Raw genomic sequence first — 190,357 nt, forward strand, 5'->3', positions numbered from 1 at the left:
TTCTTTGTTCTTTTTGCTCATACTTTTTTGTTCCACTATAACCCTGGTTTCGCTGCGGTAAAGATCGGAATATTTTCTGAGCCATTTATAAACGGCGGTACGACTCACTCCGTACACATTGGTGACATCCAAAACCCGGAGATCACCCTGTTCGATTTTTTTCACTAAATCAAGTTTTAGCTCAACACTAAAAACCTGGCGTTGTTTACCTTTTTCCATTGTTTAAAAGTTTAAGAAAAAGGGCAACTTATTTCAGTCTTAGTCATAAAAGCTTTTAGCGCAAAAAATTCAACATTCAACATTAAAAATTAATAGTTCTGCTTCAATTCCGCTGTCATTTCGAGCGCAATGGAATGAAGCCGAGAAATCTCAACCAAATAAAAGGTTTCTCCAGTTTACCACTATGGCTTCGATACGATTGTTCCTTCGTTGCAATCACTCATCCGTCGCTAAATACTTCAAGGTTCAAAAGATGTTCTATCGAGAAGCTTTCTTTAGTACATTATACAGTATAAAGTCATTCAACATTCAACATTAAAAATTCAACATTTTCTCATGGCTCTTGATTCCTGATCCTCTACTCTATCTTCTAACGGCCAAGTGATCTCGATACTAGCCTAAATTCAAAAAACAAAAAACCCGGCAAAAGCCGGGTTCCGTATTATTCAAAATTTGTTTTGATTATAAAAGCTCGTTTAAAGCATCAGCATATGTGTTTTTAGGAGCAACACCTACCTGACGTCCTACTACTTCTCCGTTTTGGAAAATAAGTACGGTAGGGATATTTCTAACTCCGTATTTAGCAGCAAATTCCTGGTTGGCATCTACATCAAGTTTTCCTACCACTGCTTTTCCTTCATACTCACCGCTAAGCTCTTCGATTACCGGTCCTACCATTCTACAAGGCCCGCACCATGCTGCCCAAAAATCTACCATTACCGGTTTATCACTTTTTAAAACTGTTTCTTCAAAGTTTGCGTCTGTTATTTCAATAGCCATAATCGTTATTTTTCTAGTAATTTAAAATCAATACGTAAAAGTAGTCATTTATTTTCGGAAACCTTACATCCCCAATATTGGATTTCGTTATACGCTGATTGTCAATAATTATCTGGCGGGCTCTTTCCCTTCGATTACATCTTCGGGAATGACCGGGCTTTTCGCGCTACACGGTAGCTTGCTGCAATCCCTGCCCGATTGTTACAGGCTTGCATTAATTTAACTTATAAACCACCTGCTGCGCTTCCAGGTTTTCCAGTAATTCCGGACAAATTTTTACTTTTTGGCGCTTGCTGGGCATATGTAGCTTTAACTGCTCTTTCATTTCATATACCACAAAGTTCAGTTTATGATCCCCGCGATAACTTCTAAAAATATTTTTTAAAACCTCGATTTTCTCGTCCTTGAGTTCGTTGATATCTAATTGAATCGTAAGTTTTTTGGCATAAGTATCCATGATATCATGCAACAACTGGAAACTATTAAACTGAATCCTGGGTTCTCCTTTTTTGCCCGTATCTTTATTGGTCCAGCCTTCTTTGATAAAAGCTTTAATATGCACGAATGAATTAGGCACTAAAAAATGCCGGTTTTTAAGATACTCTTCCCCAAACATTCTAAATTCGTAAGATTCGTTATAATCTTCTACCGTAAACATCGCCCAGCCTTTTCCCATTTTAGACATCCTGTGTTGCACATCACTAATAACCCCACCAAAAGAGATCTCACGATTTACCACTTTTTCAAGCGCTCTAAAATCTGATAAACTACCGTTACAGAAATACTGGATTTCTTTCTTAAAATCATCTAGCGGGTGCCCGGAAATATAAATCCCTACCACTTCTTTCTCCCGTCGTAATTTCTCCATCGTTCCCCATTCTTCGCAGGGTGGCACACTGGGCTCCGGAATTTGAACTTCGCTGGCTTCACCAAATAAACTAACCTGAGATGAATTCTCATTTTCCTGAAATTTAGCTGCAAATTTCACCACTTTCTCCAGGAAGCTCATACCATCTCCTTCATCATGAAAATATTGCGCCCGGTGGGTTTCTTTAAAACAATCAAAACCTCCTGCCAGGGCAAGGTTCTCAAAAGCTTTTTTATTCGCAGCTCTTAAATCGATACGCTTAGCCATATCGAATATCGAACGGTATGGCCCGGCTTCCCCTTTTCGGTTTTCTACGATCGTGGCTACCGCACCGGCACCAACCCCTTTAATCGCTCCCATTCCAAACCGAACCGCATAATCTTTATTTACCGAGAATTTATAGTAAGATTCATTTACATCTGGACCAAGTACATTAAGCTTCATTCGCTTACACTCTTCCATAAAGAAGGTCACCTGCTTAATATCATTCATATTATTGGATAATACTGCCGCCATATATTCCGCAGGATAATGTGCCTTTAAATAAGCGGTTTGGTAAGCAATCCAGGCATAACAGGTAGAATGCGACTTGTTAAATGCATACGAAGCAAAAGCTTCCCAGTCTTTCCAGATTTTCTCTAAAACTTCAGTAGGATGTCCTTTAGCTTCCCCACCTCCAATAAATTTCGGTTTTAATTGCGCTAAAAGGGCTACTAATTTTTTACCCATCGCTTTACGAAGCATATCGGCTTCACCTTTGGTAAACCCAGCCAGTTTTTGCGAGAGTAACATCACCTGCTCCTGATAGACCGTAATTCCGTACGTCTCTTTTAGATATTCTTCCATATCCGGAAGGTCATAGCTAATCTCCTCGTCCCCATGCTTTCTGGCAATAAAGCTTGGAATATACTCCATCGGTCCGGGACGATACAACGCGTTCATCGCAATTAAATCGTCAAAAACCGTTGGTTTTAAGGCCTGCATGTGTTTCTGCATTCCGGGAGATTCATACTGAAATATCCCTACCGTTTCCCCACGTTGGAAAAGTTTATAGGTCTCTTCATCATCCAGCGGAAACTCATCAGGAACAAGGTCAATATTGTGTCTGCCTTTAACGATTTTGATGGTATCCTTGATCAGGGTTAATGTTTTTAACCCCAGAAAGTCCATTTTTAGCAGTCCGGCACTTTCTACAACCGAGTTATCAAACTGCGTTACATATAAATCGGAATCCTTTGCTACCGAAACCGGCACATAATTGGTAATATCACTGGGCGTAATAATTACCCCACAGGCATGAATCCCGGTATTTCTTACCGATCCTTCTAAAACACGGGCCTGGTTTACGGTTTGTGCTTCAAGATCATCCCCTTCGGCAATATTTAAAAGTTCGTTGATACTATCTACTTCTTCACTTCGGAATTTCGCCTTTAGGGCCTTTTCATCCATCCCGAAGATCTTCCCTAACTTGGTATTAGGAATCAGCTTGGCAATCCTATCGGCATCACTAAGCGGCAAATCCAAAACCCTGGCGGTATCCCGAATCGAAGATTTTGCGGCCATGGTGCCATAAGTGATAATCTGCGCCACCTGATTGGCGCCATATTTACCAATTACATAATCCATAACCCGGCTACGCCCTTCATCATCAAAATCGATATCAATATCGGGCATACTCACACGATCCGGATTTAAGAAACGCTCAAAAAGCAAATCGTACTTAATAGGGTCTATATTGGTAATTCCTAAACAATAGGCTACTGCACTGCCGGCAGCAGAACCCCTTCCCGGCCCCACCGAAACATCCAAATTCCTGGCTTCCCGAATAAAATCTTCAACAATTAAGAAATAACCCGGATATCCGGTATTTTCGATTACGGAAAGCTCAAAATCAAGTCGTTCTTTAATATCTGGAGTGATCTCGCCATAGCGATCTTCAGCCCCTCTAAAAGTAATATGTTTTAAATAGGCATTTTCGCCTCGCTTACCACCATCAACTTTATCTTCTTCGACTAAAAATTCTTCAGGAATGGTAAACGCGGGAAGCAGTACATCACGAGCCAATTCAAAAGGCTCGATTTTATCTACAATTTCTTTAATATTCGATATCGCATCAGGCAGATCTTTAAAGAGATTTTTCATCTCTTCTGCCGTCTTAAAATAATATTCCTGGTTTGGTAGGCCATAACGATAGCCCCTACCACGACCAATTGGGGTTGCCTGCTTTTCACCATCTTTTACACACAATAAAATATCGTGCGCATTGGCATCGTCTTTTTTCCAGTAATAGGTATTATTGGTGGCGATTAATTTTATATCATGTTTTTTGGAAAACTCAATCAATACCTGGTTTACGCGATTTTCGTCTTCCTGATTATGGCGCATGATCTCGATATACAGATCATCGCCAAACTCTTCTTTCCACCATAGCAAGGCTTCTTCAGCTTGCTTTTCACCAACATTTAAAATCTTACTGGGCACTTCCCCATACAGGTTACCGGTAAGTACAATCACATCTTCTTTATACTGCTTTACAACCTCTTTATCGATTCTGGGCACATAATAGAATCCATCGGTATAGGCTTTTGACGACATTTTGGCCAGATTGTGATAGCCTTTTTTGTTTTTGGCCAACATCACCACCTGGTAACCGTTGTCTTTTCTGGATTTATCGGTGTGATTTTCGCAAACAAAAAACTCACAACCAATAATTGCTTTTAATTCTTTGGCCTGTGCCGGCTCGCCGTTTGCTTCGGCTTCTTCATTTTTAGCCTGAACATTCTTATTATAGGCACCAACTTCTTTTACAAAATGAAAGGCCCCCATCATATTGGCATGATCGGTAAGCGCTACTGCCGGCATATTTTGCTCGCCTGCGGCATTTACAAGATCGGCAATACTTATGGTGGACTGTAATACCGAGAATTGCGAATGATTATGAAGATGAGCAAAAGGAACCTCATCTAATTTTTCAAGGTTTTCCTCAATCTCTTCTGTAGTGATCTCATCGGTTGGTTGTAATTTCTCCAACCTTTTTCGAATTGCTTCAGAAGCTTTCTTTAGATTTATATGTTTTAAACCAATGGGCTGAAACGGCTCTGGATTAGCTTCAATATAATCTTCAAAATAACCGGGAGCGGTTTTTAATTCCTCTGCAGAATAGGATCTTTTTCTAACCAGTTCCAGAAAGCAGCGTGTTGTAGCCTCAACATCGGCCGTTGCATTGTGTGCTTCGCCAAAAGGCTCATCAAAAAGATATTCGTGTAACTCGGTAAGCGTGGGCAGTTTAAATTTTCCCCCACGACCACCGGGAATTCTACACATCTCTGCCGTTGTTTCTGTACAGGTATCCAAAACGGGAAGTTCCAGTAATTGGCTATCCATCCCGGCACGATGCAGCTCGGCTCCCATAATATTCACATCAAAACCAAGATTTTGCCCAACGATAAATTTGGTTTTCCCCAAAGCTTCGTTGAACTTCTCTAGCATTTCTTCCAGTGAAATCCCTTCTTCCCGGGCCAGGTCGGTTGAAATTCCGTGTACACGCTCAGCATCATAAGGAATATCAAAACCTTCCGGTCTTACCAGGTAATCCTGATGCTCTATAAGATTCCCCATCTCATCATGTAACTGCCATGCGATCTGTATACATCGTGGCCAGTTATCAGAATCGGTTAAAGGCGCATCCCAACGCTTTGGCAATCCGGTGGTTTCGGTATCAAAAATTAAATACATCAGCTTTTAGTTTAGTACCCTGCAATGAAGAAAAAGGGCAGTTCAGCAACATCTTATCTTGCAAAACTAAGCATAATTTAAGCTGAGAAAAAGTCTAATTTTAATCAGTTATTAACCATTGATTTTGCAGTTCACACCGTAGCCTTGCAGTTCGTCTGAGAAGACTAACATTCAAAGAAAATAGAAATATACTATAGTATAAAACCAAAGCCCTAAAGGTTAATTAACATTTAATGAACTGCAATTGCTTAAGTAATTTATAAGTTTAAGCATAACCTATTTAAATTTATATCATGAGTATTAAAGACTTAAAAATCGGACAAGCATTATCTAAAAGTGAATTAAAGACAATAGAGGGAGGTTATTTCCCAACTAAAGAACAATATTATCAAAATCCTAATGATCCAAAATGGGATATTTACGGTGATAACCTTTATGACTGTTACAATTAATAAGATTTTTTAATCTTATTAAATAGGCCCTCTAAATACGTATTTAGAGGGCCTATTTAATACATAAAGTGTTTTAAAAAAACATCTGCGCTATTGTAAATTTTCTTTCCTAATAAAAAGTCAATAATGTATTTTATTAAATATACTGAACTTTCTTAAGTTGCGTGACATGACTATTAAGCTTATTCTAACCATTCCATTATAACCTACACCTATTTCTTAACAGGATAAAAAACCTCACGGTAATTGAAGCTAAACTCCTTTTCCGTGAGGCTTGTGATACGAACATTAAAACTACTACTACTTCAATCAAACATCTATCCGCATCTTAATCTATTTTCTTTTTCAGGCAATTTTTTAATTAGTCGTATTGATGCTCTAAAGATTTCACTTCATTTAAAGAAGCTACAATCGCATTTTTCTGTTTTAACAGTACATTTTGAGTAGAAGGCGGAATGCTGGTATCCTTTAGAATCTTTTCATACTCTTCTACAGCAATTTTTTCGCCTCTTACCGCTTCTTCTAAAACTGCTTCTTCTTTATTGCCAGACAAGGTGGTTTTCAGATTCATCCATGTACGATGGGCATCTGCTGCAAGGCTACTGCCTTTATCAGGATTTTCACCAAAATTTCGAATTTCAGCTTTTAGCTCATGTCCAAAATCATATCGTTCCTTGGCTCGCTCAGAAAAAAAAGCTTTCAGGTTCTCACTTTTTATATGCTCTGCTGCAAATTTATATCCCTTCTCTGCATCATAGTTTTTTTCTAACAGCTCATTTAGCTTCTCTGCAACCTCTTCTGAATATTTCATAACATTTTCTTTTTCTTTCATAACCAGTATAAAATTACGATGCATTTATGGCTGCAACAACCTATTTAACAGGGTTTAGCACTAATTAACTGCTTTTAACTTATAGTCTAAATTGCATCTATATTTATTCCCAAATTTTATTCCCAATTTTTTAGTATCTCATAAATAAAAATCTCAGTTTTTACTCTACCATAATATTTTTTAGCCAACCTCTTGTAAATTAGAAAAATGTAGTATCTTTGCAGCCTTATTAATAATAGGGGTCGGGAACCCCATAAATTAATTTTTATGCCTGTAAAAATCAGATTACAAAGACACGGTAAAAAAGGAAAACCTTTTTATTGGATCGTAGCCGCAGATGCGCGTGCTAAAAGAGATGGTAAATTCCTAGATAAATTAGGAATCTACAATCCAAACACTAACCCTGCTACTATAGAGTTAGATGTAGATGGAGCCGTAAAATGGTTACAGAATGGTGCACAGCCAACAGATACAGCTCGTGCTATTCTTTCTTACAAAGGTGCTTTATTAAAGAAACACCTTGCCGTTGGAGTTAGAAAAGGCGCTTTAACCGAAGAAGAAGCTGAGAAGAAATTCCAGGCTTGGCTAGAGGAAAAAGAAGGCAAGATCAACGACAAAAAAGAAAACCTTTCTAAAGCAGAGCAAGAAGCAAAAGATAAAGCTTTAGCTGCAGAGAAAGAAGTAAACGCTAAACGTGAAGCTGCCGCTGCAGAAGCTGCTGCTGTTACTGAAGAAGGCGAGCCAGAAGCTAATGTTGAAAAAGAAGTAGACGAAGCAACTGCAGAAGAAGCTAAAACTGAAGAAAAACAAGGTTAATTTCATAGCTGGCGATGACTAAAGAAGAATGTTTCTACTTAGGTAAAATCGTTAGCAAGTTTAGCTTTAAGGGGGAAGTGCTGATCAAATTAGATACAGACGAACCTGAATTGTACACAGAAATGGAATCAGTTTTTGTTGAATATAACAACAATCTGGTTCCATTTTTCTTTGAAAAAACCTCCCTGCACAAAAGCACCTTACTCCGTGCAAAAATTGAAGATATCGACTCTGAAGATGATGCAGAAGATATGATTGGTTGTGAGCTTTATCTTCCACTTACCCTACTCCCTGAACTGGATGACGACCAGTTTTATTACCACGAAATTATTGGCTTTAAAGTGATGGATGCGACTCATGGCGATATTGGAGAAATCACCTCAATAAACGATAGCACAGCCCAGGCATTGTTCGAAATCAAGAAAGATGATAAAGAGATTCTTATTCCCATGAATGATGAATTTATCGAAGAAATCGACAAGCCCAACAAAACCATCCATCTTATTACTCCTGAAGGACTTATTGACCTGTATTTAGATTAGAGTTTAGACCGCTGCGCTTTTGGAGTATAGAAAAGAGATTCAAGAGTTAAGAATCAGGAATCAAGATTAAATATTTTAAATATAAAACCTTGAATCCTTTTTGATTGAATGGCTGAACGCTGTAAACAGTATACTGAGACCAGAATGCTTCGCTGCTAAATTTTAGAATACAGACTAGAAAATTTGAAGATGCGGTAATTTGATAATAGACTAATTAGTCTTTATTATCAAGAGAAAAATCGCAAAGAAGACCAGAGGAATATTTTGAATGCCGAATGTTATATTTTGAAGTTCCTTTTTAAAAATTTATTGTCACTTCGAGTGATTTCGAGGCACGAGAAATTGTATCGAGAAGTGCTTAGATGTTAGATTTTAAATCGCCTCGCTCTAAGAAGTTAGAACATAGACTATTTGGGAATGTGATAATTTAATAATGCTTAAATGTGCTGATTTGGAAACAAAAATGAATAAAGAATCGTGACTTAAAATCTTGAGTTTTGCAACCTTCCTGCTATGGAAAAACAATAATTATATTTAGATTTCTCGACTTCACTTCGTTGCGCTCGAAATGACTACTATTTACTAATTATTGCTCATCACTCAGCTTTCTAATACAAATTCTATATTTTTTCAACTCAATTATTCGAGAAAACGATTGGTCATTCCGAGCGAGGTACGAGTCGAGAAATCTCCTAAAATTTAACTTCATATCAATAAGAACGCCTCTAAAGAGCTATAGATTAGAATGTCAAACTTTTAAATGAGACGGATAAATAAAAAACCTCACAGTCCCGATAGCCATACGGGATAACCTGTGAGGTTTGTATGTATTAATTGATAAGCACTTTAGCTAAAACTACCCTACAATATTTACAATCTTACCTGGTACCACAATCACTTTTTTAGGTGTTCTACCGTTTAATTGTTTTTGCGTACGCTCGTCTGCCATTACCGTTTTTTCAATGTCATCTTTACTCATATCCATTGGTAACTCCATCGTAAAACGCATTTTACCGTTAAATGAAATGGGATAATTTTTAGTGCTTTCTACTAAAAATTTCTCTTCAAACTCTGGATAGGTAGCGGTTGAAATGGATTCGGAATGTCCAAGCTTACTCCATAATTCTTCAGCAATATGTGGAGCATACGGCGCTATTAAAACTGCTAAAGGTTCTAGAACTTCGCGACTATTACATTTTTGCGCGTTCAATTCGTTTACACAAATCATAAACGTAGAAACCGAGGTGTTAAAACTGAAATTCTCGATATCTTCGGTTACTTTTTTAATGGTTTTATGCAGTGTTTTTAAAGAATCTGCCGAAGCTTTTTCCTCGGAAACCTCAAATTGATCGTTTTTGAAATATAACTTCCAAAGTTTCTTCAAAAAATTATGTACCCCGGTAATTCCGGCGGTATTCCAGGGTTTTGCCTGATCGATAGGCCCAAGAAACATTTCGTACATGCGTAATGTATCTGCGCCGTAATCTTCACAAATATCATCTGGATTCACTACATTGTATTTGGACTTCGACATTTTTTCAACCTCACGACCTACAATATAAGCTCCGCTTTCTTCAGTAAGAAATTCCGCTTCCTTAAATTCCGGCCTCCAGTTTTTAAAAGCTTCAACATCTAATTCATCAGAAGCATTTACATATTCTACCGGAGCGTGAATAGCCTGTACCGATTTTCCTTCACTAAGATTTTTAGAAACAAATTTGTTTTCTCCTTCAAGGCGATACACAAAAGCACTTGTTCCTAAAATCATTCCCTGGTTGATCAGCTTTTTAAAAGGCTCTTCTACCTTTAGATATCCGCGATCTTTTAAGAATTTGGTCCAGAATCTGGAATATAATAAATGCCCGGTGGCATGCTCGCTTCCACCGATGTATAGATCTACATTTTCCCAATAATCTAATGCCGCTTCAGAGGCAAAAACCTCATCGTTTCCGGCATCCATATAACGGAACAAATACCAGCTACTACCCGCCCAACCCGGCATGGTATTCAGCTCTAAAGGAAATATCGTTTCATCATCAATCTTATCATTACTCACCACTTTATTGGCTGCAGTATCCCAGGCCCAATTGATCGCATTCCCTAATGGCGGTTCACCGGTTTCGGTTGGCAAATATTTTTCAACTTCAGGTAAATGCAATGGCAAATGCGCTACATCGATGATTTGGGGTAAGCCATTTACATAGTATACCGGGAATGGTTCCCCCCAATACCGCTGACGAGAAAATACGGCATCTCTTAAACGATAATTGGTTTTACCGTAGCCTGCACCTATTTCTTCTAACTTAAGAATGGCTTTTTGTAGCGCTTCTTTGTATTCTAATCCACTTAAAAAATCAGAATTAGCGATTACCGTTCCTTCTTTACCACTATGGGCCTCTTCAGAAATATCGGCATTTTCAAAAATATCTTTTATAGGGATTTCAAAATGCTTTGCAAAATCATAATCCCGTTGATCTCCGCATGGCACTGCCATTACTGCTCCCGTTCCGTAACCTGCCAACACATAATCACCGATCCAAATTGGCACTGGTTCTTTAGTAAACGGATGCTCTGCGTACGCACCGGTAAAAGCTCCGGAAATCGTTTTTACATCGGCCATTCGCTCACGCTCACTCCGTTTTGCAGTCGCTTCAATATAAGCCTCTACTTCTTCACGCTGCGCATCAGTAGTTATTTCTTTTACTAACTCATGTTCTGGTGCAAGCGTCATAAACGTCACTCCAAAAATCGTATCTGGTCTAGTGGTGAACACCTTAATCCCCCTAGCCCCCGAAGGGGGAATATTGCTTTCGTTTTCCTGATCTGAATAATCCTTTAATTGTGCTAAATTATTACTGACTTGTTCAAGAATAACATCAATATCACCTAAAACTTCCTCATTTTTAAATCTTAAAACTTCGAAACCTCTGTCTGCAAGAATTTTTGTTCGCTCTTCATCATATTCTTTAGTCTCCTTATGAATTCCGCCATCGACCTCAATCACTAATTTCTTTGAAAGACAAACAAAATCTACAATAAAATCACCTATTAAGTGCTGTTGCCTAAATTTATAGCCGTCCAGTTGCTTATTCCTAAGTTGAGACCATAGCGCAGCTTCTGCTTCGGTTGGATTGTTTCTATTTTCTTTTGCCTTTTCAATTAGAAGATGGGAGTTATTGCCTCCCGTCATATAACCGTGTTTTGCTTTCTCTTCCCCTTTGGGGAAGGATAGGATGGGGAACTCTACTATAGCTCCAACCGATTTCCCGATCCAGTTACGCTGACTTTCCTTTAAACTGTCAGTCCAGTCCAGCTCTTCCAAGCCCTTAAGCAAACGCTCTGCAAAAGCAGAAATTCGCATGCTCCACTGGGTCATTTTCTTACGGATTACCGGATAACCGCCACGTTCTGAAACGCCGTTTACAATCTCATCGTTGGCCAACACCGTTCCCAATTGTGGACACCAGTTTACTTCGGTTTCAGCTAAGTAAGTTAATCGGTACTTTAGTAAAACTCGTTGTTTTTCTTCAGAAGAAAACTTATTCCACTCCTCTGATGAAAAATCTTCGATAGCATCATCACAAGCAGCTTTTACCCGTGTATTCCCTTCGGAAGCAAAAATTGCTTCAAGTTCAGAAATCGCTCTTGATTTATTAGCTTCTAAATCGTACCAGGATTCAAATAACTCACTAAAAATCCATTGCGTCCATTTGTAATACTCGGGATTACTGGTACGCACTTCTCTACTCCAATCGAAACTAAACCCAATTTTATCTAATTGCTCACGATATCTTGCAATATTCTCCTTAGTCGTAATTGCAGGATGTTGCCCGGTTTGAATGGCATATTGCTCAGCCGGCAGTCCAAAACTATCGTAACCTTGTGGATGTAATACATTAAAACCTTTATGGCGTTTATAGCGTGCATAAATATCACTGGCAATATAACCTAGCGGATGCCCCACATGTAAACCGGCGCCCGATGGATAAGGAAACATATCCAGCACATAATACTTTGGTTTCCCTGAGGAGTTTAATGCTTTAAAAGTCTGGTTTTCTGCCCAATACTTTTGCCAGTTGGCTTCAATGTCGTTGAAGTTGTAGTTCATTTTCTTTCTATTTCTGAACGTCCTAAACGGACTTTATTTTAATCGGAACTCGATAATCGAGATTAAATACTTAAGACCAGCCTCGCAATAAAAAAATCTTCTAATAAAAGTTTTATGGGCTTTTCTTAAGGTAATTTCCTGAATTCCGTAATTATCAATTGTTAACAATCGCTGCAAATTTACAATTTTAAACCAGTTGGGAGCAATTAAGAATGGAAATAGGTTGCCGTTTGATTCGCTGTCAGCGCTTAACTATCAGCTTTTAGATTTCTCCATTTCGCTACGCTTCACCTGCCTGCCGGCGAGGCAGGGTCGAAATAACAGCACACAATTACCTGAAAAATAAGCCATTCACTCCAACTGACCGCGGCAGATCATAAACAACATTCGATAGTTCATAATCAATTCAAAATTCAACATCACCACTCTTGTTTCCTGATTCTTGACTCCTCATTCCAATTCTGAATTCTAACCTCTAAAAGCAAAGCGACCTAACTCCTTCTCGCTTCCTTTTCCATCGGTAACAATGCGCGATAAATAAATTCGTTCACCGGAGTTTCGATTCCTAATTTCTTGCCTTGTTCTACAATATAGCCGTTGAAATTTTCTAATTCTGAAGGTCGCCCCTCCATAATATCCCGCTGTGTAGAAGCAGTAGCCGTCATTCCCTGGTTACCGATAAACTGAAATAACTGCGCTACATCTTCATCATTAAAATCTACTCCTTTTGCCTGCGCTATCGCCTGAATTTCGAGTCCGGTTTTCTTTAAAATACCCTGCAAATAATCGTCCTGCCACATTTTGCCAATACTTACTCGGGTTAAACCTCCCAAACCGCTAACGGTGGCAATAAAACTGAATTTCTTCCAAATCGCTTTATGAATATCATCTGGAACAATTCCTTTAAAGCCAGAATTGTTGAAAATTTCCTTCAATTTTAAAACACGCTCAGATTTTTCGTTATCTAGTTCCCCAAAAATGATTTCAGGATCAAATTGGAAGTGATTAATCACTCCCGGAGCTTCCTTTTTACTGTAAATTCGGCAAAAACCAGCTAAAACATTCTTTTTAGGCAATACTTCCTGAAGCTTTTCCATATTATCGGCGCCATTTTGCAGTGGCAACACCATAGTTTCTACAGTAATTATCGATTTTAGATGTTTTGCGGCATCTTTTATTTGCCAGGATTTTAAGCCAAAAATCACCAAATCTGGCGATTCAATTTCACTAATATCATCGGTTGCTTTTGCAGGATTTACTGTAAAATCACCATTTACACTTTTAACTATTAATCCGTTTTCCTTTATGGCTTTTAAACTTTCATTTCTGGCCATAAAGGTAACGTCGTGACCTGCCTGCGCAAGCCTACCGCCAAAGTAACCACCTACCCCGCCGGTTCCGTAAACTAGAATTTTTATCATTTTTCTTTTTCAGCTTTATTTAGCTATTAAGATTGGATATTTTAATAGCATTTTCACAAAAATTGATTGATTATACCTCAAATTTACGCTTTTCAGAATAATTAATAAAGTTTGGACGTTAAGAAAGTCTTGAAACCGTTTACTTTATTATTTTTACAAAAAATTGGTAGCTGTTTATGAGCACATCTTTTGAACGATATCAAAAGCGACGTTTAATTTCATCGTACTTCTCTGTAGTGCTAAGTATCGCACTGGTACTGTTTCTACTGGGAATGTTGGGCTTACTGGTATTAAATACCAAAAAAGTAGCCGATCATTTTAAGGAACAAATTGCAATCACCGTTTATTTTAATGATGATGCCAAAGAAGAGGCCATGCAGAATCTTACCAAAAGTTTAGACACTGCTTCGTATACAAGATCGGTAACTTTTGTGTCTAAGGAAGAAGCTGCAAAGCAAACCAAAGAAGCCATTGGTGAAGATTTTATGGAATTTCTGGATTATAATCCGCTCCAAAACTCTATAGATGTGTATATGAATGCCGATTTTGTTTCTTCAGAAAAAGTAGAAGAAATTGCCGCCAAACTTTCAGAAAATAGTGCCGTAGACGAAGTTTCTTATGATAAGCCTTTAATTTCATTACTGAATAACAATCTTAAGAAAATTAGTTTTTGGGTGTTGATCGTTAGCGCTTTATTTACGTTTATAGCGGTTTTACTAATAAACAGCTCTATAAGGCTATCGGTTTACTCTAAGCGATTTACTATAAAAACAATGCAAATGGTGGGCGCCACTAAAGGCTTTATTCGCCGTCCATTTATCTGGAATAGTGTAAAATTAGGAATGATTGGTGCCATAGTAGCCCTTATAGGTATGGCAGCAGTAATTTACTATCTAAACAATAGTTTTGCCGAGCTAAACCTGCTTGCCGATAAAAAGATTATATTAGCTTTGTTTGGCGGTGTTTTTCTAACCGGGATTATTATCACCTGGTTAAGTACATTTTTCGCTACCACCAGATTTCTAAATTTAAAAACAGATGAGCTTTACTATTAAAGCTAAAATCATATAACATGAGCAATAACACCAAACCCCAACAACAGGATAAAAATTTTGTATTCGGTAAAAAGAATTACAAATTCATGTTTATCGGTCTGGCAGTAATCGCTTTAGGATTTATTTTGATGGCAGGTGGCGGTAGCGACGATCCTAATGAATTTAATGAAGCTGTTTATAATTTTCAGCGCATTCGCCTTGCCCCAACCATTGTTTTAATTGGTTTTGGCATTCAGGTTTATGCGATTTTAGTAAACCCAAACAAAAAATAGAATTTGGATACTTTAGACGCCATCATCCTGGGAATAATTCAGGGATTAACTGAATTTTTACCCGTTTCTTCCAGCGGACATTTAGAATTAGGAAAAGCTATCTTAGGAGATAGCAGTCTTCCCGAAGAATCTATGATGTTTACCGTTGTACTTCATTTTGCTACGGCTTTAAGTACTATTGTCGTTTTTAGAAAAGATATATTTAATATTTTTAAAGGTCTTTTTCAGTTTAAATGGAACGAAGAAACTCAATTTTCAGCTAAGATTATTATCTCTATGATTCCGGCTGCCCTTATTGGTGTTTTCTTCGAAGATTATTTAGAAGAACTTTTTGGCGGAAGCGTAATTTTTGTTGGTTTTATGCTCATCATTACCGCTCTTTTACTATGGCTGGCAGATAAAGCAAAAGATACTGGTAAACCAGTATCTTTTATGAACGCTTTTGTAATTGGTGTTGCACAAGCCATCGCTATGCTACCGGGAATTTCACGAAGCGGTTCTACCATTTCGACTTCTGTACTTTTAGGCAACGATAAAACCAAAGCAGCACGTTTTTCATTTTTAATGGTAGTGCCGCTAATATTTGGTAAAATCGCTAAAGACCTATTAGATGGTAACATTACTGAAGAATCGGTTGGCGGTTCTCATCTTATTATAGGTTTTGTGGCTGCATTTTTATCCGGCCTTGTTGCCTGCACCTGGATGATATCTTTAGTACGAAAAAGTAAACTTTCTTATTTCTCCATTTACTGCTTTATCGTAGGAATCTTTGCCATTGCCTTTGGGTATTTTGCTTAATTTATTCTGAACCTATAGCTGAAACGACTTAAATTTTCAACAAAAACTAAAATCATTACCCACGATCCTAAATTTGTATTTAAGTTTGAAGCTTTAAATAGATTTTAATATATGGATCATCCAATTATTACTGCAGAAGAATTTAAAACAGGGCAAATCTTACTTTTTGACAAGCCCTTAAACTGGACGTCTTTTCAGTTAGTGAATAAAGTACGATGGATGATTCGCAAAAGCTGTGATATTAAAAAGATTAAAGTAGGCCATGCAGGAACTTTGGATCCTTTAGCAACAGGACTTTTAATTATTTGCACGGGGAAATTCACTAAAAGAATACCCGAACTTCAGGGCCAAATTAAAGAATATACCGGTACTTTTTGCCTTGGTTCCACCACAGCTTCTTACGACCTGGAAACCGAAATCGACGAAACGTTCCCCATAGATCACATTACCGAAGAAAATATAGCAGAAACTACAAAAAGTTTTATTGGCGATATTGAACAATTGCCTCCGGTATTTTCTGCATTAAAAAAAGACGGAAAACGACTTTATGAATATGCCCGTAAAGGAGAGGAGGTTGAAATAAAACCAAGAACCATAAGTATTAAAGAATTTGAAACTGATGCTTCAGACTTTCCAGATATTAACTTTAAAGTAGTTTGTAGTAAAGGGACTTACATAAGAAGTCTTGCCCACGATTTCGGAAAAAAATTGAATAGCGGTGCGCACCTTTCTTCATTAAGAAGAACAAAAATTGGTGATTTTTCTATAGAAAACAGTTTAGGCCTTGATGATTTTGAAAAGCAATTACCAAGACCTGTTTCAGGTGCTTAAAAACGCTTACCTATAGTAATTCCTACACGCGGGTAAACTTCAATATCGTTACTATCACCAAACAACCTACCGGCACCGGCATAAATTTCGCCTATATAATTATTACGGGTTAGTAATTTAAATCCTACAGCCGCCCCTAAACCAAAATTCGTTGTTTTTTTGTCGTACACACTTATGCTGTCTTCCCTATACTCCCCATTGTCATCATAATAATATTCATAGCGATTATAAATATCGCGGTAAGTTGCAATTGCCGAATTAGCTTCGATAAAAAAACCGGCATTCTTTTTCTTACCAAAAAACAAACGATAATACGGACTCAAAATAAAACGTAATGACATATCCTCTGCGTTGTCTAAACCTATTGCTATCGAAGCACCAACACTACTGTTATCTTCCAAAAAGTATTCATAAGTAAGCTCTGGAACACCGGCAATAGACATGGCTAAATTGAGTTTTAATTCCTGCTTGGTTTCATCTGAATCCTGCTCTTGCTGAGCATTAATAATCGAGGAAGTACACACAAAAAATAAGAGTAAAATTTTTTTCATTTTATTGATTGATGAATTGGTTAAATAATACGCAAAATATTAAATTACCAATGCATATCGCTACTATATTTTAAAATTTTATAAAATATGGTTTAATTTACACAAGACCTGCTAAATAAGTTTTACCATAAATACAATTTAAATAAAACTCTTAACTAAGCTATTGGAATATAAACTTTAAAAAATGCTAACTTCCATGCAAAATTACAAATAACGATCACGGTTTATAACGCATGCAGTTTATAGAAAAACATAAAGCCTTACTCTTAACCACTTTGGTATTTTTAGTATTGTTTTTAGGGCTATACAACTGGCATTTGGGAAGTAGCGCAAGGAAAAGCCAGGAATTTTTGGTCGATCTGGATTCTTTCACCCAGGCTTTACAACAAGAAGAAGAGCAAAAAGAACCTGAAAAAACAGCAGAGCAAACAAATTCTAAACCACAAACACATCGTGCTTTTGATCAAAATAATAAAGCCAGGGAAGCGAATTTCGATAAAAAGTTGAACGATATTTTCCAGAAAAATTCGGCTTCAAAAACCGAAACCTCAGAAAACAGCGAAAGCACTTCTTCTGGAGATTATGCCACAGGAAAATCTGGCACAAAAGCACAAAAGCGATCTGATGGTGATAATTCGAATACTGCCACCTCTACTAAGCGTGGTAGCCTAAAGAACAGTTCTATTTCTTTTAATTTAAAGGGAAGAACGGCCGTAAACATTCCTAATCCTATTTATACCTGTAGTATTTCTGGTAAAATAGTCATCAATATCAAAGTGAACGAAAGTGGCCGTGTTATAGCCACATCTTTTAATGAAGCCAGTTCTTCTACTGATAACAAATGCTTGGTAGAAAATGCGCTGCTTTATGCTTCTGAAGCGGTTTTTAGTGAGCTATCGGGAAGAAACAATCAACCTGGAACTATTACCTATAAATTTAAACCTTAAAATTATGACTCAAAAACATAGATGCGGCTGGTGTTTAGGCGACGAATTATATGAAACCTATCATGATGAAGAATGGGGCGTACCGGTTCATGACGAACAAAAATTATTTGAGTTTCTAATCCTGGAGACTTTTCAGGCAGGCTTAAGCTGGATCACCATTTTACGAAAACGCGAAAACTTCAGAAAGGCATTTGATGATTTTGATTATAAAAAAGTAGCGAAATATTCTGAAGATAAAATTCAGGAATTACTCCAGGATCCGGGGATTATTAGGAATAAATTAAAAGTGAGAAGTGCGGTTACCAATGCGCAGCTTTTTATGAAAATTCAGGATGAATTTGGCAGTTTTGACCAGTATATCTGGAGCTTTGTAGATCATACACCAATACAGAATAAAGTAAAAAATTACAAAGAAGCTCCGGCGACTACAGAAATTAGTGATAAACTAAGTAAAGACCTCAAAAAACGTGGATTCAAATTCGTGGGATCGACCGTAGTTTATGCGCATATGCAAGCTACCGGTATGGTAAATGATCACGAAGTTTCGTGTTTTCGCTATGAGGAAGTAAAGCAACTTTCACAATAGCTCCCAACTTTAACGGTATTCTTTTTTGATTCGGTATTGAATATCTTCAAGCGTCAATACGGGAACCTCGCCAGACCAGGCTTCCAGATCAGCTTCATCGTAGGTTGATAACTCTGAAAATTCTTGCGTACAACTACTATTAGCGCTTAGATAATTACAGGGGTTTTCTCCGTTATAACGCTGATGAGTCATACTAAAATCGTCTTCGCCTTCCTGTCCAATATAAATCTGAGGATATCCTTCTACATCAAAATCGGACTCGTTATAGAAAGTCATTCGATATTCCATCAAAGTAGTTCTGGCTTCAGTATCGATTTCAAAATTAAAATAGTCTACTTCGACCGAAATTTCAGCAGGTTCTAAAACTTCTGATTCGTCATCATCGTTATTAGAAGAACAGGCTCCTAAAACAACTAAACTGAATACAAGGAGTAATAACTTTTTCATTTACATTTTTGATTGATAACTGAAATGTAAAGAAAAAAATTGATTGCTATTGCAAAAATTTCAAAAACTCCTTTCTTGAAATTTCTTCTGCCCCAAGACTTTCTAAATGATCTGTATGCACCTGGCAATCGATAAGTTTTACTCCGTTTTCCTGAAGTTTCCTTACCATACTTATAAAACCGTATTTAGAGGCATTGCTTACTTTTGCAAACATGCTCTCCCCACAAAAAAGCTTTTTATTTTTTAGATAAATCCCATATAAGCCTCCTACAATCTCACCATCCTTCCAAACCTCGACAGATTGAGCGATTCCTTTTTTATTTAAACCGATATAAGCGGCTTTCATTTCTGGCGTGATCCAGGTACCTAGCTGTCCTTTTCGTTTGATTTTAGCACAGTTCTCTATTACCGTTTCAAATGCTTCGTTATAGGTAATTTTAAACGCTTCTTTTTTAAACAGCTGTTTCATGCTCTTTGAAACCTTTAATTTATGTGGAAATAAAACCATTCTGGGATCCGGGCACCACCATAAAATAGGCTGAGATTCATCGTACCAGGGAAAAATCCCTTTTGAATACGCTTCCATTAATCGGCTTTCAGTAAGTGATCCTCCAACAGCGAGTAATCCATCATCTGAAGTGTATCTAATATCTGGAAAGGGTTCAAATGGATTTAAAATTTGCAACATACAGTGTTTTAGGATTAAGAAATGTACAAAAAGAAAAAAGCTTAGCACCCTAAAGAGGTACTAAGCTTTTCAAAAAAATTATATTCTAGGTTTAGAAAGGAAGATCGTCATAATCTTCATCTTTAAAATCCTGAGCAGGCTCAAAATGATCTTCTGGTGGTGGTACGTTTTGCCCCCCTGGTTGTGATGGCTGTAAATTTTCTATTCTCCATCCCTGGATAGAATTAAAATATTTGGTTTCTCCTTGTGGGCTTACCCATTCTCTACCACGAAGGTTAATCCCAACTTTCACCGGTTGCCCCACCTGATATGTATTTAATAAATCTGTTTTATCCTGAACAAACTCGATCATTAAATCCTGCGGATATTGCTCTTCTGTAGTGACTACCAATTCTCTCTTTCTAAAACCGTTACTTCCAAAAGTTTTGGTGTCTCCAATTAATTTAATCTTTCCTTGTACTTCCATCTTCGTTTAATAATTTGCTAGTAATAATTTCCACGCTTCTATCACCTTTCCTTTATCAAGCAATAATTGCGCCTGTTTATGAATTGCTTCTGTTTCTTTTGCGGCAATAATTTCGGTAAATAAATCGTCTTCAGAAACGTATAATTTCGATTCTTCCAAGCTCGGCAATTCTTCAACATTCCCTAATTTACCAAGATCATTACCGGTTAAAATAACACTCTGTCGAATTTCCTGCGGAATAGCATCTACACCAATCCCTAAAGTAGCAATCGGCTTTGGCACTTCAAACATGCCGTCCTTAGCCCTGGTGTACCAGTTACCGCCCATCCTGGCTACCTGATCGATCTTTACCTGATCTATATAGCCCTCTTCATCTAAAATCTCTTCTTTTATATGTGTTTTTATAACTTCACATACTACCAGATTTCCTGCGCCACCTTCCTGTCCCAGCTCGATAATTTCATTTACTTTACATTCAAACTGAACGGGAGATTCTGCCACCCTAAAAGGTTTTACAAGATCTGATGGCTGCATGCTCAATCCGGATTTCTCAAACTCATTTACACCTTCAGCATAATCAGTGCTGCTTAAGGACATTTGCTGCACCATCTTATAATCAACGATATTAATCACACATTCTTTAACCGTTTTAAGGTTTAAGAGCGTATGTTTAAGACTACCATCTTTCCCCCTTCTCACCGGAGAAAACACCAAAATTGGCGGATTAGCACTAAATACATTAAAAAAACTAAAAGGAGCCAAATTTGGCCTTCCTTCCACATCTAAAGTACTGGCAAAAGCAATAGGTCTTGGTCCTACCGCCCCGCTTAAATACCTGTAAAGAGCGCCAGAAGGCGATTCCTTAGAATCTATACTTAACATGCGTTGATTTTTCACAAAGGTAATAATTAGGAGGTGGAATATAAAGATTGACCACACAATAATATTCACATTAAAACGCTTATATTTAACCCCTTTTAAAATAGAGAGGAACTCTTTATGAATTTTAGTGACGAACGAAAGTACAACCGCTGGTTTATCATATTTGCAGGATTAGCCGTAATTGTACTGGTTTTATGGAATACCACCATATTTTTTAACCGCCTTAAAGATGAAGAGCGCACCAAGATGAGTATTTGGGCTGAAGCTCTGCTGGAACTGGATCGCGCCAACAGTAACGAGAATTTGAGTCCGCTGATCCTTAATGTTCTTAATAGCAATACTAGTATTCCCACCTTGCAAACCGACGAGGAAGGAACTATTGTGTCTTCTCACTTTATCGATCCTGAAAAAATAGACACCCCTGAAAAAGCCGAAAATTACCTTAATCGCCTGAAGGCTGAAAACGAGCCTATAATTATGCATCTGGACCGATTTAGGACGCATAAGGTATATTATGGAAATTCCCCTGTATTAAATAGTTTAAAATATTATCCGCTGGGACTGGTTACCATTGGATTTTTGATTATAGGGGTCATTTACTTTTTTTACACCACCACCAAAAACAGCGAGCAAAATAAATTATGGGCAGGAATGGCAAAAGAAACGGCCCATCAGATAGGAACGCCGTTAAGTTCTTTAATTGGGTGGACTGAAATTTTAAAGCAGGAAAAAGTTAATGACGCTTATATTGTTGAGATGGAAAAAGACATACAGCGTTTACAAACCATTACCGAACGTTTTTCTAAAATTGGATCTGCACCGCTTCTGGAAGAAACCGATCTTGTTGAAGCGACCAGGCAAAGTTACCAGTATTTACAATCCAGAAGCTCTAAACTTATCGATTTTAATTTACAGGTTCCCAGAGAAAAAATTATTGTAAATCTAAATACGCAGTTATTCAGCTGGACTATCGAAAACCTGGTAAAAAACGCTATTGATGCGATGCGCGGTAAAGGAAAAATCACCATCGAAATCAGGCAAAATGATAAGCAGGTTTTTGTGTATGTTCACGATACGGGAAAAGGAATCGATAAAAACCGATTCAAAATTATTTTTGAACCCGGACAAACTACCAAAAAACGTGGCTGGGGACTTGGCTTATCCTTAGCGAAACGCATTGTAGAAGAATATCATGATGGCCGTATTAGAGTGGCTAAAAGTGAAATTGGCGAAGGCACTACTTTTGAAATCATGCTTAAAAAAAGCTCAGTACCTGCTTAATATTTCCCGAAGATCTTCTGGAATTGGCAGGGTTTTATTTTCACTAAAATCGTAAAAAACAGAGACATCATTTCCTAAAGCACAAAGCTGGTTTTGGTCATCAAAAATATGATGCTCAATTTTAAAACTTTTATTGCCTACTTCAGCAATCCGGGTCTTAACAATGGCACTCCCCGGGTAATATAAGGCTTTTTTAAAATCGCAATGCGTAGCAACCAGCATAGCTCCTTTGTTTTTTTCAGCATACATTTTATGCAACCCGGTGGCTTCCCATAGGTTCACCCTGCCAGATTGCATAAAACGCATAAAACTTAGGTTATTCACATGGCGATACATATCCAGGTCGCTCCAGTCTATCCTTAGTTTTAATTCAAGCTTAAAGGTTCCCAAACTTACAAGTTTACGTGGATAGATTCTGCCAGTTCCTTAAATTCATCATCAGTCATTTCGTAATGATTGGCAAAATTCATATCACTCATATCATTAAGCGGTATTAAATGTACGTGTGTATGTGGGACCTCAAGCCCTACTACAGCAACGCCTACCCGTTTACATGAAACTGTTTTCTCTAGCGCAAGGGCCACTTTTCTGGAAAAACGCATTAGCTCCATATACATCTGTTCTTCCATATCAAAAATATAATCTACTTCTTTCTTCGGAATACAGAGCGTATGCCCTTTACAATTTGGACGAATATCTAAAAATGCCAGAAACTGGCTATCCTCTGCTACTTTATAGGCAGGAATCTCTCCCTGAACTATCTTCGTAAATAAACTGGCCATAATCGATTGTTTTGATTAGTGCTATAAAATTAAAAATCCTTTTCTCAAATGACCGTTAAAGGATTAAGAAAAGGACTTTTATAAATCATAAAAGCGATTAAGGATAATTACTCCCTCCAAATCTCTAAAACTTCAAATTTCATAGTACCGCTTGGGACTGCAATATCAGCAACCTCACCTACCTTTTTACCCAACAGACCTTTACCAATAGGAGAGTCTACAGATATTTTTCCCGTTTTTAAGTCGGCTTCACTCTGAGCCACCAATTTATATTTAACCTCAGCACCATTATTCTGATTTTTAATTTTCACATGAGAATGAATCAAAACTTTAGAAGTATCTAATTGCGACTCATCAATAACCCGTGCGTTCGCAACCACTTCTTCTAATTTTGCTATTTTCATCTCTAAAAGTCCCTGCGCCTCTTTTGCAGCATCATATTCTGCATTTTCACTTAAGTCTCCTTTATCTCTGGCTTCTGCGATAGCTTCAGAAGCTCTTGGGCGCTCTACATCTTTAAGGTGATTTAATTCATCCCTTAATTTTTTTAGTCCTTCTGCAGTGTAATAAGATACTTTACTCATAACTTCGTCGTTTTTATAATTGGTAAAGGCCTTTATTAAGAGGCCTTCTTCCAAAAAAATAATATGTTTTTAATGATTGTTTTTAATCTAATGAGCTATTAAAAGGCGATCGAATCAAGAACCTCGAGGCGAGCCCAAGCGGTATCAACCGGTAAACCCTTTTTATTATTTAGAGGCTAGCCATGGAGTATTTTCCTGTTGGCAATACCAATAAATTTTCAACTAAAGGAGATGTATAAAGTCCCGCGGTCTGACTGCGAACTTATTATTTGAAAGTTGCATGATCATTAGATTATTGTTTATTAATAAAAAAAATCCCACCTATAATGGGATTGATTCTAACAAATATAAGAAATTTACGTTTGTGATAAAAAAAGAAATTAAATGAAGCATTTTTTATTTTTTTGCCTGATAAGCATTTTAATTTCAGGCTGTTCCTCAAGTGATGATGGGCGCAATAATAATCCTAACCTGGTAGACGTAAATTTTAGGTTACAGTTAAATTTAGATTTTCCACAATATAATCAACTTAATTTCCCAGGTAATCAAATTGCAATTTATGATGACCTTGCTGGAATTGGCGGAGTAGTTGTTTATAATGTAAATGATGATCTGTACCTGGCTTACGAACTTAGCGACCCTAATCATGTACCGGATCAAACATGCCCGGGAATGACGATGAACGGAATAGAAGCCACCTGTAGTTGCGAAGGCAATGTTTATAATATTATTACCGGAGAACAGGTAGAGGGCGAGGGCGACTACGCCATGAAAGCCTATCGGGTTGAAAAAAATGGTAGGTTTCTTACCATTTCTAATTAACTATTTTCTAAAATTCCCAGGGGTAGCATCTGATGCTTTTTTAAAGAACTTGATAAAGTAAGAAGGATCCTCGAAGCCCAGGCACCAGGAAATTTCAGCAATATTCCAATTGGTATGTTTTAAAAGTGCTCTTGCTTCCAAAGAAATGCGTTCATTAAGAAGCAGGGAAGTGGTTTTTCCCGTAGTTTCCTTTAATACCCGGTTTAGATGATTTGCATGGATATTTAAGTGATACGCAAATTCACCTGCACTCTTTAATTTTATTTGTTGAAGTGGATTTTCAATAGGAAACTGCCGTTCTAGTAGTTCCATGAATAATGATGTAATTCTTTCTGAAGCTTTAGATTCGGTTTTATTACTCTCAAGTTTTGCCGGCTGTAATTTTAAGGCTTCATGAATTAGTTCAAAAACCAGGTTCCGTAACAAATCATACTTATAATCGTAATCTGCACGAATTTCTAAAAACATTCTATCATATATAGCCAATATTCTATGAAAATCGACATCTTTTAAAGACAATATTGGCGTACCGCTGCTCTGAAATACCGGATAGTCTTTAAAGTTCCCAAAGCCATTCATAAAATCTTCGGTAAAGACACAAAAAGCGCCTGTTTTTTCCTCAGAAAGTGGTTCCCAGTTATAGGGCACCTGTGGATTAGCCACCAAAAGCATATTTTCTTCTACCTTAAGCGTTTTATCAGCATAATGCACTACATTTTCACCAGAGATCAGGCTAATTTTATAATAATCTTTTCGGCTATAAGGCATTGCTTTAGTGGTTCCAAAATAATCACTTAACCGAAAAACATTAAATTGCCCTGTTTTTTGTAGAATATCGCTAGGAAGTTCCCCTAGTTTTTTCCGGTAAAAATCCTCTAAGCTCATTGTTTTTTCCATCATCCTAAAGATAAAAATTTAGAGAAAGTATTCCGTAGCAAAAGCACTACGGAATACTTTTCCTATATTCCTTATTACCAACTAAATATTCTGGCCGCCAGAAACTTCGATACGTTGGGCGTTTACCCATTTGGCATCTTCTGTACATAAAAAGGCAACAACGCCACCAATATCATCGGCCTGTCCTACGCGATCTAAAGCGATAGATTGTTTTACATGTTGGTTTACCTGTTTGTTATCACGCACCAAACCGCCACCAAAATCGGTTTCAATCGCTCCCGGTGCCACAGTATTTACTCTAATCCCCCGTTTACCAAATTCTTTGGCTTCGTATCTGGTTAAAGAGTCTATCCCTGCTTTCAAGGCCCCATAAACACTATAACCGGGCATGGTAAATCTGGCCAGACCAGAGCTGATATTTACAATGCCGCCACCATCATTTAAAATATCCAGCAATCTTTGCGTTAAAAAGAACACGCCTTTAAAGTGAATATTGGTTAAAAGATCAAAAGTTTCTTCGGAGGTTTCAGCGATTGGCTGATTAATTCCTATCCCGGCATTATTAACCAGAAAATCGATGTTTTCAGCTTTAAATTCAGATTGTAAAACCTGTTGAAGATTTCGTTTAAATTCGTCAAAACCTGAAACATTTGCAGTATCTAACTGAAGTGCCACAGCATGACAGCCAATTTTCTTAATTTCAGCAACAACTCTTTCAGCTTCTTCTTTTTTACTGTGATATGTGATCACGACATCCAGTCCTTTAGCTGCCGTTTTTAAAGCCATATCTTTACCCAGACCACGACTTCCTCCTGTAATCAATGCAATTTTTTTCCCTGTACTCATCATTTTTAATTTTAAATTCAAAGGCAAAATTAAATAAGTACTTCCCTGAATTTTAGAAGCGATCAAACCAAAAATGGTAAAATTCAAACAATAAAAAATACCTGGAATTTTAGAAAATCCCAGGCATTAGTAACTAAAATAAATCTAACAAATTTAAAATCTTAGGGTAACTCCGGCTAAAAAATTTGTGGTGGCCTGTGGATAATATCCTGCACCGCCTAACGTCTCTACTCCGTTTGGCATCTCTGGATTTTCTATATCATAAGTGTAGAAGTATCCATTAGATACATACTTTTCGCCAAAAATATTATTAACCAATCCCGTAAACACCACTTCTTTAAATAACGGAGCAGTGTCCCACACGTATTGTACATTAAAATCACTTACAAAATAAGAATCCAGCTTAGATGTTTCTAACTCTAAATTACTCATATACTGCTCCCCTACATATTTGCTTAATAAATTTAACTGAAGATTTTTAATTGGGGAAAACCTAATCATATTCCCGGCTACGACATTAGGGGAAAATGAAATTTCGGTATCTCCAAAATTTTGCTGAATGCCATCAAAAACTGCTACGAAGTTCTTATTTCTATTTCGGCTTATTGCAATATTAGGCCTTAAACTTAACCAGTCATTTATCCAGATCGTAGCGTCTACTTCTAATCCCAGCCGGTAACTTTCTCCGCTGTTTTTTCTAATCGCAGCACCTTCTTCATCAATTTCCCCGGTTAACACTAATTGATCTTTATAGTTCATAAAATAAAGATTCGTGTTTACCTGGGTTTTTCCCGAATTAAAACGCCACCCTAACTCGTAATCGACCAATTGTTCTTCGGTTGGAGCGACCTCTTCATTTTGAAAAGCATCTTCGTAATCAGATCGTGAGGGCTCACGATGCGCAACTGCCACAGATCCATATAGCTGACTTTTTTCATTAAACTGATAAGTAAAACCTCCTTTAGGATTAAAGAAATCGAAATTCGCATCGATAGGAAAATTGGCAACTTGCTGAGTGGGTCCATCCCCTTCGTAATTGATGGTTCTTAGCTGCAAATCACCATACACCGCAAACTTAGCGGTAATCGAAACCGTAGCTTTCCCATAGATATTAAAATCTGTTTTTACTGCATTGTTTTTATAAAACGGCTCGTAAGGATCATTGTTACGTGCAAATCTGGTATAAATTACCTCCCCAAAATGATCGCCGTCGTAGCGATTCCAACCACCTCCAACAATGGCATCTACCGTACTATTCTTATAATTTAAACTAAAAGTAGTGCCATAAAAATGATTATCCAGCCAGCTGGTATTCACCAAATCAGATGAAGTAATTTGCGCACCATCTGCGATGAAATTTGGTAATCCAAAATCAATGAGACTAGCATCTTCTTCATACTCCTCGTAATATCCTCTCCCGTAAGTATAATGCAGTGCAAGATTAGATGACCAGTTTTTATTGAAAGTTTGGTTCCATAGCAACTGGTAATGATCCTGCTGGTAATTATCGGTTTGGTTATCGTAATACTTTACGTTGCCATCTTCATCGGTATATTCACCTGCAGGATTATAGGTTCTGTCATTTTCTAAAGTTGCAGCATCAATCCCATACCAGGCCTGATACGTTCTTTCTTTCCCGCCAAACATCAATGCTTTTACCAAAGTACCCCCATCAATATAGCTTCCTTGCAAAAAGTAAGATTTAAGTTCTGATTCCGCCCTATCGATATAACCATCACTTTTAATCAATGAAGCTCGACCAGAAAACTCCCAATGATTATTAAATAAACCTGTGCTAAATTTAGCCGTATGCTTATGTGTATTATAAGAACCGTAGCTATTAGCTATTTCGGCCGAGGCTTCTTCATTATATCGATTGGTTAAAATATTGATACTAGCCCCAAAAGCGCCGGCACCATTAGTAGAGGTTCCCACACCACGTTGTAACTGAATGTTCTCTGTAGATGATGCAAAATCGCCCAAGTTCACCCAGAAAGTTCCCTGACTTTCAGCATCATTATAAGGCACACCATTAATGGTAACATTTGTTCGTGTAGCATCACTACCTCGTACCCTGATCCCGGTATAACCAATTCCGTTTCCGGCATCTGTGGTCGTTACTACAGAGGGTAAATAATTCATTAATACAGGAATATCCTGCCCAAGATTTCGCTCGCCGATCTCTTCATTGGTTAAATTACTGTAGGTAATGGGCGAATCGGCGTCTACCCTAACAGACTGCAAGAACACTTCACTTAAAGCTTCCTCTAAACCACTAAGATCTACATCTAATACCTGATCTGACTTAAGATCGATCTCAAAAGATTTTCGATTTCCGTACACAAACTGAACTGTGTGTTTCCCTTCCTCTAAAGTAAGCTTGTATTCCCCGGAAGCATCTGTAAGTGTTCCTGATTTTTTGGTGGTGGTGTAGACCGAAACTCCGCTTAAAGGTTTTCCTTCCCGTGTCACTGTCCCTGAAATTTGATACTGCTGCGCCACCACTGCATAGCCAGAGAACAGCAATAAAAAACTGAATAATATATTTTTCATTCGTAAAAAATTCACGAATAAAAGGGGCCATTATTCCATTAAAAATTTGGTTAAAAAATAAATCCTGAATTTCTTCGATTCTAATTCCGAAGCCTATCCAGGAGTGCTGTAGTGCGCTTTGCACTTATCCCTTGGCAGCATTACCCGCCCAGGTTCATTGGGTATAATCTCAGCCCGAAGGGCACCCCTTATGAGATTTGCTGCAAATGTAGAACGCTTTTTTTGATTATGAACAATTATTGCAATTGATTTAAATGGTTTATTTTTGAGAAGCGCTAAAAACTATGCAAAACACTAAAAGATCGATTACCCTAAAAGTTGTTGCCGGCTACCTGCTTATTGCGGTCCTGGTGGTGGTGGCCGTTTGGTTTATTTATAACCGGGTAGTCATCTTTAGCCACATGGCGCAAAGCAATAGCAGTAACAATGAACAGCTTTTTTTAGTTAGTGAGCTTACCAGCGACCTATATGAGACTGAAAATGTGAGTCGAAGATTAATCCAAACCGGCACTAAAGAAGATATCGTTTTATACCAGGCACAACTGGATTCTATTAAAATGAATTTAGTTGAATTAGACGAGCAATATGCCGAAAATCAACTACATACTGAACTTGACAGCATTTATAAGCTTTTAGACCTAAAAACCGAAAACCTGGAAGCTTTAATCAATCTACGGGAAAAAGAACGCAACACCAATTACTACAAACAGGTAATGGAAGAGCTTAACCGGGTTAATGAAAGTTTTGAATCTAACCAGGGCTACGACGACAGATTTAATGATTTAGAACCTTACCAAAAAAGAGTCCTTGTAAAATGGCTGGAATATGCACGTGCAGATAATGCCCAATCATTGACCAACCAAACTGCAGATTCCTTAGTGAATTCTGTAAAAAAGGTATTAAACGATTTTCAAAAAGCTAATATTAAGTTTAGGCAAACCATCATCGAAAAGGAAAATGATTTGCTGGATAATGATATGGTACTTAACCAGCAACTTCGAAAAATCCTGGCCAATATTGAGAAAGACGAGCGGGAGGCTTCTTTAGAACGAACTGAAAAAGCACAGCAAACTTTAGAAGACACCGTTTCTATCATTATGGTTTCCGGAATTGTTTGTGTAATTGTAATCTTGCTGTTTTTAATGCTTATTATTCGTGATGTAAGGCGTAGCCAGCAATATCGTATTGAACTGGAAGAAGCTAAAAATTTTGCAGAAACCCTTCTAAAACGCCGGGAACAGCTTATGGCTGCTATAACACACGATCTAAGGTCTCCTTTAAATACCGTGATTGGCTATTCTGAATTGATGAACAAAACACAGCTGGGTAATAAACAACGTCACTACCTAAGCCAGATCAATAAATCTTCAGATTTTATTCTCCATTTGGTAAACGATCTGTTGGATTTATCGAAACTTGAAGCCGGTAAAATGCTGGTAGAAAATTTACCATTCAACCCTAAAAAACTTATCAGCGATACCGTTCAGAATAACATCCCCGCAAATTTAAATAAAGACCTTGAGGTTATCATTGATATTTCTGAAGAGGCTGATGGGCAATATTCAAGCGACCCTTTCAGAATAAAACAAATTATTGCCAACCTGGTCACCAACGCCTGTAAGTTTACCGAAAAAGGCAACATAATAGTCTCGGCTGAAATTGAGACCAAAACAAAAGATATACAATACCTTATTATTAAAGTAAAAGATACCGGAATTGGAATTTCTAAAGAAAAGCAGGAAGTTATTTTCGAAGAATTTAGTCAGGAAAACAGCGGTATCGAAAAGAAATATGGTGGTACCGGCCTGGGTCTCACCATCACAAAAAGCCTTACTTCTTTGTTAAAAGGTGAAATTAGTTTACAAAGTGAACAGGGTAAGGGAAGTGAATTTACCATTACCATCCCGGTCCAGAAATCTAAAAACCAAAAGAAACCAGTCCCAGAAAATCCACATCCTCCTACAGAAAAAACAGATAGTTTAGATTTGGGAAACAAAAAGGTTTTGGTGGTCGATGATGAACCGGCGCAATTGGCGTTAACTTTAGAATTCCTGAAAAATCATCTTTTAAAATTCGACACTGCTGAAAATGGTAAAAAAGCACTTGAGCTTCTCGGTAAAAATCAATATGATTTGATTCTTACCGATATCCAGATGCCAATTATGGATGGTTTTCAGTTAATGAATGCCATTAAAAAAGACAAAAACCTAAATAAAACTCCGGTTATTGCTTTATCCGGCCGTACAGACATGAAAGACGAAGTATACACACTTACGGGTTTTACCGCTAAGCTTACCAAACCTTTTAAACCAAAGGATCTTCTACTTAGCATTAGTGAAGTTTTTAATGTTGAAACTGAAATTGAAGAAAAACCACTTATTCCAAAAAACGATTTTACACCTAAACATAACGAATTTTATAATTTGGAAGATATTTATATGTTTTCTGGCCAGGACAAAGAAGCTATGCATATTATCATTAAGGCGTTTTTAGAAAGTTCTCAAGAAAATATAGCGAAGATAATATTCCACAAAAAAGACAAGAATTATGATGCTATAGGTAAAATAGCGCATAAAATGCTCCCTATGTTTAAACAAATGAGAATTACCCCTGTAATTCCTGTGTTAGAACGATTGGAAAAGAAAGTAGAGGTATCTGATACCGAAATTGATGAGTTAATACAACAATTACAAACCGTATTGCGAGAACTAGAAAACGAGGTTACAGTTTGATATTATATTGCTTAAGCTTATTGTAAAGCGTTTTTCGGTCTATAGACAACATTCTGGCCGCCTTACTTTTATTACCTCCTGTTTTTTCTAAAGCTTCCAGGATTAGCTTCTCCTCGTTCTTATTTTTAAAAAGTCCGTAATCCTCTTCCCTTTTTTCGGCAGTCGCAATCTCGTGTGGTAAAACTTTCATTGGGATTAGTTTATCCTGCGTAAGTAATACGGCACGTTTTACCATATTTTTGAGCTCACGTAAATTTCCGGGCCAGGTATAATTTTTAAAAGCTTCAACCGCTTCATCGGTAAAACCAACAACTTCTTTCTCTAACTCGGCATTGGCTTCTTCTAAAAAATGATCTGCAAAAAGCATAAGGTCCTCTTTACGATCTTTTAAAGAGGGAACTTTTATGGAAAACTCATTTAGACGATGGTATAAATCTTCTCTAAACTCTCCGTCCTTTACGGCCTGGGACAGATCTTCGTTGGTTGCGGTAACCACCCGAATATCAACTTCTATTTCTTTATTACTTCCCACCGGTTTAATTCGGCGTTCCTGCAGAGCCCTCAATAATTGCACCTGAAGCTCATAGCTAAGATTTCCTATTTCATCAAGAAATAATGTTCCGCCATTTGCTGCTTTAAAATGGCCTGTTTTATCGTTTATTGCCCCAGTAAATGAACCTTTAATATGACCAAAAAACTCACTGGAAGCAATCTCTTTAGGGATCGCTCCACAATCCACTGCGATAAAAGGAGCATCTTTACGCTTGCTTTGATAATGAATGCTTTTAGCAACATTCTCTTTTCCGGTACCGCTCTCGCCGGTAATTAAAACCGACATATTGGTAGGTGCCACAAGCTCTATATAATCATTGAGTTTACGTGACGCATCACTAACTCCCTTAATATATTGGACACTGTCATCTACTTTTTTGCTTTTTTCGCTTGCTATTTTTCTTTTAGGTATTCCTTGCTCAACAATCTCGGTATTTAAAGCATTCTCAATAGTTTGTAAAATAGATTCGGGCCTAAATGGCTTACTTACATAATCAAAGGCACCGTCTTTCATTGCCTGCACAGCCATACTAATTTCCGCATAACTGGTCATTACAATTACCTGAGTAGAGGGATTATTGGATTTCACCTCTTTTAATATCTCTAAACCATCGTAATCTGGAAGCCGCACATCGGTAAGTACAAGATTAAATTCTGAATTAGCTATTAGTTTTAATGCATCCCCACCTGAAAAACAAAGCGCTGCTTCGTAACCTCTTTTAGATAGAAATGTTTTGAGCATGGTACCGAAAGGAACGTCGTCTTCTACTATGAGAATCTTTGGCATAATCTAATTTTAATAGAGGTCACAAATTTAGAAAAGATATAACCAAATTCTTACAAATAAAATATAAAAAAAAGAGGTCTTGAATAGACCTCTTTTACATCTAAATTAGAATATAACCTAAAAGTTTACTCCCATTTTAAACGGTGGAACCGATTAGAAAAAATCGCCAAATTTAAGTAGTACTCTTCCAAACATTCCTATATGTGTTAGTTAGTAGTAGTAAGATTGCCCTGAAAAATACTCACTAACCGGTTCTTTTTCCGTCGCCGCAAAGTTGGAATCTTTGTTTCTCGGCATCACTTTAACCTCGTAAAAAAATCCTTTTTTAACTGACTTTAAAAATTAGTTACCATCAATAACTTCGTCCTCCTTAAGCCACTCTCCATCAACGGTAGCATAGACGGTTTTTACTTCACCATCACTGGCAATATTAAGTTTGTAGATCTTTTTATCATTCTCTAATTTCACCCAGGCTTCAGAAGCTACAGCGTTAAACTCTGTCATTGTAGCATCCTTAACTGGTTGTGGTAGAGCTAATACATCTATCATTTCGAAGCCAACAACTTCAGGAGCTACCTCAGCCTCTATCTCTTCTGTTGTTTCTTCCACAGGCTCTTGCTGTGCCCGCATGGTTTGGCTTGCAAAAAATAATCCTGCAACTGCCATTACTGATAAAATTGATTTTTTCATGAGTATAAGTTTTAGTAATAATTCTGTTTGTTATTTTTTCGTTTTGTTGGTTGTTTATAGTAAAGGAAAAATTATACCCAATTCAAGAGACCACACAAAACAGACTAATTATCAGTTATTTATATTAAAAAAAGATTTTTAAGCCTATGTCATTTTGTAGAAATTATGAGGCTTTAAGAATTAATTATGTAGAAATGATACGCAATCCATACCTACAGGAGAGTACTATCGGATCCTTCTTAAAAGTTTGTCAGAAAATGTTTCAAAAAAGGTATACGAAAATATAATATTAGCTTATGAAATCACCTAAGTGTGATCCACGGGAGTTTCATTTATTCGAAAATTATGTTATTGAAGTATGCAGATCCATAAAGTATGGGATCGGAGGAGTAGTTAATCACGATGATCGAGTAAAATCACGGATGACTCAAAATGAAACAATGGGAATCCGCTCTAAAAAAAGAGGCCACCACAGCCTCTTTTAATCCGAAAATCTAAATTATACAACAGCTATTTACTGCTGCGTTAGTTATTCAAAATCCTTCAATAACCCTAACTAATTAACTATTAGTCAAAACCATGCCATAACCAAAAACTAACAGAACATCCTCTAATCTCCTAAAATCAAATAACTTAAAAACTTTTATTTTTATATTTGATTTCACAAAATCGTAGAATTCTACACTTTTAATTCTACAGGTGCGTAATTTTTCTACAGTTTTATTTTAATGGATTTTTTCTACTCTGCTTTTTCTCTGCCTGAATCTTCTTTGCTCTCAGTCTTTTTAACTTCGCCATTTTACCCGGCTTTGTTTTTTTTCGGACTTTTGGAGCTTTTGTGCCAGTTTTAATCATTTCCAGAAACTGGTTGATTACGGCACTTTTATTTTTATGTTGACTTCTGGAATTACCATTTTGAAGAATAAGGATATTGTCCTTAGTAATCCTTGTAGAAAAAGTATTTTGTAATCGCTCTTTCTGAATTTCAGTAAGTACGGAAGATGAGGCTATATTAAAATACAACTCGACTTTAGAGGCGGTTTTATTAACATGCTGCCCACCGGGGCCACTGCTCTTTACCGCTCTAAAATCGAGTTCTTTTATTAACTCTTCCTGATTAATCATTAACCGGTTGATGGCTTTCCTTTAAAAGATCTGCTACGGTTTTTACAGGATTAAAAGTGGTTACCGGTACTTCAACAAAGACCGTATTCCATTTAGCCATTGCCCCATTCCATAAACCTGGACGTTCTAAGGCCTTTAAAGGTTTTCCATCTTTTGTTTTATTCGCTATAAAACTCGTATTCGGATCGACATACTTCTCCAGATCGTAAGTATTCCCTTCGGGTTTTCTAACGCTACAAACAATATCTACAGGATTAAAGTGTGTTGATTCTTTAACGAGTTTCACCTGCTGGGGATTATCATCATCTATTTGTGCACCTTCAATAATTTGTAAAGAAATTTCACCATCTTCATCTTTTACTAGAAAAGGTCCTCCTCCAGGTTCTCCCTCATTTTTAACCATGCCACAGACACGTAACGGGCGATCAAGTTTTTCAATATATTCTACTGCCGATTCATTTCCTGAAAGAGATTTTACAAAAAGCTTCTGAGTGAGAAAATCAGAAGCATCCTTTAACACCTCCTCTGAAGGATCATTCTGTAACGCTTTGATTAAATTGAAGGTTTCATCTTTTAACTCGAGTAATTTTCCGGCAAGCATTTTTTTATAATCTGCAACGTCACCAAGGCTTTCCCATATCACAACATTATCTATATTTTTAATAAAAATGATATCTGCATCTTGATGGTTTAAGTTGTCAATCAGAGCTCCATGCCCTCCTGGACGGAAAAACATACTTCCCTCTTCTGTTCTAAATGGAGCGTTCTCTCCATCTACCGCAATAGTATCTGTCTTTGGATCCTGATAGGAATAAGAAACTTCGAATTTGGAACCTGTTTTTTCTTCAACTCTATTCTTAACTTTCTCAAATTCAGCCTCAAATTTATCTTTATCATCCTGACCTACGGTAAAATGGGATTTTACCACTCCTTTACTTTCCGCATATTTTGCTGCTTCATAAAGATGTTCCTCAAAAGCGGTAACCACTACATTATCATATTTATGAAAAGGAACCAAACCTTTAGGCAGGTCGCTTAATCCAAGCCCCTTGGCATATAACACATTTTCAGCAACTAGCTTATTCTTTTCATCATCGCTAAGATTGTCGAAATCACTATTATCCTTCTTCGCAGCCTTTATCGCTTCAGTATAAAAAGGTAATTTTTCTATATGATTAAAGAATGTTCGAAGACTAGAATCACCATTTTCATCCAGATACTCACGCAATTCTTGTTTATCTGGATTAAATTCATCTACGAAATTATGAAGTGCTTTAAACATTCTTGTCGCAGCTCCAGAAGCAGGAACAAATTTTAAAATATCCAGCTCTTCCTTTTTATGCTCATAGGCTCTTATATACTCCGTACGCTCTTCATCTGAAATAGCCGAAATACCATTACCTACGGTTGCTGCCTCCTGAATATCTACTTTAATATTTCCACGCTTAAAAATTTCAATCTGTCGCTTTACCTCTTCAGTGGTTAAGCCCTTATCCTGAATTTGCAGAATGTCTGATTCGTTTAATTTCACGGTTCTGTTAGTTTTATTGTTAGTTGATTAATTGCTATATTCTATTTTGTAGCCATTTTTAGGCCATCTTCTAATTCACATAAGGTTTGATTGATTTTAAAGGAACATTAAATTTGAAGATTCTCGCTCCCATTTCACCCATGTTACCATTTTTAATTATAAAGGCATAAGGAATGTGAATATACATTAAAAAATGCAGATTAACGGGATCTATTAACGCATATTTAATAATTTTAAAATGAAATAAAGCTTTTCAAATGGCTATTTGACAGCAACTTAGAATAATTTGATTCTTATAAGTAATTAGATAAAAACCTACTCGTATTAACAATTGTTTGTATTTTAAAAAATCAAGGTCCACATTTTATGATGTTAACTTAATAGTTCCAGGTTCTATTATAAGTTCACATGACTCCCCAAGTTTCTTTTCCAAACCAAATATCCCTGAATGGCCAAAATGGTAAATATAATATATTGTAGTGAAAGCATTCCCAACCCTCTATACGCATAGAGCGGGACTGTAATAATATCTGCAAAAATCCAAAGTGTCCAGTTCTCTAATTTTTTAATCGCCATATACCACATCGCCGTAAAAAACACTCCAGAAGTAAAAATATCGATATAATTAACCATTTTTATTTCATAATCGAAGGCTCTATACACTAAATAAGTGACGATCATGGTAAGTAAAAACAGAGCAAATCCCACTAGTTTTTCTTTTGTATTAGTTCGGGTAATTGGCACAACCGGTTCACCATCTTTTTTACGCGCCCAGTTAATCCAGCCATATACGCTCATTACCGAATAATAAAAATTCATCATCATATCCCCGTAATATTCGGCTTTATACAATAAATAAACGGTAATTACAGTTGCAATAAGCCCGGTTGGGTATACCAGGAGATTTTCTTTTTTAGAATAATAAACACTTAAAATCCCAAAAATAAATACAACGGCCTCAAGAATTATATTAAAAGTTGAAGCATCTCTATAAGAATCAAGAAAAAAATCAGAGAGTTGTTCCATAGTTTCAAAAATCTGATTTTATCCAAACAATATTAATTATAGAAAATACTTTTAAAGCAATTTTTATTGGCTTCTTAAAAGACCTCATTAGATCAAAATTCTTTTTTTATTACTCAAATCTATACTTTGCATGATTTTCCAGTAAAATGAAATCTACAAAATAATCTATTCAAATTTAACATTATGATACTAAGCAACCCAACATTTAATAAGGAAAAATATGATGATAAAAAAGAAAAAGAAGAGGACAAAAAACTACATTTTACTGACAACCGTAACGAAGAATATCAAAAAAAACATGTTAAAATTACGGTTATAAAAGAAACACCTCTTGCGCTAAACAAGAAGAAAACATACCTTTGGAATAAACAAGAACAATATTACAAACAATTATCTGAAAACACAAACAATTGTGAGTTTTTTTCAAAAAATCCCTACTCTTTACTTTAACCATGATTGAACGTTTAGAAATTGTACGCAAAAGAGAAGGCCTAAACAAAGCGGAATTTGAACGAAAGTTATCGAAGTCTAGTGGCTATCTTAATATGCTAAAGCGCCGTAATAGCTATCCAAGTGCAGAAGTAATTGCTAATTTTTCAAGAGCCTTCCCTCGATATAGCCTGGAGTGGCTTTTAACAAATGAAGGGCAAATGCTGCGGAGAATGCATGAATTCCCCAAAAAAAACCTAAAGAAAACTAACTATTATCATAGTAGTGAAGAAAAAATAGATAAGATCAGTAAAAATCAATCTGAGTTATTTCAGACTTTATTAAAAATAGAAAAACTACTTATACATCTTTTACAAAACCAATCATAAAATATCATTCATCATGTTACAGCCCCTAAAACTAATCTTCTTTTCCTTACTAATTACATCTTATTCATTAAGTGCACAATCACAACTTAAATCTGATATTAAAATATATAAAAACATCGGAATTATAAAAAACGCTACTGGCTGGGCATATAACAACCAGGAAAACAGCTGGACAGACCATCCCAATTATATTAAAAAAAATATAGCGGAAGAGGAACCTTCAACTCATAATAAAAGCACTACAATATCTAAAGCTTATCAAAATTTTGATTCTATTAATCTACAAACGATAAATTATAAAAATCATTTTTATTACCTCTTGATCGTAAAATGTTTGGAAGGTAAATACACCTACCCTACACTCAAAAAAGATTGGAACTATCAATCTGAAACCAAAATTTTTATTTTTGAGGAAACAGATATAAACAATCTAAAAAGTCTAAACGATTATTTATGTATAACGACAAGCCGAAAAATAGTTATCACAAGCAAAATAGAAAACGACGAAGAATTTATCTCAAATATTAAACGGGAATTAATTAGGCTACCCAGTAAATCTTCAAAGAAATATACTTTTGTGATTCGCAAATTAGATAATGAATCTGTACATTTTTTACTCCCCCAGTGTTACGTAGAAGATCCTATAGAAACGATTCAAAATAAATACTTCGAAATTTCCTTGAAAGATTATTATAAATTCTTAGGTTTAAAAACACAGGATAAAAGTCTATACTAGATTGTTTTTCTTTAGCTCGTATTATTTTTATTTACTGAAAGATCGGTTTTTAGTAATTTGATGCATATTTTCATTAGCCCATTTTACCAGACTTTCAAGCTTTGGCAATAAACTTAACCCCAGATCGGTTAAAGAATATTCTACTTTTGGAGGAACCTGAGCATAAACCTTTCGGGTCACCAAACCATCAGTCTCTAGCTTTTTTAGCGTTACAGTGAGCATTTTTTGGGAAATACTCCCAATCATTTTTTGTAATTCATTAAAACGAAGAGTATCATAATTTCCCAAAATTAAAATAACCAAAGTAGACCATTTATCTCCAAAACGATCTAAGATATTTCGAACCGGACAATTTTCAGTTTCTGAAAAATTTATTTCATTTTTCATCATATATAACCTATTGATTTTCAACATTAATAACTTTCAGGTAACTAATTTACGTTCCTGAAACCTCTTGTCTAAAAGACAAAGATGCAATATCTTTACTTACCAAAAGTAACTAAATCTCTTTTAGTAATTAAACAAAATGAAATGAAAAAGACATTGATCACCGGTGCAACAGGAAGTTTAGGTCAACTTCTTGTAAGCGCTCTAAAGAGTAAAGCAGATGCAAGCAACATAGCTGTTTTAGTAAGAGATACTGCAAAGGATATTGTAAAAGATTATGAATCGCAAGGTTTAGATATCAGAGTATCGGACTATGAAAATACTGACAAATTAAAAGTCGCTTTTGAAGGTATAGAGCAGGTCTTTTTAATTTCGGGTAGCGATCTTGATGCCCGCCTGCAACAACACAAAAATGTTATTGAAGCGGCTATAGCAGCCAACGTAAAACATATTTTTTACACCAGTTCAGTAAGAAAAACAGAAAGTAAAGATGCTCCGCTAGATGCTGTGGTTAGCGGACATGCACAAACCGAAAAAGCGATTTTAAATTCTGGTTTAGATTACACAATCCTAAGACACAATCTTTATAGTGAAGTCGTGCCCATGTTTATTGGCGACAAAGAGCAGTTACTAAAAACAAAGGCTATTTACTTACCTACCGAAAACGGAAAAGTAGCGTTTATCCCCAGAAAAGATTTTGCTGAAGCAGAAGCTAATATTATTGTTTCTCCTGAAGATTACCGCAATAAAATATATGAGTTTAACGGAAGTACACTGTTTTCTTTCGAAGAAATTAGCGAAATCCTAACTGATATCTTAGGTGAGAAAATTGCTTATGTTTCCCCTAAAGTAGATGAATTTGAATCCCAAATGAAAACTGCCGGTTTACCAGATCCAATCGTTGGAATGTTAAGCATGTTTAGCCAGGGAATAGCAAATGGGGAATTTAATTTTGAAAAAACCGACATTGAAAAAGTACTCGGTAGAAAGTCCCAGTCTCTAAAAGATTTTTTGGGCCAAGTTTACGCTTAAATAACTATAAAATTCTGAAAAGACGTCATCCTTTTTTGATAAGGGTGACGTTTTTATCTGATAAGCTCTCAGCTCAAAACTATTCAAAATTGAAAAAAGTTGACAGTTCACTGCGAACGGCTTACATGCAATCCAAAATTATCTGGATTCTCGAGTCTTGCGTTTGGATATGTACTTTCTACTTTTCACGTTCCTACTTTATAAAGTCTACTTCTAGTCCAGTACTGAATACTAATTACTACTATTTAAATTCTCCATTTTCAAAAGCGGTCCCTATAACCACAAGATCTGCCCCGGCTTTATACGCCTTTTTAAGTTGCGTTGCATTTCGAATTCCTCCACCTACAATAAGCGGAATATTTAAATCCCTTTTCACTTCAGCGATTACTTTTTCTGAAACGGGAATTAAAGCTCCACTCCCAGCTTCCAGATAAACAAGTTGCATTCCTAACATCTCACCAGCCAAAGCTGTGTTTTTGATTAACTCAATTTCATCTTGCTGAATAGGCTTCGTTTTACTTACTCTTGCCACGGCACTTTGATTGCCGCCGTCTAAAAGCAAATAGCCCGTTGGAATAATTTCCAGGCCTGCATTCAATAGTTTAGGCACCGCTTTTATATGTTGTTCGATAAGATACTCAGGATTTCTTCCCGAAATTAAACTCAATAATAAAATCCCGTCTGCTTTTTCAGTAATCTGCTCTTTGTCCCCTGGAAATAAAATAACAGGTAAATTAGTTTTGGTTTTTATAAAATTTACACAAACTTCAGATTGCGCTGTGGTCGCAGTACTACCTCCTACAAAAATATGGGTAACTGCTTCAGGTAGTTTTTCGATAAAATAGCTATAGTTTTCCGCAGCAAACTTTTCAGGGTCAATTAAAACCGCAAGTAGTTTTTTATTGATTTTCGATGCTTTAATAATGGCATCTAAAATTTTAGGCATCAATTTTAATTTAGCAAAAACGTATAAACACAGGTAAATCCTTCAAATTCCAGGAACTCCAGTTCATACTCGGTTTTTTCGCCTTCAAAAGTAACAGTTCCGCGGGTAACGGCGTCTTCAAAATCAAAATCTTTGATATAAATATGCTCTAAAAAACCCAATCCTGGCTGAGCATGAACTTTATAAATAGATTCCTTACTTCCCCAAACGATGGTTAATTTTCGAATAATTGCTTCTTCATTTGCAAGTGTATGATATTCCCTAAGCGGCGTAAATTTATTGGCGATCTTTATAATTTTATCACGTTGTTTTTCAATATCGATTCCTACCGGCTGGTTGCTCACAATAATTCCGGTAAAATTAAAAGAATGGGTAATCGAAATATACTGACCATCTTTAAGGTGTGGTTTTCCCAAATCATCATACCACAAATCCTGATCTACATAGCCGGCTTCCGCCATAAGATGCCGAATACTCATAAAACCACGCCGATGAATTTCAGATTTCATTCCATCGACTCTCTTTGCACAGTGATTAGTTAAACTTATACCCTCACTTAGCCACTCCAAAGACTCTTCCACCTTCCAAATGAAGACTTTAGTTCCTTTTCGTGGTGTTATTGTTTTGAAAAGAGGCATGCCGGTTTATTAAATATTAATTACTTTTGCGCTATTAAATTACAGAATAATCAAATATAATAATATGTCTACGAACACAGTGCCTTATACGGCGTATAAAGTAAAAGATATTTCCCTTGCTGCATGGGGACGTAAAGAAATTGAACTGGCAGAAGCTGAAATGCCGGGATTAATGGCGCTTCGTGAAGAATATAAAGAAGAACAACCTCTTAAAGGTGCACGTATCGCTGGTTGTTTACACATGACAATACAAACTGCGGTACTTATTGAAACCTTAAAGGCCCTTGGTGCAGAAGTTACCTGGAGCTCCTGTAATATTTTCTCTACTCAGGATCAGGCTGCTGCTGCTATTGCAGAAGCTGGAATTCCTGTATACGCCTGGAAAGGAATGACAGAAGAGGAATTTGACTGGTGTATTGAACAGACACTCTTCTTTGGTGAAGATCGTAAACCATTAAATATGATTTTAGATGATGGCGGCGACTTGACCAATATGGTTTTGGATAAATATCCAGAACTAGCGAAAGATGTAAAAGGTCTTTCTGAAGAAACTACTACGGGAGTTCACCGTCTTTACGAGCGTATGAAAAACGGAACACTTCCTATGCCGGCCATTAACGTGAACGACTCGGTTACAAAATCGAAATTTGACAACAAATTTGGATGCCGTGAGAGTGCTGTAGATGCAATTCGTCGTGCTACCGATGTAATGTTAGCTGGTAAACGCGTTGTGGTTTGTGGTTATGGTGATGTTGGAAAAGGAACTGCAGCTTCTTTTAAAGGAACCGGTGCTATTATCACAGTTACTGAAGTGGATCCTATTTGCGCATTACAAGCAGCAATGGATGGTTTTGAAGTAAAACGTCTTGAAACTGTAGTAGAAAAAGCTGATATTGTAATTACTACAACAGGAAATAAAGATATCGTTCGTGGCGAGCACTTCCTAGCAATGAAAGATAAAACTATCGTATGTAATATTGGGCATTTTGATAACGAAATTGATGTTGCCTGGTTAAACAACAATTATGGTGAAACTAAAGATGAAATCAAACCACAGGTAGATAAGTACACTATCGATGGTAAAGATATCATTCTTCTTGCTGAAGGACGTTTAGTGAACTTAGGCTGTGCTACAGGGCACCCAAGTTTTGTAATGAGTAACTCATTTACAAACCAGACTTTAGCACAAATCGAACTTTGGAATAATACCGATAAGTATGAGAACAAAGTTTACATGTTACCTAAACATTTAGATGAAAAAGTAGCGGCTTTACACCTAGAAAAAATTGGTGTAGAATTAACGAAACTTAATGAAGACCAGGCTAAATATATTGGCGTTGAAGTTGAAGGTCCGTTCAAACCTGAATACTATAGATACTAGACTAGAGACTAGAATTATAGAAAAAATCCCGTTCAGCAATGAACGGGATTTTTTCTATAATTCTATAAATTTTTTACTCTACTAACTTATAATAAAGATAAGGTCCATCGCAAGCTATCCAGCTATCATTTATCAGTTGGCTATCGGAGAAATGAAGATACTCCAATTTAGATTTTCTATTACAACTTGCTATTAAATCCGACTCTTCCAGATATTCGAGAATTATAAACTCGCGCTCATCAATTGAATAAGTACCTTCCGCAATAATCGTTTCATCTTCGATTTTGGATTTTTTTTGAAAAGTAAAGTCTTCATTAAAAATATAACTCTCAGCCTTACCTTCAACTTTTGTAACTTTAGCATTAGGGATCATTGCCGCTCGTGATGCGACTAATTTCCATTCCTGCGGAAAATTAGTTGCAGAGAAATCTACTACTGTAAACTTTTCCGGTTCCTGTTCATCTTTATCGCAAGAAATTAAAATGAATGAGAATAGACAAAGCATAATAGTTACTGTCTTTTTCATAATGTATTTGATTTCTAATTAGATACAAAGAACAGCAAGAGGTTGCGTTTAAAATATGAATTCTTAGAATATTTATACTAACAGGTAATGATTGTTGTAATAAAGTTAATACTAGGTCTTCCTTTAGTTTCCAAATCTGTTTAGAGGCGTTAAAAAACTTTAAAGATTCATAATCTCAGGTTAAACCAGGAATATACACAAAAATTATCCAACCTGTAATCGTAGTTTAGAAGTTCAAAAAAAATAATTATGAAGAATTTTAAACACCTATTTTTAGCGGGCTTAACCACTATTACATTAGCCTCTTGTAGTGACGACGATGATGGAATAATCGACACCGATGACGGAATGGAAGTCGATGCTCCAATGTTATTTGCCACAACCCATTCTGGTAATATTGCGGGATACAATTTGGATACGGGAGATTCATATTCCTTAAGTTCTGATGCTAACGATGCTGAAGGTATCATTTACGATGATGATGCAGATGCATTAATTGTTGCTTCCCGAGATCCTTTAGAAATTCAGTATTATAGCGAAGTAAGAATGTGGGACGATACAGCTGATGAAGCAATGGCAGAATTTAAAAGCTCTAGCGATGTTATGAGCCCTCGTGATATCGCAATCTCAGGAAATATGGTTGTAATTTCTGATAATGCCGATATGAATGGTGACGATGATGATGCTCCAAACGGACGTTTCTTTATTTATACCAAAACGGCTGACGGAATGACCCTCAGAAATACCGTAAGCGTAGATTTTAATGTTTGGGGTATCGAGTTTGATGATGATAGGCTTTATGCTGTAGTAGATAATACTAACATGTTAGCAAGTTTCGATAATTTCCTTTCTAATTCTGGTGACGGAACGGTAGAAGCGACTAAAATGATTGCACTAGAAGGTATTGAAAGAACACATGGTTTAGATTATGATGATGGTACGATGATCATGTCTGATATTGGTGATGCTGATTCAGATTCTGATGGTGGATTACACGTAATCAACGATTTTGAAAACAAATTTAATAATACTGAAGACGGAGAAATGTTAGCTGTTGGAGAACAGGTAAGAATTGCCGGCGCCAACACCATGCTTGGTAATCCTGTAAACGTTTCTTATGATGAAGATTCTGGAATGATTTACGTAGCCGAATTGGCTAACGGAGGCGGAAGAGTTCTTGCTTTTTCCGATGAAGATTCTGGAGATGCTACTCCTACTATCAATAATATGCTAAACGGAGTTTCTGCCGTATATTTTGAAGACTAATTTTATATAATTCAGTATAAAAAATCCTCGCCAATGCGAGGATTTTTTGTTTTATTACTTTATCCCAACCGAATCATACACCTGCACTCGCTTCCATAAATGCTCAGATTCTTCGATAAACTTTAAATGCGCTTTCTCTTTTTGATATTTATCCTGAATTTCTTTTGAGGGAAAACTTAGTATCAAAGAATAGGTAAAGGATCCATCGACCACTTCTCGCGGTGTTCCTGCCGGTTCTCCAATAAATTTGGTCTTCGCATACAAACTATTTTCCATGAATTTGTTTAAAGATTTTAGAAAATCGGCTCGATCCTGCTCGCTGTCTGGATTGTTAAGCCAAAAATAGACCACGTGGGTAAAGTTTTTATCAAATTCTCGTTGTTGTTCTTGCGCCTTCATAGTACTAAAAGTTAAGAAGAAAAAAAGTCCCAGCCCTATCTTAAAAATTGTTCTCATACTTATCCAAATTTCATTTTGCCTAAAAATACAATTTTAAAACTGAAAGATAGTCGTCCTTCGGAAAACAAAAAATGCCGGTAAACTAAATTTTACCGACATTTTTATTTAGAATCTAACATTTATTTTTCAGCCCCTACCGGCTTTTTTAATCGGCTTAAATCATGATAAAAAAAATTCTTTTCTCCATTATCGTTCATAGAAACAAACAAACCATTGGGGAATTTATCTCCCAGGGAAGCCGTGGTTACTTCACACCCATCAGTCTCTGTAGTTCCTAAATTCAGCGCATATTCAAAACTGTTATCTTCCCTATTAAAGAAATTAAATGTTCCTTGTTGCTGGTTAGAAACTATAATCTGCCCCTTTCCATCAGGATATGTAGAAATAGCAATGCCCTCGATATCATCTTTAAAATGTTCTGCGCCAAAAATGGCTATTTCTTTATTACCCATATCTGGCTCGGCATAATATTTACGAATACCATCGCCTTCATCAGAGCAATATACAAATCCGAGTTCATCGTCTACAGCAATTGCTTCGATTTCCTTTTTCCCACTAAACAATCCAAATTCCCGAACTAACTTTGGTGTAAATCCCTTTTCTGAAGGCACTAATTCGATCTGATGTAAATAGCCTTCTTTAGGTCCGTTTTTACGACCAACGATAGCATAGGTCTTTCCAGATTGTGGTGATTTATAGATCGAAACCCCCATAGGCAAACTCATTTCGTTCTCCCGAGTATCCTGAAAGACCTTAAAACCACCATTATCAAGGGGCTTCATATCTGGCACCGAGAAAACCCTGATTTGTTCTCTTTCCCTTTCAGTAAAAATCATAATGTCTGTTACGGTACTATCAGAAAGTTTTACATCATACTCCACATCTACATTATTAGGGCGCTTAAAATTTCTCATGGTTTTAGCTTCGATAATCTTTCCATCAAGATCGAAAGCGTAAATTGCACCGTCGGTATCTTTATCGGTTCCAAAAACAATGCTTTCTTCAGGGTTTTCCCTGTTTACCCAAATTGCCGGATCATCGGTGTCATGTAATGTTTTTTCAGTTACCACATCTGGAGCGATTTCTGGTAATTGCTGGCCGCAAGAGGCTAATATTAGGCAAATTAGGATCGATTTTATTCTACTCATTATATTTTGTTTTAATTTCAAGTATCATCTTCAGGCGTACATGCCAATACTTAAAATTGTATGTTTTTAAATTATTTTTTTACTGCAACACTTAGGCTCTAGTATAGATCGTATTTAAGGCCAAAGGTTAAACGCTGGCTATAGTATTCCATTTGCATGGTACGATTAGAAACTCCCTGATAATAACGCAATGGCTGATTGGTGATATTATTAAGATTGGCGAAGATCCTCAAGTTTTTATTGATTGAATACGACATATTAAAATCTAAGAAGAACTGCTCGTCGTAATAACGATCTTGAAAAGCATTGCCTCCTAACTCATCCAAATATGCATCTGAAAAATTAGCTGAAAGCCTTGCACTAAATCGCTTATCAGAATACGAAAGTGATCCGTTAAACATATTTGGCGAAGATCCAGGTAGCGATAATTCATCTTCCCTTAGGTCACCATCTTCGTTTCTAATGCCGTTTGCTTCAGAATGTAAGTACGTATAGTTAAGATAAATCCCAAAATTTTTAGCAAATCCAGGTAGAAAATTTAATTGTCTTTGGAAAGAAACCTCAGCGCCGTAGATATTGGCTTCATCACCGTTTAAAGGCTGAAAAAGATCGTAACCGGTCGCCTCATCTTTACTGATATAGGTGTATACAAAATCTTCGATATCTTTATAGAAAAGCCCTCCTGAAAGAATCCCAACAGACTTGAAATAATACTCAGCCATAAAATCAAAGTTCATCGAGGTTGAAGGATTCAAATCTGTATTCCCAACAGAGATTTCTTCATCCTCGTTATTTACTGCACGATAGGGCACCAGGTCGATATAATTTGGACGCGCTAAAGTATTGGTCCAGGCAAAACGAACTACAGTGTTGTCATTTAAATTATACTTAAAATGCACCCCGGGTAAGATATTTGTATAATTGCTCTCATCCCTTACAGGAGTAGCATCTTCAAAATCTCCATCTTCGTTAAAAATTAATTCGTTTCCTAAACTATTAATGTGAGTAGCTTCTAAACGTACACCTGCTAATATTGAAAGTTTTTCAGATAATTTTTGATTAGCCATTACGTAACCAGCATATACATTCTCTTCGGCTTCAAAATTCTCCTCAAGGTATTCCTCTGGTAAATCTTCACTGCTAAACTGACCTGAATTAAGATCTAAAGAACCTAAATATTCTGGTGACGTAAAGAATCCCGGCCGGTATTGCTGCCCAGCAAGAAAATCGTTTCCATCTTTTACGACAACCTCTGTTTGAGCCATATTTTCAAATCCATTTTCCGGCTCATATTCAAAGAAATTATTATCTCTTCGCTTGTTTTTAAAACGCCCTCTTACTCCAAATTTCACAATTCCAGAACCCTGATCAAACAAGTCGGCCGGCAATTCGATATTCGCGAATACATTAATATCTTCTTCTTCGGTATACTGATATTCTTCTGTTATTTCTTTTAACTCAAAATCTGAAGGAGAAGTAGCATTAACTGGAGTATGTAATGGTTTTTTAGGATTAGTTCCGTTATTTACCATATATTCGGCTTCCCAGCTAATATAGCGCTCGTTAGGCCGCTCTTCTGATGCCTTTGCGTAAGATCCCATCCAATCAAATTTCACATTACCAAATAAATGATCACCCCCCAGGGTATAATTTTGCATCCGCTGATCTTCCAATCTGCGATTCTGGATTCTTCCACCAGGAATACCACCTTTGGTTTCTCTTTCTGCTTCCGCAGGAAAACGTACCAGATTACCATTAGTGATTATAAAATCTCCTTCACTGATATCTTCACCATCTAAAATTTCTGAAGCATAGGCAAAACGATTTTCACGATCGTCACGCCAGTTATACATCGACTTAAAATAAAGACTGTTATTATCGTTAAAATCGTAATTTAAATTTGCCGAGAAACTTCTCCTAACCCGTTGTACTAAGTATTTTCTAATCTCGAAAGCGCTGGCATAAGGATTTACGTCTACCGATTCCAGAATATCATCTCCCTCTGCATCCTGCATTCCAGTATTGTACTCAAACTCATCAGACCATTCTGCTTCTACGTTATCAGATCCAAAATCATTATCATTAATAGAGGCCGAAACCATAAAACCTAACTTACCATCTTTAGTTCGATCGCCCACCAGAAAAGATCCGCTTAGAATTCGTTTATCGGTAATAAAATTAACACCTGATCCTAGGGTTGCCGCTAGCCTAAAATCCTCTGGCGCTGACCTGGTAACTAAATTTACAGATCCTCCAAGGGCATCGGCATCCATATCTGGGGTAACTGCTTTGCTTACTTCGATTGTCTGGATCATATCAGATGGGATAAGATCCATCTGCACATTACGGTTATCCCCTTCAGCAGAGGGAATACGGCTACCGTTTAGGGTTACTGAGTTAAGCTGCGGCGCCAAACCTCTTACAATAATGTTACGGGCTTCTCCCTGATCTACCTGCATAGTAATTCCGGGAATTCGCTTTACCGCATCCCCAATATTGGCATCCGGGAATTTACCAATTTGCTCTGTAGAAACAATATTGGTGATATTTGGCCTGTTTTTTTGCGCATTTAATGCTCGGGCCTGGGCACTTAAACCTCCTCCTAATAACTGTACTGTTTCTAAAGTTGTGGTAGAAGAATTTAGAACAAGATCAATATCTAAAGTTTGATTTGCAGTAACACTTACTTCTTTATTTAAATCTTTATATCCTAAATATTTTACCACTAAGGTATAAGCTCCTTCCGGTATTTCTACCAGGGTAAAATTACCGTCAAAGTCGGTTGTCGTTCCTTTATTAATCTCTGGAATCATCACTGCAGCACCCGGAACGTAAATTCCTGCTTCATCTGCAATATTTCCCTTAATTACGCCTGTTTGCGCTTGCAAAAAACTATAGTTTAGAGCTACAAAAAGCGTTACAAGTAAAAGTTTAAAGTAGTTTTTTCGATTCATTTTTTTGATTTTAAGAATACCCCAAAACTATATACTTCAACACTTTAGCTCTAAAAATCGATAGCAACAAAGAGTTAACAAGTTGTTTTTTAACAGCTATATCAAGGCAACAATTAAGATTACTTTACATTACAGTAACTTTTTCTAAAAGGAGACCAGTTTTTCTAAAATTGAAGCATAAAATTCACTAATTCCTGCTTTGGTTCTATGGGTAGTTTTCGTCTTAATCGATACCGCGCCACCCGAACACTATCTGGAGTTACTCTTAAGATTGCCGCAATTTCCTTTGAGGATAAATTAAGCCGAAGCAACATCGCCAAACGTAACTCGGTTGAAGATAGTTTTGCGGTTGCACGTTTTGACAATTCTTTGATAAATTGCGGACGTATTTCCTGAAAGAAACTCATAAACTCCTCCCACTCCTGTTCTTCAGAAAGGCTTTTATCCAATTCTTTCGCCAGGCTTTTAATTTTAGGAACCGGATCCATCGAGGAACGGGAGGCTAAATTTTGTAAAGTTGAAGAGGTTTCAGCTATCATTTTATTCTTTTGTGCCATATTCAGACTATATTTTGAAAGCGATGCTGTTTTCAACATAATTTCATCCTGAAGCTTTTTCTCTTCAATTGCTTTTCGATCTAATTCTAATTTCAGTAATTTTTGCTCATAAGCCTGAATTTTTGCCGATTCCTTCCGCTTTCTATTATAGAAGAAAAAAGAAATTCCGCTTAAAAGAATAAATAGAAAAACGCCAAAGATCAGCATATTCTGTTTGGCTTGGCTCACTTTATTTTCCTGTTTTAACAAAGCAATTTCAGATTCTTTTTGCCGCGTATCAAATATGGTTTGTAAGGTATTGAGCTGCTTAAAATTTTGCGAATAAAAGCCTTCTTCTTGCAATTGCTCATATAGCACTCTGTGATCGTAAGCACTTTGATACTCGCCCATTAAAGCATAAGTTTTTGCCAAATCTTTATGTGCACTTTCTAACTGATGACGATCTTCAAAAAGTTCAGCCAGTTTTAAAGCCCTGTTAGTAAACATCATTGCTTTCTCATAATCTCTCGTTTTTCGATATACATCACCAAGATTATTAAGGATATTTATTCGGCCTTTATGATTAAGTTCGCTAAAAATGGTATTCGATATGGTAAAAAACCGAAGGGCTTTTTCAAACTGTTCTAAATCTTCATATATGCTTCCTATATTTTCATTTACTATAGCGATACCCAAACGGTCTTTAGCTTCAGTATATAATTTTAAACTTTTATTTTGATGCTCCAGAGCTTTTAAGTAATTGCCTTCTTTTTCATAAGTGGTCCCCAAAAGACTTTCAGCCAGAGCAAGCTGCTCTTTTAATTTTTTCTTTTTAGAAATATTAATGCTTTCATTTAAGTATTCCCTGGATTTTAAATAGTTTTTTAAATTGATATAAGAAAGACCGATCTTATTCTTAATGCGTGCCTGCAATTCTGAGAAATCCTTATTTAATACCGAAAGTGCCTGATTGTACTGCTCAATAGCTTGCGTATTAATTTCTACTGAATGATAATAATCCCCAAGCTGAACAAATTTTTCAGCAATTTTATAGGTATTGCCCTCAGCTATAGCTTTATCAAGTTCTCCTTTATATTCAAAAAATATGGAGTCGTTTAGATGTGACCCTCCATTTTGAGCAATCCCCGAAACAATAAATAGAAAAAAGAACCACTTCAAAAATAATCTCATGTTTGATTATGGATTTATAAATCGACAAGCTAGCTTCTTAGTTTAAAAGAATGGTTAGGGAGATATTATAAAAAAGTAAACTTAAAAAAAGGAACAAACAGTATAGTTCTCTGTATACCCAAATCTTTTTCTATCAAGTTTGTTAAGAAGTCACTATTCAATTTTGGCCATCAAGAAACAATCTTAAAAAGAAAAATGTGGTAAAACCACAGTTTATATGTGGTCTTACACAGGACTTATTAATGAGCCGTTTTTTAATTTCAAATTAAAAATTTAAGCTTTTTGCATTCTTATTTTATCATAGAAAACCATCAAACCACGATAAAAATCATTCAGGAAATCCTGGAAGAACAAGGTGAATATTATTGTATAGGAACAAGCGATGACTATGAAGAAGGAATGAACCTTATTTTAAAGCATCATCCGGACATGGTATTTATCAATATCGATCAGGTAGACATCAATACTCCAGATGTTTTTGCTTATTGCCGGGAAATGCAAAATTATATTACAAACAAGATATTTTTTATCGCTTTATCCAACGACGAGAGAAAAGCTTACCAGGCACTTAAAAATAAATTTTACGATTATATCATTAAACCTTTAAGGGAGCTTGATATTCGCAAAACGGCTATGCAGTTCTTAAAAGATCATAATGTATTGCCACCACAAACCTTATGCTTAAAATCCTATAAAGATTACACGATTTTAAAAATGAACGATATCCTCTTCTTAGAAGCCGATAACAATGCTACCGATTTTATTTTGGTTAGCGGAAAAAAGGTAAGTGCTTTTAAGACCCTAAAAACTTTTGAAGCTGTTTTACCCGCTATATTTATTAGAATCCATCATAGCTATATCGTTAACATCGATCATATTTCTAAGATTAGCTTTGGAAAGCTCAAATGCTCTTTACATCATAACAAGATACACCTTCCTTTCTCTAAATCGTATCGACACAACCTCGATTATTTGGAAAATGCATTAGAGCAAAATGCTGTTTCCTATAATTAATAGGGACAACAGTTATATTAAATCTTCAGTTGCTCGTAAACCTAAAGCAATAACTCACAGACTTTACATAAAGACTAAATGCAAGTTATAAAATACAATAGAAGAAGGATTAACAGCTAGTTTTACCACGGTTTACAATAGAAGCTTCTCATGGCAGAAAGGGCCTAACACCCAATCTCCAATCATGCATGATTAAACAAAACCAGGTCAACCTGAAAATCAGGTTACCATATCGCCTATTGTTTAATTATAACATTTCAATTTATGAGAACCTTTACCAACATTCTTAGTTTAGCTTGCTTAATCGCTATCACATATTCTTGCAACCCCGAAGAACTTTCAACAGACAATATGATAAACGAAAAAGAAGTCCATGCCAATACAGGGCATGATGACGAATACACAGAAGACAGAAATGGTAATTAAAATAAAAAGGGGGTATTTTCAGATACCCCCCTTTTTTATTTTATTTTCGTATCTACAAGCTCTATTGATTGATGCGGATATATAATCTATTTATAATTTTTATTTTACTTCTTTTAAATTCTTGTAAACAAGAACAAAAAGCAAATAATGACACATCTAAATTTGAGAACGGAAATATAAAAGAACTTCAAACAAAAAAGGCTTTTAGAATAAGTGATACAGATAGCCTAAAAAAAGAAGAATTACTAAAATTGTCCTATAAATATATGCGGGCTCAAGATTCCGTTCAGTTTTTTTCAGTTAATAAAAAGGCCAGAAAGCTTTCCGAAAAACTTAGAGATACCAATGCAATTGCAGCATCCTACTGGGATTTGGGTCAATATTACTATAAAAAAGATATAAGAGATAGTGCCTACTATTATTTTAATGAGGCTAAAAAAAATTACATTAAAATAGGGGATCAAAGCAATGCGGCGAGGCTACTTCTAAATATGTCAGTTATTCAAAAGGATTTTAAGGATTATACAGGTAGTGAAGTGGCGTTAACTGAAGCTATTCAACTTTTAGAACCCTCAAAAAACCATAAACAATTATATGGAGCCTATAATAATCTGGGAATTCTATTTAAAGAACTAGAAGAATTTGATAGATCTCTTTATTATTATAATAAAGCGCTGAATTATTTACAAAAAGTTCAGACTAAAAATAAATTCCCTTCACTATGGAACAATATCGGTAATGTATATCTTGATAAAAAAGACTATAAAACGGCTATTTCTTATTTCAATAAGGGTTTAAATGAAGATGATAGCCTAAGATTCAAAGATCCGAAAATATATTCAATGCTTATTGATAATCGCGCTTTTGCGCAATGGCGAACAGCCGATACTTCTGGAGTTATAGAAGAATATAAATCAGCATTCAGGATACGTAAAGAAAATGACATTAAAGCGGGAATGACCATCAGTCAAATGAGAATCGCAAAATATTATTTAGCCAAAAAAGATTCTTCTACGGCCCTATCTTATGCTAAAGATGCTAGGGACCTTTCCATAAAAATTCAGGCCAATGAAAATTATCTTTCTTCTTTAAAATTATTATCAGAAATAGATGTTGAAAATGCCTTAAATTATACGCAAACCTATATTCAACTAAATGACAGTTTACAAAAAGAAGAAAGGGCTGTTAGGAACAAATTTGCACGTATTCGTTTTGAAACCGACGAATATATTTCGGAAACCAAAAAATTAAACCAACGGGTAATACGGATTTCTATAATTGCCGGGATCATTATCATTATTGCTATATTGCTTTATATTATCAAAGACCAGCGTTCTAAAAACAAACTTATTCAGCAAAAACAACAGGCTAACCAGGAAATTTATAACCTTATCCTGGCACAACAAAAATATTACGAAGAAGGCAGGGAAAGAGAAAAACTTCATCTTTCTAGAGAATTACATGATGGGGTATTAGGTAAACTCTTTGGATTACGCTTAAGTCTTGACATTTTGAATGAAGACGATTCTAGAGAAAGTAAGGATAATAGAAAAAAATATATCAAGGAAATTGCCACAGTAGCGAAAGAAATAAGAGATATTTCGCATAAGCTTAGCGAAAGTAATTTTGTTGAAGTTAACTTTAAAGTGGTATTAGAAGAGCTTATAAATCAGCAGAAAGGCTATCGATTTATTGTTGAATTTGATATCGATGAAAAAATAGATTGGGATAAGATCAACAATAATATTAAAATCAATATTTACAGAATCTTACAGGAAGCATTTACCAATATCTATAAGCACGCTGAGGCAAACAATGTAAAAATTTCAATTTTTCTAAAACAATTATCTTTACATTTAACCGTTAAAGACGATGGAAAAGGCTTCGATTTAAATAAGTCGCCGGGTATTGGTGTAAAAAACATGAAGTCCAGAAGCAAATCTATAGGTGCAGATTTCTCTATAGCATCAAAATTAAACGAAGGGACGACTATTACTATTTCAGTCAAAATTTAAAATTATGCGGACTATTAAAATTTTGCTCATTGATGATCATCCATTAATATTAGAGGGCTATCAAAATGTATTAAATAGATTGGAAATCGCGGACATTAAATTCGTAATAGAAACTTCAGATAATTGTGACCAGGCCTGGCAAAAAATTGTATCAGAAAATTATGATGTGGTATTTTTAGATATCAATTTCCCGGTAGCTGAAAATTCCAGATTTATTTCAGGAGAAGATTTGGGAGCTGAAATTAAAAAAGAATTTGGTAATACAATAAAACTAGTAATCTTAACAGTTATAGAAGACTCTTTAAGGGTTCAGAATATTTTAAGTAATGTAAATCCAGATGGATTCTTAGTGAAAGGAGAAACGAATTCAGAAGAACTCATTACCTGTCTTAAAAAAGTGATTACCTATCCTCCATTTTACGGAGCGACAATCTCTAAAATTTTACAATCAAGAGTTGTGAATCCTCAGGTTATTGATGAGATCGATCGGCAAATTCTTCATCAGCTTTCTTTGGGTACAAAAACCAAAGATATACCCCTACATGTTCATCTTTCCCTAAGGGCGGTAGAAGATCGAAAAAGAAGACTAAAAGAGATTATGGACGTTCAACAAGGAGGAAATAAAGCATTGCTTGAAAAAGCTAGGAAGAGTGGTTATATCTAGATAAAATTAAAAGGATAGATAAAGAAAGTATAATTCGAAATCTGTTTTTGCAACACTACATTTTATAATTACCCATAGATACTAAGATTTTTTTCAAAGAATTATCAAGAGCTTAATAATACATATGAATATTCATAAATATAAAAAAGCCTTTCAGGAAATCCCGAAAGGCTTTTTTATATTGTAATTCTACTAAATTTCTTAAGCCTCGAAAGGAACTATAGAAACGTAAGACTTATTGTCTTTCTTTTTAGTGAATTTTACTACACCGTCAATTTTTGCGTGTAAAGTATGATCTTTACCAGCATAAACATTTTCACCAGGATTGTGAGCAGTACCTCTTTGTCTAACAATGATGTTACCTGCTATCGCAGCCTGACCTCCAAAAATCTTCACTCCAAGACGTTTCGATTCTGACTCTCTACCGTTCTTGGAACTACCAACTCCTTTTTTATGTGCCATGTTATTGGGTTTTTAGTAAGTTAATAATTTAGCTTAAAGCTTCGATTAATTCAGCTTTTTTCATTGAAGAATATCCTTCAATCCCTTTCTCTTTAGCCATCTCTTTAAGCTCTGCTACCGTGTGCTTGCTTAAATCGTTATCAGCTTTTTTCTCTTCTTTCTTTTCAGCTTTGCTTTCAGAAGCTTTTTTACCACCTTTAGCAGTAATACTCTCGATTACAATCTCAGTTAAATACTGGCGGTGACCATTTTTAACTTTGTAACCTTTACGTCTTTTCTTTTTGAAAACAATTACTTTGTCTCCTTTAAGGTGACGATTAATCTTTGCTCCTACTAGAGCACCTTCTATAGCCGGGGCGCCAACAGTAATGTTGTCTCCGTCTCCTGTAAGAAGAACTTTATCGAAAGAAACGCTGTCTCCTTCTTCTCCTTCTAAACGGTGTACAAACACTTTTTGGTCTTTCGCAACTTTAAATTGCTGCCCTGCTATCTCTACAATTGCGTACATAGTGTCCTGTTAATTAATTACTTTCTAATTAAAATAGTCTCGCTTCTTCATAAAGCGGGTGCAAATATACTTCTAAATAATTAATTAGCAAAGGCTTCTGCTAAAATTGAATAATTTTTACTACTCAAGATTATATCCTACATCATAAATAGATAGCTTTCCCGAACTCCATTAACACGCCTCCTTAAAAATTTAGGCTATTTAATTTAAGAGTTATTTCGCTGTACGTAACGATAGATTTACATGGTATGCTTTTTCCCTTCGGTAGTATTCCAGCTCTTTTTAAACAGTTGCATAAACGCAAGCGTTAGCGCAAAAGTTGTGGCAGCACCCATTGCATACACCGTAAATAGCACTACTCCTAATCCCGCCTGATACTGGCTTCTCCACATCGTAACAAACTGATCCAGAAAATCTGGATTTAGCTCACTGGCATAAACACCAAAGAAAATCGTAAATAAAGTGGTCGCAATAAATCCAGTGATAAGACCTGTTGTAAATCCTTCTCCATATTTAAATAATCCAGCATCATTGTTTCTCTTAGCCTTAATAGCCATCCAAATACCAAATCACATAATTGCACAATTCAGGAAACTGAACAACGGATTAGTATGCAATCCTACTAGAGACAGTGCTAAAAAATAAACAATTAGACCTACAGCGATCATAATTCCAAACTTTGCGGGTATTCCAATATTTTTCATAATTCTTATTTTATCTCAATTTCACGAAAAACGATGAAAAACTATTCTAACAGGTTGTTAATTAGGATATTTAAAGACTTTATGTTAAAAAATTACCAAAATTTATTATTCTGAAATGTAACAAAATTGTAACTTGAGCCACTAATAACTTGCATAACTATAAACTATACACAATGATTAACAAACTAAAGCTAGCCGCTGGCGCTCTGCTATTAAGTGCTGTTGGCTTTGCCCAGGAGGTTGAATACACCGAGTATGATCTCGACAATGGGCTACACGTTATCTTACACCAGGACAATTCGGCTCCCGTAGTTACTACATCGGTAATGTATCACGTGGGTGGTAAAGATCGTGAAGATGGTCGTACCGGATTTGCACACTTTTTTGAACACCTTTTATTCGAAGGAACCGAAAACATTCCCAAAGGAAAATGGTTTGAAATTGTTAGTTCTCATGGCGGAAATAATAATGCTAACACTTCCAACGACAGAACTTATTATTACGAAACTTTTCCTTCAAATAATCTGGAATTAGGCTTATGGATGGAATCTGAGCGTATGATGCATCCCGTTATTAAACAAGAAGGAGTAGATACCCAGAACGAAGTTGTGAAGGAAGAGCGGAGAATGCGAATGGATAATTCTCCTTATGGTAACATTTTACCTGCTATGCAAAAAAACATGTTTGAAAAGCATCCTTATAAAGATCCTAATATTGGCTATATGGAAGATCTTGATGCAGCAACATTGCAGGAATTTAAAGACTATTTCGCCAAATATTATGTTCCTAACAATGCGGTTCTTGTAGTTGCCGGGGACATTGATATTAAAGAAACTAAAGATATGATCCAGGATTACTTTGGCCCTATTAAGGCAGGTGAAGAAGTAACCAGGGATTACCCAAAAGAAGAACCGATTACTGAAGAAATTCATGCTGAATTCTATGATCCAAATATCCAGATCCCTATGGCGATCACTGGCTATAGAACCCCAGAATTTGGTAACAAAGACTCGTATGTTTTAAATATGATCTCTACCTATTTAAGTGACGGTAAAAGTTCTAAACTCTATAAAAAGCTGGTAGACGAACAAAATATCGCCTTACAGGTAGGGGCTTTTAATCTGGAACAGGAAGACTACGGGATGTACCTTATATATGCCCTACCACAAGGTGAAACCAGCCTGAATAGCATTAACACTGAAATCGAAGACGAAATCACTAAACTTAGGAATGAATTAATTTCTGAGAGTGACTTCGAAAAACTTCAAAACAAAGCTGAAAACAGTTACGTAAATTCCAATTCAAGCATTGCCGGAATCGCAAACTCGCTAGCTAGAAATTATTTGCTTTATAAAGATACCAGTCTTATTAATGAGGAAATCGATATTTACAGAAATATCACCAGAGAGGATATTAAAGAGGTTGCCAACAAATATCTGAAACCAAATCAACGCGTAATCATCGATTACCTACCCGAAGAAAAGGAAGCGGAATAACACCAAATTAGACAAAAAAATGAATAAAAATATATTAGCAATTGCAGTATTTCTTTTGGGAGCTGTAGGACTAAACGCTCAGGTTGATCGTAGTACCATGCCAGAGCCTGGCCCCGCCCCAAAAGTAAAAGTAGAAGAACCAGAAACCTTCGAGCTAAAAAACGGATTAACCGTAATGTTGGTAGAAAACCACAAACTACCAAGAGTTTCTATGTCACTAAGATTTGATAACCCTCCACATTCTGAAGGCCAAAAAGCCGGCGTAAGTGGCGTAATGGGAGAACTTTTAGGACAGGGAACCACCACTATGCCTAAAGATGAATTTAACGAACGTGTAGATTATTTAGGAGCAAGACTTAATATTTATTCAGGAGGAGCTTCGGCCAATACGCTTTCCAAGTATTTCCCTGAAATTCTTCACTTGATGGCAGATGGAGTTATAAACCCTAAATTCACAGAAGAAGAATTCGATAAAACTATCGCACGTACAAAAGATTACCTAAAAAGTAATGAAAAAGATGTGGCTTACAATGCCGCCAGAGTACGTTCAGCTTTAGCGTATGGAAAAGATCACCCTTATGGAGAATTCGAAACCCAGGAGAGTATAGGAAATCTTAGCCTTTCAGATGTTAAGAATTATTACCAAACCTGGTTTTCACCAGCAAATGCTTACCTGGTAATTGTAGGGGATGTAGATAAAAAAGAAGTAAAAAGCTTAGTAAAAAAAGAATTTTCAAAATGGAAAAAGACAGCAATTCCAGAAGTTAACATTCCTAAAGTTAAAAATGTAGCTCAAACTGAAATTAACTTTGTAGATATGCCAAACGCAGTACAAAGTGAGATCGCTTTGGTAAATACTGTGAATCTTCAGAAAAACCAGAAGGATTATTTCCCAGTAATGGTGGCCAACAAAATCTTAGGAGGCGGTGGTGAAGCGCGTCTTTTCCTTAACCTAAGAGAAGATAAAGGATATACTTACGGTGCTTACTCAAGAACCGGTAACGATAAATATGCAGCAACTTTCGTAGCAAGCGCTAGTGTTCGTAATGAGGTGACCGATAGCTCTGTTGTTGCATTTTTAGATGAAATCTATAGAATTAGAAACGAAAAAGTTTCTGAAACCGAACTAGCCAATGCTAAAGCAAAACTTACGGGAGATTTTGTGCTTAGCCTGGAGCAGCCTTCTACTATTGCAGGTTTTGCCATGGAAATCGAAACTGAAGATTTGGATAAAGATTTCTATAGAGAGTACCTTGAAAATATCGACGATGTAACCTTGGAAGATGTGCAGAGAGTAGCAAAGAAATATTTCCTTGCCGATCAATCCCGAATTGTAATCGCAGGAAAAGGAAGTGAAGTTGCCGATAAACTGGAAACCATGCAGTATAAAGGCAAATCTTTCCCAGTTAAGTATTACAGTAAATATGGTGAAGAAATTGAAAAGCCAGACTACAACAAAGCTTTAGATGCTTCGGTTACAGTAGAAACTGTTTACTCAGACTATATAGATGCTATTGGTGGCGCAGAAGCTGCTAAAGCTATAAACACTATAGCTTTCACTGCAACTACCTCTATCCAGGGACAGGAGTTAAGTTTAGAACAACGAAAAAGCAATGCTGGCAAATTCTATCAAACTGTTGCCGTTTCTGGAAACGTTATGCAAAAGCAGGTTTACAATGGTGAATCTGGATATATGGAAGTACAGGGGCAAAAAATGCCAATGAACGAAGAGCAGATAAAAGCCGTAGCTGTAGAAGCTAATACGTTCCCAGAACTTAATGTAAGCGAAGATGCTAAAGTAACCGGAATTGAAAACATCGATGGTAGTGATGCTTACGCAGTAAAAGTAAGTGAAAGCACCACAAATTATTATGATGTAGAAAGCGGACTAAAAGTTAAAACAGTTACAACTGTTTCGCAAATGGGACAGACCATGAGCATTCCAACAACTTATAGTGATTATCAGGAAGTTGAAGGTATAAAAATGCCATTTACTATTTCCCAAAGCATGGGACCACAGTCTTTTGATCTTAAAGTTCAGGAGTATAAAATTAATGAAGGAGTACAAGATTCGGATTTCGAATAATCACGATTACTTATTATTATAATGTTAGATCAAAGCCGGCTTTTTAGTCGGCTTTTTTATTCTAGGCAAGCTTCCTTCTTCTTTTTATCGAAATTGCTTTAGCCCGGTTGACAATCAGAACACCTGCTATCACAAGCATCGCAAAAATTAACTGATTTAAACTAAAAACCTCATCATCTAAAATGCCCCACCCCAGAGCTATAATTGGCATCGTATAAGTAACCGAACTGGTAAAAACAGGATTGGTAATTTGCACCAGTCGATTAAACATAATCATGGCTACACCAGTTCCCAAAACACCCAAAATCGCTATAAAACCAACCGATTGCTGTAACTGGATATTGGATAGATTTTCATTAAAAAATCCAGACCAGACTAAAATTAATAAGGCAGGAACCAGTAATACCGTAAAACAGCCTGCAGTTACCGCAAGTGCAGAAATATCATTCAAATATCTTTTTAAAAGGTTTACGTTTAGCGCATAACAAACAGCTGCCAAAACGCCTAATAATGAATATAGGTAATTTTCACTACCATTAAAACTGGCATTACTAAGGATAAGCCCAGCAGTACCTATTAAGCCTACAAACACACCTATAGCCTTGTTACCATTCATTTTATCCTGAAAAAATAATACTCCTAAAACAAGGGTCATTAACGGGGTAACTGCATTCAAAATTGAAGCGATCCCGCTACTAATCTTAGTTTCAGCAAAAGAAAAAAGAAAAATCGGAAAAAACGAACCTACAAAACCGGAAACAACGATCCATTTCCATTGCGAGACTTTTAGATTAATGATCTTTTTAAAGCCTGCAAGGATCAAGAATAAAGCCGCAAAAATCACTCTAAAAGCACCAACCTGAAGCGGAGACAAACCTATCAATCCTTTTTTGATAAGAATAAAAGAACTTCCCCAGATTAAAGAGAGAATAAAAAGGTAAATCCATTTGATTTTTCCAGCCGCCATAGTTTTTAAATTTGCGGCAAAAATCAAAATTCTATATTAGAATCAAAATCTAAAATGAGAAAATTTACTGCCACCTAAGTGTTTCCATTAAATATCTCATATCCTGCTTTATATAATCTGCTGCCGGATAGATAGAATCGTAATTAGGTTGCGTATTAAAATAAACCGCACCTGTTAAAAAATGCGTGGTACTATCGGTGATATAGAATTGCGCCTGTGATGCCGCATCTCCCTCTAGCTCATAAAACATACCGTAGACCTTATGAATATCGTTGGTATAAATATCGCCTTCTATAGCATCGGCTTTTATAGTGTGTTCCAAAGGTAACTTTTGAGCATCTCTTAATAAGGAATCCAGATTATTCCTTACCGGTTGATAAGTAATAAAAATCGTTCCATTTAAAAGCGGATAATCCAGGTTTAACCAACAAGCGTTTCTACTTTTAGACGGAGCAATTTCAGCTAATTGATTTTTCTCAAAAGTATAGGGGCAATTTAGGCGTATTGGCTGGTAGGCTGGCTGTGGATAACTTAAGGCCAGCATCGCTTTTGGCTTAGGCTTAACCTCATTCCCGCAGGATAACATCAAACAAAATATAAAAAATATCGCAGTATAGCCTAAATACCTCATACAGGTAAAATCGTCAATTTAATTTGCTTAATACGCCGATCATCAACAGCCTCGACTTTAAAATTATAATTCCCAAAATTAATAATTTCGTTTTGCTGCGGAAAATCGCCTGATATTTCCAGTAAAAAACCAGCTAAAGTTTCGGCTTCGCCTTTATTATCTTCAAATAAAGAAGCATCCTCTAATTTTATAATTTTATAAAAATCTTTAAGCGGGGTTCGACCTTCAAAAACAAAATTAAATTCATCCAATTTCGAATAAATCAAATCCTCATCATCAAACTCATCGCTAATATCCCCTACAATCTCTTCAATAATATCTTCAAGGGTAATCAACCCACTGGTGCCGCCATATTCATCTACCACAATCGCCAGATGGTTTTTCTTTTCCTTAAATTCATTTAAAAGATCATCCAGTTTTTTATTTTCAGGAACAAAATAAGGTTCTCTTAGAAGGGATGTCCATTCAAAGTCACCGCGATCCAGATAAGGCAATAAATCTTTGATATATAAAATACCGGTTACATTATCGATATTTTCCTTATAAACCGGAATCCTGGAATATCCATTTTCAATAATTACGGGAATAATTTCTGCATAAGTATCTTCATCACTTATAGCAAAAACATCCATACGTGGACGCATGACCTGTTTGGTATCGGTATTCCCAAAAGAAACGATGCCTTTTAATATTTTCTGTTCTTCTTTGGTAGTATCCTCTTCACTGGTCAATTCTAAAGCTTGCGAAAGATGGTCTATACTTATAAAAGAACGTTGTTTCCCCAACTTCTCGTGCAAATACAAGGTAACGGCACGCATGGGAACACTTAAAGGAGAAAATAAAGAATCCAGTACATTTACCGGCTGCGCCATAAGATTAGAAAACTGTACATTATTACGGCTGGCATAAACTTTTGGTAGAATTTCACCAAAAAGCAAGATTAAAAAAGTTACCACTCCAACTTCAAAAATAAGCTTTAGGTTTAGGCCAAAAACTACCATATCAAACCCGTTAAACAACTCATCTGAAACCGAATCGAACAATAATACAATAGCGATGTTAATAAAGTTGTTAGCCACCAAAATGGTCGCAAGTAGTTTCTTGGGCTTCTCCAATAACTTTATAACAATCTCCTGAGACTTTGTTCTTTTATGACCATCCTCAGTCATAAAATCTGCCGGAGTTAATGAAAAGAATGCTACCTCTGCACCAGATATCATGGCAGAGCATAACAATAGCAGCAATAAAAAAATGAAGCTTATTACCTGGGTATAATCAAACGCGGCCCATAAAATTATACTGGGGGGTTCTGGATCCAAATGCAATAAATTTAGTTAGACTTAAAATGGTAAATCATCTTCTTCCTCATCATTACCATTAAATGGCTGACTGGCAAAATTATTATTATTTCCCGAAGAACCAGAATTACTGTTAGCATTATTACCCTGGTAATTTGAGGTACTTTGCGTATTTTGATTGCTTTGCGAGTCGTAATTACCACCATTACTTTCTCCTTTAGGAGTTAAGAACGTAAACTCGGTACATTGAATTTCGGTAGAATAACGTTCCATCCCCTTATCATCTGTCCATTTACGGGTTTTAATCCTACCTTCAATATAAACCTTATCCCCTTTTTTAAGGTATTTCTCGCAAACTTCAGCGGCTTTATTTCGCACAACAACATTGTGCCATTCGGTATTGTTTACACGTTCACCGGTGGTTCTATTGGTATATACTTCGTTCGTCGCTAATGGAAAACGGCCAATCGAGCCACCGCCCTCAAAATAATGCATCTTTACATCATCCCCGGTATGTCCTATAAGCATTACTTTGTTTAGCGTCCCTGTCATAAATATTTGTCTTTGATTCGTTTAAAACTTGTCTTTCTAAAATACAGAAAAAATCAATGTGATTGAAACTGAATTATAATAAAATTGAAAAACTACAAAATTACAAGTTTTCTATGTCAATTTCATTAAGAAAATTCTGAATTAACACCGGCACGGGATATTCTTTTACTTTTTCTGCGGAAATTCCTCCTTTGGGCAGCTTTTGCACATCTACAAGCCAAAAACGTGCGTAAATATGTTGATGTGACAATTTATGGATAATAGCCTGATCGTTATAAAGACTCACTGAAGCATTTTTTGCTTCCATTAAATGCTGAAATTCATTATTCTCTTCAATAATTTTTGCTTCCTGAATATCAGATTTGGTTTCAATTAAAGGAAACTCGTATAAACCATGCCATATTCCCTTGCCCTTTCTTTGTTGTAGCAGCGTTTTATTTTCTTCCGAAGAAAAAACCATATAATTAAAATATCGATTTTTAATTTTACCTTTCTTGATCTTAACTGGCAAATCACCAATCTTATCTTCCTTTAATGCTAAACAACTAGTATTAAAAGGACAGGAATCGCAAAGTGGATTTTTAGGCTTACACTGCAGCGCGCCAAACTCCATTAAAGCCTGATTGAAATTCGACGGATCTTTTTTATCCAAAAGCTCCATCGCTAAAGCTTTAAATTCTTTTACACCTTCAGTGCTGTTAATAGGAGTGTCTATATTAAAATATCGTGAAAGCACTCTATATACATTCCCATCTACCACCGCAACAGGTTCGTTATAACTTATCGAAGCTATGGCACTGGCCGTATAGTCGCCTACTCCCTTTAATTTTAAAAGTCCTTTATAATCCTTGGGAAATTCACCGTTAAGTTCGTAAGCTACGTGCTTTGCAGTAGCATGAAGGTTTCTTGCCCTGGAATAATACCCCAGTCCCTGCCACAATTTCATCACTTTATCCTGGGAAGCATAAGCAAGATCAAAAACACTTGGAAATGCTGCTATAAATTTGTTATAATAAGGTAACCCCTGCTCTATTCGCGTTTGCTGAAGCATGATTTCACTAAGCCAAATATTATAAGGATTAGTGGTTTCGCGCCAGGGCAGCTCACGTCTGGATTTTAAGTACCAGTTAATCAAAGTTTTAGAAAAATTCATAATTTAAAAAGTCTCTGCGCAATATAAATTCTTTATTCCGTTATTATTTAATGATTTAGGTTTGAAATATTGAATATATAATTCTTATATTTGCCCCCTTGAAAATTAAGAACCCCAATTTATAAATATTAAATAGCACGAAAATGACGAAAGCAGATATCGTAGCGAATATTTCGGAGAAATTAGGAATGGAAAAAGGTGATGTACAAGCTACAATAGAGACCTTTATGGAAGAGGTAAAATCTTCTTTAGAAAGTGGAGACAATGTTTATTTAAGAGGCTTTGGAAGCTTTGTTGTAAAAACAAGAGCTGAAAAAACAGGAAGAAACATTTCTAAAAACACAACTATTAAAATACCAGCTCACAACATTCCAGCGTTTAAGCCGGCGAAAATTTTCGTAGAGGGTGTAAAGAGTAATGTAGATGTAAAATAAGCTATCCAGGAATAAACTTCTGGAATAATGAAATAAATTTATTAATTAAAACGTAACACTATGCCAAGTGGTAAAAAAAGAAAAAGACATAAGGTAGCTACGCACAAGCGTAAGAAAAGAAGAAGAGCTAACCGCCACAAGAAAAAGTAGTTTTCATACTACTTTTTTTATTTAAAAGATTTTGTTTTAACAACAACGTTCTTTGACATCGAAATTTTAAGAAACCCTGATTTTAATCAGAATGGATTTCTTAAAATTTCTTCAGGCTTCAAACACCTGTGATAAAATAATGTTTAATCCATCCCGAATTTTTCGGGCTTAAAAATCGAAATAGAGTGGACAAAGAATTAATTATACGGTCCGAATCCTCTGCTGTAGATTTTGCCTTATTAAAAGATGGAAAACTTATTGAACTCAACAAGGATGAAGACGACAACAATTTTAATGTTGGCGATATCATGATCGCCAAGATTAGAAAAGCTGTCCCCGGGTTAAATGCCGCATTTGTGAATGTTGGCTATACCAAAGATGGTTTTTTACACTATCACGATCTGGGCCCTCAGGTTTCATCCTTGCTAAAGTTCATAAAACGTGTAAGCACAGGTAAACTAAAAGATTATTCCTTAAAGAATTTTACTTTTGAAAAAGATATAGACAAAAATGGTAGTATTACCGATGTCTTAAAATCAAATCAGTCGCTACTGGTTCAAATCGTAAAAGAGCCAATATCCACCAAAGGTCCACGCATTAGCAGTGAATTATCCTTACCAGGAAGATATATCGTTCTAGTCCCTTTTTCTAACCGAATTTCGGTCTCTCAAAAGATCGAAAGCAAAGAAGAAAAAGATCGCTTAAAACGGCTTGTAAAAAGCATTAAACCTAAAGGTTTTGGCGTTATCGTAAGAACCGTAGCCGAAGGCAAAAAAGTAGCAGAGCTGGACAAAGACCTCCAAAATTTGATGGGTCGTTGGACAGCGATGTGTAAAAAATTGTATAAGCCTCATTATCCTTCAAAAGTTTTAGGAGAATTACATCGTGCATCTTCTTTATTAAGAGATGTATTTAACGACACTTTTACTTCTATTACAGTAGATGATGAGACACTTTACACACAAATTAAAGACTATGTGAGCGAAATCGCTCCTAGCAAAGAATCAATTGTAAAATTACATCAGTCCAATGTTCCAATTTTTGAAAAGTTCGGTATCGAAAGACAAATAAAAACTTCCTTTGGGCGCACTGTATCGATGAGTAAAGGCGCCTACCTGGTTATAGAGCATACAGAGGCCATGCACGTTATAGACGTTAACAGTGGTAATCGTTCTAACAAATCCAAAAACCAGGAAGATACGGCTTTAGAGGTTAATTTAATTAGTGCTACAGAAATCGCGCGCCAGTTAAGACTTCGCGACATGGGCGGCATTATTGTAGTCGATTTTATCGATATGGGGAAAGCTGAAAACCGCAAAACCCTTTTCGATCACCTTAAACAGGAAATGAGTGACGATCGTGCCAAGCACAAGATCCTCCCTCCCAGTAAATTTGGACTTATACAAATTACAAGACAACGCGTACGGCCAGAAATGAATATTAAGACCCGTGAGGAAAACCCAAACGGCGATGGTGAGATTGAGGCACCAATTATCTTAATACAAAAAATTAAAGCCGATTTAGAGCGCCTGATCAAGAAAAATCATAAAAAGATCACGCTATCAACGCACCCATTTATTTCAGCCTTTTTAACTAAAGGCTTTCCATCTCCCAGATCACAGTGGTTTTTTGACCATAAGCGATGGGTTAAAATTATACCAAGAGATGCTTACACGTATTTAGAATACCACTTTCACGATAAAGACGGGAAAGTGATACGATAAAACTAAAACGCCTTGCAATACTTTTTTGCAAGGCGTTTTTTTATACTCAATAAATAAATCTTTTAAGTCTACATTCCTATTAAAAAACATTCAATTATTGGCTAAAGGCTAAGAAATATTTCTTAACTATTTAACTATAGCAGGGATGCTTTTCGTCTAAATTTAATCCATTAACAACCTAATTTAATAAACAATGGAAAATTTACAAGATTTATTCAAACATCAGCTAAAAGACCTATACAGCGCTGAGACGCAACTCATCAAAGCGCTTCCTAAAATGGTTAAAGCGGCTAAAAATGAAAAGCTTAAGAAAGCTTTTCAGGATCATTTAGAAGAAACCAAACAACATAAGGAGCGCTTATCAGAAATTTGCAAAGAATTAGGTATTAAACCAACCGGTGAAACCTGCAAAGCGATGAAAGGTCTTATTGAAGAGGCTGAAGACTTTCTAAAAGAAAAAACTACCGATGAAGTTAATGATGCCGGCATCATTGCAGATGCACAGCGAATTGAACATTATGAGATTTCTGGCTACGGAACTGTGGTTCGCTACGCCAAGGAATTAGGCTATAAAGAGCTTGCGAGCAAACTCCAGAAAACTCTTGATCAAGAATACAACGCCGATAATACACTAGATAAACTGGCTGAAAAAAGGTTAAATAAAAAAGCAGTAGAATAAGATTTTCTTTTTAACAACTAACCTATCTACCGCCCCTAAAGGCGGTTTTTTATTTTAATGCAACCGCAAAAAAATTAGATTTGCAATATGAAATCATCTTCAATAAAAACCTACACCGTAAAAGAGGCTACCATAAAGCTCATGCAATTCTGCGCCTATCGGGACAGGACCCATAATGAAGTTGAAGAGAAGCTGAAAAGCATGAATATGATTCCTGAAGCACAGGAACAAATTATTATGCACTTGATGCAGGAAAACTTTCTTAATGAGGAACGTTTTGCTAAAAGTTTTGCCCGAGGAAAATTCAGGATTAAAAAATGGGGAAAATGCAGAATTATAAATGAACTCAAAATTCGCGGAATTTCACCCAGAAATATTCAAACCGGACTTAAAGAAATTTCCGAAACCGATTATATGGCTACTTTTCACGAAATCTCAGAAAAAAAATGGAGAACCTTAAAGGAGACTTCAGTAATTAAAAAGAAAAAAAAATTAGCCGATTATTTACAATATCGCGGCTGGGAGAATCATTTAATTTTTGAAAAAGCTAATGAACTCGTTAAACCGGACGATTAAAAAAAGCTTTATAAAGCCTGTTAAAAAACATGGAAATTGTAAGGGCAATTAAACAACCCAGCAGCACACAGCCAGCTCTCTGCAAAGCAACAACCCAGGCGGTATCTGCTTTATCCTCATTAATTATTACAATAATAACTGCGGCCAGTGCAGATCGTATAGTGGGTTCTATTTTTAGAAAAATACCCAACGAAATGGTTAACGCCACACCTAAACAGAACATCACAACCTGAGGAATAGGCAAAAAATACACTGCAAGCCCCACAAAACTTCCTAAAAAGTTAGCTTTAATCCTGTTTAAAGCCAATTCACGATCGTTTTCCTGTGAAAAAACCAGTAAACAGGAAATAATACTCCAATAAAATGGGTATTCTGGAAAAGATGCGTATAAAGCATAGCAGGTGATCGTCCCAAGAACGCATTTTATAAGGTAAATGACTTCTGAAGCAGAAAGCCTATGATTTAATGGGATTTTCATTGCCCTGGAATTTAAGTTTCACTTCACTAATCAAGAGGGCACCGTCTGGTATATACCGGAATTTTTTTACAATTTTGAGGCATTTTAATTCCATTTGCTATAGGAAAGGTACCAGAACATTACAGCTTTTGGCAAAGCCTAAAAAGCCTAAAAAGCCTAAAAAGGCTAAAAAGGCTAAAAAGGCTAAAATACAGTATTACCAATACTTACCTAAACTATATCTTCTTTTAAAATTTAATTCAGAATACTGCATTTACCACCAACCCAGTTCCTAGATAAATTTTTCTGTATTTTCTATGGCCTTCTCATTCTTGTAATCAATCCATTTTTGCCCCCGCCATTTGCGCATATAATTATCAAAATTACGCATAATTACAAGGTTATAAACAGCTTTCGAAAAGTTTAAAAAGGTACGTGGCGTCGCCCTTAAACTCATCGAAAAACCAGCGGTTAAATAAGTCATTTGGTGCCAATAGCCTTCTGGCATATACAGCGTTTCCCCATGATTTAGTTCAGTCACAAAACCTTTAGCCTTTTTCAACGCCGGAAATCTTTCTAAGTCAGGAGCCGTAAAATCTATATCTTCCCTGGATATTAAAGCATGCGGAACTTTATAAAGGTATTTACTTTCTGAAGGTGGGTAAATAATACACTGCTTCTTACCATGAAAATGAAAATGAAGGATATTTGCAAAATCAATATCATAATGCATAAAAACCTTCGAATTTTTACCGCCAAAAAACAACATAGGTAGTTGCTTAATCATGCGTAATCCAAAATCCGGAAACTTAAAATCATTTTGTAAAGCAGGGACTTCTTTCATTAAATGATAAAGAAAAATCCTGTAATTCGTAGGTTTTGATTTAAGCAGATCGATATACTCTGCCATCTTCATCTCAGCGTGCGGTTGGTTAAATTTAAATTCTGAAGTTATAGGACGATCATCGTACAGCGGCACTACTTTTTCTCCGGCGATTTCTCTAATATAATCCAGATTCCATTTTTCAAATGCCGGCCAGTCCTCTATTAAATTTTCAATAACAACTGGCTTTTGTGGCCGAACATAATTTTTCACAAAATCTTCTTTGGAAATTCTCTTTACTCTTGGAATTTCTGCCAACTGCAAACCTCCGTACTTCATTACTCGATATTAGCCCATTTATGGGTATTTTTTATTGCTTTTTTATTCTTATAATCTATCCAGTCCTGCCCCTTAATCTTACGCATTAAATTGTCATAATTGCGCATAAACAAAAGATTATTTAAAACCTCTAAAACCTTACCGGGCGAACTTGGGAACGATCTTAAAGTGAGTGATAAACTTGGCGTTTCATATTTTATAAAGTGCCACCATTTGCTAGGCATAAACAAACCTTCCCCATGCCCAAGAAAAGCCTCTACACCTTTTGCTTTTGCCAATGCCGGATAGGTATCAAAATCTGGGTTATCCATATTAATAATTTCCATACTCACGATGGAGTGCGGAACTTTATAAAGATATTTAGTTTGATCTGGAGGATATAATAATACCCGCTTTTTCCCCGCAAAATTAAAATGAAAATTATTGGCCAAATCCATATCGTAATGCATTACTACGCTAGAACCTTCTCCTCCTACAAATAAAACCGGCAGCTTTTTAAAGAACTTCACTCCAAGATCCGGATATTCAATATCCTCTAAAAGTTCCGGACAGTTTTGTAAAAGATTAAAAAAGAACATCCGTAGATCTGAAGGTCCCTTTTCCAGAATATCAAAATATTCATCAATCGGTAACTTCTTTGCAGCGCCATGTGAATTTTGTCTCCCTTTTGCCGGAGTACTATCATACAGAGGTACTACAATATCGCCGGCTTTCTTTCTAAAATAATCAAAACTCCAATTTTGATAAGCGGGCCAGGTTTTAGCCAGATCTTCAAAAATTACCGGTCGCTGCGGAATAAAATATTCCTGTTGAAATTCCTCTTTAGAAATTCCCTTCACCCTTGGCACTTCCTGAAGATCAAGTTTCATACTAAAATTAAGCTTTGGCTTTTGCCTTTTGTTTTTCTTCGGTTACTTTGTTTCGCTCTATGATATGCCCCGGTCTGGACCACTTTGGTTTTTCTCCAAGCGAATTATATTTAGAATCTGTAGCTTCTACTGTTTCTGGTTTCGATTTTTTAGTGAATGGTTTTTGTGGATTTAAGCCTAAAGCCTTGAACATTTGCATATCTTCACTAACATCTGGGTTTGGTGTAGTTAATAATTTATCACCGGCAAAAATTGAATTTGCCCCCGCAAAGAAACACATCGCCTGCCCTTCTCTACTCATCTGTGTACGCCCTGCAGATAATCTCACCTGCGTTTCTGGCATTACAATTCTAGTAGTAGCTACCATTCTTACCATTTCCCATATAGAAACCGGCGCTTGTTCTTCCATTGGTGTACCTTCAACCGGTACCAGCGCATTAATTGGTACAGACTCTGGCTGCGGATTTAAAGTTGAAAGCGCTACTAACATCCCGGCACGATCCTCTTCTTTCTCTCCCATCCCAATAATACCACCACTACAAACAGTAACATTGGTTTTTCGAACATTATCTATCGTTTCTAGGCGATCTTCAAAACCACGGGTAGAAATTACTTCTTTATAATACTCTTCTGAGGTATCTAAATTATGATTATAAGCATACAAGCCAGCTTCTGCTAATCGCTGTGCCTGGTTTTCGGTAAGCATTCCCAATGTACAACAAACTTCCATATCAAGTTTATTAATGGTACGTACCATTTCCAGCACATTATCAAACTCTGGCCCGTCTTTTACATTTCTCCAGGCCGCCCCCATACAAACACGGGAACTCCCGGCAGATTTTGCACGTAAAGCCTGTGCTTTAACATGACTCACACTCATAAGGTCATTCCCTGCAATATCGGTATGATAACGAGCTGCCTGGGGGCAATAGCCACAATCTTCAGGACAGCCTCCGGTTTTTATAGAAAGTAAGGTAGAAACCTGTACAGTATTAGGATCATGATGTTTCCTATGAACCGTTGCTGCTTCGTAAAGCAGTTCCATTAAAGGTTTATTGTAAATCTCTAAGATTTCTTCTTTGGTCCAGTTATGTCTTGTCGCCATGAAAATAGATTTATTCAAAAATAATCAAACTTCGCTAAAAGATTAGCACGATATATTGCGCCTGTCAATAGGCTGAAAATTAAATTTTACTCGACTATCGAGATTAGATATTGCTACCCCAATAAACATAGGGACGCCTTAAAACAAAACAATTCTAAAAGCTCACCGTTTAGGGTTTACTTATTAAAATAGAAACGGCATTACCGCCAAAACCTACCGCATTTACCAAAATATGCTGTAATCGCATAGGTTTTTTACTAATATCGGAAAAAGGAACCGAAACAAACTCCTGATGCTTCAGCATTAACATTGCCAATTCCAGATTCAGGATTCCCGAAGTTGCAAACGTATGTCCAATTTTCCATTTATTAGAAGTCATCGCCGGTAAATTTTCCCCAAAAACAGCTTTTATCGCATTTACCTCCCCCAAATCTCCTTTTATGGTACCTGGAGCATGCATAACCACCGCATCAACTTCAGTAGGATCTAATTCTCCCATAGCCATTTTCATTGCATTTTGTATACATTTTCCAGCTTCAGAAATGGAAACGCTATGCTTTAGTTTTTCTGCAGAATAACCTATCCCGGTAATTTTAGCAAGTGCTTTTGATGAAAATGAAGTTTCCAGACACAGTAATCCGGCACCTTCTCCCAAAACCATAGAGTTTCGAGACTTATCTAGATTCAAAGCCTGGCAGGGATATGCTAAATCTTCTATAGCATACGTCTTAAGCGCTTTCATTTGTGCAATTGTAAACGGAGTTAAAGCAGCTTCACTTCCTCCGGCAATAAATTTTTCTGCCAAACCAGATTGCAGCCACGCAACAGCATTCAAAATGGAATGTAAGCCAGTAGAACAGGTGACACTATGTGAAAAATGAACGCCGTCATTCTCCAAATCCTGTCCCACCCAGGATGAAATATTCCCTAGCGTCGTTGCCGGCGAAGCCTGTGTAGATGCTACCCTATTTTTGATAAATTCAGCATGAAATTTTTCAAAGAGACCAGTTGCCCCACGGGAGCTTCCGATATTGATGCCGATACTTTTTTCACTCTCCCAACCGGCGCGTTTTATCGCCTGTCTCGACGTATAAATCGCAAATAATACCGAAAGATCGAGCTTTCGATAATGAGTAGATTCGGTTCTTAATTTCTCAATTTCCGCGCTCAATTTTTCTGGCAGAAAAGCCGCAAAAGCTTCTTCTCCTTCAAAATCATACTTTTGTATAAAATGATGATTGCTTTTATAAGCGTCCCAAATTTCCTTATGATCTTCCCCTAAGGGAGAAATAGAAGCTGTGGAAGCGATATAAATTGGATTTTTAATCCCCCTGCCCCCCGAAGGGGGAACATTTTTAGTTGACATAATCATTCGTTAACTGAACAGTTTATAAAATTGATTATCAGTAATTTGTAATATTTCGTTGTTTTCGTCATTCCGGACTCGATCCGGAATCTTATACAATATTGAAAAAACTATTGCGATGAGACCCCTGAATCGATTTCAGGATAACCACGGCTCATTATGATTCATTGCTGTCATTAATTTCAAAAAAAGAAGTTTAAAAATAAACTGATATCCATAAATTTTTAAGATTATTTCGGAAATACTTGGCATTAACGCATCTTCAAATCATCAAATTCTCATCAAAATATTTATTATTTTAATTCTAATAGCAAAGCGGTCTAAGCTCTAGCTTCTAACTTAAAATCTGTCAAAAACCCCTTCAATCGTATCGTAAATCTTCTGCATTTCTTTATCTGAAGTGATATAAGGTGCGGTGATATAAATGGTATTTCCAAGGGGACGCAGATAAACGCCATTTTCCATAAAATATTCAAAAAGTTGATTTCTTACATTGCCATAACGTTCCATTTCTACATCAAGATCGAATGCAAAGATGATCCCCAAATGCCTAATATTAGTCACTTTTGGATGCTCTTTTATTTTAGCAGCAAAAACCTGATGTAGATTTTCAATCCGTTTAATATTATTCTGCATCTCTGGAGAGACCAACAATTCAACTCCGGCTAAAGCAGCAGCACAAGCTAAAGGGTTTGCACTATAAGTATGCCCATGAAACAATCCTTTTGCAATATCTTCAGAATAAAAAGCATTATAGATTTTTTGCGTACAGCTGGTCAATCCCATAGGTAACAAACCTGCCGTAAGCGCTTTAGACATGCAAACAACATCAGGCTTGATTTCGATATAATCTGAAGCAAAATATTTTCCTGTCTTTCCAAAACCCGTCATCACCTCATCAGCAACACATACAATATCATTTTCTTTACAAACTTTGAGGATTTGATTTAGCCCATCTGCATCATGAATTTTCATTGCTGCCGCTCCCTGAACTAGAGGTTCATAAATAAAGCCTGCGATATTATTTTCTTTAATGAGTTGTTTTAGCAGCTCTAAAACTTCTGCATTATTCTCTCCTTTGGGGACTGGAATGCGTTTCACCGCAATAAAATGGTCCTGGAAAGCACCATTATAAACCGATAGTCCGGAAACAGACATCGCTCCAAAAGTATCGCCATGGAAACCTTCTTCAAAAGCCAGCATCACTTTACGATCATTCCCTAGATTATGATGATATTGCAAGGCCATTTTAATACCGATCTCGGTTGCTGTAGAGCCATTGTCATTAAAGAACATTTTTTGCTGGCCCTCAGGTAAAATCTTTATCAAAGCTTCAGAAAGTTCGACCGCCGGCAGATGCGTAAATCCGCTAAATACCACCTGATCCAAATTCTTCATTTGCATGGCCACGCGATCTGTAATGAAATCGTTGCAATGGCCATAAACACAAGTATACCAGGACGAAATTCCGTCGATATATTCCTTCCCATTTTCATCGTATAACCGGGCTCCTTTGGCTTTTGTAATCCCTAAAGCATCACCGGCAATTTTATGCTGGGTAAGCGGATGCCAAAGGTGTTTTTTATCTCGTTCAGCTAAATTTAACTTATCTTCCATCATTTACTTGTTCAGTTTCTCCCGAAATTTATCTGCATATTTTTTAATAATTTCAGCCGTAAACCCTTTCTCTTCTTCTACCCGGCCAATTACCGGCACTCCACTCATTTTATGGATAATATCTTCAGTGGTTTTATTCTCATTTCCACTGTAAATAATTCCGAAGCAATCTAACCCGCGACTAAACAATGCCTCTAAACTTAACAAGGTATGATTAATACTTCCCAGATAATGGCGTGATACCAAAATCACTTTATCGGTAGGTTGGATTAAATCGGCTATCGTCTGGGTTTCATTAAGGGGGACCAATAAACCACCGGCACCTTCTATCACCAAATTATTGTCGGTATTCGGACGAATTATATTTTTTGAATTAACTTCTACCCCATCGATTTCTGCTGCGGCATGCGGACTCATGGGTGTTTTAAGGGCAAAGGCATTGGGATGAAATTTAGTTTTTTCGTTACTGATTAAATCCTGAATTTTATGCGTATCTGAATATGCTAAATCCCCTGCCTGTATAGGTTTCCAGTAATCAGCTTCCAAAGCTTCAGTCACTATTGCCGAAATCATTGTTTTCCCGACTTCAGTACCTATACCGGTGATAAAATAAGATTCTTTCATTTCAAATTAAATTTCTTTTAGGACATTCCTTAAAATACCTACAAGTGATTTTATTTCTTCTTTAGAATTGAAACTATGCAGGCAAAAACGAAGTCTTTCTTTTCCTTTTGGAACAGTAGGCGAAAGAATAGGTTTTACCAGATAGTTATATTCCTGAAATTTTGAAGCTATTTTTTTTACATTTTCGTTCCCAGGAATAATCGCACATTGGATAGCCGATTCACTTTCGATAAAATAATGATCAATTTTAGCTGATTTTAATTCGCTTTTAAAACATTGAATATTAGCTTTTAGTATCTCTAAAACCGAATTTCCCTTCTCTAATTCCTGAAAAACGGCTAAAACCGTAGCTACAGCATGTGGTGGCAAGCCGGTAGTGTATACAAAACTGCGCGCATAGTTAAAAAGATAAGTTTTAAGGTTTTTACTACCAAAAATCACGGCGCCATGGGCGCCAATAGCTTTTCCAAAGGTATGGATCCTGGCAAAAATCTTATCTTGAAGCCGCAATTGGGTAACCAAACCCTGCCCGTGATCACCAAAAACCCCAGTACTATGTGCCTCATCCACTATGAGATAGAAATTATTTTCGTTGCATAAACTAGCTAATTGAAGTAAAGGGGCAAGATCGCCATCCATCGAAAAAACCGCTTCAGTTACGACATAAATCGAAGAATCTTCTTTAAAATCATGTCTAGACACTTTATCCTGTAGATCATCGATATCGTTATGCTCAAATTTATAAGCTTTAGCAGTACTCATCGAAATGCCATCACGAATACTAGCATGAATCAATTCATCAAAAAAAATAAGATCTCCTTTTTGTGGCACAGAGGAGAAGAAACCAATATTGGCATCGTAACCCGAATTAAACATTAACGCAGCTTCAGTTTGATGAAATGCTGCTAAAAAGTCTTCTGTAATTTGATATAATTGATGATTCCCGGAAATAAGTCGGCTACCGGTAGCTCCATTTTGCTTCAGATTATAGGTTTCGCAAAGTTTCTGAGCTTTAGAAAAGATAGCATGAGAACTGGCAAATCCCAGATAATCATTAGAATAAAAATCAACACCTTCCCCAGCAATTTTCAATTCTCTAAGCGAATTATTCTGCACTCTTTTGTCTAGGCTTTTTATAAGCTTGGAAGGAAATCTTTTCATGTAGGCAAAATTACAAGTTTACCTGAATTTGCCCTTACAGATTGACGAAAATCGAGTTTTAAAGAGAAGGCTTATAACTTTAAAACTTATCAAAGTCTAAGTTAAACTATTACATTTTGGTGTGATCTATATTATCTTCTGGAGTATCGTCGATCTCGCTTTTTAAAACATGGGAATTTCTTTGATACTTTCCTTTAAGATCATCCATTTGTGATTTATCCCAAAGTTTATTGCCTATAAAATAAGAGGCACGCCCAATTAAATGCGCACCCACAGGAGCGGTTAAAAATAAGAATAGTACAATTACAAAAGTTCTGGAAGTTGTACTAAGATCGTAAAAATAAAAAGCCACACCACCCAACAATAAACCTACACCAAGTGTAGCTGCTTTGGTATTTACGGATATTCTTAAATAGGTGTCTGGCATCCGTATTAGACCTACCGCCGCTAATAAAACGAATAATGTTCCTAGTGTAATTACAATGCCTATAAATATATTCATTTCTTTTTGCTTCTTCGTTCTAAATAATAACTAAGGGCTACGGTGCTTAAAAATGCAATAAGCGCCAAAATCATCCCGGTATCCAGTAAAGTAGAACTCCCCGAAGTAATGGTATAAACACCAATAATACCAATTACGGTAGTGATTAAAAGGTCCAGTGCAACAATCCTATCTGCAATGCTGGGACCTCTAAAGAACCTTACTAAAATAAGAATTACTGAAAAGGCCAGGATCGGCAGTATTACTATTCTACAATATTCAGCTAAAGTCATTATTTTAAAATCTCTAAAATTCGTTTTTCAAAACCGTTTTTGATTCCGGCAATGAATTTCTCTTTATCTTTTATGTACATAGCATGTACATAAAGCACCTTCTTATCATTGGAAACATCTAAACTTAATGTCCCGGGAGTTAAGGTAATCATATTTGCCAACAGTGTTATCCCTACATCACTTTGCACGGTTAACGGAACTTTTACAATACCCGGCGTCATATTAAGTTTTGGTGTCATCACTTCCCAGGCCACCTCTAAATTGGCTTTTACCAGTTCTTTTAGAAAAAACAATACAAAAAAGATAAGCCTTGGAACGATGGTAAAATACTTGGCTTTACCTGAACCTCGAGTGATTACCATTAAAATGATATAACTTACTATAAAGCCAAACAAATAGTTAGCAAAATGGAAATCACCGGTGAGTACTACCCACACAAATGTTAGAAGAATATTAGATAAAAACCTGTTTTTCATTGTTTCCCTCTTAACTATTGTTTAAAACCGTATCAATATACTGCTGACTATTCATTAGCTCATTTGCAATCCTGGAAGATAACACCTGAATATGCTCTGCCCCAAAACCGATATATAGTGATATTAAACTTAAAAATACGATAGGAAGAATAAATTCTGTTTTCCTTGCTTTACTAATATCACTAAAATATTCAAATTTAGGCTTTTCTGGAATCTCTTTTGCATCTTTCCAAAACACCTCTGCCCATAATTTTGCAATAATCACAAGGGTGATAAAACTGGCAAAGACAATAGCTGCTACCGTCCAGTAGTTCTGGGTTTTAAAACCTTCACCTATTAATGATATTTTAGGCCAGAAACCAGATAATGGCGGAATTCCTACCAAAGAAAATAACGGAATAAAAATCAACAAACTCAGCTTAGGGTAATTAGCATAAAAACCACCTAAAGCTCTCATACTGTTTGATGATTTTATTTTAAATATAAGTCCGCTTACCATAAACAGATTCGTTTTCACCATAATATCATGAATCAGGTAGAAAATGACTCCACTTATGGCGATTTCGGTAAACATGCCCAACCCCGCAATCATATAACCAATATGACAAATAATCAAATAGGAAAATACCTTACGAACATTATTCTGCACTAATGCACCTACCCCACCGCTAAAAATGGTTAGTATGGCCAGGACTAATAAAATATCGCCAAGAAAGACATCGCCCACAAAAATTAAGGTAAATACGCGTATTAAAGCATATACCCCAACCTTGGTTAATAAGCCTCCAAAAATAGCTGAAACCGCTGCGGGAGGTGTATGATAAGATGCAGGCAACCAGAAATACAATGGAAATATCGAAGCTTTGGTACCAAAACCAATTAAAAATAAAATGGCTGCAACTTCTACAAGTCCGCGATTTTCTACCGCGGCTACTTTACCGGCAAGATCGGCCATATTTAAAGAGCCGGTTAAACCATAAAGAACTGCGATTGCTGTTAGGAAAATGGTTGAAGCTAAAATATTAAGTGTAAAATATTTTACGGCTCCTTCCAACTGTGCTTTTTCACCACCAATGGTGATTAACACAAAGGAGCTGATAATGATAATTTCAAACCAAACATACAAATTGAATAAATCCCCGGTTAAAAAGGCCCCGGTTAACCCCAACAGTAAAAAATGAAATATTGGGAAATACCCAAATCGCAATCGATCTTTTATTACTGAACCTGCAGAAAATATTGAAACCGCCAACCCAGAAAGAGCCGTTAAAAGTACCAGGGTAACCGCCAGAGTATCTGCCACAAAAACAATCCCAAAAGGTGCATCCCAGTTACCGGCATTCACTTTCTGAGTTCCGTTTTCCCAAACGTAATAAAAAACATAACTTGAAAGTATTACAGCAATAATACTGCCGGTAATGCTTATCACTTTTTGGGCATTAATCTTATTCCAAAAAAACATCAGAACAATGCTTAGGAATAATTGAAATAATAATGGATATATGATTAATTGTTGCATCATGAATCTTCGTCGGTTGCGTTCATTTCGTCCAGATCATCTGTCCTTACCACCTTATGTGCTCTTTTTACCAGAATAATAGCAAAAGACTGTAATCCAAAACTAATTACAATAGCTGTTAATATAAGGGCCTGCGGAACAGGATCTGCATAAGCTTCCAAAAACACTTTAGAATTTTCAGGAATAATAGGCGGCAAACCTTTAGTAATTCTTCCTAACAGAAAGATTAAAAGGTTGGCACCGTTTCCTAATAGAATTATTCCGATAATAAGTTTTACAAAACTACGTCTTAAAATCATATAAATTCCAGACGCATAAAGTAAGCCTACTAAAATAGCTAATAATATCTCCATAATTAAGGCGCTTCAGAAATTGTAAAAATGATCGTTAGCGTTACCCCCACTACAACAAGATAAACCCCCATATCAAAAAACAATGCAGAACCAATACTTCCTAAAACAGGAACATGACCATGGTACCAAAGACCGGTCATAAATGGTTCTCCGGCAAAAATTATCGGGGAAAGACCGCTAAAAAACGACAAGGCCAATCCTACAGGCATTAAAAAGCCGGGATGAAATCTTAATAGGGATTTTGTATTTTTTAATCCGTTTGCAAAAGAATGCAACACAAAGGCAATTGCTGCTATTAATCCACCAACAAACCCACCTCCCGGGAGGTAGTGCCCTCTTAAAAGAATAAAAATGGAGAACAGTAATAATACCGGTAAAAGGTAATTAGATGCTGTTCTTAATATTATGGTTTTCATAAACTCTTAATTACTGAACTCTATCTGTTCTTTTTAATCTTAATTTCAATAATCCAAATACCCCGATAGCCGCAATGGTTAATACTGAAATTTCTATCATAGTATCCGCTCCCCTGAAATCTACCAAAATAACATTTACTACGTTTTTACCATGTGCCATGATATACGAATTTTTAGCATAAAAATCGCCAATTTCTGTATTTACAGGTTCAGAGAGCACTTCTAAAGCCAATACAGCAATCATCCCTCCAAAAAGCAGGGATAAAATACCATCCCGAATGCGCATCTTATGGTCCTGTATTTTAAGATATCTTGGTAAACGGTACAGCACCAGCACAAAGAGAATCACCGTTAAAGTATCTATAGAAAACTGTGTCATCGCTAAATCCGGCGCGCTATAAAACACAAAGACAAGGCAAATAGTTAAACCTACAACCCCCATAGCTACAACTGCCGATAAACGACTGCTAGTAAAAACAGTAAATAATATTGCAATACACATGATAATAAAAACAACCAACTCATAAAAGCTAACAGTAGACAACATGGAAGAATCTATATCAAATTTTGTATTGCCTATCATGGTATACCCTACCATCCCGATAAGGAAAAAGATAATAATAAATACATAATTTCTTAAATAGCCGTTCTGAAATACGCGGGTCCAAAAAGAAGAAAGATGGGTAAAGCCGGTATTGAATTTCCCCATAAGGCTTTTAGGACTTACAAACTCCAGTTTCCCTATAGCTGTTTCTAACTTTGCCGAAGGCTTTATTACAAAATAAAGTATAGTACCTACTGTAATGGTTACCAAACTTAATATAAATACGGTATTAAATCCATGCCATAAGGCTAAATGAATTTCTCCAGATTCCCCTCCTAAAGCAGCGACTACGGGTTTGATTAAAGAGCCTTCGATAATAAAAGGCATTATTCCAAAAACCAAACTCAAAACAGCTAATATAACAGGCGGTACCCACATCAACGCACCGGGCATTTTAGTATCTTTTAAATGATCTGGCAATTTACCCTGAAATGGCTTTATCCCGGCTACGAAACCTGCCCAAAGCAATAACATTTTTGTAATCACAATACCTACCAGTAGTATTGTGGCAATTATAGGGGCATGCATAGTTGCTTCGTAAGTAAGTTCTTTACCCAAGAAACCTATAGTGGGAGGAATCCCAGCACTGGATATTGCGGCAATAATTGCAGCAATTCCTACCGGCATCAAAACTTTACGTAAACCAGAAAGCACGGTTACATCACGTGTTCCTGTTTGATGATCGATAATTCCGGTGGTTAGGAATAAGGTTGCTTTATACAAAGCATGAACTATAATAAACACGGCGGCAGCTGTAAAAGATGCTGTTGTTCCCATACCTATCAGGAACATTAAAATTCCTAAAGCCGATATCGTTGAATATGCCAGTACGCCTTTAAGGTCTGTCCTGAACAGCGAATGTACCGCTGAATAAAGCATGGTCACACCTCCAACGATGATCAATGTGGTATTCCATATTTCCTCACCGCCAAGAACCGGTGTAAAACGCATAACCAAATAAATTCCTGCTTTTACCATGGTTGCAGAGTGCAAATAGGTAGAAACCGGCGTTGGTGCTTTCATAGCTCCGGGCAACCAAAAATGAAACGGGAATTGCGCCGATTTAGTAAAAGCAGCTCCAAATAATAAGATCACAGCAAGGGAATAATATTCATTCCCTTTTATTAATTCAGGAGACATATTTAGCATTTCAGCAATACTAAAAGTCCCCGTTATATTTCCTAAAACAATCACTCCAGCTAATAAAAACATTCCACCCAAACCAGTGATCCCCAGTGCGACTAATGCTGATTTTCTGGAAGCTTCCTGAGTGTTATTAAAACCTATTAAAAAGAACGAACTAATACTTGTAAGTTCCCAAAATATGAATAAACTAATCACATTATCAGAAAGCACCAAACCAAGCATTGCCGCCATAAATACACTTAAATAACCATAAAAGCGATCTAAATATTTATGATGATGTAAATAAGCCGAGGTATAAGCAAAAACCAGGAATCCAATCCCGGTAATCATAAGGCAAAATAACAATGAAAGTCCATCTAAAGTAAAACCAAGATTAACGCCAAAAGAAGGTACCCAGTTATAGCTTTCCCTTATTATATTTCCTCCCATAACTTCTGGAATAAACTGAAGAAAATATACAAAGAGTCCCAAAGGGATTAGGGAAGATAAAACAGCATACTTCCCTTTAAAAAACTTTCCTGCGAAAACTAAAAGTATTGCAAATAAAAATCCTAAAAGTATTGCTGATATCATAATTGGTTAAAAATCCGTTCCTCGCAAATATAATAGTTATTATTTAAGTTTTATGCGAATTATAAGCGTTAAATATAAGGAGTTCTACTGACTTTGCAATTTCTTAATGTTTCAAAGTGAGATATAGTAGTTTAGAAAACTTCTTAATAAGAAATGAAGAAAAATTCAATATAAAAATTATCGAAAAACAATAATTATTTATAATATTGTTATTATTAAACGATAATTATTTTCTCAATGAAACCACCAGTTCTTCTAAAAACGATTCTTGATATTTGCTTTATTTTTTCGGCTTTTTCCCTAATTGCCGTTTTATTAGGACTGATAACCGGTCTTTTAGCAGGCTCGGATATATCATTTATTTCTACAGAAAAAATTCCCGAAAATATGAACGAATTCGCTTTATGGGGACTTATTATTCTAGAACTCATTAAAACCGGCGCTTACATTTATGGCCTCTACGTGCTACGCAAATTAATTAGAAGCTTCTTCAGAAATAAGCTGTATACAAAATTGCAGATAGCATCTTTAAATCTTGGCGGAAGGTTAATTTGTTTATCTGTAATTCTTGGAGCAGTTTCTGAATTTCTAAAAAAGATGATACTAGCTAATCGTATCACCTTAAATTTTGGGATGGAATTTTCTTTTAGTTCTTTTTGGATTATTCTTGCCTTTGGTATCTTTCTAATTTTTCTTGCCAAAGTATTCCAAAACGCGAGACAGCTTAAAAAGGAAAATGAACTTACAATCTAAGCAATGGCGATAATCATTAATCTCGACAAAATTCTGGAGCGCGAAGACATGAGGAGCAATGAACTTGCCAAAAAAATTGGAATTACTACAGCTAATCTTTCCATTCTCAAAACAGGTAAAGCCAAAGCTATACGATTTTCAACCTTAGAAGCGATTTGCGAAATATTGAATTGCCAGCCAGGAGACATTCTTGAGTATCAGGATGAAAAATAATTAATTACCTTTAACACTAAAATATACCTCATGCGTTTACTCTTCATTTTTCTATTCGTTTGTACGATTAGTTTTGCTCAGCAAAATAAATATCAAATCTCCTTTGAAAATGCTGTTCATCATGAAGCTAAAATCAACATCCAGTTTCCAGGAATAAAGACAGATACTTTCACTGTAAGGATGAGCAGATCTTCACCTGGGCGTTATGCGATTCACGAATTTGCTAAAAATGTTTATGGATTTAAAGCTACAGATAGCAAAGGAAAAGAACTAAAAGTCACGCGACCAAACCCATATGCCTGGGCAGTAACCGGCCATGATGGAATTGTAAATATTGAATATATATTATTTGCCAATCGCGGTGACGGAACCTACTCCCAAATAGACCCAACACATGCGCATTTAAACATGCCCGCAACTTTTATGTTTGCTGAAGATTTACAGGAGAGACCTATAGAGATCACTTACAATACTGAAGCTATGCCCAACTGGAAAGTCGCCACTCAGTTAAAACATATTGAAGGAAACACCTTCAGCGCTCCAAATCTTCAGTATTTTATGGATAGCCCCACCGAGATTAGTAATTTTAGAATAAAAAGTTTTGAAATTGACGGTAAGAATGTACGTTTCGTTTTACATGATCCCAGCAGTGACGAGCTATTCAATGAATATTTCGAAAAAGTAAAAAAAATCGTCGAACAGGAAATGAAAGTATATGGTGAATTACCCGATTTTGATTATGGGGAGTATACTTTTTTAGCCTGTTACATCCAAAACGTTTCTGGCGATGGCATGGAACACCGTAATAGCACTATCTTAACTGATGTTGAGACTTTAGCCAATGGTGGAATGAAAGGTAATATCGGCACAGTTTCCCACGAATTTTTTCATGCCTGGAATGTAGAGCGCATACGTCCCCAATCATTAGAACCTTTCGATTTCACTCAAGCTAATATGAGTGGTGCGCTTTGGTTTGCGGAAGGATTTACAAGTTATTATACGAATCTTATCCTATGCCGAGCAGGAATTATCTCTGAAAATGATTATATCGATGGCTTAAATGGTAGTTTTAACTATGTTTGGACCTCTCCGGCTTTACAATATTTCAATCCAATTGAAATGAGTTATCAGGCGCCTTTTGTTGATGCCGCGACTTCCCTGGATCCCGTAAATCGAGAAAACACCTTTATTTCATATTATTCCTACGGTAGTGTTTTAGGCTTAGCTTTAGATCTGCATTTGCGAGATAAGGGTCTAAACCTTGATGATTTTATGAAGCTGGTTTGGGACACTTATGGAAAACCTGAAGTACCATACGAGATTAAAGATATCGAAAACCTGTTAAAGCAATATGCCGGGGAAGACATTGCGAAAAATTTCTTTAACAAGTATATCTACAACAGCAATATGCCGGATTACAAGCAGCTTTTCGCAAATGTGGGAGTTGATTTATCAAGAAAGGCCAATGAGTCCTTTTTAGATATTTCCGTAGAAAATTCTGAAAACGGACTGGTGATGACCAATAACCCTAAAATAGGAACTCCCTCTTATAAAGCTGGCCTGGATAAAGGCGCTAACATTATTTCAATCAATACAATACCGGTAACAAGTGTAGAAGAATTTAATGAAATCACTTCAGAATTAAAACCTGGGCAAAAAATCAGCCTAAAATTCAGCAATTATGGTGAAGAAAAAACTGTTGAAGTTGGTGTGGATAAAAATCCATCTTACCAGATAAATATAGATCCTAAACCAAAGAAAAAAGCACTTAAAAATCGCGAAAATTGGCTTTCAGCAAAGTAAACTACCGTAAAGCATTTAATCTTTATTATCAAGTAAAGTGGAGCTCATGGTTTACGGTTGGTGGTATACCAATTTATATTTGAGCAGCCGTTAACTAAAATAAAAAAGCCTGTTGCGAAAACGACAGGCTTTTTTTATAATATTTCAGAATTAAGTTAGTCGGCTAAAATGATCGCTTTATTATCTTTCATTTCGAGCACACCTCCCTTAATAGGATAAAACAATTCTTTTCCTTCCTGTCTAAAATCTGAAGATAACTTTGAAGTTACATCAGTACTTGAAGTCGTTAGATTAATCTTCACCGTCCCGCTTGTTAAAGTAGAGACAATTGGTGCATGATTATTCAGCATCTGGAACTCACCTTCAATCCCAGGAACTTTAACCGCATCAATCTCGGCCTGAAAAACAACTGCTTCCGGAGTTACAATTTCTAAATACATAGTTATTAGTATTGCGTACTGATTATGGAGTAGTTAGTTATAAATTTTCATTATAACTAACTATTCGATTTCACTACTATTTTATGATTCAGCTAGCATTTTCTCTCCAGCTTCAATAGCTTCTTCGATAGTTCCTTTAAGGTTAAAAGCTGCTTCAGGAAGATGATCTAACTCACCATCCATAATCATATTAAATCCTTTGATTGTGTCTTTAATATCTACCAACACCCCTTTAAGACCCGTAAACTGTTCTGCTACGTGGAATGGCTGAGAAAGGAAACGTTGTACACGTCTTGCACGTGATACCGCAAGTTTATCTTCTTCAGAAAGTTCTTCCATACCAAGAATCGCAATAATATCCTGTAATTCTTTGTAACGTTGTAATAACTCTTTTACGCGTTGCGCACAATCATAATGTTCTTTTCCTAAAATATCTGGAGTAAGAATTCTCGAAGTCGAATCTAAAGGATCTACTGCCGGATAAATACCTAACTCGGCAATCTTACGAGAAAGTACAGTTGTTGCATCCAGGTGAGCAAAAGTTGTTGCCGGAGCTGGATCGGTAAGGTCATCTGCAGGTACATAAACCGCCTGTACAGATGTAATCGAACCTTTTTTAGTTGAGGTAATTCTTTCCTGCATGGCTCCCATCTCTGTTGCCAAAGTTGGCTGATAACCTACCGCTGAAGGCATACGGCCAAGAAGTGCCGAAACCTCTGAACCTGCCTGAGTAAAACGGAAAATGTTATCTACGAAAAATAGCACGTCTTTACCTTGAGCTTCCCCCGCACCATCACGAAAGTATTCTGCAATAGTAAGACCAGATAAGGCTACACGCGCACGTGCTCCCGGCGGCTCATTCATCTGTCCAAATACGAAAGTAGCCTTAGAACCTTTCATCACTTCCTTATCTACTTTTTTAAGATCCCATCCACCATTTTCCATAGAGTGCATAAAATCATCACCGTATTTAATAATACCAGATTCAAGCATCTCTCTAAGAAGGTCGTTACCTTCACGAGTACGCTCACCTACACCGGCAAATACAGAAAGACCACCGTGGCCTTTTGCAATATTGTTAATTAATTCCTGAATAAGTACGGTTTTACCTACCCCGGCACCACCAAACAATCCAATCTTACCACCTTTTGCATAAGGCTCGATAAGATCGATTACTTTAATCCCGGTAAATAAAACTTCAGTAGAAACAGATAGGTCTTCAAATTTTGGAGCTTCACGGTGAATTGGCAATCCTGCCTCACCAGCCTTTGGTAAATTTCCTAGACCATCAATAGCATCCCCAACTACGTTAAATAGACGCCCGTATATATCATTTCCAATTGGCATTTGTATAGGAGCTCCGGTAGATACAACTTCTACACCACGGCTAAGTCCATCTGTAGAATCCATAGAAATAGCTCTAACAGTATCTTCACCAATATGTGTTTGCACCTCTAATACCAAAATAGAACCATCTTTTCTGGTGATTTCCAAAGAGTCGTAAATCTTTGGCAATTCATTTTCTGAATCGAAGGAAACATCGACTACAGGGCCAATAACCTGGGCAACCTTACCTGTTACTTTAGACATTATTAATTTCTTTAATGTTTTTTATTTAAATCTATTTGCAACCTACCTTACTGATTTATAAATCTATAAATAAAAATCGGCCACAAATTTGGCTGCAAAGATAGTTTTTTCTTTATAATTTCATACTTCCAAAGAAATAACTTTTTTTAGAGCCTAAAAAGTCACTTCTTAGCAGGTAAAACCTCTTATAAAAATGAACCTGAGGGCAAGCCCCAGATTATTATTACGCTCTATACACGCTGCAATAAGAAATCATCACCTGGCATTTCCCTTATTCTACAGTTACCGATTTGGCCAGATTCCTTGGCTGATCTACATTTTTACCCAGCAGTACTGCTATATGATAAGAAAGCAACTGCAATGGTATTGTAGTTAATAAAGGCGTAAGAGCCTCGATTGTTTCAGGAATTTCGATCACATGATCTGCAAGTTCCTTAACTTCTACATCTCCTTCAGTAACTACGCTAATAATTTTGCCTTTTCTGGATTTTATCTCCTGAATATTACTCACAACCTTTTCGTAATGTCCTTTTCTAACAGCGATGACCACTACCGGCATTTCCTCATCGATCAGTGCGATTGGACCATGCTTCATTTCGGCTGCAGGATAACCTTCAGCATGGATATACGAAATTTCTTTAAGTTTTAAAGCCCCTTCAAGAGCCACAGGAAAATTATAGCCACGACCTAAGTAAATACAGTTCCTGGCGTCTTTATAAGTAGCAGCGATCTCCTTAATCACTTTATCCGATTGTAATAATTTTGCTACTTTTTTTGGAATAGCTTCCAACGCCTGTAAATGTAATCTAAAATCGGAGTTAGAAATTGTTCCTTTGTACTTCCCAAGCTTTAATGCCATTAAGGTTAATACCGTAATCTGTGTAGTAAAAGCCTTGGTAGAAGCCACACCAATTTCCGGCCCGGCATGAGTATAAGCACCTGCCATAGTCTCCCGAGAAATTGAAGATCCAACCACATTACAAACCCCAAAAACAAAAGCTCCTTTCTCCTTAGCTAATTTTATAGCCGCCATAGTATCTGCAGTTTCCCCACTTTGAGAAATAGCGATCACCACATCGTTTTCGGTAATTACAGGGTTCCTATATCTAAATTCTGAAGCGTATTCAACCTCTACAGGAATACGTGCCATGTCTTCAAAAATATATTCAGCAACTAAACCGGCATGCCAGGAAGTACCACATCCTACAATAAGAATACGATTGGCTTTTGCGATCCTATCAAGGTTATCATCTACCCCCGCCATCTTTATAATACCCTTATCAGCAAGTAAGCGACCCCGATAAGTATCACGAATAGCATTAGGCTGTTCGTAAATTTCTTTAAGCATAAAGTGATCATAACCACCTTTTTCAATCTGCTCTAAATTAAGCTGTAATTCATGAACGTAGGCATCTACTTCAGAGTCATTTAAAATTTTACGAACTTTTACCTCTTTACCTTGTCTTACTACAGCCATTTCTCCATCCTCAAGATAGATGGCATTGTTGGTGTAAGCGATAAACGGAGAAGCATCAGAGGCTATAAAGTATTCATTATCTCCAATACCTATAGCAAGGGGACTCCCTAACCTGGCTACCACTATTTCATCTGGCTTTCTTTTATCAAAAACAGCGATAGCATAGGCTCCCACTGTCTGATTTAAAGCAATTTGTACTGCTTTGCCTAATTTAACCCCTTCGTTCTTTATCACATCTTCTATAAGATTTACAAGAACCTCGGTATCGGTATCACTCTGAAAAGTGTAACCGCGTTTTTTTAATTCCTTTCGAAGGGCATCGTAATTTTCGATTATTCCGTTATGAATGATCGCCAGATTACCAGAATTTGATAAATGGGGATGTGAATTCACATCATTTGGTTCTCCATGGGTTGCCCATCGGGTATGCCCTATTCCTATAGAACCATTTGAGGTTATGGATTCCTGGACTTTTTTCTCCAGATGAACAACTTTTCCTTTGGTCTTACAAACTTTTAGAGCCTCCCCGTCATAAAGCGCTATACCAGCACTGTCATAACCACGGTACTCCAGTCGCTTTAAACCATTAATAACAACATCGTAAGCATTTCTATGCCCAATGTATCCTACTATTCCGCACATATAAGATTTGGGTTATAGGTCTGTCGATGTATAGTATACCCTTAATTTAAGTCGTGTATCCTCGTTTGAAGCATTAGAACCATAAAAAACCACCCCTTCAGGAGTAATAGTAGAACTGGCAGGAACCATCTCTAAATTATTATCTCCAGAAAGTTCTGGCGTACTTTCCCTTACCGATACATTAGCAAGCTGCTCTATATTTGAAGTTATCACCACCCCAAGTCTTACATTCGTAGTACCATTTTCTATAAGGTTAATAACATGCTGTGTTATCCTTAAAGTGTATTTAGTTTCTCCGGTACTCTCATTTGTTTCAGGTAAAGAAGAAAAAATAGTTCTGGCATTCAGCGGATCATTTGACCTTGAATTAAGATCCCCATAATCAACTAAGACCGAATTATTATTAATATCATAAAGGTAAAGACGCTTTGGAGTAGTAGCACCGTTCATCAAATCCTTATTTATATAGAATTCGAGATTAGCTTCATTAACAATTAAATTCTCGGATTTTAAGTCTTCTAAATCTCCATCATTAAAAAGCTCAATCACTCCTATCATACCTTCACCGCCTTCAAGATAAAGATTTTCTGAATTACTACCAATATTTTCCTGCAATTCAGCAGGATATTCTCCTTCAAAGGTATTTACAATATTAGCACCAAAACGTATTCCCAGACTATCAATCGCTTTTTCAGCTATAGTTTCTCCCTCATCATTCTCTGTTTCGTCCTCATAAGAGTAATATAACTTGATACCTGCATCACTTCTGGAAAAATCGAATAATATCATACTACCTGTATTGCCTCTAGGTTCAGCTTTAAACATCAATCCTCTAAAATAATCATAGAAATTACTCATACTGGATAGTTCGGCACTTCCCTCTTTATCCATAATTTTTTGCTGAAAATAATCCTTATTTAAATTAACCCTTAAAGCTGGAGCAGTATAAGTAGTATCTGCTTCGCCTTCATCATTTTCACCAATAAAGCGTATTCTATTTGGCGAAGGCACAAAATTTTCGTTCACATATATATTATCATCTGTAAGAAACTGCTCAAAAAGAGATTGTTGATCTGAATAATATTTTTGTGCTCTTTCAAAATCCTCTGAAGGGTCCAGATTATTTAAAAAATATCTTGATTCTCTAATACTCAATCTAAAGCCGCCACTCCCATAAATAGAATCCAACTCATATTCAGTCTCACCATCTTCAACCACTTCTGTACTAAAATAAGGCAGGTTTAGTATTACACTATCTAAAACCGCTCCTTCTGGAAACTCTGGAGAAGTGGTCCCCAATCGTACCTGAGATAAAACATTTGCTGTTTTCTGTCCAAAAACCGGATGATTATAAACCCCTAAAAGCTTCAGGTTTTGCACACTCTGACCAGAGCTAAAAGCAACATTGGTCTGAACAGATTTTAAATCTACCGTATAGGCATTAACATCATATTCCCTTAACTGTACACCCGCAGGATTCTCTATAATTTCCCCTCCAATAGTACTAAAATCTTCATCGCAAGATGCTAAAAGAAAAATAACAACAAATACTGTTGTTATTTTTAAAATCCCTTTATATAAATTCATGTAAATAAGAATTACTATTCCGCTAATATTTTTGTTGTGTAAAAATCCTGATAAGCCTGTGAGAATTCTTCTCTTGTTTTATACGGAAGTAATGGTTTATTAATTTTCTTTAGATAATCCAACAGGTTTTCTGGTAAGTCGTCACTACCAACAATAACAGCGTCTGAATTATCTGCAGCAGTTTTGGCTAAATTCACAAAACTAGGTTCCTTAAGGTGTTTAAGATCCCTTTTCTCCATACCGTCAAACAAGATTTTATCTCTCATCTCTTCATTTAACGTGCCATCAAAGTTTTCATTGTAAATAGAAGTCACAATTTTTGCATCTTTGAAAAGTGGCTCATTTCCGTAATAATGCCTTAAGTATAATGGGAGCATATAGGCTAACCAGCCATGTACGTGAATAATATCTGGAGACCAGTTTAATTTCTTAACTGTTTCAATCACACCTTTAGCAAAAAAGATGGCGCGCTCGTCATTATCGTCAAAGAGGTTTCCATCCTCATCAGATAAGGTTGCCTTTCTTTTAAAATAATCCTCATTATCAATAAAATAAACCTGCATTCTTTCTTTTGGGATAGAAGCAACTTTTATGATTAATGGCATATCTAAATCATTAATCACCATATTCATCCCAGAAAGCCTAATAACCTCATGTAGTTGGTGGCGTCGTTCATTTATATTACCAAATCTTGGCATAAAAATTCGAATTTGCCCTCCAATGTTATTCACCATTTTTGCGGCTTCAAAAGATGTGGATGATATTTCGGTTTCAGGTAAGTAAGGTATAACTTCAGACGAGACGTACAATATCCTCTTATCTTTCATATATTTTTTTCTTTAAAGTGCGGTTGCGAACAAAAAACACGCAAAATTACAAAATTTTATGCAGATTGCCAGAGATATATTAAGTTTGCAAGCTGTTAATTTTAAATTACGATGCAGGTTTTTAAAGAAAAAGAACTTTTAAAGCAAAGCTTAGCTACAAAAAAGCGTACCGGTAAAACCATTGGTTTGGTACCAACTATGGGGGCTTTGCACGAAGGCCATTTACACCTTGTAAAAGAAGCCATTAAATCCTGCGATCAGGTTGTGGTAAGCATTTTTGTGAACCCCACACAATTCGATAAGCCTGAGGATCTGGAAAAATACCCCAGAAATTTGGAAAAAGATATTAATTTACTTCGAGAAGTTTCTGAAGAAATTTTTGTCTTTACCCCTAACGCTAATGAATTATATGGTGATTTAATCGTTTCTGAGCATTTTGATTTTGAAGGTCTGGATGTCGTAATGGAAGGAAAACACAGGACAGGACATTTTGACGGGGTTGGCACCGTGGTTAAACTGCTCTTTAATACTGTGGAACCCGACAAAGCTTTCTTTGGCGAAAAAGATTATCAGCAATTACAAATTATTAGGAAACTTACAGAAATAGAACATCTCCCGGTAGAGATCATTGGCTGTCCTATCCTAAGAGAAGAATCGGGTCTTGCAAGGAGTAGCCGTAATGAGCGACTAAATGATTTGCAACGCGAAAAAGCAGCCTTTATCTTTGAAACCTTAAAAGAAACAAAAACGCTTTTTGGCACAAAAAGTGCAAATTATATAAATGATTGGGTCGAACAACAATTTAGAAATTATCCATTTTTAGAACTGGAATATTTCGAAATTTCCGATGCCAAAACATTAAAAAAATTAACCGAAAAAAGGGAGGGAGAGACCTATCGCGCCTTTATTGCTGCTTATGCAGGAGATATTAGGCTAATTGACAATCTTGCTCTCAATAACTAAAAATCATGCAAGTTCACGTAGTAAAATCTAAAATTCATCGTGTAAAAGTAACTGGTGCCGATCTAAACTATATTGGCAGCATCACCATCGACGAAGATTTGATGGACGCAGCCAATATCATTGAAGGTGAGAAAGTACAAATTGTTAACAACAATAATGGGGAGCGCCTAGAAACTTATGCCATACCGGGACCAAGAAACTCTGGCGAGATCACATTAAACGGTGCGGCAGCCAGAAAAGTAGCCAAAGGTGATGTACTTATCCTTATTTGTTATGCCATAATGGATTTTGAAGAAGCCAAGAGTTTTAAACCTGCCATTGTTTTCCCTAATGAAGAAAATAATTTGCTTAACTAATATTTGACTTTTTGAATACCAAGCTTAAAAAAATACTTAAAACTATTATTCCCCTTTTATTGGGGATTTTTTTAATCTGGTATAGTTACAACAGTGCAACACCGACTGAAAGAGCAGAACTTATTAGAAATATTAAAAAGGCTGATCCTTTTTGGGTAGGCCTTTCTTTGGTTTTAGGAACTCTTTCTCATCTCTCACGTGCTTACCGATGGAAGTTCATGCTGGAGCCTTTAGGCTACAAGCCTAAGTTTATAAATAGTTTTATGGCTTTAATGGCCGGATATCTGGCTAATTTAGGCATTCCAAGATCCGGGGAGTTCCTTAGGGCTGCTACGCTAAAAACCTATGAAGATATTCCTGTTGAAAAAGGATTTGGAACTATAATTTCTGAGCGACTTGCCGATTTAATTATTCTATTAAGCATTATTTCGCTTGCGGTAATTCTTCAAACCGATAACGTACTTACCTATTTTGCGGAGAATAACATTAATCCCATTTTCACAATAGGAGTTTTTGTAGTCTTAGTCATCCTAGGAACCTTTAGCTTAATACTTATTAAAAAATCAAAACTTCCGCTACTTCGTAAAATTAAAGACTTTGCAAAAGGTTTGCTTGAAGGAATGCGCAGCATTTTAAAAATGCGGCAAAAATGGGCTTTTATATTTCATACCCTGTTTATCTGGATCATGTATGTAACGATGTTTTACGTAGCCACTTTTGCAATTCCTGAAACTACTAATGTAGGTTTTGGAGCCATTTTAGCCGCATTCGTGGTAGGTTCTTTTGCCATCTCGGTAACTAATGGCGGTATTGGTGTTTATCCTATTGCAATTGCTGGCGTCTTAACACTTTTTAGTATTTCCAGACAGGGTGGCGAAGCATTTGGCTGGGTTGTCTGGGCTTCCCAAACCTTTTTAAACCTTGTTCTAGGGGGACTTTCATTTATTTTCCTTCCAATCCTTAACAGAAGGAAATAATTATTTATATTGATCCTCGCTAAATAAACACCTATGATTAAAAAACTACTTTTAGCGGTAGTCATTATCTATCCGTGGATAATTTCTGCCCAAACCACCTATGAGACGATCTCTTCTGAAAAGCTTGGTAGCAGCCGGGAAATTAAAATTCAGCTACCCAGAAATTACGAAGAAAACAAAGAAAAATTTTATCCCGTAATGCTAGTATTAGATGGTGATTACCTGTTTGAACCGGTTGCCGGGATGATCGATTATTACTCCTACTGGGAAGATGCTCCTGAGATGATTGTAATTGGTGTAAACCAGGGTCGTAGCCGTGAAGCCGACTCATATTATGATGAAGACCGTTATCTACCCAGCGAAAATGGTGCTACTTTTTTTGAATTCTTGGGAATGGAATTAATGCAGAACATCGCAAACAAATATCGCGTGGCCCCTTTTCATGTAATCGTTGGCCATGATCTTACGGCTAACTTCATGAACTTTTATCTTTTAAAAGACAAACCGATTTTTGACGCCTACATCAATCTAAGTCCGGATTATGCTCCTAAAATGAATGTAAGATTAGGGGAGGTTTTTGAAAAAACCGATAAAAAAATATGGTATTACCTGGCCACGGGATCAGATGATATTCCGCAACTTCAGGAATCAATAAAAGCTTTTGACAGTCAGCTTCAAGAGGTCAATAATACACTTCTAAACTATAATTTTGATAACTTTGAAGGAGCTACCCATTACTCCCTGGTAGGAAAAGCAATTCCTTCAGCAATTGATAATATTTTTGAGATTTACAGGCCAATTTCACAAAAAGAATATCAAACAACATTACTTCAAACCAGTATAAGCCTTTCAGAATATTTACAAGATAAATACAATACGATCAACGAACTTTTTGGTCTTCAGAAACAAATTAGGCTCAATGATTTTTTGGCGATTAATCAGGCAATTGAAAAAACCAAACGTTGGGATGATTTTAAAGATCTAAGTAAAATGGCTGCAGAACATTATCCAAACACTATGCTGGCCACTTATTTTGAAGCCAGATGGGAAGAAGAAACCGGCAACCCGCAACGTGCCATGAAAACCTATCAAAAAGCCTATAGTCAAAAACCCATCTCTTTCTTAACAACAGATTATATGTTGGAAAGAGCCAATGAAATTAAAAAAGCCAACGGGTATTAATTATCTTTGCGGCTATGGCGAAGGTAAAAACAGCATATTATTGCCAAAATTGTGGCGCGCAGTATTCTAAATGGCAGGGACGTTGTAATTCTTGTGGAGACTGGAATACAATAGTTGAAGAGATTGTAGAGAAACCCGTTAAAAAAGACTGGACATCTTCCGCAAAAACCGAAGCGAAAAGAGCCGCTAAACCTTTGCGTTTAAATGAAATTGAAACTGCACCGCAATATCGCTGGAAAACAGGAAATAACGAATTAGATCGTGTTTTAGGAGGCGGACTTGTACCCGGCTCCTTAACACTTCTTGGCGGAGAACCAGGAATTGGAAAAAGCACACTATTACTTCAAATTTCATTAAGCTTTCCGTATAAGGTACTGTACGTTTCTGGAGAAGAAAGTCAGCAGCAAATCAAAATGAGAGCAGAGCGTATTGATCCAAATTCCACCAATTGCTATATTCTCACCGAAACCAAAACGCAAAATATATTTAGGCAAATCGAAGAGGTTTCTCCTGAAGTAGTAATCATCGATTCGATACAAACATTGCATAGTGATTATATTGAAAGTGCTCCGGGAAGCATTTCCCAGATTCGTGAAACCACCTCTGAACTAATAAAATTTGCCAAAGAAAGTAATGTCCCTGTTATTTTGATTGGTCACATCACTAAAGAAGGGAGTATCGCAGGGCCAAAAGTTTTAGAGCACATGGTGGATACCGTACTCCAGTTTGAAGGGGATCGCAATCACGTTTACCGAATTTTGCGTTCCCACAAAAACCGATTTGGAAGCACCCATGAACTTGGAATTTATGAAATGCAAGGCAGCGGTTTGCGAGAAGTGAATAATCCTTCAGAAATATTAATCAGCAAAAATGACGAAGACCTAAGCGGCACCGCTATTGCCAGTACTTTAGAAGGGATGCGCCCACTAATGATCGAAATCCAGGCTTTGGTAAGCACCGCCGTATATGGAACTCCGCAACGATCTACTACGGGTTATAATGCCAAGCGATTAAATATGCTTTTAGCTGTTTTAGAGAAACGAGCGGGTTTTAAATTGGGTGCAAAAGATGTGTTCCTTAATATCACTGGCGGAATTAGTGTAGATGACCCTGCGATCGATCTTGCCGTTGTTGCCGCCATTCTGTCCTCCAACGAAGATATTTCGATAGAAAAGGACAGTTGCTTTGCCGCTGAAGTGGGTCTTGCCGGAGAAATTAGACCGGTAACCCGTGTAGACCAGCGAATTTTAGAAGCCGAAAAACTAGGGTTTGCCAGAATCATGATTTCCAAACAAAGTAAACTGCCAAAAGCTTCGTATAACATCCAGGTGATTAAAGTTTCCAAAATCGAAGATGTGGTGAGTCAGCTTTTTGCATAATTATGGCATAATTGCTGCTTTTAAAGATAGACAATACGTAGCGAGTAATGCTGAAATTCTTAAACAGTAACACCCCAACTTTTTCTTAATCTCGAATATCGAGGAAAAAAATGAGAATTTGAATTTGAAGAAGAGCATATATTACCTCATTATAGCATTAATTTGCACCTCCTGTTCCCGTTTAAACAAAGCGACCGATTTTATTACAAATCCCAGTGCTAAAGAAATTTATAAACGGGATTACAATATATCAGATCAATTATTCTCGCTGTGGGAAGAGCAAATTAAAATTGGTTTACAGGATAGTTTAAAAATTGAATTGCCTTATGCCGAAAGTGGGAAGTTTATGCCCCGATCTTTTCCCGTATATGCCTACGAAATGAATTTAAATCCCGGAGAGGTTTTTAATTTAGAAATTTTTACCGATTCTGTAAATGATCTTGTTTTTATCGATTTTTACCGGATGACATTAGATAGCATTCAAAGTTTCAATAAAATTGAAAGTGCTGAAATTGACCAGAAAATATTTCAATATGAAATTAAGGAATCTGGACTTTATAAAATAGTAATTCAGCCTGCGATAGAGACGCAATCTGACTTTGTACTGAAATTCAATAAAAAACCGGCCTATTTTTTCCCGGTAGCCGATGGAAAAAACAGTGACATTCAGAGTTATTGGGGAGCTAAACGAGATGGCGGAGCCCGAAGTCATGAGGGAATAGATATTTTTGCTGACCGGGGGACTCCTGTACTTGCAGCCACCAACGGCCGTATTGGTTTTACCGGAGAAAAAGGCCTGGGTGGAAAACAGGTATGGTTACGAGATACAAAAAGAGGACAGTCTTTATATTACGCGCATTTGGATAGTATTGCAAAAACCTCTGGAAGTGTAAAAAAAGGAGACACTTTGGGTTTTGTTGGCAATACGGGAAATGCCAAAACCACCCCTCCGCACCTGCATTTTGGTATTTATAAGCGTGGCGCGATAAATCCGCTCTATTTTGTGTACCAGCATGAAAACTTCACACCAGAAATCACAACATTCGATAAAAATTCGACCAGTTTACTTACCAAAAGTAGTGTCGCAAACCTTCGCAATCAGCCTAACACTTCAACCTCCCAAATTTTAGGACAGGCAAAAAATAAAGATACGCTTCAGCTTTTAGGGAAAACCGGTGATTGGTTTCATGTCCGACCTAAAAACAAAAGCGCATCTTTTGTTCATGAGAGTTTAGTGGCTCCGCTTTAATTTAGCTTGCAGCTCTTAGCTATTAGCATATAAATTGTTTATAAACTAAAAATCCATCATTTCGAGAGAGGCCCGATTCGAGATGTTTCGTCTTGACTCTTGTTTCCTGAAGCGAAGCGTCTTTTTACTTTTTAATCGCTGAATATTTAAAATCCATACAGTTATTAAAATCATCTCCATATACCTCACATTTCCAAACTATTACATCGAAAAACTAGGATTAAAAACATCTTTGTTAGCTACTGGCAAAAATTACTAAGACGCCAAATATTCTTTAGCAGTCAATAATGGTAATTTCGAGTTTTTAAAATCTTTTCTATTTCTTGTTATTATTATTTCAATATCATTTTCAATTGCTGAATAATATTGCAATCCATCTTCAAAATCAGGAAAACTCTCGTCACTTAATGCTAATTCAATAATTTTATCATCCAAACTTAAAACTTCAACAAGTACTTTAAACTTTCTGAGAATTTCTCTGGCTTCCTTTGGTGATTTTAACTTGGTTAGAATGTAATTTGTATTTGCAAAAGTTAATGAAGAAATGCTTAGTTTTATTTCTTGTTTATCTGCCTGAGTAAATAGTTTTGCAGCTTCATTGTAAAATCCTTCTCTTTTTGAAAGTAAATCGATCACGATATTAGTATCTATTAATATTCTTTTCATTTATATTTTTCGATCAAATATTCTGTATAATCATCTTTTGGTTCGTAGTTCTCATCAACCGAGATGACACCGCTTAAACTTTTCACAAGTGGAGAAATTTCCAATTCTTTCTTTTCTTCTTTAGTTAAAGATCCAAGATAAGATTCTATTAATTTTGATAAACTAATATTATTGGCTTTTGCATATGTTTTTGCATTTTCTATAATGCCTTCACTGAGGCTTAATGTCAATTTTTTATCCATCATAAATTGATTTACGTATAAATATATTTAATTATTACGTAAAATTTTAAAAAGATCTTGATTTTTTCCTTGTACTAACGGCAATATGTCTTAAAACCTATTGTGACATGATTCACACATAGGACTAAAGTCTCCTTCCAGACCATTCCACTAAATAACTAGGATTAAAAATTCAGTATTCAAGCATTATTTGAGGTTCAGGATTTTTTAGACCATTCAATTTAAAAAGTTCCCTCTTTCTGGAGTTAAACCTTGAACTTTCAACTTTTCACTTTCAACTTTTATCTTAAGGTGCCGGATTTGGGTATTTTTCATGTACTTTTTCGATATCCTCCAACACTTCCCCTGAAAGCTCAAGCTCGATACTTCCGATATTTTCCTTAAGTTGCTCCATTTTTGTAGCCCCAATAATATTACTGGTTACAAAAGGCTGCTGATTCACAAAAGCCAATGCCATTTGGGTCATCGAAAGTTCATGTTTCACCGCAACTTCTTTATAGGCTTTGGTCGCCGCTACAGCTACTTCACCTGAATATCTTTTATACTGCGGAAATAAACTTAACCGTGTATTTTCTACAATTCCGTTAAGGTGTTTTCCAGAGAGCGTACCCATACCTAGTGGTGAATAAGGCAATAATCCAGCATTTTGACGATGAAGCACTTCGGTAAGGCCAATTTCGTCTTTTCGGTTTAATAAGCTATAGGGATTCTGAACCGTGATCATTTTCGGTAAATCATGAAGTCGGCTTTCCTCTAAAAACCTACTTAGTCCATAAGCAGTTTCATTGGATAACCCAATATGACGAATTTTACCTGCTTTCACCAGTTCCTGAAGATTCTCCAGAACTTCTTTAAAATTATCTTGCCATTTTTCATCTTCTTCATGTTTATAACCACGTTTCCCAAAGAAATTAGTATTACGCTCTGGCCAATGTAGTTGATATAAATCCAGATAATCGGTGTTTAAACGCTTTAAACTTTTATTCAAAGCATCGTTCAATGCTTCTTTACTAAAGCCCATATTTTCTCTAATATGAGAAACCATATCAGCAGGTCCGGCAACTTTAGAAGCCAAAACAATATCTTCTCGTCTCCCGGTTTTCTTTAGCCAGCTACCAATTATTTTTTCAGTACTTCCCTGCGTTTCTGGTTTTGCAGGTACCGAGTACATTTCAGCAGTATCTAGAAAATTTACCCCTTGATCCAGTGCGTAATCGATTTGCTCGTGTCCTTCAGCTTCAGTATTTTGTTCTCCCCAGGTCATCGTACCCAGGCAGATCTTACTTACTTTTATATCGGTATTTGGTAATGTAGTGTATTTCATTTAAAAATATTTTAGAAAAAATAATCGCCGAAAATGACGAATTTCAAACAAAGATTAAAAAAGAAATGTCCTTCTGAAAACTTCAAAAGGACATTTCAATATTATTAACTTTCTGCAGAAAATTAATTTTGATAAAGAAACATTAGTCTACTTCATTTAAAAGCTTCGTTACCTCATCTAATTTTGGCGTTAAGATTACCTCAATTCTTCGGTTCTTCGCTTTTCCTTCTGCAGTATCATTAGTTGCAACAGGAGCATATTCACCACGACCGGCAGCGGTTAAGTTTTGTGGATCGATATTACTGTTTTCTCTTAAAATCTGTACGATAGCTGTGGCTCTTTTTGTAGAAAGATCCCAGTTATCTTTTAACGGACCGTTACCACCATAAGGCACATTATCCGTATGGCCTTCTATTAATACGCTAATATCCGGATTTTGGGCCAAGACACTTCCTAATTGATTTACCGCCTGGCGACCATCAGCGTTCACCGCCCAGCTACCAGAATTAAAAAGTAACTTATTTTCCATAGAAACATATACTTTCCCATCGCGTTGTTCTACAGTAAGTCCTTTTCCTTCAAAATCGGTTAAAGCTTTTGAAATTGCATCTTTTAAAGCGTTCATTTTAGCATCTTTGGCCGCAATTAAGCCTTCCAGTTCGTCGATGCGTTGCGAACGTGCTGCTAAATCTCTCTGTAACTTTTCTAACCTGGCCTGCTCGGCTGCCAGCGTTTTCTCTTTCTCTTCAAGCTGTGCCAGTAACTCACGATTTTGGCGGGAATTTTCTGCAATTGCTGCTGAAGAATTTTTCTCTAAAGCGTCATAAGAACTTTTCAGATTCTCGTAATTAGATTGCAGACTGGCCAGATCATTTTTAAGTTTATCCCTTTCTGCAGTTAAGCTTTCGTGTTCGGCTTTTAATTCCGCAAGCTCTTCATCAACACCTTTTAGTCGATCTAACTCGCTTTTTAATTCGCGGTTATCCCGTTTTAGATCGGCATGACGACTTTCCAGATCTTTATACACTTTTGAAGAAACACAGGAAGTAAGCATTAAAACACTTCCTGAAATGGCCAATAGGGTTCTTTTCATTGTTAATTTATTTAATTATTCAAGCTCTACTAATATAGGACAATGATCGCTATGATAGGCTTCTGGTAATATAACGGCACGTTTTAATTTTTCTTGTAAAGGTGCTGCAACTAAATTATAATCTATTCTCCAACCTTTGTTATTGGCTCTTGCATTGGCTCTATAACTCCACCAAGAATATTGATCGGGTTCATCATTAAAATACCTAAAACTGTCTATAAAACCACTTTTCATGAAATTATCAATCCATTCTCGCTCTACAGGTAAAAAACCAGACACATTTTTAAGTCGAACAGGATCATGAATATCTATTGCTTCGTGACAGATATTATAATCCCCACAAATAACCAGATTTGGAATTTGCTGTTTCAAACTATCAATATACTGCTGAAAATCATCCATATACTGAAGCTTATGCTCCAAACGATTAATATTTGTTCCTGAAGGCAAATATAAACTCATTACAGAAAAATCAACAAAATCGGCTCTTATGTTTCGGCCTTCATCATCCATATAATCGATACCTGTACCGTATTCTACATGATTAGGTTCGGTTTTACTTAAAATCGCTACTCCGCTATATCCTTTTTTCTTCGCGGGATACCAATATTGATAAGGGTAACCAGCATCGGTAAATTCCTCTAAATTTAATTGATCTGGCTGGGCTTTTATCTCCTGCAAGCATACCACATCTGGATTCGCCTGCTGTATCCAATCTAAAAAACCTTTTCTTATTGCCGCCCGTATTCCGTTTACGTTATAGGAAATTATTCTCATTTTTATTGATTTTGGGCAAAAATAAGGCCTTTAATTAGTTTTTCAGAATATCATAAACTATCATTTTACCAGAAGCTTGTTGCATTTCGATACCATAAGTTGTCTTTAATTCTGAATCTATCCCCACCGGGTAGGTTAAGGCTACTTTTTCAGAGAATTCTTCAACTGTTTCTTTATCATCAAATACGATAGCAATAACTCTTATAATAAGGATATTTAGCCTTTATTTGATTGAAATCCGGCGTCGCTATCACACAAGGAGCACAATGCGCAAACCAGATATCTACTATGGTTACAATTGGTTTTGAAGTATACTCAAAGTAATCTTCGGTATAGATCCACTCTTACGGGTTTAATCACTGGAGCTTTATCACCAACTTTCAAATCTTAGCTAAAAGTAAATACTAGTAAAAAGAACCATTTTTAAACATAAGCATCTATTTATTTTACGATAAACCGCTTCACTTTCCCTACTTTTCGAGTTCCAATACGTACCAGATAAACACCACGCGCAGCGTAAGACATATCTAAATCGTAAACATAACCGTCACCAGTGTTTTCAACTTTATTTTCCAGCATTTTCTGCCCGAGTACATTATGCACTGTAATACGTAACGGCTCGGCAAAACTGGTTTCCAAAACAACGCGATAATGCCCCTTATATTCATCTAATACCATCAGTTCGGCATCGTTTAGGATAAAATCTTTGATATCTAAATTACTGTCTATAATATTTACTGAATAATCGTGAGTGGTCCCATACGTCATCACATCACAAGGACTATTTAAATCCCCTTCATATCGGGTATCACCTGCTCTAATCCTTAACAAATGTTGGCCCAAAGGTGCATTATCAGGAAGGTTAAAATCGAAAGCAAAAGAGGTATTTGGCTGAGTTAAGGCTTTTGAAGTAATTAATCGCTCATCATCATCAAACTCGCCATTATCATCCAAATCTATCCACATAGAAAATTTTTCTTCATCAGCTTCTGCCTGAAAATAAGTTTCTACGGTTACTGTAAAAGTCTGCTGAGAACGGTCTAAATTGGTTGAAGAACTTACAAAATCGCCATATCCATTATTACAGGGAATTCTTTCATTCAAAATATCGCCCAACTGAAAATAAGAAATCCCATCACCAAAATCACAGTCTGATCCCTCTGGGATACAATTAAGATTGGCTATGGAAGCTTCCTCTACATCATTAGAAGGATCAAAATCCTCCTGCAGACTGGTTCCCGAACTTAATCTATAACGTCCATCTACAGAAAGATTAGCGGTTTGCTGAAAATTATAAACTATGTTCGTTCCCACTTCAATAGTTCCCGGAAACTTTTCTTCTACCCGATTATTATTCCCTATTTGATACCAAACGGGAATATTGCTTTGCGGTTCACCCCCAAAATTTTCGATGGTTACGGATACCTCTTCATTTCTTCCAAGATTCTCTGAAGTTATTGGTGCATTAATAGAGGTCACCCCAACATCGCGAGGAGGCAGGTTTCTAATCACCCTGGTAATTGTATCGTTAGCCGGGTTTTGATCTCCATCCAAATTGGTTCGTACTGCAATTTCATAAGATCGTCCTATTTCGGAGAGATCGGCAGTTCTCGAAAAAGTAAAGTCTACAGAAGAAGCACCTTCAATACTCTCGGAATAAATTTCTGTAATGGTCTGACCGTTTAAATAATAACTTACAGGAATATCAGATTGAGTTCGTGCTCCAAAGTTTCTTATTTTTACCGTAATCTGCTCATTTGCACCCAGCGTTGCATCAACTGGAGATACAATTTCTGTAATCCCAACATCGCTTAATAAATCTGAAGCTACTCTAAAAACGCCTATATGGTTAAACCTGTCTTCCCCTTTAAAATATTCTGCATTATGCCAAAAAGTAATTCCATCTGCAGGGTCTACCGTTAAATGGGCATAATCCCCATACCTGGAACTGGGATTAGGACTTCGGCCTTCAACAAAACTCTGTTCTTCCAGCGTCATTATTCCCCGCTCATCATTGGCATATCTACCGGTATACCTTATGGAAGGATAAACAGGATTGGCAGGACTATCATCTAAAACGGTAAAACCTAAACCTATATTTCCCTGGTCATCAATACCAATACTCCCACTAAACCGATCACTTTTATCGGGCGCATAAGTTCCTTCCTGATAAACGCTCCATTTACCGCCATCACTATTTTGGCGCAACTCATACCATCTAATCCCTGCATGCTCTGCCAAAGTGGGATCTACATCCACAACAAAATTCATAACTACCGAGTTATGATCTGGAAATCTTCGGTATTGGGTCATATACATCATGGTGGCCTGTAGCGCATCAATCTCCGGCCCATTTCCGGGTTGTGATAAGTTACTAAAAGCACCGCCGTCAAAAGTAGCAGTAAACGGTGACACTCCGCTCGCTAAACCTAATTCCTGCGATTCCTCTATGGTAGAGTTCTCTAAATTTTCCCAGTCTACATTTACCAGCCATATTTTTAAATGATCTTCTGGCACTCCGGCCCAGGCATCATCCTGAAGATAAATTATTGGGGCATTTCCTTTAGGCGGCATGGTGTTTCCCATCGCATTAAAACCAGCGGGACTATAAAAACCATTGGTTTCTATTCCAGGTAACGGAAAAGATACAAACTGAGCGGTTGCCCCCATTAACATTTGGTCACGCTCCATCACATAAATCACCTGACTCTCATCTGCAGTATTCGAATTCTTATTAGTAGTAATATAATACCCATCACTCCACACCGAAATTTTTGGATAATCTGGCAAAACACCATTGGTTGAAAAACGATACGTATACCAGCCATCGTTTACAGGATCAGGCCCGCGCGAAACAGCGATTAAGAAACTCTCTGGAGTATCGCTAAACTGACTGATTAAATAGCGATCTGCAAATTGATCGTAAACCACAATGGGATCACCCAAAGTTTCATTTTCAAACTCGCCACCAATACTCGCCAATGAAGCAGGAGGCATTAATAAATTCCCCTCTTTATCATAAATCGAAAAAGCAGAATTCCAGGCATTTAGATAATGATTTAAACCGGCTACTCCAGTAGGATCTGAAGGTGTAGAACGTGTCCTTACCGCATCAAAATTTAGAATTGGCGCTTTGGATGGAATGCTTCCTTTTTTGCTTTGTAAGGCCGCATCAACTCCTTTTGGATATCCCTTCCCGGGTACAACTTTATTAATCCCACGATTTCTGGGGTTATAAATTTTATGTTCATCTTTAGGAGGTATCAATCTACTTTCTGAAATAGCTGCAGAAAAAAGCGCTTGAGCCGAATCTCGAAAAACGGGCTTAGCAATATTTCCTTGGGCATAAAAGTTTAGTTTGAAAAACAAAAATAGCAGTAGTAAAAAAAACAGTTTATTGTTCATCAGAGCATTTTAGATCGTCGCATATAATTCAAAATTAACGAATAATGAAGTATATCACCTAAAATAATTCAGCAATTACAGGTGAGTGGTAAAATCAAGCTCCTCGAGGAAGACTTATGAAGTAAGAATTGGAAGAACTCTTTATAATTTTCCGGAATTTTAATAATCAGGGTAGGTTACTATAACCTTTTTAACGAAAGAGATTGTCTTAAAAATAGCCAAAAACGACATTTCGAACCTTCCTCGCCAGGAGACGGGTAGAGCGAAGCGGAACGGAGAAATCTTAATTTTAAAAATAAAATATAAAAGATCTCTCCACTCCAATCGAGGATAACGCCCTTTTCAATCAATATTCAAAATTTAAGATTTAGATCTTGATTTTTGAATGGTCGTACGTGTAAACCATAAACTAATTAAGACAGAGCTGAAATTTCTATTTTGATTGGGATTTCTCCATTCCACTGACCTTCAGTCGAAATGATCTTGAATTAATTTTCCAATTTGGAAAATTAAAATAATAAGGACTTACTTTCTAACTTTCTAACTTTCTAACTTTAAAATACTCCTTGAAATTAATCTAATCCCGAGATCCCATAAATATTCCAACAAAATATAATAGGGTTGCTAAAGATCCCAAAGCTGCTACCACATAAGTTCTGGCTGCCCATTTAAGAGAATCCTGAGCGGCATCATGCTCCTGCCTTGTAAGCATGTTTTCGGTTTCTAACCAGGCCAAAGCACGGTTACTTGCATCGTATTCTACTGGCAGTGTTATAAAACTAAACAAGGTCCCTAGTCCAAAAAGCACAATCCCGATAAAAAAAATGGTAGGACCTAAAGTACTGGTATAAAGCAATACTAGACCGGCAAGTATTACCCATTGTGACAAATTAGAAGCGACACTTACTACAGGTACCAGTGCACTTCGCATTTTTAACCAACTGTAAGATTTTGCATGTTGTACGGCATGCCCACATTCGTGTGCAGCCACTGCAGCCGCTGCAGCATTTCTTTGCGAGTACACCCCTTCACTTAGATTTACTGTTTTTTTACTCGGGTTGTAGTGATCTGAAAGCATCCCTGGAGTAGAGATTACTTTTACATCATAAATACCGTTATCACGTAACATTTTCTCGGCAATTTCTTTCCCACTCATTCCATTTTGCAGGTGCATTTTGGAATAATTCTTAAACTTGCTTTTAAGCTTATTGCTTACATACAGGCTCACGATAAACATGATTCCTGCTATCAAATAATATCCAATCATTTCTTATTTCTTTTTCAACTTTTATTATTTTAAAAATAACAAAAATCCAGCCATTTTAAATACAGACGACACTTTGGCAAGCATTTTAAATACTAAAATATTCTTAAGATTTAGAATTTTAATTGATAAGATTTTTCAAATTAAGATATTAGCTATATTTGCAGCACTCATCTTTAAAACTAGCCATGCAATACAAAAGAGTTCTTTTAAAATTATCTGGAGAAGCACTAATGGGAAACCGCCAATATGGTATCGATCCCGAAAGACTGGCAGAGTATGCCGAGGAAGTTAAATCTGTAACCAACCAGGGAGTAGAAGTAGCGATTGTAATTGGTGGAGGTAACATTTTTAGAGGAGTTGCCGGTGCTAGTCGCGGGATGGATCGTGTACAGGGTGACCACATGGGAATGCTAGCTACGGTAATTAACGGCCTGGCACTACAAAGCGCGCTTGAAGACGCCGGTATCCAAACCAGATTACAATCTGCAATTAAGATTAACGAAGTAGCCGAACCTTTTATACGAAGAAAAGCCATTAGGCACTTAGAAAAAGGGCGTGTTGTGATTTTTGGAGGAGGCACAGGAAATCCCTATTTTACAACAGATTCTGCCGCTGTGCTAAGAGCGATTGAAATAAAAGCCGACGTAATTTTAAAAGGGACACGGGTAGACGGAATTTACACCGCAGATCCCGAAAAAGATAAAAAAGCAACAAAATTTGATTTTATATCGTTTGACGACGTGATTAGAAAAGGGCTTAAGGTAATGGATACCACTGCATTTACCCTTAGCCAGGAAAACGAATTGCCAATTATTGTTTTTGACATGAATACTCCTGGGAATTTAATGAAGGTAGTGACCGGGGAGAACGTAGGAACAAAAGTAAATTTATAAAACCAGAAGATACAGTTTAAATAACACACCATGGAAGAGGAAATTGAATTAATCATAGATTCTGCTGAAGAAGGGATGCAAAACGCAATCTCTCATCTTAATAAACAATTGCTAAATATTAGAGCGGGTAAGGCCAGCCCAAGTATGCTAGGAAGTGTAATGGTAGAATACTACGGTTCTTTAACCCCTTTAAATCAGGTTGCCAATGTAAACGCACCAGATGCCAGAACAATTTCTGTTCAGCCTTTCGAAAAAGGGAGTATTCCCAATATCGAAAAAGGAATTTTACAGGCTAACCTTGGCTTTAACCCAATGAATAATGGTGAAAGCGTAATTATTAGCGTACCACCCTTAACAGAAGAACGTCGTAAACAATTGGTAAAACAAGCTAAATCTGAAGCTGAAGATGCCAAAGTAGGGGTGAGAAACGACCGTAAAACTGCTAATAACGAATTAAAGAAAATTGAGGTTTCTGAAGATCTTCAAAAAAATGCAGAAGCAGATATCCAGGAGCTTACTGATAAATATATCGCCAAAATAGACCGCATTTTAGAAGCTAAAGAAAAAGAAATTATGACCATATAACTATGAAATTAATTTCTTTATATATAGTCAAATTGGGCTTACTTTTTACTGTTTGTGAGCAAGCCTAATTTGGCTTTTTTTGTGCATCATTGTTACAAACCATCACCAGGAATAATATATGCGATTAGTTTTCACCTTTGTTTTTATTATTACCGGTTTTCTTGCCAATGCACAACAAATCCCGGGAAAAGTAATCAATGCCATTACGGGAGAGGCTTTAGCCTATGCTAAAATAAGCCTGCCGCAGGATACGCCCATTTTATCCAAAATAGACGGTAGCTTTCAGCTTAACCTTAATGGAAAGGAATCCTTAAAAATTTCGGTATCCTATCTGGGTTTTTATACCCGCGAGTTTACTATTTCAGAAAAAAATAAAAGCGTACTACTTCAACTTTATCCCGATTACGAAAAATTAAACACGGTTTACATTTCTTCCCCCAGAAATCCGGCAAATAAACTCATTGAAAAAGCTATTGAAAACAGGAAGATAAACGACCCTAAAAAGGCCTTAGAGGGCTTTACACATCAGTCTTATTCTAAGTTTCTTATTGATAATGATAAAAATCCTATCCAACTTGCTACCGACAGCACAAACAGCGAAATCGCAACAATCGTAAATACTGCTCGGGCTTATCTTTCAGAAAAAATCACCCTACATCACTTCAATCAAAAACAAGGTAACAAAGAAGAGGTTTTGGGTTTAAAAACTGCCGGCTTTAAAGAACCTGTTTATGAGGTATTAACCATGGATATTTATCCTACCTCATTTTATGAAGATGAATACTCCATTTTTAAAACGGAATACGCCGGCCCCCTGGCAAAAAATGCCCTCAAAAATTATGAATATCGCATTTTAGATACTTTAAACACAACGCGTCCTTCATACCTGGTGTACTTTAAACCTAAGCGCGAAAAAGTGGTACCTGGCCTGGAAGGAGTAATTTATCTTGATACGGTTAACTACGGTATTCAGAAAACCGAAGCACGGATAATTGGCGAAATCGATCTGGAAATTCATGAAGATTATGAGTTTAATCCTTCAGAAGAAGTTTGGCTTCTCCAAAAAAGAGATATCAAAATCAGACCAGGAAGCGGAGGAAAAGATATTTCGGTTTTTGGTGGAAATATTTCTTTAGGAACCATTCAGCGTAGACTATCCATTTCCAGTATCTTCGATAATGATCCTATCGATACGAACCTATACCTGGATGCCACTACGGTAAACTATAATTACCAACTCAACCTTAGCCCTCAAATAAAAGAAACTTCAGCAAAAATAGTAGTGGAGCCAAAAGCTAATGATCGTGAGCCATCTTTTTGGAGTGATAACCGCAAAGAACCCTATACCGCAAAAGACCAGGCTACTGCTATTTATGTAGATAGTATTATTAAAACCCGCAATATTGAACGAAAGATTCAAGTTAAAAAAGCCATGGCAAATGGCTATTATCCTTTAGCTTTTTGGGACTTGGAGCTAAGTAAGCTTTTTAAGTATAATAATTTTGAAGGTATTAGATTGGGTATCGGAGGAAAAACCAACGATCATATTTCGAACAAATTTAATATTGGCGGTTATTTCGTTTATGGTTTTGGAGACCAGAAAGCAAAATATAATATTAACACCAGCATTTATTTAAACAAATCAACAAACACCAACCTAAAATTAGGTTATACCAGGGATATCAAAGAAGTAGGAAGTTTTGATTATTTAAAAGCACCGCCAAAATTTTACTTGATAGAGCCCAGATTTGTTAATATTAATTTCTTCTATAATTATAAACAATATTATGCCGGTTTGGAGCATCGCATAATCCCACAATTATCTTCGGAAATACGTTTTAGCCAAACCAAAGTTTTTGACGTTAGGGACTATGTTTTTTTATACAACGGTAAACTCTATCCGGAATATACGGTAAGCACTGCGGGTATTTCATTTAGCTGGGAGCCATTTAACAATTATCTAAAAACTCCGGAAAGTGATATTTTAATTGAGCGGAATTATCCTAGAATAACAGCGCAAATTGATAAAGGCTTTGCCGATGTGGCCGAGGGTGATTTTAATTTTTTAAGAACCGGACTAAAATTAGAATATACGATTCGCAGATTAAATCTTTCCAGAACAGAATTTATTTTAGAAGGAAATTATGCTACCGGAACCTTACCATTAACGCACACTTTCCATGCTTATCCAAACTCATCAAGACAGGAAGCAGTTTTAAAACGATTTTCGATTGCAGGGAAAACCAGCTTCGAAACCATGTACTATAACGAATTTTATAGTGACCGTCTTGCTATGTTGCATATGAGACATCAATTAAGGCCTATAAAATTTTCCAGTTTCTTCCAACCTGAAATTGTATTGATAAGCCGCCATGCTATAGGGGATATAGGTCATAAAGACCGCCACCAGAACATCGATTTTAAAAGTCTGGACCAGGGCTACTCTGAAGTTGGACTGGAAATTAACAAAATAATCTCTGGCTTTGGGCTTTCTACCGCCTATCGTTATGGCGGATATCACCTACCTGGCTTTAGCCAAAATTTTGCACTTAAATTCACCTTAAACATTAAGTTTTAAATTAGCCGAGTTTAATCCTCAAAAACCTGATTTTTAGGTTGTCTTTTGTTACCTTTGCGCGCGCTTAAAAATTACGCATGTCTAAGATTTTTACCTTCGGCTTTTGGAATTCTGTTGCCCGCCTTATTTTACGTAACAGAATTATCATTATTTTACTCATTTTGGCCACTACCATATTTTTTGCTTCACAGTGGAAAAATATGAGATTTTCTTTTACCGAAGCCAACTTACTCCCAGACGATCATGAGGTAAATCAGGAATATAATGCCTTTTTAGAAAAATTTGGTGAAGAAGGGAACCTGATCGTGATGGGAATAAAAGATTCTTCCCTTTTTACTGAAAAAAATTACCAGGCCTGGAAGGCATTAAATGATAGTCTGCAAAAATTCCCAGAGGTAGATTATGCCATTTCCATAGGAAATTTAAAAAAGCTTGAAAAATTTGAAGATCCCAAGCGCTTCCAAATGGTTCCTTTTATTACTGAAGCCAATCCTGATAGTCTTGAGCTGGCGAATTACGAAAACGAACTCTTTACCAAACTCCCGTTCTACGAAAACCTGGTATACAGTGCGCATTCTAATACCATTCAGTCTGCTTTATACCTCAATAAAGCAATTGTAAATTCTAAAGCCAGAAAAGATTTTGTGATCGATAACCTTGATCCTATGATCAAAAACTTCGAGTCGCAAACCGGTATCGATGTGCGTGTTTCAGGGATGCCTTACATTCGGACACTGAATTCTCAAAATATAATTGATGAAATCGGACTCTTTATCGTTGCTGCTTTAGGAGTTACTTCTCTTATTTTTTTCTTCTTTTTCAGATCAGTAAGAGCAACGGTAATTTCTATGGTTACCGTATGTATTGGCGTAATGTGGGCATTTGGAACTATTGGTTTACTACATTATGAAATTACGGTTTTAACGGCGCTTATCCCTCCGTTAATCATTGTAATTGGTATTCCTAACTGTATTTTCCTAATCAACAAATATCAGCAGGAAATACAAAAACACGGAAATCAGGCAAAATCCCTGCAACGTGTTATTGCTAAAGTTGGTAATGCCACCCTGATGACGAATATTACCACAGCTTCAGGATTCGCAACCTTTATTTTAACTGAAAGCAAGCTATTGAAAGAGTTTGGTATTGTTGCTTCCATTAATATTGTAGCCATCTTTATTCTTTCGCTGCTGATTATCCCGGTGATTTATAGCTATATGAAAATTCCAAAGTCTAAACACTTAAAGCACCTTAACAGGCAGTGGATAGGCAGCTTTGTTGGATGGATGGAGAAAATGGTTCGGAATCATCGAATAGCAGTATATTTTACCGCAGTCGGCCTTTTAGCTATTAGCATTATCGGAATTTACAATATTCGGATTTCAGGAAGTCTTCTGGAAGATATGCCACAACAAGCCGACTTCTTTAAAGATGTAAAATTCTTTGAAGAGGAATTTGACGGAATTATGCCTTTAGAAATCGTAGTAGATACCAAAAGACCCCGTGGTGTATTAAAGTCTTCTACTTTAAAAAAAATAGAGCAACTTGAGGATCTAATTGCGGAAGAGCCTGAACTTTCACAACCCTTATCCATCACCCGACTGGTAAAATACAGCAAACAAGCTTATTATAACGGCAACCCCAAATATTATCAGTTACCCTCTTCACAAGAGCAAAATTTCATTTTACCGTATACCAAAAACATGAAGGGTAATGATAATCTGGTAAACACGTATATCGATTCTACCGGCCGATTTGCCAGGATTACCACTTTTATGAAGGATATAGGTACCGACAAAATGGAAAAAATAGAAGATAAGCTGTGGCCCAACATCCATAAAATTTTCCCTGAAGATCGCTATGAGGTGAGTATGACGGGTAAAGCCCTGGTTTTCCAGAAAGGAACAACCTATTTGGTACACAATCTTGTGCTCTCACTATCCTTAGCCATTGTGCTTATTGCTTTATTGATGGCCTGGATGTTTAGATCCTTCAGAATGATCTTGATTTCCTTAGTACCTAACCTTTTACCATTGCTAATTACGGCAGGAATGATGGGATTCTTAGGCGTACCTATCAAACCTTCTACTATTTTGGTATTCAGTATTGCCTTTGGAATATCTGTTGATGACACCATTCACTTTTTAGCAAAATATCGGCAGGAACTTAAAGCAAACGACTGGAAAATTAAACGCTCGGTTTATGCGGCACTCCGGGAAACTGGTGTAAGTATGTTTTATACATCGATCGTTTTATTCTTTGGATTCTCTGTCTTTATGATTAGTAGTTTTGGAGGTACCGTAGCCCTGGGCGGTCTTGTTTCGGCCACCTTACTTTTTGCTATGCTTTCTAACTTACTGTTATTACCATCCTTACTGCTTTCGCTGGAAAGAAGCATCGCAAACAAAGAAACTCTAAAAGAACCGTCAATGCGAATTATTGCCACGCCAGAAGATGAAGAAGAAATTTCTAAAGACGACGAAGAATACAAAAACCAGAAAAACAAAAACTAAAGCTTAGTCCTTAAAGGGAAAATTTTATATTTGTTTCTTTTCTAAATCTAAAATAAATGATACAGGCTAAAGTTGCTGAAATACTAGAAAGTGACCAGTTTTTACAGGAATTTAAAGTTAGCGGATGGGTACGTTCGTTTAGAAGTAATCGCTTTATTGCGCTAAATGACGGATCGACCATTAATAACATTCAGTGTGTTATAGATTTTGAAAAATTTAATCCTGAAACATTAAAAAGAATTACCGTTGGTGCGGCCATTAGCGTAAAAGGTATTCTTAAAGAAAGTGAAGGAAAACAGCAACGCGTAGAAATTGATGTGAAAGAAGTAAGCATTCTTGGAGATGCGAATCCTGAAGAAGTGAAACTTACCATACTTTCCCCAAAGCGTCATAGTTTAGAAAAACTTCGAGAGCAGGCACATCTAAGAGTACGCACCAATACTTTTGGCGCTATCATGCGCGTTCGTTCAAAGCTATCTTTTGCAGTACATAGCTATTTTCAGCAAAATAATTTTTACTATGTGAATACCCCAATCATTACGGGTAGCGATGCTGAAGGAGCTGGAGAAATGTTTAAAGTGACCAACTTTGATCTTAAAAATCCACCCAAAAATGAGGATGGAAGCATAGATTACAAAAAAGATTTTTTTGGAAAAGAGACTAATCTTACGGTTTCTGGACAGTTAGAAGGAGAAACTTACGCTCTTGGCTTAGGCCAGATCTATACTTTTGGACCAACTTTTAGGGCTGAAAATTCGAATACCTCTCGTCACCTCGCTGAATTCTGGATGATTGAACCAGAGATCGCCTTTTGTGACCTGGACGGTAATATGGATCTTGCTGAAGATTTTATAAAATATGTGGTTAGCTATGTGCTTGAAAATTGCAAAGACGACCTTGAATTCTTAGAACAGCGCCTGGCCAATGAAGACAAGGCAAAACCTGCAGCCGAGCGAAGTGAAATGGGACTTATAGAGAAATTAAAGTTTGTTTTAGAAAACAACTTTAAACGTGTAAGTTATACCGAAGCTATAGATATTCTTAAAGACTCAAAACCGAATAAAAAGAAGAAATTCAAATATATTATTGAAGAATGGGGTGCAGACCTACAAAGTGAGCACGAACGTTATTTGGTAGAGAAGCATTTTAAATGCCCGGTAATTTTATTTGATTATCCCGCTAAAATCAAGGCATTTTACATGCGCTTAAATGAAGACGGCAAAACCGTTAGAGCTATGGATATCCTTTTCCCTGGAATTGGAGAAATCGTTGGTGGTTCTCAAAGAGAAGAGCGTTTAGATGTACTCAAAGAAAAGATGGCAGAATTAGGAATCGAGGAAAAAGAACTTTGGTGGTATTTAGACACCCGAAAATTTGGAACTTGTGTGCACAGTGGCTTTGGACTTGGTTTTGAACGTTTAGTACAATTTGTTACAGGAATGGGCAATATCAGAGATGTAATTCCTTTCCCAAGAACACCACAAAGTGCCGAATTTTAAAAACATTGTTTTTTTATATAAGATCAAACCTCACAGGCTTCAAAACCTGTGAGGTTTTTTCTTTAGAATACTATTGCTTATTTTACAGCATGAAAGAATCTAAATCATCCATCAAGACAATAAAAGCTTTTAATTTTATGTAAGTTATTGGTTTGATGGCTTCAGTATTTATTCTTTTAAGATTATCATTTTCACCGTTAATGCCGCTATACAAGGCTGGTATAATCCCATATCGTATAATCCTTGAAAATTAAAGAAATACATATTGTTCCACAGCTTTCGGAGAAAATTAGATTACAGGAATATGCTGCAAGCATATTTACATCGATCACTACCAGAAGTGCTGTTAAAAAAGCTATTAAAAAACAACAAATTTTAGTTGACGGCGAAATTGGACAAACCGGAGACTGGATTTTAGAGGGGCAGCAAATCGAATTGCTTCAGCCCCAAAAACAACAAAAAGTTTTCGAATTAAGACTTGAAGTTATTTACGAAGACGATCATATTGCCGTGATCAATAAACCTGCGGGGTATCCCACCAGTGGAAATTACCATAAAACCATAAAAAATGCTCTGCCTTTTAATCTACAAGCTTCAAAAGAAATAGACAAATTAGAAATTCCTCAACCGGCACATCGACTGGATAATCCAACAAGCGGGATTTTACTTTGTGCCAAAACAAACAAGGCTTTAATCGAATTAAACAGGCAATTTCAGGATAAAGAAATTCAAAAAACATATATAGCCATTGTTGAAGGATGCTTTCCAGAAGAACAACAAATATTTAATGACGAGATTGAAGAAAAACAAGCCACAACCGCAGTGAAACTTTTGGGAACAATAATGTTTAAAAGTGCCAAATTAAGCCTTTTAGAAGCAAAACCTTTAACCGGCAGAACGCATCAGATAAGAATACACCTGGCAAAAAACGGGTTCCCTATTTTAGGGGAAAATTTATACGGGTCTCCCGCTATACCCTTCAAAAAAGGTTTGTTTTTAACTTCAATCGCAGTGAATTTCAAACACCCAACAGGTTCTGCACAACAATATTTTAAGATTGATTTTCCGAAGAAATTCAAAAGGTTTACAGACAATCTTGAGCATAGTTAACAAAATTTTACCACAATCATCTACTATGCCAAACTGCAATGAGCGAACATTTCCGTATTTTTGTGAGTAAAGGAAAATATTTTTATGCTAAAACAGCAATTAAATTTTAAGTTATCACAAAAGCTATCTCCGCAGCAAATCCAGTTGATGAAGCTTATTCAATTGCCCACACAGGCTTTTGAACAGCGTATTAAGCAGGAAATCGAGGAAAATCCTGCTTTAGAAACCGGGAAGGATGAGCAGCGCGATGAATATGACTATGAGGATGAATATGATAACAGAGATTCTGAAGCTGAATTCGACGATAATAACGAGATCGATGCAGAAGATATTAATGTTGATGAATATTTAAGTGATGATGAAATACCCAGCTATCGCTTACAGGCCAATAACTATAGTGCGGATGACGAAGAGAAACAAGTTCCTTATGCTGCCGGAACTTCGTTCACCCAGCACCTTAGAAATCAGTTAAACACCTTTAGATTTGATGATACCGAATTTGAGATTGCTGAGTTTTTGGTAGGAAGTATTGATGAAAGCGGCTATATAAGGAGAAACATTCCTGACGTGGTCGATGACCTTGCCTTTACGCAAAATGTTTATACCGACGAACAAACTGTCGAAAAAGTCCTTAAAAAGGTTCAGGAATTAGATCCTGCAGGAGTTGGGGCACGTTCGCTTAAGGAATGTTTGCTAATTCAGCTAAAAAGAAAAGATCCCACCAGAGCAGTGACTTTGGCTTCAGATATCATAGAAGAATCTTTCGATCAGTTCAGTAAAAAACATTATACCAAACTGCTTTCGAAGCACGATATTTCTGAAGATGAACTTAGAGAAGCTATTGAAGTGATAAGTCACCTAAACCCAAAACCGGGTGGTGCTTATTCTGGAAATACTAGAATGGTAGAACATGTTATTCCAGACTTCACTATTAAAATTGTTGATGGGGATCTGGAGCTTAGCTTAAACGGAAGAAATGCTCCAGAGATGCATGTTTCCAGGGATTATAGCAATATGCTTAAAGGCTATAAAGAAAGTAAGAAAAAAACCAAGGAGCAGAAGGATGCCGTAATGTTTATTAAACAGAAGCTGGATGCGGCAAAGTGGTTTATTGAAGCCATAAAACAACGCCAGCAAACACTGATGGTTACCATGAGTTCAATTATGCATTATCAAAAAGAATATTTCTTGACGGGCGACGAGCGTAACCTTAGACCCATGATCTTAAAAGATATTGCTGATGAGATCGAAATGGATGTTTCAACCGTATCCAGAGTTGCCAATAGTAAATATGTGGATACTCCTTACGGCACCAAATTAATAAAAGAATTCTTCTCTGAATCCATGAAAAATGATCAGGGCGAAGACGTTTCTACCAGAGAAATAAAGAAAATCCTTGAAATGTCTATTGAAGAGGAAGATAAAAGAAGACCCCTAACAGATGAGAAACTTGCGAAAGTCTTAAAAGACAAAGGTTATCCTATCGCAAGAAGAACAGTAGCCAAATACAGAGAACAATTAGACATTCCAGTAGCACGCTTACGTAAAGAAATTTAATGAAAGGAATCCTTAAGCTGGCCTCATACGTTTTTCACCCTATTTGGATGCCATTTCTGGGGAGTTTATTATATTTTGAACTTACCCCAAGGTTTTTTCCTGAAGAGGTCATAAAAGCGAAATTATTAGCGATCTCGATTATTACTATTTTTATTCCGATCGTTTTCTTTTTTTTGCTAAAAAACCTGGGAAAGGTTACCAGTATGTCCCTATCCAAAGTAGAAGAGCGAAAATGGCCGCTTTTCTTTTTTGCCATACTTACACTAATGGTACTGAATCAAATTCTGGATCGTTATAACTATCCTGAAATTTACTTTTATTTTCTCGGCATTCTTGGAGCTGATATAATCGCTTATCTTTTTACTCTTTTTCGTATAAAAATAAGTTTACATATGATGGGACTGGCCGGTTTCACCATGTTTTTAATTGCATTTAGCCGCTATTTTCATATCAATTTAATATTGGCCACTTCAGGATTATTAATTGCCCTAGGATTAACCGCAAGCTCACGCTTATACTTTAAAGCGCATACTAACCTGGAATTACTTTTAGGCATTATAGCAGGTATTCTACCACAATTACTATTTTTCTATTACTGGTTATAAAATATAAAACATCAACCCAACCCGCAATGTAGAAACTCCAAAGGTCTCACCATCTACAGCGGCATTATCGAAAAATGGATTTAAGCTATAATAAATCTGAAAATTAAAAGTACTATATCCAAAAGTAAAACTAGTACCTAATCTAAAGCGTTCTAATTCTGGCACTTCACTTTGCTTAACCACATTAGCATTCTGCCTAAAAACCGATCTAAAATGATAAATATAGCCTAGTTTTAGGCCCGCATAAATTCGCCAGAATTTGTAGGAGGAAAAAGTAGAAGTTCTCCATCGAAACTGGATAGGCGCTTCTACCAAAAAAGTGCTAAAGCGATTAGAATCATAATCGATATTATCTTGACTAAGATTCCTAAAAATAGTTTCTCCACTTTCATTTTCTCCTATAAAGAGATTTTGGCCAAAACTATCGAAAGCCAGTCCTAACCCCACACCTATACCTACATTTCTATTCTTATTAAAGGGAATATCACGAATAAACCCACCACTCAATCCGGCAGAAAAGCCGTTTTGATCCATAAATTGCGGTCGATCGGTAATAAAATTAAAAGTTAATCCAAAATAAAATTGATCTTCTCGATAACTGCTATCGATAACAGTAGGAATACTGTCTGCAAAAGCAGGGTTGGTTTCCTGCGCTTTGGCCTTACTACCTATGATCAAAATTAGAATTATAAGATACCAGTATCTCATGCTAAGGATAAAATTAAATTAAAACTAAACTACCTAAGGGAAAGCCTATATCGCATTTATTTGAAAATTACTTTTCATTTTGAAGTAGGCTTCAGAGCGTTTATTTAGAATTATAAAGTAAATATAAAAAAACATCCCATCCTGAAATTAGGATGGGATGTTTTTAAATAATTTCTAAACTACACTACTAATCGTTTGCTTTTGTAGCATCACCTTGTACGGTAGTATAGTTAATTTTAAGCGCTTCAGCCTTCCTTAGTTCTTGTTTAATATCTGAAACAAGCCCCATATTGGTTTCTTTATCCACCTTTAAAGCTGTAGTTAAATAAGGTATAAGCTCCTCTCTTTTACTATCTCTTTCAGAATAAATAAAAGATTGCACTTCGCTAACATCCGCAAACTTATCGTTCAATTGGATTCTTGCTTCAGTACCATATTTGTTTTGATATCTCTGGCTTGGTTTACCTGCGTATATATACATCACCAAATCCTTCTTATCAAGCTTTTCAACCTGATCTGCCGTTGGTAATGAATTCTGTACCATTAAGGTTGTTTCACGCATCGTTGTCGCTACCATAAAGAAAAACAGTAACATAAATACAATATCAGGTAACGACGCGGTGCTAATCGCAGGCAACTCTCCAGACTTTTTCTTTTTAAATTTAGACATAATAAATGTTCTATTAATTTATTTTAAAAAGGCTGTTAACCTCTATTTAGGCTCGGCTTCTGAAAGCTTTTGAGGAATCATATCTTTTATAGACTCGATTTTTTCCTTTAAAGATTCCTTTCTTGCGTCACCTGTTTTAGGATCGTTATACTCCGCTTCAAGTTCCACGAAAGTCGAACCATATAAACGTTTAGCTTCACGATTTCTTAATTCATTATAGGCAGCCACTAATTCGTTTTGTACTGCTATATATGTACCATATTCCGTACCTCGGTTATTTACTAAAGAAATTACCGCTTTTTGAGGATTTACCGATAAATCTGGATCTCCAGTTCCTTGGCAAAAGCTACAAGCTTCGCTTCCGCTTCCTCCGCCATTATCAAGAAAATCAAAAGCAGCCTTTCTAAGATCTTTCAGTTCCATTTCCTCTCCCTCTACCAACAAATCGTTGTTAGCATTCACAACTACTTCAAATACGTTACGCATTTTAAGTGTAGGCGGGTCAACTTCTTCAGGCTGCCATGGCGGAAGCTTTCTACTTATCCCCTTATCTGTCTCGATGGTAGTAGTTACCAGGAAGAAGATAAGAAGTAAGAAAGCGATGTCTGCCATAGATCCCGCATTTACTTCTGGTGATGATCTTCTAGCCATAGGTTCTTAACTTATTAATTTTTTAACTCCGGAAAATACCATTGCTAATATTGCCAGTGCAGCAAGAATATAGAAGCAAACTAAACCAGCTCCTACCCAATGTACTGTACCTGCAGATATAATATCTCCCTCTCTAGTGGTTACTTGTGTACCTGTTGTTACCAAATATGATACCAAAACAACTACAGCGAAAGAAACTATTCCAATTATTGTATTTTTAATGTTACCACGGAACAATCCTGCAATAACAAAGATCGCGACAAGTGCAATAACAACCGCTAGTACTAGATATGAAATCCACATCATTGGTTCCAGCACGCTGCTCTGAACATCTGCCGATGCCTCGATTGCATTGTCACCAGCAGCCAGGATTCTTCCTAAGAAGATAAGCCCTAGCACACCTATAACCAATGCAACATATTTTAAAATTTTATGTAAAGTCATAACTTTTATTAGTCAGGTCTTATTATACTCTCTTTTTGTTTTTGTAATCTACAAGCATATCGATTAAAAGAATAGAAGCATCTTCCATATCATTTACGATACTATCGATCTTAGCGATAATGTAATTGTAGAAAATCTGAAGGATAATTGCAACAATAAGTCCAAATACCGTAGTAAGAAGTGCAACTTTAATACCTCCAGCAACAAGAGACGGTTGCATATCACCGGCAGCTTCGATTCTATCAAAAGCTTCGATCATACCAATTACCGTACCCATAAACCCAAGCATAGGCGCAAGAGCGATAAATAAAGATACCCAAGAAACATTTTTTTCTAATTGTCCCATTTGCACACCACCGTAAGCCACTACTGCTTTCTCTGCAGATTCGATGCTTTCGTCAGCACGGTCAAGACCTTGATAATAGATAGAAGCTACAGGTCCTCTTGTATTTCTACATACTTCCTTAGCAGCCTCAATACCTCCGCTGTTTAAAGCTTCTTCTACGTTACGAGCTAATTTTTTCGTGTTTGTAGTGGCAAGGTTTAAATAGATAATTCTCTCAATGGCAATTGCCAAACCAAGAATAAGACATAAAAGTACGATACCCATAAATCCGGCACCACCTTCTATAAAACGTTTTTTTAATTCCTGATGAAAACCAAGTTCTTCGTCTGCATCAGCCGCCGCCGTAGCGCTTTCATCCTCCTGAACGAAAGTTGCTATCGTACCTGGCAATGTGTTTACCATGTTTGCCGCCTTAAGATTACCGGCACCTAACACCATAATCGCAGCGATTACCAAAATAGAAAATAATCTTTTCATTACTGTTTGTCTTAATTTAATTAGTTAAAGGGTTAAAGATATAAAAATAATTTTTTAATAAAAACACAAGCAGAGAGGAAGGGATTCGAACCCTCGATACGCTTTTGGCGTATACACACTTTCCAGGCGTGCGCCTTCGACCACTCGGCCACCTCTCTAGTTTAATGTTTAAAACGGTGCGCCAAATAACAAAAAAAAATGATCTCCGTCAAGTATGATTCGTTAATTTTACGACATTTCACCTCTCAACGAGGTTTCATATATAGTTTTAAAGACTTTATGTGTTAATTTTTTATCTAATAAATACATTAATTTCGCTACTGCAGCTTCGGTGGTGATATCTTTTCCAGATACAACACCTATTTTTTTCATAGCTACACTGGTTTCGTAATTTCCCATAGCGACGCTCCCACCGGCACACTGAGTAACATTTACTACCTTAAGGCCAGCGCTTATTTTTTCTTCCAACAAAGCTAAAAACCAGGCTTGTGTTGGCGCATTACCACTCCCATAAGTCTCTAAAATCAATCCTTTTAGATTTTTAAGACTTAAAATATGTGTTACTACCTCTTGGGTTATACCGGGAAACATCTTTAAAATTACAACATCTGTATTAAAACGAGAATGCAATTTTAACGGCTGTTTTCTACTTTGTTTCCAAAGACTTTTAGTATTTATAGATAAATGTACACCAGATTCTGCTAACGGAGGATAATTTAGCGAGGCAAATGCCTGAAAATGCTCCGCATTTATTTTAGTAGTCCTATTAGCCCGATATAATTTATATTCAAAATACAAACCTACTTCAGCAATCACAGGTTTCCCGTTTTTTTGTAAACCTGCAATTTGTATGCTGGTGATTAAATTTTCTTTGGCATCGGTTCTAAGGTCTCCTATAGGCAATTGGGAACCGGTAAAAATAACCGGCTTACTTAAGTTCTCAAACATAAAACTTAGTGCAGAAGCAGTATAAGACATCGTATCACTACCATGCAATACTACAAAACCATCGTAAGTTTCATAACGCTCATAAATAATCGATGCTATTTTTCGCCACTCTTCCGGATTCATATCTGAAGAGTCTATGGGATGCTCAAAACTAAGGGTTTCGATCTCATGCTCCAGGATATTTAATTCTGGAATATTTTGCAGAAGATCATCAAAATTAAAGGGTTTTAAAGCACCAGTATCATAATCTTTGATCATACCAATAGTACCACCCGTATATAACAAAAGAATCTTAGTCTTCTTTATCATATAATCCTTCTCTGTTAATTACAGGATTTGCATACATTAAAAGATAACTGTTTAGCTCGAGAGAATTTTTAAAATCCACACGGCGTTTAAGTCGTCTTTCAAAACGTCTTTTCTCCTTAAAAGTATATTTTGAGGCATAACGATCTGTATTATTTAGCAAATCATGAGCGATATAATTTGATGGCCAGAGTTTATAATTTTTATGAATCTCCTGATCTACTTTGCTGGCAATTACCTTTAGCTGCTCATTCACCGATCCAAAATCCTGACCGATTTCAGCAAACAAACTGGCATCCATTAAATCTCCGGCACTCACATGAATCCTGCCTTTAATACCTAAAATCCCCTGAATAATGGATTTAAAATCCTCATCGGGAGCTTTTACGTATTTTTCTTTCATTCTTTTCGAAAGAATTTCAGGCATTTTTAAAACATCCGTAGGATCAAACTCATACGATATCGAAATAGGCACAATCTTAAGTTTTCCAAAATACTCGGTAAGACTAAGATCGTCTTTTCCCATCCCAATCATCTTTAAAACACCTTGCTGCGTATAATCACTGCCATCTTTAGTTCTTCCTTCGCGCTGTGCCATCCATACAGAACGTTTATCTTCTAGAAGCATCTTCCTTATAAACGTTGATAATTCTATAGAACTCTTTAGCATTTCACGTGGACTCAGCTTTCTGCGCACCAGGAAATTCCTATTAAGCTTCGATAGTGCCATCAAAAAAGTTTTCTGCACTAAATTATCGCCTATCGCAGAAGCAGTCATGACGAGGTTGTGATTATACAAAGTGTAATTTAGCAAAGAAGTATCCAAAATAATATCACGGTGCGTAGATAAAAAGAAATAGGACTCCCCAGGTTTCAGTTTATCAAAACCACTATCGGTCACTCCATCGGTACTTTTCTCTATAATTTTCCCAACAGAATGATAGATTATTTTTGTTTGAAAATCGCGAATACTCTTACAGCTAAGAACAATATCCTTTATTTCTTCAGAAGTTTTTTCTGGAAACGTAAAATGAAGGAGCGCCTTCATCATTGGATGCTTGATGTAATGCTGAAGGGATTCCTGAACCTCCTTTTCGTTATAAAATCTTATCTCTTCAAAGTCTTGCACGTGTCTGGCTTATTATAGCAAATGAACAAAAAATTAACTAATTTCAGTTTAAATACCGAATATATCTTTTGAATTCTGCGTTGTGATTTTAGCAATTTCCTCTATAGGCTCATCATAAATTTCCGCTAATTTTTCAGCAATTTTCGTAAGATAAGAGGATTCATTTCTTTTCCCTCTAAATGGCGTTGGAGCAAGATAAGGTGCATCGGTCTCTAAAACGATATGTTTTAAAGGAATTTCATCTAAAAACTTATCGATCTTGCCATTTTTAAATGTCACTACACCACCTATACCCAACTTAAGATTATAAGAGAGTGCTCTTTTAGCATCTGCTAAAGTACCTGTAAAACAGTGAAAAATCCCGAATAGATCATCGCCCTTCTCCTCTTCTAATATTTCAAAAACCTCCTCAAAAGCTTCACGGCAATGAATGACGATAGGTAATTTATATTTTTTAGCCAGCCTAATTTGATATTTAAAAGCTTCTTGCTGAATTTTAAGTGTACTCTTATCCCAGTACAAATCGATGCCAATTTCTCCTACCGCAATAAAACCTCGTTCCTGAAATTGATTTTCGATGAATTGAAGCTCTTTTTTATAATTCTCTTGTACATGTGTAGGATGCAATCCCATCATTAAGTATACATGATCCGGAAATGATTTTTCTAGATCATACATGCTCTTGGCATAAGTAGAATCGATTGCCGGAATAAAAAAGCGTTTAACCTTAGCATCTATTGCTCTTTGAATCATCTCTTCGCGATCTTCATCAAAAGATTCGCTATATAAATGTGTATGTGTATCTGTTAGTACCATATCTGCAAAAATAATTTATTTTGAAAACCTATCTTTGCTTTAAAACGGAAAAGAATGGCGAGTTTCAAGAAAATCCTGAAAGAAAAAGGATATAAAAGCATTAAATTTAAGTTTACCAAAACCAATCACCTGGAGATTAAGGCGAAAATCAACAATATTGAAGGTAATTTTATTTTGGATACCGGGGCTTCCAGTACCTGTGTAGGAATAGATAGCATATCATATTTTGATCTTTTGCCTGAAGACAGCGATATTAAAGCAGCTGGTGCAGGCGCCTCTAATATGCTCACCCAGATCTCGCAAAAAAACAGAATAGAAATCAGCGGCTGGAAAAAGAAAAAAGCAGACCTGGTTTTATTCGACCTTCGCCATGTGAACGAAGCGCTCTTGCAACACGATGCAGAGAAGGTTCACGGCATCATTGGGGCTGATATTCTAAAAAAAGGAAAGGCAATCATAGATTATAAATCGAAAAATTTATTTCTTAAATAGGGTATTTATCCCCTTTTGTATCTATTCAATTAAACATAGATTTGACCCCATCAATGTTAGATTTTATGTTTTTCCAAAAAAAGGATCATTTAAAAACGCATCCTGCAGCCTATATACTTATAGTTGCTGTGGTAGGCATTATATTTTTAAACATCCTGAATTTGGTTTATTCTTAACCCATTTTTACCCAACCAACCAAAATTTAAAAAGGGAAGCGTACGCTTCCCTTTTTTTATATGATGAACATGGAGATAGAAATTTAAAGTTCTAAAGCTCTCTTCACATCGTTATCCATAAGTAATTCTTCCGGATTCTCTACAGCTTCTTTTACAGCTACAAGGAAACCAACAGATTCTTTACCATCTACAATCCTATGATCATAAGATAGAGCAACATACATCATTGGTCTGATTTCTACATGCCCGTCTATTGCCACGGGACGATCCACGATATTATGCATACCCAAAATACCACTTTGTGGAGGATTAATAATTGGGGTAGACATCATCGATCCAAAAACCCCTCCATTAGTGATGGTGAACGTACCGCCGGTCATTTCGTCCACAGTAATTTTACCGTCACGGGCTTTCAGAGCCAAACGTTTCACTTCCTCTTCTACACCTCTAAAGCTTAAATTTTCAGCATTTCTAACTACTGGTACCATTAAACCTTTTGGCCCGGAAACCGCGATACTAATATCTTTATAATCATATTTTACCTGGAAATCTCCATCGATCATAGAGTTAACATCAGGATACATTTCTAAAGCCCTAACCACGGCCAGCGTAAAGAAAGACATAAACCCTAAACTTACACCGTGCTTATCTTTAAACTCTTCTTTATATTTTTTTCTAAGTGCATATATAGCACTCATGTCTACTTCGTTAAAAGTAGTAAGCATAGCTGTCTCGCTTTTCGCAGCTACTAGACGCTCCGCAACTTTTCGTCTAAGCATCGACATTTTCTTACGAGATTCTCCTCGCTTTCCAGTTCCCGGAGTTCCCATAGAAGCTTTAGCCTGCACGGCGTCATCTTTTGTCACTCTTCCATCCTTACCGCTACCACTTACAGATTTAGGATCAATCCCTTTTTCATCTAAAATCTTTTTAGCCGCAGGAGAAGGACTTCCTTTTGCATAAGTATCATCCTGTTCTTGTGAAGGTGTCGAAGACTTCGAAGGCTCTTCGGTCTTTGCCGATGCTTTATCACTATCCTCCTTGGATTCTTTCTTTTCCTGTTGTTCCTTCACCTCTTCTTCAGCAGATTCATCATCACCTCCACCAGGCTTCTCTGCTTCGGTATCGATTAAGCATACTACTTCACCAACAGCTACGGTGTCACCCTCTTCTGCTTTAAGCGTGATAATTCCGCTTGCCTCAGCAGGTAATTCTAAGGTAGCTTTATCACTATCGACTTCGGCAATTGCCTGATCTTTTTCAACGTAGTCCCCATCTTCTACCAACCATTCTGCGATTTCTACTTCGGTTATAGATTCACCGGGGGATGGAACTTTCATTTCTAAAGCCATGTTCTTCTTTTTTATTTTGCTTTCTGGTGGTATCCCAGAAAATTTATCCAAATTTAATTATTCTTCAGTTAATGATTTATCAAAAACACTGTCGATCACTCGCTGATGTCTTTTCTTGAAACGTACTGAACTACCAGCAGCAGGAGATCCATAGAATTTACGACTACAACATCTAAACTGCTTTGCTTCATCAATATGCATTAGCATATGCCCATACGCTCCCATATTTTTAGGTTCTTCCTGAGCCCAAACAACATCATCGGCATTTTTATATTTACTCATAATCGCCTTCATTTTCTCTACCGGAAGAGGGAATAACTGTTCCACTCTTACCAGTGCCACATCCTCACGTTCATTTTCTTCCTTATACTCTAGAAGATCGTAATAAAATTTACCGGTACAGAACACCAAAGTTTTAACTTTCTCTACATTAGCTGCAGGATCATCGATTAGCATCTGGAAAGAACCTTCAGCAAAATCTTCCTTGGTTGAAATCACTTTTGAGTGTCTTAATAAACTCTTAGGAGTAAAGATAATGAGTGGCTTCCTGAAACCAAACTTCATTTGTCTTCTTAGCAAATGAAACATGTTAGCTGGCGTCGTCACATCGGCAACAAACATATTATCTTTTGCACAAAGTTGAAGAAAACGCTCCATTCTTGCTGATGAATGTTCTGCTCCCTGGCCTTCATAGCCATGCGGCAGGAACATTACCAGTCCGTTTTGCAATTTCCACTTATCCTCTGCGGCAGAGATGTATTGATCAATCATAATCTGTGCGCCATTCACAAAATCCCCAAATTGCGCCTCCCAAATGGTTAGGGTATTTGGACTTGCCATAGCATAACCATAATCAAAGCCTACCACTCCGTATTCAGATAATGGAGAGTTATATATAAAGAAATCGCCTTCCCTTCCTTCAATATTGTTATGAAGGATAATTTCTTCTTCGCTATCTTCTACTTTTAGTACCGCATGACGGTGTGAAAACGTACCACGCTCACTATCCTGACCACTAATTCTTATATTATAGCCTTCAGCCATTAGAGTTCCATAGGCCAGATGTTCTCCCATAGACCAATCCAGCCTATTATCTTTAAAATACATTTGTTCACGTAAATTGATGATTTTCTCTATTTTACGTAAGAACTTTTTACCTTCAGGCAATTTAGAAATGGCTTTGGCAACGCGATCTAGCTCTTCCATTTTTACAGTCGTATCAACATCTTCCATCATGCGATCTTCCTGTACATTTTCGTAGCCACCCCATTCATCTTCCATAAAAGGTGTGATTCTGGTGGTGTCTTCTTTTCTGGAATCTTCTAGATCTTCCTCGAGCTTTTGCTTATAATCCTCTTCAAGTTTTTCGATGTAGGATTCATCGATCATCCCTGCTTTTATTAGTTTTTCCGCATAAATATCTCTTGCATTTTTATGCTTTGCTATTGCTTTATAAAGTTTAGGCTGTGTAAATCTTGGCTCATCACCTTCATTGTGCCCGTATTTTCTATATCCTAATAGATCTATAAATACGTCTCGCTTAAATTCCATTCTAAAATCTAACGCAAAAAGCACTGCATGCACAACAGCTTCTGCATCATCTGCATTTACATGAAGTACAGGAGATAGAGTTACTTTTGCAACATCGGTACAATAAGTAGAAGATCTTGCATCTAAATAATTTGTTGTAAAACCTATTTGATTATTTACAACGATATGAATAGTACCGGCATTCTCGTAACCATCTAACTTAGCCATTTGTACGACTTCGTATACAACACCCTGCGCAGCAACAGCAGCATCACCATGCACCAGGATTGGCAAAACTTTAGAGGGATCGCCGCTATATCTTCGATCTCTTTTAGCCCTGGCAATACCTTCTACTACCGGACCTACCGTTTCTAAATGAGAAGGGTTTGGCGCAATATTGATATTGATTTCCTTTCCGCTTTGAGTTTGGCGACAAGAAGTCCAACCCAAATGGTATTTTACATCACCATCAAAAATATCCTGTTCGTAATCCTTACCATCAAATTCGCTAAAGATATCTTTCGCAGATTTACCAAAGATATTTGTAAGTGTATTCAAACGACCACGGTGAGCCATACCCATTACAAAATCCTTAACGCCTTTTTCAGCAGCACCTTCAATCAAGGCATCTAATGCCGGAATTAAAGTCTCTCCTCCTTCTAAAGAGAATCGCTTTTGACCAACATATTTTCTATGTAAAAAACCTTCAAAAGAGACCGCTTCATTAAGCTTTCTAAGGATTTGCTTTTTCCTTTCCGAATCAAAATCCGGATGGTTTTCATTTACATTCAGTTTTTTCTGAATCCAATCAATTTCTTCAGGCTTTCGAATAAACATATACTCTACTCCAATAGCATCGCAATATATATTCTCCAGGTGCTGAATAATTTCTTTTAGTTTTTTGGGACCAATACCTAAAATATCACCCGCACTAAAAGTAGTATCTAAATCCTCCTCACTTAAACCAAAATTCTCAATGTTAAGTCTTGGTTCGTAATGTCTTCTCTCCCTAACCGGGTTTGTTTTGGTAAATAAATGTCCGCGAGTACGATAACCATCAATAAGCCTTATAACCTGAAACTCCTTGTAAACATGCTCAGGCATTTCGCCTTCCTCAATCGATACAGGAGCTGATCCTAAAGTTTCTGATGAAACATCATTTTGCTCCATACCAAAATCAAAACCCTGAAAAAAAGCTCTCCAACTGGGCTCTACACTATCAGGATATTGTAAATATTGATCGTATAATTCAGCAAAATATGCAGTATGCGCGGCATTTAGAAATGAAAATCTGTCCATAAGTGGAAACTAATGTTTCTATAAAGTGTAAAACACAGCAAAAATACAATTTTTACAAAAAACTGCTTGCAGCATTCAATAGTTTTATTTTATACATTAAAATAAATTTAACATAGAGATAAGGCCTCTTGAGCACCAAATCGCATAATCCATTACGAATATGATAATTTAAATTGGAAAGAGAATTAGAAAGAGATTAAAATTTAAATAAAACCAGATAATATAAGATCGTTTTAACTTTAGCAGCTTTTATTTTTAAAATCATCTAAAGATTACGAAATAATAAGCCTTGATATTTAAACTGTACGTTTCATTAACATGTTGCCAAAATCACGCAACGGCTTCTTCTTCTCTTCAGCGATAGAAATGTTTTCTAAAACATCAAAAGCCATAATGGTATATTTTTCGATCTCTTCTTTTGTTAATTTTGCGGCACCGCTTTTTTGAAAAATAGATTTTACGGTTTCGATCTTTCCAGAATTATCTTCGGGGCTTATAGAGTATAAATATTCTAACTGCCTGGCATCATCTTCAGCAGACACCTCTAGTGATTTTAGATATAAAAAGGTTTTCTTATTTTCGATAATATCACCCCCTACCTGTTTCCCAAAAGTTTTTGGATCACCAAAAGCATCCAAAAAGTCGTCCTGAAGCTGAAAAGCGATCCCTAAAAGCCTTCCAAATTGATAAATAGCTTTTTTACATTCTTCATCTACCCCAGCTACAATGGCGCCCATTTGTAAAGAAGCCCCTACCAGTACAGCGGTTTTATATTCGATCATCTTAAGGTAATCGTCTATACTTACATCATCCCTGGTTTCAAAATCTATATCGTATTGCTGCCCTTCACAAACTTCTATGGCTGTCTTGGTAAAAAGCTGTGCTAATTCTTTAAACGTATCTCCTTCATAATTCTCAAAAAGCTGGTAGGCATTTATAAGCATAGCATCCCCAGAAAGTATACCGGTATTCACATCCCATTTTTCGTGAACGGTTGCCTTCCCTCTTCGCAAAGGAGCATCGTCCATGATATCATCGTGAACCAGGGAAAAATTATGAAAAATCTCTATCGCCAGTGCAGCATCCAGGGCTTCCTTATAATCCTTGTTAAAAATTTCTGTTGCCATCAAGACCAGCACAGGCCTTAAACGCTTGCCTCCTAGACCAAGGATATAAACCATTGGCTCGTAAAGGTTTTTAGGTTCTTTAACCTCAATTTTATTTTCAAGATAGTCGATAAAAGCCTCTCGATACTCTGAAATAGCCAGCATTAAAATAAATTTTTTCAGCTAAAATACCACAATTACCATGATTTCAAATTTTAAGGGATGTTTAATCCCTTGTGCTTGATAAAAAAGGAAGCTATTGGTTAATGTTTGGTACTGAAAATTTGATATTGTGTTCTTAAAAGCAAGAAATAATACGCCAAAAGAAATTCCTAAAGTTCCTGTTCATGGAATATGCCAATTGCAGATGTTTTTAAGCTTATCGTTTATAGTTTTATAAAATAATGCAATTCTTTTTTATTGAATATGGCAAAAAAAGCTTTCCAAAAACCGCTTTAGGATAAGTCTGGAAATAGACAAAAATTACCGGCTTTAATATTATTTCCATGATTTATGCAGCTAAGAATCAAAGATGGCATTTGCTAAAACAGGGATTATTGAATAATGGTGTTATCTATAAAAAAACCGGTCATTTGAATTTGATTTTAAAAAAGGAAACTAAAAAAACCTCTCTAAAGCCAAAAAGAGAGGTTTTAAGGAGAAGTTTTATTTAAATAGGTTTAACGCACACTCATCCCTCCATCTATTATTTGCTCTGTACCCGTCATGTATGATGATTCATCAGAAGCAAGAAAGATCACAAGATTACTTACTTCTTCAGATTGTGCCAGGCGACCTAAAGGGATAATACTAGTCGCGTCCCCACCTTCTTCGTCTGTGGCTTCTGCCATCATAGGTGTTTTAATAAATCCTGGATGGACCGAATTGGCACGTATATTTTTATCTGCATACTCCACCGCGGTAGCTTTTGTCATTCCCCTTACCGCAAATTTACTTGCCATATAAGCTAAATTTGGATAACCGTAAATGGCTACAATTCCTGCAATGGAAGATATATTTACTATAGATCCTATCCCGGCTTTAAGCATTGAAGGCAATGTATATTTCATGCCATAAAAAACCGCATGCTGATTGATACTGCATATTTTTAGATAAGTCTCATCTTTTAACTCTTCTGTTTTGGACAAGGGCCCTAGAATACCTGCATTGTTCACCAGTACATTAATAGGTCCAAATTTTTCTTCCCCTTCTTCAACTACTTTTTTCCAATCCTGTACTTGGGTAACGTCATGCTTTACAAAGAGGGCATTTTCTCCTAAATCCTTTGCGATTTTAAGTCCTCCTTCTTCATTTATATCCGTCATTATTACCTTAGCTCCTTCTGCAACAAACTTACGCGCATGTGATGCTCCCATGCCCTGTGAAGCCCCTGTTATTATTGCTACTTTACCATCTAATCTATTCATTACTAACTTCATTTTAAATTAATTAAATGAAGGTATTGAAAGATAAAAACAAGCTGTTTATCCAAAATTGTAAAATATTTACCTTTTTGTATAGGGGTGTTAATTTAATGTAAGTTGTATATCTTGCCTAAACAAGCTAGGGGATATTCCCGTTTGCTTTTTAAAAAATTTACTAAATGCATATACATCACTAAAGTTAAGCTCATAGGCAATTTCACTTATATTCAAATGAGTATATGAGAGTAATGACTTTGCTTCGTTCATTAATTTTAAATTAATTATAGCGGCAGGCGTGCTTCCTGTTTGCTTTTTTATCAGCTTATGTAAATAATTGATGCTTATATTTAATTCAGCCGCATAATAGGAGATGTTTCGCATAGATTTATAATGCTCTGCCACCAATTTTTTAAAATTAGAAGAGAGCATACTCCCTGAAGTTGTACCTGTTGATATATCCTTTTTTTTATAATTTTCTAGCACATCCTGAGTTTCATAAACCAGTACTGAAATCAAATTACGGGCTATATATTCCCAACGCTCACTTGAAGTACCAATTATTAAATCAAATATTTTCCTGAAAACGTCTTTAAGCTGGTAATAATCTAAGGCAGATAGATGTACACAGGAATCAAATTGATAGCTTAAAAATGAAAATTTTGAAACTGAGAAAATATTTTCATTTAGATAATCCAAAAACTGCTTGGTAAAAAGGATAAAAGAGCCTTTGGTGCCAGGTTCTATATCAAGGATACGTATAATTTGATTGGGCCTATAAACCAATAGGGAATGCCCTTTAATTAAAAAAACCTTATGATCTACTTCTATTTTTATAGAGCCACTTTGAAGCAAACCGTAGGAGAAGTAATTGGGCTTTAATGCATATTCCTCAAAAACTTTCGGGATGGCTGTTAAATAGAAAAATTCATCTGACTTGTTCCAGCTTATTTTACGGTAATCAATAATATCACGTATAGTATAATCCTGCATCATTATCTATCAATACTTATTGCATTTCAAGATAACAAATTTAATATACTATCGCTTCAAAAATGCTAATTGTATATGCTATCAAATAATAGATGATAATGGAATGTGATGTCAAAACATAAATAAATCACAAAAAGACTTATGTTCTTCTAAATATTTTATAGTTTTACACAACTTAATTGTACACAATCTAATTATGAAAGCTTTTACCCTCGACGACCAACTTTGTTTTAAGTTCTATGCTATTTCGCGGCAGCTTACCATGCATTACCGGCCAAAGCTGGATGAAATTAACCTTACCTATCCGCAATACCTGGTTATGCTGGTATTGTGGCAACAACAGGAAATTACCGTAAAAGAGCTGGGAAGCCAGCTTTTATTGGATAGCGGGACATTAACCCCATTATTAAAAAGACTGGAAGAAAAGAAATACTTAAGCCGTACCCGAAGTAAAACCGATGAGCGAAATGTCCATATACATCTTACCTCAATTGGAGAGGCTTTAAAAGCGAAAGCCGAAAAAATACCGGAAACACTTATTAATTGCCTGTTGGTGGATCAGCATGAATATGAAGACTGGAAAGAGCGATTGGATCATTTATTGACCATCCTGAAATCTTAAATCATTTAAAAACAAATAAAAATTAGAAATGGAAAAATTGTACACGGCACGCGCGAGTGCCACAGGAGGCCGAAGCGGCCACGTAAAATCAGAGACCGGGGTATTGGACATTGAAGTTCGTACGCCCGAATCCCTAGGAGGACCAAAAGGCGATTACCTAAACCCCGAAATTTTGTTTGCTGGAGGCTATGCCGCCTGTTTTGACAATGCACTACTAATGATTTTAAACAAAGAAAAAATAAAATCGACCACTACAACTACTGCCGAAGTTCATCTTGTAAATAATGATGGGGCTTATGGCTTGGATATTACGCTGGAAGTAGAAATGCCCGGTGTAGAAAAAGACAAGGCAGAAGAACTGGTAAACCAAGCGCATCAGGTTTGCCCCTATTCGAATGCCACAAGGGGAAATGTAGATGTAACATTAGTGGTGAAATAAAAAAATTAGCATCACAAAGTTTAAAGACAGCTGGGATTCCGGCTGTCTTTTTTTATATAAGGAATTCTAGAAATTAATCCCTTGCAAGCTTCAAGCTTTTGACCATACCTTCTTAAAAACCATGGAAACTTTATTTGTTTTTAAAGTTTCCGTAATCTAAATTTGTCGAAAAATTAAAAACCTTAATCGCCTTGAAAGAAACAATTTTAAATATGGCTACCGAGATGTTTTTAGAATTTGGCTTTAAAAGCATCACCATGGATGATATTGCTGAAAAGTTGGGTATTTCAAAAAAAACCATCTATGCCAATTATTCAACCAAGACAAAATTAGTGACCGATGTGGTATATAACCTATTGGATATTATTCAAAAAAGTATCAGCGCAATAAAAAGTAAAAACCTCAATTCGATTGAAGAATTATTTGAAATAAAAAAGCAAATCGGAATTTTCCTAAAAGACGAAAAAACCTCTCCACAATTTCAATTACAAAAGTACTATCCAAAAATATTTAAAAAAGTGGAAAGTGAAAGATCTGCCATGGTAGAATGTAGTATATGGGAAAATGTAACAAAGGGAGTAAAAGAAGGATTATTCCGCAAAGAAATAAATATTGATTTTACCTGTAAGCTCTACAATGAATGTATGCATTTAATAAGGAATCCCCATATTTTTCCTTCAGAAAAATATACTAAAGCAGAATTATTTCAATTATACATAGATTATCATATAAGAGCAATTGCAACAAAAAAAGGATTAGAAATCTTAGAAGATCTAACAAACAAAAATGAAACACCTACCGATTAAAATTTTATTTAGTCTAGCTCTTTTTTGCAGCATTGGTACAGCAGCCCAGGAAAATGAAGAAGTTCAGCAGTCCTTTTCTTTTTCTATGGAAGAAGCTATACGATATGGGCTAGAACATAATATCGAAGCAGCCAAAGCGCAAAAAGACATCGCAATTTCCTTAAAACAAAAGTGGGAAATCATTGCACAAGGCTTGCCTCAAGTAAGCGGCAATGTAGATTATCAAAATTATATAAAACAACCGGTTACTTTACTTCCTGCAGAAATTACCGGTGGTGAGCCGGGAACTTTTGTACCTGTCACATTTGGTACCCAGCAAAGTATGAATGCTACCGCAACCTGGAACCAGATAATTTTTGACGGCTCTTACCTTGTAGGGATCCAGTCTGCAAAAACCTTGCTCCAGATTACCGAGAACGCCAAAACAAAAACCGATCAGGAAGTTAAAAAAGGAATCATTAATGCCTATGGCAATGTTTTATTAGCTGAAGAAAATGTTGCCATCCTTAAAAAAAACGTAGAAAGTGTACAAAGCACCTATAATGATACTAAAGCAACCTACGAGAACGGACTTGCAGAACAGGAAGATGTAGAGCAGCTTGAAATTACACTCTTAACCCTAAAAAACAACTTGAACCGGAGTACGCGAATGTTGGATATTGCTTATGAAATGCTAAATATCTCTTTGGGACTTCCTGTAGAAACCGATTTGGTTTTAACAGAAGCGCTAGAGTCGCTGGCCATACAATATTTTGATCTTTCGATCTTACAGGAAAACACTCCAGTAGAAGAGAATATCGACTTTAGAATTGCCAAAAACACGGCAGAATCTGCTGAGATTGAAGTGAAATTGGAAAAAGCAAAAGCCTTGCCCTCCCTTACCGGCTATGTAAATTATGGATACCAGGGATTTAGCGAGAAGTTTACTTTTTTAAATGATAATCAGGAATATTTCAATCAGTCCATTTTAGGTATAAGCTTAAATATTCCCATCTTTAGTAGTGGGATGCGTTCGGCAAGAACACAGCAAAAGAAAATTGCTTTAGAGCAGGCACTGGCCGATCTGGAATACACAAAAAACGAGGTGAAACAACAAATAAATTCGGCTAAAACAGAATATGAATATAGTCTCGACAATTATGAAGTTCAGAAAAAAAATCTGGATTTAGCCGAACGTATTGAAAATAAAAACAAAATAAAGTTCAAAGAAGGCGTTGCCAGCAGTTTCGAACTCAATGAAGCACAAAGACAATTATATACCGCACAACAGGACTACCTGCAATCTATGCTGAATGTAATCACTAGCAAAGTTGAGTTAGAGAATTTATTAGACACCACTAAATATGAAGAAAAAGAATAACTACCCCCGCCATATGAAAAAATTAGCAGCAATTTTAAGTGTTTCTCTTTTGTTAGCCGCCTGTGGTAACGAAAACAAAAAATCTGTAGACGACCTTATTGAAGAAGGTAACCTTAAGGAGATAAGAGCCAGAAAATCTGAATTAAGTAAAGAGCAAAGCGCAATAACTTCAGACATTAATAAACTGGATGAAGCTATAAATACATTAGATAAAAACAAAAACCTTAATCTGGTCACTGTAACAACTTTAAAAGACAGCACATTCGAACATTTTGCTGAAGTGCAGGGGAATGTTGCTACCGACGAGAATATTATTATTTATCCAGAATATTCCGGCATTTTAAAAAATGTATATGTCAAAGAAGGTGATCGTGTTAATAAAGGTCAGGTTCTGGCAAAAATCGATGATGGCGGATTATCAAGTCAGGTGGCACAGGCACAGGCACAGGCAACATTAGCCAAAACAACTTATGAACGCCAGAAAAGGCTATGGGAACAGAATATAGGATCTGAAATCCAGTTTTTAGAAGCAAAAACCAACTTTGAAGCTACCCAAAAAGCAGCCGAACAATTACAATCTCAACTTGCTAAAACTACGGTTACCGCCCCTTTTAGCGGTGTGATCGATAATATAATTAGCAATCAGGGAGAAGTTGTAAGCCCGGGACAAAGTCAGCTTTTCAGAATCATAAATCTTAATAATATGTATGTTGAGGCTGCGGTTCCTGAAAATTACCTCCCAAAAATTCAAAGAGGAACCTTTGTGAAGGTAATGATTAGCTCGGTAAACAAAGAATATGATGGCAAAGTTACAGACGTTGGCAGCAATATTAATGCAAACAACCGCACCTTTAGAGTAAAAATAGCCATCCCAAATCCTGATAAGCTTATACGCCCTAACCAAATTGCCACTATACTGCTTAATGATTATACAGCAGCATCTGCAATCACCATTCCTGAAAGCACCATACAAAAAAATGCAATGGGCGAAAGTCTGGTTTATACCTTAGAAAGAAAAACAGACAGCACCGGTGTAGCGCAGAAAAATGTCATCGAAACCGGTTACGTTTATAATAACATGATGGAAGTAACAAAAGGTCTATCGCCGGGTGAAATCCTAATTGTTGAAGGTAGCAAAAGTTTAAGAGACGGACAGGAAGTAAAAATCAGCAAAAAGTAACACATGAGCAATTTAGATAAAGAATTTAAGCTCTCCTCCTGGGCAATCGACAACAAAATGACGGTGTACGTTATTATTGCGATCATTATGCTGGGTGGTTTGCTTTCTTATTACGGGATGCCGCGGGAAGCATTTCCGGAAATCGTAGAAACTAAAATATACGTAAGTTCGGTAAACCCCGGAAACTCGGCTGAAGATGTAGAGAAGTTTATCACAGAACCTTTAGAGGAAGAGTTTAATAATATAGCCGGCATCAAGGAAATTACCTCGACCACCCTTCAGGATTATTCTATTGTTATTGTAGAGTTTGAAGAAGATATTAGTGTAGATGTCGCCAAAACAAAAGTAAAAGATAAGGTAGATTTAGTAAAAGCCGAAACTACCTGGCCTACTTTAGATAATGGAGCTAAAGTAGAACCTAACATTTTCGATCTTAATATTTCAGAAGAAATGCCTATTCTGAATATTAACTTAACCGGTGATTATCCCGTTCAGGAATTAAAGACTTATGCTGAATATCTTCAGGAAAAAATCGAATTACTTCCGCAGATAAAAGAGGCCAGTATTCGTGGTGCTGAGGATATGGAGGTTGAAATTGCCGTAGATGTCTACAAAATGTCTGCATCACAGGTAAGTTTCGATAATATTATAAATGCGGTAAGTATGGAAAACAAAACCATTTCTGCCGGAAATATTATTACCAGTGGTGTTGAAAAGAACATCAGGATCGTAGGAGAAATACAGGATCCAAAAGAATTAGAAAACGTTATTGTAAAACGTGAAGGAGGAAATATCTTCCTTAAAGATATCGCTGAAATCAATTTTAAAGAGAAGGATCCAACAACTTTTGCCAGAGAGTACGGGGAGCCTGTAGTCATGCTGGACATCAAAAAGCGTGGTGGAAAAAACATGATCGAGGCGGTAGAAGATATTAAAAAAATTATCGCTACAGAACAGGAAGATTATCTCCCAGAAAACCTTCATATTTCGTACTCTAACGATCAATCCACTCAAACGCAAACACAGGTAGACGACCTTGTAAATAACATCATCTTTGGGGTGATACTAGTGGTTTTGGTATTAATGTTTTTCTTAGGTTTTAGAAATGCACTTTTTGTTGGTTTAGCCATTCCACTTTCTATGTTCCTATCTTACATTGTACTTTCCAGCCTTGGCTTTACCCTAAACACCATGGTACTTTTCGCTCTGGTTATGGGGCTGGGAATGCTGGTAGATAACGGTATTGTTGTGGTAGAAAACGTATATACTTTAATGGACGAAGGGATGCCCAGAAGACAGGCGGCCAAGCAGGGTCTTGGAGAAATAGCATGGCCTATTATCGCTTCGACCGCAACCACTCTGGCTGCATTTTTCCCATTAGGACTTTGGCCCGGCACCATTGGTAAGTTTATGGTCATCTTTCCAATCACTTTATCTATTGTACTAGGTTCATCGCTGTTTGTAGCATTGATCATCAACTCGATGCTTACCTCAGAATTTATGAAAACCGAAGAGGAAGAGATCACCAAAAAGAAACTTATACGATTATCCCTAATATTGGGAGCATTAGGAATTGTTCTCTTATTAGGTGGTTTTTTACTGGATATAGGGGCTTTTAGAGGCATTGGAAATATTTTAATCCTTTTGGTTATATTACTATGGCTTTATAAGTATGTATTAACAAAAGCGATATCCTATTTTCAGTATACGGCTTTAAAAAAACTGGAAAACCGTTATGAGAATACATTAAAATATGCTCTAAGCGGTAAAAGAGCCTATGCGTTTTTCTTTGGCACCGTGATTATGCTAATCCTTTCTTTTATCCTAATTGGCGCAGTACAACCTAACGTATTGTTTTTTCCGGAAAATGAACCGAAACAGATTATCACTTATATCGAATATCCGGAAGGGACCGATATCCAAAAAACCAATCAACTCACTAAACAGGTTGAAAAAAGAATCTACGATGTCATCCAAAAATATAATGATGACGGCTACAATTATATGGTAGAGTCGGCTATTTCTCAGGTAGGTGAAGGTGCTGGAAACCCGCAGACCGATGGCGGCCAACAAAATGAAATGCCTCATAAGGGTAAAATCACTTTGTCTATGCGTGAATTTAATGAACGTAGAGGCGTAAGAAGTAGTGATGTAATGGAGGAAATCCGCGCAGCCGTTCACGGCTTTCCCGGGGCCTCGATTATCGTTGAGAAAGATGCTGCAGGCCCTCCTGCCGGTTACCCAATTAATATTGAAATTAAGGGCGAAGATTACGAAGAAATGCTGGCTGAAGCCGAAAATATGCGCTCCTATATTCAGAGATTGAGCATAGAAGGAATAGAAGAGCTAAAAATCGATGTTAACAAATCTAAATCTGAACTTGAAGTTATTGTAGACCGCAGAAAAGCAGGTCAACTTGGTGTTTCTACGGTCGCTGTTGGGCAAACCTTACGTAGGGCGATTTATGGGGAAGAAGTTTCTACCTATAAAGAAGGAGACGACGATTATGAAGTAAATGTGCGCTTCAACGAAAAATTTAGATACGATGAAAATGCGCTGTTCAATCAACCCATTACCTTTAGAGATCAAAATAATGGGCAATTGGTACAGGTTCCAATTTCAGCATTGGTAAATACTGAAGTTGCCTCCTCTTTCAGCTCGATCAAAAGAAAAGATCTAAAAAGAGTAATCACTGTTTATTCTAATGTGTTGGGTGATTATAATGCAAACGAAATTGTACAGCAATTAAAAACCGAACTTCAGAATTACGAATTACCAGAAGATATGAGTTTTGCCTTTACGGGCGAGCAGGAAGAACAGGCAGACAATATGGCGTTTTTATTAAAAGCCTTACTTATTGCTATAGGTGGAATTTTGTTGATTTTAGTAGCCCAATTTAACTCGATTTCCAAACCGATAATCATTATTAGTGCGGTAGTATTAAGTTTGGTGGGCGTATTTTTCGGATTAATTATTTTCCAGATGGACTTTGTGATTATCATGACCATGATGGGAATTATATCTCTGGCCGGTATTGTAGTGAATAATGCTATTGTTCTTATTGACTATACCCAAATCCTTATAGACCGTAAGAAAAACGAACTTGGTTTAGAAGACGACGAGCTGCTTACAAGAGCACAATATTTTGATTGCATTGTACGTGGCGGTAAATCAAGGTTACGCCCCGTACTTTTAACAGCAATCACTACTGTTCTTGGATTAATCCCATTAGCAATAGGATTAAATATTGATTTTTTTGGATTAATGATCGATTATGATCCACGTATTTATATAGGAGGAGATAATGTTATTTTCTGGGGACCTTTAGCCTGGACAGTGATTTTCGGACTGGTTTTCGCGACCTTCCTAACATTGATCGTCGTACCGGTCATGTTCTATCTTGTAAATCGTGCAAAGGTTAAAACCAGAGATAAAAAATTGGCCAGAAAAGAACAAAAACTGGCCAAAAGCTAAATATAAACTATGCCGGCATTTCTGGTATATTCATTATATTTAGAAAGTAAAAAAAGCCCCGATTGTCAAACAATCGGGGCTTTTTTATTAAACTAAAATCAATCTCTATTCTTCGTTTATTGCTAGCGAAGATTTAGATGAAATATCATTTACTGATACGATTTGGTTAGACTTATATTCTACCTGCTTAATCTTATCACCTTCCCAAAAAAGCCATCTACCAGTTTTTGCACCATTGTTATATTCCGCGGATGCTGTCTTTTCACCATTCTCGTTGTAAGAAACCCATTTTCCGTGGAGCTCCCCTTCCTTGTACGTACCTTCCTGCCTAATACTTCCGTCTTCATAATAATATGTTCCTTTTATTAAATCTCCCTGTTTTTCAAAAACAGGTTTTTTAACTCCGTTTTGTGCGATAGCTGCTCCTCCTATCATCATTAGTGCAGCAATCATTGTATTTTTTATCGTCTTCATTATGCTATCTATTAATCTTATAGTAACAAATATAATACAAAATTTACATTAAAACAATAATTACATAACATTAAATTAACATTAAACCTGTAACACAATGATTTTAAGCATATTAATTAAAATTATTTAGTGTCATTAAGTTTACATAGTGATTAATTTTAGTCTGTTTATTTACTCAAACCACATTTACTTATTACTTTTGCCCCACTAAAATTTTACGAAAACAACTATGTACAGAAGTCATACTTGCGGTGAGCTTAATTCTTCCAAAATCGGGAACGAGGTAACGCTTTCAGGATGGGTGCAAAAAATTAGAAATAAAGGTTTTATGGTCTGGGTGGATCTTCGTGATCGCTACGGAATTACCCAGCTTATTTTTGATGAAGAAAGATCTTCAGAAGATTTGATGAAGAAAGCTGCAACCCTGGGCCGCGAGTTTGTAATTCAGGTAAAAGGTGATGTGATAGAAAGGGAATCCAAAAACCCTAATATCGCCACAGGTGAGATTGAAGTTTTGGTAAAAGAACTTGCGATTTTAAACGCATCACTAACGCCACCTTTTACTATTGAAGAGGAGACCGATGGCGGTGAAGATCTAAGAATGAAGTATCGCTATCTTGATATTCGAAGAAATCCGGTGAAAAACAAACTGATTTTTAGACACAAAGTAGGGATGCAGGTTAGAAATTATTTATCTAACCAGGGATTTATTGAGGTTGAGACACCCTATCTTATTAAATCCACTCCTGAAGGTGCTCGTGATTTCGTAGTTCCAAGTAGAATGAATGAAGGGCAGTTTTATGCCTTACCACAGTCGCCACAAACTTTTAAGCAATTGCTTATGGTTGGAGGAATGGATAAATACTTCCAGATCGTAAAGTGTTTTAGAGATGAGGATTTAAGAGCCGATCGACAGCCAGAATTTACACAAATCGACTGTGAAATGGCTTTTGTGGAACAGGAGGACATACTAAATATCTTTGAAGGCTTAACTCGCCATCTGCTAAAAGAAATCAATAATATAACTATTGATGCCTTCCCACGCATGACTTATGATGAAGCAATGCGCAAATATGGTAATGACAAACCAGATATTCGCTTTGGGATGGAGTTTGCCGAGTTAGACGATATTGCAAAGAATAAAGGCTTTAATGTTTTCGATCAGCAAGAACTCGTTGTAGGTATCGCTGTTCCAGGAGCAGCTTCTTATACCCGAAAGCAAATCGATGCTTTGATTAGTTGGGTAAAACGCCCGCAAATTGGGGCAAACGGACTAGTTTGGGCTAAATACAACGATGATGGAAGCTTAAAATCTTCTGTAGATAAATTTTATACGGAAGAAAATCTAAAAGAATGGGCACAGGCCACGGGCGCAAAACCCGGCGATCTGATTTTAGTTATGGCTGGTGATGCCAATAAAACAAGATCTCAATTAAGTGCATTACGTATGCATCTTGGTAACGAACTAGGCCTTAGAAATCCAGATGAATTTGCTCCGCTTTGGGTAATTGACTTCCCTTTACTAGAATGGGATGAAGAAACAGAACGTTACCATGCCATGCACCACCCATTTACGTCTCCTAAAGCTGAAGATATACCTCTTTTAGCTACCGATCCGGGAAAAGTAAGGGCTAATGCTTATGATCTCGTATTAAATGGTAATGAAATTGGTGGTGGTTCTATAAGAATTCACGATAAAGAAACACAATCTAAAATGTTTTCTCATTTAGGCTTTACTGAAGAAGAAGCTAAAGAGCAATTTGGGTTCTTAATGAACGCTTTTCAATACGGTGCACCACCACATGGTGGAATTGCATTTGGCTTTGATAGATTAACTGCCATTCTTGGTGGCCAGGAAACTATTCGGGACTTTATCGCTTTTCCAAAAAACAATGCCGGCCGCGACGTAATGATTGATGCTCCATCAAAATTAGATGAAAGCCAACTAAAAGAATTAAGCTTAAAACTGAATATTGAATAAAACTGAAATCCTGCTTTAGAGCAGGATTTTTTCGTAATATCCTAAAATTGGAGGTGTAGCAGATGTTTTTAAAAGCGGTTCCTGGATTACAAAAATTTTTACTGTGGAAGACAAAGCATCTTTCGCAACAGCAGTTCATTTTAATTCTTAGTGCTATCATTGGCTTTACGGCGGGTTTGGGTGCGGTTATTATAAAAAACTTAACTCATTTTATCCAAAACCTACTGGAGGGAAATTTAATTGCGAATTATCATCACGCATTCTATTTTATTTTCCCAATTATAGGTCTGGCCTTAACGGTGTTTATTATAAAAAAAATATTACGAAAACCAGTAGGGCATGGCATACCTTCTACACTATATGCCATTTCAAAAAGAAAGGGACTTATGCGTTCGTTCCAGATGTACGGTTCGATTCTAACAGCTCCGATAACCGTTGGTTTTGGTGGATCTGTAGGACTAGAGGGACCTACCGTTGCCACAGGGGCTTCTTTGGGATCTAACATTGCACGTTTATTTAGAATGAACCAAAGTGCCCGTACACTTTTAATAGGTTGTGCAGCCGCAGGAGCGATGTCTTCTATTTTTAAAGCGCCTATTGCCGCTATTATTTTTGCCATAGAAGTTTTTAGCTTAGATCTTACCCTGGTAAGCATGTTGCCATTACTTACAGCATCAGTATCAGCGATCTTAACTTCCTACTTTTTCTTCGGTTCAGATACCATTCTTCCTTTTGAACTTATGGACGATTTTACCATTTCAGAAGTACCATTTTATATGATCCTGGGCTGTATATGTGCATTAGGCTCGATGTACTTTACGGTGATCTATTTTAAAATACATACCATCTTCGGGAAAATTGAAAATAAATTCTTTAGGCTATTACTGGCAGGAGCAGGACTGGGAATTATCATATATTTTATTCCCCCGCTATATGGTGAAGGTTATGGGGTTATAAATAACCTTTTAGCCGAAAACTATATTCAGGCTTTAGGAACTAACTTTTTAAATGATTTTCTCGATAATATCTGGGTTGTGATTTTACTACTTGCAGGACTGGTAGTATTCAAAATCTTCGCAACCTCACTTACTTTCGCGGCAGGTGGTGTTGGCGGAATCTTTGCACCAGTACTTTTTATGGGAAGCGCCCTAGGACATTGTTTCGCTCTAGTAGTAAACCATTTAGGCATTACTAACGAGCCTATCTCCACCAGTAGTTTTACAATGGTAGGGATGGCAGGCTTAATGGCAGGGGTTTTACATGCACCCTTAACAGCTATCTTCCTTATCGCCGAATTAACCGGGGGATACGAACTTTTTGTACCATTAATGATCACTGCCTTAATATCATATATGATTACCAATACGGTGCAACCACATTCCGTCTATACTTTAGAATTGGCACAACGTGGCGAACTTTTAACTCACGACAAAGATCAAACGGTATTAACCTTGCTTAATATTAACCAGATCATTGAAAAAAACTTTATTCCTTTAAATGTGAATATGAATTTAGGAGATGTTATTCACGAAGGTGTGATTAAGTCTTCACGAAACATTTTTCCTGTAATTGATAAAGAAGAAAATTTTATGGGAATTATTCTTTTAGATGATATACGGCCGATAATGTTTAAACAACATCTTTACGATGAAATTACCGTAAGCGATATTATGCAAAGGGCACCAGACATTATCGATCTGCAAAACGACAGTATGAAAACAATCATGAAAAAATTTCAGCATAGTGCCGCATGGAATCTCCCCGTTGTTAAAGATGACAAGTATGTTGGTTTTATTTCAAAATCAAAAATGCTCACCGCATACCGCCAGAAATTAATCGAGGTAACTGTTTAATAAAAAGAAGAGCGATGAAGATAGTGATGAAAATTTTAGTTATAGCGATTTTAATCGCCATAGCAGTAGGTTTCTATTTTAGAATTGCCGAAGAGGATATTGCAACAGGTGATAAGATTATAGGTATTGCCGTACTAACCGCATCATTTGTTTTAATGCCTATATTTTTAGTGGTACGATGGAGGGGTAAAAAGCTCGAAGACTACACTTTAAGCCCTGAGAATATGAAAAAAATGCGAGATAAAGGTATTGATTAATACCCCCAAAAAAATTGAAAAAATTTCAGAAAGTTTACCTATTATTCAACCAAGGTCTATAATATTATATTATGTTTGTACTTTATTAATTATTATTTTATTACAATGGAAGGTACAGTTAAATTTTTTAATGAGTCCAAAGGTTACGGATTCATAACCAACGACGACACAGGAAGAGACATCTTCGTTCACGTAACAGGGATCGACGGTGAGACTCTAAATGAGGGAGATAAAGTGGAGTACGTTGAGAAAGAAGGACGAAAAGGTCTTAATGCAGATCAGGTTCGTGTTATTGGATAGTGCATATAGATTAGATTATATATAGTATTCAAATGCCAAAGCCGCTCAGTGAGCGGCTTTTTTTATGCTATCTTGTATTTATTTTACCCGATAATGGAAATTAAACGCGCTGTTGCGGATAGTTATCGGGATATCTCGTTTTAAAAATTCTTGTTTAGATTATATGCTTTGTAGACTTGCCCTGAAGATACTTACTTCACTAATTGCGTTTTCACACCGCTAAGCATCGCTTCAGTTAAAGCCGCTATATCAAAATCATTAGACCATCCCCAATCTTCACGGGCTGCTCTATCATCTATCTTCGAAGGCCAGCTATCTGCAATATCCTGTCTAAAATCCGGATCATAAGAAATTTTAAATGCTGGGATATGCTTTTTAATTTCCTCAGCTAAAATTGCCGGTGTAAAGCTCATCGCTGCTAAATTATAAGATGATCTTATTTTAAGAGCTTCCGATGGAGCATTCATGATCGCTACTGTAGCTTTTATAGCATCTTCCATAAACATCATCGGTAAGGATGTTGAAGCATTAAGAAACGAGGTATATTCTCCTTGTTTAATAGCCTCATGAAAAATCTCTACGGCATAATCTGTAGTTCCCCCTCCCGGTAAAGTTTTATAACTAATTATACCTGGATAACGGATGCTACGTACGTCTACTCCATACTTTCTATGGTAATAACTACACCAGCGCTCGCCGGTTTGTTTACTTATACCATAAACGGTGGTAGGTTCCATAACCGTAGTTTGTGGCGTATTTTCTTTTGGAGTTGAAGGACCAAATACCGCTATACTTGAAGGCCAAAATACTTTTTTAATCTTTTTATCTTTTGCCAAATTTAATACATGGAACAATGAATCCATATTTAAAGCCCAGGCTTTCATTGGTGCTTTCTCTCCAGTTGCACTTAACATTGCCGCCATTAAATACACCTCTTGAATCTGGTGCTTTTCCACCAAACCGGCAATTTGCTCATAATTCATTGCATTAGCAATCTCAAAAGGTCCGCTAGCCATAAGCTCTTCACTTCCTTCTCGAATATCACTGGCAATAATTGCATCATTACCATGAATCTCACGGAGTTTTAAGCTAAGTTCGGTTCCTATTTGGCCACTGGCGCCAATAATTAAGATTTTTGCAGGCATACGCTTAAAAATTTTGTGCAAATATATTTATTTATTGCGAATAAAATTTGCTAAATCGTTTAATCTAACCCGATAATTATGTTATTTTTAAGAATGAAGAAAATATATGGCTTTAGTATTTTAATCGTTTACATTTGTAAAATCAAAATTTGATAATGAAGCGAGCAATTTTCGGAATACTATTGATGATTTTGGGCTCCTGCGTTCAGGATTCGGAAAAAGGAAAACCTGAAACTAAACCGCGGGCCACCCCAGCTTTTACTCAAAAATTTGCTATAGAAACATCTATTTTACCTTTAGAAGCCTCCGCAAGAAAGCATGCCTCCAAATGGGCCGCTTACATTGTTTTGAATGAGGAGGTGAAACAGCTTCAAAACACATCGGTAAATTATTTAATCGATAATTCTTCTGCATGGGCTCAACTTATGGAAACATTACAAGCTACGCTACCGGATTCTTTAGCATCCAAGCCCGTAAACTCAAGATTAAGGGTACTTACTACAAAAGCTAAAATCCTGGAACAAAAATCCCATTTGCAAAGCATAAAACCGCAAGAGGTAAAAGAAATTGCCATAGAAATCCCTATGGATTTTAATAACCTTAATATTCAGCTTAACGAATTATTTATTGAAAGTATTGAAGATTTCGAGGCCGAATTAGATCGCCTGGTGGAAGAAAACCGCTTAAGACAGCAACAAAAAAGAGATAGCCTGGAAGCCACAACTCAAAATTAAATACTAGAGATTTATCGTATATTCCGCGAAAATACATCTCATGAAAAAACAACTAATCACTCTTATCTTATGCTATTTAGGTTGTGCAGGTTTTTCCCAAACAATGCCCTACCAATCCAACGCGAAACAAGCGAAAACAGAAATTTCTGATGTGATCGATCACTGGCATCAAGCTGCCGCCGAAGCAAATTTTAAAAATTATTTTCATCTAATGACTAAGGATGCCGTTTTTATTGGCACCGACGCTACTGAAAATTGGCAAATAGAAGAATTTAAAGCCTATGCCAAACCCCATTTTGAGAAAGGCAAAGCATGGGATTTCACTTCAGTACAAAGAAATATTTATCTGGCCAATACAAAGGGAATTGCCTGGTTTGACGAATTACTTGATACCCACATGGGCATTTGTAGAGGTTCTGGTGTAATGCAATATATCGATGGCAACTGGAAGATTGCCCACTATGTACTTTCTATTGAAATTCCAAATGAAAATATTGAAGAGATCACAAAGATCAAAAAAGACTTTGACACGAGAATCTTGCAGGCTTTAAAAACAAAAAACTAGGTTCTTTGTATTTTGTAACAAAAAATTCAAAAATGCGTCTGTTTTATTACATTAGCAAGGATTTTACAAACACACAAACATTAAATGAAAAAAATAACAAATGCAGTATGCTTGTCCCTATTAGGTGCCACTATAATTGGTTGTAAAGACGGGGAAAAGTCTACAAACACAGAAAAAGAAGAAATTCACGGGATCAATGTAGCCTATATGGATACTACAACAACACCCAAAAATGATTTTTTTCGCTATGTGAATGGTGCGTGGCTTGATGCTACAGAAATTCCCAGTGACCAGACTACCTGGGGCAGTTTCATGGAACTTCGTGAAACTACAGATGATGATGCCTTAGCATTATTAAATCAAGCTTCTAACAACGAGAACCTGGATGCAAACAGCGATCAGGCTAAAGCGGTAAATCTATACAAAACCATTATGGATACCGTGGCTCGCAACGAGCAAGGCGTTGCGCCAGTATTACCCTATTTAGAAAAAGTAAATAAAATTTCGAATAAAGAAGATTTACAGGCTTACTTAACAGAAATGTCTAAGTACGGCGGTGGTGGTTTCTTCTCTTTTGGGGTTAGTGCAGATGCTAAAAACAGTAACCAGAATGCAGCTTACCTTTACCCAGGCAGCCTGGGACTGCCAGATCGCGATTATTATATTGCAGACGACTCAGATTCTAAAGAGAAAAAAGCAAAGTATGAAGAACATATTGCCCGTATGATGCAGTTTCTAGATTACTCTAAAGAAGATGCTAAAGAATTCGCAAAAACAGTAGTCGAATTTGAGACCAAACTTGCTAAACCAAGATTAGATAAAGTAGAGCGTCGTGACGCACGTAAAACTTATAATCCAATGAGCGTGGCGGCTCTTCAAGAAATGGTACCGGCAATAGACTGGAATACTTATTTTGAAGAAATTGGCGCAGGCAAATTAGATACCATTATTGTTTCTCAGCCAGCCTATATGAAAGCCATGCAAGATCTTCTGGCACAAAATGATGTGGACACCTGGAAGAAGTATCTAACATGGACAGCATTTGATGCCGCTGCCGGAATGTTGTCTACAGATATCGAAACAGCCAACTGGGATTTTTACAGCAAAACTTTAAGAGGTGCTAAAGAACAACGCCCCAGAGACGAAAGAGCTTTAAGTACTGTAAATGGTACAGTAGGGGAAGCTTTAGGAAAACTATATGTAGAAAAACACTTCCCTCCAGAGGCTAAAGAAAAAGCTCAGGAAATGATCGCTAATGTAATTAAGGCTTACGAAAAGCGTATTAACAACCTCAGCTGGATGAGTGAAGACACCAAGAAAAAAGCGATTGAAAAACTAAATACCACCACTATTAAAGTAGGCTATCCAGACGAATGGGAAGATTATGGTGATTTAGAAATCTTAGGATCTAAAGATGGTTCTTATTTTCAAAACGTGATGAACGCCCGTAAATGGAGTACCGCTAAAAATATTGCAAAACTAGGAGAACCTGTAGATAAATCGGAGTGGTTTATGTCGCCACAAACCGTTAACGCTTATTACAATCCAAGTTACAACGAGATTGTATTCCCAGCGGCTATTTTACAACCACCTTTTTATGATTACAAAGCAGATGCCGCTGTAAATTACGGGGGAATTGGTGCCGTAATTGGTCATGAGATTTCTCATGGGTTTGATGATAGCGGTGCTCGCTTTGATGCTGAAGGAAACCTGAACAACTGGTGGACCGATGAAGATCTTTCGCAGTTTGAAGGTCTTGGGAAAGATCTTGCCGACCAGTACAGTGCTATCGAAGTTTTGGACAGTACCTTTATTAATGGTGAATTTACACTAGGCGAAAATATCGGTGACCTTGGTGGTGTTAACGCTGCTTATGATGGTTTACAAATGCATCTGAAAGAACATGGTGATCCGGGAAAAATTGACGGATTTACACCAGAGCAACGTTTTTTCCTTTCCTGGGCAACCGTTTGGCGTACTAAAATGCGTGACGAAGCTTTAAAAAGCAGAATTAAAACAGATCCCCATTCTCCTGGAATGTATAGAGCTTATGTACCTTTGCAAAATATCGATGCATTTTATGAAGCTTTTGATATTAAAGAAGGAGATTCGATGTATGTTGCACCTGATGATCGCGTAAAAATCTGGTAAAATTTTTAAATCTATATTCAAAGCCTGGAGATATTCTTCAGGCTTTTTTTATTTAAATTGTTTAATTTCACAATCTAATATTTAAAACCCTATGAAACGTTTATTTTTAGCTCTTTCCAGTCTGTTACTTTTATTTTCATGCACTAATGATGCAGAGGATTTTGATTGGCTTATTGGAGAATGGAAACGTGTAAATGCCGAAGAAGACTTTAAAACCTACGAAATATGGAAAAAAGATAAAAACTATTATTCGGGATTGGGCTATACGATGTTAGACGACGACACCATTTTTAAAGAAAATCTAAAACTGTTTAAAGAAAATGATGAATGGACACTACAGGTGACCGGCGTGAACGAAGCTCCTACTCCCTTTGTCCTTTCCGAATTAAAACCTGAATATTTTATAGCTGAAAATGACACAAATGAATTTCCAAAGAAAATCATTTATAAACTCCAAAATGATACCCTAAAAGCTAATGTTTCAACCACCGAATTTGATGTGGATTTTGAGTTTGTAGAAATTCAGAAATAGTAAAAAGCATCCTCTATAAGTTCGATCCGGGTTCCTGCAGAATTTTTGATAATTGCCACGATATCAAATCGAATTTCAGCATCCAGATCCTTTACCTCAGCATAATGATTCATCGCTAAAACCAAACGCTGAATTTGTCCGGTTTTTACAAAATCTTGAGGATTTCCAAAATGCGAAGTACTTCTGGTTTTTACCTCAACACCTACTAGAACTTTATCTTTAAAAGCTATAACATCAACTTCAGCTTTCTGAAATCGATAATTTTTCTCAAGAATTTTATAGCCGTTATCTTTTAAAAAAGCAATGGCCAGCCCCTCCCCCTTTTTCCCAAGTTCATTATGACCAGCCATAATTTTAAAATTTTCTAAAGATAATGCTACTTCAAGAATACATATAACCAGGCGTTATTTCCTCCCGATAAGAAAATCTAAGATAATTAAAGCTTCTGTATCTTAATCACGGTACATGATTGTGGAAACTTTTAAATTTAAGGCTTTAATCTCCTCAGGAGAAGCATCGATCATTCGGTCTCCATAAAATTTATCGGCAATTCTACCTTCAGGATTTAAAAACACCCGGATATTTGAATCTTCTAATTTTCCGCCGTTCCAATCTACAGCGCCACTATAATCCCAGCCAAATCCGTAGAATTTAACCTCTTTTCCGTTTATTTTAGAAAGCTCATCGTAAGTGGTTCCTATTTTAATTCCTGTCGCAGAACTCCATTTTCCGTTTTCAGAATAATTAATATCAAAAATAGATGTTTTAGCATCATCTTTCCAGGTAATTAAAATTTCATCTTTAGTCCCAGGATATAGTATGGTATAAGGCCGCTCTACAGTCCCTTCTTCCATCATATCGTTACCATTTTCTGGATCGGCATCGCTGTACATTCCTAAAATCTGCTCGTAGTTTTTATGCTGAAGGGATTCTATGGTATACTTATCGCTATTGATAGCTTTTTTACTTCCGCCACAAGCCACAACACTTATGACTACGAATAATAAAAGTATTTTTTTCATTTTTGGTTAGTTTTTACTGAAATTTAGTCTCCAGAAGACGATTTAAATTGCACAGATTGGTTATAAAAAAAGTAAAATAATTACATTGGCAATCGGCCGATCTTTTGAATTACTAAATTAGAAACAAATTGAAGGAGTACATGGTGTTTTGCAAGAATTTAACGCGTATTATAACGCAGTTGCTTACCTTTACGCCCTAAAATTCATCCTTACAAAAATGAAGGTGAGTTTTACAAAAAAATATCCCATAAAATTGGGAAAATGAATCAAATCCCGGGAGAACCGGGTAAACTACCTCAGGGCAAACCATGAGGTAGTTATTAAAAAATTAATTTTTATTTCGAGTTATCCCAATAACCAAAGGGACCGGAATATTTAATCTCGATTATCGAGTAAAAGTTAAAACAGAAAATGAGTAACACGCCAAAAAGATATACAATTACGGCAGCTTTGCCTTACACTAATGGGCCAATACATATTGGGCATCTATCGGGAGTTTACGTTCCGGCAGATATCTATTCCCGATTTTTAAGAATGCAAGGGCACGATGTAGCTTTTGTTTGCGGTAGCGACGAGCATGGAGTACCTATTACTATTAAGGCAAAAAAAGAAGGAGTTACTCCGCAGGATATCGTAGATAAGTATGACGGGATTATTAAGGATTCCTTTAATAACTTCGGAATTTCTTTTGATAACTACTCAAGAACATCTGCTGAAATTCATCATAAAACCGCTTCAGCATTCTTTAAAAAACTGTACGATGATGGGAAGTTTATTGAAGAAACTACCGAGCAACTTTATGATGCTGAGGCAAAGCAATTTCTTGCCGATCGTTTTGTAACCGGCACCTGCCCTAAATGTGGTAACGAAGAAGCTTATGGCGACCAGTGTGAAAGCTGCGGAACGTCGCTAAACGCAACAGATCTTATCAATCCAAAATCGGCAATAACAGGTGCTACGCCAACATTAAAAGAGACCAAACATTGGTTTTTACCCTTAGACCAATATGAAAGCTGGCTAAAAGAATGGATCCTTGAAGGACATAAATCTGATTGGAAACCCAATGTATACGGACAGGTAAAATCCTGGATCGATGATGGTTTACGTGCCCGAGCAGTCACCCGGGATCTGGATTGGGGTATCCCTGTACCAGTTGAAGGTGGCGAAGGAAAAGTATTGTACGTTTGGTTTGACGCACCTATTGGTTATATCTCTTCAACCAAAGAATGGGCTGCACGCGAAGGAAAAGACTGGGAGCCTTACTGGAAAGATAAAGACACCAAATTGGTTCATTTTATAGGAAAAGATAATATTGTTTTTCATTGTATCATCTTTCCAGTGATGCTTAAAGCACATGGCGATTATATTTTACCAGAAAACGTACCGGCTAACGAGTTTTTAAATCTAGAAGGTAAAAAATTATCGACTTCTAAAAACTGGGCGGTTTGGTTACATGAATATCTGGAAGATTTCCCTGGCCAGCAGGATGTATTGCGCTATGCATTAACAGCTAATGCGCCAGAAACAAAAGATAATGATTTTACCTGGAAAGATTTTCAGGCTAGAAATAACAATGAACTGGTAGCTATTTTTGGTAACTTTATTAATCGTGTAGTCGTTTTAACTAATAAATACTATAATGGTGAAGTTCCTACTCCGGCAGAATATTCTAAAGTAGACGAAGAAACTATCGCAGCTTTAAAAGCCTATCCTGCAGTAATCGCCAGCTCTATTGAAAAATACCGATTTAGAGAAGCTCAGGCTGAGTTAATGAATCTTGCCCGCCTAGGAAACAAGTATTTAGCTGACGAAGAACCATGGAAACTGGTAAAAACCGATGAAGAACGCACTAAAACCATTATGTATGTAGCACTACAAATCGCATCGGCACTGGCGACGCTTAGTGAACCATTTTTACCATTTACCTCTAATAAACTGAAAGAGATTTTAAAATTCAGTGCTGAAGAAAGGAATCTTAACGAAGGAGAACTTTCGCAGTGGAATAAAATCACCACTCGAGAAGCACTCCTGCCTTCTGGTCATATAATTGGCAAAGCTGAATTACTTTTCGCTAAAATTGAAGATGAAAAGATTGAAGTACAGCTACAAAAATTAGAAGCCTCTAAAGTGGCTAATGCTAAAGCAAGTGAAAGCGTAGAACCTCAAAAAGATACGGCTACTTTTGAAGATTTTACTAAAATGGATCTTCGAGTAGGAACCATTCTTGAAGCCAGCAAAATGCCTAAAACCAAAAAACTAATGGTTTTAAAAGTAGAGACCGGCTTAGACAAAAGAACTATTGTTTCTGGTATTGCAGAACATTTTAAAGCGGAAGAATTAATTGGTAAAAAGGTGACCGTTTTAGCGAATCTTGCCCCAAGGAAATTACGAGGTGTAGAAAGTGAAGGAATGATCTTACTTACTGAAAATGCTGAAGGCAAACTGGTTTTTGTAAACCCAGATGAAGATGGCGTAATAAATGGAGCGACAATAAATTAATGATATAGAGCGATAGCGCCTAACAGGCAACGCCAAGGATATGGGAAAAACTGCTTATTTTTATAAGGTTGCCCAACGCAATATTAAAGCAGATGCTAAAAACGTAAAAGTTTTACTCTACTCATTGATTATTGGCATTATTGCAGGTCTACTATCCTCTGCCTTTAGAATATGTATCTCTAAAATTGAGAATCTTAGAGAAAAACTGTATGGAAATTTCGATTTTTCTTTATCGCCAATTTTAGAAGGTATAGGACTAATTTTATTAATAATCGGGGCTATTCAAATAGCCCTTTTTTTAGTTAAAAAATTTGCCCCAGAAGCTGGCGGAAGCGGTATTCAGGAAATAGAGGGTGCTTTAGATGAAGTTAGGCCTACCCGCTGGAAACGAGTATTACCTGTAAAATTTATAGCCTCTATTTTCTCTTTGGGTAGTGGCATGCTTCTGGGAAGAGAAGGACCTACTGTACAAATTGGAGCCAATGTAGGTAAAATGGTAAAAGAGCTCTTTAAACAGGAAGACGAACAAAACAATCCTCTTTTATCGGCAGGAGCGGCAGCAGGACTTGCAGGGGCTTTTAACGCTCCACTTTCAGGAATTGTTTTTGTTATTGAAGAAATGCACGGTCATTTTAAGTTCAATTTTTATTCAGTTGCAGCTATAATGATTGGATCAGGAACGTCAGATCTTATCGCCCGTTATTTAATCGGTGAAGATACAGCACTTTCTATTAAAATATTCAGCTCACCAGACATCAGTGAGATTTGGTTTTTTGGTTTGTTAGGACTCCTATTTAGTTTTATAGGATATCTATTTAATAGTGCTTTATTAAAATCACTGGATCTTTTCGGTAAACTTAAAAACCCCATTTTAGTGTTTAGTATAGGTCTGGGAATTATAATCGCCATACTTAGTATTTACTTCCCGGATATGACGGGCGCAGGCTACAATACTATTAAAGATGTATTGGGGCATTCTTTTACCATATGGGTGCTCATAGTTATGTTCGTGGGGCGATTTATCCTTTCTATTTTAAGTTATAGCTCTGGAGTTCCCGGTGGTATTTTTGCACCCCTATTAAGTTTAGGAGCTATTTTAGGAATGATATTCGGATATACCATTCAGCATTTTAATCCGCATTTAGTAAATGAAACGGGAGTATATGCGGTAGCCGGTATGGCGGCAATATTTGCTTCTACCGTTAGGGCTCCGCTTACCGGAATCATGCTGGCCATAGAAATCACTTCAAATTATGAGCTTACACTTCCGTTGATAATTACAACAGTAACTGCTTCGGTCTTTACCGCATTTTTAGGAAATAAACCAATTTATACTTCTTTGCTGGAAAGAACAATACGTCATGCCAAACAAACGAAAGCTCAAATAGAGCAATCATGATCCTTTTAATTTTAAGGTGAAGTTCATAAGAAAACCTTAGAAATATTTACTAGACAAACCGGATGAAATGTTCAACTCCCGTACGAGATGAAATAAAAAATAATGCCCTGCCAAGTTTAGCTTTAATAGGAATTTTAACTTGAAATAATATATTTGCAGCTTTTAATTTTTAATAGCTTTAAACGTGAAAAAATTTTACACTCTCTCTATTTTAATTTATTTTAGTTTTAATGTCCAAGGTCAAAACAGATATTTCGACCTTCCAAATGAACTAAAAGACAATAAGCGTTCTATTGAAGAGATTTTTACCATAACAAATGATGAAAATGGGAACTTAACCCTTTTTATAGATGATAACAAAACGTTTAATGCCTACATCTACAATAAAGAAGTAAAACAGGTAAAACAACTTAAATCTGATGGTTTACCGAATAAATATGATAACATAATAGGTTACGTTCAGAACGGAGAGGTAACCACATTGTTTCTACAGCATAGAAATAAAAGAAAATATGGAGCCATACAGTTTGATTTTTCAACCAGACAAACCAAAGAAATTGAGTTCGATTTCAAACTCAAAAAAGAAGCCTATATAGAAGCTTTAAGTAAAGACAATAAGCTGTATTTATTGACACTTGAAAAAAATTCATCGAACCTAAATATTTACACTTTTAATGACCTAAAACAATCAAAGAATAAAATAAATCTAGATTTTGAATATAGAATCAAGGATATTCACTCAAAAGATCTTCATGAGATGCTATTGAGTCCCAATGGGATGAGTTCAAGTATAGAGGTTGAAAAAATTGATAATCAAGTCCCTATTAGTATAGAAATGGCCAGTGCAACTAATAAATTGTATAAAACTTTAAATGGCTTCGATCTTAGCCTGGATAAAAGTATTTTTGAAACCTTTATTATCTCTGTAAATCTAAAAAATTATACTGCCGAAATTAAACAATTTGAGAAACCAAAATATAGCTCACTTGATGATTATCACAGTAATTCTTTTCTATTAGATGATAATATTTATCAGGTAGTAGCGAATTCTAATGAATTATATTTTGAAGTGAAAAATAGAAACTCTAATGAGGTTCTTAAAAACATATTTCTAACTAAGGATGAAGAATTTAATTTTAAGAACACCCCGATTATTCAGGATAAAGAAGGAGATTGGTTTGCTCCGCATCGTGAACTGGAAAAAAACGTCTAAATTTTTAAGAAAAATTGATAATGAGAATATAGGCGTTTCAGCTTTTAAAAATGATAATAAAATATCATAACCATAGGAAGTTATATAGAAATAGCAGGAGGAGGTGCGCCTATGATGATGGGAATGCCAGGAATGGGTGGTATGCCGGGAACGCCAATGTATATCTCAGATAATTTTAGTTTATACGCCGGTGCTTACTTTTCATATACCAGAGGAAAATCTGTTCGCATAAAATGTTTGTTTGACCAAAATTTTGAACATATCGACGGGCCCGTTGAAGAAAGTGTCTTCGATAAAATTAAGAAATTCACAGAAAAACTTAAAAATAACGATACCGCAGAGAATGTGTTTAAATGGAATGATCATGCTTACTATGGCTATTATTATAAAAACAATGATTCTTATAGAATAAGAGAGTTCTAAAAATATCAAATCTACCGGCTAAAGAAGTTCTTTAGGCGGATTTTTAATCAAGCTATGCTCAAAATTGCCTTCCACCCTATTTACAAACACCCTTTACCAGAAGGGCATCGTTTTCCCATGGAGAAATACGATTTGCTGCCTAAACAGCTTTTACATGAGGGTACTTGTGAACAACAACATTTTTTTGAGCCAAAACCAGCAGATCTGGAAGACATTCTTGCGGTGCATACCATAGAATATGTCGAAAATTTAACGAACCTTACGCTGGATCGAAGAGCGATTAGAAAAACCGGATTCCCACTTTCTCAGGAACTGGTAGATCGTGAAATCATTATCGCCGGTGGTACTCTTGAAGGCTGTCATTATGCTCTAGAAAATGGAATTTCAATGAATATTGCCGGTGGTACGCATCACGCTTACAGCGACCATGGCGAAGCCTTTTGCCTGTTGCACGATCAGGCAATTGCGGCAAGATATCTTCAGAAGAAAAAATTAGCTAAAAAAATACTGATTATCGATCTTGATGTCCATCAGGGAAATGGTACGGCTGAAATTTTTCAGAATGATGATTCGGTTTTTACCTTTTCGATGCATGGTAAAGGAAACTACCCTTTTAGAAAAGAAATTTCAGACCTGGATATCGAAGTTCCCGATGGCTCTAAAGATGAGTATTACCTAGAAACTTTAAAAGAAATACTACCCGATCTTATTGAAAAAGTACAACCAGATTTTATTTTTTATCTGTGCGGAGTAGATATTCTGGAAACCGATAAACTTGGCCGACTTGCCTGTAGCATTGAGGGGTGCAAAGAACGTGATCGTTTTGTATTGCAAACCTGTCACGATCTTAAAATACCGGTACAATGTAGCATGGGTGGTGGCTATTCTCCTGAAATAAAAGTAATCATCGAGGCACACGCCAATACCTATCGTTTGGCGCAAAATATCTATTTCTAGCTTGCTTTCAATTTCTTCATAAATTTAGCGAACTCTGCATCTAAATTCTCCCGGCAACAGATGCTTTTTATTATTCAGTAGTACTTCGCTAGAAAACGCAAACCTAAGGCAAACTCCGTTCCTGCATTCTCGATTTGCAACAGCAAAATATTTATACACCTCACAATACAGGATAGCTGATTTATAATTAAAAACTAATTTTTTTAAAATATATAAATTTTATTTACTAAATTTTGATGATTTATTTAACATAATGCGATTTTGAATAATAAAAAACCTAAAAAATACTGGCGCGAAAACATCAAATATCTAGTTATACTTTTAAGCATATGGTTTATGGTATCCTTTGGTGCGGGCATTCTATTTAAAGACTTTTTAAATCAATATAAGATTGGAGGTTTTAAACTAGGATTTTGGTTTGCACAACAAGGCTCTATTTATGTTTTTGTGGTCCTCATCTTTATTTACATACGATTGATGAATAAACTGGATAAAAAATATGGATATGCTGAATAATCAAACTTTACAATATTAAAACTCCCCTCAACTTAACATTACAAATATGGATGTACAATTATGGACCTGGATCTTAGTAGGTATTAGTTTTACGCTATATTTTGGTATAGCCATCTGGGCCCGGGCTTCTTCCACAAAAGATTTTTATATCGCCGGTGGTGGAGTTTCCCCATTAGCTAACGGAATGGCCACAGCTGCCGATTGGATGAGTGCCGCTTCTTTTATTTCTATGGCCGGACTTATATCTTTTAGCGGTTACGATGGGTCGGTTTATTTGATGGGCTGGACGGGTGGTTATGTTCTCCTTGCACTTTTGCTAGCCCCTTACTTAAGGAAGTTTGGAAAATTTACGGTACCCGATTTTATCGGCGACCGTTATTACTCTAATTCGGCACGAACCATTGCCATTATCTGTGCTTTAATTGTTTCGTTTACCTATGTGGCAGGACAGATGCGCGGCGTGGGAATTGTATTCTCTCAATTCTTACAGGTAGATATTACCAAAGGGGTACTTATTGGTATGGCAGTGGTACTGGTATTTGCTTTTTTAGGAGGAATGAAGGGCATCACTTACACGCAGGTTGCTCAATATTGTGTACTTATTTTTGCCTTTATGGTGCCTGCTATTTTTATTTCTATCCAGATGACGGGCAATCCTTTTCCGCAAATTGGAATGGGTGATAAGGTTGAAGACGGAACCTTTCTATTAGATCAATTAGATCAATTACATACCCAGTTAGGATTTAAGGAATATACCAGCGGCACAAAATCTACATGGGATATTTTTGCCATTACCCTGGCTTTGATGGCAGGCACTTCTGGTTTACCCCATGTTATTGTTCGCTTTTTTACGGTTCCAAAAGTTAAAGATGCCCGAAAATCTGCCGGCTATGCTTTACTTATTATTGCCATTTTATACACTACGGCACCGGCAGTTGCTGTTTTTGCCAGAACCAATTTAATAACAACGGTAAACGAAACAGCGTATAAGGATTTACCCGACTGGTTTAAAAATTGGGAAAATACCGGCTTAATTTCATGGACCGATAAAAATAAGGACGGAAAAATTCAGTACCGAAATTCTGAAGCTGTGGATGGGAAACCGCTTTTTACCGATAAAAGAGGAGCAAACGGTGAACGTATTATTAGCAATCCCAGTACTACCGAAAATGAATTATATGTAGATAAGGATATCATGGTTTTAGCCAATCCAGAGATTGCGCAATTGCCTAACTGGGTAATAAGTTTGGTCGCCGCCGGCGGACTTGCTGCTGCTTTATCTACCGCTGCCGGATTATTATTGGTGATTTCTACTTCTGTTTCTCACGATCTGGTAAAAAAACAATTGAAACCCAATATTTCAGATAAGGGCGAACTTATGATTGCGAGAATAAGCATATTAGTGGCTATTATTGTTGCAGGTTTCTTCGGGATTTATCCTCCCGGTTTTGTTGCTGCGGTCGTCGCATTAGCTTTTGGATTAGCTGCTGCTTCATTTTTCCCCGCTATTGTTTTAGGCATTTTCGATAAAAGAATGAATCGACAAGGTGCAGTTACCGGAATGATCGCTGGGACCAGCCTAATGCTATTTTATATGATCACTTATAAAACCGGACTTATAGGCATTATGGATCCGCTACCAGAAAGTGAATGGTGGTTTGGCACTTCGCCTGAAGGTTTTGGCGTTATTGCCATGCTGGTTAATTTTATGCTGTCCATAGTTATTTCTAGACTTACACCTCCCCCACCAGAAAATGTACAGCAAATTGTTGAGGACATCAGGATTCCCAGCGGTGCCGGCGAGGCACAAATGCATTAAAAATCTAAAAATAAAACTCCGTTTTCTATGATTAAAAAAACGGAGTTTTTGATTTACACTAAAATCAATCCCAATTCGATCTACTTTCCTAACAGCAGGATTTCGTTGCATATAATTTCAGTAATATATCTTTTAGTACCTGTTTTGTCTTCATAACTCCTACTGGTAAGTTTACCATCTATTGCGATTTCTTTTCCTTTAGGCACATAATTCTCGACCAAATCTGCCGTTTTCCCCCAGGCCACAAGGTTATGCCATTGGGTTTCAGAAACCTTCTCTCCTTTGGCATTTTTATAATACTCGTTGGTTGCAATAGAAAATTTCGCCAGTTTTTTACCTGAATCTAAATTTACAATTTCGGGCTCTGTGCCAACATGGCCAATCAATTTAACGCTGTTTCGTAAAGTGCTCATAACTATAGAATTTAATTGTAATTGAAAATCATTCGTTCATTTCAACCCTGCAAACATAGATGAGCATTAAAACTATATCCGTCTGTAAACTAATTGTTTTCGTATAGATACGTTTGTAAACGATTGAATTCGTTTGCAAACGACAAAATTTATTGAATATAGCTAGTAAACAATAGCTTAAGAATAAAAGCGTTTTATTTTTATCACTATTAAATTATCAATTGAAATCAAACCTTACTAAAAAGATAATTGGTGTTGTTAAGTATCTGGCCATTTATTATCTATCTATTAAAATGATCTGTTTTGGAGTTCCCAAATTGCTGTTTATGCAATTTAGGATCTTGCATTATGAGTCATTTTTACCGCTAGTCGAAATATCTAAATATCAACACATGTGGTCTTTCTTTGGAAGGTCATATAATTACAATATCTTTATTGGTTTAGCTGAGCTATTGATAGGAATTTTAATCGTTTTTAGAAGAACAAGATTAATTGCTTTATTACTTTCCATTGGGATTTGCCTAAACATTCTCATATTAAATATAGAATTTGAAATTTACTTTGCCATTTCACATATAATCTTGGATCTTGTTCTAACTATCTTATTGTTATTTGAATATAGAAAAGATCTTTATAAATTTTTTATCCTTAATAGCGGTAAGTTTAAGACATCATTACTTCCGAAGAAAAAAGGATTCGTACATAAGCTTCCTTTTCTATATGTTTTCATGCTGCCTATTGGTTATGGCATATTTTCGTATAATATTAAATCTAAAGTAGACGACACGATTACTGGAAGTTATACGATTAAGGAGTTTAAGATTAACTATTCAGACATCAATATTACAAAAGGGAAATTAGGATCTGATCCCATGTTATTTTTAGAATATAATCAACAGGCGGTAATCTCTATTAATGATTCTATTTACTATGGCGCATATTCGATCTTTAAAAGAGAAATTAGAATGTATTTTGACCCTCCGGTAGATGAAATCAATTCGATCACAGGGCGCCTGGATAAAGAAAACTTCACCATAAATGGAGTGGTGAATGACTCGATACCTGTTATGATCGATTTAAAAAGATTATCGGAAAAGAAAGACTATTTAAACAGCTTATATCATTAGTGACATAGAGGAACAGGTGCAACCGTATATGTTTATTGATTAAGTTTTAAGCCACAGTTGGCCATGTAAGATGTCACCATACCCTTTTTTACTCTATTAGAATTCTCCACATTTTATTCTAGAATAATAGCTGCTGTATAATTATAATCGTATTTATCCATAGTAGATGGTGTTACCTCATTACCTTCAAATGTTATACGGTAACATTTAGCGGAAGGATTTCTTTCGTTCGGAATTTCCCAATAGGTAACTAATTCATGTACAGCATCATCTCCAAATATATATGGGCACTTTATTTTGTACGTAAGCATTTCCTGTTTGGGACAATCGTCTATTGGTAAACCAAACTGATTTGTAAGGTAAGAATATTCATTATACCGGGACAATCCAAATGTGGGACGGTTAACATCTGGCTCAAAACCAGGCCGGGCAGGAGCATTATAGATGTCATTATCCCAATTCCAACATGGTTCAGAAATAATAATATCTAAGGTATATAAAGCATCTTTTACAGATCTTGAAGAGTCATTTAATTCAATTTCTTTAACTAAGTCATTTCCCGCAATATCCTGGAAACTTAAATATAAGTTGTAGCCTACAAACTCTGGTTCACTATGAAATGAGGGATCACAAGATGATAGTAGCATCAAAGTTACAATACTGAGTATTCTTAGCGTTTTCATAGTTTTCGTGATTTAAAAATATTAAAATCTTCACCTATCTATTGAAAATTATCAATCCATTAAGCTACATTATTTTTCTTATTGATGACATTCTTATTCTCGATAATTAAAGGGAATGAATTTTTATACTTTTTATAACTTAAATGAGATTTTTATTCTATCTAAGCCGCATATACAATTTTGAATAGCGATTTTTTTATATTGACATCATTGTTCATCAAAAACATGAATTAAGAATTCACAAAATGGAACTGCACATTCCTTCTGCTAATTTTTAATTTGAAAAGAATATCCCAAAATTAATATTAAATTTAAAGCAAATACCTTAGAAGTTTAAGGCAATCAGGCGTTACTATTACCTACAATTGTGACATTTGTCTGTATAGCTTTAATATGGTTTGCTACTTTTTGCGCCAAAAAACCTTGGTATTCACAAATTGAAAACTATGAAAATCTCTATTGAAATTCCCGAAGCCTGTGGCGAAAACTGGGAACACATGACGGTTTCTCAGCTAGGGAAATTTTGCCAGGTTTGTAAAAAGGAGGTGATCGATTTCACAAATACTACAGATGACGAATTACTTCAAAAAATAAAAAGCGGACAAAAAATTTGTGGTAGATTTAAACAATCTCAGCTTTTTCGCGATTTAAAACCTAACAACTCTAAAACCAACTGGAAACAACTAGTTGTAGCAGCAGGATTTACTTCAGTTTTAGCAATCGCTGCGCCGGCAAATGCCCAAAAAACTTCAACTAAAACCGAACAACTAGAGAAAACTTCAGAAAAGAATTCCGAAGAAAAACATTCAATTTCAGCTAAAGATAGTATTGTAATTTCTGGCACCGTGACCGATGAAGAGGATCTTCCTATTCCTGGCGTACATATTAAGGTCTTAGATTCTAAAATCTTAACGCAAACCGATTTTGATGGGAATTTTAAGATCATCCTGCCTGAAAAAACTGCTGCAAATAATTTCAAATTAGAGTTTACGTCTATTGGTTATGAAAACAAGATTATAAATGTCGATGCGAAATCTAAAATTTTAAACATCGAGCTAAAAATGGAAACTTTACTAATGGGGGAAGTCGCGATTGTAAAGAAAATGAATGTTTTCAGAAGAGTTGGCTACTTTTTCAAAAGATTATTTTAGCAGGACTATCTCTCTTTTTTATGAAAAATCTAAACGATTATATTGCCTCTTACCAGGCTCAGCTTCAAAAAGGCGATATTCTTATTGCTTACAAAGAGCTGGTTTCATTCGTTATGAAACTTAGGACAGATCTTAAGCGAGATTCTTCTTTTGATTATTTGGTTACCGGAATTTTGCATGGCTATCTGGATTATACGTATTTCTATTTTTCTAATGATTTTCTGAAAAGCAAAAAACTAAAATTCGGATTGGTCTTAAACCACCTCGAAATGCGATTTGAACTTTGGCTTTTGGGTAATACTGCTGAAATTCAGAAAAAATACTGGACATTCTTGAAGGAAACAAAATGGAATAAAAATCGCAAGGAAATGCCAGATTATTCAGTTTTAGAAGTGGTTTTAATCGAAACGCCCAACTTTGACGATCTCCCACTTTTACAAGAAAACATTGAAATCGAATTGAATAAAAATCTATTGGAAATCTCAACATTCTTGTATAAAAATACTAACTTTTAGATATAAAATAAAACTGAAATATGTCATTCAAAAATCATCATTACCTCATCGCCCTTATTATTCTTCTTTGTGCTTCCTGCAAAAATTCAAATAAAAATTTAGCTGAAAGCGCTTCTTTAGAAGAAGTAACCATTCCTACCCTGCAAAACAAACCAATTGATACCATTAACGCTAAAGCTATTTTAATTGGTAAAACAGATGCTCCCTATAACTTTAAATATTTTAATCTTTTAGTTCATACTGGTCTCTTTAACGAAGTATCAAACATCCAACAAGAAAATCATGGAGATTCGCTTTATGTCCAAATTCAGAAATTGTCTAATCCTCAAATAATCGACCTTATAGCTTTTGAGGAAGGAGGTTTACCTCCACTTTTTTCGCGATTTTTCATTACTCCCGGAGACAGTATTTTTATGGAAATTGAAGATCATAAGATTCGGTTTTCTGGTAAAAATGCGGCTCATTATAATTTCTTTCAGCAATTAGAAGAAACAGCAACCGGAAATTGGGGCGTTTTTAAGGGTGATTTTGATCAATACAAAAACGATAATACCAAGTTTTATAATCAGAAAAAGAAAATACTCGAAAATTATATAAAAGCTCATCCGGAAGTAAGCAAAGATTTTAAACAGCAAACCTATGCGGCATTAAAATACGAATATCTTCTCCATTTAATTTCCCCAAGAGATCATCAACTCTCAAATGGCACCTATCAAGGATCTGACTTGGATGAAGTCATTAATAAAATGCAGTTTGATGGTGAGGTAGCGATGTTCGATGCCAAGGAATATTTTGATACCATAAATTTTGAAGATGATTTTAACAGGCCAGAATTATTGTATAATGATTGTTTTAAAAGAACTCTCCCAAAGTATATCCATAGTATTTTTGCAAACGCTGAAGTTCCCGGATATTCCATCGATAATTTTATAAACGAACGTGACTTTATAAAAAGCAATCTTGATAATGATCTCGAAAGCTTTGCTATAGCTCGACTTATTTACAATTATCATGAAGCCGGACTGGCGTTTGGACAAAAAGGAAAAACTTTAATTGAAGAATTAATTAACGATTATCGCGAAGAGTTCTCTAAAAACGAAGATTACGTAAGCAAAATCAATGAAATTATTTTCGATCTAAACAGCATGGATTTTAAATTAAGCGAACAACTACTCGATGAAAAATTGATCAACATAAAAGGAGATTCGATAAAACTGAAGGATATTTTTAAGAATGATCCTTCAAAATTTAAATTAATAGATAATTGGGCTAGTTGGTGCGCCCCTTGTATTGCTGAAATGCAAAAGTCTGATGAATACAATCCTATGCTAAAGGAAAATGATATTTCTACCGTGTATATCTCTGTCGACGAGGATCTGGAAAAATGGGAAGAAACAGTAAACCAACTTGATAGTTATACGAATAAAGAACAACATTATCGTTTTGCCGACTTTAAAAAATCAAATTTAGCCCGGGTTTTTTTGCAATTAGGTAAAACCAAAAATAGATATTCTATCCCTAAGTACACTGTTATTAAGAACGATAGTATTATTCTTTCTACCAATTCACCACGACCATCTAAACAGGAAGAATTTCTAAGCTTATTAGATTAGCATATGCTTTATTAAATGAATCCAGAAGAAGAAAACAGAAGGAAACGCGCAGAAGCAAATTTAAGCAAAACCGAAAGTTTACAGTTCTTTATTTTACCATTTATAACTCCAAGAGCACGACATAAACCTACAGATGATTTTAGCCAATCACAGCTGGAACGTTTTAAAAAATACGGCTACGATACTAAACTAAACAGGCTAACCAACTCATTATTTACGGAATTATATTTTGGATAGGTCTGGCTGCTTTTATTGGCTATCTTGTAAATAAATTTTCTTAATGCAGCTTTATTATTTAATTACCATAATAGGGATTTCCCTCTTTCTATTATTTAGATTTTTAAAGAAAAGATCTGAAAAGAAACGATTACAACAACTGATAGAAAATTGGGGAAAAGCGAAAGATGAAAAATTCAATTTTAAAGAAGTTAAACGCTATTTTGATTCTAAGTTGCTTGTAGGCGATTTTCATCAAATCACCGATCAAACCGCAAAAGATCTGGATTTTACAGCGCTTTTCATTCTTTTAGACCGAACCACTTCTAAACCGGGGCAACAATATTTTTACAATCATCTACGGAATATTAATTCTGAAAATCAATTGAAGCGATTTTCGACATTTTCAGATACATTTTTAGAAGCTGAAAACGACCGCTTAAAAATTCAGTCGCAATTATCGAAACTGAATCATTACAATGCTTACGATTTTGTTCGGTTATTTACAGATGAACCTATGCAGCGCCCAAAATGGATTGTTTGGGTATTTATTCTTAGTTTTTTATCGATTTTTAGCCTGATTGGTGGTTTCTTTTATCCAGTTTTATTCCTAATTATGCTTCCGGTTTTTATGACCAATATGGTTTTGCATTATCGCAATAAAAATAACCTCAACTATTATCTAAATGCGGTTCATCAACTTGGTATCGCAATAAAAGCTGGCGATAAAATATCGAATTTCGGTAATATTAAACCTTATTTTAAAGACTTAACTTTTCTAGGATCTGTAAAGAAAATTCAGTTTAAAACCTCGCTTATTGGCTTTGAGAATAAGATGAATGATGAGTTCGCTTTTTTGGGCTGGTTTTTCTTTGAGCTGCTAAAAATCACTTTTAATATTGAAATCCTGTTATTTTTCAGCTTTCTTAAGGACATCCAGCATAAAAAAACCGATATCGAAAAACTCTTTCGTTATATAGGTGAGATCGATTCGGCCATTGCTGTGGCTTCAATTAAAACCGAATATCAAGATCGCGTTTGCCAACCTTCTTTTAGTTTTAAAAAAGAGATTAAATTCAACAAAATTTGGCATCCTCTAGTTAAAAATTGCATTACCAACGATTTAAGACTTTCAGAAAAAAGCATGCTTCTTACCGGTAGCAATATGTCTGGAAAAAGTACTTTTATTCGAACGGTAGCCATAAATACATTACTGGCCCAAACGATAAATATCTGTTTTGCCGAACATTTTACTGCTCCGTTTCTAAAGTTATATTCTTCAATAAGAATTACCGATAACCTAAGTAAAAACACCAGTTACTACCTTGAGGAGGTACTGCAAATTAAAAAACTACTAGATTGTTCTAAAGAAGATATACCGAAATTATTTGTTTTAGATGAAATTTTTAAAGGAACAAATACTGAAGAGCGCATCGCAGCCGGGAAATCTATTTTATCCTACTTAAACATATCACAAAATATGGTAATGGTTTCTACCCATGATATTGAACTTACCGAAATGCTAACGCAAAACGATTTCGAACTGTATCATTTTAGTGAAAACATCCAAAACGAGACTTTAAACTTTGATCATAAATTAAAAGAAGGGCCGCTTAAAACAAAAAATGCGATCAAGATTTTAGAACTCTATAATTTCCCAGAACAGGTCATTACCGAAGCTACAAGGCTAAAAAACAGGACGAATTAATTTTCGACCCAACTGTAATACTGCCTGTTATCCCAGCTGGTAAGCGCAATAGATACCCCAGAATTCTTTTTGATATGCTGTGAAGAGAAATTATTTAAAACAACTGCTAATTTTTCAAAGTCCGATACCTCTTTATATTTAAAATATTTAGAGGGATGATTTACCCAATGTCCATCTGAAGTTTCTGCATAGGGAATCCTTCCATCTCCTTCAAATTCAAATTCTTCGAATGCCGGATTCTCTCTTAAGATCGCCAAGAATTCATCATAAATATGTGTATTATCAGTATTTGTACCACATACAAAGGCAAATGAATGCTTGGGAAGTCTAAAGGTATCGTCGTATAAGGATGTGGTAAAACTTTTGCTTACAGCAGAAAAACTTACTTTTTCTTCATTAATTGATACGTCATATTCATCAAGTTTATTTCCGTTTATAAAAATGATTTTATTTACATCTAAAGGCAAATCGACCATAGTTCTCGCCGGTCCCATAGCTGTTAAACAAATGCCAGGTTCTACAATGGATTCAAACCTAATGATCAATGTTTGTTCATTCTTAAATTGCGATAATTCTAAACCAAAATTCATACAGCCATATATTTCTGTACTCCGCAATTCTAATTTTAATTCGGGTATTTGCACATCGTTACTTGTATAAATTTCCTTCAGCATAAAATCTATACCTGTTTCTATACTTACAGCTAGCATATATTCAGAATACTCAGTACTTCTTGTAACTTCATCTCCGCTGGTACAACTAAAAAATAAAACAATAACCCCTATAAAGATCAATTTTCTCATCCCTCTCATTTTTAACTAGATGCCAAATAAAATAATAGGTTGCGTTGAATAATGCGGGAGATATATAACGAAAAATAATTGTTAAAAGGCAAATCACATTAAACCATTTAGCTTTGCCGTAGTCTAATTACCAGATTAACTTCCTGGCATTTTACTTTTTTGTCCTGAATATAAAATTAATTTCTACCCCTAACTATGATAGCCAGGGAGTTAAATCGATTTATTCTTCTTTCTAAAATTGAGGTGATTCAGCATTGATCTGGTTCGCTATTAAAAATTCTTATTAAATTGAGCTCAAAAGCAAAACATACGATGAAAAAAATTTTCTCCCTACTGTGCATCGCCGTAATTTATTTTTCGGGGTTTGCGCAACACTCTCCTAAAAAACTTACAACTGAAGATTACGAACAGGCCGCTAAATTTCTTGGGTTTAATACCTACAGATTAGTGGATAAAGCTAATGTAAGCCCTAATTGGTTAGCAGACGATAGTTTTTGGTATGAGATTCAGATTAATGGAGAACGCCAATATGTTCTGGTAGATCCAAAGAAAAAATCTAAGCGAACTTCTACTTCGCTTGAAGAATTACTTGGTAAAAAGCCAAAAGAAGAGCAAAGAGGATCATGGACAGAAGTAGCCTCCCCGGATGGATCTAAAGTAGTTTATATAAAAGACTGGAACCTTTGGATGCGCGATACCCAAACGGGTAAGGAAACGCAACTAACCCAAGATGGTGAAAAAAATTATGGCTATGCTACCGATAATGCGGGTTGGAAACATAGCGACAAACCTATTGTGCTTTGGAGCCCTGATTCTAAAAAGATTGCCACTTTTAAACAAGATCAGCGCCATGTAAGTGATATGTATCTGGTAGAGACCAAAGTTGGCGAACCAGAGCTTCAGGAATGGAAATATCCAATTCCGCAAGATTCAGCCATCATTAAAATTGAACGCCTGATTATCGATACTGAAGATAACAAGATTACCAAGCTTAATATTCCTGCCGATGCAAGACGGGGTACACTTTGTGACGACATTGCCTGCGATGGCACTTTTGGTGATAACGAATGGGCCCCAGACTCAGAGACTTTAGCTTTTGCCTCGGTTTCCCGTGATCACAAAAAAGTTACGCTTCGTGTTGCCAATGTTGAAACTGGTGAAGTAAGAGATATTTTTACGGAAGAAACAGATACGCAATTCGAATCTGGACAAGGCTCTATAAACTGGCATTATTTACCAGAATCAGACGAAATTATATGGTACTCTGAGCGTGACGACTGGGGACATTTATACCTTTACGATCTTGAAACTGGTGAACTAAAAAACCAAATTACTAAAGGTGATTTTGTGGTAACCAGCCTGACCAAAGTAGACGAAGATAAAAAAATGTTGTACTTCTACGCGCAAGGAAAAGAAGAAGGCCGCGATCCTTATTTTAGACATTTTTACAGTATAAAGTTTAACGGAAAAGGGCTTAAACTTTTAACTCCTGAAAACGGCACACATAGCGTTTCGCTATCTCCTGACAACAAATACTTTGTTGATAATTATTCACAGCCTAACGTTCCCAATGTTGCGGTACTTAGGGATATTAAAGGCCGAAAAATAATGGATCTCGAAAAAGCCGATATTTCCCGCTTAGAAGCCATAGGCTGGCAGGCTCCAACACCAATTAAAGTAAAGTCGGCTGATGAGAAATGGGATTTATACGGTTTAATGTTTACGCCTACAGATCTTGATGAATCTAAAAAATACCCGGTAGTGAACTATATCTATCCCGGCCCGCAAGGTGGTGGTGTTGGCGGTCGTTATTTTTCACCTTCACGTAGCGATCATCAGGCTTTAGCAGAACTTGGATTTATCGTTGTGGTAATTGATGGTAGCTGTAACCCGGGAAGATCTAAATCTTTTCACGATGCCTGCTACGGAAATATGGGAGATAATACTTTAGAAGATCAGATAAGCGGATTAAAGCAATTAGCTGAAAAACACCCTTATATGGATTTAGACCGCGTGGGGGTTTGGGGACATTCCGGTGGTGGTTTTGCCACTGCGGATGCCATGTTCTCCTATCCTGAATTCTACAAAGTAGGAATTTCTGAATCAGGAAATCATGATAACAGAAACTATGAAGATGATTGGGGAGAAAGGTATATAGGTCTTATTGAAGAAACCGAAAATGGAAAAACCAATTACGAGCTACAGGCCAACCAATATAATGCCGCAAATCTTCAAGGAGATTTGTTAATTGCACATGGTAATTTAGATGATAACGTACCTCCTTACAATTCGTATTTGGTGATCGATGCATTAATCAAAGCAAATAAAGATTTCGATTTGATCATTTTCCCAAATGCACGTCACGGCTACGGAATGGATAGTTACTATATGACCAGAAGAAGATGGGATTATTTTGTTGAAAACCTTATGGGTGCAGAACATCCAAAAGAGTTTAAAATTGAAATTCCAGAAAGAAGAAGATAACTTCTCATAAAATTAGAATATACAAAAGCCGGTAGATATAAAACATATACCGGCTTTTTGTATTTTAGACTTTAAAATGTCATTCCTTGCTTGATAAGGAATCTCGTTCAGAATTCGATTAATCTCTAAAATGAAAACCCATAACTACACTATCAAACTCAAATGGACCGGTAACACAGGTGTCGGAACCAAAACTTATAAAGAATACGATAGGGATTATACATTTCAGGCAAAAGATAAAGCTTTAATAAAAGGCTCTTCCGATCCGTCTTTTTTAGGCAATCCCGAATTTTATAATCCAGAAGAACTTCTTCTTAGTTCTATCGCTTCATGCCATATGCTTTGGTATCTTCATCTTTGCACCAGCAACAATATTATTGTGTTAGATTACAAAGATCAGCCTAAAGCTAGTATGATCGAAAATAAGGATGGTAGTGGGAAGTTTACCAAAGTTACTCTTTATCCTGAAATTACTTTAACGGATAAAAACATGCTTGAAAAAGCTGAAAAGCTCCATAAAGAAGCTAATAAATTCTGTTTTATCGCAAATTCATGTAACTTTCCCATTCATCATCAGCCAAATTATTATTTTTAAATATGGAAATAAAAGTCATCAATCAGCGTAAATTTCAGCTTCTCGAAAATCACAAAATTATTTCAGAGCTTTACTATCCAAAATGGTGGTCTAATAATGCCGAATTTCGATACCTGGGAAAACAATTTGAAATTAAAGCAAAAGGCTTTTGGCAAACCAATTTCATAATTACAGAAAATCATCGTGAAATAGGATCGATTAAATTGAATTGGAACCAGAATTCAACTATAATTCTAAAAACAAAGGAACACAAAGAGCTAACCTATCATTTATCACAAGAGAGCATGTGGCATTCTAAGTTTGTGGTAAAAGCTAACGAAAGTCCAGTGCTGAAAATTCATGCTAAAAGCAATTGGAAAAAATTTTATCCAGATTTGCTATTGAATATCGAAAACGATCAGAAAACTAACGATTATAAATTGCTCATCGCTATAAGTGTTTATTTAATCAATAACCGTTTAAAATCTGCTGCGGCAGGAGCTTCTATTGCAGCCGTTTCATAATACAAAATCAAAAGGCTAATTATGACAATTTCAGCTTAAATTATTTTAGAAAAAGTCAAGAAATGTAAACCGGAAAACTTTTTTAAAATTTAGAGGCAAATCCTAGTAGCCGTTATCCTCTTTTGGTTTTGTATACAAAAAAATCAAATCTCAGCTACATCATCATAAGCGATGTAAGCGTTATTGATCACTCTAAAATTAGCGCTCTCATCGTTTACATTTTCGAAAGCAGCATAATCGATCCATACAAATCCATCTGAGCCCCAATTCTCTCCCCAGGAGTTTACTACCTTAAACGCATTATATTCATCTGAAAATCCAACCACCAGCATCGCATGGCAATCGCCATTTTCATAATCTACCACATGCTCGCGATAGGCCGTTAGCCCAAAACGATCTGTCTTTCCAAATTCTGAAGATAAATACGCTCCAATAACAATAGGTTGTTGCCGCGTGATCAAAACCTTCATTTCGGCAAGCATATTTTCACCACTTAAACTCTTAAAATCTGAAATCCTGGCTGCGGCTGCCTGTGCTATTTGTGTTTCATTTGGTTGATCTGAACATCCGCTATCGTCGTAAGGGAAAAGTTCTAAAGAGCAAACACCAACTTCCTGTACAAGATCTAAAGTTTCTGCAATACTGGTGCCACCACAGTCCCCCATGGTTAATTGATTATAAGTAAAGGAAGGACTAAATGTTGTGGCTAAAGAATAAGATGCTCCACTTTCCTTCATCTCTTGATAAGATTTTAAATAATAGCTTACCGCCCATGAAGAACACGATCCCAACTGTCCCTGATCGCCAACTGGCGGTAAAAATTCAGAAAGATCGTATTCATCAGGCAAATCTTCAGAGATAGCGAGATTTTCTAAAATAGAATGCTCACCGGTAGAGTAATCTCCGGTTCCCTTACATTTCAGGCCTGTAGCAAATACCTCCCCTTCGTTTGTAACAAACTGGTTATCGTCTATTGGATCTGGCGTTTTTTCCTGCCTTGGCAGATTATCGTCCAGATCCTGATAACAGGAGGTTAATAATATTGGCACTACAAATATTAGTAATCTTAGATTTCTCATAAGCTTAAATTTGAGGAATAGAATAATTTGAGAATCACCTCATATTCTTGCGAACCGCTGTAACAAGTTTGGTTAGCTTCGTTAAATAAAATGAAATTCGGGGAAAATCATTTCTAAAATTAGTTAAATAACACACTCTTTAACAACTAATTAAAACTAGTCGATAATAATCATTTCTATTTTTAGCCATGAAATTTTTAGCAATCACAATTTTAAGTATTATGGCTTTAGGAAATATGAACGCACAGGATAATGATTCTTACCTTTGGGAGAACCGATTAGTCTTAATGCTTACCAATTCTATAGAAAATAGCGATTTTAAAGAACAGCTGGGCGAGTTTAGAAATAAAGAAGAAGAATTGGAAGATCGTAAAATTGTGGTGTATCAGGTCACTCCAAAAAAATATGCTACCGGAATTAGTGATACTCCCGACTGGAATAAAGGAGATAATTTCTACGAAAAGTTCAAAAAATCAAATACACCTTTCGAAATTATATTAATAGGTCTGGATGGAGGTACAAAAATGCGAAAAAAAGAGTTTATACCTGCCGATGAAATTTTTGAAAAAATTGATAGTATACCGTTAAGAAGAGCAGAACTTAATGCACTCAAAAAATCCTGAAGTATTCCGTATAAAAATTTTATGTAAATTTAAAGAATCCGAAAATTTAACTATCCACAGGCTTAAATGTATTTGACTGTTTGGTAATTGGTATAGCAAAAAACAATATCTCAACTAATCATTTAAAATATATAAGAAGGTGGCAGTACGGGAGATAAATTATAAGCGGTTATAATAAAATAAACTGACTTATCCCCAAATAGCAAAAAGTAGAAATTAATTCTCCCCAATCTACTTTAGAGATAGAATAATTAACACGTTAATGTGTAGAAATTATTTAATTTCTTTGATTGCCTAACGACAATTATTGCTAAAACTAATTACTGATATTTATTAAATATAAGAATCAGTATGCTGTAGACAGAATTCACAAATCTAACTCCAAGCTACAGGATAATTTTTAGGATAAAATTTAAATGCTGTATTTTAAAAATTTAGCATCAAGCATTTGATTTTTAATTGATTAAATTTATGTCGATAAAAAAATGGATAAGTACTGTTTAGAATGTGGAGAAAAGCTGATTGGTAGAGTAGATAAAAAATTTTGCAGCGATTATTGCAGGAATTCATATCACAATAAGCTTAATAAAGATACCAAAAATTTAATGCGCAATATTAACAACATACTGCGTAAAAATTATAGAATACTGGAGAAACTCAATCCCGAAGAAAAAACAAAAACCAGCAAAACAAAATTGCTGGCTGAAGGTTTTAATTTTCAATATTTTACCAGTACCTACACCACTCAGGCGGGGAAAACGTATTATTTTATTTACAATCAGGGGTATTTACCTTTAGAAAATGAGGAGTTTTATGCACTGGTAAAACGAAACTAGCAATGCCAGTTTTGTGCCCTCAATTTTAATGCGGCACAAAGTATATCTTTTCTGCTTATCATTCCGATTAACTTTCCATTTTCCACTACCGGAAAACGTCGATAACTATTGTTATAGAACAATTGTGCACAATCAAAAATACTTAGGTTCTTATGAATCACAGCCACATCAGTGCTCATATAATTTTCTATTTTCATATCGCCAATGGGCATATTGAAATATCGGCTTTCTGAGATCTGTTTCATACAATCTGCGTCAGAGATGATTCCAACCAGTTCGTAACGATCATTTACGACCGGCGCACCAGAAATTTTATTTTTGAGCAATGCCTCCATTACCTCTGCGACATACTGATCTCTTTTAAAAGTGATTAATGAGCTTGTCATATAATCCTCTACCATAATTGGTGCGCTCTCTATTTTTACCGGAGCCGCACGCCTTCCCTGAAAACTTTTAATTCCCATAATTGTAAGATTTTGATTACTAATTACTTAAATATAATAAATTTTAATATCTTTTTAAAGTCTTCCGATTTATCTGGTTAGTTTTTAGAAGTATAGTATCTTTAATTTTCTGAAATTAAACGCCAATTAATGTCTAAAAATCTTCAAGCTCTCATTGCTTTACTACTTATAAGTTTTTGCTGCTGGTTAAGTTACTATAGTCTTAAACCTTCGGGAATTCCTGAAGAAGTTTCAGAAAATGAATTTTCTGTAGGCAAAGCTTTTCAACATGTAGAGAAAATTGGCGCCTCGCCTCATTATTTAGGAAGTGCGGCACATAGTTCTGTAAGAAATTATATCGTTAACGAGCTCCAAAAACTAGGCTTAGAAGTACAAACCCAGGAGGATTTCGTGCTAAATGATGCCGCAATTCTTAGCCGACCACAAAATATTTTAACCCGAATCAAAGGGAGTGGAAACGGAGACGCACTCGTTTTAATGACGCATTATGACAGTCAGCCACATTCTTCATACGGCGCCAGTGATGCCGGAAGCGGTGTTGCTACTATCCTTGAAGGTTTAAGAGCATTTATAGCTGAAGGGAATCCCCCTAAAAATGATCTTATCGTATTATTTACAGATGCGGAAGAAATCGGGCTTATGGGAGCCGAATTATTTGTAAGACAACACCCCTGGGCAAAAGATGCAAGACTAGCCTTAAATTTTGAAGCCCGTGGTAGCGGTGGGAGTTCTTTTATGCTGTTAGAAACCAACGCAGGAAACGCTAAACTTATCAAAGCTTTTAAAGAAGCCCACGTTCCATATCCTACCACAAATTCTTTAGCTTATAGTGTTTATAAATTATTACCCAACGACACCGATCTTACGGTCCTAAGGGAGTCTGGAAATATCAACGGATTCAATTTTGCATTTATCGGTGATCATTTCGACTATCATACCTCTAACGACATTCCTGAAAACCTGGATTTAGAAACGCTGGCTCATCAGGGTGATTATCTAATGCCACTACTCCATTATTTCCAGGATGCAGATCTAAATCTGTTAAATTCAGACAACGATCTATTATATTTTAATCTTCCTTTTGGTCAATTTGTAACGTATCCTTTTGGTTGGATTATGCCTATGCTCATCCTGGCATTTATATTATTTTTCACTGTTGTAGGATATGGGATTTTTAAAAAGAAACTTAGTGTTAAGGCTATATTCAAAGGTTTTGCCCCTTATTTTTTAAGCCTGATTATTGGTGGACTTTTGGTATTTGGACTTTGGAAGTTTTGTCTTTACATCTACCCTGAATACTCTGAAATGCTGCATGGCTTTACCTACAATGGCTATAGTTATATTACTGCGGCCGTGTTATTGAGTTTGACCGTTGCCTTTTTTGTTTACCACAAATTTTATAATGAAGATAAAACCGCTTCTCAATTTGTAGCGCCCTTATTTTTATGGATACTCATCTGTGCTTTACTTGCTGTGGGTTTAAAAGGCGCTGCTTATTTTATAATTCCGGCTTATTTTGGTTTTATACAGTTGCTTTTAATGATGCATAAAAAGCAGCCTAATATTATCCTGAACACGATTTTAAGCTTACCGGCTTTATTCATTCTGTTTCCATTTATCCAGATGTTTCCGGTAGCTTTGGGTTTAAAAATGCTATTCCTTGCAGGTATTTTAAGTATCTTATTATTTACGCTGTTTTTACCTGTTTTTGGCTATTTCGCCAAAAAAGATCTCCTCGCAGTATTGTTGTTCTTAGGCTTTAATGCCTTTATGTTTTATGCACATTTCACATCAGAATTTACTGCGGAAAGGCCAAAACCTAATAGCTTGGTGTATTTGTATGATGCTGATGAGGATAAAGCGAACTGGTACTCATATGATGAAATGCCCGATGAATGGACCAGAAAATATTTTGGAGAAGACCCGGTAATTTTAACGAATGCAGAAACAAAATTTAGCAGTAAGTATAACTCGGGTTTTACCTGGAGAAGCGATGCTCCAAAAATTGATATAAAATCACCAGAAATCATTCTTCAAAAAATTGATAGTTCCAATAACGAATTTCAATATTCGTTGAAAATTGCACCAAATCGTGACGCTAAAAGAATAGAGATTTATACAGAAAATATTACCGATTTTAATGATTTTAAAGTCAACGGATTACAAGCTGAAAACGTCAAACTAGGAGAAGAATCCTTTAATATGTTTACACGCCGATGGAAGAATCGCTTACTTAGCTATTATATTTCCAGTAAAGATACGCTTAGAATGAATTTCAGTTTAGATAAAACAAAGTCGGCCGAATTTATTTTATATGAATCCAGCTACGATCTTTTGGAAAATAAAGAGTTAGATGTTTCAAGGCGATCTGAAACGATGATCCCAAAACCATTTATTTTAAATGATGCAGTGATTTATAAGAAGAGGATTATGCTGAATCAATAGGCAATCGCAGTAAGCAGTTTTAAAATTAAAAACATTGACTGCTGAAAGCTTTACTTTAAAACGTAAGATAAGATACAAGATAAATTGAATTAAAAATGGCCTACCAAAAATTGACGTAAAAATTTGAAGTGAAAAATCCGTAAAATTTCAGGCTGTCTTAGGCGTAGTCGAGTTCCTGAAATTTAGGATTCGATCGATAAATTTCAGACAATTTTTATAATCCTAGACTTTCCTGCCCGTCCGGCAGGCGGGTTTGTTTCTTTTTCAGTAATAGAAAAAGAAAATAGATAAAAATCTAAATAAATATGCAAATTTCAATATTAGGATGTGGTTGGTTAGGATTACCATTGGCCAAGAAACTGGTATACGATGGATATTCTCTAAAAGGATCAACCACCACACAACATAAAATGCACAAGCTTTCTGCAGAAGGCATTACTCCTTATCATTTAGAACTTTATGAAAGCGGAGTGCAGGGAGATATTCAATCTTTTTTGTCAGGCTCTGATATTCTTCTTATTGATATCCCGCCAGGATTACGAAAAAACCCTGAAATTAATTTCACTAAAAAGATCACTAATATTATTTCAAATATTGAATATTCAGGTATTAAAAAATTAATTTTTATAAGTTCTACCAGTGTTTATGAAGATCAGGAGGAATTCCCGGAATATACTGAAGACTCTAAACCTAATGGAACATCTGAAGCGGCAAAACAGCTGATAAACTGTGAAAATGCTTTGCAAAACAACCCTAATTTTAAAACGACCATCCTAAGGTTTGGTGGCTTAATAAGCGACGATAGGCACCCTATTACGATGCTTTCGGGTAGGACTGACATAAAAAATGGAGAAGCTCCTGTTAATTTAATTCGACGTGATGATTGTATCTCCTTAATTGCTACAATCCTCAAAAATGATGAATTTGGAACGGTATTTAACGCGGCGTATCCCGAGCATCCTAAAAAATCTGAATACTATACCAAAGAAGCAAAATCTAGAAATATAAAAGCCCCAGAATACGACAAAAATCGCCCTTCTAAAGGAAAAATAATTTCTTCAGTAAATTTGGATAAAATTGGGTTTGAGTTTAAATATGAGATTTAATGGTTTTAGATGTTAGATATCAGACCTTAGATATAAGATAAAAAACCTCACAGGTTTATCCCGTATAGCTATCGGGACTGTGAGGTTTGATACAACTTTCTTTATTTTTTTAAATTTCTCGCCTTAAGTCATTTCGACCGTAGCGGAAAAATCTCAATAAAATCCTTTCATTCTAAGCTTCTTCCACTTCTTCCTTCTTCTTTCTAAAATCTAAGGGTTGTAATACTTTTAGTGCTTTTTCTATCGAAGTTATCTTATCGAAGGTTAAGAGCAAACGCAGGCCATTTCTGGTTTTCTTTTCTTTCATCTTACAAGTTGTAGGATGCGACTGTACGTACTGCAATACTTTGGTAAAATTAGCTGTTTGGTAGAAACGCGATTGCTGATCGGCAATAAAATAGCCTATCAGTTTATTCTGCTTCATAATAATGCGTTCTAAACCTATTTTAGAAGCGATCCACTTAATACGAACACTATTTAATAAATCGACGGCAGAAACCGGTAATTCGCCAAAACGATCGACTAATTCGGTTTCAAACTTTTCTAATTCTTCTTCGGTTTTTAATTCGTTCAGCTTGGTATATAAATTCAAACGCTCGGCGATGTTATTGATATAATCATCCGGGAATAGAATTTCAAAATCAGTATCGATCTGTGTTTCCTTCACAAAATCTTTATCTTCAATATCTTCTTCGTTATACAGCTCTTTAAATTCATTTTCTTTCAGCTCTTCAATAGCTTCCGCTAAAATCTTCTGATAGGTATCAAAACCAATTTCATTGATAAATCCGCTTTGTTCCCCACCTAATAAATCTCCGGCACCTCGAATTTCTAAATCTTTCATCGCGATATTGAATCCGCTTCCCAATTCAGAAAATTGCTCTAGAGCCGTCATTCGTTTACGCGCTTCTTCGGTCATTGCCGAATAAGGCGGCGTGATAAAATAACAGAAGGCTTTTTTATTGCTTCGTCCTACCCGACCTCGCATTTGGTGAAGATCAGACAGTCCGAAATTATTGGCATTATTAATAAAAATAGTGTTGGCGTTGGTTACATCCAATCCACTTTCAATAATCGTGGTAGAAACCAGCACATCAAATTCGCCATTAATAAAACTCAGCATTAATTTCTCCAGCTTCTTCCCTTCCATTTGTCCGTGACCAATGCCTACTTTCGCATCGGGTACCAAACGCTGAATCATGCCGGCAACTTCTTTGATGTTTTCAATGCGGTTATGAATGAAGAACACCTGTCCGCCTCGCTGAATTTCATATAATACCGCATCCCGAATGGTTTCTTCGGAAAAACGAATCACATTCGATTCGATTGGATATCGGTTAGGTGGCGGAGTGGTAATGGTCGATAAATCTCTTGCCGCCATCAAACTAAACTGAAGCGTACGCGGAATTGGGGTTGCCGTGAGTGTCAATGTATCGACGTTTTCTTTGATGGTTTTCAGCTTATCTTTTACCGCTACTCCAAACTTTTGCTCTTCATCAACAATCAGCAGTCCAAGATCTTTAAATTTAACTGCCTTGTTTACTAATTGATGCGTTCCAATGATAATATCTACGCGACCGCTTTCCAGATCGGCTAGCGTTTCTCGGCGTTCTTTGGCGGTTCTAAACCTATTTAAGTAATCTACTGTTACGGGTAAATCTTTTAAACGCTCCGAAAAAGTTTGATGATGCTGAAAGGCTAAAATCGTCGTGGGCACTAAAACCGCAACTTGCTTCCCATTATCTACCGCTTTAAAGGCAGCGCGAATGGCCACTTCGGTCTTCCCAAAACCAACATCCCCACAAACCAATCGGTCCATTGGGCGTTCGTTTTCCATATCTTTTTTAACCGCTTCGGTCGCTGTACTTTGGTCTGGTGTATCTTCATAAATAAAAGAAGCTTCCAGCTCGTGTTGCAAATAAGAATCTGGACCGTACGCAAAACCTTTTTGCAAGCGGCGTTTCGCATATAATTCAATTAAATTATAAGCGATATGTTTTACGCGGGCTTTGGTCTTTTTCTTCAGGTTTTTCCAAGCATTACTACCTAACTTGAAGATTTTAGGTTCTTTCCCGTCTTTGCCGTTATATTTCGAGATTTTATGTAGGGAATGAATACTTAAATACAGGATATCGCGCTCTCCATAAATCAGTTTAATGGCTTCCTGTTTTTTGCCTTCTACATCTATTTTTTGCAATCCGCCAAACTTCCCAATTCCGTGATCAATGTGGGTTACATAATCACCTACGGTAAGGTTGGTCAATTCTTTCAGGGTAATTGCCTGCTTTTTGGCGTAGCCATTTTTAAGGCTGAATTTATGGTAACGCTCAAAAATCTGATGATCGGTATAACAAACATTTTTTGCCTGTTCATCAATAAATCCTTGAAATAAGGAAAGGACTACCGTTTTATACTTTACCTCTTTTTCCTGATCTTTAAAAATATCGTGGAAACGTTTGGCTTGCTGTTCGCTTCCGCAGAAAATATAATTGCTATATCCTTTTTCTTGATTTTCGATTAAATTGGCAATCAATAAATCGAATTGTTTGTTGAAGGAAGGTTGCGGCGTTACAAAGAAAACAATCTCTTTTTTCGGGTTTAGCAACGGATAATTGCTTAATTCTACCACCGAAAAATCAAGGATCTGTTTATGAATTAAGGAAGAGGTACAAAAAAGCGCTGCGGGTTCACTTTGCTTTATTTCTCCGGAAAGTTTTTGGAAAGCTTCTTCTGCCTTCTCAAAAAGTTTATCCATTTGCGCTGAAAAAAGATCAAGATTTTTAACGAATATCAAGGTATTTTCAGCCACATATTTTAAAAAGCTTTCTCTTACTTCATCGAGGTGTTTATTCTCGACATTGGGCATAATAGAAATCTTGTTCACCTTATCGGTAGAAAGTTGGGTTTCTACATCAAAACTCCTGATGCTATCTACCTCATCCCCAAAAAATTCGATTCGGTACGGCTCGTCATTACTAAAAGAAAATACATCAATAATCCCTCCTCGTACTGAAAATTCGCCGGGTTCTGTAACAAAATCTACTCGTTTGAACTTGTATTCAAACAAAACTTCATTTACAAAATCGATAGAAAGTTCGTCGTTCACTTTTATCTTCAGTGTACTTCTATCAAGTTCTTTTCGGGTAACTACTTTTTCAAAAAGCGCATCGGGATAAGTAACAATCACTGCCGGTTTCTTGCGCGAATTGATTCGGTTTAAGACCTCGGCACGCAAAAGCACATTGGCATTATCGGTTTCTTCAATTTGATAAGGCCTGCGGTAACTGCCAGGATAGAACAACACATTATCCTCTCCGATTAACTGCTCCAAATCATTTAAGTGATATGCAGCCTCCTCTTTATCATTTAGAATTAATAAAAAAGGACGTTTGGCTTCTTTAAAAGCATTGGCCACCACAAAAGAAAGGGATGAGCCAATAAGGCCTTTTAAATGAATTTTATCGGTGTTTTTTTCTGAAACGGCAATAGCGTCCCGCAATTCCTGCTGTTGCGGGGATTGTGCAAAACTTTGGGCGATAGTAGATGTACTCATTGGCGCAAAGATAATTGCAAAAGAAAAGCTTCACAACTGACTATGATATTTTTAACGTTGCTTTTAAAGTCATAAGTATTGCGTAGTTATTATGTCGTCAATATCTCTATTTTTTTCTCTATAGTCTATGTTACTATCTGATTCCTAAAAATAAAGCGATCTCAATCTCACTGCTAAATACAAACAAGATTGCAGTTTAATTTTACCATTTCCCTAACAAGCATTGCATTTCAAAATACTTAATTTCAAAAAAAAATCAATGTCTAACCACCAACTCGCTTTTCTATTAGCCAGGATTACTTTGGGAATCAATCTTTTCCTGCACGGATTTGTTCGAATCCCAAAACTGGAAGTCTTTGTAAACGGACTCACACAGGGTTTTGAAGGCACTATGCTTCCGCTCGTATTAGTAACAATCGTGGCCTACGCTATTCCTTTTATTGAGGTAGTACTGGGGATTTTTATTCTCTTAGGTATATATAGTAAAAAAGCACTGGCTGCCGCAGCTATTTTTATAATGCTACTCATTACCGGTTGTGCCTTTAAGGAAGATTGGAGCGCAATTGGCACACAAATGCTTTACGCGTTATTCATATTTTTTCTTTTGAAGAATCTGGAATATGAAGTTTGGACAGTGAAGAAGAGTAGGAATGAGTAGTTAGAATTGAGTATTGAGATATGAGACGAGAGAGTTTAGAGAAAAGATAGTACACTGACTAATTACTTGTCTATCATCTAAAATCTAAAAACAAAAAAATGGATTATCAGCTAAAAGACAAAAAAGTATTTATTTCAGGATCAACTAAAGGCATTGGGCTGGCTACTGCGAAAACCCTGGCCAAAGAAGGAGCTGAAGTCGTTGTTAACGGCCGATCGCAAGAAAGTATAGACCAAGCGATCTCAAACATTACTAGCGAAATCAACAGTGCTAAAATCTCTGGAATTGCCTGCGATTTTTCGAAAAAAGATCAAGTAGATAGCCTGATTGAAAAACTTGGTAAAGTCGATATCCTTATCAATAATGTGGGCATTTTTAATCCAAAAGACTTTTTTGAAATTCCCGATGAAGAATGGAAAGCTTTTTATGAAGTAAATGTACTTAGTGGCGTTCGACTTTCGAAAGCTTTACTCCCAAAAATGTTAGCGCAAGATTGGGGAAGAATCATCTTTATTTCCAGTGAAAGTGCCTTGAACATTCCCGTAGAAATGATTAATTATGGGATGACCAAAACCGCACAACTTTCCATTTCAAGAGGAATTGCCGAAATTACCAAAGGCACTAATGTAACCGTCAATAGTGTTTTACCCGGTCCAACCTATTCTGAAGGCGTAAAAGATATGGTAGATGCCGAAAATAATGATAAAAAGGATATAGAAAATGAGTTTTTTGAAACTCAGCGCCCCAGTTCATTAATCCAACGCTTTGCAGATCCGCAGGAAGTCGCCAATATGATTGCTTATGTTGCAAGTCCGCTTTCCTCTGCAACCAATGGAGCAAGTTTACGGGTTGATGGCGGAGTGGTGAAGTATATTTAAGTAGTAATGAGAATTGAGTAGTGACAAATTAGAAAATAGACGATTAGTTTAACTTGGTAATTTTTTATTTTGAAAACCAATATCATTATTCTGAACCTGCGCGGCAAGCAGTTTTTTTTCACAATGGAAAAAGAAAAAATGATAATAGAAAGGTGTTACTTATGCTCTATATGCTAAAAGCGAAGCGATCTATGATCTAACTTCTAATATCTAAAAATAATAACATGGGAATAGAAGAATTTGATGTTTTTGTAATCGGTACCGGAACTGCCGGAAAAGGCGTAGCTAAAGATTGCGCCGAAGCCGGATGGAAAGTAGCCATAGCCGATAATCGAGAATATGGCGGCACCTGCCCCAATCGAGGTTGCGATCCAAAAAAAGTGTTGGTAGGGATTACCGAAATTATCGAGCGTTCCCAGAATATGCTGGGATTGGGAATTTCTAAAATGCCCGAAGTAAACTGGCAGGACTTACAGAAATTTAAGTATAAATTTACCGGTGCTATTCCCGCAGCTACCGAAAAAGATTTGGCTGCTCTTGGTATCAAGATGTATCATCAATCTCCTAAATTTTTAGATGAAAACACCCTTTCTGTAGAAGGGAAAACGGTAAAGACCAAAAAAATCGTAATCGCGACCGGAAATAAACCAATGCCGCTTAAAATTCCGGGAGCCGAATTAATGCTGAACAGCGATGATTTCCTAGAATTGGAAAAGCTTCCTGAATCGATGATTTTTATTGGTGCCGGCTATATTGGAATGGAATTCGCGCATATTGCTGCCCGCCTTGGTGTAGAAGTTACCGTGATCGATACCGAACCCAGACCACTTTCAAATTTTGATGAAGATATGGTGGCGCATCTTACCGAAGCTTCCGAAGCTATTGGTATCAAATTTATGTTTAATGCGAAAGCTTCAAAAGTAGAAAAGCTTAGGAAATACCTTCGGGTGACTGCAGAAACGAAAAACGGAGAAGAAATTTCAGCAAAAGCAGAACTGGTTTTTAATACAGCAGGACGTGTTCCTTCCATTGACGAATTAGAACTAGAAAAAGGGAATGTCGCTTTCAGTAATAAAGGAATTACCGTAAATGAACATCTACAAAACACTACCAACCCAAATGTTTATGCTTGCGGAGATGTTTCCAATAGCGAAGGATTACCGCTTACACCACTTTCTTCTCAGGAATCGCGGGTGGTTTCAGCGAACCTTTTAGGGAAATATAATAAAACCGAAGCGCATTATCCACCGCAACCTTCTGTAGTGTTTACACTGCCCAACGTGGCCTCCGTAGGACTTTCAGAACAACAAGCTAAAGAAAGAGGATTTGATTATGTAGTAAAGCATAAATCGGTACCCAGCTGGTTCAATTCTAAGCGTATTGCCAATCAGCACTATGCGTTTAAAGTAATTAAAGACAAAGAAACCGAAAAAGTTCTTGGTGCTCATCTGGTAGGTCCAGATGCTGGAGAAATGATTAATATGTTTGTAATGGCAATGTGTGGCGGTCTTTCCTGCCACGACCTAAAAGCGATGATTTTTGCGTACCCGACTTGGAGTAATGATATTAAGGGAATGACGTGATTTTAGTAGTTAGGAATTGAGTATTGAGTAGTTAGAGCATATATGGACCGCTTTGCTGTTAGCGATTAGATCCCTGACGCTGTTAGACTTTATTGAAAAGAAATGAGGAAAGAGAGTATAGACTAGAGAAACAAGAGACAAGAACCAAGAAGTTTCACTTCGAGAGGTTTAGAACCCAGATAATGATAGGAACTAGAAGTTGTATCTAGAAGTAAATAGAAAACTACGTTATTTCGACTGAAGCGTAGCGGAACGGAGAAATCTTAATGTCCAAAAATACGGTACACAAGAGATCTCTCCACTTCGGTCGAGATGACATCACTTTAACATTCAAAATTCAGCATTTAAAATTCGACACTTTAAGTCCTAATTCCTGGCTCTTCTATCTTGGCTCTATTTTTACACTAACTTCTATCAGATTAAGGTCTCGATACAATTTTGCTTCGTTTCACTGCACAAAACCACTCGACCTGACATTCCAACGAATAAGTTTATTGATTTTCAAATTGTCTATTCCTAAGAGAATTTGTATCGAGAAGTAAACGGAAAACCTAACAGGAAACTACGTCATTTCGACTGAAGCGTAGCGGAACGGAGAAATCTTAATGCTCAAAAATACTGTACACAAGAGATCTCTCCACTTCGGTCGAGATGACATCACTTTTACACCCAAAATTCAGCATTTAAAATTTGACATTTCAATCCTGATTCCTGTTTCTTGTGTCGTGATTCTATGTTCTTATGTTCTAAAAGCAAAACCTATCAAATCTAGGTCTCGATACAATTTTGCTTCGTTTCACTGCACAAAACCACTCGACCTGACATTCCAACGAGTAAGTTTATTCATTTTCAAATTGTCACATTAACACATCATCAAATTTTTTAACAGGCGAAGCCGTTCTATGTTCTAACTTCCAATAGCGTAAGGATCTAAAACCTAAACCACTTCCGCCTGCTGTGTAATTTCTAAAATTCGGCTTTCGCAAATCAATAAATCAGTTAAAAACTGGTTTTCTTTAATCACCTCCCTAAAAAACAAATTCTTATAATAGTCGATCCCTTCTTCTAGATTTTGTGTAAATCGGCTAAACTTTTTCGCTTCTCTTTTATTTGAAAAATCGGTACTATCGGCCAACTCCTTTAAGTAATCGATGTACAATTGCAGCTCTTTAATAAACATATGCGGGCGATAGCCACTCAGCACATTTGTTCGACCATAGATGTGATCGGTCAATTCTTGTAGCGAATATTTACCCGAGAAATAGGCTAAATTAGGACCGGGACAAACGGTCACAAAATCCATTTTCTTTACAAAGGTGAAATCGTAGTTTTTAGCGACACTATTACACAAACCGGTACACAAGCACTCTTTTTGAAATAACAAATTGGCTTCCTTTGCCTTTTCAGCACTCGATAAATCGGAATCTTGAATTTGCTTCAGTTTTAATTTTTGGTATTTATGCGAAGCAGTACAAATCGGTTTTTCGGTAAATTCGGTATTCGCTTCTAATAATTTCTCGGGACACGAACTACCGGGTTTATTTCGTAAAAGATTTTTTCTTCGGAAGTCTTCTCCACTAACTCCCTTCAGGTAGTTAAACCGAACACCCAAGGGAGAACTGTGGCTCAAAACAATATCTTCTTCTTTTGATTGTTGAAGTTTCCCTAAGGTTTCAGAATCGACATTGGTAGCTTCCGGACACAGTAAAAACGGCGATCCCCAACCAGTCGCATCGGCCTGAAAATAATCTTTTAGCAAAGTATCTTCTTCAAAAGTACCTATCCCGCCCTGAACGGTAATCTTTATTTCGGGCAATACTGAAATTTCAGTTTCTTCAGCAACAGCATTTTGGTAAAGTGCGGATAGTTCTGACTGTAATTCGTCTTTTTTCTGCTTAAATTCTTCCAGTATCGGCCCCATCAGATAACCATCGGTTGCAAAGGCGTGACCCCCGCAGTTTAAGCCGGATTCAATTCTGAATTCACTCACCCAGATTCCCCGTTTGGCGAGGTATTTTCCCTGAATTAAAGCCGACCGGTAATCGCTGACTTTTATAGCTATGGCTTTGCTGAAGTTACCGTTGTTATCGGGATGAAAGCTTTTAAAAGAGGATAAATAATTGAACAATCTTGGATTCATCCCAGCCGAAAAAACCAGGGTTGAATGCTCTAAATTGCTTTCTGCATACCCTTTTAAAGCCTGTAAAGCATCAGATCCATTTTCGATAACTTCTTTGTTTTCATCGATTTGATCGCTATCGATTTTCGTCATGATATTGACTTCAATCGCACCGGGTTTTACCTCATTTCGCAGTTCAGACTCCAGACTCTCTTTTTCTAAAGGATCCGTTAGCTGAAGAAATTTAAGGTACTTCTGTTTTAATTCAGACACTTCCGGCAGCATTTCAAAATACTTGGTAATTTCTGAAGTACCTGAAAAAGCAGCGGTTTTCACCTCTTCTACTTTCTTTTTCACTTCTTCACTTATCAGATTCAGATAATCGGTAATCCGTTTAGCTCTATAATTGGGTTCCTTTTTGCTTATGGGCAGAAAAGGCTCGTTATTCAATTTGTAATAATACGCGCGCATTTTTTCGATAAGGTGATCTTCGATAATTGAAATGGAAGAGTTTATCCCAAAATGCGCCACTTTTACCGGCGTATCAATGGTGTAAGCAATGCCCATCACCGGAATATGAAATTGATGTGGGGATATGGCGTTTTTCATTCGTTTTAAGTTTAATCCCCAAAGATGAAAAGTAGCCACCGTTTAAAATATGATATTTATCAGGTTTTGGGAGTTTAGTATTTAGAAATGAGATGCGAGATGTGAGATTTTAGAAACTAGCGTGTAGAATATAGATCTAGACTTTAGTGAGTAGTGGAAGTTAGTTAAAAGAATTCTACATTTTTAATCTTGGCTCTTGTGTCTGACTCTATATCCTAGGTCCTAAAAGACGAAGCGTATCAGATTGAGGTCTCGATACAATTTTGTTTCGTTTCACTACACAAAATCACTCGACCTGACATTCCATCCACTATATTCATTCGTTTTTCAAATTAGCTAATCTCCAACTACAATTCAAATTATAACTTCCAGATTAAAAAGATCTCTCCGCTTCGGTCGAGATGACCTCGTTTTCTAATTTAAAACTCATCATTTTTAATCCTGATTCCTGGCTCTTGAATCTATAGTCTATACTCTAACAGCGAAGTGTATCAGATTGAGATTTCGATACAATTTTGTTTTGTTTCACTACACAAAATCACTCGACCTGACATTCCAACCACTACATTCATTCGTTTTCAAATTAGCTAATCTCCAACTACAAATCAAATCATAACTTCCAGGTTAAAAAGATCTCTTCTCCGCTTCGACCGAGATGACCTCGTTTTCCTAATTTAAAACTCATCATTTTTTAATCTCGATTCTATTTTCTATACTCTAACAGCGAAGTGTATCAGATTGAGATTTCGATACAATTTTGTTTCGTTTCACTACACAAAATCACTCGACCTGACATTCCAACCACTACATTCATTCGTTTTCAAATTAGCTAATCTCTAACTACAAATCAAATCATAACTTTCAGGTTAAAAAGATCTCTCCGCTGCGGTCGAGATGAGCTCGTTTTCTAATTTAAACCTCAACATTTTTAATCCTGATTCCTAACTCTTTTGTCTTGGTTCTATTTTCTATACTCTAACAGCGAAATATCAGATTGAGATTTCGATACAATTTTGTTTCGTGTCACTATACAAAATCACTCCTTTAGACTTGTATTGTTATTTTTATAGCAGTATTAACAAAGAAAAGAGAGCTGAACTCGGGTACACTAATATCGCTCAGAACATAAAGTTCATCGTTCGATTCAGACCCAAGTTCAGACTTTCATCAACA

The 190,357-nt window shown here is 36.3% G+C and carries 171 protein-coding genes and 1 tRNA gene; 82 read left to right on the plus strand and 90 right to left on the minus strand.

Annotated elements, in window-relative coordinates; translation table 11 throughout:
* The 3 genes from AC13DP_RS18535 to dnaE form a co-directional block, all read right to left on the minus strand.
* The coding region (locus tag AC13DP_RS18535) for a transposase (protein WP_483068261.1) at nucleotides 1-219 on the minus strand (219 nt) is incomplete at its 3' end.
* Between the two features lie 462 nt (nucleotides 220-681).
* Nucleotides 682-999, minus strand: coding sequence for a thioredoxin (trxA, locus tag AC13DP_RS18540; RefSeq protein WP_013073791.1), 318 nt, complete (start codon nucleotides 997-999; stop codon nucleotides 682-684).
* 214 nt (nucleotides 1,000-1,213) lie between these two features.
* Nucleotides 1,214-5,602, minus strand: coding sequence for a DNA polymerase III subunit alpha (gene dnaE, locus AC13DP_RS18545; protein ID WP_347407852.1), 4,389 nt, complete (start codon nucleotides 5,600-5,602; stop codon nucleotides 1,214-1,216).
* Between the two features lie 293 nt (nucleotides 5,603-5,895).
* Here dnaE and AC13DP_RS18550 point away from each other — a divergent pair, with 293 nt between their 5' ends.
* On the plus strand, nucleotides 5,896-6,054 hold the full coding sequence (locus AC13DP_RS18550; RefSeq protein ID WP_347407851.1) for a hypothetical protein: 159 nt from the start codon (nucleotides 5,896-5,898) through the stop codon (nucleotides 6,052-6,054).
* Between the two features lie 361 nt (nucleotides 6,055-6,415).
* Here AC13DP_RS18550 and AC13DP_RS18555 read toward each other — a convergent pair whose 3' ends face one another.
* On the minus strand, nucleotides 6,416-6,865 hold the full coding sequence (locus AC13DP_RS18555; RefSeq protein ID WP_228249225.1) for a ferritin-like domain-containing protein: 450 nt from the start codon (nucleotides 6,863-6,865) through the stop codon (nucleotides 6,416-6,418).
* Between the two features lie 288 nt (nucleotides 6,866-7,153).
* Here AC13DP_RS18555 and AC13DP_RS18560 point away from each other — a divergent pair, with 288 nt between their 5' ends.
* Together AC13DP_RS18560 and rimM are read left to right on the plus strand one after the other, a co-directional pair.
* A complete protein-coding gene (locus AC13DP_RS18560; protein ID WP_013073796.1) occupies nucleotides 7,154-7,702 on the plus strand; it encodes a 30S ribosomal protein S16 in 549 nt (182 codons plus the stop codon).
* A 14-nt stretch (nucleotides 7,703-7,716) separates the two neighbouring features.
* A complete protein-coding gene (rimM, locus tag AC13DP_RS18565) occupies nucleotides 7,717-8,244 on the plus strand; it encodes a ribosome maturation factor RimM (RefSeq protein WP_347407850.1) in 528 nt (175 codons plus the stop codon).
* Between the two features lie 856 nt (nucleotides 8,245-9,100).
* Here rimM and leuS read toward each other — a convergent pair.
* Together leuS and AC13DP_RS18575 are read right to left on the minus strand one after the other, a co-directional pair.
* Nucleotides 9,101-12,352, minus strand: coding sequence for a leucine--tRNA ligase (leuS, locus tag AC13DP_RS18570; protein WP_347407849.1), 3,252 nt, complete (start codon nucleotides 12,350-12,352; stop codon nucleotides 9,101-9,103).
* Nucleotides 12,353-12,843: 491 nt separating this feature from the next.
* The gene (locus AC13DP_RS18575; protein WP_347407848.1) at nucleotides 12,844-13,773 is read right to left on the minus strand and encodes a ketopantoate reductase family protein; all 930 of its coding nucleotides are present in this window, start codon (nucleotides 13,771-13,773) and stop codon (nucleotides 12,844-12,846) included.
* 176 nt (nucleotides 13,774-13,949) lie between these two features.
* Between AC13DP_RS18575 and AC13DP_RS18580 the strand changes: the two genes are divergently transcribed.
* The 4 genes from AC13DP_RS18580 to truB all read left to right on the plus strand — a co-directional run bounded on the left by AC13DP_RS18580 (nucleotide 13,950) and on the right by truB (nucleotide 16,729).
* Nucleotides 13,950-14,828 carry a cell division protein FtsX gene (locus AC13DP_RS18580; protein ID WP_041579308.1) on the plus strand — a complete coding sequence of 293 codons (879 nt, stop codon included), beginning with the start codon at nucleotides 13,950-13,952 and terminating at the stop codon, nucleotides 14,826-14,828.
* A 17-nt stretch (nucleotides 14,829-14,845) separates the two neighbouring features.
* Complete coding sequence (locus tag AC13DP_RS18585) at nucleotides 14,846-15,100, plus strand: DUF3098 domain-containing protein (RefSeq protein ID WP_228249220.1); 255 nt, start codon at nucleotides 14,846-14,848, stop codon at nucleotides 15,098-15,100.
* Between the two features lie 3 nt (nucleotides 15,101-15,103).
* Nucleotides 15,104-15,898 carry an undecaprenyl-diphosphate phosphatase gene (locus AC13DP_RS18590; RefSeq protein ID WP_339813255.1) on the plus strand — a complete coding sequence of 265 codons (795 nt, stop codon included), beginning with the start codon at nucleotides 15,104-15,106 and terminating at the stop codon, nucleotides 15,896-15,898.
* Nucleotides 15,899-16,009: 111 nt separating this feature from the next.
* A complete protein-coding gene (gene truB, locus AC13DP_RS18595; protein WP_483068262.1) occupies nucleotides 16,010-16,729 on the plus strand; it encodes a tRNA pseudouridine(55) synthase TruB in 720 nt (239 codons plus the stop codon).
* Here truB and AC13DP_RS18600 read toward each other — a convergent pair.
* On the minus strand, nucleotides 16,726-17,280 hold the full coding sequence (locus tag AC13DP_RS18600) for a DUF3575 domain-containing protein (protein ID WP_228249218.1): 555 nt from the start codon (nucleotides 17,278-17,280) through the stop codon (nucleotides 16,726-16,728). The genes truB and AC13DP_RS18600 overlap by 4 nt on opposite strands.
* 233 nt (nucleotides 17,281-17,513) lie before the next feature.
* Here AC13DP_RS18600 and AC13DP_RS18605 point away from each other — a divergent pair, with 233 nt between their 5' ends.
* Together AC13DP_RS18605 and AC13DP_RS18610 are read left to right on the plus strand one after the other, a co-directional pair.
* Nucleotides 17,514-18,227: a hypothetical protein gene (locus AC13DP_RS18605; RefSeq protein WP_483068263.1), complete on the plus strand. Its 714-nt coding sequence runs from the start codon at nucleotides 17,514-17,516 to the stop codon at nucleotides 18,225-18,227.
* A 4-nt stretch (nucleotides 18,228-18,231) separates the two neighbouring features.
* Nucleotides 18,232-18,813, plus strand: coding sequence for a DNA-3-methyladenine glycosylase I (locus AC13DP_RS18610; RefSeq protein ID WP_483068264.1), 582 nt, complete (start codon nucleotides 18,232-18,234; stop codon nucleotides 18,811-18,813).
* Between the two features lie 9 nt (nucleotides 18,814-18,822).
* Here the strand turns inward: AC13DP_RS18610 and AC13DP_RS18615 are convergent, their stop codons facing one another.
* The 4 genes from AC13DP_RS18615 to AC13DP_RS18630 all read right to left on the minus strand — a co-directional run bounded on the left by AC13DP_RS18615 (nucleotide 18,823) and on the right by AC13DP_RS18630 (nucleotide 21,296).
* Nucleotides 18,823-19,260 (minus strand): hypothetical protein, encoded by a 438-nt coding sequence (locus AC13DP_RS18615; protein WP_483068265.1) that lies wholly within the window; start codon nucleotides 19,258-19,260, stop codon nucleotides 18,823-18,825.
* Between the two features lie 46 nt (nucleotides 19,261-19,306).
* The gene (gene aat / locus AC13DP_RS18620; protein ID WP_272957189.1) at nucleotides 19,307-19,948 is read right to left on the minus strand and encodes a leucyl/phenylalanyl-tRNA--protein transferase; all 642 of its coding nucleotides are present in this window, start codon (nucleotides 19,946-19,948) and stop codon (nucleotides 19,307-19,309) included.
* A 91-nt stretch (nucleotides 19,949-20,039) separates the two neighbouring features.
* Nucleotides 20,040-20,414, minus strand: coding sequence for a DUF3127 domain-containing protein (locus tag AC13DP_RS18625; RefSeq protein WP_013073809.1), 375 nt, complete (start codon nucleotides 20,412-20,414; stop codon nucleotides 20,040-20,042).
* 6 nt (nucleotides 20,415-20,420) lie between these two features.
* Entirely contained in the window at nucleotides 20,421-21,296 is an 876-nt protein-coding gene (locus AC13DP_RS18630; protein WP_228249213.1) for a flavin reductase family protein, read from the minus strand.
* 117 nt (nucleotides 21,297-21,413) lie between these two features.
* Between AC13DP_RS18630 and AC13DP_RS18635 the strand changes: the two genes are divergently transcribed.
* On the plus strand, nucleotides 21,414-22,577 hold the full coding sequence (locus AC13DP_RS18635) for a sensor histidine kinase (protein ID WP_483068266.1): 1,164 nt from the start codon (nucleotides 21,414-21,416) through the stop codon (nucleotides 22,575-22,577).
* Here the strand turns inward: AC13DP_RS18635 and AC13DP_RS18640 are convergent.
* From AC13DP_RS18640 to greA, 3 genes are all read right to left on the minus strand, one after another.
* Entirely contained in the window at nucleotides 22,563-22,967 is a 405-nt protein-coding gene (locus AC13DP_RS18640; protein ID WP_272957187.1) for an acyl-CoA thioesterase, read from the minus strand. The genes AC13DP_RS18635 and AC13DP_RS18640 overlap by 15 nt on opposite strands.
* 2 nt (nucleotides 22,968-22,969) lie before the next feature.
* Nucleotides 22,970-23,359, minus strand: a complete 390-nt coding sequence (locus AC13DP_RS18645; RefSeq protein WP_013073813.1) for an HIT family protein — start codon at nucleotides 23,357-23,359, stop codon at nucleotides 22,970-22,972.
* A 107-nt stretch (nucleotides 23,360-23,466) separates the two neighbouring features.
* A complete protein-coding gene (greA, locus tag AC13DP_RS18650) occupies nucleotides 23,467-23,943 on the minus strand; it encodes a transcription elongation factor GreA (protein ID WP_013073814.1) in 477 nt (158 codons plus the stop codon).
* Between the two features lie 384 nt (nucleotides 23,944-24,327).
* Between greA and AC13DP_RS18655 the strand changes: the two genes are divergently transcribed.
* Nucleotides 24,328-24,765 (plus strand): Rieske (2Fe-2S) protein, encoded by a 438-nt coding sequence (locus AC13DP_RS18655; protein ID WP_339811468.1) that lies wholly within the window; start codon nucleotides 24,328-24,330, stop codon nucleotides 24,763-24,765.
* Here the strand turns inward: AC13DP_RS18655 and AC13DP_RS18660 are convergent, their stop codons facing one another.
* The 3 genes from AC13DP_RS18660 to AC13DP_RS18670 all read right to left on the minus strand — a co-directional run bounded on the left by AC13DP_RS18660 (nucleotide 24,766) and on the right by AC13DP_RS18670 (nucleotide 29,061).
* Nucleotides 24,766-25,665: a helix-turn-helix domain-containing protein gene (locus AC13DP_RS18660; protein WP_339811466.1), complete on the minus strand. Its 900-nt coding sequence runs from the start codon at nucleotides 25,663-25,665 to the stop codon at nucleotides 24,766-24,768.
* Nucleotides 25,666-25,743: 78 nt separating this feature from the next.
* The gene (locus AC13DP_RS18665) at nucleotides 25,744-26,508 is read right to left on the minus strand and encodes an SDR family NAD(P)-dependent oxidoreductase (RefSeq protein ID WP_483068308.1); all 765 of its coding nucleotides are present in this window, start codon (nucleotides 26,506-26,508) and stop codon (nucleotides 25,744-25,746) included.
* A gap of 153 nt (nucleotides 26,509-26,661) precedes the next feature.
* Nucleotides 26,662-29,061, minus strand: a complete 2,400-nt coding sequence (locus AC13DP_RS18670) for a TonB-dependent receptor (RefSeq protein WP_483068267.1) — start codon at nucleotides 29,059-29,061, stop codon at nucleotides 26,662-26,664.
* Between the two features lie 284 nt (nucleotides 29,062-29,345).
* Between AC13DP_RS18670 and AC13DP_RS18675 the strand changes: the two genes are divergently transcribed.
* Complete coding sequence (locus AC13DP_RS18675; RefSeq protein WP_228249208.1) at nucleotides 29,346-31,793, plus strand: hybrid sensor histidine kinase/response regulator; 2,448 nt, start codon at nucleotides 29,346-29,348, stop codon at nucleotides 31,791-31,793.
* Here the strand turns inward: AC13DP_RS18675 and AC13DP_RS18680 are convergent.
* From AC13DP_RS18680 to pnuC, 5 genes are all read right to left on the minus strand, one after another.
* A complete protein-coding gene (locus AC13DP_RS18680) occupies nucleotides 31,783-33,132 on the minus strand; it encodes a sigma-54-dependent transcriptional regulator (protein ID WP_041579317.1) in 1,350 nt (449 codons plus the stop codon). The genes AC13DP_RS18675 and AC13DP_RS18680 overlap by 11 nt on opposite strands.
* A 342-nt stretch (nucleotides 33,133-33,474) precedes the next feature.
* Nucleotides 33,475-33,798 (minus strand): hypothetical protein, encoded by a 324-nt coding sequence (locus AC13DP_RS18685; protein ID WP_483068268.1) that lies wholly within the window; start codon nucleotides 33,796-33,798, stop codon nucleotides 33,475-33,477.
* Between the two features lie 744 nt (nucleotides 33,799-34,542).
* Nucleotides 34,543-34,947, minus strand: coding sequence for an alternative ribosome rescue aminoacyl-tRNA hydrolase ArfB (gene arfB, locus AC13DP_RS18690; protein WP_013073822.1), 405 nt, complete (start codon nucleotides 34,945-34,947; stop codon nucleotides 34,543-34,545).
* Nucleotides 34,940-36,478: a DUF4301 family protein gene (locus tag AC13DP_RS18695; RefSeq protein ID WP_483068269.1), complete on the minus strand. Its 1,539-nt coding sequence runs from the start codon at nucleotides 36,476-36,478 to the stop codon at nucleotides 34,940-34,942. Before AC13DP_RS18695 ends, arfB begins: the two co-directional genes overlap by 8 nt.
* Before the next feature lie 396 nt (nucleotides 36,479-36,874).
* The gene (gene pnuC / locus AC13DP_RS18700) at nucleotides 36,875-37,504 is read right to left on the minus strand and encodes a nicotinamide riboside transporter PnuC (RefSeq protein ID WP_013073824.1); all 630 of its coding nucleotides are present in this window, start codon (nucleotides 37,502-37,504) and stop codon (nucleotides 36,875-36,877) included.
* A gap of 183 nt (nucleotides 37,505-37,687) precedes the next feature.
* Here pnuC and AC13DP_RS18705 point away from each other — a divergent pair, with 183 nt between their 5' ends.
* From AC13DP_RS18705 to AC13DP_RS18715, 3 genes are read left to right on the plus strand one after another with little or no spacing between them, the layout of a single operon-like run.
* A complete protein-coding gene (locus AC13DP_RS18705; RefSeq protein ID WP_272957782.1) occupies nucleotides 37,688-37,954 on the plus strand; it encodes a hypothetical protein in 267 nt (88 codons plus the stop codon).
* Nucleotides 37,955-37,956: 2 nt separating this feature from the next.
* Entirely contained in the window at nucleotides 37,957-38,322 is a 366-nt protein-coding gene (locus tag AC13DP_RS18710; protein WP_013073826.1) for a helix-turn-helix domain-containing protein, read from the plus strand.
* A 13-nt stretch (nucleotides 38,323-38,335) separates the two neighbouring features.
* A complete protein-coding gene (locus tag AC13DP_RS18715; RefSeq protein WP_272957781.1) occupies nucleotides 38,336-39,058 on the plus strand; it encodes a hypothetical protein in 723 nt (240 codons plus the stop codon).
* 27 nt (nucleotides 39,059-39,085) lie between these two features.
* Here the strand turns inward: AC13DP_RS18715 and AC13DP_RS18720 are convergent, their stop codons facing one another.
* Nucleotides 39,086-39,448, minus strand: coding sequence for a winged helix-turn-helix transcriptional regulator (locus AC13DP_RS18720; protein WP_013073828.1), 363 nt, complete (start codon nucleotides 39,446-39,448; stop codon nucleotides 39,086-39,088).
* Between the two features lie 141 nt (nucleotides 39,449-39,589).
* On the opposite strand from AC13DP_RS18720, the gene AC13DP_RS18725 reads away from it, so the two are divergent.
* Entirely contained in the window at nucleotides 39,590-40,477 is an 888-nt protein-coding gene (locus tag AC13DP_RS18725; protein ID WP_347407839.1) for an SDR family oxidoreductase, read from the plus strand.
* Between the two features lie 241 nt (nucleotides 40,478-40,718).
* Here AC13DP_RS18725 and AC13DP_RS18730 read toward each other — a convergent pair whose 3' ends face one another.
* Nucleotides 40,719-41,423, minus strand: coding sequence for a phosphoglycerol geranylgeranyltransferase (locus AC13DP_RS18730; protein ID WP_483068270.1), 705 nt, complete (start codon nucleotides 41,421-41,423; stop codon nucleotides 40,719-40,721).
* A gap of 5 nt (nucleotides 41,424-41,428) precedes the next feature.
* On the minus strand, nucleotides 41,429-42,061 hold the full coding sequence (locus AC13DP_RS18735; protein WP_041579321.1) for a 4'-phosphopantetheinyl transferase family protein: 633 nt from the start codon (nucleotides 42,059-42,061) through the stop codon (nucleotides 41,429-41,431).
* A 64-nt stretch (nucleotides 42,062-42,125) separates the two neighbouring features.
* Here AC13DP_RS18735 and ahcY point away from each other — a divergent pair, with 64 nt between their 5' ends.
* Nucleotides 42,126-43,442, plus strand: coding sequence for an adenosylhomocysteinase (gene ahcY, locus AC13DP_RS18740; protein WP_041579323.1), 1,317 nt, complete (start codon nucleotides 42,126-42,128; stop codon nucleotides 43,440-43,442).
* A gap of 73 nt (nucleotides 43,443-43,515) precedes the next feature.
* Here the strand turns inward: ahcY and AC13DP_RS18745 are convergent, their stop codons facing one another.
* Nucleotides 43,516-43,968 (minus strand): hypothetical protein, encoded by a 453-nt coding sequence (locus AC13DP_RS18745; protein WP_228249199.1) that lies wholly within the window; start codon nucleotides 43,966-43,968, stop codon nucleotides 43,516-43,518.
* Between the two features lie 249 nt (nucleotides 43,969-44,217).
* Here AC13DP_RS18745 and AC13DP_RS18750 point away from each other — a divergent pair, with 249 nt between their 5' ends.
* Nucleotides 44,218-45,234, plus strand: a complete 1,017-nt coding sequence (locus AC13DP_RS18750; RefSeq protein WP_347407837.1) for a hypothetical protein — start codon at nucleotides 44,218-44,220, stop codon at nucleotides 45,232-45,234.
* 54 nt (nucleotides 45,235-45,288) lie between these two features.
* Here the strand turns inward: AC13DP_RS18750 and AC13DP_RS18755 are convergent, their stop codons facing one another.
* From AC13DP_RS18755 to AC13DP_RS18770, 4 genes are all read right to left on the minus strand, one after another.
* On the minus strand, nucleotides 45,289-45,633 hold the full coding sequence (locus tag AC13DP_RS18755; RefSeq protein ID WP_394799473.1) for a Dabb family protein: 345 nt from the start codon (nucleotides 45,631-45,633) through the stop codon (nucleotides 45,289-45,291).
* A 179-nt stretch (nucleotides 45,634-45,812) separates the two neighbouring features.
* A complete protein-coding gene (locus tag AC13DP_RS18760) occupies nucleotides 45,813-46,841 on the minus strand; it encodes a phytase (protein WP_339809864.1) in 1,029 nt (342 codons plus the stop codon).
* A 98-nt stretch (nucleotides 46,842-46,939) separates the two neighbouring features.
* Complete coding sequence (locus AC13DP_RS18765; RefSeq protein WP_483068271.1) at nucleotides 46,940-49,795, minus strand: TonB-dependent receptor; 2,856 nt, start codon at nucleotides 49,793-49,795, stop codon at nucleotides 46,940-46,942.
* A 164-nt stretch (nucleotides 49,796-49,959) separates the two neighbouring features.
* Entirely contained in the window at nucleotides 49,960-51,522 is a 1,563-nt protein-coding gene (locus tag AC13DP_RS18770; protein WP_347407835.1) for a tetratricopeptide repeat protein, read from the minus strand.
* 282 nt (nucleotides 51,523-51,804) lie between these two features.
* Here AC13DP_RS18770 and AC13DP_RS18775 point away from each other — a divergent pair, with 282 nt between their 5' ends.
* From AC13DP_RS18775 to AC13DP_RS18785, 3 genes are all read left to right on the plus strand, one after another.
* Complete coding sequence (locus AC13DP_RS18775) at nucleotides 51,805-52,536, plus strand: LytR/AlgR family response regulator transcription factor (protein ID WP_347407834.1); 732 nt, start codon at nucleotides 51,805-51,807, stop codon at nucleotides 52,534-52,536.
* 497 nt (nucleotides 52,537-53,033) lie between these two features.
* Complete coding sequence (locus tag AC13DP_RS18780; RefSeq protein WP_483068272.1) at nucleotides 53,034-54,977, plus strand: tetratricopeptide repeat-containing sensor histidine kinase; 1,944 nt, start codon at nucleotides 53,034-53,036, stop codon at nucleotides 54,975-54,977.
* Between the two features lie 4 nt (nucleotides 54,978-54,981).
* Nucleotides 54,982-55,641 (plus strand): response regulator, encoded by a 660-nt coding sequence (locus tag AC13DP_RS18785; protein ID WP_483068273.1) that lies wholly within the window; start codon nucleotides 54,982-54,984, stop codon nucleotides 55,639-55,641.
* Nucleotides 55,642-55,842: 201 nt separating this feature from the next.
* Here the strand turns inward: AC13DP_RS18785 and rpmA are convergent, their stop codons facing one another.
* From rpmA to AC13DP_RS18800, 3 genes are all read right to left on the minus strand, one after another.
* On the minus strand, nucleotides 55,843-56,103 hold the full coding sequence (gene rpmA / locus AC13DP_RS18790; protein ID WP_013073843.1) for a 50S ribosomal protein L27: 261 nt from the start codon (nucleotides 56,101-56,103) through the stop codon (nucleotides 55,843-55,845).
* A gap of 28 nt (nucleotides 56,104-56,131) precedes the next feature.
* Nucleotides 56,132-56,611 (minus strand): 50S ribosomal protein L21, encoded by a 480-nt coding sequence (gene rplU / locus AC13DP_RS18795; RefSeq protein ID WP_013073844.1) that lies wholly within the window; start codon nucleotides 56,609-56,611, stop codon nucleotides 56,132-56,134.
* Nucleotides 56,612-56,850: 239 nt separating this feature from the next.
* Nucleotides 56,851-57,168 carry a DUF4199 domain-containing protein gene (locus AC13DP_RS18800; protein ID WP_483068274.1) on the minus strand — a complete coding sequence of 106 codons (318 nt, stop codon included), beginning with the start codon at nucleotides 57,166-57,168 and terminating at the stop codon, nucleotides 56,851-56,853.
* A gap of 320 nt (nucleotides 57,169-57,488) precedes the next feature.
* On the opposite strand from AC13DP_RS18800, the gene AC13DP_RS18805 reads away from it, so the two are divergent.
* Nucleotides 57,489-58,811 (plus strand): M16 family metallopeptidase, encoded by a 1,323-nt coding sequence (locus tag AC13DP_RS18805; RefSeq protein WP_483068275.1) that lies wholly within the window; start codon nucleotides 57,489-57,491, stop codon nucleotides 58,809-58,811.
* A 19-nt stretch (nucleotides 58,812-58,830) separates the two neighbouring features.
* Entirely contained in the window at nucleotides 58,831-60,897 is a 2,067-nt protein-coding gene (locus AC13DP_RS18810) for a M16 family metallopeptidase (protein ID WP_347407831.1), read from the plus strand.
* A gap of 61 nt (nucleotides 60,898-60,958) precedes the next feature.
* Here AC13DP_RS18810 and AC13DP_RS18815 read toward each other — a convergent pair whose 3' ends face one another.
* The 5 genes from AC13DP_RS18815 to mutY form a co-directional block, all read right to left on the minus strand.
* Nucleotides 60,959-61,864: a DMT family transporter gene (locus tag AC13DP_RS18815; protein WP_483068276.1), complete on the minus strand. Its 906-nt coding sequence runs from the start codon at nucleotides 61,862-61,864 to the stop codon at nucleotides 60,959-60,961.
* 64 nt (nucleotides 61,865-61,928) lie between these two features.
* Nucleotides 61,929-62,495, minus strand: a complete 567-nt coding sequence (gene gldD, locus AC13DP_RS18820; RefSeq protein ID WP_483068277.1) for a gliding motility lipoprotein GldD — start codon at nucleotides 62,493-62,495, stop codon at nucleotides 61,929-61,931.
* Complete coding sequence (locus tag AC13DP_RS18825; RefSeq protein ID WP_483068278.1) at nucleotides 62,492-63,814, minus strand: gliding motility-associated protein GldE; 1,323 nt, start codon at nucleotides 63,812-63,814, stop codon at nucleotides 62,492-62,494. The genes gldD and AC13DP_RS18825 overlap by 4 nt, the downstream gene beginning before the upstream one ends.
* Nucleotides 63,815-63,835: 21 nt before the next feature.
* Nucleotides 63,836-64,345: a single-stranded DNA-binding protein gene (locus AC13DP_RS18830; protein ID WP_272958349.1), complete on the minus strand. Its 510-nt coding sequence runs from the start codon at nucleotides 64,343-64,345 to the stop codon at nucleotides 63,836-63,838.
* Nucleotides 64,346-64,445: 100 nt separating this feature from the next.
* The gene (gene mutY / locus AC13DP_RS18835; RefSeq protein ID WP_483068279.1) at nucleotides 64,446-65,498 is read right to left on the minus strand and encodes an A/G-specific adenine glycosylase; all 1,053 of its coding nucleotides are present in this window, start codon (nucleotides 65,496-65,498) and stop codon (nucleotides 64,446-64,448) included.
* Between the two features lie 143 nt (nucleotides 65,499-65,641).
* On the opposite strand from mutY, the gene AC13DP_RS18840 reads away from it, so the two are divergent.
* From AC13DP_RS18840 to AC13DP_RS18855, 4 genes are all read left to right on the plus strand, one after another.
* On the plus strand, nucleotides 65,642-65,932 hold the full coding sequence (locus tag AC13DP_RS18840) for an HU family DNA-binding protein (RefSeq protein WP_013073853.1): 291 nt from the start codon (nucleotides 65,642-65,644) through the stop codon (nucleotides 65,930-65,932).
* Between the two features lie 335 nt (nucleotides 65,933-66,267).
* Entirely contained in the window at nucleotides 66,268-67,806 is a 1,539-nt protein-coding gene (locus AC13DP_RS18845; RefSeq protein WP_013073854.1) for an Rne/Rng family ribonuclease, read from the plus strand.
* A 193-nt stretch (nucleotides 67,807-67,999) separates the two neighbouring features.
* Nucleotides 68,000-68,485 (plus strand): YciE/YciF ferroxidase family protein, encoded by a 486-nt coding sequence (locus tag AC13DP_RS18850; protein ID WP_347407828.1) that lies wholly within the window; start codon nucleotides 68,000-68,002, stop codon nucleotides 68,483-68,485.
* A gap of 87 nt (nucleotides 68,486-68,572) precedes the next feature.
* Nucleotides 68,573-69,061 (plus strand): regulatory protein RecX, encoded by a 489-nt coding sequence (locus tag AC13DP_RS18855; protein WP_347407827.1) that lies wholly within the window; start codon nucleotides 68,573-68,575, stop codon nucleotides 69,059-69,061.
* Here AC13DP_RS18855 and AC13DP_RS18860 read toward each other — a convergent pair.
* From AC13DP_RS18860 to AC13DP_RS18930, 15 genes are all read right to left on the minus strand, one after another.
* A complete protein-coding gene (locus AC13DP_RS18860; RefSeq protein WP_013073857.1) occupies nucleotides 69,045-69,539 on the minus strand; it encodes an FUSC family protein in 495 nt (164 codons plus the stop codon). The two genes, AC13DP_RS18855 and AC13DP_RS18860, sit on opposite strands and share 17 nt — an antisense overlap.
* A gap of 271 nt (nucleotides 69,540-69,810) precedes the next feature.
* Entirely contained in the window at nucleotides 69,811-70,680 is an 870-nt protein-coding gene (locus AC13DP_RS18865) for a cupin-like domain-containing protein (RefSeq protein ID WP_483068280.1), read from the minus strand.
* Entirely contained in the window at nucleotides 70,680-71,549 is an 870-nt protein-coding gene (locus AC13DP_RS18870; RefSeq protein ID WP_483068281.1) for a cupin-like domain-containing protein, read from the minus strand. The genes AC13DP_RS18865 and AC13DP_RS18870 overlap by 1 nt, the downstream gene beginning before the upstream one ends.
* Before the next feature lie 7 nt (nucleotides 71,550-71,556).
* Entirely contained in the window at nucleotides 71,557-72,654 is a 1,098-nt protein-coding gene (gene bioB / locus AC13DP_RS18875) for a biotin synthase BioB (protein WP_013073860.1), read from the minus strand.
* Nucleotides 72,655-72,823: 169 nt separating this feature from the next.
* The gene (locus AC13DP_RS18880; protein WP_347407825.1) at nucleotides 72,824-74,020 is read right to left on the minus strand and encodes a beta-ketoacyl synthase N-terminal-like domain-containing protein; all 1,197 of its coding nucleotides are present in this window, start codon (nucleotides 74,018-74,020) and stop codon (nucleotides 72,824-72,826) included.
* 339 nt (nucleotides 74,021-74,359) lie between these two features.
* Entirely contained in the window at nucleotides 74,360-75,637 is a 1,278-nt protein-coding gene (gene bioA / locus AC13DP_RS18885) for an adenosylmethionine--8-amino-7-oxononanoate transaminase (RefSeq protein ID WP_483068309.1), read from the minus strand.
* A gap of 3 nt (nucleotides 75,638-75,640) precedes the next feature.
* On the minus strand, nucleotides 75,641-76,261 hold the full coding sequence (gene bioD / locus AC13DP_RS18890; protein ID WP_013073863.1) for a dethiobiotin synthase: 621 nt from the start codon (nucleotides 76,259-76,261) through the stop codon (nucleotides 75,641-75,643).
* A gap of 6 nt (nucleotides 76,262-76,267) precedes the next feature.
* Complete coding sequence (locus tag AC13DP_RS18895) at nucleotides 76,268-77,422, minus strand: aminotransferase class I/II-fold pyridoxal phosphate-dependent enzyme (protein ID WP_483068282.1); 1,155 nt, start codon at nucleotides 77,420-77,422, stop codon at nucleotides 76,268-76,270.
* Between the two features lie 109 nt (nucleotides 77,423-77,531).
* A complete protein-coding gene (mnhG, locus tag AC13DP_RS18900) occupies nucleotides 77,532-77,924 on the minus strand; it encodes a monovalent cation/H(+) antiporter subunit G (RefSeq protein WP_041579332.1) in 393 nt (130 codons plus the stop codon).
* Nucleotides 77,921-78,196: a cation:proton antiporter gene (locus AC13DP_RS18905; RefSeq protein WP_347407822.1), complete on the minus strand. Its 276-nt coding sequence runs from the start codon at nucleotides 78,194-78,196 to the stop codon at nucleotides 77,921-77,923. Before AC13DP_RS18905 ends, mnhG begins: the two co-directional genes overlap by 4 nt.
* On the minus strand, nucleotides 78,196-78,672 hold the full coding sequence (locus AC13DP_RS18910; RefSeq protein ID WP_228249165.1) for a Na+/H+ antiporter subunit E: 477 nt from the start codon (nucleotides 78,670-78,672) through the stop codon (nucleotides 78,196-78,198). The genes AC13DP_RS18905 and AC13DP_RS18910 overlap by 1 nt, the downstream gene beginning before the upstream one ends.
* A 10-nt stretch (nucleotides 78,673-78,682) precedes the next feature.
* Nucleotides 78,683-80,194, minus strand: a complete 1,512-nt coding sequence (locus AC13DP_RS18915; protein ID WP_041579337.1) for a proton-conducting transporter transmembrane domain-containing protein — start codon at nucleotides 80,192-80,194, stop codon at nucleotides 78,683-78,685.
* Nucleotides 80,191-80,544, minus strand: a complete 354-nt coding sequence (locus AC13DP_RS18920) for a Na+/H+ antiporter subunit C (RefSeq protein ID WP_013073869.1) — start codon at nucleotides 80,542-80,544, stop codon at nucleotides 80,191-80,193. Before AC13DP_RS18920 ends, AC13DP_RS18915 begins: the two co-directional genes overlap by 4 nt.
* Nucleotides 80,545-80,546: 2 nt before the next feature.
* Nucleotides 80,547-80,960 carry a Na+/H+ antiporter subunit B gene (locus AC13DP_RS18925; RefSeq protein ID WP_228249163.1) on the minus strand — a complete coding sequence of 138 codons (414 nt, stop codon included), beginning with the start codon at nucleotides 80,958-80,960 and terminating at the stop codon, nucleotides 80,547-80,549.
* 10 nt (nucleotides 80,961-80,970) lie between these two features.
* Nucleotides 80,971-83,283 carry a putative monovalent cation/H+ antiporter subunit A gene (locus AC13DP_RS18930; RefSeq protein WP_228249162.1) on the minus strand — a complete coding sequence of 771 codons (2,313 nt, stop codon included), beginning with the start codon at nucleotides 83,281-83,283 and terminating at the stop codon, nucleotides 80,971-80,973.
* Between the two features lie 237 nt (nucleotides 83,284-83,520).
* Here AC13DP_RS18930 and AC13DP_RS18935 point away from each other — a divergent pair, with 237 nt between their 5' ends.
* The 3 genes from AC13DP_RS18935 to AC13DP_RS18945 are packed head-to-tail and all read left to right on the plus strand — an operon-like array spanning nucleotide 83,521 to nucleotide 86,052.
* Complete coding sequence (locus tag AC13DP_RS18935) at nucleotides 83,521-84,036, plus strand: DUF2975 domain-containing protein (protein ID WP_483068283.1); 516 nt, start codon at nucleotides 83,521-83,523, stop codon at nucleotides 84,034-84,036.
* 3 nt (nucleotides 84,037-84,039) lie between these two features.
* Entirely contained in the window at nucleotides 84,040-84,249 is a 210-nt protein-coding gene (locus AC13DP_RS18940; protein ID WP_041579339.1) for a helix-turn-helix domain-containing protein, read from the plus strand.
* Between the two features lie 30 nt (nucleotides 84,250-84,279).
* Nucleotides 84,280-86,052, plus strand: a complete 1,773-nt coding sequence (locus tag AC13DP_RS18945) for a M61 family metallopeptidase (RefSeq protein ID WP_483068284.1) — start codon at nucleotides 84,280-84,282, stop codon at nucleotides 86,050-86,052.
* 155 nt (nucleotides 86,053-86,207) lie between these two features.
* Here the strand turns inward: AC13DP_RS18945 and AC13DP_RS18950 are convergent, their stop codons facing one another.
* The 5 genes from AC13DP_RS18950 to AC13DP_RS18970 all read right to left on the minus strand — a co-directional run bounded on the left by AC13DP_RS18950 (nucleotide 86,208) and on the right by AC13DP_RS18970 (nucleotide 92,615).
* The gene (locus AC13DP_RS18950) at nucleotides 86,208-86,492 is read right to left on the minus strand and encodes a F0F1 ATP synthase subunit delta/epsilon (RefSeq protein WP_013073875.1); all 285 of its coding nucleotides are present in this window, start codon (nucleotides 86,490-86,492) and stop codon (nucleotides 86,208-86,210) included.
* Nucleotides 86,493-86,573: 81 nt separating this feature from the next.
* Nucleotides 86,574-88,082, minus strand: a complete 1,509-nt coding sequence (atpD, locus tag AC13DP_RS18955; protein ID WP_013073876.1) for a F0F1 ATP synthase subunit beta — start codon at nucleotides 88,080-88,082, stop codon at nucleotides 86,574-86,576.
* A 271-nt stretch (nucleotides 88,083-88,353) separates the two neighbouring features.
* The gene (glmS, locus tag AC13DP_RS18960; protein ID WP_013073877.1) at nucleotides 88,354-90,201 is read right to left on the minus strand and encodes a glutamine--fructose-6-phosphate transaminase (isomerizing); all 1,848 of its coding nucleotides are present in this window, start codon (nucleotides 90,199-90,201) and stop codon (nucleotides 88,354-88,356) included.
* A 12-nt stretch (nucleotides 90,202-90,213) separates the two neighbouring features.
* Entirely contained in the window at nucleotides 90,214-91,788 is a 1,575-nt protein-coding gene (gene bamH / locus AC13DP_RS18965) for a BamH family beta-barrel-assembly machinery protein (RefSeq protein ID WP_483068285.1), read from the minus strand.
* A 14-nt stretch (nucleotides 91,789-91,802) separates the two neighbouring features.
* Nucleotides 91,803-92,615, minus strand: a complete 813-nt coding sequence (locus tag AC13DP_RS18970; RefSeq protein WP_013073879.1) for a glycogen/starch synthase — start codon at nucleotides 92,613-92,615, stop codon at nucleotides 91,803-91,805.
* Between the two features lie 111 nt (nucleotides 92,616-92,726).
* Between AC13DP_RS18970 and panC the strand changes: the two genes are divergently transcribed.
* The 6 genes from panC to AC13DP_RS19000 all read left to right on the plus strand — a co-directional run bounded on the left by panC (nucleotide 92,727) and on the right by AC13DP_RS19000 (nucleotide 98,721).
* A complete protein-coding gene (panC, locus tag AC13DP_RS18975; RefSeq protein ID WP_483068286.1) occupies nucleotides 92,727-93,578 on the plus strand; it encodes a pantoate--beta-alanine ligase in 852 nt (283 codons plus the stop codon).
* A 5-nt stretch (nucleotides 93,579-93,583) separates the two neighbouring features.
* The gene (gene panD / locus AC13DP_RS18980; protein ID WP_013073881.1) at nucleotides 93,584-93,934 is read left to right on the plus strand and encodes an aspartate 1-decarboxylase; all 351 of its coding nucleotides are present in this window, start codon (nucleotides 93,584-93,586) and stop codon (nucleotides 93,932-93,934) included.
* An 11-nt stretch (nucleotides 93,935-93,945) separates the two neighbouring features.
* Nucleotides 93,946-94,911: a lysylphosphatidylglycerol synthase transmembrane domain-containing protein gene (locus AC13DP_RS18985; protein WP_013073882.1), complete on the plus strand. Its 966-nt coding sequence runs from the start codon at nucleotides 93,946-93,948 to the stop codon at nucleotides 94,909-94,911.
* Between the two features lie 33 nt (nucleotides 94,912-94,944).
* Entirely contained in the window at nucleotides 94,945-96,093 is a 1,149-nt protein-coding gene (locus tag AC13DP_RS18990) for an alpha/beta hydrolase (protein ID WP_272959453.1), read from the plus strand.
* Between the two features lie 14 nt (nucleotides 96,094-96,107).
* Nucleotides 96,108-97,472 carry a DNA repair protein RadA gene (gene radA / locus AC13DP_RS18995; RefSeq protein ID WP_041579342.1) on the plus strand — a complete coding sequence of 455 codons (1,365 nt, stop codon included), beginning with the start codon at nucleotides 96,108-96,110 and terminating at the stop codon, nucleotides 97,470-97,472.
* A gap of 124 nt (nucleotides 97,473-97,596) precedes the next feature.
* On the plus strand, nucleotides 97,597-98,721 hold the full coding sequence (locus tag AC13DP_RS19000) for a peptidoglycan DD-metalloendopeptidase family protein (RefSeq protein ID WP_347407815.1): 1,125 nt from the start codon (nucleotides 97,597-97,599) through the stop codon (nucleotides 98,719-98,721).
* 255 nt (nucleotides 98,722-98,976) lie between these two features.
* Here the strand turns inward: AC13DP_RS19000 and AC13DP_RS19005 are convergent, their stop codons facing one another.
* The 7 genes from AC13DP_RS19005 to AC13DP_RS19035 form a co-directional block, all read right to left on the minus strand.
* Nucleotides 98,977-99,387, minus strand: a complete 411-nt coding sequence (locus AC13DP_RS19005; RefSeq protein WP_347407814.1) for a type II toxin-antitoxin system VapC family toxin — start codon at nucleotides 99,385-99,387, stop codon at nucleotides 98,977-98,979.
* Nucleotides 99,384-99,629 carry a DUF6364 family protein gene (locus AC13DP_RS19010; protein WP_041580175.1) on the minus strand — a complete coding sequence of 82 codons (246 nt, stop codon included), beginning with the start codon at nucleotides 99,627-99,629 and terminating at the stop codon, nucleotides 99,384-99,386. Before AC13DP_RS19010 ends, AC13DP_RS19005 begins: the two co-directional genes overlap by 4 nt.
* Before the next feature lie 286 nt (nucleotides 99,630-99,915).
* Complete coding sequence (locus tag AC13DP_RS19015) at nucleotides 99,916-100,953, minus strand: NADP(H)-dependent aldo-keto reductase (protein WP_347407813.1); 1,038 nt, start codon at nucleotides 100,951-100,953, stop codon at nucleotides 99,916-99,918.
* Nucleotides 100,954-101,095: 142 nt separating this feature from the next.
* Entirely contained in the window at nucleotides 101,096-102,046 is a 951-nt protein-coding gene (locus tag AC13DP_RS19020; protein WP_347407812.1) for an OmpA/MotB family protein, read from the minus strand.
* 15 nt (nucleotides 102,047-102,061) lie between these two features.
* The gene (locus AC13DP_RS19025; RefSeq protein ID WP_272959449.1) at nucleotides 102,062-102,823 is read right to left on the minus strand and encodes an exodeoxyribonuclease III; all 762 of its coding nucleotides are present in this window, start codon (nucleotides 102,821-102,823) and stop codon (nucleotides 102,062-102,064) included.
* Nucleotides 102,824-103,264: 441 nt separating this feature from the next.
* Complete coding sequence (locus AC13DP_RS19030) at nucleotides 103,265-106,228, minus strand: GEVED domain-containing protein (RefSeq protein WP_272959448.1); 2,964 nt, start codon at nucleotides 106,226-106,228, stop codon at nucleotides 103,265-103,267.
* A gap of 577 nt (nucleotides 106,229-106,805) precedes the next feature.
* The gene (locus tag AC13DP_RS19035; RefSeq protein ID WP_272959447.1) at nucleotides 106,806-107,495 is read right to left on the minus strand and encodes a zinc metallopeptidase; all 690 of its coding nucleotides are present in this window, start codon (nucleotides 107,493-107,495) and stop codon (nucleotides 106,806-106,808) included.
* Nucleotides 107,496-107,680: 185 nt separating this feature from the next.
* On the opposite strand from AC13DP_RS19035, the gene pyrH reads away from it, so the two are divergent.
* The 8 genes from pyrH (at nucleotide 107,681) to AC13DP_RS19075 (ending at nucleotide 118,835) form a co-directional block, all read left to right on the plus strand.
* Nucleotides 107,681-108,388, plus strand: a complete 708-nt coding sequence (gene pyrH / locus AC13DP_RS19040) for a UMP kinase (protein WP_013073893.1) — start codon at nucleotides 107,681-107,683, stop codon at nucleotides 108,386-108,388.
* A 30-nt stretch (nucleotides 108,389-108,418) separates the two neighbouring features.
* Nucleotides 108,419-108,973 (plus strand): ribosome recycling factor, encoded by a 555-nt coding sequence (gene frr / locus AC13DP_RS19045; RefSeq protein ID WP_013073894.1) that lies wholly within the window; start codon nucleotides 108,419-108,421, stop codon nucleotides 108,971-108,973.
* A 118-nt stretch (nucleotides 108,974-109,091) separates the two neighbouring features.
* Nucleotides 109,092-111,551: a DUF5686 family protein gene (locus tag AC13DP_RS19050; protein ID WP_483068287.1), complete on the plus strand. Its 2,460-nt coding sequence runs from the start codon at nucleotides 109,092-109,094 to the stop codon at nucleotides 111,549-111,551.
* A 77-nt stretch (nucleotides 111,552-111,628) separates the two neighbouring features.
* A complete protein-coding gene (locus AC13DP_RS19055; RefSeq protein WP_483068288.1) occupies nucleotides 111,629-114,064 on the plus strand; it encodes an efflux RND transporter permease subunit in 2,436 nt (811 codons plus the stop codon).
* A 56-nt stretch (nucleotides 114,065-114,120) separates the two neighbouring features.
* Entirely contained in the window at nucleotides 114,121-115,563 is a 1,443-nt protein-coding gene (gene asnS, locus AC13DP_RS19060) for an asparagine--tRNA ligase (protein ID WP_272959444.1), read from the plus strand.
* Between the two features lie 243 nt (nucleotides 115,564-115,806).
* Nucleotides 115,807-116,673 carry an RluA family pseudouridine synthase gene (locus tag AC13DP_RS19065; RefSeq protein WP_013073899.1) on the plus strand — a complete coding sequence of 289 codons (867 nt, stop codon included), beginning with the start codon at nucleotides 115,807-115,809 and terminating at the stop codon, nucleotides 116,671-116,673.
* A gap of 84 nt (nucleotides 116,674-116,757) precedes the next feature.
* Nucleotides 116,758-118,230 (plus strand): RNA polymerase factor sigma-54, encoded by a 1,473-nt coding sequence (rpoN, locus tag AC13DP_RS19070; RefSeq protein WP_347407808.1) that lies wholly within the window; start codon nucleotides 116,758-116,760, stop codon nucleotides 118,228-118,230.
* A complete protein-coding gene (locus AC13DP_RS19075; RefSeq protein WP_483068289.1) occupies nucleotides 118,230-118,835 on the plus strand; it encodes a hypothetical protein in 606 nt (201 codons plus the stop codon). Before rpoN ends, AC13DP_RS19075 begins: the two co-directional genes overlap by 1 nt.
* Here AC13DP_RS19075 and AC13DP_RS19080 read toward each other — a convergent pair.
* The 9 genes from AC13DP_RS19080 to AC13DP_RS19120 all read right to left on the minus strand — a co-directional run bounded on the left by AC13DP_RS19080 (nucleotide 118,830) and on the right by AC13DP_RS19120 (nucleotide 125,330).
* Nucleotides 118,830-119,543, minus strand: coding sequence for a porin family protein (locus AC13DP_RS19080; RefSeq protein WP_483068290.1), 714 nt, complete (start codon nucleotides 119,541-119,543; stop codon nucleotides 118,830-118,832). The two genes, AC13DP_RS19075 and AC13DP_RS19080, sit on opposite strands and share 6 nt — an antisense overlap.
* A 187-nt stretch (nucleotides 119,544-119,730) precedes the next feature.
* A complete protein-coding gene (locus AC13DP_RS19085; protein ID WP_013073903.1) occupies nucleotides 119,731-120,213 on the minus strand; it encodes an ExbD/TolR family protein in 483 nt (160 codons plus the stop codon).
* Nucleotides 120,214-120,255: 42 nt separating this feature from the next.
* Nucleotides 120,256-120,864 (minus strand): ExbD/TolR family protein, encoded by a 609-nt coding sequence (locus tag AC13DP_RS19090; protein ID WP_013073904.1) that lies wholly within the window; start codon nucleotides 120,862-120,864, stop codon nucleotides 120,256-120,258.
* A gap of 6 nt (nucleotides 120,865-120,870) precedes the next feature.
* On the minus strand, nucleotides 120,871-121,308 hold the full coding sequence (locus AC13DP_RS19095; RefSeq protein ID WP_347407806.1) for a hypothetical protein: 438 nt from the start codon (nucleotides 121,306-121,308) through the stop codon (nucleotides 120,871-120,873).
* Between the two features lie 22 nt (nucleotides 121,309-121,330).
* Nucleotides 121,331-122,131, minus strand: a complete 801-nt coding sequence (locus AC13DP_RS19100; protein ID WP_013073906.1) for a MotA/TolQ/ExbB proton channel family protein — start codon at nucleotides 122,129-122,131, stop codon at nucleotides 121,331-121,333.
* 70 nt (nucleotides 122,132-122,201) lie between these two features.
* Nucleotides 122,202-122,289: transfer RNA gene (locus AC13DP_RS19105), tRNA-Ser, on the minus strand.
* A gap of 70 nt (nucleotides 122,290-122,359) precedes the next feature.
* Entirely contained in the window at nucleotides 122,360-123,388 is a 1,029-nt protein-coding gene (locus AC13DP_RS19110) for an asparaginase (protein WP_041579347.1), read from the minus strand.
* Entirely contained in the window at nucleotides 123,372-124,514 is a 1,143-nt protein-coding gene (locus tag AC13DP_RS19115; RefSeq protein WP_272959386.1) for a lysophospholipid acyltransferase family protein, read from the minus strand. The genes AC13DP_RS19110 and AC13DP_RS19115 overlap by 17 nt, the downstream gene beginning before the upstream one ends.
* Before the next feature lie 48 nt (nucleotides 124,515-124,562).
* Entirely contained in the window at nucleotides 124,563-125,330 is a 768-nt protein-coding gene (locus tag AC13DP_RS19120) for a TatD family hydrolase (protein ID WP_347407805.1), read from the minus strand.
* A 54-nt stretch (nucleotides 125,331-125,384) separates the two neighbouring features.
* Between AC13DP_RS19120 and AC13DP_RS19125 the strand changes: the two genes are divergently transcribed.
* Entirely contained in the window at nucleotides 125,385-125,822 is a 438-nt protein-coding gene (locus AC13DP_RS19125; RefSeq protein WP_013073910.1) for a retropepsin-like aspartic protease, read from the plus strand.
* Between the two features lie 259 nt (nucleotides 125,823-126,081).
* Here the strand turns inward: AC13DP_RS19125 and odhB are convergent, their stop codons facing one another.
* The 5 genes from odhB to AC13DP_RS19150 all read right to left on the minus strand — a co-directional run bounded on the left by odhB (nucleotide 126,082) and on the right by AC13DP_RS19150 (nucleotide 133,702).
* A complete protein-coding gene (gene odhB / locus AC13DP_RS19130) occupies nucleotides 126,082-127,350 on the minus strand; it encodes a 2-oxoglutarate dehydrogenase complex dihydrolipoyllysine-residue succinyltransferase (RefSeq protein ID WP_483068291.1) in 1,269 nt (422 codons plus the stop codon).
* 57 nt (nucleotides 127,351-127,407) lie between these two features.
* Nucleotides 127,408-130,179: a 2-oxoglutarate dehydrogenase E1 component gene (locus tag AC13DP_RS19135; protein WP_347407803.1), complete on the minus strand. Its 2,772-nt coding sequence runs from the start codon at nucleotides 130,177-130,179 to the stop codon at nucleotides 127,408-127,410.
* Nucleotides 130,180-130,475: 296 nt separating this feature from the next.
* A complete protein-coding gene (locus AC13DP_RS19140; protein WP_272959698.1) occupies nucleotides 130,476-131,450 on the minus strand; it encodes a polyprenyl synthetase family protein in 975 nt (324 codons plus the stop codon).
* Between the two features lie 515 nt (nucleotides 131,451-131,965).
* The gene (locus AC13DP_RS19145; RefSeq protein WP_272959699.1) at nucleotides 131,966-132,712 is read right to left on the minus strand and encodes a glucose 1-dehydrogenase; all 747 of its coding nucleotides are present in this window, start codon (nucleotides 132,710-132,712) and stop codon (nucleotides 131,966-131,968) included.
* A 99-nt stretch (nucleotides 132,713-132,811) separates the two neighbouring features.
* On the minus strand, nucleotides 132,812-133,702 hold the full coding sequence (locus AC13DP_RS19150; protein WP_272959700.1) for an AraC family transcriptional regulator: 891 nt from the start codon (nucleotides 133,700-133,702) through the stop codon (nucleotides 132,812-132,814).
* Nucleotides 133,703-133,895: 193 nt separating this feature from the next.
* Between AC13DP_RS19150 and AC13DP_RS19155 the strand changes: the two genes are divergently transcribed.
* The 6 genes from AC13DP_RS19155 to AC13DP_RS19180 all read left to right on the plus strand — a co-directional run bounded on the left by AC13DP_RS19155 (nucleotide 133,896) and on the right by AC13DP_RS19180 (nucleotide 141,580).
* The gene (locus AC13DP_RS19155; RefSeq protein WP_272959701.1) at nucleotides 133,896-134,321 is read left to right on the plus strand and encodes a MarR family transcriptional regulator; all 426 of its coding nucleotides are present in this window, start codon (nucleotides 133,896-133,898) and stop codon (nucleotides 134,319-134,321) included.
* 28 nt (nucleotides 134,322-134,349) lie between these two features.
* The gene (locus AC13DP_RS19160) at nucleotides 134,350-134,760 is read left to right on the plus strand and encodes an organic hydroperoxide resistance protein (protein ID WP_272959702.1); all 411 of its coding nucleotides are present in this window, start codon (nucleotides 134,350-134,352) and stop codon (nucleotides 134,758-134,760) included.
* 191 nt (nucleotides 134,761-134,951) lie between these two features.
* Nucleotides 134,952-135,566: a TetR/AcrR family transcriptional regulator gene (locus AC13DP_RS19165; RefSeq protein ID WP_272959703.1), complete on the plus strand. Its 615-nt coding sequence runs from the start codon at nucleotides 134,952-134,954 to the stop codon at nucleotides 135,564-135,566.
* A complete protein-coding gene (locus AC13DP_RS19170) occupies nucleotides 135,547-136,926 on the plus strand; it encodes a TolC family protein (protein WP_347407802.1) in 1,380 nt (459 codons plus the stop codon). Before AC13DP_RS19165 ends, AC13DP_RS19170 begins: the two co-directional genes overlap by 20 nt.
* Before the next feature lie 13 nt (nucleotides 136,927-136,939).
* Entirely contained in the window at nucleotides 136,940-138,106 is a 1,167-nt protein-coding gene (locus AC13DP_RS19175) for an efflux RND transporter periplasmic adaptor subunit (RefSeq protein ID WP_347407801.1), read from the plus strand.
* Nucleotides 138,107-138,109: 3 nt separating this feature from the next.
* Nucleotides 138,110-141,580: an efflux RND transporter permease subunit gene (locus tag AC13DP_RS19180; RefSeq protein WP_339809817.1), complete on the plus strand. Its 3,471-nt coding sequence runs from the start codon at nucleotides 138,110-138,112 to the stop codon at nucleotides 141,578-141,580.
* A 105-nt stretch (nucleotides 141,581-141,685) separates the two neighbouring features.
* On the opposite strand, the gene AC13DP_RS19185 is transcribed toward AC13DP_RS19180, so the two are convergent.
* A complete protein-coding gene (locus tag AC13DP_RS19185; RefSeq protein WP_228249136.1) occupies nucleotides 141,686-142,054 on the minus strand; it encodes a toxin-antitoxin system YwqK family antitoxin in 369 nt (122 codons plus the stop codon).
* A gap of 229 nt (nucleotides 142,055-142,283) precedes the next feature.
* Between AC13DP_RS19185 and aspS the strand changes: the two genes are divergently transcribed.
* The 4 genes from aspS (at nucleotide 142,284) to AC13DP_RS19205 (ending at nucleotide 146,445) form a co-directional block, all read left to right on the plus strand.
* A complete protein-coding gene (aspS, locus tag AC13DP_RS19190; RefSeq protein WP_272958973.1) occupies nucleotides 142,284-144,035 on the plus strand; it encodes an aspartate--tRNA ligase in 1,752 nt (583 codons plus the stop codon).
* 62 nt (nucleotides 144,036-144,097) lie between these two features.
* Nucleotides 144,098-145,888, plus strand: coding sequence for a chloride channel protein (locus AC13DP_RS19195; protein WP_013073922.1), 1,791 nt, complete (start codon nucleotides 144,098-144,100; stop codon nucleotides 145,886-145,888).
* A 14-nt stretch (nucleotides 145,889-145,902) separates the two neighbouring features.
* Nucleotides 145,903-146,145 carry a hypothetical protein gene (locus AC13DP_RS19200; protein ID WP_041579351.1) on the plus strand — a complete coding sequence of 81 codons (243 nt, stop codon included), beginning with the start codon at nucleotides 145,903-145,905 and terminating at the stop codon, nucleotides 146,143-146,145.
* Nucleotides 146,146-146,250: 105 nt separating this feature from the next.
* Nucleotides 146,251-146,445 (plus strand): cold-shock protein, encoded by a 195-nt coding sequence (locus AC13DP_RS19205; protein WP_013073924.1) that lies wholly within the window; start codon nucleotides 146,251-146,253, stop codon nucleotides 146,443-146,445.
* Between the two features lie 191 nt (nucleotides 146,446-146,636).
* On the opposite strand, the gene AC13DP_RS19210 is transcribed toward AC13DP_RS19205, so the two are convergent.
* Entirely contained in the window at nucleotides 146,637-147,590 is a 954-nt protein-coding gene (locus AC13DP_RS19210; RefSeq protein WP_483068292.1) for an NAD-dependent epimerase/dehydratase family protein, read from the minus strand.
* Between the two features lie 155 nt (nucleotides 147,591-147,745).
* Here AC13DP_RS19210 and AC13DP_RS19215 point away from each other — a divergent pair, with 155 nt between their 5' ends.
* The 4 genes from AC13DP_RS19215 (at nucleotide 147,746) to AC13DP_RS19230 (ending at nucleotide 151,572) form a co-directional block, all read left to right on the plus strand.
* Entirely contained in the window at nucleotides 147,746-148,324 is a 579-nt protein-coding gene (locus AC13DP_RS19215; RefSeq protein ID WP_483068293.1) for a hypothetical protein, read from the plus strand.
* A 40-nt stretch (nucleotides 148,325-148,364) separates the two neighbouring features.
* Nucleotides 148,365-148,889, plus strand: coding sequence for a nuclear transport factor 2 family protein (locus AC13DP_RS19220; protein WP_013073927.1), 525 nt, complete (start codon nucleotides 148,365-148,367; stop codon nucleotides 148,887-148,889).
* A gap of 84 nt (nucleotides 148,890-148,973) precedes the next feature.
* Nucleotides 148,974-151,040: a M13 family metallopeptidase gene (locus AC13DP_RS19225; protein ID WP_013073928.1), complete on the plus strand. Its 2,067-nt coding sequence runs from the start codon at nucleotides 148,974-148,976 to the stop codon at nucleotides 151,038-151,040.
* A gap of 91 nt (nucleotides 151,041-151,131) precedes the next feature.
* Nucleotides 151,132-151,572: a DUF6265 family protein gene (locus AC13DP_RS19230; protein ID WP_013073929.1), complete on the plus strand. Its 441-nt coding sequence runs from the start codon at nucleotides 151,132-151,134 to the stop codon at nucleotides 151,570-151,572.
* On the opposite strand, the gene AC13DP_RS19235 is transcribed toward AC13DP_RS19230, so the two are convergent.
* Nucleotides 151,563-151,922: a YraN family protein gene (locus tag AC13DP_RS19235; protein WP_483068294.1), complete on the minus strand. Its 360-nt coding sequence runs from the start codon at nucleotides 151,920-151,922 to the stop codon at nucleotides 151,563-151,565. The two genes, AC13DP_RS19230 and AC13DP_RS19235, sit on opposite strands and share 10 nt — an antisense overlap.
* A 102-nt stretch (nucleotides 151,923-152,024) precedes the next feature.
* Nucleotides 152,025-152,594: a hypothetical protein gene (locus tag AC13DP_RS19240; protein ID WP_228249129.1), complete on the minus strand. Its 570-nt coding sequence runs from the start codon at nucleotides 152,592-152,594 to the stop codon at nucleotides 152,025-152,027.
* Nucleotides 152,595-153,005: 411 nt separating this feature from the next.
* Between AC13DP_RS19240 and metG the strand changes: the two genes are divergently transcribed.
* The 7 genes from metG to AC13DP_RS19275 all read left to right on the plus strand — a co-directional run bounded on the left by metG (nucleotide 153,006) and on the right by AC13DP_RS19275 (nucleotide 161,420).
* Nucleotides 153,006-155,093, plus strand: coding sequence for a methionine--tRNA ligase (metG, locus tag AC13DP_RS19245; protein WP_347407796.1), 2,088 nt, complete (start codon nucleotides 153,006-153,008; stop codon nucleotides 155,091-155,093).
* Between the two features lie 40 nt (nucleotides 155,094-155,133).
* Nucleotides 155,134-156,492: a H(+)/Cl(-) exchange transporter ClcA gene (clcA, locus tag AC13DP_RS19250; protein WP_013073934.1), complete on the plus strand. Its 1,359-nt coding sequence runs from the start codon at nucleotides 155,134-155,136 to the stop codon at nucleotides 156,490-156,492.
* Between the two features lie 184 nt (nucleotides 156,493-156,676).
* Nucleotides 156,677-157,705, plus strand: a complete 1,029-nt coding sequence (locus AC13DP_RS19255) for a hypothetical protein (RefSeq protein ID WP_483068295.1) — start codon at nucleotides 156,677-156,679, stop codon at nucleotides 157,703-157,705.
* A gap of 111 nt (nucleotides 157,706-157,816) precedes the next feature.
* Nucleotides 157,817-158,128, plus strand: coding sequence for a hypothetical protein (locus AC13DP_RS19260; protein ID WP_483068296.1), 312 nt, complete (start codon nucleotides 157,817-157,819; stop codon nucleotides 158,126-158,128).
* A gap of 54 nt (nucleotides 158,129-158,182) precedes the next feature.
* Nucleotides 158,183-159,085, plus strand: coding sequence for a histone deacetylase family protein (locus AC13DP_RS19265; RefSeq protein WP_483068297.1), 903 nt, complete (start codon nucleotides 158,183-158,185; stop codon nucleotides 159,083-159,085).
* Between the two features lie 261 nt (nucleotides 159,086-159,346).
* Nucleotides 159,347-159,601: a DUF4212 domain-containing protein gene (locus tag AC13DP_RS19270; RefSeq protein WP_228249122.1), complete on the plus strand. Its 255-nt coding sequence runs from the start codon at nucleotides 159,347-159,349 to the stop codon at nucleotides 159,599-159,601.
* Nucleotides 159,602-159,647: 46 nt separating this feature from the next.
* The gene (locus AC13DP_RS19275; RefSeq protein WP_483068298.1) at nucleotides 159,648-161,420 is read left to right on the plus strand and encodes a sodium:solute symporter family protein; all 1,773 of its coding nucleotides are present in this window, start codon (nucleotides 159,648-159,650) and stop codon (nucleotides 161,418-161,420) included.
* 80 nt (nucleotides 161,421-161,500) lie between these two features.
* On the opposite strand, the gene AC13DP_RS19280 is transcribed toward AC13DP_RS19275, so the two are convergent.
* Nucleotides 161,501-161,833 (minus strand): single-stranded DNA-binding protein, encoded by a 333-nt coding sequence (locus tag AC13DP_RS19280; RefSeq protein WP_228249120.1) that lies wholly within the window; start codon nucleotides 161,831-161,833, stop codon nucleotides 161,501-161,503.
* A 326-nt stretch (nucleotides 161,834-162,159) separates the two neighbouring features.
* On the opposite strand from AC13DP_RS19280, the gene AC13DP_RS19285 reads away from it, so the two are divergent.
* A complete protein-coding gene (locus tag AC13DP_RS19285; protein WP_483068299.1) occupies nucleotides 162,160-162,960 on the plus strand; it encodes a hypothetical protein in 801 nt (266 codons plus the stop codon).
* 113 nt (nucleotides 162,961-163,073) lie between these two features.
* On the opposite strand, the gene AC13DP_RS19290 is transcribed toward AC13DP_RS19285, so the two are convergent.
* Nucleotides 163,074-163,643 carry a hypothetical protein gene (locus AC13DP_RS19290; protein WP_347407794.1) on the minus strand — a complete coding sequence of 190 codons (570 nt, stop codon included), beginning with the start codon at nucleotides 163,641-163,643 and terminating at the stop codon, nucleotides 163,074-163,076.
* 446 nt (nucleotides 163,644-164,089) lie between these two features.
* On the opposite strand from AC13DP_RS19290, the gene AC13DP_RS19295 reads away from it, so the two are divergent.
* The 5 genes from AC13DP_RS19295 to AC13DP_RS19315 are packed head-to-tail and all read left to right on the plus strand — an operon-like array spanning nucleotide 164,090 to nucleotide 168,846.
* Nucleotides 164,090-164,794 (plus strand): carboxypeptidase-like regulatory domain-containing protein, encoded by a 705-nt coding sequence (locus AC13DP_RS19295; protein WP_347407793.1) that lies wholly within the window; start codon nucleotides 164,090-164,092, stop codon nucleotides 164,792-164,794.
* 20 nt (nucleotides 164,795-164,814) lie between these two features.
* On the plus strand, nucleotides 164,815-165,309 hold the full coding sequence (locus AC13DP_RS19300; protein ID WP_347407792.1) for a DUF7000 family protein: 495 nt from the start codon (nucleotides 164,815-164,817) through the stop codon (nucleotides 165,307-165,309).
* A gap of 20 nt (nucleotides 165,310-165,329) precedes the next feature.
* Nucleotides 165,330-166,922, plus strand: coding sequence for a TlpA family protein disulfide reductase (locus AC13DP_RS19305; protein ID WP_347407791.1), 1,593 nt, complete (start codon nucleotides 165,330-165,332; stop codon nucleotides 166,920-166,922).
* Nucleotides 166,923-166,937: 15 nt separating this feature from the next.
* A complete protein-coding gene (locus tag AC13DP_RS19310; RefSeq protein ID WP_347407790.1) occupies nucleotides 166,938-167,159 on the plus strand; it encodes a hypothetical protein in 222 nt (73 codons plus the stop codon).
* A 43-nt stretch (nucleotides 167,160-167,202) separates the two neighbouring features.
* Nucleotides 167,203-168,846, plus strand: coding sequence for a MutS-related protein (locus AC13DP_RS19315; protein WP_483068300.1), 1,644 nt, complete (start codon nucleotides 167,203-167,205; stop codon nucleotides 168,844-168,846).
* Here AC13DP_RS19315 and AC13DP_RS19320 read toward each other — a convergent pair.
* Nucleotides 168,843-169,649, minus strand: a complete 807-nt coding sequence (locus tag AC13DP_RS19320; protein WP_483068301.1) for a hypothetical protein — start codon at nucleotides 169,647-169,649, stop codon at nucleotides 168,843-168,845. The two genes, AC13DP_RS19315 and AC13DP_RS19320, sit on opposite strands and share 4 nt — an antisense overlap.
* 312 nt (nucleotides 169,650-169,961) lie before the next feature.
* Between AC13DP_RS19320 and AC13DP_RS19325 the strand changes: the two genes are divergently transcribed.
* From AC13DP_RS19325 to AC13DP_RS19335, 3 genes are all read left to right on the plus strand, one after another.
* Nucleotides 169,962-172,133, plus strand: coding sequence for a S9 family peptidase (locus AC13DP_RS19325; protein WP_483068302.1), 2,172 nt, complete (start codon nucleotides 169,962-169,964; stop codon nucleotides 172,131-172,133).
* Between the two features lie 130 nt (nucleotides 172,134-172,263).
* Nucleotides 172,264-172,728 carry an OsmC family protein gene (locus tag AC13DP_RS19330; RefSeq protein ID WP_347407786.1) on the plus strand — a complete coding sequence of 155 codons (465 nt, stop codon included), beginning with the start codon at nucleotides 172,264-172,266 and terminating at the stop codon, nucleotides 172,726-172,728.
* A 2-nt stretch (nucleotides 172,729-172,730) separates the two neighbouring features.
* Nucleotides 172,731-173,231, plus strand: a complete 501-nt coding sequence (locus tag AC13DP_RS19335; protein ID WP_228249109.1) for a hypothetical protein — start codon at nucleotides 172,731-172,733, stop codon at nucleotides 173,229-173,231.
* A gap of 143 nt (nucleotides 173,232-173,374) precedes the next feature.
* On the opposite strand, the gene AC13DP_RS19340 is transcribed toward AC13DP_RS19335, so the two are convergent.
* Complete coding sequence (locus tag AC13DP_RS19340; protein ID WP_483068303.1) at nucleotides 173,375-174,310, minus strand: C1 family peptidase; 936 nt, start codon at nucleotides 174,308-174,310, stop codon at nucleotides 173,375-173,377.
* Nucleotides 174,311-174,498: 188 nt separating this feature from the next.
* On the opposite strand from AC13DP_RS19340, the gene AC13DP_RS19345 reads away from it, so the two are divergent.
* Both AC13DP_RS19345 and AC13DP_RS19350 read left to right on the plus strand, forming a co-directional pair.
* Complete coding sequence (locus AC13DP_RS19345) at nucleotides 174,499-174,933, plus strand: DUF4174 domain-containing protein (protein ID WP_483068304.1); 435 nt, start codon at nucleotides 174,499-174,501, stop codon at nucleotides 174,931-174,933.
* Nucleotides 174,934-175,418: 485 nt separating this feature from the next.
* Nucleotides 175,419-175,769, plus strand: coding sequence for a hypothetical protein (locus AC13DP_RS19350; protein WP_013073955.1), 351 nt, complete (start codon nucleotides 175,419-175,421; stop codon nucleotides 175,767-175,769).
* On the opposite strand, the gene AC13DP_RS19355 is transcribed toward AC13DP_RS19350, so the two are convergent.
* A complete protein-coding gene (locus AC13DP_RS19355; protein WP_013073956.1) occupies nucleotides 175,766-176,233 on the minus strand; it encodes a CBS domain-containing protein in 468 nt (155 codons plus the stop codon). The genes AC13DP_RS19350 and AC13DP_RS19355 overlap by 4 nt on opposite strands.
* A 129-nt stretch (nucleotides 176,234-176,362) precedes the next feature.
* Here AC13DP_RS19355 and AC13DP_RS19360 point away from each other — a divergent pair, with 129 nt between their 5' ends.
* Nucleotides 176,363-178,678 carry a M20/M25/M40 family metallo-hydrolase gene (locus AC13DP_RS19360; protein ID WP_483068305.1) on the plus strand — a complete coding sequence of 772 codons (2,316 nt, stop codon included), beginning with the start codon at nucleotides 176,363-176,365 and terminating at the stop codon, nucleotides 178,676-178,678.
* 305 nt (nucleotides 178,679-178,983) lie between these two features.
* Entirely contained in the window at nucleotides 178,984-179,784 is an 801-nt protein-coding gene (locus AC13DP_RS19365) for an NAD(P)H-binding protein (RefSeq protein WP_228249106.1), read from the plus strand.
* Between the two features lie 172 nt (nucleotides 179,785-179,956).
* Here AC13DP_RS19365 and mfd read toward each other — a convergent pair whose 3' ends face one another.
* Nucleotides 179,957-183,337, minus strand: a complete 3,381-nt coding sequence (mfd, locus tag AC13DP_RS19370) for a transcription-repair coupling factor (RefSeq protein WP_347407782.1) — start codon at nucleotides 183,335-183,337, stop codon at nucleotides 179,957-179,959.
* 259 nt (nucleotides 183,338-183,596) lie between these two features.
* On the opposite strand from mfd, the gene AC13DP_RS19375 reads away from it, so the two are divergent.
* From AC13DP_RS19375 to AC13DP_RS19385, 3 genes are all read left to right on the plus strand, one after another.
* Nucleotides 183,597-183,995, plus strand: coding sequence for a DoxX family protein (locus AC13DP_RS19375; RefSeq protein WP_347407781.1), 399 nt, complete (start codon nucleotides 183,597-183,599; stop codon nucleotides 183,993-183,995).
* Nucleotides 183,996-184,093: 98 nt separating this feature from the next.
* Nucleotides 184,094-184,873 (plus strand): SDR family NAD(P)-dependent oxidoreductase, encoded by a 780-nt coding sequence (locus AC13DP_RS19380; RefSeq protein WP_347407780.1) that lies wholly within the window; start codon nucleotides 184,094-184,096, stop codon nucleotides 184,871-184,873.
* Between the two features lie 224 nt (nucleotides 184,874-185,097).
* Nucleotides 185,098-186,456 (plus strand): dihydrolipoyl dehydrogenase family protein, encoded by a 1,359-nt coding sequence (locus AC13DP_RS19385; RefSeq protein ID WP_483068306.1) that lies wholly within the window; start codon nucleotides 185,098-185,100, stop codon nucleotides 186,454-186,456.
* A 937-nt stretch (nucleotides 186,457-187,393) separates the two neighbouring features.
* On the opposite strand, the gene AC13DP_RS19390 is transcribed toward AC13DP_RS19385, so the two are convergent.
* The gene (locus AC13DP_RS19390) at nucleotides 187,394-189,184 is read right to left on the minus strand and encodes a hypothetical protein (RefSeq protein WP_483068307.1); all 1,791 of its coding nucleotides are present in this window, start codon (nucleotides 189,182-189,184) and stop codon (nucleotides 187,394-187,396) included.
* Nucleotides 189,185-190,357: the final 1,173 nt, after the last annotated feature.

The sequence above is a fragment of the Zunongwangia sp. L-65 genome (assembly GCF_056859415.1).

What these genes read in the sequence shown, in the direction of transcription:
- AC13DP_RS18870 (WP_483068281.1), bottom strand. Translation starts at nt 71,549, where the DNA reads ATGAAACTTGATCTTCAGGAAGTGCCAAGGGTGAAGGGAATTTCTAAA.
- AC13DP_RS19280 (WP_228249120.1), bottom strand. Translation starts at nt 161,833, where the DNA reads ATGAGCACTTTACGAAACAGCGTTAAATTGATTGGCCATGTTGGCACA.
- AC13DP_RS18920 (WP_013073869.1), bottom strand. Translation starts at nt 80,544, where the DNA reads ATGGAGATATTATTAGCTATTTTAGTAGGCTTACTTTATGCGTCTGGA.
- AC13DP_RS19015 (WP_347407813.1), bottom strand. Translation starts at nt 100,953, where the DNA reads ATGAAATACACTACATTACCAAATACCGATATAAAAGTAAGTAAGATC.
- AC13DP_RS18895 (WP_483068282.1), bottom strand. Translation starts at nt 77,422, where the DNA reads ATGAAAAGATTTCCTTCCAAGCTTATAAAAAGCCTAGACAAAAGAGTG.
- AC13DP_RS18675 (WP_228249208.1), top strand. Translation starts at nt 29,346, where the DNA reads ATGCAAAACACTAAAAGATCGATTACCCTAAAAGTTGTTGCCGGCTAC.
- rplU (WP_013073844.1), bottom strand. Translation starts at nt 56,611, where the DNA reads ATGTACGCAATTGTAGAGATAGCAGGGCAGCAATTTAAAGTTGCGAAA.
- AC13DP_RS19090 (WP_013073904.1), bottom strand. Translation starts at nt 120,864, where the DNA reads ATGGCTAGAAGATCATCACCAGAAGTAAATGCGGGATCTATGGCAGAC.
- AC13DP_RS18645 (WP_013073813.1), bottom strand. Translation starts at nt 23,359, where the DNA reads ATGGCCAGTTTATTTACGAAGATAGTTCAGGGAGAGATTCCTGCCTAT.
- AC13DP_RS18705 (WP_272957782.1), top strand. Translation starts at nt 37,688, where the DNA reads ATGATACTAAGCAACCCAACATTTAATAAGGAAAAATATGATGATAAA.
- AC13DP_RS18940 (WP_041579339.1), top strand. Translation starts at nt 84,040, where the DNA reads ATGGCGATAATCATTAATCTCGACAAAATTCTGGAGCGCGAAGACATG.
- AC13DP_RS19180 (WP_339809817.1), top strand. Translation starts at nt 138,110, where the DNA reads ATGAGCAATTTAGATAAAGAATTTAAGCTCTCCTCCTGGGCAATCGAC.
- AC13DP_RS19010 (WP_041580175.1), bottom strand. Translation starts at nt 99,629, where the DNA reads ATGGATAAAAAATTGACATTAAGCCTCAGTGAAGGCATTATAGAAAAT.
- AC13DP_RS19325 (WP_483068302.1), top strand. Translation starts at nt 169,962, where the DNA reads ATGAAAAAAATTTTCTCCCTACTGTGCATCGCCGTAATTTATTTTTCG.
- AC13DP_RS19215 (WP_483068293.1), top strand. Translation starts at nt 147,746, where the DNA reads ATGAAGCGAGCAATTTTCGGAATACTATTGATGATTTTGGGCTCCTGC.
- AC13DP_RS18905 (WP_347407822.1), bottom strand. Translation starts at nt 78,196, where the DNA reads ATGACTTTAGCTGAATATTGTAGAATAGTAATACTGCCGATCCTGGCC.
- AC13DP_RS19240 (WP_228249129.1), bottom strand. Translation starts at nt 152,594, where the DNA reads ATGAAAAAAATACTTTTATTATTCGTAGTCATAAGTGTTGTGGCTTGT.
- aat (WP_272957189.1), bottom strand. Translation starts at nt 19,948, where the DNA reads ATGTTGCAAATTTTAAATCCATTTGAACCCTTTCCAGATATTAGATAC.
- AC13DP_RS18680 (WP_041579317.1), bottom strand. Translation starts at nt 33,132, where the DNA reads ATGCCAAAGATTCTCATAGTAGAAGACGACGTTCCTTTCGGTACCATG.
- pnuC (WP_013073824.1), bottom strand. Translation starts at nt 37,504, where the DNA reads ATGGAACAACTCTCTGATTTTTTTCTTGATTCTTATAGAGATGCTTCA.
- AC13DP_RS19150 (WP_272959700.1), bottom strand. Translation starts at nt 133,702, where the DNA reads ATGATGCAGGATTATACTATACGTGATATTATTGATTACCGTAAAATA.
- AC13DP_RS19200 (WP_041579351.1), top strand. Translation starts at nt 145,903, where the DNA reads ATGAAGATAGTGATGAAAATTTTAGTTATAGCGATTTTAATCGCCATA.
- AC13DP_RS19030 (WP_272959448.1), bottom strand. Translation starts at nt 106,228, where the DNA reads ATGAACAATAAACTGTTTTTTTTACTACTGCTATTTTTGTTTTTCAAA.
- pyrH (WP_013073893.1), top strand. Translation starts at nt 107,681, where the DNA reads ATGCAATACAAAAGAGTTCTTTTAAAATTATCTGGAGAAGCACTAATG.
- AC13DP_RS18760 (WP_339809864.1), bottom strand. Translation starts at nt 46,841, where the DNA reads ATGAGTAGAATAAAATCGATCCTAATTTGCCTAATATTAGCCTCTTGC.
- AC13DP_RS18735 (WP_041579321.1), bottom strand. Translation starts at nt 42,061, where the DNA reads ATGCCTCTTTTCAAAACAATAACACCACGAAAAGGAACTAAAGTCTTC.
- AC13DP_RS18745 (WP_228249199.1), bottom strand. Translation starts at nt 43,968, where the DNA reads ATGAAAAAGACAGTAACTATTATGCTTTGTCTATTCTCATTCATTTTA.
- aspS (WP_272958973.1), top strand. Translation starts at nt 142,284, where the DNA reads ATGTACAGAAGTCATACTTGCGGTGAGCTTAATTCTTCCAAAATCGGG.
- AC13DP_RS19170 (WP_347407802.1), top strand. Translation starts at nt 135,547, where the DNA reads ATGAAACACCTACCGATTAAAATTTTATTTAGTCTAGCTCTTTTTTGC.
- AC13DP_RS18785 (WP_483068273.1), top strand. Translation starts at nt 54,982, where the DNA reads ATGCGGACTATTAAAATTTTGCTCATTGATGATCATCCATTAATATTA.
- AC13DP_RS19300 (WP_347407792.1), top strand. Translation starts at nt 164,815, where the DNA reads ATGAAAAATCTAAACGATTATATTGCCTCTTACCAGGCTCAGCTTCAA.
- AC13DP_RS18630 (WP_228249213.1), bottom strand. Translation starts at nt 21,296, where the DNA reads ATGTTAAGTATAGATTCTAAGGAATCGCCTTCTGGCGCTCTTTACAGG.
- AC13DP_RS18915 (WP_041579337.1), bottom strand. Translation starts at nt 80,194, where the DNA reads ATGATGCAACAATTAATCATATATCCATTATTATTTCAATTATTCCTA.
- AC13DP_RS18855 (WP_347407827.1), top strand. Translation starts at nt 68,573, where the DNA reads ATGAAATCATCTTCAATAAAAACCTACACCGTAAAAGAGGCTACCATA.
- AC13DP_RS18750 (WP_347407837.1), top strand. Translation starts at nt 44,218, where the DNA reads ATGAAGAATTTTAAACACCTATTTTTAGCGGGCTTAACCACTATTACA.
- AC13DP_RS19225 (WP_013073928.1), top strand. Translation starts at nt 148,974, where the DNA reads ATGAAAAAAATAACAAATGCAGTATGCTTGTCCCTATTAGGTGCCACT.
- AC13DP_RS18770 (WP_347407835.1), bottom strand. Translation starts at nt 51,522, where the DNA reads ATGAGATTATTTTTGAAGTGGTTCTTTTTTCTATTTATTGTTTCGGGG.
- AC13DP_RS19315 (WP_483068300.1), top strand. Translation starts at nt 167,203, where the DNA reads ATGCAGCTTTATTATTTAATTACCATAATAGGGATTTCCCTCTTTCTA.
- AC13DP_RS19260 (WP_483068296.1), top strand. Translation starts at nt 157,817, where the DNA reads ATGATGATGGGAATGCCAGGAATGGGTGGTATGCCGGGAACGCCAATG.
- AC13DP_RS18625 (WP_013073809.1), bottom strand. Translation starts at nt 20,414, where the DNA reads ATGGAAGTACAAGGAAAGATTAAATTAATTGGAGACACCAAAACTTTT.
- panD (WP_013073881.1), top strand. Translation starts at nt 93,584, where the DNA reads ATGCAAGTTCACGTAGTAAAATCTAAAATTCATCGTGTAAAAGTAACT.
- AC13DP_RS19285 (WP_483068299.1), top strand. Translation starts at nt 162,160, where the DNA reads ATGCAATTTAGGATCTTGCATTATGAGTCATTTTTACCGCTAGTCGAA.
- AC13DP_RS19055 (WP_483068288.1), top strand. Translation starts at nt 111,629, where the DNA reads ATGTCTAAGATTTTTACCTTCGGCTTTTGGAATTCTGTTGCCCGCCTT.
- AC13DP_RS19305 (WP_347407791.1), top strand. Translation starts at nt 165,330, where the DNA reads ATGTCATTCAAAAATCATCATTACCTCATCGCCCTTATTATTCTTCTT.
- AC13DP_RS19110 (WP_041579347.1), bottom strand. Translation starts at nt 123,388, where the DNA reads ATGATAAAGAAGACTAAGATTCTTTTGTTATATACGGGTGGTACTATT.
- AC13DP_RS18665 (WP_483068308.1), bottom strand. Translation starts at nt 26,508, where the DNA reads ATGAGTACAGGGAAAAAAATTGCATTGATTACAGGAGGAAGTCGTGGT.
- AC13DP_RS19355 (WP_013073956.1), bottom strand. Translation starts at nt 176,233, where the DNA reads ATGGGAATTAAAAGTTTTCAGGGAAGGCGTGCGGCTCCGGTAAAAATA.
- AC13DP_RS19195 (WP_013073922.1), top strand. Translation starts at nt 144,098, where the DNA reads ATGTTTTTAAAAGCGGTTCCTGGATTACAAAAATTTTTACTGTGGAAG.
- AC13DP_RS19330 (WP_347407786.1), top strand. Translation starts at nt 172,264, where the DNA reads ATGAAAACCCATAACTACACTATCAAACTCAAATGGACCGGTAACACA.
- AC13DP_RS18710 (WP_013073826.1), top strand. Translation starts at nt 37,957, where the DNA reads ATGATTGAACGTTTAGAAATTGTACGCAAAAGAGAAGGCCTAAACAAA.
- AC13DP_RS18800 (WP_483068274.1), bottom strand. Translation starts at nt 57,168, where the DNA reads ATGGCTATTAAGGCTAAGAGAAACAATGATGCTGGATTATTTAAATAT.
- AC13DP_RS19350 (WP_013073955.1), top strand. Translation starts at nt 175,419, where the DNA reads ATGGATAAGTACTGTTTAGAATGTGGAGAAAAGCTGATTGGTAGAGTA.
- AC13DP_RS19335 (WP_228249109.1), top strand. Translation starts at nt 172,731, where the DNA reads ATGGAAATAAAAGTCATCAATCAGCGTAAATTTCAGCTTCTCGAAAAT.
- AC13DP_RS19140 (WP_272959698.1), bottom strand. Translation starts at nt 131,450, where the DNA reads ATGCTGGCTATTTCAGAGTATCGAGAGGCTTTTATCGACTATCTTGAA.
- asnS (WP_272959444.1), top strand. Translation starts at nt 114,121, where the DNA reads ATGATACAGGCTAAAGTTGCTGAAATACTAGAAAGTGACCAGTTTTTA.
- AC13DP_RS19075 (WP_483068289.1), top strand. Translation starts at nt 118,230, where the DNA reads ATGAAAGGAATCCTTAAGCTGGCCTCATACGTTTTTCACCCTATTTGG.
- metG (WP_347407796.1), top strand. Translation starts at nt 153,006, where the DNA reads ATGAGTAACACGCCAAAAAGATATACAATTACGGCAGCTTTGCCTTAC.
- panC (WP_483068286.1), top strand. Translation starts at nt 92,727, where the DNA reads ATGCAGGTTTTTAAAGAAAAAGAACTTTTAAAGCAAAGCTTAGCTACA.
- AC13DP_RS19035 (WP_272959447.1), bottom strand. Translation starts at nt 107,495, where the DNA reads ATGATTGGATATTATTTGATAGCAGGAATCATGTTTATCGTGAGCCTG.
- odhB (WP_483068291.1), bottom strand. Translation starts at nt 127,350, where the DNA reads ATGGCTTTAGAAATGAAAGTTCCATCCCCCGGTGAATCTATAACCGAA.
- AC13DP_RS19390 (WP_483068307.1), bottom strand. Translation starts at nt 189,184, where the DNA reads ATGAAAAACGCCATATCCCCACATCAATTTCATATTCCGGTGATGGGC.
- rpmA (WP_013073843.1), bottom strand. Translation starts at nt 56,103, where the DNA reads ATGGCACATAAAAAAGGAGTTGGTAGTTCCAAGAACGGTAGAGAGTCA.
- AC13DP_RS18560 (WP_013073796.1), top strand. Translation starts at nt 7,154, where the DNA reads ATGCCTGTAAAAATCAGATTACAAAGACACGGTAAAAAAGGAAAACCT.
- AC13DP_RS18685 (WP_483068268.1), bottom strand. Translation starts at nt 33,798, where the DNA reads ATGGCAGTTGCAGGATTATTTTTTGCAAGCCAAACCATGCGGGCACAG.
- AC13DP_RS18990 (WP_272959453.1), top strand. Translation starts at nt 94,945, where the DNA reads ATGATTAAAAAACTACTTTTAGCGGTAGTCATTATCTATCCGTGGATA.
- AC13DP_RS19155 (WP_272959701.1), top strand. Translation starts at nt 133,896, where the DNA reads ATGAAAGCTTTTACCCTCGACGACCAACTTTGTTTTAAGTTCTATGCT.
- AC13DP_RS19050 (WP_483068287.1), top strand. Translation starts at nt 109,092, where the DNA reads ATGCGATTAGTTTTCACCTTTGTTTTTATTATTACCGGTTTTCTTGCC.
- AC13DP_RS18655 (WP_339811468.1), top strand. Translation starts at nt 24,328, where the DNA reads ATGAAGCATTTTTTATTTTTTTGCCTGATAAGCATTTTAATTTCAGGC.
- bamH (WP_483068285.1), bottom strand. Translation starts at nt 91,788, where the DNA reads ATGAATTTATATAAAGGGATTTTAAAAATAACAACAGTATTTGTTGTT.
- AC13DP_RS18865 (WP_483068280.1), bottom strand. Translation starts at nt 70,680, where the DNA reads ATGAAGTACGGAGGTTTGCAGTTGGCAGAAATTCCAAGAGTAAAGAGA.
- AC13DP_RS18635 (WP_483068266.1), top strand. Translation starts at nt 21,414, where the DNA reads ATGAATTTTAGTGACGAACGAAAGTACAACCGCTGGTTTATCATATTT.
- AC13DP_RS19230 (WP_013073929.1), top strand. Translation starts at nt 151,132, where the DNA reads ATGAAACGTTTATTTTTAGCTCTTTCCAGTCTGTTACTTTTATTTTCA.
- AC13DP_RS19345 (WP_483068304.1), top strand. Translation starts at nt 174,499, where the DNA reads ATGAAATTTTTAGCAATCACAATTTTAAGTATTATGGCTTTAGGAAAT.
- AC13DP_RS19025 (WP_272959449.1), bottom strand. Translation starts at nt 102,823, where the DNA reads ATGAGAATAATTTCCTATAACGTAAACGGAATACGGGCGGCAATAAGA.
- atpD (WP_013073876.1), bottom strand. Translation starts at nt 88,082, where the DNA reads ATGTCTAAAGTAACAGGTAAGGTTGCCCAGGTTATTGGCCCTGTAGTC.
- dnaE (WP_347407852.1), bottom strand. Translation starts at nt 5,602, where the DNA reads ATGTATTTAATTTTTGATACCGAAACCACCGGATTGCCAAAGCGTTGG.
- AC13DP_RS18600 (WP_228249218.1), bottom strand. Translation starts at nt 17,280, where the DNA reads ATGAAAAAAATTTTACTCTTATTTTTTGTGTGTACTTCCTCGATTATT.
- AC13DP_RS18660 (WP_339811466.1), bottom strand. Translation starts at nt 25,665, where the DNA reads ATGATGGAAAAAACAATGAGCTTAGAGGATTTTTACCGGAAAAAACTA.
- AC13DP_RS19145 (WP_272959699.1), bottom strand. Translation starts at nt 132,712, where the DNA reads ATGAATAGATTAGATGGTAAAGTAGCAATAATAACAGGGGCTTCACAG.
- AC13DP_RS18815 (WP_483068276.1), bottom strand. Translation starts at nt 61,864, where the DNA reads ATGGCGGCTGGAAAAATCAAATGGATTTACCTTTTTATTCTCTCTTTA.
- AC13DP_RS19375 (WP_347407781.1), top strand. Translation starts at nt 183,597, where the DNA reads ATGTCTAACCACCAACTCGCTTTTCTATTAGCCAGGATTACTTTGGGA.
- mnhG (WP_041579332.1), bottom strand. Translation starts at nt 77,924, where the DNA reads ATGAATATATTTATAGGCATTGTAATTACACTAGGAACATTATTCGTT.
- AC13DP_RS19020 (WP_347407812.1), bottom strand. Translation starts at nt 102,046, where the DNA reads ATGAAAAGAACCCTATTGGCCATTTCAGGAAGTGTTTTAATGCTTACT.
- AC13DP_RS18550 (WP_347407851.1), top strand. Translation starts at nt 5,896, where the DNA reads ATGAGTATTAAAGACTTAAAAATCGGACAAGCATTATCTAAAAGTGAA.
- AC13DP_RS19125 (WP_013073910.1), top strand. Translation starts at nt 125,385, where the DNA reads ATGGCGAGTTTCAAGAAAATCCTGAAAGAAAAAGGATATAAAAGCATT.
- gldD (WP_483068277.1), bottom strand. Translation starts at nt 62,495, where the DNA reads ATGAGGTATTTAGGCTATACTGCGATATTTTTTATATTTTGTTTGATG.
- AC13DP_RS18810 (WP_347407831.1), top strand. Translation starts at nt 58,831, where the DNA reads ATGAATAAAAATATATTAGCAATTGCAGTATTTCTTTTGGGAGCTGTA.
- AC13DP_RS19220 (WP_013073927.1), top strand. Translation starts at nt 148,365, where the DNA reads ATGAAAAAACAACTAATCACTCTTATCTTATGCTATTTAGGTTGTGCA.
- clcA (WP_013073934.1), top strand. Translation starts at nt 155,134, where the DNA reads ATGGGAAAAACTGCTTATTTTTATAAGGTTGCCCAACGCAATATTAAA.
- AC13DP_RS18925 (WP_228249163.1), bottom strand. Translation starts at nt 80,960, where the DNA reads ATGAAAACCATAATATTAAGAACAGCATCTAATTACCTTTTACCGGTA.
- bioB (WP_013073860.1), bottom strand. Translation starts at nt 72,654, where the DNA reads ATGGCGACAAGACATAACTGGACCAAAGAAGAAATCTTAGAGATTTAC.
- AC13DP_RS19120 (WP_347407805.1), bottom strand. Translation starts at nt 125,330, where the DNA reads ATGGTACTAACAGATACACATACACATTTATATAGCGAATCTTTTGAT.
- AC13DP_RS18720 (WP_013073828.1), bottom strand. Translation starts at nt 39,448, where the DNA reads ATGATGAAAAATGAAATAAATTTTTCAGAAACTGAAAATTGTCCGGTT.
- AC13DP_RS19135 (WP_347407803.1), bottom strand. Translation starts at nt 130,179, where the DNA reads ATGGACAGATTTTCATTTCTAAATGCCGCGCATACTGCATATTTTGCT.
- AC13DP_RS19085 (WP_013073903.1), bottom strand. Translation starts at nt 120,213, where the DNA reads ATGTCTAAATTTAAAAAGAAAAAGTCTGGAGAGTTGCCTGCGATTAGC.
- AC13DP_RS19380 (WP_347407780.1), top strand. Translation starts at nt 184,094, where the DNA reads ATGGATTATCAGCTAAAAGACAAAAAAGTATTTATTTCAGGATCAACT.
- AC13DP_RS19185 (WP_228249136.1), bottom strand. Translation starts at nt 142,054, where the DNA reads ATGAAGACGATAAAAAATACAATGATTGCTGCACTAATGATGATAGGA.
- ahcY (WP_041579323.1), top strand. Translation starts at nt 42,126, where the DNA reads ATGTCTACGAACACAGTGCCTTATACGGCGTATAAAGTAAAAGATATT.
- AC13DP_RS19095 (WP_347407806.1), bottom strand. Translation starts at nt 121,308, where the DNA reads ATGACTTTACATAAAATTTTAAAATATGTTGCATTGGTTATAGGTGTG.
- AC13DP_RS18840 (WP_013073853.1), top strand. Translation starts at nt 65,642, where the DNA reads ATGACGAAAGCAGATATCGTAGCGAATATTTCGGAGAAATTAGGAATG.
- AC13DP_RS19365 (WP_228249106.1), top strand. Translation starts at nt 178,984, where the DNA reads ATGCAAATTTCAATATTAGGATGTGGTTGGTTAGGATTACCATTGGCC.
- AC13DP_RS19320 (WP_483068301.1), bottom strand. Translation starts at nt 169,649, where the DNA reads ATGAGAAAATTGATCTTTATAGGGGTTATTGTTTTATTTTTTAGTTGT.
- AC13DP_RS18555 (WP_228249225.1), bottom strand. Translation starts at nt 6,865, where the DNA reads ATGAAATATTCAGAAGAGGTTGCAGAGAAGCTAAATGAGCTGTTAGAA.
- AC13DP_RS18725 (WP_347407839.1), top strand. Translation starts at nt 39,590, where the DNA reads ATGAAAAAGACATTGATCACCGGTGCAACAGGAAGTTTAGGTCAACTT.
- AC13DP_RS18950 (WP_013073875.1), bottom strand. Translation starts at nt 86,492, where the DNA reads ATGTATTTAGAAATTGTAACTCCGGAAGCAGTTGTTTTTCAGGCCGAG.
- rpoN (WP_347407808.1), top strand. Translation starts at nt 116,758, where the DNA reads ATGCTAAAACAGCAATTAAATTTTAAGTTATCACAAAAGCTATCTCCG.
- leuS (WP_347407849.1), bottom strand. Translation starts at nt 12,352, where the DNA reads ATGAACTACAACTTCAACGACATTGAAGCCAACTGGCAAAAGTATTGG.
- AC13DP_RS18805 (WP_483068275.1), top strand. Translation starts at nt 57,489, where the DNA reads ATGATTAACAAACTAAAGCTAGCCGCTGGCGCTCTGCTATTAAGTGCT.
- AC13DP_RS19205 (WP_013073924.1), top strand. Translation starts at nt 146,251, where the DNA reads ATGGAAGGTACAGTTAAATTTTTTAATGAGTCCAAAGGTTACGGATTC.
- AC13DP_RS19310 (WP_347407790.1), top strand. Translation starts at nt 166,938, where the DNA reads ATGAATCCAGAAGAAGAAAACAGAAGGAAACGCGCAGAAGCAAATTTA.
- AC13DP_RS18850 (WP_347407828.1), top strand. Translation starts at nt 68,000, where the DNA reads ATGGAAAATTTACAAGATTTATTCAAACATCAGCTAAAAGACCTATAC.
- AC13DP_RS18830 (WP_272958349.1), bottom strand. Translation starts at nt 64,345, where the DNA reads ATGACAGGGACGCTAAACAAAGTAATGCTTATAGGACATACCGGGGAT.
- bioA (WP_483068309.1), bottom strand. Translation starts at nt 75,637, where the DNA reads ATGGAAGATAAGTTAAATTTAGCTGAACGAGATAAAAAACACCTTTGG.
- AC13DP_RS19385 (WP_483068306.1), top strand. Translation starts at nt 185,098, where the DNA reads ATGGGAATAGAAGAATTTGATGTTTTTGTAATCGGTACCGGAACTGCC.
- AC13DP_RS18910 (WP_228249165.1), bottom strand. Translation starts at nt 78,672, where the DNA reads ATGAAAAACAGGTTTTTATCTAATATTCTTCTAACATTTGTGTGGGTA.
- AC13DP_RS18765 (WP_483068271.1), bottom strand. Translation starts at nt 49,795, where the DNA reads ATGAATCGAAAAAACTACTTTAAACTTTTACTTGTAACGCTTTTTGTA.
- AC13DP_RS18605 (WP_483068263.1), top strand. Translation starts at nt 17,514, where the DNA reads ATGCAGTTTATAGAAAAACATAAAGCCTTACTCTTAACCACTTTGGTA.
- bioD (WP_013073863.1), bottom strand. Translation starts at nt 76,261, where the DNA reads ATGAAAGAATCTTATTTTATCACCGGTATAGGTACTGAAGTCGGGAAA.
- mutY (WP_483068279.1), bottom strand. Translation starts at nt 65,498, where the DNA reads ATGAATTTTTCTAAAACTTTGATTAACTGGTACTTAAAATCCAGACGT.
- AC13DP_RS18930 (WP_228249162.1), bottom strand. Translation starts at nt 83,283, where the DNA reads ATGATATCAGCAATACTTTTAGGATTTTTATTTGCAATACTTTTAGTT.
- AC13DP_RS18935 (WP_483068283.1), top strand. Translation starts at nt 83,521, where the DNA reads ATGAAACCACCAGTTCTTCTAAAAACGATTCTTGATATTTGCTTTATT.
- AC13DP_RS18945 (WP_483068284.1), top strand. Translation starts at nt 84,280, where the DNA reads ATGCGTTTACTCTTCATTTTTCTATTCGTTTGTACGATTAGTTTTGCT.
- AC13DP_RS19265 (WP_483068297.1), top strand. Translation starts at nt 158,183, where the DNA reads ATGCTCAAAATTGCCTTCCACCCTATTTACAAACACCCTTTACCAGAA.
- AC13DP_RS19235 (WP_483068294.1), bottom strand. Translation starts at nt 151,922, where the DNA reads ATGGCTGGTCATAATGAACTTGGGAAAAAGGGGGAGGGGCTGGCCATT.
- arfB (WP_013073822.1), bottom strand. Translation starts at nt 34,947, where the DNA reads ATGATTAATCAGGAAGAGTTAATAAAAGAACTCGATTTTAGAGCGGTA.
- frr (WP_013073894.1), top strand. Translation starts at nt 108,419, where the DNA reads ATGGAAGAGGAAATTGAATTAATCATAGATTCTGCTGAAGAAGGGATG.
- AC13DP_RS18970 (WP_013073879.1), bottom strand. Translation starts at nt 92,615, where the DNA reads ATGAAAGATAAGAGGATATTGTACGTCTCGTCTGAAGTTATACCTTAC.
- AC13DP_RS18670 (WP_483068267.1), bottom strand. Translation starts at nt 29,061, where the DNA reads ATGAAAAATATATTATTCAGTTTTTTATTGCTGTTCTCTGGCTATGCA.
- radA (WP_041579342.1), top strand. Translation starts at nt 96,108, where the DNA reads ATGGCGAAGGTAAAAACAGCATATTATTGCCAAAATTGTGGCGCGCAG.
- AC13DP_RS18780 (WP_483068272.1), top strand. Translation starts at nt 53,034, where the DNA reads ATGCGGATATATAATCTATTTATAATTTTTATTTTACTTCTTTTAAAT.
- glmS (WP_013073877.1), bottom strand. Translation starts at nt 90,201, where the DNA reads ATGTGCGGAATAGTAGGATACATTGGGCATAGAAATGCTTACGATGTT.
- trxA (WP_013073791.1), bottom strand. Translation starts at nt 999, where the DNA reads ATGGCTATTGAAATAACAGACGCAAACTTTGAAGAAACAGTTTTAAAA.
- rimM (WP_347407850.1), top strand. Translation starts at nt 7,717, where the DNA reads ATGACTAAAGAAGAATGTTTCTACTTAGGTAAAATCGTTAGCAAGTTT.
- mfd (WP_347407782.1), bottom strand. Translation starts at nt 183,337, where the DNA reads ATGAGTACATCTACTATCGCCCAAAGTTTTGCACAATCCCCGCAACAG.
- AC13DP_RS18755 (WP_394799473.1), bottom strand. Translation starts at nt 45,633, where the DNA reads ATGAAGGCGCAAGAACAACAACGAGAATTTGATAAAAACTTTACCCAC.
- AC13DP_RS18585 (WP_228249220.1), top strand. Translation starts at nt 14,846, where the DNA reads ATGAGCAATAACACCAAACCCCAACAACAGGATAAAAATTTTGTATTC.
- AC13DP_RS19100 (WP_013073906.1), bottom strand. Translation starts at nt 122,131, where the DNA reads ATGAAAAGATTATTTTCTATTTTGGTAATCGCTGCGATTATGGTGTTA.
- AC13DP_RS18880 (WP_347407825.1), bottom strand. Translation starts at nt 74,020, where the DNA reads ATGTCAACTAAAAATGTTCCCCCTTCGGGGGGCAGGGGGATTAAAAAT.
- AC13DP_RS18610 (WP_483068264.1), top strand. Translation starts at nt 18,232, where the DNA reads ATGACTCAAAAACATAGATGCGGCTGGTGTTTAGGCGACGAATTATAT.
- AC13DP_RS19290 (WP_347407794.1), bottom strand. Translation starts at nt 163,643, where the DNA reads ATGAAAACGCTAAGAATACTCAGTATTGTAACTTTGATGCTACTATCA.
- AC13DP_RS18575 (WP_347407848.1), bottom strand. Translation starts at nt 13,773, where the DNA reads ATGATAAAAATTCTAGTTTACGGAACCGGCGGGGTAGGTGGTTACTTT.
- AC13DP_RS18715 (WP_272957781.1), top strand. Translation starts at nt 38,336, where the DNA reads ATGTTACAGCCCCTAAAACTAATCTTCTTTTCCTTACTAATTACATCT.
- AC13DP_RS19175 (WP_347407801.1), top strand. Translation starts at nt 136,940, where the DNA reads ATGAAAAAATTAGCAGCAATTTTAAGTGTTTCTCTTTTGTTAGCCGCC.
- AC13DP_RS19080 (WP_483068290.1), bottom strand. Translation starts at nt 119,543, where the DNA reads ATGAGATACTGGTATCTTATAATTCTAATTTTGATCATAGGTAGTAAG.
- AC13DP_RS18730 (WP_483068270.1), bottom strand. Translation starts at nt 41,423, where the DNA reads ATGCCTAAAATTTTAGATGCCATTATTAAAGCATCGAAAATCAATAAA.
- AC13DP_RS18860 (WP_013073857.1), bottom strand. Translation starts at nt 69,539, where the DNA reads ATGAAAATCCCATTAAATCATAGGCTTTCTGCTTCAGAAGTCATTTAC.
- AC13DP_RS18615 (WP_483068265.1), bottom strand. Translation starts at nt 19,260, where the DNA reads ATGAAAAAGTTATTACTCCTTGTATTCAGTTTAGTTGTTTTAGGAGCC.
- AC13DP_RS19295 (WP_347407793.1), top strand. Translation starts at nt 164,090, where the DNA reads ATGAAAATCTCTATTGAAATTCCCGAAGCCTGTGGCGAAAACTGGGAA.
- AC13DP_RS19275 (WP_483068298.1), top strand. Translation starts at nt 159,648, where the DNA reads ATGGATGTACAATTATGGACCTGGATCTTAGTAGGTATTAGTTTTACG.
- AC13DP_RS18580 (WP_041579308.1), top strand. Translation starts at nt 13,950, where the DNA reads ATGAGCACATCTTTTGAACGATATCAAAAGCGACGTTTAATTTCATCG.
- truB (WP_483068262.1), top strand. Translation starts at nt 16,010, where the DNA reads ATGGATCATCCAATTATTACTGCAGAAGAATTTAAAACAGGGCAAATC.
- AC13DP_RS19210 (WP_483068292.1), bottom strand. Translation starts at nt 147,590, where the DNA reads ATGCCTGCAAAAATCTTAATTATTGGCGCCAGTGGCCAAATAGGAACC.
- AC13DP_RS19340 (WP_483068303.1), bottom strand. Translation starts at nt 174,310, where the DNA reads ATGAGAAATCTAAGATTACTAATATTTGTAGTGCCAATATTATTAACC.
- greA (WP_013073814.1), bottom strand. Translation starts at nt 23,943, where the DNA reads ATGAGTAAAGTATCTTATTACACTGCAGAAGGACTAAAAAAATTAAGG.
- AC13DP_RS19005 (WP_347407814.1), bottom strand. Translation starts at nt 99,387, where the DNA reads ATGAAAAGAATATTAATAGATACTAATATCGTGATCGATTTACTTTCA.
- AC13DP_RS19360 (WP_483068305.1), top strand. Translation starts at nt 176,363, where the DNA reads ATGTCTAAAAATCTTCAAGCTCTCATTGCTTTACTACTTATAAGTTTT.
- AC13DP_RS19160 (WP_272959702.1), top strand. Translation starts at nt 134,350, where the DNA reads ATGGAAAAATTGTACACGGCACGCGCGAGTGCCACAGGAGGCCGAAGC.